Here is a 223,081-nt window from a genome sequence, read left to right as displayed (position 1 = left end):
GCTGCCCAGGTGGTCGCGCAGCATCATCAGGCAGCCGAGCGGCGTGCAGGGCACCATCGCCTTCTGCCCCGTGCCCAGCAGCCCCACGTTCGAGATGTGGAAGCCGTCCACGTCCTTCGCCGGGTCGATCGCGTTGATGACCTTTTCCGCGTCGACATGGCCGGGCAGCGGTAGCTGCACAAGGATGCCGTGCACCGCCGGGTCCGCGTTGAGCCGGGCCACGAGATCCAGAAGATCGGCCTCGGGCGTGTCGGCGGGCAGGCGGTGCTCGAAGCTTTCCATCCCGGCCTCGAGCGTCTGGGCGTGCTTGTTGCGGACATAGACCTGGCTCGCCGGATCCTCGCCCACCAGTACCACGGCGAGACCCGGCGTGATGCTGTGCGCCTCCTTCAGCCGCGCCACATGCTCCGCCACCTCGCCGCGGATACGGGCGGCGAAGGCCTTCCCGTCGATGATTGTCGCCGTCATGCCGATCCTCGCTCTGTGTTCTGCTGTCATGTCCCGCGTCTGCCATAGCGGGTGCATGCGAGCACGCACCCGACAGCAGCGCCTGGCGCAGGGTGCGTGCTCGCACGCATATTCCCTTTATCCCCCGGTCAGAAGAGCCCCTCGATGAAGCCTTCGTCGCTCAGCCGGATGGTTTCGGCCGCGGGTGCCGAGGGCAGGCCCGGCATGGTCATGATCTCGCCGCAGATCACCACCACGAAGCCCGCGCCGGCCGAAAGGCGCACCTCGCGGATCGGTACGGAGTGGCCGTTGGGCGCGCCGCGCCGGGTGGGATCGGTGGTGAAGGAATACTGCGTCTTGGCCATGCAGACCGGCAGATTGCCGTAGCCCGCGGCCTCCCATTCCTTCAGCTGGGTTCGGATCTTCTGGTCGGCGAGCACCTCGTCCGCGCGGTAGATGCGCTTGGCGATCGTCTCGACCTTCTCGAGAAGGCCCATCTCGTCGGGGTAGAGCGGCGCGAAGTTGGCCTCGCCCTTGTCGGCGATCTCGGCCACGCGGGTCGCCAGTTCCTCGATCCCCGCCGAACCCTCGGCCCAGTGCTTGCAGAGGATCGCCTCGGAGCCCTGCCCGGCCACGTAGTCCTGCACCGCCGCGATCTCGGCCTCGCTGTCCCCGGCGAAATGGTTGATGCCGACGACGACCGGCACGCCGAAGCTTTTGACGTTCTCGATGTGCCGGCCGAGATTGGCGCAGCCCGCCTTCACGGCGTCGACGTTCTCCGCGCCGAGATCGGCCTTGGCGACGCCGCCGTTCATCTTCATCGCGCGCACCGTGGCCACCACCACCACCGCCGCGGGCGCGAGGCCCGCCTTGCGGCACTTGATGTTCATGAACTTCTCGGCGCCCAGATCGGCCCCGAAGCCCGCCTCGGTCACCACGTAGTCGGCGATCTTGAGCGCGGTGCTCGTCGCCATCACGGAGTTGCAGCCATGGGCGATGTTGGCGAAGGGTCCGCCATGGACGAAGGCGGGGTTGTTCTCCAGCGTCTGCACGAGGTTGGGCTGGATCGCGTCCGTGAGCAGCACCGCCATCGCGCCGTCGGCCTTGAGGTCGCGGCAGGTGATCGGCGCCTTGTCGCGGGTGTAGGCCACGATGATGTCGCCCAGCCGGCGCTCGAGGTCGGAAAGCGAGGTGGCGAGGCAGAGGATCGCCATCACCTCCGAGGCCACGGTGATGTCGAAGCCGGTCTGGCGCGGGAAGCCGTTGGCCACGCCGCCGAGCGAGGTGACGATGTCGCGGAGCGCACGGTCGTTCATGTCGAGCACGCGGCGCCAGACCACCCGGCGCTCGTCGATGCCGAGTTCGTTGCCCCAGTAGATGTGATTGTCGATCATCGCGGAAAGCAGGTTGTGCGCCGAGGTGATCGCGTGGAAATCGCCGGTGAAGTGGAGGTTCATGTCCTCCATCGGCACGACCTGCGCGTAGCCGCCGCCCGCGGCCCCACCCTTCATCCCGAAGCAGGGGCCGAGCGAGGCTTCGCGGATGCAGATCGCGGCCTTCTTGCCGATCCGGTTCAGCCCGTCGCCGAGGCCCACGGTGGTGGTCGTCTTGCCCTCGCCCGCGGGGGTGGGGTTGATCGCGGTCACGAGGATGAGCTTGCCGTTCGCGTTGCCCTGGACCCGGTCGATGAAGGCCTGGCTGACCTTCGCCTTGTCGTGGCCATAGGGCAGCAGGTCCTCGGCCCCGATGCCGAGCTTCGCGCCGATCTCCTGGATCGGTTTCTTCTGCGCCTCGCGGGCGATCTCGATGTCGGATTTGTGGCTCATGGCTCGGCTGTCCTTGTCTCTGGCCGGCGCGTGGCGTCGCGCCGGCGGGGGTCCGGCCCGCCTATACCGCGCGGGCCCCGGGGGGCGGCGCGCGTTTCCGACATTTCCGGTCGCGCTTGCGGCGAGGTGTCGCGGCTCGCGTTTCGGATCGGAAACGCCGCGCGCGCCGGCCGGCTCAGACCGCGCGCCGGGCGTCGGGAGGCGCCCAGGCCGGCTGGTCGGGGACATGCAGGCGCAGCGCGTCGCCGAGGCGGATTTCGCCCTCCCGCTCCACCCAGGCGGTCACGCCGCGCCGGCCGCGCGCGGCTGCCTTGAACGTCCGGCCCTTCCCCGGCGCGACCGCGTCGATGACCTTCGCGGGCAGGTGGCAGGGCCGGTTTTCCATGTCCACCACGAGCGTCGCGCCCGCCGGCGCCTGCAGGCGCGAGGACGGCGGGACATGCGAGAAATCCGCGATCCCCTGCACCACGAGCGACGCGCCGAGCCAGGCGGGATCGAGGGCGGCAAGCCCCAACTCGGCGGCGATCAGGGCGATCTCCTCGGCGGAGAGCACGGAAAGCTGGCGCACGTTGCGGATCTCGGTGCCCTTGGGGTGCTGCGCCACCACGCGCGAGCAGGACCGCCGCGTCAGGCCGCCGTGGCTTTCCCCGGCGATCCCGGCGAAGGTCAGCTCCGCCTCCGCCAGCGGCTCGGCGGCGAGGGCGGCCTCGCGATCGGCCACGCGGCCGATCCAGGTGACGGTGCCGAAGATCCCCGTGGGCTTGAGCGCGGGCATGGGCGGAACCTCCTTCCGGGTCGGCGCCAGACTGCCGCGCCGGGCGCGCGCCGGCAATCGGAAAGCGGGCCGGTCCGCGGCCTCTGGCCAGCGCCCGGCGCGGTGTCTATCGTGGCCCGGCGTCAGAGGGGAGCATCGCGCCTTGGTCATCGGAACGCTCGCCGACGGGCTGGCCCGCGGGGTCGAAAGCGTCGGCGACAGGATCAGCGAGACCTTCTTCGAGCCCGTCATCCGCCTTGGCGTGACCGGGCTGTCGCGGGCGGGCAAAACCGTTTTCATAACCTCGCTCGTGGCCAACCTGATCGAGCGCGGCCGGATGAGCGGGCTCGCCGCCGCCGCCGAGGGACGGATGGAGGCCGCCTACCTTCAACCGCAGCCCGACGACACGGTACCGCGCTTCGACTACGAGACGCATCTTGCCGCGCTCACCGCCGCCGCGCCGCACTGGCCCGAAAGCACGCGCTCGGTCAGCGAGCTGCGCCTGTCGTTCCGGGTCCGGCCCACGGGGCTTCTGGGCGGGTTGGCGGGGCCGCGCATCGTCCATCTGGATATCGTGGACTATCCCGGCGAATGGCTTCTGGACCTGACGCTGATGGAACGCAGCTACCGCGAATGGTCCGAGGAAACGCTCGCGCGGCTCGACGCGCGGCCGGGTGGCGGGGACTACCTGCGCGCTGCCGCCGCCGCGTCCGGCCGCGCCGACTGGGAAGAGCCCGAGGCGAAGGCGCTGGCAGAGGCCTACACCGCCTATCTGGCCCAGGCGCGCGCGGCGGGGTTCTCGGATCTCTCTCCGGGCCGGTTCCTGATGCCCGGCGACCTCGCGGGCTCCCCGGCGCTGACCTTCGCGCCGCTGCCGCCCGAGGCGTCGCCGCCCCGCCGCGGGCTCTGGCGAGAGATGGAGCGGCGCTACGACGCCTACAAGCGCGCCGTCGTGCGCCCCTTCTTCCGCGAGCATTTCGCCCGGATCGACCGGCAGGTGGTGCTCGTGGACGTGCTCGGCGCGATCCATGCCGGCCCCCGCGCGGTCGAGGACCTGCGGCGCACCATGGCCGACATCCTGTCGGCCTTCCGCCCCGGGCGGAACGACTTCCTGCGCCAGATCCTGCGCGGCAAGCGGGTCGAGAAGATTCTCTTTGCCGCGACGAAGGCCGACCACCTGCACCACAGGCAGCACCCGCGCCTCACGGCGATCATCGAAGCGATGATGCGCGAGGCGCGCGAGCGCGCCCATTTCGCCGGCGCGGAGACATCCGCGCTTTCCATCGCGGCGTTGCGCGCAACCACCGAGGAGACGGTGACCCACGAGGGAGAGGAATTGCCCTGCGTGCGCGGCCGCCTCCTGGAAACCGGCCGGCAGGCGGTCTTCCACCCCGGCGCGTTGCCCGAAAATCCAGCAGACCTGCTCGCCCCCGCGCGCGAGGGCCGCGCGGAGTGGCTGGAGGCGGACTTTTCCAACATGCGCTTCGCGCCCGCGCCGCTGACCCTGAAACCCGGCGATGGGCCGCCCCATATCCGGCTCGACCGGGCGGCGCAGATCCTCTTCGGGGACCGGCTGTGAAGGTCGCGCTCGCCCCCGCGCGCCCATGGGACGCGCGCCCGCTCGCCCGGATCCTCGGCGCGTGGAGCCGCGAGACGCCCTGGATGGAGCAGCCGCTCGACACCGCGGAGGACCGCCTCGCCCTCTGCCGCCTCATCCGCGAAAGCGACGTGGTCACGCTCAGAACATGGCGTGGCCCGGTGGCCTTCCTCGCCCGCCGAGACACGGAAATCCATGCGCTTTACGTCGCGCCCGGCGCGCGCGGGCAGGGCCTTGGAAAGCGGCTTCTCGACGAGGCAAAGGCGCGATCCGACCGGCTGACGCTCTGGACCACGCAGGCCAATGACGGGGCGCGGCGGTTCTATGCCCGCGAGGGGTTTCACGCCGTGCGCCTCGGCCGCGGCGAAGGCAACGACGCGGAGCTGCCGGACATGCGGCTCGCCTGGCAGCGGGAGGAGGCGGGATGAGCCGCAAACAAGGTCCGGTCCTGATCGAGATCGACGAGGAGGAGGCGCCCGGCGCATCGCCCGCCGACGCGCCGCCCGTTCCCGACCTCGACGCACCCGCCGCCGAGGGTCGCGCGATGCAGACGGCCGCGACGCTCGCCGCGCGCCGCGGCGGACGACTCGGCGCGTGGTTCTGGGGCCTTCTGCTCGCCTTCGTGGCCACGGCGGTGTCCCTGGCCGCGTGGGATTTCATCACCGGCCTCATCGCGCGGCTGCCGGTGCTGGGCTGGACGCTGGCGGGGATGGGCGCCGCGATCCTTGTCCTGCTCGCCGTGATCGTCGTGCGGGAGGCGGCCGCCATCGCGCGGCTCGGGCGGATCGACCGGCTCCAGCGCGAGGCCGACGCCGCGCTCGCAGGTCAGGATCTCGACGGTGCCCGCGCGGTGATTCGCCGTCTCGAGGGGCTTTACCGCCAGCGTCGGGATACCGGGTGGGCGCGCGCGCGTCTGGCCGAGCGCGAGGCCGAGATGCTGGATGCCGACGCGCTTCTGGGGCTCGCGGAGGCCGAACTGCTCGCCCCGCTCGACGCCGCCGCCCGCCGCGAGATCGAGGCGGCGGCGCGGCAGGTGGCCGCCATCACGGCCATCGTGCCGCTGGCGCTTGCGGACGTGATCGGCGCGCTCACCGCCAACACCCGCATGATCCGGCGCATCGCGGACATCTACGGCGGCCGGTCGGGCACGCTGGGCAGCCTGCGTCTCTTGCGCGCGGTCTTCACGCACCTGGTGGCCACCGGCGCGGTGGCCGTCGGCGACGACATGCTGTCCTCCATTGCGGGCGGCGGGCTGGTGAGCCGGCTGTCGCGGCGCTTCGGCGAGGGCGTGGTGAACGGCGCGCTGACCGCGCGTGTGGGCGTGGCCGCGCTGGAGGTCTGCCGCCCCCTGCCCTTCCGCCGGCTGTCCCGGCCTTCGGTGAGTTCGATCGTGAAGCGCGCGCTGACGGGGCTTTTCGCGTCGCCCCGCTGACCCGGCGCGGCACGCCATCCGCGCATGACGGAAAGGAAAATCGCGCCCGAAGGCGCGATGGAGGCCGGAGTGCATCCGGCGGTGCGGGGACCGGGGCGCGCATTCTGCCCACCGCCGGCGCCCGTCATGGCGCTTGGGGCCTGGGGCTCAGGCGATCTCGACCAGTTCGATGTCGAAGCTCAGATCCTTGCCCGCCAGCGGGTGGTTGGCGTCGAGCACCACCTCCGCGTCGGTGACTTCTGCCACGGTGACGGGCATCACCTGCCCCTGCGGCGTCTGCACCTGAAGCTGCGTGCCGACGTCGAGCGGGATGTTGTCGGGGATCTCTCCGCGCGGGACGGATTGACGGGCGTTCGGGTCGTGCTGGCCATAGGCATCGTCCGCCACGATATCCACCTTCTTGGTGTCGCCGACGGTCATGCCCGGCAGGGCCGCCTCGAGCCCGGGGATGATCTGGCCCGAGCCCACGGTGAACTCCAGCGGTTCGCGCCCCTCGCTCGAGTCGAAGGTGGAGCCGTCGGCCAGGCGGCCGGTGTAGTGAATGCGGACGGTATCGCCCTGTTTGACCTCGGTCATGGTAATTCCATCAGTTGTTTGGGGGGGGGAGTCGTGCTTTCGAGGCCGCGTCTCACGCCGCGGGTTCTCGTGTTGATCGCACAAAGGTGAGGTTTCCGTCCCCGGATGTAAACCCCGCCGCCCCGGCTTTTCGCCTTTCCCGCTGCGGCGCGCCGTGCCAGTCTCCGGGCCCGACCGGGAGGGAAAGCATGGCCATCACCACCTGCGTGTTCGACGCGTACGGCACGCTTTTCGATGTCTCCGCCGCTGCCCGCGAGGCCGCCGGGGAGCCCGGCCGGGCGGCACTGGCCGAACGCTGGGCGGCGCTCGCCGAGGCGTGGCGGCGCAAGCAGCTGGAATATTCGTGGCTCCGGGCGGTGACCGGCGCACATGCCGATTTCTGGACCGTGACCGCCGAGGCGCTCGACTGGACGCTCGAGGCCGAGGGGCTGGACGGAGACGACGAGCTGCGGAGCAGGCTTCTCGCGCTCTACCGCGAACTCGGCGCCTATCCGGAGGTGGCGGGGGTGCTCGGCGCGCTGAAGGCCGGCGGCAGGCGATGCGCGATCCTGTCGAACGGCAGTCCCGACATGCTGGCCGGCGCCGTGGAGAGCGCGGGCATCGGCGACGCGCTCGACGCGGTGCTTTCGGTCGAGGAGGTCGGAATCTTCAAGCCGGCGCGCGCGGTCTACGACCTCGTCGAGGCCCGTCTCGGCGCGGCGCGGGGCGAGGTGCTTTTCGTGTCGTCGAATGGTTGGGACGCCGCGGCCGCCGCGGGATACGGCTTCGTGACGGCCTGGGTGAACCGCGCGGGCGCGCCAATGGACCGCCTGCCGTGGCGGCCCGCCCATGTGCTTCGGGACCTCTCCGACATCCCCGAACTCGCGAGGTCGGCATGACGCGACAGTTCCGCTCCGATGACGGGCTCACGCTCGCCTATGACGACACGGGCACGGGCCACCCGCTGCTGTGCCTCGCCGGGCTCACCCGGAACATGGAGGATTTCGCGCCCGTCGCGGAACGCTTCGCCGGGTGCGCGCGGGTGATCCGGCTGGACAGCCGCGGCCGGGGCCGGTCGGACCACGATCCGGACTGGCGCAACTACACCATCGTCCGGGAGGGGCAGGACGCGCTCGCCCTGCTCGACCATCTCGGGATCGCCTCGGCGAGCATCCTCGGCACCTCGCGCGGCGGCCTGATCGCGATGTGGCTCGCCGTGGCCCATCCCGAGCGCGTGCGCGGCATCATCCTGAACGACATCGGCCCGGTCATCGAGCCCGACGGCCTGGCCGCGATCATGGACTATCTCGGGCGCCGCCCCGCCTATGCCACGATCGCGGAGGCCGCGTGGGCGCTGCCCGCGGCGATGGCCCCGGGGTTTCGCAACGTGCCGGCAGAGACCTGGCGCGCCCATGCCGAACGGCTCTGGACCGAAACGCCCGAGGGGCTCGAGATCCGCTACGACGCGCATTTGCGCGACGCCGTTCTGGAGCAGTCGGCCACCGGGTCGCTGCCCGATCCCTGGACCCTTTTCGACGGTCTGGGCGATATCCCGCTCGGCCTCGTTCGCGGCGCGAACTCGGACCTGCTGAGCGCCGCCACGGCGGCCGAGATGCGCCGCCGCAGGCCCGACATGCTCTTCGCAGAAATCCCGGACCGGGGGCACGTTCCGTTCCTAGACGAGCCCGAGGCGGTGCAGCTGATCGAGACCTACCTGGAGCGCGCGGGATGACGCCCGAACTGGTAACCGCTGCCGAGGCGCGGCTCGATGGGGTCGTGCGGCGCACGCCGCTTCTGTCCTCGCCCTTTCTCGACGAGATCGCGGGCCGGCGCGTGCTGGTGAAGCCCGAATGCCTTCAGCACACCGGCAGCTTCAAGTTCCGCGGCGCATGGTCCGCCCTTTCGGCGCTGGAGCCCGAGACGCGGGGGCGCGGCGTGATCGCCTATTCCAGCGGCAACCACGCGCAGGGCGTGGCGCTGGCGGCGCGGAGGCACGGGGTGCCGGCGGTGATCGTGATGCCCAAGGACGCGCCGCGCCTGAAGATCGAGAACACCCGCGCGCTCGGCGCCGAGGTGGTGCTTTACGACCGCGCGAATTTCGACAGCCGCGAGGAGATCGGCGGCCGCCTGGCCGCCGAACGGGGCCTCACCCTCGTGAAGCCCTACGATGATCCGCAGGTGATCGCGGGACAGGCGAGCGCGGGGCTCGAGATCGCGGCGCAGGCGGCGGAGGAGGGGATCGAGGCGGCCGACGTCCTGGTCTGCTGCGGTGGCGGCGGGTTCTCGGCGGGCATCGCGGTCGCGCTGGAGATGCGCGCGCCGGGGCTGCGCGTGCGCACCGTGGAGCCCGAGGATTACGACGACACCGCGCGCTCGCTCGCCTCGGGGCGGCGGGAGCGCAACGCGGCCGAGGCCGGCGGGCTCTGCGACGCGATCCTGACGCCCTCGCCCGGCGAGCTGACCTTCCCCGTCCTCCGGCGCCTCGCGGGGCCCGGCCTCGTGGTGACCGACGAGGAGGCGATGCGCGCGATGGCGCTGGCCGCCACGCGGCTCAAGCTGGTGGCGGAGCCGGGCGGCGCGGTGGCGCTGGCCGCCGCGCTCTTCCACGCCGACGAGATCGAGGGGGACGCCGTGATCGCGACGATCTCGGGCGGCAACGCGGATCCCGGGATCCTCGCCCGCGTGCTGGAACGCTTCGGCTGAGCCCGGCGCGCATTGACTTGCCTTGGCCGAGCGGATTTCCTCCGCGCAGGAAATCCAGGGAGGGCACATGCGCACGCAGGTCGCGATCATCGGGGGCGGGCCGTCGGGGCTTCTTCTTTCGCAGCTTCTGCACAGCGCGGGGATCGAGAGCGTCGTGCTCGAGCGCCGCTCGCGCGACTACGTGCTCTCGCGCATCCGCGCGGGCGTGCTGGAGACCGGCCTCGTGGACCTGATGCACGAGGCGGGCGTGGGAGACCGGATGGAGCGCGAGGGCTTCGTCCATGACGGCACCCTTCTCGCCAACGGGAACGAGCAGTTCCGGATCGATTTCAAGGCGCTCACGGGCAGGCACGTCATGGTCTACGGCCAGACCGAGGTGACGCGCGACCTCTACGAGGCGCGCGATGCCGCGGGCGGCACCGTGATCCATGAATGCCGGGGCGTGAAGCCCCACGACCTCGACACCGCGGCTCCCTTCGTCACCTTCCTCCACGACGGGAAGGTGAACCGGCTCGACTGCGATTTCGTGGCGGGCTGCGACGGCTACCACGGCCCCTCGCGCCAGGAGATCCCGACGGCCGAGCGGACCGAATACGAAAAGACCTACCCGTTCGGCTGGCTCGGCGTCCTGTCCGAAACGCCGCCCGTCGCCGACGAGCTCATCTACGCCAATTCCGAGCGCGGCTTCGCGCTCTGCTCCATGCGCAACGACAGCCTGTCGCGCTACTACATCCAGTGCGACCTCTCCGACAGCCCGGACGACTGGACCGACGACATGTTCTGGGACGAGCTGAAGCGCCGCATCCCGGAAGAGGCCGCCGACCGGCTGGTGACCGGGCCGTCCATCGAGAAGTCGATCGCGCCGCTGCGCAGCTTCGTCTGCGAGCCGATGCGCTGGGGGCGGCTTTTCCTGTGCGGGGACGCGGCGCATATCGTGCCGCCGACCGGCGCGAAGGGGCTGAATACCGCCGCCTCCGACGTCCACTACCTCTTCAACGCGCTCAGGCACTTCTACCACGACAGGGACGATGAAGGGCTGGAGAAATACTCCGAGACCGCGCTTGCGCGGATCTGGAAGACCGAGCGCTTCAGCTGGTGGTTCAGCTCGCTCATGCACCGCTATCCCGACCAGTCTGGGTTCGACCTGCGCATGCAGCAGGCCGAGCTCGCCTTCCTGCGCGACAACGAGGCCGCGCAGAAGGCCATGGCCGAAAGCTATGTCGGGCTGCCCTACTGATGCGCGCGGCGGACGTGAACGGGGTGCGCCTGCACTGGCGCGAGGACGGTGACCCCGAGGGCGCGCCGGTGGTCTTCGCCAACTCGCTCGGCACCGATCTGCGGCTCTGGGACGCGGTTCTCCCGCACCTGCCCGCGGGGCTCAGGATCATCCGCTACGACAAGCGCGGCCACGGCCTTTCCGAGGCGCCGCCCGCGCCCTATGCGATGGGCCAGCTCGTGAGCGACGCGGAGGCGCTGCTCGACCATCTGGGCGTGCGGAACTGCGTCTTCGTCGGGCTCTCGATCGGCGGAATGATCGCGCAGGGCCTCGCCGTGAAGCGGATGGACCAGATCCGCGCCGTGGTATTGTCGAACACCGCCGCCAAGATCGGCACCAAGGAGATGTGGGAGGACCGCATCGCCACGGTGCGCGCCCAGGGCATCGAGGGCCTCGCCGACCCGGTGATGGAGCGCTGGTTCTCCGCCGCCTTCCGCGCCACGCCCGAGCTCGCGCTCTGGCGCAACATGCTGGTGCGACAGCCGGCCGACGGCTACGCCGGCTGCTCGGCGGCGATCTCGGGCACCGATCTCTACACGCCGACGAGCGGGCTGCGCCTGCCGGCCCTCGGCATCGCGGGGGACGCCGACGGCTCCACCCCGCCCGACCTCGTGCGCGAGACGGTAGAGCTCATCCCCGGGGCGGAGTTCCGGCTCATCCGCGGCGCGGGGCACCTCCCCTGCGTCGAGAAGCCCGGGGAATATGCCGAGATCCTCGCGGAGTTCCTGCGGCGCGTGGGGCATGTCTGAGGTCCTGCTGGTCCACGGCTCCTGCCACGGCGCCTGGTGCTGGCGCGACCTGATCCCGGCCCTCGCCGCGCTGGGCCACGAGGCGCGCGCCATCGACCTTCCGGGCCACGGGGCGGACGCCACGCCGCTCGCGGAGGTCACGCTCGACGCCTATGCCGACGCGATCCTCGCCGCGCTCGGCCGCCCGGCGATCCTGGTCGGCCATTCCATGGCGGGCTTCGCGATCACCGCGGCGGCCGAGAAGGCCCCCGAGAAGATCGCGCATCTCGTCTATCTCTGCGCCTACGCGCCGCGCAGCGGCGTCTCGCTTGTCGAGATGCGGCGCGAGGCGCCGCGCCAGCCGCTTCTTCATGCGCTCGAGAAATCGGCCGACGGGCAGAGCTTCACGGTGCGCCCCGAGGCGGCGGCGGGCGTCTTCTACCAGGACTGCCCCGAGGAGGCGGTGGCCTTTGCCGTCCCGCGGCTCTGCCCGCAGGCCATCGCGCCGCAGGCCATGCCGATCACGCTGACGGACCGCTCCACCAGCCTGCCCAAGAGCTACATCCGCTGCACCGAGGACGGCACCATCCCCTACGAGTACCAGGTGACGATGACCGAGGGCTGGCCCGAGGGCAGCGTCGAGGACATGCCGACCGGCCACTCGCCCTTCTTCGCCGATCCCGAAGGGCTCGCCGCCCGCCTCGCCCGGATCGCGGAGCGTGGGCGATGACCGGGACGTCCACGCTTTACGGGCGGCTCTTCGACGCGGGCGAGGGCGCGCGCCTCTTCACCGACGCGGCGGAGCTGCGCGCAATGCTCCTCGTCGAAGGCGCGCTGGCGCAGGTGCAGGGCCGGCTCGGCGTGATTCCCGAGACGGCGGGCGCCGCGATCCACCGGGCATCGCTCGAGGTGACGCTCGACCCGGCGGCGCTGGCCGAGCCGACGCGCCGGAACGGCGTCACCGTGCCGGGGCTCGTGGCCGCCTTCCGGGAGGCGATGGGCGCGCCCGAGCACGCGCAATACGTCCACTGGGGGGCGACGAGCCAGGACATCCAGGACACCGCCCTGATGCTGCGGCTGCGGCAGGCCCTGACGCTCGCCGAAAACGCCCTCGCGAAGACGGCGGGCGCGCTCGGGGCGCTCGCGGAGGCCCATGCCGAAACGCCGATGGCCGCGCGCACCTACGGCCAGGTCGCGACGCCCACGAGCTTCGGCGCGGTGGCCGCCGGGTGGGGCTGGCCCCTTCTCGACCTCGTCGAGGAGCTGGGGGCGCTGCGTCCCCGGTGCCTCTGGGTGTCGCTTTCGGGCGCGGCGGGTACGGCGGCCGCCTTGGGCGCGGCAGCGGCGGAAACGCGGGCGGGCCTCGCCGCCGCGCTGGGGCTGGAGGATCCGGGCCGAAGCTGGCACGCCGACCGGGGCCCGGTGCTGCGCCTCGCGGGCTGGGCGGAACGGCTCGCCGCCGCGCTCGGCAAATTCGCCGAGGATCTCCTGCTCATGACCCAGAGCGGCCTTGCCGAGCTTCGGCTGGGCGAGACGGGCGGCTCCTCCACCATGCCGCAGAAGGCGAACCCCGTCGGCCCCTCGGCGCTTTTCGCGCTGACGCGGAAGGCGCGCGCGGAAGCGGCGCTTCTGGCCCAGGCCGGCAGCCCGCGGCAGAACCGCGACGGCGCGGCCTGGTTCACCGAATGGCTCGCCCTGCCGGAGCTCTGGCGCGCCACGCTGGCGGCCGCCCACGGCGCGCGAGAGATCGCGGGGACGCTCGCCCCCGATCCGGGCGCCATGGCCGCCGGGCTCGCGGCAAGCGGCGGCGCGCCCTATGCCGAGGCGCTGAGCTTCGCGCTCGCCGGGGAGATGCCGCGCCCGGAGGCGCAGGCCGAGGCCAGCCGCCTCGCCGCCGAGGCCGCCGCACGGGGCCGCCCGCTCGCGGAGCTCGCGCGCGGGGCCCATCCCGGGCTCGACCCCGCACTCTTCACGCCCGCGCGGCAATTGGGCCAGGCGCCCGCCGAGGCGCGAGCCTTCGCGGCGGCGGTGGCGCGGCGCGGGGCATGAGCGCCCCGGGCGAGGCCGGGGCGGCGACCTCGCGCCTGCCGATCCTCTTCATCATGATGACGGTGATGATCGACTCCATGGGGATCGGCCTCATCCTGCCGGTGCTGCCCGATCTCATCCTCGAGCTGAACGGCGGCACGCTCGCCGCCGCGGCGATCTGGGGCGGCATCCTCTCGACCTCCTTCGCGGTCATGCAGTTCCTGTGCGGGCCGCTTCTGGGAACGCTGTCGGACCGCTACGGGCGGCGGCCCGTGCTTCTCGTCTCGGTGGGCGTTATGGCGCTCGACTACCTCGTGATGGCGCTGGCGGGCACCATCTGGCTTCTGCTCGGGGCGCGCGTCGTCGCCGGCGTCACCGCCGCCACCCAGTCCACCGCCACGGCGTTCCTGGCCGACATTTCCGCGCCGCACGAAAAGGCCGTGCGCTTCGGCCTTGTCGGCGCGAGCTTCGGCCTCGGCTTCGTGCTGGGCCCGCTCCTCGGCGGTCTGCTCGGCGAGATGGGGACGCGCGCGCCCTTCTACGCCGCCGCTGCGCTCGCGGCGCTCAACCTCGCACTGGGCTGGCTCGTCCTGCCCGAGACGGTGACCGACGCGACCCGCCGCGCCTTCCGCTGGCGCGCGGCCAACCCGCTTGGCGCGGTGCGCCATCTCGGGCGGCTGGACGGCGTGCGCGTTCTGCTTGCCGTCTATTTCCTCTACCAGCTGGCCTTCTACGTCTATCCCGCCACCTGGGCCTATTTCACGCAAGCGCGGTTCGGCTGGGATCCGGGCCTCATCGGTGTGTCGCTGGCCGTCTTCGGCATCTCGATGGCCGGCGTTCAGGGTGTCCTGATCCGGCCCGCCCAGCGCCGCCTCGGCGAGCCACGCATGGTGCAACTGGGCCTCTCGCTCTGCATCGCCGCCTTCGTCACGCTCGCCGCGCTTACCGACGGGCGGGTCGCGCTCGCGCTGATCCCGGCGGCAGCGCTCGGCGCAGTGGTGGCGCCCTCGCTTCAATCGCTGATGTCGCGCGCCACGCCGGGCGACGAGCAGGGCGCGCTGCAAGGGGTGCTGACCAGCGTGAACGCGGTGGCGGTGATCCTCGCGCCGCTTGTCATGACGGGCACCTTCGCCGCCTTTACCCACCCCGCCGCGCCCGTCTACCTGCCCGGCGCGGCGTTCCTGCTCTCGGCCGCGCTGGTCGCGCTGGCCCTGGGCCTCTTCCTGCGCTGCGGGCCTGCGTCCGGCTAAGCGGCCCGGAACGAAGACCCGGCGCGAAAGCAGGCCGCGGCGCACCCACCGGGCCGCTTCGGGATGCCGGCGATCGGCTTGCAGGGGGCGTCGCGCCGGACATGGGCGCTGGCGGCGCGCGGCGAAACGTGATCGTCTCGACACCGCATGCAAGGCGACAGCGAAAGGAGCCCGGATGAGACTGGCCGACCTCGACGTCATCGTGACCGCGCCGCCGGCCCCCGGCTGGGGCGGGCGCTACTGGATCCTCGTGAAGGTGACGACGGACACCGGAATCACCGGCTGGGGCGAATGCTACGCAAGCGCGGTCGGCCCCTCGGCGATGGAGGCGGTGCTTCGCGACGTCTTCGCCCGCCACATGGAGGGCGAGCATCCCGAGAACGTCGAGCGCATGTTCCGCCGTGCCTACTCCGCGGGCTTCACCCAGCGCCCGGACCCGACGGTGATGGGCGCCTTCTCGGGGCTCGAGATCGCCTGCTGGGACATTCTCGGCAAGGATCGCGGCCGCCCGGTCTGGGCGCTGATCGGTGGGCGGATGAACGAGCGCGTACGCGCCTACACCTACCTCTACCCGCGCCCGGGCCACGACATGACGGCTTTCTGGACCTCGCCCGAGATGGCCGCCGAGAGCGCCGTGGCCCTCGTCGAGGAGGGGTACACGGCGGTGAAGTTCGACCCGGCGGGCCCCTACACCATGCGCGGCGGGCACCAGCCGGCGATGTCCGACATCTCGCAATCGGTGGCCTTCTGCCGGGCCATCCGCGCGGCGGTGGGCGACCGGGCGGACCTGCTCTTCGGCACCCACGGGCAATTCACGACCGACGGCGCGATCCGGCTCGGCCAGGCGCTCGAGGCCTACGCGCCGCTCTGGTTCGAAGAGCCGATCCCACCCGACAACCTTCTGGAATTCCAGGAGGTCGCGCGCGCAGTGCGGATCCCCGTCGCCACCGGGGAGCGGCTGACGACCAAGGCGGAATTCGCCGCACTTCTGCGCACGGGCGGGGCGCGCATCCTGCAACCCGCACTCGGACGCGCGGGCGGCATTTGGGAGGCCAAGAAGATCGCGGCGATCGCCGAGGTCTTCAACGCGCAGATGGCGCCCCACCTCTATGCCGGCCCGGTGGAATGGGCCGCCAACATCCACCTTGCCGTGTCGATCCCGAACCTGCTCGTGGCGGAGACCATCGACACGCCGTTCCATCGCGACCTGATCCGCGGCGCGATCGCGGTCGACGATGGCTTCGTGCCCGCGCCCGAGGCGCCGGGGCTGGGCATCGAGGTGGACGAGGCGCTGGCGCGCGCGCATCCCTACACCGGCGGGCAGCTGCACCTCGAGATGCAGGAGGCGCCCTGCAATTACCGTGATGGAAATGTCTTCCTCGGAGGCGCGCCACCAGAGCTCCCTTGATTCGCGCCCGCCTCGCGTCATATTCTTTCCGTGTGATACGAATGGAGTCGCTTGCCATGGCCGATCCGGCAATGGAAAAGATCGCGGCGATGTCGGCGCCGGCCGCCCCCCCGGACGAGATGGCGCGCAACGCAGCCGACGCCGCGGCCTACCTGAAGACACTGGCCCACGAGGGCCGGCTGATGATCCTGTGCCATCTCGGATCGGGCGAGAAATCCGTGGGCGCGCTGGAGCAGTTGCTGGACATTCGCCAGGCGGCCGTAAGCCAGATGCTGGCCCGGCTTCGTGACGAGGGGCTGGTGCGGACGCGGCGCGAAGGCAAGACCATCTACTATCGCCTCGCCGACGACGGCACGCAGGAGGTCATCGGCCTGCTCTACCGGCTGTTCTGCGAACGGCGGGCGGGCTGACACCACCCCCAGCGCCGAGACATCCTAGGCAGCAGTGCCGGCCTGCGCGGGAACCCGCTGCCACGAGCGAGTGAAGGCGCCGAGGACATGCCCGACGGCCTCGTCGTCGGCCGTGCCCTCGACCTGCGCCACCAGTCCGCGCTTCTTGTCGTCCACGACGTCCACGATGCGCGCGTCGAGGCCCGCCTTCTCCAGCGCCTCGCCGTAGACGCGCCGGATGGCGCGCTTGCGGAGGTCCGGCTTGAACACCTTGCCGACCGCCGTCTTCGGCAATTCGTCGAGCACCTCGATATGCTTGGGGAAGGCCGCGCGTTCGTGGATGTGCACCTTGCAATGCTCCATCAGCTCCTCGGCGCTCACGCTTCCGCCCTCGACGAGTTCCACGAAGGCGCAGGGCAGCTCCCCGGCATAGGCGTCGGGCTGACCGATCGCGCCGGCGAAGGCCACGTCGTGATGGGCCAGCAGCGCTTCCTCGATCTCGCCCGGATCGATGTTGTGCCCGCTGCGGATGATGAGGTCCTTGGCGCGGCCGGTGATCCAGAGATACCCGTCCCCGTCCACCCGGCCCAAGTCGCCCGTCCGCAGGTAACGCCCCTCGTGGAAGAGATCGCGGTTCTTGTCGTCCTCGGTGTAGGTCTTCCCGGCATAGACGCCCGGATTCGAGACGCAGATCTCGCCGATCTCGTCCACGTCGCATTCGCGCGGCCCGCCGTTCTCCTGCTTGACGATCTTGACGTCGGTGTAGGGGAACGGAATTCCGATGGAGCCCACCTTCTTCGTGCCTTCCGGCGGGTTGCAGGAGACGAGGCAGGTGGCCTCGGTCAGCCCGTACCCCTCGACGATGGTGACGCCGCTGGCCTTCTCGAAACGGTTGAACAGTTCGAGCGGCATCGGCGCCGATCCCGAGAAGGACGTCTTCACGCTGGAGATGTCGGCGTCCACCTTGCGCTGCATGAGCGCCGCCACGGCGGTCGGCACGGTGATCACGAAGGTGGTGCGCCACCGCTCCACCAGCTTCCAGAAATTGTCGAAAACCCCCTCGCCGCGATAGCCCGCCGGGGTCGGGAAGACGACATGCGCGCCGGAGGCGAGCGCGGCCATCACGATGACGTGGCAGGCGAAGACGTGGAAGAGCGGCAGAGGGCACATGATCGAGTCCTCCTCGGTGAAGAGGAGGCGCTTGCCGACCCAGCCGTTGTAGATCATTCCCGAATACCGGTGCTGCGCCACCTTGGGCATGCCGGTGGTGCCGCCCGTGTGGAAATAGGCGGCAACCCGATCGCCTGACGCGTCCTCGAACCCGAGCGTGTCGGAATGGCGCGCCACCTCCTTCGCGAAATCCTTCACGTCGGCGTGGTGGCCGTGCGGCGGCTTCGGACGGATGAGCGGCACGATCCAGCTCTTGGGCGGGGTCAGGTAGCGATTGAGGTCGACCTCGAGCACGGTGTGCACGCGCGGCGCGTGGCGCACTGCCTCGGCCACCTTTTCCGCGACGTCGGTCTTAGGGAAGGGCTTCAGCGTGACGACGACCTTCGCGTCGGTCTCGCGCAGGATCGCCCCGATCTGCTCGGGCTCGAGCAGCGGGTTGATCGGGTTCACGACGCCCGCGACCATGCCGCCCAGAAGCGTGACGATGGTCTCGTTGCAGTTGGGCATGACGTAAGCGACCGTGTCGGTCTCGCCCACGCCGAGATCCCGGAAAAGGTTGGCGGCGCGGTTCACCCGCGCGCGCAGCTCGCGCCAGCTCAGCGTTTCCGCCTTGTCCTTCGGGCCCGACAGGATCTGGAAACTCGTGGCCGGGCGGTCGGGAAACTTCCCCGCCACGGCGTCGAGAAAGCCATGGATCGTCCGGGGAAGGTCGCGCGCCTCCCAGCTCATCTCGTTCTCTATGGCGTGCTTGTCCTGCAACGACGCGAAAGCCATGCGGTGTCTCCTCCCTCCAGGGCCAGGGGCCCGACACGCGTCCATGCGACACAAAACCCGCCGGCCGCGCAACCGCGCAAATTGCCCTGGCCGCGACGTCACCGCGGGCGCGAGCGTGTCGCGGTGCGGCTCTATTCCGCCGCCATGCCGTCGGTGAACTGAAGCCGCGCGAGACGCGCGTAAAGCCCGTCCTCGGCGACGAGCCGGTCATGCGGCCCCTCCGCGACGACGCGGCCCTGTTCGAGCACGACGATCCGGTCCGCCTTCTTCACGGTCGCGAGGCGGTGCGCCACGATGATCGTCGTGCGATCGCAGCTCAGCCGGTCCACGGCCTGCTGCACCGCGCGCTCGCTTTCCGCGTCGAGCGCCGAGGTCGCCTCGTCCAGAAGCAGCACCGGCGCGTCGCGCAGGATCGCGCGGGCGATGGCGATGCGCTGTTTCTGCCCGCCCGACAGCATCACGCCGCGCTCGCCGAGGTAGCTGTCATAACCATCCGGCAGACGCTCGACGAAATCATGCGCGGCGGCGGCGCGGGCGGCGGCCTCCACCTCGGCGTCGGTCGCGTCGGGCCGCCCGAAGCGGATGTTCTCGCGCGCCGAGGCGGCGAAGATCACCGGATCCTGGGGCACCAGCGCGATCGCGGCGCGGAAGTCGCGGCGGCGCATCGCCGCGAGATCGGTCCCGTCGAGCAGGATGCGCCCCTTGTCGGGATCGTAGAAGCGCAGCAGAAGCTGGATGATCGTGGTCTTGCCCGCCCCCGACGGTCCGACGAGCGCCACGGTCTCCCCCGGCGCGATGCGGAGGTCGACGCCGTCGAGCGCGGGATCGCCGGGCCGCGCGGGATAGGCGAAATGAACATCCTCGAAGCGGATCTCGCCCGCCACCGGGGCCGGCACGGGCGCGGGCGTCTCGGGGTCACGCACCGAATCGGTCGCACGCAGAAGCTCCACCAGCCGCTCGGTCGCGCCCGCGGCGCGCTGCAACTCGCCCCAGATCTCCGACAGCGCGCCAACCGAGCCTGCGACCATCACCGAGTAGATCACGAACTGCACCAGCGTGCCCGGCGTCATGCCGCCGCCGCGCACGTCGCGGGCGCCGATCCAGAGCACGCCGACGATGCCGGTGAAGACCAGGAAGATCACGATCGCCGTCATCAGCGCGCGCGTCTCGATGCGCCGCCGCGCGGCGTCGAAGCTCTTTTCGGTGACATCGGCGAAAAGCCCGCGGGTCTGGCGTTCCTGGGTGAACGCCTGCACCGTCTGCACCGAGGAAAGCGCCTCCGACGCGCTGCCCGAGGAGGCGGCGATCCAGTCCTGGTTCTCGCGCGAGAGCGCGCGCAGCCGCCGGCCAAGCAGGAGAATCGGGAACACCACGGCCGGCACGATCAGCAGCACCATCGCCGTGAGCTTGGGCGAGGTGGCCAGCATGAGCGCGAGCCCACCCACGAAGATGAGCGTGTTGCGCAACGCGATCGACACCGAGGATCCGATCACCGACAGGATCAGCGTGGTGTCCGTGGTGATGCGCGACAGCACCTCGCCGGTCATCAGCTTCTCGTAGAAGGCCGGGCTCATGCCGATCACCCGGTCGAACACGCTCTTGCGGATGTCGGCCACCACGCGCTCGCCGAGGCGCGTGACCAGCATGTAGCGCACCGCGGAGCCCAGCGCGAAGAGCCCCGCGATGGCCAGCGCCGCGGCGAAATACTGGTCGAGGATGCGGCCGTCCTCCACGCCGAAATTGTCCACCACCCGGCGGACCGCCAGCGGCAGGATCAGCGATACGACCGCCGTCGCCACCAGCATGACGAGCGCGGCGCCCAGCAGCACGCGGTAAGGGGCGATGAAGGGCCAGAGCTCGGACAAGGCGCCGATCCGGCGCGACTTCGCGCGATCGGCATCCTGCTTCGGCGGGGCGTCGGCCATGCAATTCTCCTAAGACACCGCCTGTTAATGCCACGCCGGGCGCGGGGGTCAAGCGGGGTCGGGCGGAGCGGCGGGTTCCGGGGCTGGAGCGGGCAGCGGGAATCGAACCCGCACCAAGAGCTTGGAAGGCTCGTGTGATACCATTTCACCATGCCCGCGCCGATCTCGTGATTAAGACATGGCGCGGGGACGGTCAAGATACCGGCGCCCTCGGCGCGGGCTCACGCCCCGTCGTCGAGCGGCTCGATCAGCCCGGGCCCTTCCGCGCGGTTCGAGTTCACCCGGCGGTCCACGCGCCAGGCGCGCAGCGTGCCTTCGGGCGCCGGCCGCATGAGCCGCGCCGCGCCGTGGCCCGCCTCGCCCAGCCAGAGCGCCCAGTCCTCGGGGGACAGGATCACCGGCATCCGGTCGTGGATGTGGACGATGTCGGCGCTGGCCGGGCAGGTGACGATGGCACAGCTGCGCACCGTCTGCGTGCCGTCGGTCCAGTCGCGCCAGATCCCGGCGAAGGCCATGCCGCCCTCGGGGCCCGCGAGATACCAGGGCAGCCGCACGCCGCTTTCGTCCTTCGTCCATTCGTAGAAGCCCGAGGCCGGCACGAGGCAGCGGCGCTCGCGCGCGGCGCGGGCGAAGGCGGGCTTCTCGGCCACGGTCTCGGCCCGCGCATTGATCAGAAGCGGCCCGTCCGTCGGCGTGTCGTACCATTGCGGCAGGAACCCCCAGCGCATCGCGCCCAGCCGCCGGCCCGTCTCCTCCCGCCAGACCGTGGCCACCCCCGTCGTCGGGCAGATGTTGTAGTCGGGCAGCGCCGGCAGGTCGTTTGCGGGCTGCGCCTCGAAGAGGCGCGCCATGGCGTCGGGGGGCAGCGTCAGGGCGTAGCGTCCGCACATGGGGCGCGAGCCTAGCGCGCGGCGCCGGCACGCTCCAGCCCCGCGCGGACGCGGCGCACGCCCCGGCCCCGCATGGGGGCCGGGGCGGGGCGGGTCACTTGCGGGTGATGCGGCCCTCGGTGAAGGGCGTGTAGGGGCCGTTCCGGGCCAGGTAGTCGGCCACCACCTCCTCGAGCCCTGGCCCGTAATCATAGGCGTTCATGGCCTCGCTGGCGAAGACCGAGTAGCCGTCGCCGCCGCCCCGCATGTAATTGTTGGACACGACGCCATAGGTGGCCTCGGGGTCGAGCGGCTGCCACGCGCCGTCCACCATCACCTGCACGTCGCTCACCCGCGCGCCCGGCGGCGCCGCCGGGTCGAACGCATAGCGCAGCCCCGCCACCTGCGGGAACCGGCCCGCGCCCTCCTCGATCTGGCTCACGCCGTTCTCCAGCGCGGTCAGAACGTCGGCGCCCCCGAGCTGGAAGGTGGCGAGCGTGTTCTGGAAGGGCAGCACGGTCAGCACCTCGCCCATGGTCACCGGGCCCGCGTCGATCGAGGCGCGCAAGCCGCCGCCGTTCTGGATCGCGATCTGGATGCCCTGGTCGCGAACCCGCGCCAGCATGGCGTCGGCCACCAGGTTGCCCATCTCGCATTCGCCCGCGCGGCAGCTCGACCGGTCGCCGTCTATCGCTGCCGCCGTCTCGGCCACCACCCGCGCCTTGATCTCCTCCAGCGGCTGGGCGAACTCCGCGACCCGCGCCGCGATCGCCGCGTCCTCGGGCACGGAGGCGTCCAGAAGCAGCGTGTCGCCCTCGGCCGAAACGACCTGACCGGCCGCATCGAAGGTGACGACGAGATGCCCGAGATACTTGCCGTAGGCATAGGCCTGCGCGATCGGCACGCCGTTTTCCAGCTGAGGATAGGCAAGCGCGCCCTCGGTGGTGTTGGACATCAGCGTATGGGAGTGCCCGCCCAGGATGACATCGATCCCCGGCACCGCGCCGGCGATCTCGCGGTCCTTCGGCAGCCCCACATGGGTGAGCGCCACGATCCTGTCCACGCCCTCGGCCTCGAGCGCCTCGACCTGCGCGCGCAGGCTCTCGATCTCGTCCTGGAAGATCACGCCGGGGCCCGGGCTCGCGGTCTCGGCGGTGTCGGTGGCCAGCGCGGAGACGATGCCGATCCTCTGCCCGCCCGCCTCGAGGACCACCGGCCCGCCGACCCGGCCCTTGAGCAGGTTCGAGCGCGAGAGGTCCAGGTTGCCGGACACGACCGGGAAACTCACGTTGTCGAGCAGGACGGAAAGCCCCTCGGGGCCGTCGTCGAATTCGTGGTTGCCGACCGCCATGGCGTCGAAGCCGATCCGCTCCATCATCTCGGCCGCGACCCGGCCCTTGTAGGTCGTGTAGAAGAGTGAGCCCTGATACTGGTCGCCCGCATCCAGCACCAGAAGCGGCGCATCGCCGATCTCGGCGCGTTTCGCCTCGATCGCGGCGGCCAGCCGGGCCGCGCCACCGAAGCACTCTCCGGCGGCGTTGTCCTCGGGCGCGCAGGTGCTGTCGAACCTGTTGATCGGCTCGATCCGGCTATGGAAATCGTTGACGTGCAGGATGTGCAGCATGTCGTCCGCAACCGCCGCCCCGGCGCAAAGGGCCAGGGCCGCGGCGCCGCAGAAGAATCTTGGAAGCATCTTGTGTCCTCACTCGCGGGTTCTTGCCGTGAAACGGTGCCGCGCGCGGGCGCGCGTGGCAACGGTATTCTGGGCCGCCGCCCGTCGCGGAGCGCGCCCGGGCGCCGGAGCGCTTGACCGCCGCCCGCCCGCGCGGCAGGAGTGCCGCCATGTTGATCTACAAGATCCTGAGGCCCGCGGAGTGGGCGGCGCTCGACGCCCGGGGCGAGACACGCGGCGCGCCCGTGGACGTGGACGACGGATTTGTCCATTTCTCCACCGCCGAGCAGCTTCGCGAGACGGCGGCGAGGCATTTCGCCGGCGAGGAGGACCTCGTGCTGGTGGCGATCGAGGCCGACACCCTCGGCGCGGCGCTCCGCTGGGAGCGCTCCCGCGGCGGCGCGCTCTTTCCGCATCTCTACGCCCCGCTGCGCCGGGACGCGGTGCTGTGGCACGCGCCGCTGCCCCTCGGCCCGGACGGGCGCCACCGCTTCGGGCGGGACATCCCGTGAGGGCCGTGGAACGCGCGGGGCTCGCGCTCCTGCGCCGGATCGACGCCGAAACCGCGCATGGTCTTGCGCTTCGCGCGCTTCGGGCCGGCGCGGTGCCCATGCCCGGCCTCGTCACCTCGCCGCGGCTGCGCACGAGCGTCGCGGGGCTTGCGCTTGCGAACCCGATCGGCCTTGCCGCCGGTTTCGACAAGAACGCCGTCGCGCTGCACGGACTCGGGCGCGCCGGCTTCGGTTTTCTGGAGGTGGGCGCGGTGACGCCCCGCCCGCAGCCCGGCAACCCGCGCCCGCGCCTTTTCCGGCTGCCGGAGGCGCAGGCCGTCATCAACCGCTTCGGCTTCAACAACGACGGGATGGAGGCGGTGGCGGCGCGCCTCGCCGAGCGCCCGCGCGACACGGTGATCGGCCTCAACCTTGGCGCGAACAAGGACAGCGCCGACCGCGCCGGCGACTTCGCCCGCGTGCTCGCCCATTGCGGCCGCTGGCTGGATTTCGCGACGATCAACGTCAGCTCGCCCAATACCGAACGGTTGCGCGACCTTCAGGGGCCGGAAGCGCTTGCCGCGCTCGTCGCAGGCGTGCTCGAGGCCCGTGACGCGCTCGCGCGGCCGGTTCCCGTGTTCCTGAAGATCGCGCCAGACCTGTCGGGCGCCGAGCTTGCCGATATCGCCGCGGTGGCGCGCGCGGCCGGCGTCGACGGGATCGTGGCGACGAACACGACCGTCTCGCGCATCAGCGTCTCGGGCCCGGTCGCGGAGGAGACCGGGGGCCTTTCGGGCCGGCCGCTCTTCGAGCGATCGACCACGGTGCTGGCACAGCTGTCGCGGCTCACAGACGGCGAGATGCCGCTGATCGGGGTCGGCGGCGTCGCGTCGGCGCGCGACGCCTACGACAAGATCCGCGCCGGCGCCTCGGCGGTGCAGCTCTATACCGCGCTCGCCTATCGCGGCTTGTCGCTCGTGGAGGACATCGCCCGCGGCCTCGACGACATTCTGGCCCGGGCGGGGTTCGCGAATGTCGCCGAGGCGGTGGGGACGGGCCGGGACGACTGGCTCTAGCGCGCCGCCGCCCGCTCGAGCGCGGGGTAGCGAAGCCCGAGCGTGACGCCGCGCGCCACGAAGGACACCAGCAGCGCTGCCCAGAGCCCGTGATTGCCGTAGGCAGGCACGAGCGCCAGCGCGGCCGCCAGATAGATCGCGAAGCTCAGCACCATCATGTTGCGCATGTCGGCGGTGCGGGTGGCGCCGATGAAGATGCCGTCGAGCATCCAGCTTGCCAGCCCGAGAAGCGGCGCGGCGACCATCCAGGGCAGGAAGACGCGCGCCTCGGCCCGCACCTCGGGCGCGGTCGCCATCAGGTCGATGATCGCGGGGCCGCCCAGCGCGAAGGCCACCGCCATGCCCGCCGAAGAGAGCCCGCCCCAGATGCTGGAGACGACCGCGCCGCGCCGCAACGCGGCCACGCTCCGCGCCCCCATCGCCTGGCCCACGATCGCCTCGGCGGCGAAGGCGAAGCCGTCGAGGGCGTAGGCCGTGATCTGGAGGAACTGCATCAGCACCTGGTTCGCGGCCAGCGTGACATCCCCGAAATCCGAGCCCACGAAGACGAAGGACACGAACACCGCCTGCAGGAGCAGCGACCGGATCAGGATGTCGGTGTTCACCACCGCCATGCGACGCAGCCGCTCGCCGTCCATGACGCGGGCCCAGTCGCGCCACTCGGGCCGGCGGAAGGCGTCGCGGCAGAGCCAGAGGCCCAGCGCCAGCGCGGACCACTCCGCCAGGAAGGTGGCGAAGGCCACCCCTTCCACGCCCCAGCCGAGGCCGAGGACGAACCAAAGATCGAGCAGGATGTTGACCCCGTTCATCCAGACCTGCAGCACCAGCACGGCGCGCGTGCGCTCCAGCGCGATGAGCCAGCCGGTCAGCCCGTAGATCGCGATCGCGGCGGGCGCGCTCCAGATGCGGACGGAGAGGTAGCCCTGCGCGAGCGCCTCCACCTCGGCGCTTGCCGGGGCGAGGCCCAGCGCGGCCGCGAAGAGCGGCAATTGCAACAGAACGAGCGCCGCGCCGGCCGCGAGACCGATCAGGACGACCCGCGTCAGAAGCGCCGCCACCTCCGCGCCGTTCCCCGCCCCCTCGGCCTGCGCGACAAGGCCCGTGGTGCCCATGCGCAGAAAGCCGAAGACCCAGTAGACGGCCGAGATGACGATGGCGCCGATGCCCACCGCGCCGATCGGCGCGGCCTCGCCCATCTGGCCCACCACGCCGGTGTCCACCGCGCCCAGAAGCGGGATCGTCGCGTTCGAGATCACGATGGGGATCGCGATCTTCAGCACACGGGCATGGGTGACGGGGCGCGGGCTGCGCGGCGTCGCCTCAGCCGTCATCGTCGCGCGGGGGCATCAGGAAATGGCCGGTCGCCTGCGCGAAGAGGCGCGAGCGGTTGTCCTGCCACGCCTCCACGTGGACGCTGGCATAGCGCCGGCCCGAACGGTTGACGCGCGCCCGGGCATAGGCGTCGCGCGGCAGGCCCGGGCGCAGGTAGTCCACGGTGAAGTCGATGGTCTTTGGCAGGCGCGGCAGTTCACCGGCGGCCAGCCTGTCGGGGTCGAGCGCGCCCGCCTCGATGTCGGGCCAGAGCATCTGCCACGACAGTTCGATGACCGCGGCGACCTCGAGGAAGGCCGCCGTCACGCCGCCATGGATGGCCGGCAGCATCGGATTGCCGATCAGCTTCTCGTCGAAGGGCAGAAGCGCGGTCAGCTCGTCGCCACGGCGGTCGAACCGCACGCCCAGATACTGGATGTAGGGCACACCCTCGACGAGCGCGGTGAGCGCCGCGTCGCGCCGCTGCTTCACCGCCTGCACCGGGTCGGGTCGGCTCGCGCTCATCGCGGGGCTTCCACCGTGAAGGCGCCGGTCGCCGTGGCCACGGGGCGGCTCTCGTCGTCGTCGAAGGCGGTCGCGCGCACGAAGGCGACCGAGCGGGTCACGCGGTAGCAGGTCGCGTGGGTGCGGATGTCCTGCCCGGGCGTCGCGGGCCGCATGTAGTCGATCCTGAGGTCGATGGTGGCGGTCGCCCCGGGCGAGGCGGGATGGCTCATCACCGCCGCGCCTGAGCAGGTGTCCATCAGCGCGGAGACCGCGCCGCCGTGAATCACCCCGGTCTCCGGGTCGCCCACGAAGCGGGCGTCGTAGGGCATCCGCATGGACGCCTCGCCCTCGCCGACATGGGTGAACTCCATGCCGAGCGCCCGGGCGTGCGGGATCGCCTCGGTGAACTGCCGGGCCATCCTGGTCTTGTCCACGGCCATGTGCCGACCTCTCGGGGATGCTGCGCCGGCAGTCTCGCGCCCTGCGGCCGGGGGCGCAAGGGGCAGACAGTTGCTCCGGCACCGCCCCCGGCCTAGGTTGCGTTCGGAGGGAGATCCCGATGACCGACCGGTTGTCCTTCAAGGAGATGTGCGCGGCGTTCGACGTGACCCCGCGCACGCTGCGTTACTACGAGTATATCGAGCTTCTCCAGCCCGAGCGGGAGGGGCGGCAGCGCTTCTATGGCCCGCGCGAGCGCGCCCGCATGACCCTCATCCTGCGCGGTCGCCGCTACGGTTTCCAGCTCGAGGAAATCCGCCAGTGGCTGCAGATCTACGAGAACGAGGGCACCGTGGCGCAGATGCGCGCCTTCGTGGACCTGGCCGATCGCCAGCTCGACGACCTGGAGCGCCAGAAGGCGCAGATCGAGGACGCGATCGAGGAACTTCGGCAGATGCGGGCGCGGTCGGCCCGCGAGGCCGGCCTGCCGCCACGCCGCGCCTGACGGCCCCGCGCCCCCGCCCGAGCGCCCGATTGCCGCGACGCAATCTTGCCTTGCAGCCATCGCGCGAATTCGAAAAGTTGCGGCTTCACGGAAGTGACGCGGCGTCCCGCTTACGTCAACCTCGGATCCTGTTGTAACCGGTGTTCACGAGGATCATGTCGGACGTCGTCACCGAGAGCAGGAGTTACAAGGAAAAAAGACGATGTCCGAAGAAACGATGACCATCCGCGAAATGTGCGACGCGTTCGACGTGACGCCGCGCACCCTGCGCTTCTACGAAGCCAAGGAACTGCTTTTCCCGATGCGCGAGGGCCAGAAGCGCCTGTTCACGCGGCGCGACCGTGCCCGGCTGAAGCTCATCCTGCGGGGAAAGCGGTTCGGCTTCACCCTGGAGGAGATCCGCCAGTTGCTGGACCTTTATTACCTGGGCGACCAGCAGCACACCCAGCTCGCGCGCAGCTACGAGCTGGCCCGCGACCGCCTCGCGGATCTCGAGCGGCAGCGCGAAGAACTCGACGCCGCGATCGACGATCTCAGGGACCAGCTCAAGTGGGGTGAGAAGATGCTCGCCTCCCTCGATGGAACGAAAAAGGCAGCCGAGTAGAAAGCCGATCCGCTCGCGGCCGCCGCATGGAGGAAAGAGATGCCGATCTACGAAGCCCCCATCAAGGACATGCAATTCGTCCTGCATGACGTGCTCAAGGTCGCCGAGGCGGACATTCCCGGCTACGACGAGCTCGACCGGGGGACCACCGCGGCGATCCTCGAGGAGGCCGGCAAGCTTTCCGAGCAGGTCCTGGCGCCCCTGAACCCCGTCGGGGACGCACAGGGCTGCACGCTGGAAAACGGCGTGGTCCGGACGCCCGACGGCTTCAGGGACGCCTACGAGCAATTGCGCGCCGGGGGCTGGCTGGGCCTCGATGCCGATCCCGACTACGGCGGGCAGGGCATGCCGTATCTCATGGGCTCCGCGGTGGGCGAGATGTTCGTCTCCGCCAACATGGCCTTCAACATGTATCAGGGCCTGACCCACGGCGCCTATTCCGCGATCCACGCCCACGGCTCCGAGGCGCAGAAACGCACCTATCTGCCCAAGCTCGTCGACGGCATCTGGTCGGGCACGATGAACCTGACCGAACCGCATTGCGGCACCGATCTCGGCCTCATCCGGACGAAGGCCGAACCGCAGGACGACGGCACCTACCGCATCACCGGCCAGAAGATCTGGATCTCGGCCGGCGAGCACGACCTGTCGGAAAACATCATCCACCTGGTGCTCGCCAAGGCCCCCGGCGGCGGCGAGGGCACGAAGGGGATCTCTCTCTTCATCGTGCCTAAATACATGGTGAAGGAGGACGGCTCGCTCGGCGAACGCAACGCGGTCTCCTGCGGCGGGCTCGAGAAGAAGATGGGCATCCACGGCAACGCCACCTGCGTGATGAACTACGACGGCGCGACCGGCTACCTCGTGGGCGAACTCCACAAGGGGATGCGCGCGATGTTCACCATGATGAACGAAGCCCGTATCGGCGTGGGACTTCAGGGCTACGCACAGGGCGTGGTCGCCTACCAGAACGCGCTGGCCTTCGCGAAGGATCGCCTGCAGGGCCGCGACGTGACCGGGCCCAAGAACCCCGACGGCCCCGCCGACCCGATCATCGTCCATCCCGACGTGCGGCGGAACCTGATGCACCAGAAGAGCTTCGTCGAGGGCGCACGCGCCTTCACCTTCTGGGGCGCGCAGATGATCGACCGCGCCCACCGCAACGGCGACGACGAGGCCGAGGCGATGATCTCGCTGCTTACCCCGGTCATCAAGGGCTTCCTGACCGACAGGGGCTTCGAGACCACGGTGCTCGCCCAGCAGACGCTGGGCGGCTCGGGCTTCACCCGGGAATGGGGGCTCGAGCAGTTCGTTCGCGACGCGCGGATCACCATGATCTACGAGGGCACGAACGGCATCCAGTCGCTCGACCTCGTGGGCCGCAAGCTGGGCCAGAACGGAGGCAAGACGATCATGGCCTTCTTCGAGATGGTGAAATCCTTCGCGAAGGAGCACGCAGGCCAGGACGACGCGTTCGACCGGGACTTTCTCGAACCGCTCAAGGCGGCGTCGAAGGACCTGCAGGCGGCGGGCACGTTCTTCATGCAGAATGGCATGAAGACCCCCAACGCCGCGCTCGCGGGAAGCTACGACTTCATGCACCTCTTCGGTCATGTCTGCCTCGGGCTGATGTGGACGAAGATGGCGCTCGCGGCGCGCAAGGCGATCGAGGCCGGTGCGGACGACGCCGCCTTTCACGAGGCCAAGCTCGCCACGGGGCGCTACTACATGGCGCGCCAGCTCCCGGCGACGGGCATGCACCTCGCGCGAATCGAGAGCGGTGCGGAGCCCGTGATGACGCTCGACGCGGCGAATTTCTGACGGGAGCGGTGCTTGCCGAGCACGCACCCTACGCCCGCGCACGCACCGGCAAGGGAGGAGACATGCCGAAACGGTTCCGCCTGACCCGCCGCTTCCAGGTCGCGATGACCGAGGACGGGCACCGCCGCCTGCGCCGCTTCGCGCAGGAGGCCGGGCTCGACGAGGGCGAGGCGCTCTCCTTCCTTTTCGAAAACTTCGATAGCGTCACCGACGACGACAACCTCACCCACAGGCTCCGGCTCTTCAATGCCGAGCTCGACGCGCGGAAGCGCTGACGAGGCAAGGCTCGCATGACGATGACCAGCGACGGGACGACCAAGAGGGACCGCGCAAGGGCGACCGGAACGTCGGCGCCCGTCCCGGCCCCGATGGCCGCATCGCACACGACCGCCGAAAGGCGCGACGTACGCGACCGCGTGGCGCGGCGATCGCTGCAAGACTTCCCCGTCACCGGCCGCGCCGCGTCGCGCCCCACCCGCAACCACCAGGAGACGCGCTCACGGGACGGAGCGGTCCTTCCGGCAGGGCGCTCCGCAATGAACCTGAATGGGCGCCCTGCGGCCGATCGGGATACGGCGCTCCCCCCCAAGGAACGCTTACTCACGCGGTGCCGACAACGGCCGCGCCCTGCCTTGTTAACCCGGATCGCGGTTTGGGTCATGGAGTCTTGGGATCGACTAGCCTCTGCGGACGCCAATCCGGCGATGTCGCCAATAGCATCGCGACGGTTCCGATCGCGCCTCCACGCAGAGGAAACCAGCCCCGGCGCAGCGCGGCCTGCATCGCCATGGGTGGGGGCTTCGCGCCCCCACACCCCCGCGGAGTATTTCCGGCCAAGAAGAAGAAACAGGACCGCACATCGGACCCTGAGGTCGCCGCGGGCAGCACTCGGTCCACTCCGCCGCGCGACCCGGGCATGCAGCACGAGCGGCACGGCGGAGCTTCTCCTTGGGCGGTCATCGGCGCTCCCGCCTGTACCGCAGAGTCCGGATAGACCGATGGTGGTTAAAAGCAGGTGAACAGGAACCGTCACGTCCTTCTTCTTGGAAAAATACTCCACGGGGGTCCGGGGGTGTGAAACCCCCGGCGCCGCCGAACAAGGGAGCGCAAGCCCATGACCATCCAGCTGCACTGTTTCGGAGAAAGCGGGAACTCCTACAAGGCCGCCCTGCCCCTCGAACTCTCGGGCCTCGACTGGGAGGCAGTGAAGGTGGATTTCTTTGCGGGCGCCACGCGCTCCGAAGACTACCGCGCGCTCAACCCCATGGGCGAGGCGCCGGTCATGGTGGACGGTGACGACGTGCTCACCCAGTCCGGCGCGATCCAGGATTACGTCTCGGAGAAATCGGGCAGGTTCGGCGGGCGTGGCGCAAGGGAACGGCGCGAAATCCTGCGCTGGGTGCTCTGGGACAACCACAAGCTCTCGAGCGTCGCGGGCATGACGCGGTTCCTGATGAATTTCCTGCCCGAGGAAAAGCGGCCCGCCGAGGTGATCGGCTTCATGCAGGGCCGGCTGAAGAGCGCCTACCAGGTTCTCGACCGCCATCTCGAGGGCCGGGACTGGATCGCGGGCTGCGGCCCCAGCAACGCCGATTTCTCCTGCTGCGGCTATCTCTACTATCCCGAACCCTTTGGGTTCGACAGGGCCCACTGGCCCGCCATCGACGCCTGGCTCGGGCGCATCGCGGCGCTGCCGGGCTGGAAACATCCCTATGACCTGATGCCCGGCCGCCCCGCGGACCGGGCCTGAACGGAGGCTTCCCATGACCGACGCCTACATTTTCGACGCCGTGCGCACGCCGCGCGGCAAGGGCCGCAAGGACGGCAGCCTGCACGAGGTGACCGCGCTTCGGCTTTCGACCACCGCGCTCGACGCGCTCAAGGCGCGCAACGCGCTCGACGGCCATGCCGTGGAGGACGTGATCTGGGGCAACGTCACCCAGGTGGGCGAGCAGGGCGCCTGCCTCGCGCGGACCGCCGTACTCGCCTCGGAGCTCGACGAGTCGATCCCGGGCGTCTCGATCAACCGCTTCTGCGCCTCCGGGCTCGAGGCGGTGAACATGGCCGCGAACCAGGTGCGCGGCGGCGCGGGCGGGGCCTATATCGCCGGTGGCGTGGAGAGCATGAGCCGCGTGCCCATGGGCTCGGACGGCGGCGCGATCGCGGCGGACCCCTCGGTCGCGATGAAGATGTATTTCGTCCCGCAGGGCATCGGGGCGGACATCATCGCCACCGAATACGGCTTCACCCGCGACCAGGCGGACGAGCTCGCCGTCGAGAGCCAGAAGCGCGCGAAGGCGGCCTGGGACGACAGGCGGTTCACGAAGTCGGTAGTGCCGGTGCGCGACGTCAACGGGCTCACGATCCTGGACCGCGACGAGCACATGCGCCCGGAGACGGACATGCAGTCGCTGGGCGCGCTCAAGCCCTCCTTCAAGGACCAGGGCGAGGTGATGCCGGGCTTCGACAAGGTGGCCATGCTGAAATACCCGCATCTCGAGCGGATCGAGCACATCCATCACGCCGGCAATTCCTCGGGCATCGTGGACGGCGCCGCGGCGGTGCTCATCGGCTCGAAGGAATGGGGCGAGGCGAACGGGCTCACCCCCCGCGCCCGCATCCGGGCGACGGCCAAGATCGGCACCGATCCGACCATCATGCTCACGGGCCCGGTGCCGGTGACACAGAAGATCCTTCGGGAAAGCGGGATGGAGATCGGCGACATCGACCTTTTCGAGGTGAACGAGGCCTTCGCCGCCGTGGTCATGCGCTTCATGCAGGCCTTCGAGGTCGACCCCGCGAAAGTCAACGTGAACGGCGGCGCGATCGCCATGGGCCACCCGCTGGGCGCCACGGGCGCGATGATCCTGGGCACGCTGCTCGACGAGATGGAGCGGTCGGACCGCGAGACCGGGCTCGCCACGCTCTGCATCGGCTCGGGCATGGGCGCGGCCACCATCATCGAACGCGTGTGAGGGGGAGAGACGAGATGACCGACTTCACCATGGAAACCGGCGCCGACGGCGTCGCCATCATCACCTGGGACGTGCCCGGGAAATCCATGAACGTCCTGAGCCTCGAGGGGCTTTCCGATCTCGACCGGCTGATCGACGCCGCGCTCGCCGACGACGCGGTGAAGGGCGTCGTGATCACCTCGGCGAAGAAGGACTTCGCGGGCGGCATGGACCTCAACATCCTCGCCCGGATGCGGGACGAGGCGGGCGACGACCCGGCCAGGGGCCTCTTCGAGGGCATCATGCGGATGCACGCGCTTCTGCGGAAGATCGAGCGCGCGGGCATGGACCCGAAGACCCTGAAGGGCGGCAAGCCGATCGCCGCGGCGCTGCCGGGCACGGCGCTCGGCATCGGGCTCGAGATCCCGCTGGCCACCCACCGCATCTTCGCCGCCGACAATCCCAAGGCCAAGATCGGCCTGCCGGAGATCATGGTGGGGATCTTCCCCGGCGCAGGCGGCACCACGCGGCTCGTGCGCAAGCTCGGCGCCATGGCCGCCTCTCCCTACCTGCTGGAAGGCAAGCTGGTCGATCCGAAAAAGGCGAAGGGCGCGGGCCTCATCGACGAGGTGGCCGAGGACCCGGTGGCCGCGGCGGCGGCCTGGGTGCTCGAAGCCAAGGACGCCGACATCGTGAAGCCCTGGGACAGACAAGGCTACAAGATGCCGGGCGGCACGCCCTATCACCGCTCGGGCTTCATGACCTTCGTGGGCGCCTCGGCGATGGTGAACGCGCAGACCTTCGGGGCCTTTCCGGCGGCGAAGGCGCTCCTTTCGGCCGTCTACGAGGGCGCGCTCGTGCCCTTCGACACCGCGCTGAAGGTCGAGGCGCGCTGGTTCACCAACATCCTGATGAACCCGACCTCGGCCGCGATGATCCGCTCGCTCTTCATCAACAAGGAGGCGCTCGAGAAGGGCGCGAACCGGCCCGAGGCGCCCGACCAGACCGTGAAAAAGCTGGGCGTCCTCGGCGCGGGCATGATGGGCGCGGGCATCGCGCTCGTCGCGGCGCAGGCGGGCATCGAGGTCGTGCTCGTCGACCAGGCCCAGGAGGCCGCGGACAAGGGCAAGGCCTACAGCGAGAGCCATCTCGACAAGGGCATCAAGCGGGGCAAGACGACGCCGGAGAAGAAGGAAGAGGTGCTCGGCCGCATCACCGCGACGACCGACTACGCGGCGCTCGCGGGCGCGGATCTCGTGATCGAGGCGGTGTTCGAGGATCCTGCCGTCAAGGCCGAGGTCACGAAGAAGGCCGAGGCCGTGCTGGGCGAGGACGCAGTCTTCGCCACCAACACCTCGACCCTGCCGATCAGCGATCTGGCCCGGGCCAGCGCGCGGCCCGGACAGTTCATCGGCATCCACTTCTTCTCTCCCGTCGAGAAGATGCTGCTGGTGGAGATCATCAAGGGGCGCGAGACCGGCGACCGCGCGGTGGCCAAGGCGCTCGATTTCGTGCGTCAGATCCGCAAGACGCCCATCGTGGTGAACGACGCGCGCTTCTTCTACGCCAACCGCTGCATCATCCCCTACATCAACGAGGGCATCCGCATGGTGGGCGAGGGCGTCGCGCCCGCCCTGGTGGAGAACGCGGCGCGCCAGCTCGGCTTCCCGGTGGGGCCCTTGCAGCTGGTGGACGAGACCTCGATCGACCTCGGCGTGAAGATCGCCAAGGCGACGCGGGCCGCGATGGGCGACGCCTACCCGGATGGCGCGGTGGACGAGGTGCTCTTCTGGATGGCCGACGAGGGCCGGCTGGGGCGCAAGGCCAATGCCGGTTTCTACGCCTACGACGAGAGCGGCAAGCGGCTCGGTCTCTGGGAGGGGCTTTCCGGGAAATATCCGGAAGCCGAGGCGCAGCCCGACCTCCAAGCGGTGCAGCATCGGCTGATGTTCGCGCAGGTGCTGGAGGCCGTGCGCGCGCTCGAGGAAGGCGTGCTCGAGGACATACGCGAAGGCGACGTGGGCGCCATCCTCGGCTGGGGCTTCGCGCCGTGGTCGGGCGGGCCCTTCGGCTGGCTCGACATGCTGGGCGCGCCCTACGCGGCCGAGCGCTGCGACGCGCTCGAGGCAGCACATGGCGCGCGCTTCGCCTGCCCGGCGCTGCTGCGGGAAATGGCGGAGAAGGGACAAAGCTTCTACGGCCGCTTCGGCCCCGGATCGGCAGAGGCCGCCTGACGCGGCAATCACGGTCGGGCCGCCGCTCCGGTGCGGGGCATCGGGGCGGCCGGATGCGGTCTCTTCGCCACAGGCGCGGGATCAACGACGCCAGGGCGGATATCGGGACGAGGGACCGCGCCGGCCGGGTCCGTCGCGCCCGGACGGCGCCCCGGCCCGGGCGCGCCGAACGGCTTTGCCGTCCGCCGGATCGCTGCGCTTCAGCCGTCGAAGGTGTAGCCGAAGCGACGGATATCCTCGGCGCAGAGATCGCCCACGAGCGCGGCCGTTTCGTCGCTGTAGTAGCCGCGCCAATCCCGGTCGCGGTCTGAGGCGTTCACGCGGGGCAGGTCGATGCGGACCCCCAGATGGGCGAAAAGCGGCGCGGCGTCCTCCTCGAACCGTTCGAGCCGGATGTAGAGGTCGGCCCGCTCCCGCCCGCGCGCGTCGGTCATGTAGTACCCGTAGGGCGCGGCGCGCAGGCTCGCCTGCGTGTGCGGATGGGCGAGAAACGCCGCGAATTCCAGCTTTCGCGCGAGGCGAACCGCCTCGTGATCGAAACGCTGCGCGCGCAGCCAGCAGTAGTAGCTGACCAGCCGGTCCCAGGGATTGCGCACCAGCGTGAAGGCGAAAAGCCTGTCGAGATCTTGGACGCTGACGAGCCCGTCGATGTCGGCGAGCGTCGCGTGCTTCCAGAGCCGGCCGCGGGTCCGCACGCTCTCGAGGCGCCTTTTGCGGCGCCGCGCCTTGGGCGTGTCGCCGATCAGGATGTCGTCCCGCATCGCCCGCGCCTCCAGCGCGAGCGCAAGCGACGTGCCGCCGGTCTTGGGAATGTGGACGAAGACATAGGTCCGCCCGGGCGAGATGATCATCGCTGCCTCGCGCTCTCTTCCGATCCTGTCGCAAGGCCGTCTTGCGGCGCAACAATATTTCCCTATAGGCTCCGCCCGTGCAGGGAAAGGGAGGGTCCGACATGGGTTGGCTGGCCGACGAGACCGGGCTGGAAAAGAACGTGGCGAACTACACGCCGCTCACGCCGCTGTCGTTCCTGAAGCGCGCGGCCGAGGTCTTTCCCGACGAGGATGCCGTGGTCTACGGCCCCGTCCGGCGAAGCTACCGCGACTACGCGGCGCGGGTCACGCGCCTGGCCTCCGCGCTTCAGGGCATCGGGGTTCGGCCGGGCGACGTGGTGGCCACGCTTCTGCCCAACGTGCCCGCCCAGGCGGAGGCGCATTTCGGCGTGCCCGCCTGCGGCGCGATCCTGAACACCATCAACGTGCGCCTCGACGCCGACACGGTGGCCTACATCCTCGATCACGGCCAGGCGCGCGTGCTGCTCTGCGATGCGCAGTTCATCCCGCTGGCGGCCGATGCGATCGAGCGGATGGAAGGCCCCGCCCCCGCCGTGATCGAGGTGGCCGACGATGTGGCCGGCGCCCATCACCTGGGCGAGTATCCCGAATACGAGGAGGTTCTGCGCACCGGCGCCGAGGACTTCGAGTGGATCATGCCCGAGGACGAGTGGGAGAGCATCGCGCTCAACTACACCTCCGGCACGACGGGCCGGCCCAAGGGCGTCGTCTACCATCACCGCGGCGCCTACCTGAACGCCATGGGGCAGGTGATCTCCTGGCGGATGACGCTGCGCCCGCGCTACCTGACCATCGTGCCGCTCTTTCACTGCAACGGCTGGTGCCACACCTGGATGATGCCCGTGGTGGGCGGCACCGTGGTCTGCTGCCGCGACATCGCCGCGAAACCCATCTTCGACGCCATCGCCGACGAGAAGGTGACCCATTTCGGCGGCGCGCCCATCGTGCTCAACATGCTGATCAACGCCAAGCCCGAGGAGCGGCGCGAGTTCGACCACACGGTGGAGGTCTTCACGGCGGGCGCGCCGCCCGCGCCGGCGACGCTGGCGGCGATCGAGCCCATGGGCTTCAACATCACCCATGTCTACGGGCTGACCGAGACCTACGGCCCAGCCACGGAGTGCACATGGGGCCCGCAATGGGAGGCGCTAGAGGGCGACGACCGCGCGGCGATGAAGGCCCGCCAGGGTGTCGCCATGCCCTTCATGGAGCATGTGGGCGTCGTCGACGAAACCGGCGGCCAGGTGCCGATGGACGGCCGCACCCAGGGCGAGATCGTCTTTCGCGGCAACGGGGTGATGAAGGGATACCTCAAGAACCCCGAGGCCACCCGCGAGGCGTTCCGCCACGGTCTCTATCATTCCGGCGACATCGCGGTGCAGCACCCGGACGGCTATCTGAAGATCCAGGACCGCGCCAAGGACATCATCATCTCGGGGGGCGAGAACATCTCGTCGGTCGAGGTGGAGGGCGTGCTGATGGCGCATCCGGCCGTCCTGCTTTGCGCCGTCGTGGCCAAGCCCGACGATAAATGGGGCGAGGTGCCCTGCGCCTTCGTGGAACTGAAGGACGGCGTCGAGATCGGCGAGGAGGAGCTGATCGCCTTCACGCGCGAACGTCTCGCGGGCTTCAAGACGCCGAAGGCCGTCGTGTTCCGGGAGCTTCCCAAGACCTCCACGGGCAAGATCCAGAAATTCGAGCTGCGCAACCTCGCGCGGGGCGGCTAGCCCCCGCGCGGGGCCCCGCGGCCTGCCTTGGGGTGGGCGGCCTCGTAGACCTCCATCAGCCGCGCCGTATCCACGCCGGTGTAGACCTGCGTCGTCGAAAGCGAGGCATGACCCAGAAGATCCTGGATCGCGCGCAGGTCGCCGCCCGCGCTCAGCAGGTGGGTGGCGAAGCTGTGGCGCAGCGCATGCGGCGTGGCCGAGGCCGGCAGGCCAAGCTGCATCCGCGTCGCCGCCATCACCTTCTGCACCGCCCGGGGGCCGAGCGCGCCGCCGCGGGCCCCACGGAAAAGCGGCGCATCGGGCGCGGGCGGCCACGGGCAAAGCTCCGCGTACCGCGTCACCGCGGCGCGCGCGGCGGGGATCACCGGCACGAGACGCTCCTTCCCGCCCTTGCCCCGAATCCGCAACGCCTCGCCCATGGGCAACGCGGCCCCGGTGAGCGAAAGCGCCTCCGAGACGCGGAGACCGCAGCCGTAAAGCAGCGTCACAACGGCGACGTCGCGGGCCGCGATCCAGGTGGTCGGGTGCTGCGCCCCGACGGTGTCCAGAAGATCCCGCGCCGCATCCTCGGCCAGCGGGCGCGGCAGGCGCGGCGGGTGCTTGGGCGCGCGCGCGGACAGCACCGCCGAGGGATCGAACCCTTCCCGGTCGGCGAGCCAGCGCATGAAGCTCTTCACCGCCGAAAGCCGGCGGGCCATCGTGCGCGGCCCCGCGCCCTCGGCCCGGCCCCGCGCGAGCCACGCCCGCATGTCGGAAATATCGATGCGGGCGAGCGGCGCGAGCCCCTCCGCCCCGCCGTGATGCATCGCCATGAAGGCCAGGAACCCCGCGATGTCGCGGCCATAGGCCTCCACCGTGTTCTCGGCGGCGCCGCGCTGCGCGCGTTGCGCGGCAAGAAAGTCCTCGAGCGCGTCGCGCGCGGCCGGAGAGATCAGCCCGTCCGGCCCGGTCACGACAGCCAGCGGCGCAGGCAGCGCTCGAACACTCCGCCGAAGAAGGCCAGAAGGTCGGTGCCCTGCTGCGGCGAGAACTGGTGCGGATCCTCGGCCCCCATGGCCAGAAGCCCGGGCAGCCGGCCTTCGCCCAGATCGAGGCGGATGCAGGCCTCCGAGCGCACCCAGGCCGCCGCCTCGCCGTAGATCGCGGACTGCCCCTGCTGGATCTGGCGCAGAGTGACAGGCCGGGTCGCGCCGCCGCGGCCCCCGGTCAGGTAGCCCTCGATCGCGCCGGGGGGCGCGGTGCGCAGCACGTGGCTGAAGCGGCGCAGCACAGGGTCCTCGCCCGCCTGCGCCGTTTCCAGCACAAGGCGGATGCAGTCCACGCGAAGAATGCCGGCCACATCGCCGCCGAGATCCGACAGGAAGCCCTCGAATTCCATCGGGTCGAGCATGCGCAGGATGGCGCGGTGCACCTGGTTCGTGCCGGCGAGATTCTCGTAGGCGGCGGCGATCACCGCCCGGTGCGTGTCCTCCAGCCGGTCGAGGCGCGCCTCCATGCGCTCCATCGCGATGCCCCGCAGGTCCACGATGTTGCCGCCCATCGACTTCTCGTTGGCCGCGACGAGCGCGCGCATGAGGTCGGTGTCGTCAAGGATGCTTTCGGGCTCCGCGATGATGCGCGCACGAAGACTGTCATCGATCACGGCGGAACTGCTCATGCCGGCCTCTTGCAACGTTGTTTTCTGTCGACCCTAGCAGAGGGCGCGGGGCGGCGCCGCAATTTTCTGCGCCGCGCCGCGCGGTCAGAGGATCTTCTGACCGGTCTTTGCCCAGTCGGCGAGGAAGGCGTCGAGACCCTTGTCGGTCAGGGGATGCTCGGCCATCTTCTTGATGACCGCGGGCGGCGCCGTGGCCACGTCCGCGCCGAGCTTCGCGCATTCGCTCATGTGATTCACCGTGCGGATCGAGGCGGCCAGCACCTCGGTCTCGTAGCCGTAATTGTCGTAGATCTGCCGGATGTCCGCGATCAGCTCGAGGCCGTCGATATTGATGTCGTCGAGCCGGCCGATGAAGGGCGAGATGAAGCTCGCGCCCGCCTTGGCGGCGAGCAGCGCCTGGTTTGCCGAGAAGCAGAGCGTGACGTTGACCATCCGGCCCTCGCCCGAGAGCACCTTGCAGGCCTGAAGCCCCGCCCAGGTCAGCGGCACCTTGATCGCGATGTTGTCGGCGATCTTCGCAAGCTCGCGGCCCTCTGCGATCATGCCCTCGGCGTCGGTCGCCACCGTCTCGGCGCTCACCGGGCCGTCCACCATCGCGCAGATCTCCTCGGTGACCTCGCGGATATCGCGGCCCGACTTCATGATGAGCGAGGGATTGGTGGTGACCCCGTCCACCATCCCGAGCGCGTTCAGCTCGGCGATGGCGTCGATCTCGGCGGTGTCCACGAAGAATTTCATGCGCGCGCTCCCTGGCATTGCGTGAGGCGGCTTGGCCTCGGTCGCCCCCGCGTTTACTCCAGTCGTCACGATGAGCAAACCCCCGACCGGAGACCGGCCCTCCTTCTTCGACGAAGGTGCGCGCGTGGGCGTGCTGACCACCCAGCCGCTCGACCGGGTGCTGGACTATCTCGCGCCCGAGGGCGGCTGCTGGGCGGGCGCCTTCGTGGAGGTGCCGCTTGGCCCGCGGCGGGTGGCGGGCGTGGTCTGGGGCCCCGGCGAGGGCGACTTTCCCGCCGCGAAGCTGCGGCAGGTCAACCGCGTGCTCGACGCCGCGCCCATGCGCGAGGAGTTGCGCAGCTTCCTGATCCGGGCGGGCGAATACACGCTGACGCCGCTTTCCGCCATGCTGCGCCTGGCCACGCGGGTGCCGGGGCTCGGCGATCCGCCCTCGATGCGCAAGCTCTACAGGCCCGGCGCCGCGGAGCCCTCCCGGATGACCGACGCGCGCGCCCGCGTGCTGGAGACCCTCGAGGCGCAACCCGGCCTGACGCTCAAGGAGCTGACCGACGCCGCGGGCGTGTCGCCCTCCGTCGTCAAGGGGCTCGTCGCCCGCGGCGCGGTGGAGGAGGTGGACACGCCGCGCGACACGCCGTTTCCGCGCCTCGATCCCGACGCGCCCGGCAAGCCGCTGACCGAGGATCAGGCGCGGGCGGCAGGGGCGCTTTGCGCGGGTCTGCGCGCGGCCGGCTACGGCACGACGCTTCTGAAGGGCGTGACCGGATCGGGCAAGACGGAGGTCTATCTGGAGGCGGTCGCCGAATGCCTGCGGCAGGGGCGGCAGGCGCTGGTGCTTCTGCCCGAGATCGCGCTCACCGCCGAGTTCATCGCGCGGGTCGAGGCGCGATTCGGCGCCCGGCCCGCCGAGTGGCATTCCGGCGTCACCATGGCCGAGCGGCGGCGCGCGTGGCGCATGGCCGGCGAAGGCGGCGCGTCGATGGTCGTGGGCGCGCGATCGGCCCTCTTCCTGCCCTTCCGCGAGCTCGGGCTCATCGTCGTCGACGAGGAACACGACACCTCCTACAAGCAGGAGGAAGGCGCGCTCTACCACGCCCGCGACATGGCGGTGCTGCGCGCCTCGCTCGCGGGTGCGCGGGTGGTGCTGGCCTCCGCCACGCCCTCGCTCGAGACATGGACGAACGCCGAGGCCGGCAAGTATGCGCGGCTCGACCTGACGGCGCGGTTCGGCCCCGCCGCCCTGCCCGCGATGCGCGCGATCGACATGCGCGCCGAGACGCTGCCCGCCAACCGCTGGATCTCGCCCGCGCTGGCGTGCGCCGTCGAGGCGCGGCTTGCGGCGGGCGAGCAGGCGATGCTTTTCCTCAACCGCCGCGGCTACGCGCCGGTGACGCTCTGCCGGGCCTGCGGGCACCAGATCGGCTGCAAGCACTGCGACGCGCGGATGGTCGAGCACCGCTTCCTGAAGCGCCTCGTCTGCCACCAGTGCGGAGAGAGCGAGCCCATTCCCGCCGCCTGCCCCGCCTGTGGCGCGGAGGACCGGCTGGCCCCCGTCGGTCCGGGTGTGGAGCGGCTGGCCGAGGAAACGGCGGAGCGGTTCCCCGACGCGCGCCTCGCGGTGCTGAGTTCGGATCTCTTCGGCTCGGCGCGCGCGCTCAAGGAAGAGATCGCGCGCATCGCCGAGGGCGGCGCCGACATCGTGATCGGCACGCAGCTCGTGGCCAAGGGCCACAACTTCCCGCTGCTGACGCTGGTGGGCGTGATCGACGCCGATCTCGGCCTTCAGGGCTCGGACCTGCGCGCGGCCGAGCGCACCTTCCAGCTGATGCGGCAGGTCGCGGGGCGCGCCGGCCGGGCCGAACGTCCGGGCACGGCGCTGCTGCAGACCTTCCAGCCCGAGCACCCGGTGATCCACGCGATCCTGGCCGGCGACGAGGAGGGATTCTGGCGCGCCGAGGCGGCCGAACGGCAGGCCGCGGGCATGCCGCCCTATGGCCGCATGGCCGGGATCATCCTGTCGGGCCCCGAGTTGCAGGAGGTCTTCGACCTCGGAAACGCGCTCGCCCGCGCCGACGCGCCGCTGCGCCGCGTGGGCGCGCAGGTCTTCGGCCCCGCGCCCGCGCCCATCGCGCGCATCCGCGGCCGCCATCGCGTGCGGCTGCTCGTGAAGGCCCCGAAGAGCGCGGCGCTTCAGCCCGCGCTCGCGGACTGGGTGGGCCAGTTCCCGGTGAAGGGGGAGCTGCGCCTCGCCGTGGACATCGACCCGCAGAGCTTCTTCTGAGCGGTGGCAGTCAGGCCGGCTGCGCCAGCCCCCGCTGGTCCACCAGAAGATCGGTCAGCATCGCGCCGATCCACATGCAGAAGAGCGCGGTCCAGGCCGTGGCCACGAAGATCGAGCCGCCAGTGACGCCCGCGCCGATGGCGCAGCCCCCCGCGAGCATCCCGCCGAAGCCCATCAGCGCCGCGCCGATCATCGCCTTGCGCATGTTGACCTCGTTCTCGAAGCCCTGGAACTTCAGCTCTCCGGCCCACCAGGCCGCGGCAAAGGCGCCGAGAAAGACGCCCGGGACAAGCCCCACGTCGAACTCCAGCAATGCGTAACGGTCCAGCGTGAACATGAGCGTGCGCGCCGACGGGCCAGTGAAGGTGACGCTCTCGATCGGCACCGGCTCGAAGGCGATCTGGCTGAGCGCGAAGGTAAAGACCCAGCCCACCGCCACCGCGAAGCCCACGCCGGAGGCGAAGACGAGCCGCGAGACACCGATCCGGTTGCGCCGCGCGATCTCGAGCGCGAGGACGGCGAACCCCGCGCCCAGCGCGAGCCCGCCCCATTGCGGCAGCCCCGCCCAGGTCAGCAGGTTCACGTTCTGCCCACCCTCGGTGATCCAGAGCGCGGCAAGCCGGTCGCGCGCCGGGGCGAGCCAGCCCGAAAGCGTCATCTGCGCCACCACCGCGAAGATCAGGCCGGAGACGACGGAGCGCAGGTTGCCCGTGGCGGCAAGCACCAGAAGCCGCCCGGAGCATCCCCGCGCCAGCACCATGCCCGCGCCGAACATCAGCCCGCCGATGATCGCCCCCGACCAGCTTCCGGGCACGGCCATCATGCGCGCGTCCTCGGGCCGCATGAACCCCAGGAGCGCGGCGGCCTGCACCCAGACAAGCGCTGTGGAGAAGGTCAGAAGCCAGACCGCCACCCTGTCGCCCATCGCGCCGCGGGCGAATTCCACGGTCGCCGCGCGCAGGCAGAAGCGCGAACGCTGCGCCGCCACACCGAAGATCACACCGGTCGCAAGCCCGAAGAGCGCCGCCGCCGGGCCTTCGCCGATCCATTCCACCAGCGGGATGATGTCCATGTTCTGCGCCTTCATCGACAGTTCGAAATCATCGTGGCACCCTGAACCTTCCGGGGCGGTCCCGCCTTGATGCAGATCAGACGGCGGCGCGGCCTTGGATGAGGGCCCCCGCGCCCGCACGTAACCGCGATCGTGAACAGGATCACCTCGAGGGGCCGGGTGCGTCGGCGTCCCGCAACGGCGCGCCTCATCCTCGCGGTCTCGCGCTCGGGCCCGGCCGCAAGCCTCCCCGCGGCACGCCGGATGGGCAAGCTTCGGGGCGCGCGCGGCCGAGCGCGCTCGAAAACGACGCGGGCCGTGTCGCGCGCGGGCGCGAGCCGCCTTCCGGCACCGCATAAACGCCGTCTCCAGGAGCGGAGAAGGGTCGCGCGATGAGCGAGTTGCAGAACATCGATGAGGTCATCGCCGGCGCGATGAAGGTGCGCCCCCAGGCGCCCGTCGTGGTGGATTGCGCCCAGGCGCCGCTCGAGCACGACCAGGCGGGCGGCTTCGGGACCGTCCGCTGGCGCACGCTCATCTGCGCCGACCGGACACCGAGCGACGAGATGGTTCTCGGCGTGGCGGAGTTCGGCCCGGGCGACCGGCTGGAGCCGCATCGCCACAGCCCGCCCGAGTTCTATTTCGGCCTCTCCGGAGAGGGCACTGTCTGGATCGAGGGTGAAACCCACCGGATCGCGCCGGGCGTGGCGATCTACATCCCGCCCCGTGCCGAGCACGCTGTCGAGGGCGGGCCGGATGGGCTGCGCTTCGCCTACGGCTTCCCCCGCGCGCGCTTCGTCGACGTCGACTACAGCTTCTCGGGCATGGCAGAGGCCGACTGACGCAGCGCCGGCCGCTGACCTCGCAGGCCGCCTCTCGCCAAGCGGCACGAGGCGGCGTATAGCCCAAGGATGCGTCTTTCCCGCCTCTCCCCGGGCTTCGTCCCGCTCGCCGGGTCCGGCGAGCTGCCCGCGTGGCGGCGGCCGGTGGCGCTCTTGTTCCTCATGGCTGCGGCGATGCCCATCGCCTTCGCCACCTGGTCTGCGCTTCTGAACAACTTCGTGGTCGAGATGGCGGGCTTCGACGGCTCGGACATCGGCTGGCTGCACACGGTGCGCGAGATCCCGGGCTTTTTCGCCATCGGGGTCATCGCGCTCATCATGTTCATCCGCGAGCAGGTGCTGGCGCTGGTCTCGCTCATGCTCCTCGGCGCGGCGACGGCGATCACCGCGTGGTTCCCCAGTCTCGGCGGGCTTCTCGTGGTCACGATGCTCTCCTCGATCGGGTTCCACTACTACGAGACGGTGAACCAGTCGCTGCAACTGCAATGGCTGCCCAGGGACCGCGCGCCGCAGATGCTGGGCTGGCTGGTCGCCGCGGGCTCGGGCGCGACGCTCGTCGCCTACGGCGCGCTCGTGCTGACATGGCGCGCCTTCGATCTGAGCTACAACGCGGTCTACCTCGCCGCCGGCGGCACGACGCTGGCGCTCGCCACGCTCGCGCTGTTTCTCTACCCGCAATTCGAGGCGCCCGACCCGCAGGTGAAGCGGATGGTCCTGCGCCGGCGCTACTGGCTCTACTACGCGCTGCAGTTCATGTCCGGCGCGCGGCGGCAGATCTTCGTGGTCTTCGCGGGCTTCATGATGGTGGAGCGTTTCGGATTCGAGGTGCACCACGTGGCCGGCCTTTTCCTTGTGACGCTCGTGGTGAACATCGCCGCCGCGCCGCTCATCGGCCAGGCGGTCGCGCGCTGGGGCGAGCGGCGCGCGCTGATGGTGGAATACGCGGGGCTCGCCTGCGTCTTCCTCGCCTATGGCGGGATCTACTGGTTCGGCTGGGGCGTCGCGCTCGCCGCGGTGCTCTACGTGATCGATCACGTGCTCTTCGCCATGGCGCTGGCGCTCAAGACCTATTTCCAGAAGATCGGCGACCCGGGGGATATCGCGCCCACGGCGGCGGTCGCCTTCACCATCAACCATATCGCGGCGGTCTTCCTGCCCGCGGCGCTCGGCTATCTGTGGCTGATCTCGCCCGGCACGGTTTTCGGCCTGGCCGCGGGCATGGCCGGGATCTCGTTCCTGCTGGCCACGCTCATTCCACGCCATCCCGAGCCGGGGAACGAGACGGTGCTGGCGCGGCCGCTGCCCACCCCGGCGGAGTGACGCCGTGACCGCGGCGCAGGGGCGGTTCCTCGACGGGCCGACAATGGGCCACGTGGTGCGCATGACGCTCACCGGGGCGACCGGCATCACCTTCGTCTTCCTCGTGGACGCGGCCAACCTGTTCTGGATCTCGCGGCTGGGCGAGCCGGTGCTGATGGCGGCCATCGGCTTCGCCTTCGCGATCCAGTTCTTCTCGGTCTCCTCCGGTGTGGGCCTGATGATCGCGGCCACCGCGCTCGTCTCGCGCAGCATCGGCACGGGCGAGCGCGCCGCCGCGCGCGAGCAGGCGAGCGCCGCGGCCATCCTCGCGGTGGCGACGCAGGCAGGGGTGGCCGCCCTGGTGGTGGGGTTCCGCCACGACCTCGTGGCCCTCGCCGGCGCCGAGGGCGAGGCGGCGCGGCTCGCTGCGCGCTACCTCGCCCTCTCGGTGCCGTCGCTGGCCTTCATGGCCGCCGGCATGGTGGCGACCGCCGCGCTGCGCGCGGAGGGCGACGGCGCGCGGGCGATGTACGTCACGCTGATCTCGGGCTCGGTGGCGCTCGTGATCGACCCGGTGCTGATCTACCGGATGGGCCTCGGCCTCGACGGGGCGGCGGCCTCGGTGGTGATCACCCGCGCCGTGCTCTGCGGCATGGGCCTTCTCTTCGCGATCCGCTCCCACGACCTCATGGCGCGGCCGCGCCTCCAGGCCCTGCGCGAGACGTGGCGGCCCTATTTCGCCATCGCGCTGCCGGCCATCGCGACGCAGATGTCCACGCCCTTCGGCAACTACGTCATCACCGCGGTCATCGCGGGTTTCGGGGACAGCGCCGTCGCCGCCTGGGCGGTGATCTCGCGGCTCACGGTGGTGGCGTTCGGCGGGCTCTTCTCGCTCGCCGGCGCGATCGGGGGCATCTTCGGGCAGAATTACGGGGCGGGGCTCTACCCGCGCCTGCGCAGCGCCTATCGCGACGCGCTGATTTTCGCGGCAGGCTACGCACTCGTCGCCTGGGCGGTGCTCGCCGCGGCGAGCGATCCCGTCGCGCGCGGCTTCGGGCTCGATGCGGAGGGTGCGCGGGTGCTGCGCGCCTTCACCCATCTCGGCGCGGGCGCCTTCGCGGTCTCGGGCGCGCTCTTCGTCGCAAACGCCGCCTTCAACAGCCTCGGGCGCCCCGGCCGGGCCACGCTGGTCAACTGGGTGCGCGACGGGGTGCTCACCTACCCCGCCGCGGCGGGGCTCGGAGCCGTTCTGGGCGCGGCGGGGGTGATCTACGCCCAGGCGCTCGTCGGCGTTCTGGCGGGCGCCGCGGCGGGGTTCTGGGGATGGATGTTCCTGCGCGGCCTCGACGCGGCGCCGCGTCCGGCGCTTGACCCCGCGATCCGGCGGGCCTACCGCGATCCCAACCGCTACAGGAGGCGCTGATGCCCACCTTCACCGCTCTGACGACCCTGCCGGGGCGAGAGGCCGCCGAGGCGCTCGGCGACGCGCTCGAGACGCTGGAGCCCGCCGCCAGCGGCGTCGGCGTCTTCGCGATCGAGGACGGGTCGGGGCTTTGGGAGGTGGGCGGATACTTCGACGCCGCGCCCGACGACGTGGCGCTGGCGCTCCTGGCCGCGGCTCATGGCGCGAGGCCCTTCGCGGTGTCGGAACTTCCCGAGACCGACTGGGTCGCGAAGGTCCGGCGCGAGCTTTCGCCGGTGCGGGCCGGGCGCTTCTTCGTGCACGGCGCGCATGACGCGGACACCGTGCCCGAAGGCGCCGAGGCGCTGCTGATCGAGGCGTCCATGGCGTTCGGGACGGGCCACCACGGCACGACGCAAGGCTGCCTCGCCGCGCTCGACGCGCTGGCGCGGGACGGCGTCGCGCCCTCCGCGGTGGCCGATATCGGCTGCGGAACGGCGGTTCTCGCCATGGCGGCGGCGCGGCTCTGGGGCGGCGCGTCGGTGATCGCCTCCGACATCGACCCGGTCGCGATCGACGTGGCCGCCGCCAATCTCGCCGCGAACGACCTGTCGGACCGGGTGCGGCTGGTGGAGGCCGCAGGGTTCGAGCATCCCGCCCTCGACGCCGCCGCGCCCTTCGACCTCGTTCTCGCCAACATCCTGAAGGGCCCCCTCCTCGCGCTGGCCCCCGACATGGCCGCGAGGACGGCGGTCGGCGGGCACGTGATTCTCTCCGGGCTTCTCAACGAACAGGCCGACGAGATCGTCGCGGTCTACGCGCGTGCGGGCTTCGAAGCCCTGTCCCTGGAAAAGATCGGGGACTGGACGACGCTTTGTCTTCGCCGCGCGCCATAATTGGCCCCACGATACAACGAGTTGAATCGATCTTCCTTATTTCCGCCACATTTTTGTCCTAGAAATCTGGCACTCCGGTGGGGGCAAAACCCGGAGGCTGCCATGGCCTTTCTAGAGTTCGACCGCAGGTTGCGTCGAATAGAGCGCAAGCATCGCCGCATGTCCAACGGCCGCGTCGCCGTCGTGGACGACAACGGCCTGATCACCTATCGCGCGCGCCGGCGTGCGCCGCGTTTGCCCTTGCGCGGGCTCTTCCTGCTCGCCATGGGGCTGCTTGCGTTCAAGGGACTCGTGCTGACCCATCTGGGGGCGGAGACCTACGACACCCGCATCGAGGCGCTGAAGTCCGGCACCGTGGTCGAGCAGGCCGGCGCCTGGCTGATGCAAGCCGACCCGGTGACCGTCTGGATTTCCGAGAACGGCTGGTCGCGCATCTTCTGATCGCGCCCGGGCATGAAAAAGCCGCGCCACCCGGAAGGTGACGCGGCTTTATCGTCGTGCCTGCGACGACGGTGCGGCAGGTCGCTCAGTAGCGACGGGCGCTAACCGTGTCGATGTCGGCGCGGCTGAGGCCGATATCGTCCAGTTCGCGATCACTGAGGCGCGACAGCGCCTTGCGGGTCATGCGCGTGTCGTTCCATGCTGCGAGCGAGCCGAGCAGGGAAGCGAACCCGGGGGCGATACGGCCGGCATTTCCAGCCGTTCCGATGCGCGGGCGGTTGGTGTCGAATGCAGCCATACCTGTGTTTCCTTCTACATGCGTGCGTTCGGAGGCCCTGCCTCCACGACGCGAATTATGCCGCGCGGCAGGGCCCCGCAAGCCATGGTGACGGCATGGGTCCCATGCGATTTCCGCATAGGTCGGGAAGGGCGCAAACCGCTGATAAATCGGCAGGAATTTGCCGGGTCCGGCGTCGCTCCCAAGCCTGCAGATGTCGTGATCGGACCATTTCCGGCTATTTGCGGCGCACCCCCGGCAAGGGCGCGCGCCACGCCTTTGCGCTTGGCTCATGTTCGCGTTTCGTGCTACTGAGACCGGAGCGCAACAAGAGCAGGTGAAAATGCGGGTTCTGGGGATCGATCCGGGCTTGCGGAACCTCGGCTGGGGCGTGATCGAGGTCTCGGGCAGCCGACTCTCCCATCTCGGAAACGGCATCTGCCGCTCGGGCGATGGAACGCTCGCCGCACGTCTGCTCAAGCTTCACGACCAGCTCTCCGACGTGATCGCCCGCTTCGTCCCCGAGGAGGCCGCGGTGGAACAGACCTTCGTGAACAAGGATGGCGCCGGCACGCTGAAGCTTGGCCAGGCGCGGGGCGTCGCGCTTCTGGTGGCCGCCCGCGCCGGGCTCGAGATCGGCGAATACGCGCCCAACCAGGTGAAGAAGACCGTCGTGGGGGTGGGCCACGCCCAGAAGGAGCAGATCGCCCACATGGTACGCCTGCAGCTGCCCGGCGTGGATCTCGCCGGGCCGGACGCGGCCGACGCGCTCGCCGTCGCCATCTGCCACGCGCATCACGCGCGCGGGCGCCGCCTGCGCGCCGCGGCGGGGATCGGCGCATGATCGGGCGGCTGGCCGGACGGATCGAGTACCGCGCGGAGGACCACGTGCTGATCGACGTGCGCGGTGTGGGCTATGTCGTCCAGTGCTCGGAACGCACCATGGCCGCCCTGCCCGGCCCGGGCGAGGCGGCGGCGCTCTGGACCGACCTCCTCGTGCGAGAGGACCTGCTGCAGCTCTACGGCTTCCTGACGCTGGCCGAGAAGGAGTGGCACCGCCTGCTGATGAGCGTCCAGGGCGTGGGCGCCAAGGCGTCGCTCGCGATCCTCGGCGCGCTCGGCGCGGACGGGGTCAGCCGCGCCGTGGCGCTCGGCGACTGGACAGCGATCAAGGCGGCGAAGGGCATCGGCCCCAAGACCGCCCAGCGCGTGGTGAACGAGCTCAAGGACAAGGCGCCCGCCGTGATGGCGCTCGGCGCGGGCATGGCGGCGCCGGCGCAGGTCACGGAGCCGGAGCCGGCACCGGAGTTCGCCGACGCGCCGCCCGCCCCCACCCCGGCGGCCGCGGCGCAGGCCGCCGGCGCGCAGGCAGAGGCGCTCTCGGCGCTGGCCAACCTGGGCTACACGCCCGGAGAGGCCGCCCAGGCCGTGGCGCAGGCCGCCGGCGAGGCGCCGGAGGCCGACACCGCCGCCCTCATCCGCGCCGCGCTTCGGCGCCTCGCGCCGGGAGGCTGAGCGATGCAGGGTGGCCGCCAACCCCTCGCCCCGCCTGACCCTCGCGCCGGTGCGCGCGCATGACGGGCCCCGATCCAACGCTGCGGCCCGACCGGCGTCCCGAGGACGCGGACCGCGCGCTGCGGCCGCTCTCGCTCGACGAGTTCGTGGGCCAGGCCGAGGCGCGCGCCAACCTGCACATCTTCCTGCAATCCGCGCGCACGCGCGGCGAGGCGATGGACCACACCCTGTTCCACGGCCCGCCCGGCCTCGGCAAGACGACGCTCGCGCAGATCATGGCGCGCGAGCTTGGCGTGAGCTTCCGCATGACCTCGGGGCCGGTGCTCGCCAAGGCGGGCGACCTCGCCGCGATCCTCACGAACCTCGAGGCGCGCGACGTTCTCTTCATCGACGAGATCCACCGGCTGAACCCCGTGGTCGAGGAAGTCCTCTACCCGGCGATGGAGGATTTCGAGCTCGACCTCGTCATCGGCGAAGGTCCGGCCGCGCGCACCGTGCGGATCGAGCTTCAGCCCTTCACGCTCGTCGGCGCGACCACGCGGCTGGGGCTTCTGACGACGCCGCTGCGCGACCGCTTCGGCATCCCCACCCGGCTTCAGTTCTACGAGGTGGCGGAACTGTGCGAGATCGTGTCGCGCAACGCGGTGAAACTCGGCGTGGCCATCGACCCCGACGGCGCGGAAGAGATCGCGCGCCGCGCCCGCGGCACGCCGCGCATCGCCGGGCGGCTTCTGCGGCGGGTCGTCGATTTCGCGGTGGTGGAGGGCGACGGCCACGTGACGCGCACGCTCGCAGACGGGGCGCTGACCCGGCTCGGGGTGGACGGGCTCGGCCTCGACGGGGCGGACCGACGCTATCTCCGGCTCATCGCCGAGAACTACGCGGGCGGCCCGGTCGGGATCGAGACCATCGCCGCGGCGCTCAGCGAAAGCCGCGACGCCATCGAGGAGGTGATCGAGCCCTACCTGCTGCAGCAGGGCCTGATCCAGCGCACGCCGCGCGGGCGGATGCTGGCCGGCAAGGGCTGGGCGCATCTCGGCCTTCCCGCGCCCCGCGATCCCGGCCAGCCGGGACTCTTCGAGGCGTGAGGGTTTCCGCCGCCGGCCGGAGGGTCTAGGTCACGCGCATGGACGCCAAGGATATCGAAGCCCTCTTCACGCGGTCGGATGGCCAGTATCTCTGCGCGCGCTGGGGCCGCCCCATCGCGCCGGTGGTGTTCGGCGTGGACGCGCCGACGCTCGAAACCGTGAAGGGCGCGGCCGAGGCGATCACCGCGCTCGCGGGCCACCCCATGGCCGAGACGGACCCGGAACTCGGCGTGAACCTGATGGTGTTCTTCTTCCGCGACTGGCAGGAGTTGCCCGAGGTGCCGGGGCTCGACCGGCTGGTGCCGGATCTCGGCCCGCTGGTCGAGCGCCTCGCGCGCACGGGCGCCAATCAGTACCGCCTCTTCCGCTTCGATGCGGAGGGCGGCATCAAGGCGGCCTTCGTCTTTCTGCGCATCGACGCGGAACTCTCGGAGGTGCCCGCGCAGACGCTCGCGCTGGCGCAGATGGCGCAGACCATCCTGCTTTGGTCCGACACGGCCTTCACCGACACCGCCCCGCTTGCCCGCGCCGCCGACGGGACGATGATCCTGCGCCCCGAGATCGCGGGCGTGATCCGCGCGGCCTATGATCCCGTCATGCCGGTCGCGGCGACGGTCCCGTCCCATGCGCTGCGGCTGCACGCACGGCTGTCGCGGCCGGCCTGACCGGCCCGCCGCGGCCGATCGCGGACCGTCACCGCCTCAGCCGTAATGGGCCACCGGCGTGCCCGCGATGGCCGCCATGTTCAGAAGCCCGCGGGCCGTGATCGAGGGGGTGACGATATGCGCGCGGTTGCCCATGCCCATGAGGATCGGCCCCACCTCGAGCCCCTTGGCGCGCATCTTGAGGATGTTGCGCACGCCCGAGGCCGCGTCCGCATGGGCGAAGACCAGAACGTTGGCCGCGCCCTTCATCCGGTTCCCGGGAAAAACGCGGGCCCGCAACTCCGGGTCGAGCGCGGCGTCGATGTTCATCTCGCCCTCATAGGAGAAATCCGGAGCCTCGGCGTCGAGGAGTACCATCGCCTCGCGCAGCCGCGCGCCGCTGCCGTCGGTCATCGAGCCGAACTGCGACTGGGCGCAAAGCGCGATGTTGGGCTCTATCCCGAAGCGGCGGACATGCCGCGCGGCGCCGATCGCGGTCTCGGCGATCTGCGCCGGGGTCGGCTCGGCGTGGACATGGGTGTCCGAGATGAAAAGCGGCCCGTCCTCGAGGATCATGAGCGACAGCGCGCCGTGCGGGCGCAGCCCGCCCCGTCCCAGAACCTGCGAGACGTAGTTCAGATGCCAGCGGTATTCCCCAAAGGTGCCGCATATCAGGCTGTCGGCCTCCTCCCGGTGGACCATCACGGCGCCGATCGCGGTGGTGTTCGTGCGCATGATGGCCCGGGCGAGATCCGGGGTCACGCCGCTGCGGCACATGATCCCGTGGTAGGTCTCCCAGTAGTCGCGGTAGCGGGGGTCGTTCTCGGGATTGACGATCTCGAAATCGCGGTCGGGCCGGATTTCCAGCCCCATGCGCTCGCAGCGCCTGTCGATCACCTCGGGCCGGCCGATCAGGATCGGCGTCTCCGTCGTTTCCTCCAGGATCGCCTGCGCGGTGCGCAGGACGCGCTCGTCCTCGCCCTCGGCGAAGACGATGCGCCGCCGCGCCGTGGCCGCCGCCTCGAAGACCGGCCGCATGAGGAGCGCGGAGCGATAGACCGACGCGTCGAGCCGCCGGCGGTAGGCATCGAGATCCTCGAGCGGGCGGACCGCCACGCCCGTCTCCATCGCCGCCTTCGCCACGGCGGTCGAGACCACGCCGGACAGCCGCGGATCGAACGGTTTCGGGATGAGGTAGTCGCGCCCGAAGGTCAGCTTCTCGCCCTGGTAGGCCGCCGCCGCCTCCGCCGAGGTCGTCTGGCGGGCGAGTTCCGCGATCCCCTCGATGCAGGCGATCTGCATGGCGTCGTTGATCTCCGTCGCGCCGACGTCGAGCGCGCCGCGGAAGATGAACGGAAAGCAGAGCACGTTGTTGACCTGGTTGGGAAAGTCGCTCCGCCCGGTGGCGATGATGGCGTCCGGCGCGACCTCGCGCACCGCGTCGGGCAGGATCTCGGGCATCGGGTTGGCCAGCGCGAAGACGATCGGCGGGTCGCTCATCCGTGCGACGTGATGCGGCTTCAGCACGTCGGGGCCCGAGAGGCCGAGGAAGATGTCGGCCCCCTCGATCACGTCGTCGAGCGTGGCCGGCCCGCCGGGCTGGGCAAAGGCGGCCTTCTGGGGTGTCATGTCCACCTCGCGCCCCTCGTGGACGAGGCCGTGCAGATCGACAAGCCAAACGTTCTCGCGCTTCAACCCGAGCTTCAGCAGCATGTTGAGGCAGGCGATCCCTGCCGCCCCGCCCCCCGTCGAGACAAGCTTGATGTCCTCGAAGGACTTGCCCGCCACGCGCAGCGCGTTGGTCGCCGCCGCGCCCACCACGATCGCGGTGCCGTGCTGGTCGTCGTGGAAGACCGGGATGTTCATCCGCGCGCGGCAGATCTGCTCGACGATGAAGCAGTCGGGCGACTTGATGTCCTCCAGGTTGACGGCGCCGAAGGTCGGCTCGAGCGCGCAGATGATCTCGGCCAGCTTCTCGGGGTCGGACTCGTTCACCTCGATGTCGAAGCAGTCGATCCCGGCGAAGGTCTTGAAGAGAACCGCCTTGCCTTCCATCACCGGCTTCGAGGCCAGCGCCCCGATGTCGCCGAGGCCCAGGACCGCCGTGCCGTTCGAGACGACCGCCACCAGGTTTGCGCGGGCGGTGTAGCGCGATGCCGCCGTTTCGTCCTTCACGATCTCGAGGCAGGCCTCGGCCACGCCGGGGGAGTAGGCGCGGGCGAGATCGCGGCCGTTGGCGAGCGGCTTGGTCGCCCGGATTTCCAGCTTCCCGGGTTTCGGCTCGGCGTGGTAGTGCAGCGCCGCCTCGCGCAGCGTCTCGCGGGTGGTGTCGGTCATCTCGCCTCTCCTCCGGCCTTTGGTTCAGCGTTAAACCACCGCCAGCCGCCTGAAAAGCCGCCCGCTGCCACGCCGGGCCGCGCGCGGCGCCCTTGTGCCGCCGCTCCGACGCGGTAGGCTGTCCCGGCGCGCCGATGGCCGCCCCTGCCGATGCCGCCCCCTTGGGGGGGTGCGGTCCGATAGGGGCGGAGACACGGCGGAAGGAGGACGACATGTGCGGGTTCGTGGCGCTCTGGAACATCGGCGACGAGGCGCTCGCCCAGAAAATGGTGACGAAGATCGCCCATCGCGGGCCCGACGCGGTCGAGGTCGTGCGGGGCCGCGGCGCGCCGGTGGTGATGGCGCATTGCCGGCTTTCGATCATCGGCCCCGAGGACGGCCGCCAGCCGATCTATGACGCGGGCGATCTTCTGGTCGCCAACGGCGAGATCTACAATCACGCCGACCTGCGCGCGATCCTGGGCGAAAGCGCCTTCGAGACCGAAAGCGACAGCGAGTCGATCCTGCACCTCTTCCGCGCGGGCGAGCTGCGCTGGGTCTCGCGCCTCGACGGGATGTTCGCCTTCGTCCTGGCGACGAAAACCCGGATCATCGCGGCGCGGGATCCGCTGGGCATCAAGCCGCTCTACATGGCGCGGATCGGCGAGGGGCTGGCCTTCGCCTCCGAGCTCAAGGCCTTCGACGGCGTGGCGGTGGACGCGGTGGAGTCGATCGGGCCGGGCATGCTCTACGACAGCCGCGACGGGCTCCGGCAGTGGTATCGCACGCCCCACGGCGCGGCGGAGGAGGAGCCGGGCCTCGACATCGAGGCGGTGGCGGGCGAGCTGCGCCTGGTGCTCGAGGAGGCCGTGGCCAAGTGGATGCTCGCCGATGTGGAGGTGGGCAGCTTTCTCTCGGGCGGGCTCGACAGCTCGATCATCGCCGCGCTCGCCGCGCGGCTCTCGCCACGCCCGCTCAAGACCTTCGCCGTGGGCACCGAGGGTAGCGCCGATCTGCGCGCCGCGCGCGAGGTGGCACGGCATATCGGCGCGGACCACTACGAGGATAGCTTCACGCCGGAAGACGTCGCGCGGGTTCTGCCCCATGTCATCTATCACCTGGAATCGGCCGACGTGGATCTGGTGCGCTCCGCGGTGCCCACCCATTTCGCCGCGCGCCTCGCCCGGCGGCACGTCAAGGCGGTGCTGACCGGCGAAGGCGCCGACGAGCTTTTCGCGGGCTACACCTACCACCACGCCTATGTCGATCACCCGCGTGAGCTGGCCGACGAGCTCACACGCTCGCTCAACGCGATGCACAACATCAACCTTCAGCGGGTGGACCGCGTGACCATGGCCGAAAGCTTGGAGGCGCGCACGCCCTTCCTCGACCGCGACCTGATCGATTTCGCCCAGTCGATCCCGGCGACGCTCAAGATGCGCCGGACGGATCCGGCGGCGCGCGAGTCCACCGGCGAGACGACGGAGAAGTGGATCCTGCGCAAGGCGGTGGCCGACCTGCTGCCCGAAAGCCTCGTCTGGCGGAAGAAGGCGCAGTTCGACGAGGGATCGGGCCTTGTCGCCGCTCTCGACGAGGCGCTCCGGATCGTCACCGGATCCTCCGCGCCGCTCGACCGGGCGGCCGAGGGGGCACTCTACGAGCGGCTGCTGCGCGAGGCCTACGAGACGCCCGAGCGCATCCTCGCGCAGGCGGGCACATGGGAGAGCGCGGAGCGCGTGACCGCCGGCTGAGCCCCCTTGCATCCCACCCGCGACGCCCGCACAACTTGGGCCCGGCACCCTGACGGAGGCGATGCGATGACCCTGCGCGATGCGGCAATGACGGCGCGCGAGAACGCCTACGCGCCCTATTCCGGCTTCAAGGTGGGCGCCGCCCTGCGCGGCGCGGGGGGAGGCCTCTTCGGCGGCTGCAACGTCGAAAACGTCGCCTACCCAGAGGGCACCTGCGCCGAGGCCGGCGCGATCGCGGCCATGGTGGCGGCGGGAGAGACCGTGATCGCCGAGGCCTATGTCGTGGCCGACAGCCCCGAACCCGTCACGCCCTGCGGCGGCTGCCGGCAGAAGCTCGCCGAATTCGCCGCGCCCGACGTCAGGGTGACACTGGCCACGACCTCGGGCGTCGAGACAACGACCACGGTGGGCGCGCTTCTGCCCGGCGCCTTCGGCGCGGACCACATGGACCGCGGCTGAATGGAGGCGCGCGCGCTTCTCTCCGCGCTTCGCCGCGGCGAGGCGCCCACGGGCGATGCGCTCGCCTGGGCGGCGGAGGCGCTCGCCGACGGGCGGATGAGCGACGCGCAGGCCGGCGCCTTCGCCATGGGCATCTGCCGCGTGGCGCTGCCCGAAAGCGCGCGCACGGCGCTCACGCTCGCCATGCGCGACAGCGGCGAGGTGCTGCGCTGGGATCTCGACGGCCCGGTGCTCGACAAGCACTCGACCGGCGGCGTGGGCGACTGCGTGAGCCTCGTCCTCGCGCCCGCTCTGGCGGCCTGCGGCGCCTACGTGCCGATGATCTCGGGGCGCGGGCTCGGCCACACCGGTGGCACGCTCGACAAGCTGGAGGCGATCCCGGGGCTCCGGGTCGATCTCGACGCCCAGCGCCTGCGGGAGACCGTGGCGCGGGCGGGTGCTGCCATCGTCGCGGCCTCGGCGCGGGTCGCCCCGGCCGATCGCCGGCTCTACGCCGTGCGCGACGTGACCGGCACGGTGGAAAGCCTCGATCTCATCACCGCCTCGATCCTGTCGAAGAAGCTCGCCGAGGGGCTCGATGGCCTCGTGCTGGACGTGAAGCTCGGCTCCGGCGCCTTCATGAAGACCCGCGAGGACGCCCGCGCGCTCGCCCGCGCCCTCGTCACCACGGCGACGGCGGCGGGCTGCCCCGCCACCGCGCTCGTCACCGACATGAGCCAGCCGGTCGCCCCCGCCCTCGGCAACGCGCTCGAGATGGCCGAGGTGATGCGCGCCCTGACCGGGCAGGAGGCGGGCGCGCTCGGCGCCCTGTCCGCCGCGCTCGGCGGCGAGCTTCTGGCCGGCGCAGGGCTCGCCACGGACGCTGCGGAAGGCGCGGCGCGCATCGCGGAGGCCATCTCGTCGGGCGCGGCGGCCGAACGCTTCGGCCGGATGGTGGCCCATCAGGGCGGCCCGGTAGCCTTCGTGGAGGAGTGGCCGCGCTTCCTGCCCGAGGCTCCGGTGATCCGCGAGGTGGCGGCCCGCGAGGCGGGCCATGTCGCCGCGATCGACGGCGAGGCGCTCGGCCTCGCCGTGGTCGATCTCGGCGGCGGCCGGAAGGTGGAAGGCGACCGGGTGGACACGGCGGTGGGTCTTTCGGATGTGGTCCGCCTCGGCCAGCGCGTGGCGAAGGGCCAGCCCCTCGCCCGCGTCCATGCCGCCCGCGAGAGCCAGGCGGAGGCGGCGGCGCGCGCCGTGCGCGCGGCCGTCACGCTCGCCCCCGAGGCGCCCGAGCCGCCGCCGCTCGTCCACGAGAGGCTCGCGCCGTGACGCGCGCCTTCCTCGTGGTGATGGACAGCGTCGGCATCGGCGGCGCGCCGGACGCGGCGGAGTATTTCAACGGCGACGTGCCCGACACCGGCGCCAACACGGTGGCCCATGTCGCGCAGGCCTGCGCCCGCGGCGCGGCCGAGGAGGGGCGCAGCGGGCCGCTCTCGCTGCCGCACCTGGACGCGCTCGGCCTCGGCGCGGCGGTGCGGCTTGCGAGCGGGGCCGAGGCGCCGGGGCTCGGCGCGGAGCCTTCCGGGCTCTGCGGCGCGGCGACGGAGACGTCGCGTGGGAAGGACACGCCCTCGGGCCACTGGGAGCTCGCCGGCCTGCCCGTGCCCTGCGACTGGACCTATTTCCCCGATACCGAGCCCGCCTTCCCGGAAGAGCTCGTCGCCGAGGTGTGCCGGCTGGCCGGAACGGAGGGCATCCTCGGCAACCGCCACGCCTCGGGCACCGAGATCGTGGCCGAGCTCGGCGAGGCGCATCTGAAAACCGGCTGGCCGATCTGCTACACCTCGGCCGACAGCGTGTTCCAGATCGCCGCCCACGAGGAGGCGTTCGGCCTCGACCGGCTCTTGGCGCTTTGCGAGGCGCTGGCGCCGAGGCTCCATGCCATGCGCGTGGGCCGCGTCATCGCGCGACCCTTCCTCGGCGATCCCGAGGGCGGCTTCGCCCGCACCGCCAACCGGCGCGACTATGCCGTCGCGCCGCCCGAGCCGGTGCTCACCGAATGGGTGCAGGAGGCCGGCGGGCGCGTCATCGCCATCGGCAAGATCGGCGACATCTTCTCGATGGCGGGCATCGACGAGCTGCGCAAAGGCACCGACGCCGAGCTCATGGATCATCTCGCCGACTGCATCGCCAAGGCGCCCGAAGGCAGCCTGACCTTCGCGAATTTCGTGGAGTTCGACAGCCTCTGGGGCCATCGCCGCGACGTCTCGGGCTACGCCCGAGCGCTCGAGTGGTTCGACGCGCGTCTCGGGCGGCTCCTGCCGCGGCTGGGCCCCGGGGATCTCCTGATCCTGACCGCCGATCACGGCAACGATCCCACCTGGGCCGGCACCGACCACACGCGCGAACGCGTGCCGGTGCTCTGCGCGGGGGCGGGCACGGGCAGCGCTGGGCTCGTGGCCTTCGCGGACGTGGCCGCCAGCGTGGCGGCCCATCTGGGCCTGACCGCCCGCGGCCCCGGGCGGAGCTTCCTGTGAGCCTCGCGGCACTTCCGAAGGTGGAGCTGCACCTTCACCTCGAGGGCGCGGCGCCGCCGGAGTTCATCCGCCGGGTCGCGGCAGAGAAACGCGCCGACATCTCGCGGGCCTTCGGGCCGGACGGCGGTTATGCCTTCGCGGATTTCGCCCGCTTCCTCGAGGTCTACGAGGCCGCGACCAGCGTGCTGACGACGCCCGAGGACTATCACCGTCTGACTCTCGCCGTGCTGGAGGCGAGCGCCGCCGAGGGCGTGATCTACACCGAGGCGTTCCTCAGCCCCGATTTCTGCGGCGGCGGCGACGTGGCCGCGTGGCGCGAGTATCTCGCCGCGATCCGCGAGGCGGCCGTGACCGCCCGGGCGCGCCACGGCATCGAGATGCGCGGCGTCGTCACCTGCATCCGCCATTTCGGCCCCGACACGGCGAAGCGCGCCGCGCTTTGCGCCGCCGAGACGGCGGGCGATTTCGTCACCGGCTTCGGCATGGGCGGCGACGAACGGCGGGGGCGGCAGGGCGATTTCGCCTACGGCTTCGACATGGCGCGCGAGGCCGGGCTCGGCCTTACAACCCATGCCGGGGAATGGGCGGGCGCCCATTCGGTGCGCCAGGCACTCGACGATTTGCGGGTGGCCCGGATCGGCCACGGCGTCCGCGCCGTCGAAGACCCCGACCTCGTGGCGCGCCTCGCGGAGGGGCAGATCACGCTCGAGGTCTGCCCCGGCTCCAACGTGGCGCTGGGGCTCTACGCATCCGTCGCGGACCATCCCATCGCGGCGCTTCGCGCGGCGGGGGTGCCGGTGACCGTCTCCACCGACGACCCGCCCTTCTTCCGCACCGCCCTGACCGCGGAATACGCCGCGCTGCACGCGGCCTTCGGCTGGGAGGAGGAGGATTTCGCCGAGCTGAACCGCACGGCCCTCGGCGCCGCGTTCTGCGACGCGGAGACCCGCGCGCGGCTTATGAAGCGGATCGGCGGCGCGGTCTGAACGGCCGTCATGTCCGGCCCCGACGCGGGGCAAGCGGGCGGGACGGCCGTTCGGGCGCCGCGCATCGGCGGTTTCCGCCGCGCGCGGGAGGCTCTAGAAAGGGGCCGACAACAGCGCAGGATCGCCCGATGACCGACACCGCCCGTCACGAAACCCTCACGATCGTCACGCATCCGCTGGTGCAGCACAAGCTCTCCCACATGCGGGACAAGAGCACCTCGACCGCGGGGTTCCGGCGCCTCCTGCGCGAGATCAGCCAGCTTCTGGCCTACGAGGTCACCCGCAACCTGCCGCTCGCGACGATGCCGATCGAGACGCCGATGGCGGAGATGGACGCGCCGGTGCTCGCCGGCAAGAAGCTCGCGCTGATCTCGATCCTGCGGGCGGGCAACGGGCTCCTCGACGGGGTGCTCGAACTCGTGCCCTCCGCGCGGGTGGGATTCGTCGGGCTCTACCGCGACGAGGAGACGCTGCAGCCCGTCCAGTACTACTTCAAGGTGCCCGACGGGCTCGGGGACCGGACGGTGATCGTGGTGGACCCGATGCTGGCCACGGGCAATTCCTCGGCCAAGGCGATCGACCTGCTGAAGGAGGCCGGCGCGCGGGACGTGCGATTCCTCTGCCTGCTCGCCGCCCCCGAGGGCGTGGAGCGGATGCACGAGGCGCATCCCGACGTGCCGGTGATCACGGCGGCGCTGGACGAGCGGCTGAACGAGAAGGGCTACATCGTGCCGGGGCTTGGGGATGCCGGGGATCGCATGTACGGCACAAAATGAGGGAGAGATCCCCGTGATGCTGGGGATGCGCGCTTTACGAAGCGCCGATATTGGGGCATCCTCACGTCAAGCTTGAGGGGGCCGCCATGTCATTCTGCCGATCGCTGCCCGCAGCCGCCGTCGCGTTCTGCGTCCTGTTCACCGCCACGCCGGGCCTGTCCCAGGCGCTGCGCGACGCCGGCCCGCCGGCCGAACTGCCGCCGGCATCCTTTGACGGGCGCGAATATGTCGACAGCCGGGGCTGCGTCTACATCCGCGCGGGAGTCGACGGAAACGTCACCTGGGTGCCCCGCGTCACCCCCGACCGCCAGCACATCTGCGGCGCGGAGCCCACCTTCGCCCAGGCCGCCCCGGCGGCATCCCCCCAGACCGAGCCGCAAGTCGCCGAAGCCGCGGAAGAGCCCGTCAGCACAGCGCCCGTAGCCGACGCGCAACAGGCCGCGGAGGACCGGCGTGCGGCCACCGCCCGGCGACAGGCAGAAGCGCGCCGGCAGGCCGAGGCGCGCCGCGCCGCGGCGGCACGGCAGGCCGAGGCCCGGCGCAAGGCGGAGGCGCGGCGGCAGGCCGAACTCTCGGCGCAGCTGCGCGCCTCGGCGGGAAAGCGCGTGCGGATCCTCACCTGCGATGCGGTGGCGGAGCGCGGCGGCGCTAGGGTGGCCGCGGCGAACGGCGTGCGCCTGCGCTGCGGGCCCGGCGCCGCGGCGAAAACCGGCCGCGTCGCGGACCTGGGCGGCCATCGCCGCGAGATGCCCGGCCACAGCACGACGATCATCTACCGGACCGCGGACGGGCGCACCGTTTCCGGCAAGGCCCGCATCGTTCCGCGCCGCGTCTACCAGGCCGCGGACGCATCGCACCGGCGCGTCCGGGTGCCCGAGGGCTACAAGCCGGCCTGGCAGGACGACCGGCTGAACCCGCAGCGTGGAGAGCGGACGGCGGAAGGACGTGCGGCGATGCGCCTGGTCTGGACGGACACCGTGCCGCGGCGCCTCGTCGATCCCCGCACCGGCCGCGATGTCAGGGACCGGAATCCGGAGCTCTTCTACCCCTTCACCGACATGGAAACGCAGGAGGCGTACCTGTCGATGCGGGGCCGGGTTCTCGTGCTGAAAGCCGCCGACGGGCGGGTGAAGCTGGTGCCGCGACGCGATGCGGACGCCGCCGCCGGCACCGTCTCGAGCCGCTCCGCGGCCGCGGTTCGCCGCCCCGCGACGCAGGGCGGGGACGGGTTCGGCACGCTCGATCACCGCTACCTTCAGATCGGGCTCTTCGGCAGCCGCGACGAAGCCTACGCCGCCGGGCGGCAGCTTGCCGGGCTGGGGATGACCGTGCGGTTCGGCACGCTCGTGCGCGGAAGCGAGCGGACGCCGACCCTCGTCGCCGGCCCGTTCGCCGATGCCGCCGGCCTGTCGCGCGCCGCGCAAAGCGCCCGCGCCGCGGGCATGGACCACATCGTCCCGCGGCGCTGAGCGCGCCGTTCCTTGGTCAGTTGCCGCAGATTGCCTGCAGGCGCAGCCAGTCCGGGTCGCCGAGCACCGGGCGCGGCGTGATCCCCGCGTAAGGGTCCGCCTCGACGAGGCCGAGCACGCTTTCGCCCGTCACGTCGCGGGCGAAGGCGTAAGGCGTGCTGCTGATCCCGGCGGCCTGAAACGCCGCGAGCAGCGCCTCGTCGGGAACCGGCGCGGGCTCGGCGGACAGAAGCGTTTCGGTGTGCCGCTCGAGCAGCGGCTCCGGCAGCGTCCCGGTCGTCAGAAGCCGCAGGCTCGCTCCCATCCCGCCCTCGGACAGCAATCGGCGCAGCGGATCGCCCCGGGCCTCTCGCACCGCCTCGGCCAGCACGTAACCGGCCGTGACATCCGGCTGGTCGGGACCCTCGACCAGGGCCCGCCCGAGCAGGATCCTTCCGCCGGGCAGGTGCGCCGTGACCGCGGGCGCGTCGCTCAGCACGACGAGATCGCGGCGGCGCGTCTCGCCCAGCACACGGGCGGCCAGCCGCTGCAACGCGGCGACACCCTCGGGATCGTTGCAGGGCGCGCCCGCGACCCGGCCGACATGACCCAGAAGCGCCGCGCCGATCTCGGCGCGCTTGGCCTCTGGAACCACCGAAACCGTGTGCCCGAGCAGCGCGCCGGGAAGCCACACGGCCCCGAATGCCAGGATCGCGAGCGCGCTGCCGAGCCCGGCGGCAAGGCGAAGCCGGCCGCGCTGCGGGCGGCGTCGGTCGATCGAGCGCATGAGCCGCCCGATCGCGTCGATCATCACCGTTTCATCGGCGGGCAGTTCCAGCTCCTCGTCCGGATCGCCGTCGGGATGGAAGATCGCCGGAAGCTCGCCCGGATTGGCCCGCGCCACCGCCGCGAGCGACCAGTGCGCGAGCGGCCGGTCGGACATGTCCGTGATGGTCAGCGTGGCATCGCCGAGCGAGACGATCACGTCACGGCGCTGCGACGCGGCATCCGCACGCCACACCCCCGAGGCCTCGAGCCTCTCGAACTCCTCGAGCGCGGTCATGGGGGCTGCCCGGCCTCCTTCTGCGTGTTGGTGCAACGGTATCACGCTTCGCGCGCGAGGAGCAATCTGCCCCCCGGCCCCGCCATTGCACACCGTCCGGCGATGGGCCATGACGGTTTCATGACGCCCGGTCTTCTCGCGCTCTTCGTCCATGTCTTCACCGCCACCGGCGCGGTCTTCGCCATGCTCGCGATGCTGGCGGCGGCCGATGCCGACTGGCCCATGATGTTCCTGTGGCTCGTGGTGGCCTTCGCGGTGGACGGCGTGGACGGCCCGCTCGCCCGCCGCTACCACGTCAAGCGGAACGCACCGCGCTTCGACGGCGAACTGCTCGACCTGATCATCGACTACCTGACCTACGTCTTCATCCCGGCCTTCGCCCTTTTCAAGTCGGACCTGCTGCCGGGATGGACGGGCTGGGTGGCGATCATCCTCATCACCTTCGCCTCCGCGCTCTACTTCGCGGATACCCGGATGAAGACGGAAGACAAGTCCTTCTGCGGATTTCCCGGCGCCTGGAATATGGTCGCGCTGGTGCTTTTCGCGGTACGGCCGGATTTCTGGGCGATCCTCGGCCTCGTGAGCGTGCTTGCGGTGGCGATGTTCCTGCCGGTGAAATTCGTCCACCCGGTGCGCACCCGGCGCTGGCGCGCGGTGACCCTGCCGGTGGCGCTTGCATGGACCGGATTCGCGGGCTGGGCGGCCTGGGTGCAGTTCGACCCCGAGACATGGGCGCACTGGGGCCTGATTGTCTGCTCCGTCTATCTGCTGGGGGCGGGAGCCGCGCAGCAAATCCTGCCGGCCCGCCGCTGACGGCATCTGGACGCGGCGCGACGGAACGGGCATGCCCCACGGCATGCAGCCCGCCGCAAATCCCGCGCTCGCCGCGCTTCTGACCACAGCCGCCGCGGCCTTCGCGGCCGGCACGACGCTTCTGGCCAAGGCGCTGGGCGCGGGCGCGCTCGGCCCCGCGCTTCATCCGCTGCAGATCAGCCACGGGCGCTTCGTCTTCGCGCTGCTCGCCATCGGCCTCGCGGCGCTGGTGCTGCGCCCGCGCCTCATGCGACCGGACCTGTCCACCCACGCGGTGCGCTCGCTTTGCGGCTGGGGCGGCGTCACGCTCATGTTCGCGGCGGCGGCCCACATCCCGCTCGCCGACGCGACCGCGATCAGTTTCCTGAACCCGGTCTTCGGGATGCTCCTCGCCATCCCGCTTCTGGGCGAGCGGGTGGGCCGCATCCGCTGGGCCGCCGCGCTGATCGCGCTTGCCGGCGCGGCCATCCTCCTGCGGCCGGGGCCGGAAAGCTTTCGCCCGGCCGCCCTGCTCGCCCTCGGTGCGGCGCTCGCCATGGGGCTCGAGCTCATCTTCATCAAGCGCCTCGCCGGCCGGGAGCCGCCGCACCAGATCCTTCTCGTGAACAACGCGATCGGGCTTGCGATCTCCTCCGTCGCGGCAATCTGGACCTGGGTCGCGCCGTCGCCCGCGCAATGGGCGGCGCTCGCCGGGATCGGGGTGCTCATGGCCGGGGCCCAGGCCTGCTTCGTCAACGCGATGGCCCGCGCCGACGCGAGCTTCGTCGCGCCCTTCTTCTACGCCGCGCTGATCTTCGCCGCGCTTTACGACGCGGCCGTGTTCGGGGTGCGGCCGGACGCGGTGTCCGTGGCCGGGTCCGCGGTAATCGTCGCGGGCGCCGCGCTACTCGCCTGGCGCGAGGGCCGCCGCCGGGCGCCGCCGCCGCCGGTCATGCCTTCAGCCGGTATCCCGTCCGGAAGAGGACCCAGCACAGAAGACTGACCACGAGTGTCGCGCCGCCACAGATCACCAGCCCGAGCGCGGGCGAGCTGTCGGACACGCCGATGATCCCGTAGCGCGCGCCGTCGATCAGGTAGAAGACCGGGTTCACATGCGTGATCTCCCACATGACGGGCGGCAGGGCCTCCACCGAGTAGAAGGTGCCCGACAGGAAGGCGAGCGGCGTGATGACGAAATTGGTGATCGCGGCCATCTGGTCGAACTTCTGGGCGAAGAGACCCGCAAGCAGCCCCAGCCCGCCCAGAAGGGCCGAGCCCAGCACCACGAAGCCGAGCGCCCAGACGGGATGCGCCACGCCGAGGCCCAGGAAAAGCAGGTATCCCGCACCGATCGAAAGCGCCACGAAAAGGCCGCGGGCCACCGCGCCGGCCAGGTAGCCGATCACCATCTCCCCCGCCGAGAGCGGCGGCATCAGCGTGTCCACGATATTGCCCTGCACCTTCGACACCACGAGCGAGGACGAGGAGTTCGCGAAGGCGTTCTGGATCACCATCATCATCAGGATGCCGGGCGCGATGAAGGTGGTGAAGGCCACGCCCATCACCTCGCCCCGGGTGGGGCCGATGGCGATGGAGAAGATCACCATGAAGAGACCCGCGGTGACCAGGGGCGCCATGAGCGTCTGCAACCAGACCGCAAGAAAGCGCTGGATCTCGCGCAGCGACAGCGTCCAGAGACCGAGCCAGTTGACCCTTCCGAACCGCCGCACCCCCATGCCGTGCGCACCCGTCCCGCTCATGCCGATCTCCCTCTGGCTTTGCCGCCCCACGAGGGGCGAGTCGCGGCCTTGTAACCCGCTCGCGAAGGGTTAGAATAGGGGACCGACCGGAAAGAGGCGGGCGGCGCGGCGACGCGACCGCCCCTTTCATTGCATTACTCCGAGGAAACCGCATGTCCTGGACCGAGGAACGCGTCGAGCTGCTGAAGAAGATGTGGAGCGAGGGCCAGTCCGCCTCCCAGATCGCCAAGGAACTTGGCGGCGTGACCCGCAACGCGGTGATCGGCAAGGTGCACCGGCTGGGCCTGTCGAACCGCGCCGGCGCCGCGACGGCGGCGGCGGCGGCCGCGGCGCCGCAGCCCGCCGCGGCGGACGCGAAACCGGCCAAGGCGCCCAAGGCCGACACGCCCAAGGCCGACGCCAAGGCCAGGCCCGCCGCGCAGCCCGAGCCGAAACCGGTCGAGGCGGAGCCCGCCGCGCCGCCGCAGCCGGCGGAGCCCGCCGCGCCGCCGCAGGCCGCGCGCAAGGCGATCGTGCCCGCGGGCCAGCCGCTGCCGCCGCAACCCTCGGCCAATGAGATCAGCCCCGAGGCGCTCGCCCGTGTGTCCGAGATCGAGAAGAAGGCGCGCAAGCTGACGCTGATGGAACTGACGGAGCGCACCTGCAAGTGGCCCGTGGGCGACCCCGCTACAGAGAATTTCTGGTTCTGCGGCCTGCCCGTCCAGCCCGGCAAACCCTATTGCGAGGCGCATGTCAGCGTGGCGTTCCAGCCGATGAGCTCGCGCCGCGACCGGCGGCGATAGCACCGGGGCCGGAAGATGGCCTCGAGGGCGCTAAGCCGCGTGGCAAGGCGCTTGGAAGCGCCTTGCGAGGCGCCTTGTGCCGGCGGGGCGCGGCGTCCTATATGCGCCCTCATGACCGCAAACCCGCCCGATCTGCGCCCCGACCTCGCCCGCGCCCGCCTGACCGAGACGCGGCGCGCCGACCAGCCGACCATCGGCATGGTCTCGCTCGGCTGTCCCAAGGCGCTGGTGGACAGCGAGCGCATCCTCACGCGGCTCAGGGCCGAGGGCTATGGCATCTCGCCGGAGTATGCCGGGGCGGACGCGGTCATCGTGAACACCTGCGGTTTTCTGGATAGCGCCAAGGCGGAGAGCCTCGACGCGATCGGCGAGGCGCTGAAGGAAAACGGCCGGGTGATCGTCACCGGCTGTCTCGGCGCCGAGCCCGATTACATCACAGGCACGCATCCCAAGGTCCTCGCCGTCACCGGGCCGCACCAGTACGAACAGGTGCTGGACGCCGTGCATGCCGCCGTGCCGCCCGCGCCGGACCCGTTCGTCGACCTGCTGCCGGCTTCGGGCGTGACGCTCACGCCCCGGCATTACAGCTATCTCAAGATCTCCGAGGGCTGTAACCACAAGTGCCGCTTCTGCATCATCCCCGAAATGCGCGGAAAGCTCGCCTCGCGCCCGCACCGCGCCGTGATGCGCGAGGCCGAGAAGCTGGTCGAGGCGGGGGTGAAGGAGCTTCTCGTCATCAGCCAGGACACCTCCGCCTACCTGACGGACGCGGAGCGACTGGGCGAGGAGGCCCCGATCACGCGTCTTGCCCGCGATCTGGGATCTCTCGGCGCCTGGGTGCGGCTGCATTACGTCTATCCCTACCCGCATGTCCGCCAGCTGATCCCGCTGATGGCGGAGGGGCTCGTGCTTCCCTATCTCGACATCCCGTTCCAGCACGCCCATCCCGAGACGCTCAGGCGCATGGCGCGCCCCGCGGCCGCCGCAAGGACGCTCGACGAGATCGCCGCCTGGCGGGAGGTCTGCCCGGATCTGGCGCTCCGCTCCACCTTCATCGTGGGCTATCCGGGCGAGACCGAGGAAGAATTCCAGACCCTGCTCGACTGGCTGGAGGAGGCGCGGCTCGACCGCGTGGGGTGCTTCAAGTACGAGAACGTCGCCGGCGCCCGATCGAACGCCCTGCCCGACCACGTTCCCGACGAGGTCAAGGCCGACCGCTGGAACCGCTTCATGGAAAAGGCGCAGGCGATCTCCGAGGCGAAGCTCGCGGCGCGGGTCGGGCAGCGCATGGAGGTGATCGTGGACCTCGTCGAGGACGACGCCGCAACCTGCCGCACGAAGGCCGACGCGCCCGAGATCGACGGATGCCTCTTCATCGACGAGGGGCACGAGCGGCTTTCGCCCGGCGACATCGTCACCGTCGAGGTGGACGAGGCGGGCGAGTACGATCTTTGGGGCAGGATCGCATGAGCCGCGACGCACCGACGCGTGCCCTTGCCGCGGCCGGATCGCGCGACATATTTGACGTATGACCAGCGACACCGATACCCGCGTGCTCTACAACGCCGAGTGCCCGGTCTGCTCCTTCGAGATCGGCCATTACCGCGACTACGCCGAGGCGCGCGACCTGCCGATCCGGTTCGACGACCTGAACGGCCCGGAGCGCGCCCAATGGGGGCTGTCGGAGGACGCCGCGGCGCGGCGGCTCTACGTCCTGAAGGACGGCACGCTGCACGGCGGACTCGACGCGTTCCTCGTGCTCTGGCGGCAGATGCCCCGTTACCGCTGGCTCGCACGGGCGGTGGCGCTGCCGGGCGTGCGCCACGCGGCCTCCGCACTTTACGACTACGTGCTCGCCCCGCTCATCTACCGGTGGCATCTGCGCCGAAAGGCGCGCGCCCGCGCCTGAGGCGGCTTGCATCGCCGCCGCGCCTCGCCGAAGAACGCGGGCATGGCGAAGCTCCATTTCCATTACTCGACCATGAACGCCGGCAAGTCGACGCTGCTCTTGCAGGCGTCGCACAACTACCGCGAACGGGGCATGGACACCTATCTTCTGACAGCGGCCCTCGACACGCGCGCGGGCCGGCGACGCATCGGCTCGCGCATCGGCATCGGATCCGAGGCCGATACCTACGCGCCGGGCGAGGACCTCGAGGCGAAGATTGCGGCACGGCGCACCGCGGGCCCGCTCGCCTGCGTCTTCGTGGACGAGGCCCAGTTCCTGGAGCCGGACCAGGTTTGGCAACTCGCGCGCGTGGTGGACGACCTCGACCTGCCGGTGATGTGCTACGGGCTGCGCGTCGATTTCCGGGGCGAGCTTTTCCCGGGCTCCGCGGCGCTTCTGGCGCTGGCCGACGAGATGCGGGAGGTGCGCACGATCTGCCATTGCGGGCGAAAGGCCACCATGGTCGTGCGCCGGGGCGCGGATGGGGCGGCGCTGACCGAGGGCGCACAGGTTTGCATCGGCGGCAACGAGACCTACGTCTCGTTGTGCAGGCGCCATTGGCGGGAAGAGATGGGCGACCGCCGTCTCTGATCCCCGCGCCGGGAAATCCACACGAGCGAAAGGAGGCCCAATTGGACCGCCTGAGCATCTTTCTCACCCTCGCAAGCGGCCCCGTCGCCGCCGGCAGCCTCGTGATCGCGGTGCTGAGTCTGGGCTACTACAACTGGCTCGCGATCGGCATCGCGGCCGCGATCGGCTTCGCGCTGGCGTGGCCCACGGCCTACCTGATCTCCCGCAGGATCAAGCGCCGCGACCCGGACTGGAAGCCCGACGCCGAGCCCGGAGATTACGGCCCGCTGCCACCGCGCGACGCGCCGGAGGTCTAGGGCGAAGAAAGGTTTTCGATCGAAAACCTTTCGCCGTGCACAAGCCCGAGAGACCCGCCGCGAAGGTTCGATCGAACCTTCTTGCTAAACGGGGTTGGGCACGTCCCGCCCGTCGAAGAACGCGACAAGGTTGTCCACCGCCATCAGCCCCATCGATTCCCGAACCTCGAGGGCGGCCGTGCCGAGATGCGGCAGCAGCGTGACGTTCTCCAGCGCGTTGAGCGCCGCGGGCACCTTGGGCTCGCGTTCGTAGACGTCGAGCCCGGCGCCGGCGATCTCGCCCGCCTTGAGCGCCGCGATCAACGCGTCCTCGTCCACGATGTCGCCCCGCGCGATGTTGACGAAATGCGCATGGCGCGGCATCGCCGCGAACACCTCGGCGCCGATCATGTGGCGGGTCTCTGCCCCGCCCGGCAGCGCGACGACCAGAACATCGACCGTTTCCGCCAGCGTCGTGAGCGTGTCGCAGCGGCGCGCCGGGAAGTCGAGGTCCCGCGCGGAGCGGTTGAAATAGGCGACCTCCATCCCGAAGCCATGATGGCAACGCCGCGCGATCGCCTGCCCGATCCGGCCCATGCCGACGATGCCCGCGCGTTTGCCGGTGACGTGGAGGCCCAGCATCTGCGTCGGATGCCAGCCCTCCCACATGCCCGCACGCACCATCCGCTCGCCTTCGGACGCGCGGCGACAACTCATCAGGATCAGCATCATGCCGATGTCGGCGGTGGCATCCGTGACCGCGCCGGGCGTATTGGTCACGGCAAGGCCGCGCGCCCGGGCCGCCTCGACGTCGATGTGGTTGTAGCCCACTCCGAAATTGGCGAGGATCCGGCAGCGCGGTTGCGTGAACTCTGCGAAGACCTCTTCGGAATACCGGTCGCCGAGCGTGGGCAGCACACCGTCGTATAGCACCAGGGACGACCGCATCTCGGCCACGCTCATGGGCGCCGTGTTCCGGCGCACCTCCACCTCGAAGCGGTCGGTCGCGGCCTCGATCACGCGGTCTGGAAGCGGGCGGGTGATCAGGATGCGGGTCATTGCAGGCGCTCTCCGTTGGGAACCGGCCGATCCGGCGAGACGAGGACGATGGCGCCATCGGCGTCCGCGAAACCCAGCACCAGCACCTCCGAGAGGAACCGGCCGATCTGCCGCGGCGGGAAATTCACCACGGCCGCGACCTGCCGCCCGGGCAGGGTATCGGGATCGTAATGCACCGTGATCTGCGCCGAGCTTTTCCGTTCCCCGATCTCCGGCCCGAAATCGATCCAGAGCTTCACGGCCGGCTTCCGCGCTTCGGGGAAGGGGGCCGCGCGGGTCACGGTGCCCACGCGGATATCGACGGCAAGGAAGTCGTCCATGCCGATCTCAGCCATCGCGCAGTTCCCGCGAGCGGCGCGCCGCCGCCGAAACGCTGCGGCGCAAGAGCGGACGCAGGCCCGCCGCCTCGTCCATCAGGACCGAAAGCCCCGCCTCGGTCGTGCCGCCCGGGCTCGTGACGTTGCGGCGCAGCTGGTCCGGCGCCTCCTCGGCAGCCTCGGCGAGCGCGCCAGCCCCGGCGACCGTGCCCTTGGCAAGCTCCATCGCGAGCGCGGGCGGCAGGCCCTCGGCCTCCCCCGCGGCGGCGAGCGCCTCGATCATGTGGAAGACATAGGCGGGACCCGACCCGGAGACGGCGGTCACCGCGTCCATCTGGTCTTCGCTGTCCAGCCGGACGACCTTGCCCACCGCCGAGAGAAGCACCTCCGCCCGGTCGAGCGCCGCCCGGCCCGCCACGGCATTGCCGACGATGGCGGTGACGCCCCGGCCCACGGCCGCGGGCGTGTTCGGCATGGCGCGCACGACCGGCGTTCCCGGGCCGAGCGCATCCTCGAAGAAACGGATCGGCGTGCCGGCCGCGACCGACACGAAAAGCGTTTCGCCCCCCGCGTAGCCCTCGAGCACGGGCAGCGCTTCGCGCATCATCTGGGGTTTCACGGCCACGAGGGCAACCGCGGGCGGCGCCGCCGGCATCTCGTTCAGGTGCACGCCCTGCCGCGTCAGCCAGTTGGACGGGTTCGGGTCCGTGACCCAGACCGCCTCCGGCGGCAGCCCGCGGGACAGCCACCCCGCGAGCATCGCGGACCCCATCTTGCCGCAGCCCAGAAGGACGAGGCCGCGCCGCGCGATGTCGTCGAAGTCCATCGGCCCTCCGCCAGTTCTTGCCGCCAGGCCCCGGTTTTACGCCCGGCCGTAGGCCTCGGCAATCGCGACCTGCAGCGCCTGCGGCGGGGTCTTGTCACCCCAAAGCACGAGCTGGAAGGCCGGGTAGTAGCGCTCGGCCGACAGTACCGCGGCGGTGATCATGGTGTCGATCTGCTCGGGGCTCGCCACCTGCTCGCCGGCGAGAACGAGGCCGTAGCGGTAGACCATGAGCTTCTGCGCCTGCCACCATGTGAAGGCCCCGGCCCAGCAGCGATCGTTGACGAGGTTGAGCGTCTCGTGAAGCGCCGGCAGGCGCTCCGCAGGGGGCTCCATCTCGAAGGTGCAGATCATCCGCAGCGTCTCGTCATAGGCCGACCAGGCCAGCGTGATGGAGTAGGTGCGCCACTGCCCCTCGACCGCCATGGCGATCTGGTCTTCCGCGATGCGGTCGAAATCCCAGTCGTGGTGCTCGGCCAGGTGCTCGACGATGTCGATGGGGTGAATGTCTTCTTCCAGGAACTGCTCGGACACGGACATGGGGCCACCTCTCTGCCTGTGCGCCGGGGCAAGCCCGCCCCAAGCGCTTGGTGCCTGCTCAAGGAAAAGCGGTTCATGGCCGCTTACCTCACCAAATATGGTGCTGCGTGCATGATGGGCTGTAAAGCGATATTTTCGTGAACACCCCAAGAAGTTGGGGGGCAAGGGATCGCCTACCGCAATAAAGGGCGGTGCGCCGCACGTCCCTGCGATCTGGAGGATGACCGTCGCGGCGCCCGCGCGCGGTGCAATCAGGGAATGGCCCGCCGGGGCGGCCCGCGTCTTGCGCGGCGCCGGTTCACGCGGGCGACGGGGCGCCGGCCGCGGCCACCGCCCGCTTCTCGCGCGGCTCGCCGAGGATCAGCATGGCCGGCGTCAGCACCAGCGTCAGCACCGTCGCCACCGTCAGGCCCCCCGCCACCGCCGCGCTCAGCTCCGTCCACCACTGGGTGGAGGGCGCGCCGTAGACGATCTCGCGGCCGAAGAAATCGATCTTGAGCCCGATCACCATCGGCATCAGGCCGAGCGCGGTGGTCACCGAGGTCAGCACGACGGGGCGGAGACGTTGCGCGCCCGCGCGCAGCGCCGCCTCGAGCGGGCTCTGCCCCGCCCGTTTCAGGTCGTTGTAGGTGTCGATGAGGACGATGTTGTTGTTCACGACGATGCCGGCCAGCGCGATGACCCCGATGCCGCCCATCACCACGCCGAAGGGCCGTCCGGTGACGACGAGCCCCAGAAGCACACCGGCCACCGAGAAGACGATCGCCGACATCACCACGAAGGCCTGGTAGAAGCTGTTGAACTGCGTCACCAGCACCGTGAACATCAGCGCGATGGCGACCGCGAAGGCGATGCTGAGGAATTGCATGGCGTCCTGCTGCTCCTCGGCCTCGCCGCCGAAGGACCAGGTGACCGAGGGCGGCAGATCCGCGCCCTCAAGCGCCGAGCGCAGCGCGGTGATCTGGTCGTTGACCAGTAGTCCCGGCGCCACGTCCGCCTCGACGGTGACGACGCGGTTTCGGTCCACGCGCTTGATCGTGCCCGTGCGCGGGACCGGATCGAAACTCACGAAATTGCCGATGGGCACGAGCCCGGACGAGGTCGGCACGCGCAGGCCGCGCAACTCCTCTAGGCTGCGGGCCGAGGCGGGAAACCGCACGCGGATGTCCACCGATCCGTCGGCGTAGTCGGGGCGGTAGTAGGCCACGGTGATGCCGCGCGTCAGAAGCTGCACGGCCTGTCCGAGCAGCGTCACGTCCGCGCCGAAACGCGCGGCCTCGCTGCGGTCCACGCGCAGCGCCCATTCGACACCCGGCAGCGGTCGTGAGTCGGAGATGTCGGTGAAGCCGCCGATCCGCGCCATCTCGGCCAGCACCGTCTCGACGGCCCGCGCCTGCGTCTCGGGATCGGCCACGCGCAGCTCCAGCTGCACCGGCTTGCCCTGGCTCGGGCCCTGCTCCTGCGTCTGGACCTGCACGGCGATGCCGGGGATCTCGGCCATCTCGGCGCGGATGTCGGTGCCGATCTCCGCCGCGGGGCGGCGGGTGTCCCACTCGGCAAGCTCGAGCTGAATCGTGCCGATCACCTCCTCGTCGTCGCGCTGCCCGCCGCCGGTACGGGCATAGACCGAGGCGATCTCGTCGCGGGACACGAGCCGCCGCTCCGCTTCGCGCACCAGCGCATCCTGCTCGTGGATCGAGAAATTGTCGCGGGCGCGCACGGTGACCTGCATGAAATCCGGCTCGGGCGAGGGAAAGAAGCTGATGCCCCGTCCGAACTCGCCATAGAGCGCGAAGGCGCCCAGCAGCACCGCGAGCGCGAAGCCCAGCGTCGTGCCCGGCCGCAGCACCGCCCGCTCCACGAAGCGGGCATAGCGCCCCGTCCAGCCGCCCGCGCGGCGCGGGTCGCCGCGTTCGGCCGCCTCCAGCGCGGCCTTCTCGGAGGCGGTCTGCGGCTGCACCCGCCCGATCAGCCCGCCGAGGACCGGGATGAAGATCAGCGCCATCGCGAGCGATGCCGTGAGCGTCAGGATCACGGTGATCGGCAGGTATTTCATGAATTCGCCCACCGTGCCCGTCCAGAACAGGAGCGGGAAGAACACGCTGAGCGTGGTGATCGCCGAGGCGATCACGGGCCAGGCCATGCGCTTGGCGGCGAAGGCGTAGGCCTCGGGCGGGGCAAGCCCTTCCTGAAGCTTCCGGTCCGCGAGTTCGGTGGTCACGATGGCGCCGTCCACCAGCATCCCCACGACGAGGATCAGCGAGAACAGGACCACGATGTTCATCGTGTAGCCCATCGCCCAGAGCACGCCGACGCCGGTGAGGAACGCGCCCGGTATCGCCAGCCCCACCAGAAGCGCCGACCGCAGCCCCAGCGCCCACACCACCACCACCATGACAAGGATCACGGCCGTGATGACGTTGGCCTGCAGGTCGCCCAGCACCTCGCGCACCTGCTCGGACTGGTCCTGCCGGTAATCCACGCGCAGCGAGTCGGGCCAACCCGCGCGTGCCTCCGCCACGGCGGTCTTCACGTCCTCCACCGTCTCGATGATGTTGGCGCCCACGCGCTTCTTCACCTCGAGCGCGAGGGCCGGCTGCCCGTCGATCCGCGCGAAGCTCGTCGGATCCTCGAAGCTGCGCCGGATCGTGGCCACGTCGGCGAAGGTCACGACGGTGTCGCCGCGCACCTTCACGGGCAGGTCCATCACGTCCTGGACGTTCTCCACGAGGCCCGGCACCTTGAGCACGATACGCCCCGCCCCGGTCTCGATCGCGCCCGCGGCGACCAGGCGGTTGTTGCGCTGGATCTGGCCGATGAGCTCGTCGAAGGAAATGTTGTAGGTCTCGAAGACGGTCGGGTCGATCTCGACCTCGAGAAGCTCGTCGCGCGCGCCGCCCACATCCACCTCGAGCACGCCCGGCAGTGCCTCGATGCGGTCCTGCAGGCGCTCCGCCAGCTCGTTGAGGGTACGTTCGGGAACCGGCCCCGAGAGGATCACCGTCAGGATCGGGAAGAGCGCCGTGTTGACCTCGTTGACCGAGGGCTCCGTGGCGTCGGAGGGCAGGTCGGCCTTGGCGCGGTCCACCGCCTCGCGGACCTCGTCGAGCGCCTCGCCGCTGTCGAAGCCCGGGTCGAACTCCAGCGTGACCGAGGCATAGCCCTCGCCCGCGCTGGCCTGCATCTCCTTCACCCCGTCGATGGAGGCGAGTTCCGTCTCGAGCGGGCGGACGAGCAGGCGTTCGGAATCCTGCGGCGCGATCCCCTCGAGCGTGGTGACGACGTAGACCACCGGGATCGGCACCTCCGGCGCGCTTTCCTTGGGGATCTGGACATAGGCGACCGTTCCGAAAGCCAGCAGGAACACGAGCGTCATGACGACGACCCGCGTGCGGGCGAAGGCGGCGTCGATCACGCTCATTCCGTGTCGTCCCCGGCCATGGCGGGGCGCACGTCCTCGGGCGCGCGGGAGACCGCGGCCTCGGATTCGGGCCGTGGCGCGACCTTTTCGCCCGCGTTCACGAAGCCCTGCCCCACGGTGATGATCCGCGCCTCGGCGGGCAGGCCCGAGACCCAGACACCGTCCGTCTCGGCGCGGACGATCTCGACCGGATGGAAGGCGACGCGATCGTCCTCCTCGACGACCTTGACCCCGAGCCGGCCATCGGGATCGAGCGACAGGATCGCAGGGGACAGGAAATGCGCCTCCACCTCGCCCGTGGGAACGCGGACGCGCGCGCTCAGCCCCGCGGGGATCGCGCCATCGGCGTTTTCCACCTCGATCTCGGCTGCGAAGGTGCGGGTCTCGGCGTCGGCCGCCGCGGCGACGAAGCTGACCGTGCCGGGCCGCGTCTCGCCCGTGATGAACCGGACCTCGGCTGCCTGGTCCGTCTGCACGCCCGCGAGGATCTGCTGGGGCACGCGAACGGTGACGGTGAGCGGGTCCAGATCGACGACGCGCGCCACCGCCCCGCCGGCCTGCACGAATTCCCCGCTCTCGACCGTCAGCGCCTCGAGCCGCCCGTCGAAGGGCGCGCGGATCGCCGTGTCGCGCAGCGCCTCCCGCGCGGAGGCGAGTTGCGCCTCGGCGGCGGCGAGCGCGGCGCGGGTTTCCGCGACCCGGTCCACGGTCGCGACGCCACGCTCCAGTAGCGTCTCGGCATTCTCGTAGTCCCGCCGCGCGCGGGCGAGTTCCTCTTCCGCGCGGGCCAGATCGGCCTCGCGCTGCGCGGGGGCGATGCGCGCGATCACGTCGCCGGCGCGAACGTCCGCGCCCTTGCGCACCGGCACCTCGGCCACGCTGCCGGAGGTTTCGGCACGCACCTGCGTATCGCGCTCGGGCACGCCCTCGCCTTCGGCCACGAAGACCGTGGTCACGGACTCCGCGCGTGACGCGCGCACCGCCACGCTGACCGCCTCGGGCGCGGCGTCGCGCCCGGGCGCGGCCGCCTCGTCGCCGCTGGATCCGGGCAGCAGGTAGCCGCTGCCCATCCACGCCACGAGCGCGACGACCAGGAGCGCCGCCAGCCATTTCGAGCGGCGAGAGCCCGGATCGTCGTCGAAACGAAGCCGTTCGGCCCCGCCGCCGCTGTCGTCGTCGCTGGCAGTCATGTCGGTTCCGGGTTGATGCGAGTCGCCTCGCGTTTACCACCGGCCACCCGGGCCGGTCACGCGGAACCACGCGCCAACGACGTCACTCCGCCTCGTCGGCCGGTACCGCGTTGAGCAGGCCGTAACGCTCTTCTCCGAGCTTCTCGAAGAGGTCGAGCTGCGTTTCGAGGAAGTCGATGTGCCCCTCCTCGTCCGCGATGAGGGTCTCGAAGAGATCCTTCGTCACGTAGTCGCCGACGCTTTCGCAGTGCTCCCGCGCCTCGATGTAGAGCGTCCGCGCCTCGTGTTCGGCCGCAAGATCGCATTCGAGCGTGTCGCGAAGGGTCTGGCCGATGCGAAGCGGGTCGAGCTTCTGAAGGTTCGGGTGCCCCTCAAGGAAGATGATGCGCTCGATCAGGCGATCGGCGTGATGCATCTCCTCGATGCTTTCCTCGCGGGATTTCCTGGCGATCCGCCCGAATCCCCAATCATCCTGAAGCCGGTAATGCAGCCAGTACTGGCTGACCGCGGTCAACTCGCTGCGCAGCGCCTTGTTAAGATACTCGATGACCTTCTCGTCGCCCTTCACGCCTGTCTCCTTCCGTGGGTTGCGATCGCAAATTGCTAAGCTCGGCCGGAACTTTCAAGCTTTCGCATCGCCGCATCGCGTCCACGAAAAGTGGCAGGCATCCGCCGCAATCGGCCTTCTTGCCGAGCGCCCGGTAAACCTTGCCGGGCGTGATGAGCGTTTCGGGATCCGAGGCGCGCATCCAGTCCACCGCCTTGCGGATCTCGTCCTCGCTGATGGCCATGCAATGGCAGACGATCATGTACGCTCCTCCTGCGCCGTGGCCGGGCCTACTCCTCGGACGACCTTTGGCGCGCCTGCCCGGCCGCGCCTTGATCTCGCGCAAGGTGCGGGATCCGCGCCCCGTGGGGCGCCCGGGCGACTCAACCGACCGATCTGCCGACTGACCTCGTTCCCTTATTGCTGACGAAAACAGTTGGTCTTGTCAAGCGCCGCTCGTCCCCCCGGCGCGTTCGTGGCATAGACGGCCAAAGACGAGGGAAAGGCGCATGGACGGGCTGGCCATCTTCACCGATCTCGACGGCACGCTTCTCGACCACGAAAGCTATGATGCCGGCCCCGCGCGGCCCTTGCTCGGGCGGCTTTCGCGGGCCGGCATCCCGGTGGTGATCGCCAGTTCGAAGACGGCCGCCGAGATCGCGCCGCTTCGCCGGGCGCTGGGACTCGCGGCCTCGCCCGCGATTTTCGAGAACGGCGCCGGGGTGCTGGGCCCCGGGGCGGAGCCGCCCGAGGATACCACCGCCCGCGATCGCCTCCTTGCCGCGCTCGCCAGCCTGCCGACGGACCTGCGCGCGGGCTTCCGGGGCTTTGCCGAGATGAGCGTGGCCGAGGTCGCGGCCTGCACGGGCCTGCCCTCTGATGCGGCCGCCCGCGCCCGCGCCCGCACTCACACCGAGCCGGGGCTCTGGACGGGGCCGGAGCCGCGGCGCCGCGCCTTCATCGACGCCCTTGCCTCGCGGGGCGTTGCGGCGCAGGAGGGCGGGCGCTTTCTCACGCTGTCCATGGGCGGCACGAAGGCCGGCCGGATGGCCGGGATCGCCGCGCGTCTCGTGGCCCGCGTCACCGTGGCCCTCGGCGATGCGCCGAACGACGTCGAGATGCTGGAGACCGCCGATCACGGCATCGTCGTCGCGAACCCGCATCATGCCCCGCTGCCGGAACTGGCCGGAGAGCGGCAGGGGCGCATCACCCGGACGGCGAAGCCGGGACCGGACGGTTGGGCCGAGGGGCTCGAGGCGCTACTCTCGCGTCTCGGGTATCGGATCTGAGGCGGAGGGAGAGATGGCGGATTTCCACCAGAACGGACAGGTCGCCACCCTGCACGACCTGCGGTCCGTGAACCCGGACACGCTGTCCCATGCCGTCGCCACCTTCGCGCGCGACCGCCCCGTGACGCTGGTTCTGCCCTCGCTCTATTCCGAGATCGAGGGCCCGGCGCTTTCCGGCATCCTCGACGAGCTGGCCCAGGTTCCCTACCTGCACCGCATCGTCATCGGGCTCGACCAGGCCGACGCCGCGCAATACGCCCACGCCATCGAGTTCTTCGCACGTCTGCCGCAGGAGCACGTCGTGATCTGGAACGACAGCCCGCGGCAGCGCGCGCTGGGCGAAAGGCTGAAGGCGCACGGCCTCTACCCCTCCGAGCCCGGCAAGGGAAAGAATGTCTGGACCTGCCTCGGCTACGTTCTGGCGCGGCGCGACACGGCGGTGATGGCGATCCACGACTGCGACATCACCACCTACTCGCGCCACATGCTGACGCGGCTCGTCTATCCGCTGGTCAACCCGAACTTTCCCTACCAGCTTTCCAAGGGGTTCTATCCCCGGATCGGCGAGGGGCGGATCAACGGACGGGTGACGCGGCTGCTGGTCAGCCCCCTTCTCGTGGCGCTGCGCAAGGTGATCGGCGACCGCGACTACATCGATTACCTGCGCTCCTTCCGCTACCCGCTCTCGGGCGAGTTCGCCATGCGCAGCGTGATGCTGCCGGATCTGCGCATTCCCTCGGACTGGGGGCTGGAGATCGGCGTGCTGTCCGAGGCGTGGCGCAACCTCGCGCCCAAGGCCGTCTGCCAGGTCGAGATCGCCGACGCCTACGACCACAAGCACCAGGACCTGTCGCCCGATGACGCGGCCACCGGGCTCAACCGGATGTCCACGGACATCTGCAAGGCGATCGTGCGCAAGCTCGCCGCGGACGGGACAGTGTTCACGCAGAACACCTTCCGCACGCTGAAGGCCGTCTATTACCGCGCCGCGCTCGACATGCTGGAGAGCTACTACAACGATGCCGCGATGAACGGGCTTTCGATCGACCGCCACAAGGAAGAGCAGTCCATCGAGCTTTTCGCCGAGAACATCATGCGCGCGGGCCAGGTCTTCCTCGAGAACCCGTTCGAAACGCCGTTCATCCCGACCTGGTCGCGCGTGAACTCGGCCGACCCGGAGCTCCTTTCCGACATGCTGCGGGCGGTCGAGGAAGATCTGGCCGACATCGCATGAGACCGCCGCGAAACGTCGCGACAAGGCGGGCGGTCGCGTGGCGTTGACGGTGATCAATGAACCGCCACGCATCCGCGTCAATCTGGACGGGCCGCCCGGGGTCAGGCCCGGCGGCGCGCGAGCAGGGGGGATAGGGGTATGAAGGATCTGGTGCTTCTGGCGATCGCCGCCTGCCTCGCGGCAGCCCCGGCGCAGGCGCAGGATACGTCATCGAACGAGACCGAATTGGGACGCAAGGAGTACGTGGTGGCCTGCGCCGGCTGCCACGGCGCAACGGGCAAGGGCGACGGTCCGATCGCGCAGCTCATCGACATCACGACGCCCGATCTGACCCGGCTTGCCGCACAGGCCGGGGGGCGCTTCCCGTTCCGAGAGACGCTTCTGACCATCGACGGTCGGAACGACCTAAGGGCCCATGGCAGCGAGATGCCAATCTGGGGCGACCGCTACATGAGTGCGTCCGAAAGCGTGGCGATGGCGCAGTTCCCCGGCATGAGCGCCGAGGTCGCGCAGGCGATCACCCGCGGCCGGCTCCTGTCGCTGGTCTACTACCTGGACTCGATCCAGCAGGAGTGATCGGCCCCGATCGCGCCCGGGCTTCCGACACGGTCCCCGACGTTTCTTGCGGTTATGCGCGGCGTCGACTTTCGGCTCGCCAACCATCGAGCGGCGCCTTCCTGGCCGTCGCCGAGCGGGGCGCCCGGCGCCCGGGACAACGCCCCGGCGGCCACCGCCCTTCGCACAATGCGCCCGCGTCCCGAAAGCGCAGCGGTGGCGCCGGCGACGAGCCCGGTCCGGAGGCGTCTCGGATATTGACAGCGCCGCCGCGCCACAATTACTGACTAAAATTGTCAGTAATAGGGCGTAGCCAGATGCACGCAGTCGATTCGCTCTCGCAACAGGAACCGGCAGGATCGCATGGAGACCGAACGGCCCGCGCACCGGGATCTTCCCCCGGCGAGAAACTGCGAACGAAAAGAGCGTGCCTCGACGGTGCACGGCCCCTCGCTGGCGACAGGACCCCGCAACCGGGCCGGCGGCCGGGCCGGCCCGTCCAACTGAAGGAAAGGACCAGACCATGACCCGTTTTGGAGGTTTCGCCGCCGCCGCTCTGGCGCTCGCTGCCGCGCCCGCCCTCGCCTCGGACGAGATCGATCACTACGCCGCCGAATCCTCGGAGACGATCGAGGAGGCGGTCACGAACTTCGTCGAATACAACGAGAAGGTACGGGCGTTGCTCGACCGCGACGACCTTTCGGAGGCCGACATGTAGGAGATCCACCAGTACACCTACACGATCGAGGCGGCGCTGGCGAAGATGAACGAGGACTTCTCGGCGCTGGCCGTCACGCTCGAGGACCTCCACCTCGCCTCGGAAGACTACGACGAGGCCGAGGTGCGCAGCATCTCGGAGGTGTATTTCGAGACCGCGGGTGCGCTCGCGCGGTGACCGCCGCGCGCCCGGGCCTCAGCCCCGGTTCGAGATCCACCGGCACTGGTAGGGCCGAAGCCTGATGGCGTCGCCCACCGGTGCCACGGGCTCGCCCGACAGCAGATCGCGCCAGGCGTCGCCCTCGATCAGGTTGACGGCCGTCGGATCGATCTCGACCTCCTGCGCGCTCACGTTGTGCAACGCGAAGACGGACTGCGCGCGATCGAGGCTTTGCCGCCAGAGGCCGAAGACGCGCTCGTCGAGCTGAAGCGTGAACTGCGTGGCGTTGGGATGGAAGGCCGGCTGGCGGGCGCGCAGGGCCATGCGCCGCTTGAGCTCGCCCAGCACGCGCGCCTGCACGGAGGAGGGATCCTTCAGCCGCGCCTGAAGGTCGGGATAGTGCCAGCGGTGACGGTTGATCGCCCGCGCGATGCCGGTCTTTTCGACACCCGCGTGATCGTTGCCGGTGGCCAGCAGCGCGTGGATGTAGAAGGCGGGAATGCCTTCCATCGCCATGACAATGGTCTGCGAGGCGAGGAAGCGTTCGACGTGATACGCGGTTTCGCCGTCGAAGGTCGCGCCCAGCGCGTCGAAGAAGGTGACGTTGAGCTCGTAGGGCTGCTGGGAGCCGTCCGGCATCGTCCGCATCGACACGAGCCCGCCCTGCCCCTTCGCGCAGGCGGTCATACGCGCGATCTCCTCGGCGGGCAGGACGCCTTCGGCCGGACGCATGCCGATCCCGTCATGGCTGGCCGAGAAGTTGAGGTAGGCGCAGCCCATCTGCGCGGGCGGCATCGTCGCCTGCCAGCGAATGAGCCAGCGCGCGGTGCCCGACTGGAGGGCATGCAGCAGAAGCGGCGGCAGCGAGAAGTTGTAGACCGCGTGCGCCTCGTTCCGGTTTCCGAAATAGGAAAGATTCTCCGCCTTCGGCACGTTCGTTTCCGTGAGCAGGATGACCGGCTCTACCGCGTAATCGCAGAGAAGCCGCATCAGCCGCACGATCGCATGGGTCTGCGGCAGGTGGATGCAGGGCGTGCCGATCTCCTTCCAGAGGAAGGCCACCGCGTCGAGGCGCAGGATGCGCACGCCCTGGTCGATGTGCAGCCGCATGATCCGCAGGAACTCCAGCAGAACCTCGGGGTTGCCGAAATCGAGGTCGACCTGGTCGTGGCTGAAGGTGCACCAGACATGGCGCGGCCCGTTCGCCGTCTCGACCCGGCGCAGCAGCGGATGGGTGCGCGGGCGCACCACCATCGAAAGATCCGCCTCCGGGTCCGCCTCGAGGAAGAAGCGGTCGTAGGGCGCGTGCCCCTGAAGATATGCGGTGAACCAGGGCCCCTGGCTCGAGACGTGGTTCAGAACGAGATCCGACATCAGCTTGAAGTCGCCGGCGATGCGCCGGATGTCGGACCAGTCCCCGAGCGCGCGGTTCACGGCGCGATAATCCGTCACCGCGAAGCCGTCGTCGGAGGTGAACGGAAAGAAGGGCAGGATGTGCACCCCGTCCACGGTGCCCTTCAGGTTGCGGTGCAGGAAATCCTGCAAGAGGTCGAGCGGCTTGTGCACCCCGTCCACGATGGAATTGCCGTAGGTGATGACGAGCGCGTCGCGTTCCGACCAGAAGTTGTTGGACGGCACGCGCGCGCGGCGCCGCCTCGGCCGGTCGTCGGGCCAGAACGCGTCGCGAATTTCCGCGGCGAGGGCCGCGCCGTCCGCCTCGGGATAGATGGCGGAAATCAGGTCGGCAAGGCGCGCGTCGAAGGTCGAGGTCATGGGTCGGGTCGGGCGCTCCGGTCTGGCATTTCGCGCCACAATAGACACTCTCGGCCGGCGCCCAACCCCCGGTCTCGTTGACGAGGCGCCCAACAAGTGGGCATCGTGCCTTCGATTGCCGCGGCATCCAGCGCGTATCGGCTTTTCGGCGTGCTGCGCCGTTTCCCCGGCGGCGGGCGCGCCATCTGATGAAGGCGACGGAACGGACGGAGTCGGATGGACGCAAACTTCTTCAACGAGATGTACCAGGCAGGCGCGCCCCGGCAGCCCTACCGCGCGCTGGAAGCGTGGCACCGCGAGATGCCGGGCGAGCTGCGGCATCTCAAGCAAGTCGAGGCAGAGGCGCTCTTTCGCCGCTTCGGCATCACCTTCGCGGTCTACGGCGAGGGCGGCGATCCCGATCGCCTCATTCCCTTCGACATGTTCCCCCGCGTGTTCACGGCCACGGAATGGCGGCGGCTCGAACGCGGCATCAAGCAGCGGGCCCGGGCGCTGAACGCGTTCCTGTCGGACATCTACGACCGGGGCGAGATCGTGCGCGCGGGCCGCATCCCGGCCCGGCTGGTCTATGGAAACGAGGCCTACGAGATCGCGGCGGCCGGCGTGCGGCCTCCGCTCGGCGTCTACAGCCACATCGTCGGGATCGACCTCGTGCGCACTGGCCCCGACCAGTTCTACGTGCTCGAGGACAATTGCCGCACGCCCTCGGGCGTTTCCTACATGCTGGAGAACCGCGAGATCATGATGCGCATGTTCCCGCAGCTTTTCCAGCAGATGCGGATCGCGCCGGTGGACGGGTACGCGCGGCTGCTCAAGCGCACGCTGGCCTCGACCGCGCCCGCGAGATGTCCGGGCGATCCCCGCGTCGTCGTACTCACGCCCGGCCCCTACAACTCCGCCTATTACGAGCACAGCTTCCTCGCCGACCTGATGGGCGTGGAACTCGTGGAAGGACAGGACCTCTTCGTCGAAGGCGACCATGTCTGGATGCGCACCACCGAGGGGCCGCAGCGGGTCGACGTGATCTACCGGCGCATCGACGACGCGTTCCTCGATCCGCTCTGCTTCCGCCACGACAGCGCGCTGGGCGTTCCCGGCCTCATGAACGTCTACCGCTCGGGCGGGGTGGCGATCTGCTCGGCGCCGGGCGCGGGCGTCGCCGACGACAAGGCGGTCTATTGCTACGTGCCCGAGATGATCCGCTTCTATCTCGGAGAGGCGCCGCTTCTGGAGAACGTGCCCACCTGGCGCTGCGGCGAGCCCGACAGCCTGGCCTACGTGCTCGACCGGCTGGACGAGCTCGTGGTCAAGGAGGTGCACGGCTCGGGCGGCTACGGGATGCTCATCGGCCCCAAGGCCGACGCGGCCACGCGCGCGACCTTCGCCGCGAAACTGCGCGAGGCGCCGGCGAACTACATCGCGCAGCCGACGCTTGCGCTCTCGACCTGTCCCACCTTCGTGGACGAGGGCGTCGCGCCCCGGCATGTCGACCTGCGGCCGTTCTGCCTCGTGGGCGAAACCGTGGAGCTGGTGCCGGGCGGCCTGACCCGGGTCGCGCTCGCCGACGGGTCCCTCGTGGTGAATTCCAGCCAGGGCGGCGGCGTCAAGGACACATGGGTGATCGCGGAATGAGCCGATGCTGAGCCGCACCGCCGCCAACCTCTTCTGGATCGCACGCTACCTCGAAAGGGCGGAAACGACCGCGCGGCTGCTGGATGTGGGACACCGTAACGCGCTTCTGCCCAACACCGACGGGGGGTTGCGCAACGAATGGGAGGCCATCCTCCAGGCGAAGGGCGTGGCGCAACGCTTTTCCGAGAAATACGGCGATCCGGTGCAGCGCAACGTCGAGACCTTCCTCTTCTTCGACCTCGACAACCCGTCCTCGGTGGGCGCCTGCCTCGCCTCGGCCCGCGAGAACGCGCGCATCGTGCGCACCGCGCTCACCAGCCAGGTCTGGGACGCGATCAACACCGGCTTCCAGGAATTCCGGGAGATGACCCGGACCGAACGCTCCAAGCTGCCCCTGCCCGAACTCACCGACTGGGTGACGCGGACCACGGCGCTGATCCGCGGTGCGATCGACGCCACGCAGCTGCGCGACGACGGCTACCATTTCCTCAACCTCGGCTACGCGATCGAGCGCGCCGACAACACCGCGCGGCTGCTGGACGTGAAGTATTACGTGCTGCTGCCCAGCGTCACCTATGTCGGCTCGGGTCTCGACAACTACCAGTGGACCACGCTGCTGCGCGCGATGTCGGCGCACCGCGCCTACAACTGGGCCTATGGCGGAGAGCTTTCGGCCACGCGCATCGCCCATTTCCTGATCCTGAACCGCGCCCTGCCGCGCTCGCTGCTGACCTGCGCCGGGATGGCGGCAGAGCACCTGGAGGCGCTTTCGCGCGGCTACGGGCGCTCCACCGCGGCGCAGGCGCGCGCGCGCGCGCTTCTCGCGGGGCTCGCCGAGGCGCAGGTCGAAGAGATCTTCGACGAGGGGCTGCACGAGTTCCTCACCCGCTTCATCGGCGAGACCGCCTCGCTCGCCCAGGCCGTGCACGACGTCTACCTGACCGGGGAGGCCCGATGAGGATCCGGATTTCCCATCTGACCCGCTACCGCTTTGCGCAGCCCGTGCGCGGCGCGGTCCAGAGCCACAACCTCACCCCCGTCGACACCGACGGCCAGCGCGTCGTCGACTGGTCGGTGGAGGTCGAGGGCGCGACCTGGGGCGCGCCCTTCCGCGACGGTGCGGGCAACAGCATCCGCACGATGAGTGTGCGCGGCCCGATCAGCGAGGTCGCGGTGGCGATCCTGGGCACCGTCGAGACCCGCGACACCGCCGGCGTCCTGCGCGGCCACCGCGAGGCGGTGCCGCCCCTGGCCTATACCCGGCCCACGCGGCGCACGCAGCCCGACCGCGCGCTGGCCGAGCTGTCGCGCGCCGCGCTTGCGGGCCTAGACGCGGCCCCGGCGCTCGAACGGGCGCATGCGCTCGCGGCGGCGGTGGCCGACGCGATCGCCTACCGCCCCGGCGAAACCTCGGCCCACACCACCCCTGCAGAGGCGCTCGCGCAAGGCGCGGGCGTTTGCCAGGATCACGCGCAGGCGCTGATCTCCGTGGCGCAGTTCGCGGGGATCCCCGCGCGCTACGTCACCGGATATCTCTTCGCCAGCGCCGACGGCACCCCCCACGAGGCGAGCCATGCCTGGGCCGAGCTTCATATCGCAGGCCTCGGTTGGGTGGGCTTCGACCCGGCCAACCGGTGCTGCCCGGACGGGCATTACGTGCGCCTCGGCTCGGGGCGGGACGCGGCCGAGGCCGCGCCGATCCGCGGCGTGGTGCGCGGCGATGCGAGGGAAGAACTCGAGGTGCGGGTCGCGGTCGAGGACGCGCAGCAGTAACCCCGTTGCGGGCCGCGCCGGCGCGCCCTATCGTTCGCGCCAATCGAAGGGGAACGGTCCATGACCTATTGCGTGGGCTTGCTGTTGAAGGCGGGCATGGTGCTGCTGTCGGACACCCGCACCAACGCGGGCCTCGACAATATCGCCACCTACCGCAAGATGTTCACCTTCGAGCGTCCCGGCGAGCGCGTGATCGCCATCATGACGGCGGGCAACCTGTCGGTGACGCAGACCACGCTGGCGCGCCTCGCCGAGGCGGCGAACGACCCCGAGGCCTGCGAGGCGCGCTCGATCCTGCGGGCGCCGACGATGCTGGACGTCGCCGGCATCGCCGGCGAGATGCTCTCGCAGGTGATGGTCGAGACGACCCAGCGCATGGACCGCATGCATCAGAGCGCCTCGGCCTCGCTCATCGTGGCGGGCCAGCGCCAGGGCGGCCCGATGCGGATGTTCCTCGTCTATCCCGAGGGAAACTTCATCGAGGCCACGGAGGACACGCCCTACCTGCAGATCGGAGAGCACAAATACGGCAAGCCGATCCTCGACCGGGTGGTCACCGCGGACACGTCGCTTGCCGACGCGCGCAAGGCGGTGCTTTTGTCGATGGACTCCACCCTGCGGTCCAATCTCAGCGTGGGGATGCCGCTCGATCTCGTGGTGATCGAGCGCGACGCCTTCGCGGTGGCCGAGGAACGCCGCATCGAGCCCAGCGACGAGGCTTTCGCGGCGATGAGCGCGGCCTGGAGCGGGGCGCTCCGCGAGGCGTTCACGCGGATCGGCGAACGCTAGTGCCAGCGCGCCCCGGCCGCCCCTCTCGGCTGGGCGCCGGGTCGGCCGGTCGCCTCCTCCGGGGTCGTGTCGCAGACGGCAAGGGCCAGCCCAGCGACCTCGGCCGCGGCGGCCAGCGCGCCCGCCATGTCGGCGCGCACGAGCAGGCAGGCGATCAGCATCGCGTCCTCGCGCTCACCCGCGGCGGCCGAGGCGCAGAGCCGCGCGAAGGCGGCCTCGTCCCCGCCCACGCAGGGGCAGTTCGCAGAATGGCGCGCGAGTGGCCGGCGCGCGTGGCCCGTGACGATGCGGCAACAGGTATCGAGACCCGAAAGCGCCGCAGCCGCGCGGCGCGGGCCGAACCGCGCCTTGAGCGCCGGGCCGAACGTGGCGAGCCCCTGCGGACCGTCGCACCAGTGGCGGAACGCCTGCACGACCCGCGCCTCGCCCGCGCCGAGATCGTCGAGCCGCGCCACGGGGGCACCGCCCCTCATCGCGCCGCCCGTTCTATGCGCTCGAGGACGGTTTCGAGATCCGGCTCGCCGGGCAGCGCGCCGTCAAGCGCCTGCTGGACCACCTCGTGCCAGCCGGGCAGTGGCTGTCGGGACGCCTGCCGGGGCTGGGGTTCGGTCCTTTCCTGCATGGCAGATCCTCCACTCTGACGTGACGGGCGGGCCCGCGCGGCCCTCTTCCCGAAATCCTGAGCGTTTCACTTTGCCGAGTCAATCCTGATTCTTTTTGTCGCCATAAAATCGGAGAATGGCGCAGGCCGATCGATCAGGCCCGCGCGAGCGGCGCCTAGAGGCACTCCGCCATGCTGGCCGCCATGCCGCGCAACAGCGCGGGGTAGAACGCCGGGCCGGGCTCCAGCGCCACGCCGAGCGGGTCGATCACCGCGGTGTCGAGTTCGCTTTCCGAGGCGACCGCCGCCACGAGGCCCGGGTCGAACTGGGGTTCCGCGAGAACGCAGGACACGCCGCGCTCCGCGATCGACCGGCGCAGCGCGGACAGTCGTGCCGGCCCGGGATCGGTCGCATCGGCAAGGGCGATGGCCCCCGCCGCGTTCAGGTCAAAGCGATCCTCGAAATACTGGTAGGCGTCGTGGAACACCACGAAGGTGCGGTCCCTCACCGGCGCGAGCGTCTTCTCGATGTCCGAAACGGCGGCGTCGATCGCCTCACGGCCCGCGTCGGCGTTGGCGGCATAGGCCTCCGCATTGGCCGGATCCGCGTCGGCGAGCGCGTCCGCGATCAGGCCGAGCCAGGCCTTCGCGTTCTCAGGGTCGAGCCAGGCGTGGGGGTCCGTCCCGTCATGGGCGTGATCGTGCGCCCCCGCATGATCGTCATGAGCCTGCTCGTCATGAGCCTGCTCGTCATGGGCATGGTCATCATGGCCATGGTCCTCGTGTGCCTGCTCCTCGTGGCCATGGTCCTCGTGTGCATGATCGTCGTGGCCGTGCGCGTCGTGGTCATGCTCTCCGTCAACCGGCTTGCCGCCAAGGAGCACCGTCTGGCGGAAGGGAAGCGTCCGTGTCTCCTCCGCCTCGAGAAGTTCCAGCACCACCGCGCCCTCGGCCAGCGTCCCGACCGCGCGCCCGAGCTGCGGCGACAGGTCCTCGCCGATCCAGACCACCAGCTCGGCCTCGGACAAGGCCCGCGCCTCGGACGGGCGCAGCGCGTAAGCGTGCGGCGACGCGCCCGCAGGCATCAGCAGCGACGGCGTGCCGACGCCCTGCATCACCTGCGCGACCAGCGAGTGCACCGGCGCGACGTCGGCGGCGACGCGCGGCGGCTCTGCCAGCGCAGCAGGAGAGGACGCGGCGCCGAGCGCGGTGGCGGCGAGAAGACGCTTGAACATCGGAAGGCCCCTTGTGATTATGTAACACATCGCCTAGCTGATAATTGGTATATTATAACATCGCAAGCCCTGAAACGAGAGCCGCATGTCCCTCATCGGATTCGAGCACCACAACCACGCAAGCTGTATCGAAAGCGCCGTCGCCGCCGCGGAAGGCTATTGCGCCGAGAACGGGCTGCAGTTCACCCCGGTGCGCCAGCGCGTGCTCGAGCTGCTGCTCGCGCAGCACCGCGCCATGGGCGCCTACGAGATCCTCGACGTGCTTCGCGAGGAAGGACTCGGCGCGCAGCCGCCCGTCGCCTATCGCGCGCTCGATTTCCTCGTGCGGCACGGATTCGCCCACCGCGTCGAGAAGCTGAACGCCTTCACCGCCTGCGCCCATCCCGGCGAGACCCACAGCCCCGTCTTCCTGATCTGCCGCGCCTGCAACACGGTGGCCGAGGCGCAGGCCCAGGGCGCGACCGGGATGCTCGCTTCCGCCGCGCGCGACAGCGGGTTCCGGGTCGACCGCGCCGTCGTCGAGGCCGAGGGCGTCTGTGCGCGTTGCCGCGAAGGCCACGCGGGATGAGCCTGATCGAGACGCGCGACCTGACCGTCCGGCTTGGCCGGGACACGGTGTTGAAGGACGTGAGCCTGGCGATCGCGCCGGGCGAGATCGTGACCGTGGTAGGCCCCAACGGATCGGGCAAGACGACGCTTCTGCGCGCGCTCATCGGCGCGGTCGGGGCTGCGGGAGGCACTGTCACGCGCACGCCCGGCCTGCGGATCGGCTATGTGCCGCAACGCCTGCACATCGACGCGACGCTGCCGCTGACGGTGACGCGGTTCCTGAACCTGCCCCGGCGCGTGCCCCGGGCCGAGGCGGACGCGGCGCTGGCGCGCGCGGGCGCCGGAGGTCTCGGCGGGCGGCAGATGTCCGATCTTTCCGGCGGGCAGTTCCAGCGCGTGCTTCTGGCCCGCGCGTTGCTGGAGCGGCCCGACCTGCTGATCCTCGACGAGGCGACTGCGGGGCTCGACCAGCCCGGGCAGGCGGCGTTCTACCGCCGGATCGAGGAGGTGCGGCAGGAAATGGGTTGCGCGGTGCTGATGGTGAGCCACGAGCTTCACGTCGTGATGAGCGCGTCGGACCGCGTGATCTGCCTGAACCGCCACGTCTGCTGCGAGGGCCGGCCCGACGCCGTCGCCTCCGCCCCGGAATACCGCGCGCTTTTCGGCACCGGGACCCAGGGCGCGCTCGCCCTCTACCGCCACGAGCACGACCACACCCACGACCTGCCGGCCGCGCACGAGACCGCGAAAGAGGCGGTCGGCTGATGCTCGACGATTTCCTGCTGCGCGCGGCGCTTGCCGGGGTGGGTGTCGCGCTTGCCGCCGCACCGCTGGGCTGCTTCGTGGTCTGGCGGCGCATGGCCTATTTCGGCGACGCCACCGCCCATGCCGCGATCCTCGGCGTGGCGCTGGCGCTCGCCTTCGACATCTCGATCTTCGCCGGCGCACTGGCCATGGCGCTCGCCATGGCGGGCACGGTGTCCACGCTGTCCGGGCGCGGCTTCGCCATGGACACGCTGCTTGGCGTGCTGGCCCATTCCGCCCTGGCGATCGGGCTCGTGTCGGCCTCCTTCCTCAGCGGGGTGCGGATCGACCTGATGGCCTATCTCTTCGGCGACATCCTCGCCGTCAGCCGCACCGACCTCGCGGTGATCTGGGCGGGCGCGGCGCTGGTGGTGGCGCTGATGGGCTGGCGCTGGCAGGCCTTGCTGACGGCGACGCTGAACCCCGACCTCGCACGGGCGGCGGGCATCCGGCCCGGACGCGAACAGCTTGTCCTCACCGTGGCGCTGGCCGTCGTGGTCGCGGTGGCGATCAAGGTCGTGGGCGTGCTTCTGATCGCGGCGCTTCTCATCATCCCGGCCGCCGCCGCGCGCCCCTTCGCGCGCACGCCAGAGACGATGGCCGCCATCGCCGCGCTGATCGGCGTCGCCGCCGCGCTCGGAGGGCTGCAGGCCTCCTTCGCCTTCGACACGCCCACCGGGCCCACGATCGTCACGGTGGCCGCGCTGATCTTCGCGGTGTCCGGCGTGGCCAGCCTCGCGCTTCGCGCCGCGCGCTGAGGGGGGCACGGGATCAGGCGCGGCGCGCGTCGGTTCGCGCCGGCCCGTCCGAGCCGCCGCGCGCCCGCATCCAGTTCCACGACAGCACGGCAAGGATGACCGCGGCGCCCAGAACCTCGACGCGGAGGTCGGGATAGAAGATCGCCACCGTCGCCGGGATCACTGCCACGCGCGAGAAGATGTCCATCCGGCCGAACAGCCAGCCTTCAATGGCAGCGGCGAAGGCGGCCAGCGCGAGGATCGCCGTGACGCCCGTCCAGAGCACGACCAGAGGCGGCCCGCCCAGCACCATCTCGGGGTTGTAGACCATGAAGAGCGGGATGAGGTAGAGGCCCTTTGCGAACTTCCACGCCTGCACCGAGGTGGCCATGGGCTTCGCCCCCGCGATGGCCGCGCCCGCGAACCCCGCAAGCGCGATGGGCGGCGTCACGTTGCTGTCCTGCGAGTACCAGAACACCACCAGATGCGCGATGATGAGCGGGATGCCGAACTCCTGCGTGAGCGCCGGCCCCACCAGCACGATCAGCACGATGTAGGCCGCCGTCACCGGCAGCCCCATGCCCAGCACGAGGCTCGCGATCAGCACGAGGAACAGCGCGAGCACCATGTTCCCGCCCGAGAAGGCCACCATCATGGACGAGAACTTGAGCCCCAGACCGGTGAGCCCGACGACGCCGACGATGATGCCCGCCACGGCGCAGGCCACCGAGACCGCGACCGCGTTCCGCGCGCCCAGCGCCAGCGCCTGCGCCACCAGGCGCGCCCCGTTGCCAAGCGCGGTCCGGATCCGCTCGGCCGTGGCCGGATGTCCCGCCCGCGGCTCGAGCACGAAGATGTCGAGCGCCGCGCGGAGCCCCGCGACACCCAGTATGGCGAGGATCGCCCAGAACCCCACCCGCATGGGCGAAAGGTTGTTCAGCAGCAGATAGACCAGCAGGAAAAGCGGGATGACGAATTGCCAGCCCTCCGCCATGACCCGGGCGAAGGTCGGAAGCTCGTCCCGCGGCATTCCCTTCATCCCCGCCTTCATCGCGACGATGTGCACGAAGAGATAGACCGTGCCGAGATAGAGGAAGGCCGGAAAGATCGACATCAGCACGATCTCGACATAGGGAATCCGGGTGTATTCCGAGATCAGGAAGGCGCCCGCCCCCATCAGCGGGGGCGTGATCTGTCCGCCGGTGGACGCCGCCGCCTCGATGCCGCCCGCCTGCGCGGGGCGGTAGCCCAGCCGCTTCATCAGCGGGATCGTGAAGGCCCCAGTCGTGACGACGTTGGCGATGGCCGAGCCAGAGATCGAGCCCATGCCCGCCGAGGCGACCACCGCGGCCTTCGCAGGCCCGCCCGGCCGATTCCCCGTGGCGGCGTAGGCGAGGTCGATGAAGAATTTGCCCGCGCCCGTGACCTCTAGAAACGCCCCGAAGAGCACGAAGATGAAGACGTAGGTCGCCGCCACGCCGAGCGGCAGGCCGAAGATCCCCTCCTGCCCGAGGTATAGCTGCCCCACCAGCCGGTCGAGCGAGGCGCCGCGATGTTCCAGGATGCCGGGCAGCCACTCGCCGAGCCAGGGCAGTTCCCCGCGAGAGCCCGCGAGCGCGTAGAGGATCGCGGCGAGCCCGATCACGGTCATGCCCAGGCCCACCGCGCGCCGGCTCGCTTCCAGCACGGTGACGGTGGCGAGGATGCCCATCCAGATATCGGTCTGCGACCAGAACCCCGCCCGGTTGATGATCGCGTCGAGGTTCCAGGCGATGTAGCCGCCGGCGACCGCGCCCGCCACGAGGAAGGCCCCGTCGACCAGCCACGCCAGGGGGCCGCGCGGGCGGTCCGGCCCGGTGACCGGGAAGATCAGGAAGGCGAGCACCAGGATGAAGCTGAGATGGATCGTGCGCTGGTAGAAAAGCCCCAGCGGCTCGATTCCCGCCCCGTAGAGCTGGAAGAGCGAAAGCGCGATCCCGACAAGGAAAACCGCCACCGCGACCGCGCGGGGCTGCGCGCCCACTGGGGCGACGAGGCGGGTCGTGTCGGCGGGGATGGCGCTCATCCGGTCAGTCCTCCGGCACGAGGCGGATCGTCACCCGTGCGCCGGCGGCCCGCGGCGACAGTCGGTGCGCCGCGCCGCCGGTGACGAGGCGGTGATCGACCCGCTCGGAGCCCACCCGGAGGCTGAGCGCGTTGTCGGGGATCGCCTCGCGGAGGCCCTCGATCCAGTAGCCGCCGCGCGGCGCCGAGACGAGCCGGCCGCCGCGCCCCTCGACCGTGCCGAGACCTGCGGCGAAATCATGCAGGTAGGACCGCCGAAGCACCATCTGCCCCCCGTCGTTCACGAAACAGTCCGCCACCTCGCCGCCCGTGACCGAATGGTTCCAGCGCAGGCACCACTCCCCGCCCTCGGGCGCGCGTTCCGCCAGCAGAACGTGGCCGTCCGCGCCTTCGACCGTCAGCATGTCGGCCATGGCGGGCGCGGCGGCAAGGAAAAGGGCGGCCGCAACCGGCCGCCCCCATCGGCGTTGCACGGCTCAGTCGCGCAGACGGTCGGGAATTTCCGCGCCCGTCTCCTCGTAGTAGCGCAGGGCGCCCGGGTGCATCGGGATCGGCGTCGCGCCGAGGGCGAATTCCACCGTGGTGTCGTTCGCCGCCGGGTGCACCGCGATCAGCTCGTCCACGTTCTCGAACATGTTCATGGTGATCTGGTAGGCCAGCTCCTCGTCCATGGCCGCGTTCACCACGAGCACGTTCGGCACCGCGATGGTCGGCACCGGCGCCTCGACGCCTTCGTAGATGCCGGCGCGGAGCGTGTAGGCCGCGAAGGTGCCGTGCTGCTCCTGGCCCGCGGCCACCTCTTCGTCCGTCAGCGGCACGAGGCGGATGTCGCGGGTCGCGGCGAGGTTCATGATCGACGAGGTCGGCGGCCCGACCGACCAGAAGCCGGCGTCGATGTCGCCGTCGCGCAGCGCGTCCGCGGTTTCGTTGAAATTCAGCCGCTGCTCGTCGATGTCGTCGTAGGTGATGCCGTTCGCCTCGAGGATGCGGCGGGCGTTGACCTCCGTGCCCGAGCCGGGCGCGCCGACCGAGACGCGCTTGCCCACGAGATCCGAGAGGCCCTCGATGCCGCTGTCGGCAAGCGTCACGATCTGGATCGCGTTGGGGTAGATCGAGGCGAGCGCGCGGGCGTCCACGGCGCGTCCCTCGAACTGGCCCGCGCCCTCGTAGGCATCCACCACGGTGTCGGCGAGCGCGATGGCGATGTCGACGTCCTGGCGCGAGATGAGCGCCATGTTCTCGACCGAGGCGCCGGTGACCTCCGCCGTGGCCGAGGCGCCCTCGACGTGGCGGCCGATCAGCTCGGCAAGGCCGCCGCCGTAGGGATAGTAGGTGCCGCCGGTGCCACCGGTGGCGATGGCGAGATCCTGCGCCTGCGCGCCGGAGCCGAGCGCCACGGCAGCCGCCGCGGCGAGCATGAATCGTTTCATGGTCGTCCTCCCAGTTGCCGGGAGCGGGTGTGCCCCGCCCCTCGTTTGCGCGCCCAGTTCATTGCCCGTGGGCAGAGATGTCAAGCTCTGGCCCCATGGGCCCCTGTGGCGAAGAGCGGCTGCCCGCGCTCAGAAGAGCCCGTAATACTCGCGCTGCTCCCATTCGGAGACGGTGGCGAGGTAGCGCCGCCATTCCGCCCGCTTGATCGTGGAAAGCCACCGGACGGTATCCGCGCCCCAGACGGCGGGCCAGAGGTCGGAGGCCTCGAACGCGTCGACCGCAGCGCCCAGATCGGCCGGAAGCCGTGGCGCGTCGCTGCCATAGGGATCCTCGACCGGCTCGGGTGCCGGAAGCCCGCGCGCCGTCCCGTCTCGTCCCGCCTCGATCTGCGCGGCGAACACGAGGTGCGGGCAGGCGGCCGGTTCGGCCACGCGATTCTCGACCCGGCTCGCCGCGTCGCCCGGCGCGATCAGCGCGCGGATCATGGCCCCCTTGTTGTCGCGGCCCCACTGGATGCGGTCCGGGGCCAGCATGAAGGGCTGGTAGCGCTTGTAGCCGTTGACCGTGGGCGTCGTGAGCATGCAGCTTTCCTCTGCCCGCTCCAGAAGTCCCGCGATCCAGCCCGACGCCGTCGGCGTCAGCCCGTCGCCCTCGGGCGCGAAGAGGTTGCGGCCGCCCGCGTCGCCCACCGACTGGTGCAGGTGCCAGCCGCAGGGCACCACGCCCTCGAGGCGCGGGCGCGACATGAAGCTCGCATGGAGGCCCATGCGGCGGCAGACCTCCTTGGTGGCGTGGCGGAAGAGCACCATCGCGTCGGCGTGCGACAGCGGGTCGGCGGGCTCGAACGTCATCTCGCACTGCGACGGCCCGAACTCGACCTCCATCGAGCGCACGGGCAGGCCGAGCTTCTGCGACGCGCGGCGGATCGCGTCCATCGCCTCTTCCAGCGCGTCGTAGCGCGCCTCGGTGAGATACTGGTAGCCTTGGGCAAGAAGCGCCGTCTCGGGCGGGGCGCCGGGCATGCCGGCATCGGCGTGGGCGAGCCGGGCGTCCTCGACCCGGTGGACGTGAAACTCCACCTCGAGCCCGCAGGTCATGCGCAGGCCGTCGGCGGCAAGGCGCGCCACCGACCGCTTGAGGATCGAGCGCGGGCAGAACGGCATCTCGCCGCCATCGGCGTAACGCAGATCGCACAGCATCCAGCCGTTGTGCTGCGACCAGGGCAGGACACGGAAGGTTTCCGGATCGGGCAGCATCAGCATGTCGCCCGCGCCGTTGAGCCGGCCGTCTCCGATGCCGGGGCCGCCCTCCCAGACGGGGAAGACGGTGCGGTGCGACGTGTCCTTCAGCAAGAGCGTGGAGGTCATCGCCACGCCGGAGCGGAAGGCCGAGGCAAGCGCCGCGGCCGCCAGCGCCTTGCCGCGCAGGATGCCGTGCTGGTCCACGAAGGAGAGGCGGACCACCTCGAGCCCGCGGCGCTGCACCTCCTCCAGCACCTCCGCCGCGCGCGCGAGCGCGGCCGCGTCGTAGAGGCCAAGCCGCGCCGTGCGCCCCCCTTCGAGGTCTCCAGCGCTCATTCCGCGGCGAGCGGTGCGGACCAGTCGCAATGGGCGCGGCGATGGGCGTCGGCCTCGCGCCAGAGCGCGTCCCAGCGATCGGTCGGCCCGATGGCGTCGATGGACACCGGCCCCTGCACCCGCTCCGCGCCCGCGCCGCGCAGCGGCAGGTCGTCGATCTCGCCCGCCTCCACCTTGTCGATGGCCGCGCGCAGCATCCGGCGGTAGCGGATGATGGCGACGTCGGTCTTGCCCAGATGCTCCTGCGTGCGATCCTGGATCGCACCCATGCTCTCCACCGCCCACTGGTCGTGCACGTTGATGTCGAGCCCCATGCCCGTGTAGGTCTCGCGCACCTGCTCCTCGGGGTCGTAGCCGTAATTGTTGCGCCGGTTCTTGAGCGGCGCGTAATCGGGTAGCCGGTGCTCCTTCAGGCGCTGCTCGCGCATCAGTTCCCGGTTCACCGGGTCCGTGTAGCTGGTGAACATCGAGAACCAGTAGCAGTGGGTGTCATCCACCGGAACGTGCCACTGGGTGATGGTCATCTCGTTCGAGATCGGGATGCAGATCGCCTCGGGGAAGACCTGGTTGGTCACGCGGACATGGCTGCGCCCGTCCTCCATGTGCCGCAGTGCGACAAGGCGCAGGCCGTGATCGGTCTCCTCGACCCTGATCTCGGGGCGCGGATACTCCCGCAGAAGCTGCGTCATCGGCATGTCGGTCTGCCCTGCCCGGTCGCGGAACTGCTTGCCATAGCTCTCGGCCGGGTCCTCGTCCTGGAGGAAGCGGTGCAGGAAGGAGGCGTGCACCGGGTCGATGCCCACCTCCATCGCCTGCAGCCAGTTGCACTCCCACAGGCCCTTGAAGGCGAAGACGTGGCTTTCGGGCGCGCGGAAGCAGTCGAGATCGGGGAAGGCCGGCGGCTCGCCCGGCCCCATGTAGGCCCAGACGATCCCGTTCTTCTCGACCACCGGGTAGGCGGTGGTGCGGATGTTCCCGGCAAGCGGCGAGCCCTCGGGCTCGCCCGGCGTCTCCACGCACTGGCCGGTCCGGTCGAAATGCCAGCCGTGGAACGGGCAGCGCAGGCCGCCGTCCTCGCGCCGGCCGTAGCAGAGGTCGGCGCCGCGGTGCGGGCAATGCCGCCCGATGAGCCCGAGTTCGCCGGACGTGTCGCGGAACAGCACGAGATCCTCGCCCATCAGCCGCACGGGAATCACCGGGCGCGGCCCGGACAACTCTTCCGAAAGCGCGGCGGGCTGCCAGTAGAGGCGCAGGACAGCCCCTGCGCCGGTACCCTGCTCCACGCGCGTGATCCTGTCGTTGAGTTCCTGGCTGATCATCCGGGCCTCCTTGCCAAGCGTGAATTGGCATTTGCGCGAAAATCGCACTGGCGATACATTATCGGAATGTTGAGTCAGCCGCGCGGGACTGTCAAGCGCGCGAGGGAGGGTCGCGGCGATGGCCGGAACCACAGAGATCTCCACCTCGGACACGTCGCTCACCTTCGCCAAGGGGCTGTGCGTGCTGAAATGCTTCGACGCCGACGCGCAGCAGCTCACCATCCCCGAGATCGCCCGGCGCTGCGGCATCGACCGCGCGGTGGCGCGCCGGCTCGTGCTCACGCTGGTGCGGCTGGGCTATGTCCGGCAGACCGGGCGCAGCTATTCCCTGTCGCCGCGCATTCTCGTCCTGGCGGGCGGGTTCCTGCAGGGGCGCCGCTTCGGCCTTGCGATCCAGCCGGTGCTCGAGGGATTCGCCGCGCAGTGCGGGCAGCCGCTTTCCATGGCGATGCGCGACGGGGAAGACGCGATCTTCCTTGCCCACACGGGCGGCGACGGGCTGGCGCCGCGGCTGGGCTTCACCGTGGGCAGCCGGCTGCCGCTTCTCGCCACCGCGATGGGCCGCGCCCTCGTCGTGCAGGAACCGCCCGAGCGCCGCGCGCAGCTGGTGGCCGAGGCACCGGTCGCGGCCTGGACCGAGAAGACCATCACCGACCGCGCCGCCGTGATGCGCCTCATCGAGGGGGCCGCGCCCAGCGGGATCATGCACTGCGACGGCGAGTTCGAGCCGGGCGTCACCGCCACGGCGATCGGGTTTCGCTGCTCGGGCGGGGAAATCGCCGCGGTCGGCCACTCCGCGGAAGGGTCCTTTTACGAGATGCCGGGATTCCGGCCGCGGATCGAGGCCACGCTGCAGCGTTGCGCCTCGGCGCTCCGGGGGCTTCTCTAGCCGTCCTGCAGGCGCGGCATGTAGGTCGGCTGCAACGCGCCGAGCGCCTCGCGCACCTCGGGGGACGGATCGCCATAGACCGTCATGCGCAACGGACGCACCAGCGCAAACAGCGGGCGCGCGAAACGCCGCGTGAACCCCTGCAAATGCTCGACCACGGCGGTATCGTTCGAAAAGCCCATCAGCAGATGCAGCCGTTCGCCATCCTCCGAAAGATGGACATCGCATTGCAGCGTGCCCGCCTCCTCCTCCCGGGCCTGGTAAAGCAGGTCCTGCGCGATCGCGGCCAGATCGTCGTCCGGCGCGCCGCGCAGTTCGGTCTCGAGCACCCAGCGCAGGTAAAGCGTCATTGCGCACCCCTCCCGCGCCGCGACGGTGCAGCTCGCTTCGGCATCATCCTCGTCATCACCAGGCCCCGAGTTTCCAGTCGGGGCGAGGCATAAGACAGAATCGCTGCCGCGCTAAGCCGAAAAGCGACAGCGCGGCGCCGTGGCCGCCGCCGGGTCGAACGCGCTTGACAACCGCGCCGGGCGGCGGGCACCTTCGCCCTGCTTCGGTTCCGGCGTTTCGGCGTCGGATGAAAAGGGAACGCAGTGAGAACCCGGCTTCGCGCCGGCCCGAATCTGCGGCTGCCCCCGCAACTGTGAGCGGAGAGCGAAGCCGGAACATGCCACTGCGGCGCCTAGGGGCGCGGCGGGAAGGCCCGGCCAAGCGACGACCCGCAAGCCAGGAGACCTGCCGAGGCGATCACCCTGTCCTGGCGCGGGGCGCGCCACGGGCAACGGACCCTTCCGTCGAGGTGACAATCGTTTCGTCGTCCGCGAGGGGCCGGTCATGCCGTCCGTCGCGGGCATTCACCGGCCGTCGGCCCCCGGGCCGCCATGAAGGGACAGATCCATGACCCGCCTTCCACTCTCCGCATCCGCCGCCGTCGCGGCGCTTCTTTCCGCCTCCCAGGCCCTGGCCCAGGAAAGCTTCGATCTTGGGGAGATCGTCGTTTCCGGCGCGCTCGTCCCGCAAGAGGTCAACCGCACCGGCGCCATCGTCGACGTCCTCGACGAAGAGGCGCTCGACGAGGCGCCGCTGACGCTCGAGCGCACGCTCGATCGCATTCCCGGCGTGTCCTTTTCCTCCAACGGCGGCCTCGGCAGCGCCAGCACCGTGCGGATTCGCGGCCTCGGCAGCGCCTATGTCGGCGTGCGCATCGACGGCATCGACGTGAGCGACCCGTCGGCGGTTCAGCTCGGCTTCGACTTCGGCGGCCTGACCAGCGCGGGCCTGCAACGCGTCGAGGTGGTGAGGGGCTCGCAATCGGCGCTTTACGGCTCCGAGGCGATCGCGGGCGTGGTGGACGTGACCACCTTCCGCGCGAGCGAGCCCGGCACCTTCGTCAAGGGCTTCGCCGAGGGCGGCAGTTTCGGCACGGCGCGGGGCTCGGTCGGGGTGGCGACCCGCGGCGAGCGCGGCGCGCTCGCCTTCAACCTCGCGCGCACCGAGACCGACGGTATCTCGGCCCGCGCGGGCGATTCGGAGGACGACGGCTACGAGGAGACGTTCATGTCGCTCTCGGGCGATTACGAGGTGGGCGAGGGTGTCGTGCTCGGGTTTTCCGCCTTCCACCGTGACGCCGAGGCGGAAATCGACAACTTGGTCTTTGACGCCAGCTTCAATCCCATCGTGGACGCCAATGGCAGATATGTCGTTGACCCCATAGGCACGAATCTCTTGGAGCAGACCGGCGCGCGCGTCTTCGCGGAAATCGCGGCCTTCGGTGTGGATCACACCTTCAGCTATTCGACCTTCCGCTCGGAACGCCGCGACCCGGGCGGCGTGATCAAAGCGTTCGACGGCGACCGCGACCAGCTTTCCTATCTCGGCACGACGGAGCTGTCGGGCGGGACCACGCTCAGCTTCGGGCTCGACCGCACCGAGGAGGAGTACGAGACCGATTTCGACGCGGGCTCTTCGGTGACGACCTCGGCGCTGGCCGAGGCGATCTTCCGTCCGCGGGACGACCTCGATGTCGCGGTTTCGCTGCGCTACGACGACAACGACGATTTCGGCGGCAATACCTCCGGGCGCGTCGCGCTCGCCTGGCGCGCGCGGCCGGACACGACGGTCCGCGCCGTGGTCGGCACCGGCTTTCGCGCGCCGTCGCTCTTCGAGCGGTTCAGCGCCGCGGGTGATCCGACCCTGAAGGTCGAGAAAAGCCGCAGCGTGGAGCTTGGCGTCGAGCGGCGCTTCGGCGAGGAGAGCTTCGTGCAGGCGACGGCCTTCTACGCCGAGATCGACGACCTGATCGGCTTCGACGGCGCCGCCACGGCCTGCGGCAGCGGCTTCGGATGCTACAACCAGGTTCCCGGCACCACGGTCAGCAAGGGGCTGGAGATCGAGGGGCGCTACGCCCACACCGACCGCGTGGCCGTCTTCGGCGCCTATACCCTGACGGACGCGGAAACCGACGGCACGCGGCTCGCGCTCGTGCCGCGCCACGACCTCACCCTCGGGGTGGACGTCGATTTCACCGACCGCCTTCGCGGCACCTTCGACGTGCAGCGCGTGGCCGACGTGGAGCCCAGCGCCTTCGCGCCGCCGAACAACGACGTGAGCGACTACACGCTGGCCAACCTGGGCTTTTCCTACGCGGTGACCGACACGGCGGAGGCCTATCTGCGCGTCGAGAACCTCTTCGACGAGGATTACGAGACGGTGGGCGGCTACAACATGCCGGGCCGGGGGATCTATGTCGGGCTGCGCGCGTCGTTCTGATCGGCGGCTCCGGCGCGCCGCGGCGGCGCTCGGGCTCTGGCTCGGGCTGTCCGTCGCGGCGGCGGGCCCGGGCGGCGCGGACGAGGCGCCGCCCGCCCGCGTCGTCTCGATCAACCTCTGCACCGACCAGCTCGCCATGATGCTCGCGGCGCCGGGGCAGCTCCACTCGGTGACGAACCTCGCCACCGATCCGCGCGTCTCCGCCATGGCCGAAGAGGCGGCCGCCTTCCCTTCGAACCGCGGCGCCGCGGAGGACATCTACCTCATGCGGCCCGACCTCGTGCTCGCCGGGCGCTACACGGCCCAGCCCACGGTCGCCATGCTTCGCCGCCTCGGGATTCCGGTCGTCGTGTTCGATCCCGCGCTCTCTCTCGACGACGTGCGGACCCGGATGGTCGAGATGGGCGCGGCGCTGGGACAGGAAGAGGCCGCCGCGCGCGCGGTCGCAATCTTCGACGCGCGCCGCGCCGCGCTGCGCGAGTCCGTTTCGCGCAGGCCAAGCGCGGCGCTCTACTACGCCAACGGCTACACGGCGGGCGACCGCTCGCTGGCCGGCGAGATCCTCGCCGCCGCCGGCTTCGAAAACGTTGCCGAGGCGGCCGGCCTCTCGGCGGGCGGGCGGATGCCGCTCGAGGTGCTGGCGCTGGCCGCGCCCGAGGCCGTCGTGACCGCCCGGCCCTATCCCGGCGCCTCGCGCGCCGAGGATATCCTCGACCATCCGGTGGTGCGCGCCCTGCGCGAGGGCCGTGCCGCGGGCGCCTTCGCCGACCGCGACTGGATCTGCGGCACGCCGCATGTGCTGGCGGCCATCGAGTCGCTGGCCGAGCTGCGCCGCACCCTGCCGCCGGAGGGGCCGGAGTGACGCGCCTCGCGCTTCTTCTCGGTGCGCTCGTCGCGGCCCTCTTTCTGGGCTCGCTCACCATCGGGCCGGCGGGCGTGGGCGCGGGCGAAAGCCTTCGCGCCCTCGTCGCGGGCGATGCCGGCCCGCTCACCCTCGTGATGCGCGAGATCCGCCTGCCCCGCGCGCTCCTCGCCGCCATCGTGGGGGCGAGCCTCGGCCTCGCGGGCGCGGCCATGCAGGGCTACCTGCGCAACCCGCTGGCAGAGCCGGGGCTCATCGGCGTCTCGGGCGCCGCGGCGCTCGGCGCGGTGATCGCGCTTCAGACGGGCCTCGCGGCGAGCTGGGCGCTCGGCCTGCCCGCCGCCGCGCTCGCCGGGGCGCTCGCCGCCGTGCTTCTCGTCGTCGCGCTCGCGGGCCCGCGGGGCACCTCGCTCACGCTCATCCTCGCCGGCATCGCGATCTCGGCGCTCGCCGCCGCGCTCACCTCGCTGGTGCTCAACCTCTCGCCCAACCCCTTCGCGGCGAGCGAGATCGTCTTCTGGATGATGGGTTCGCTCGCCGACCGCTCGATGAGCGATGTCTGGGTCGCGCTGCCCTTCACCGCGCTCGGCTGGGCGCTTCTGATGACGATGGGGCGGGGGCTCGACGCGCTCACGCTGGGCGAGGACGCGGCGGGCGCGCTCGGCATCCGGCTCGGGCGGCTTCAGGCCGCGCTCGTCCTCGGCACGGCGAGCGCGGTGGGCGCGGCGACCGCGGTGGCGGGCACCATCGGCTTCGTGGGCCTCGTGGTGCCGCATCTTCTGCGCCCGCTCGTGGGCGCGCGGCCCTCGCGGCTTCTGTGGGCCTCGGCGCTCGGCGGGGCAGCCATGGTGCTCGCCGCCGACATCGCGGTGCGCCTCGTCCTGCCCGAGCGTGACCTGAAACTCGGGGTGCTGACCGCGCTCGTGGGCGCGCCGCTCTTCCTGCATCTCATCTACCGGACGCGAAGGGAGATGGGATGAGCCTGCTGTCGCTGTCGGATCTCTCGGTGCGGCTGCGCGGGCGCGACGTGCTGGCGGGCGTCACCCTCGATATCGGCCCCGGAGAGGTCGTGGGGCTGATCGGCCCCAACGGCGCGGGCAAGACGACGCTGATGCGCGCGGCGCTCGGCCTTCTGCCCGCCCGCGGCCACAGCAGCCTTGCCGCCTTGCCGCCGCGCGCCCGTGCGCGGGCCGCGGCCTGGATGCCCCAGGCGCGCGAGATCGCCTGGCCCGTCAGCGTCGAGACGCTGGTGATGCTCGGCCGGATCCCCCACATGGCCGGTGGCCAGCGCCCGTCGGAGGGCGACATCGCGGCGGTGGAGCGGGCGCTTGCCGCCATGGGCCTCGGGTCGTTCCGCCACCGCACCGCCACGCGGCTGTCGGGCGGCGAGCAGGCGCGCGCGCTGATCGCCCGGGCGCTTGCCCAGGACACGCCCCTCATCGTGGCCGACGAGCCCATCGCGGGGCTCGATCCCGCGCACCAGATCTCCACCATGAAAAGCTTCGCGCGGATCGCGGAAGACGGGCGCGCGGCGCTCGTGTCGATCCACGATCTGGGTCTGGCCGCGCGCCACTGCACCCGGCTCGTGCTGCTCGACGGCGGGCAGGTAGCCGCGGACGGGCCGCCCGGCGAAGTGCTGACACCTGCCCGCCTTGCCGAGGTGTTCCATGTGCGCGGCTTCTTCGAGACCACGGCGGCGGGCCCGGTCTTCCAGGCGCTCGACGTGATCGGCTAGGGACCGCAGCCTTCAGCCGCCCGCGACGCCCGCCTCCGCGAAGGTCGCCATCCCGTCATGGCAGGCCAGCGCCGCGCGGACCACGCCGAGCGCCAGCGCCGCGCCCGAGCCCTCGCCCAGCGCCATGTCGAAGTCGAGCACCGGGCGCCGGCCCATCGCGTCGAGAAGGCGGCGGTGCCCCGGTTCCCGGCTGACATGACCCGCGAGGCAGTGATCGAGCGCGCCGGGCGCCGCCGCGTGAAGCGGGGCCGTGGCGGCGGTGCAGATGAACCCGTCCAGCAGCACGGGAATCCGCCGCGCGCGCGCCTCCAGCACCGCCCCGCAGATCGCCGCCTGCTCGCGCCCTCCGATCCGGGCGAGCCAGTGCAGGCCCCTTGTTCCCGCGTGGCGGGCGAGCCCGGCCTCGACCGCCGCGACCTTGCGCGCCCGCACGGCATCGTCCGCACCGGTGCCGGCGCCCACCCAGCCTTCCGCCGGGCCGCCGAAGACGGCCGCGGCAAGCGCCGCCGCGACGGTGGAATTGCCGATGCCCATCTCGCCCAGCACGAGGATGTCCGCATCCGGATCGACCGCCGCCGCGCCCTGGCGCATGGCGTCGAGCGTCTCGTCCTCGCCCATCGCCGGGCCTTGGGTGAAATCGCCGGTCGGGCGGTCGAGGTCGAGCGCCACCACGGCGAGCGCCGCCCCCGTGACCCGGCAGATCTGGTTGATCGCCGCGCCGCCCGCCTCGAAATTGGCGACCATCTGGGCCGTTACCGCCTGGGGGAAGGGATTGACGCCCTGCGCGCAGATCCCGTGATTGCCCGCGAAGACGAGCGCCTGCGCCGTCTCGAGCCGGGGGCGCGGATCGCCGTGCCAGCCCGCGACGAAGACCGCGATCTCTTCCAGCCGGCCGAGCGAGCCGGGCGGCTTCGTCAGGCTGGCCTGACGGGCGGCGGCGGCGCGGGCTGCCGCGTCGTCGAAGCCGGGCAGCGCGCCGGCATGGGCGGCCAGATCGTCCAGCCGCGCGGGATCAGGGATCGAGGTCATTGGGTTTCAGCCTCAGGGGGCAGCCCGCGACGGAGAGCCAGACTTCGTCCGCCTCGGCCGCGATCCGCTGGTTGAGCCAGCCCGCCGCGTCGCGGAATTGCCGCGCGAGCGCGTTCTCCGGCACGATCCCGGCGCCCACCTCGTTGGTCACCAGAACGACGGGCGCGCGCTGCCGCGCGAGGGTATCGGCCAGCGCCTCGGCCTCGGCGTGCCAGTCGCGCCCGCCGAGGACGAGATTGCTGAGCCAGAGCGTCAGGCAATCCACGAGGCGCGGCCCGGCGCCGTCGCTGTCGTCGAGCGCGGCCGCCAGCGCCAACGGCGCCTCGAGCGTGCGCCAGCCGTCCCCGCGCCCGGCGCGATGGGCGGCGATGCGGTCCGCCATCTCGGCGTCGCGCGCCTCGGCGGTGGCGATGTAGACGGGACCCCGCCCGAGGCGAAGCGCCAGCCTTTCGGCCAGGCCGGTCTTGCCCGACCGCGCGCCACCTGTCACGAGAATCTTCGTCGCCATGCCAGGGCAGAAAGCAGAGCCGCGCGGCGAAGGGAAGAGCCGCTTTGCCGGACGGTCGGCGCGGGGCGTTCAGCCGGGCGCGTCCTGCGCCCGCGCCCAATCATGACGGGCGCGCCGCGGCTCCTGTCCCCAGACCATCCAGAGGAGCGCGCCCTGGAGGTAGAGCGCGACCCCCCCGAGACCGAGCCAGGCAGCCCGCGAGGCGAGGCTTTCGCGCGGCATGTCGAGCAGCAGGTTGATCGCCGTGTCACCGAGGATCACGACCAGTATCCCCGTCAGCAAAACCTTGTGCAGCATAAGCAAAACAGTTTTCACCATTACTCTCCTTGTTCACTCGTGATGCCACGGGTCTGGCCGACAGGGCGCGAACTGGTTTGGCGGAAAGCTGATATTTGTGAGTCATTGACCGCGAAGAGTCCTGCCAGCACGCGAAAACGGAAAATTAAGCAAGCCCGCGAAACAATCCACGAGCTGCGCCTTTTGCCGCGCCGCGCCTGGTGCCGCGCACGCGAGGAGGCGGCCGAAAGCCGCGGCCGGCCCGTGCATGATCGGGTCCCGCCCAGTTCGGTGGCATTCGTTCAGCCGAAGCGCCGGATAGGCGCCGACATGACGCCGGAGAGGCTCGTGGCCGAAGACGCGACCCCATTCGCGCCGGATTCGGCCGAGCGGTTGCACGCGACCAGAATTCCTGTATGACGCGCGCAACCCGCCCGGGTCGGCCGTGCGCCACGACCCCTTGCCGGAGCATCGCCGACGATCCCGGGCGCGCCGACACGGCGCGTCACCACGACCCGCCAACGGGGTGACCATGAACGCGCTCTACGCTTACCGTGACCAGTGGATCGGGAACATCCGCGGCGACATCCTCGCCGGCCTCGTCGTCGCACTGGCGCTCATCCCCGAGGCGATCGCATTCTCGATCATCGCGGGCTTGGATCCCAAGGTGGGGCTTTACGCCTCCTTCTCGATCGCGGTGATCGTCGCGATCACGGGCGGCCGGCCGGGCATGATCTCCGCGGCGACGGCGGCGACCGCCGTGCTGATGGTCACGCTGGTGAAGGAGCACGGGCTGCAATACCTGCTGGCCGCGACCGTGCTCGCGGGGCTCATCCAGATCGCCGCCGGGCTCGCGCGGCTGGGGCAGCTCATGCGCTTCGTCTCGCGCTCGGTCATCACGGGCTTCGTCAACGCGCTCGCCATCCTGATCTTCCTCGCGCAGATCCCGGAACTCACCGGCGTGACGTGGGTGACCTACGCCATGGTGGCCGCCGGCCTCGCCATCATCTACCTCTTCCCGATGCTGACCACGGCGCTGCCCTCGCCGCTCGTGACCATCGTCGTGCTGACGGCGGCGGCGATGGCCCTGGGGCTCGACGTGCGCACGGTGGGCGACATGGGCGATCTGCCCGACACGCTGCCCGTCTTCCTGATCCCCGACATCCCGCTGAGCCTCGAGACGTTGCAGATCATCCTGCCCTATTCGCTGGCGGTCGCCGCGGTCGGGCTGCTGGAAAGCCTGATGACGCAGACCATCGTCGACGACCTGACCGACACCGCAAGCGACCGGAACCAGGAATGCATCGGGCAGGGCGTCGCCAACACCGCCACCGGCTTCATCGGCGGCATGGCCGGCTGCGCGATGATCGGCCAGTCGATCATCAACGTGAAATCGGGCGGCCGCGGGCGGCTTTCGACCTTCACGGCCGGCGCGGTGCTGCTGTTCATGATCGTCGCGCTCGGCGATGTGGTGGCCCGGATCCCGATGCCGGCGCTGGTGGCGATCATGATCATGGTCTCGATCGGCACGTTCTCATGGTCGTCGATCAGGAACCTGCGCGATCATCCGCGCTCGTCCTCGGTCGTGATGCTCGCCACCGTGGTGGTGACGGTCTACACCCACAACCTCGCCATCGGGGTTCTGGTGGGCGTGCTGCTGTCGGGCATCTTCTTCGCCGGCAAGATCGCCCAGATCTTCCGCGTCACCTCCGAGATCTCGCCGGACGGGCGCGCGCGCACCTATGTCGTCGAGGGGCAGCTCTTCTACGCCTCGGTCGAGGATTTCATGGCCTCGTTCGATTTCCGGGAGGCGCTGGAGCGGGTCACCATCGATGTCAGCCGCGCCCATATCTGGGACATCTCGTCGGTGGCCGCGCTGGACATGGCCGTGCTCAAGTTCCGGCGCGAGGGCGCCGAGGTCGAGATCGTCGGCATGAACCAGGCGTCCGAAACCATCGTCGACCGGCTCGCCATGCACGACAAGCCGGGCGCGATGGACAAGCTGATGGGGCATTGAGGGGAAGCGCATGACCGCAGTTCTGATGGCGCTGGTCGACGGATCGGCCTACTCCGAGAGCGTCTGCCGCCACGCCGCGTGGATCGCGTCGCGCACCGGCGCGCAGGTCAAGCTCTACCACGTGCTCGACCCGCGCCGCGCGCGCAGCAAGCGCGACCTCTCCGGCTCGATCAGGCTGGGGGCGCGCTCGAACCTGCTCGAAAAGCTCACCGCGCTCGACGAGCAGCACGCGAAACTCGCCCAGGCGCAGGGCCGCGCGATCCTCGAGGACGCGAAGGCGCTGGTCGAGGCCGAGGGCGTCGGCGACGTGGTCACGCGCCTGCGCCACGACGACATCGTCGATACGGTCGTGGCCAAGGAGGGCGCGGTCGACATGATCCTGATCGGCAAGCGCGGCGAGGCGGCGGGCCTCGAGAAGACGCATCTCGGCTCGAACTTCGAGCGGATCGTCCGCGCCAGCCAGAAGCCCGTCTTCGTCGCCAACCGCGCCTTCCGCCAGATCAAGCGGGTGCTGATCGCCTATGACGGCGGCGTGTCTGCGATGAAGGCGGTGGATCACGTCGCGCGCGATCCCCTGTTCACCGGGCTCGACGTGGTGGTGGCCACCGTTGGCGCGGACAACGAGGAAATGCGCCGCGCGCTGGCCAGCGCGCGGGCCACGCTCGACGCGGGCGGCCACGTGGCCGAGACGCGCGTGCTGGACGGCCAGCCCGGCAAGGCGCTGGGCGAATTCGTGGACGGCGAGGGCATCGACCTGCTGGTGATGGGCGCCTACGGCCACTCCCGGATCCGGACCCTCGTCATCGGTTCGACCACGACCGAGATGATCCGCTCGTGCAAGGTGCCGGTGGTGCTGATGCGCTGAGCGCCGCCGAGGCGCAGTAGCGCCACGCGGCGCCGCGGCGGTTCCGGGACGCGAGGATCGAGCGGCAAGGCCCCGACAGCCGCCGCGGGCGCGCGAAAGGTGGCACCCCGCGGTTTTGAAGGCGCCATGGCGGCGCGGCGGCACAGGGCCGAAGGATCCTCTCGCCCTCAAAGCCCACCATGCGCGGGCCGCGGCCCCGGCGTCCGATGGCGTGCCGCGGCAATTCCCCCTCCCGGATTTTCCGGTTATTTCAAGCCATGGACATCGTTCTCGTCACCACGATCATCGCGTCGCTGTTTCTCGTCATCGGCATGGCGGAGCCGCTGGCCGCGCGGCTGCGCCTGCCTTACAGCGTGATCCTCGCCGTGCTCGGCGTGCTGATCGGGGCCGGCGCGACCTTTTTCCTGCGCACCGAACTCACCGATGCGTTGAACCCGGTGGCCGAGGCGATCCTCGGCCTGCCGATCCGGTCGAATGTCTTTCTCTACGTCTTCCTGCCCACGCTGCTCTTCCAGGCCACGCTGGGGATGAACCTGCGCCGGATGCTGGACGACTGGGTGCCCATCCTCGTGCTTGCCGTGGTCGCGGTGGTCGTGGCGACGCTGAGCGTGGGGTACGCGCTGTCGTGGACAAGCACGCTACCGCTCGCGGCGTGTCTGCTGATCGGGGCGATCGTGTCCACGACGGACCCTTCCGCGGTGGTGTCGATCTTCCGCTCGATCTCGGCGCCGCGGCGGCTCGCGCGGATCATCGAGGGGGAAAGCCTGCTCAACGACGCCGCCGCGATCGCTCTCTTCGGCCTGTTCATGGGCTTCGTGATGCTGGGCGTGCCCGATCCCAGCCTGCGCGACGCGCTCGCCCAGTTTCCGATGCTAATCCTGGGCGGCGTGCTGACGGGCTGGCTGGCGGCGCGCGTCGCGGTGTGGGTGATGGCGCTCTTCAGCCGCCATGAGCTCGCGCAGATCTCGATCTCCGTCTCGCTGCCCTATCTCGCCTATATCGGCGCGGAACAGAGCATCGGCGCCTCGGGCGTCATCGCGGTCGTCGCGGCGGGGCTGACGCTGAACCTGGCCGGGCCCGGCCGCCTGCCGCCGCAGGCATGGGCGAACCTGCGCGAGGTCTGGGACCTGCTCGCGCACTGGGCGGGGGCGCTGATCTTCATTCTCGCCGCGCTGCTGATCCCGCGCCTGCTGGAAGAGGTCCGCGTCGAGGACTTCGTCCTGATCGGGGTGGTGATCCTTGCCGCCATCGCGGCGCGGGCTGTGATCCTCTTCGTGCTGCTGCCGGCGCTCACCCTGCTGCGCCTTTCGCCGCAGGTCGAGCGTCCCTACCGGGCCGCGATCCTCTGGGGCGGCTTGCGAGGCGCGGTGACACTGGCCCTCGCCCTCGCCGTGACCGAAAGCTTCCGCGTCCCGGTCGAGGTGAAGCGCGTGGTGGGCATCCTCGCCACGGGCTTCACGCTCTTCACGCTGATCGTGCAGGGTACCACGCTGCGCGCCGTGATCGCGCGGCTCGGCCTCGACCGCCTGTCGCCCATCGACGAGGCGCTGTCGCGGCAGGTCGTGGCCGTCGCGCTTCAGACCGTCCGCGAGGACGTGGCGCGCACCACCGACAATTACGACCTCACCCGCAAGATCGTGCGCTCGGAGGCCAAGCGATTCGGCGACAGGCTGGACCAGGCGGTGAAGATGGCGGAGGCCAGCGCCGACATCCTCGACCGCGACCGCATCACGCTGGGACTGATCGCGCTGGCCGGGTTCGAACGCGACACGATCCTGGCGCGGGTGCGCGAGCGCACGATCTCCGCCCGCATGGCCGACCAGCTTCTGTCGGATGCGGAAAGGCTGATCGAGAACGCCCGCTCGGGCGGGCGCAGCGGCTATCAGCGCGCGGCGCGCCGCAGCATCGCCTACGGGCGCGCGTTCCGCGCGGCGGTGGTGCTCAACAGCCGGCTGGACGTGTCCTGGCCCTTGGCCCGCATGACGGCCGACCGGTTCGAGGCGCTGCTGGCGCAGCGCCTCATCCTGCGCGACCTCGGGGCCTTCATCGACGGCCGCATCCGGCGCATCCACGGACGGCGGGTCGCGGAACTGCTGCACGAGTTGCTGTCGCGGCGGATCGAGGCCGTGGAGACGGCGCTGGAAGGGCTGCGCCTGCAATACCCCGGCTATGCCGAAAAGCTGGAACGGCGTTTCATCCGGCGCACCGCGCTTCGCCTCGAGGAACGGGAATACACCGCCATGCGCGAGGACGGGCTGATCGGCGCCGAGGTCTTCACCGCGCTGATGCAGGGGCTCACGCTGCGGCGCACGGCGGCGGAGGAACGGCCGCGCCTCGACATCGCGTTGCAGCGCTCGGAGCTTTTCAGGCAGTTTCCGCTTTTCGCCGATCTCGACGACGCGGGCCTGCGCCGGCTCGGGCGCGCGCTGAAGACGCGCTACGTGAATGCGGGCGAGACGATCATCCACAAGGACAGCGCCGCCAAGAGCGTATTCTTCATCGCGTCGGGCGCCGTGGAACTCGAAAGCGCGGGCCAGACCTGGCGGCTGGGCCGGGGCGAGATGTTCGGGCAGATGGCGATCTTGATGAACAAGGCGCGCCGTGCCGAGGTGCGGGCCATCGCACCGTCGACGCTTCTGGTCCTCGACGAGGAACGCTTCCGGCGCCTGCTGTCCCGCAGCACCGCCTTGCAGGACGCGGTCCGGGCAAGCGCGGAAAAGCGCGGGATCGCGCCCGACGCGCTTTTCTCGGACGATTCGCGGTCGCGGGCGACCTGACGGACTTTCGCCGCGGCCTCTGGTGGTGGCGTTCCTGACGCTTGCCTTCCCGATCACCCGGGCCCGCCGGATCGCGTCCCGTTCTCACCCGATCCGGCGACGTGTCGACAGCCCGTCACGGATCGCCTATCCGGAGCGCATGGGCAGTTTCGAACGCTACCTCTCTCTCTGGATCGCGCTGGCGATGGTCGCCGGGATCGCCATCGGCAGCACGGTGCCGGCGCTGGTCGAGGCCATCGCGGCGGCCGAGCTGGCCCGCGTGAACCTGGTCGTCGCCGTGCTGATCTGGGCGATGGTCTATCCGATGATGGTCGGCGTCGATCCGGGCAGCCTGAAGGACGTGCTGAAGCAGCCGCGGGGCCTTGCCATCACGCTTGCCGTCAACTGGCTGGTCAAGCCCTTCACGATGGCCGCGCTGGCGGTGCTGTTCTTCGAGGTCGTGTTCGCGGACCTGATCGCGCCCGCGGACGCGGAGCAATACATCGCCGGGCTGATCCTCCTCGGCGCCGCGCCCTGCACGGCGATGGTCTTCGTCTGGTCGCAGCTCACGCGGGGCGACGAAGGCTACACGCTTCTTCAGGTCAGCGTGAACGACATCGTGATGGTCTTCGCCTTCGCGCCGATCGTCGCCGTGCTGCTGGGCGTCACCGACATCGAGGTGCCGTGGGAGACGCTGGTGCTGTCGGTGATCCTGTTCGTCGCATTGCCGCTCGCGGCGGGCATCTGGACGCGCGCGCGGCTGGGCAGCGCCGCGCGGATCGAGGCGTTCCGCGACCGCATCAAGCCCTGGTCCATCCTGGGCCTGATCATGACGGTGGTGATCCTTTTCGGGCTGCAGGGCCAGGTGATCCTCGACCGCCCGCAGGTCATCGCGCTGATCGCGACACCGATCCTGATCCAGTCCTACGGCATATTCGCGCTGGCCTATGCCGCTGCCTGGGCGCTGCGCGTGCCACACCGGATCGCGGCGCCCTGCGCGTTGATCGGCACATCGAACTTCTTCGAGCTGGCCGTCGCCGTGGCGATCAGCCTTTTCGGCCTGAACTCCGGCGCGGCGCTGGCCACGGTGGTCGGCGTGCTGGTCGAGGTGCCGGTGATGCTGTCGCTCGTCGCCTTCGCCAACCGCACGCGCGCCCGCTTCGCCTGAGCCACGTCGAAAAAGAACTCGACAAAACCGGAATCGTGGTTATATTTGCCGCCATGACCACGACAAGCCCCACCGCCCGCGCGCTCGCCGCCCTTGGCCACGATGCCCGGCTCTCCATCTTCCGCCTGCTCGTGAAAGCGGGGGACGAAGGGCTGCGCGTCGGCGATATCGGCGCGCATCTCGGGCTCGCGCCCTCGACGCTCGCACATCATCTTTCGACGCTGGTCGATGCCGGGCTCGTGGTGCAGGAAAAACGCGGCCGCGAAGTCTTCAACCGGGTCGACTACCCGGCGATGCACGAGGTGCTGGCGTTTCTCACCTCGGAATGCTGCGCCGGCGTGACCATGCAGCCCGCGGAGGGCGCGGCATGACACGCCCACACGGTTTTTTGCCGTCGAAAAACAACCAATATCCCGGAGAAATGGACATGACCGACACGACCCTTCCCGCACCGGGGCTGCGCTCCGCGATCGGAACGATCTGGCGCGCGCAGCGTGTCTGGCTGGCCTCGGCCCTGATCCTCACGGTGCTGGCCATCCTCGACCCCGGGCAGGCCGCCGACAGCGCGGCCTTCGCGGGCGGGGCGCTTCTGCGCACGGCGCCCTATCTCGTCCTGTCCATCGCCATCGCCGCCTGGGCGGGCGCCACGGGCGCGGACAACCTGATCGCGCGCGCCTTCACGGGCGCGCCGCTTCTGATGATCGGGCTCGGCGCGCTGGCGGGGGGGATCTCTCCCTTCTGCTCCTGCGGGGTGATCCCGCTAATCGCTGCGCTCCTGGCGATGGGCGTGCCGCTTTCGGCGGTGATGGCCTTCTGGCTGGCCTCTCCGATCATGGACCCGTCGATGTTCGTGCTGACCGTGGGCGTGCTCGACCTCGACTTCGCGGTCGCCAAGACCGTGGCCGCGATCGGGCTCGGCGTCTTCGGCGGGATCGTCGTGCATCTTCTGGCGCGCGGCGGGGCGCTTTCGAACCCGCTGCGCGAGGGCGTGGGCGACGGCGGCTGCGGCGGCTCGAGCGTGCGCGCGCCGAAACCCGTGGCGTGGCGCTTCTGGGAGGAGCGCGAGCGCCGGGCGAAATTCGGCAAGACCGCGCTCAACACGACGCTGTTCCTCGCCAAGTGGCTGACGCTCGCCTTCCTTCTCGAAAGCCTGATGCTCGCCTGGATCCCCGCGGAGACGGTGACGGCGGCGCTTGGCGGAGACGGCTTCATGCCGATCGTGACGGCGACCTTCGTGGGCGTTCCGGCCTACCTGAACGGCTACGCCGCGCTTCCGCTGGTGGGCGGGCTGATCGAGCAGGGCATGGCGCCCGGCGCGGGCATGGCCTTTCTCGTGGCGGGGGGCGTGACCTCGATACCGGCGGCGATGGCGGTCTGGGCGCTGGCCCGGCCGCCCGTCTTCGCCCTCTACATCGCGCTTTCTCTCACCGGCGCCTTCGCCTCGGGCGTCCTGTTCCAGCTCTGGACGCTCGCATGAAACGGCTGACCGTCACGGTGGAAGAGCCCGCCTGCGCGCTTGTGCTCGCGCCGGTCGGGATCGCGACCCCCCACGACGCGGTGACGGCCCTCGACGTCACGGGGGGCCGTATCGAACGGGTGCTGGGCGAACCCGAACTGGGGCTTGGCGCGGCGCTTCTCCGGCCTGCCGGCGGTCCGCTCGTTCTGGACTACGCGGTGGCGCCCGCGCCGGCCGGGCAACCTTACCCCGAGGCCGCGTTCCGCCCGCGCGCCAACCGTTTCACCGCCGCGGCGGCGGAGCTTGCCGACGCCAGCCGCGGGATCGCCGCGCGGGCGGGCGGCGGCCGCGTCGGCATCGCGGCGCTGGTCGCGGAGGCCGAGGCGCGCTTCGACTACGCGCATCCCGAGACCCGCTTCAACGACGGCACGGACGCCGTGCCCTACCTGTCCTGCGGGACGACGCCCGGCTCCTGCGTGGACATCAACACCTATCTCGTCGCGAGCCTGCGCGCGGCCGGCTACGAGGCCGCCTATGTCTACGGCCACTTCTTCCCGGCCGATCGCGGCGGCGTCACCCATGACATGCATTGCTGGGTCGTCACGCGCCATGACGGGGAGGTCCTGGAATGGGACATCGCGCATCACATGAAGGCCGGGCTGGGACCCACGCGGGCCGCGCTCGATCCCCGGCCCGGCCGCCGCGTGGCGCTGGGACATTCCATGGGCCAGAGCTACGACGACCCCCGGATCCCGCCCATGCTGAAACTGCTGTCCGAGCCGCTGGCCCTGCACGACGGCGCCGTGCGGCGCTTGTCGCTCTCCGTGCGGCTGGCCGATGCCCGGGCGCCGGCGGAAGGGCCTCTTGCCGGCGTCAGATGATGGCGTGCCGCATCCGGGCGGAGACCCATTCGCTGACCACCACGGTGCCGAGGATCAGGATCAGGATGACCGAGACCTGGCTCCAGGCGAGCGTGTTGAGCGAGGCCTGAAGCTTCAGCCCGATGCCGCCCGCGCCCACCAGCCCCAGGATCGTGCTTTCGCGGATGTTGATGTCCCAGCGAAAGACCGAGATCCCCCAGAAGGCGGGCATGATCTGCGGCACGATGCCGTAGTTGAGGACCTGCGCGCCGCTCGCGCCAGTGGCCTCGATCGCCTCGATCTGGCGGGCGTCGGTCTCCTCGATGGCCTCGTAGAGCAGCTTGCCGATGAAGCCGATGGAGCGCAGCGCGATGGCGACGATGCCGGCCAGCAGCCCGGGCCCGATGATCGCCACGAGCAGCAGCGCCCAGATCAGCGAGTTGATCGAGCGCGACGCCACGATGACGAAGAGCGCGAGGGGCCGCAGGATCGTCGCGGAGGGCGTCGTGTTGCGGGCCGCGAGGAAGGCGATCGGCACCGCCATGACGACCCCGCCGATGGTGCCCAGCGTGGCGATGTTGATCGTGTCCCAGAGCGGCAGCCAGAGCTCCGACATGTAGGACCACCTGGGCGGCACCATGCGGCCCCCGATATCGGCGGCCTGGCGCGGCGCATCCGCGACGAAGAACCAGATCGTGTCCTTCGTCATCAGTTGCCAGCACCACACGAAGAGCGCCACCAGCGCCAGCCAGCCCGCCCAGAGCAGCAGTCGCGCGCGCGGCGTGCGGAATCTCCAGACCTGGCTGTAATGGGTGATCTCGCTCATTGCAGGAACTTCCGCAGATAGCTCGAGCTGTATTCGGCGACCATGACGATACCGATGATGATGAGCAGGATCGCCCCGGCGCTGTCGTATTCGTAGCGGTCGATGGCGGTGTTGAGCGTGGCGCCGATACCCCCGGCACCGACGATCCCGATCACCGCGCTTTCGCGGAAATTGATGTCGAGGCGGTAGAGCGACAGGCCGATCAGCCGCGGCATCACCTGCGGCTGGATCGCGTAGTTGACCAGCTGAAACCAAGAGGCGCCGGTGGAGCGGATGGCTTCGGCCTGCGCCTCGTCGATTTCCTCGATATCGTCGGCCAGCAGCTTGGCGATGAAGCCGATGGTGGCGAAGCTCAGCGTCAGGAACCCGGCGAAGGGGCCGAAACCGAACATCGCGACGAGGAAGATCGCGATGATCACCTCCTGCAGCGCGCGGCTCACCGCGATGATCGCGCGACAAACGTAGTAGACCGCAGCCGGGGCGAGGTTGCGCGCGGCGCCGATGCCGATCGGCACGGAGATCGCCACGCCGACGACGGTGGACGTCAGCGTCATCGTCAGGCTTTCCACCAGCCCGCGCGAGATGTCGCCCCAGCGGCTGGCGAAATCGGGCTGCAGGAAGCCCATGACGAAGCGCTGCCCGCGTTCCAGACCGACGGCCACGCGTTCCCAGTTGACCTCGACGGTGCCGATGGCGAGGACCAGGTAGGCGACGATGCCGACCTGCAGCGCGATCCGCCAGCGCCGGTCCTTCACGATCTGCGGCGGACGGCGCCAGGTGGCGGGATAGGGCGCGCTCATTGCGCGAGCGCCTCCAGCCGCGCCTTCGCCTCCGCCTCCGCCTCGGCCTGTTCCTCGTCGCCCTGCCGCATCGCGTTCCAGTCTTCCTCGCCGTAGATCCTGGTCAGCGCGCTCTCGGTCAGCTCCGCGGGCGGTCCGTCGAACACCACGCGGCCCGCGCGCAGCCCCACGATCCGCTGCATGAACTGCTGCGCGAGGGGCACGTCGTGGATGTTGACGATGGCCGGCAGGTCGCGTTCGGCGCAGATCTCGGTCAAGAGGCGCATGATCTGGCGGCTGGTCTTGGGGTCGAGGCTGGCGGTTGGCTCGTCCACCAGCAGAAGCTCGGGCTCCTGCGCGAGCGCACGGGCGATGCCGACGCGCTGGCGCTGCCCGCCCGACAGGGCGTCCGCGCGCTTGTCGGCCTGTTCCATCAGCCCGACGCGGTCGAGCAGGCGATAGGCGCGCCGGATGTCGTCGGGCGGATACTTCCGCAGGAAGCTGCGCCAGAACGGCACATAGCCGAGGCGCCCCGACAGGACGTTCTCCATCACGGTCAGCCGCTCCACGAGGGCGTATTCCTGGAAGATCATGCCGATCCTGCGGCGCTGGCGGCGCAGATCGGCCTTGCCCAGCCGGGCCAGATCGACGTCGCCCAGCATGACCTTGCCGGAGCTGGGCTCCACCAGGCGGTTGATGCAGCGGATCAGCGTGGACTTGCCGGCCCCGGATGGACCGATCAGCCCCATGATCTGCCCTTGCGGCACGCGCAGCGTCACGTCGGCGAGCGCGGCGTCGCCAGTCCTGTAGGTCTTGGAAAGCCCCTCGAGGTGCAGCATGTCGGTCCCGCGAAATGCAAGGCGCGGGCGACGCCGGGCCGCCCGCGCCGAAACAGGTCGATCAGATCAGTTGCACTCGTAGACGACGCCGTTGGCCTCGTCGATGGTGCGGATCACGGCCCAGTCGTCCTGGAAGGTGATCTCGATGAACTGGTCCTCGCCGTTGCGGCCGAACTCCTCGGCCAGCGCGGTGCCCTCCCAGTCGAAGCTGAAGAACGCCTCGCGGATCTTTTCCTGAAGCTCGGGGGCGAGGTTGTAGACCGTGCCGTAGCCCGTCGTCGGGAAGGTCTGCGACTGGTAGATGGTCACCAGCTGATCCTCGGAGACCACCTCGCGGTCGATCATCCGGCCCTTGACCGAGTTGGCGATCGAGGCGGCCATGTAGTCCTTGTTGGCGACGCCGAGGATCGAGTTGTCGTGCGCGCCGGAGAAGGCGGGCTCGAAATCCGCGCCGGCCTCCATGCCGAACTCCGCCTTGAGGATCGCGGAGGGCGCCTTGAAGCCCGAGTTCGAGGTTTCCGAGGTGAAGGCGAGCTGATTGCCGCGGATGTCTTCCACGCTCTCGATGCCCGAGCCCGGATAGGTGATGATCTCCATCTCGTAGCCGAAGGAACCGTCCTCGGCCGCCATCATCGCGAAGGGGCGGAAGCCGGCGCAGGCCACGGCGAGCGGATTCGAGCCGGTGTTGAAGCCCGCCACATGCAGACGGCCGGCGCGCATCGCCTCGATCTGCGCGGCGTTGGACTGCACGGGGAAGAACTGGACCTGCTTGCCCGTCACCTCGGCCATGTGCTCGAGGAAGCCGGCCCACACCTCGGCATAGACGGCCGGATCCTCGACCGGCGTGTAGGCGAAGATCAGCGTGTCGGGGTCGATCCACTCCGACGGATCCTCGGGGATGTCGGCAATGAGATCACCGTCGTTGTCGACGTAACGGTCGCCGAGCTTGAACTCGGCATGCGCGGGAAATGCCAGCGCGAGCGCTGCGACGGCGGACAGTGTAGCGAAGGTTTTCATGAGTCTCCCCCATATTCTGCGGTTCGGGTGGGGCCTAACGCCCGTAGATGACAGGCGCATGACATCGCGCGCCATCGGGCGCCCGCGCACGGCCTGACCTTGCGGCAGGGCCGGCCGTGCGCGCCTCCCCCCGGCGCAAGGGGCCGCCTGCCCGCCCCGACCTCCGGCGCTGCGGAGCCCGCGTGTCGCCGGGCGGGCGCCGATTGGCAGCCGCCGGGAGTTCGACTACGTTCCGTTGCGGGCACACCCCGGCGAGGCTGTCCCGAACCCGGGGTCCGGGAGACGAACGCTGGCGCGAAAGGCGGGGCACGTCATGGACGAGACAACGGACAGGGCCGCGGCCGGCCCCGGGACGGGCCGCGCGCGCGAGGTCTTCGCGGTGTTCCTGAAGCTGGGCCTGACCTCTTTCGGCGGGCCGATCGCGCATCTGGGCTATTTCCGGGACGAGCTGGTCATGCGGCGGCGCTGGCTTTCCGATCGGGATTATGCCGATCTCGTCGCGCTCTGCCAGTTCCTGCCGGGCCCGGCATCGAGCCAGGTAGGCTTCGCGCTGGGACTGACGCGGGCCGGCTGGCCGGGGGCGCTCGCGGCCTTCACCGCCTTCACGCTGCCGTCGGCTCTGGCGCTTCTCGCCTTCGCGATGACGGCCGCATCGATCTCTGGGCCCGTTGGCACCGGCGCGCTCGACGGGCTGAAGATCGTCGCCGTGGCCATCGTCGCGCAGGCCGTCTGGGGCATGGGCCGGACGCTCTGCCCGGATCGCGCGCGCGCGAGCATCGCGGTCGGCAACGTCGCCGTGCTGGCCGTCGTGCCGGGCGCCCCGGGCATGGTGGGGGCGATCGCGCTCGGCGCGCTCGCCGGGCTGGCGCTGGGCGCGGGCGACGCGCAGCCGCCCGGCGGCCGTGTCGCCATGCCGGTGGGCCGGAGACAGGCCGGGCTTGCGCTGGCGGCCTTTGCCGGTCTTCTGCTCCTCCTGCCGCTGATCGCGGGCCAGTCGCAGGCGCTGGCCGTCATCGACGGCTTCTACCGCTCGGGCGCGCTGGTGTTCGGCGGCGGCCACGTCGTGCTGCCCCTCCTGCAGGCAGAGACCGTCGTCCCCGGCTGGGTCACCGCGGACGCCTTTCTCGCCGGCTACGGCGCGGCGCAGGCGGTGCCCGGGCCGCTTTTCACCTTCGCCGCCTATCTCGGCGCGGTGCTGGGGCCGGAGCCGAACGGGGTGGCCGGCGCGGCGATCGCGCTGGCGGCGATCTTCCTGCCGGGCTTCCTGATCCTCGTCGGCGTGCTGCCGTTCTGGGACCGGTTCCGGAAGATGGCGCGGGCGCAGGCGGCGATGCGCGGCGCGAACGCGGCCGTGGTGGGCATCCTCGGCGCGGCGCTCTACACGCCGGTCTTCACGGGCGCCGTGGGCGACATGCGCGACTTCGCGCTCGCGCTCGCCTGCCTCGTCGCCCTGATCGCGTGGAAGGTGCCCCCCTGGGCCGTGGTGCTCTTCGCGGCGGCGGGCGGTGCCGGGCTGGCGCTCGCAGGCTGAGCGAACGCGGCGCCCCGGCGCCTCACCGCGCCACGTGCACCGGGCAGCCTCCGTGGCGCACCATGCGCGCCGCGTGGGAACCCGGAAAGGTCATCCCTGAAACCCGGCGAGGCGCGCCGCCACCTCCAGCACGTGCCGGTCGCGGTTTTCGTTGCGGATGTCGGCGGCGCGGAGGCCGCAGCGTGCGGGGCCCGCCATTCGGGAGCCGGCGTACCGGCTTTCGGTGGCCGGCTCACCGCGCCGTGTCCGCCCGGCCAGTCGCGTCCGCCGATGCGGGAGCGGTGGATGCGGCTCCGTCGGTCAGCAGAACCCGTGCGGCGCGGAAGAGCACGGCCGGATCCCGGTCGGTGCGCACGACGGGCAGCGGCGGGCTTCGGCCCGTCAGCGCGTGGACGGCGGCGCGGGCGCTGCGCACCGAGTACTCGACCGTGAAGACCGTATCGAGCGGCTGCTCCACGAACTGTCCCATCAGCGCGAAGTTCTTCGCGCCGGGCGGGCATGTCGCGGGCCGGTCGCCCGAACGCCGCGGCATGAACTGGCTTGTGATGAACGGCATCCGGCAGGGCAAGACCCGGGCGCCGTCGAACCAGCCCATCCGATCCGCGCCGAGGCGCAGCTGGCCGGCCAGTTCGGCGAGGATTTCGTCGCCCGTGGCCTCCCACATCGGCTTCGGGACGTAATCCCCGTTCCGGTCTCCGCGCAGTCCGTAGCCCCAGAACACCGTCGTGTCGGGTGGTTGCGCGCGAAAATGCGGCTGGCGGAAGAAGACGAAGGACATGAGCCATCCGCTGTCGCGGATCGTCACGAGCCCGCCCGTGCCGGTGGCGTTTCCTGTCAGTTCCTCGACGAAATCCCGGAACCCCGTCTCGCGCAGGGTGACGGTGAAGGAAGTCCAGGCGGTGCGGCGGGTGTCGGCGCAGAACGCCTCCGGGCGGCCGAACCCGTCATGGCGGGCCGCGAGCGACGACCTCCAGAGATCCCAGGAGGGCGTCGGCGCGGGCTCAAGGGACGGCGCCCGGTCGTTCGAGCCATATGTCGCGCCGTCCACCATGGAGCCGAGCGTGACATAGACGCGGTCCTGCTCTCCGAGCGCCAGCCGCCGGCCATCGGCGAGGTCGATGCGGTCCACCCGGCGGCCCTCGGCGTCGCCCCGGATCGACAGCCCCGTGACCCGGGCCTCCCGCTCGAAGGCGACGCCGCGCTCTTCCAGCCACGCGACCAGCGGCGAGACCAGGCTGTCATATTGATTGTAGCGCGTTCTCAGAACCCCGGCGATGCGCGTGAGGCCCGGCAGGAGATGGATGAAGCGGCGCATGTAGCGGCGCATTTCGGCCAGCGCGTGCCAGGGCTGGAACGAGAACATGGTGGACCACATGATCCAGAAGTTGCTCTCGAAGAAGTCGCGGTCGAACCAAGACCCGATCGTGCGGCCCGCAAGGCGGCGTTCCGGAACGATCAGCAGGCGGTTGAGCGCGACGATGTCGCCCGCGCCGAGGCCGAGATGCGCCATGTCCGCCTTCTCTCCCGCCGCGATCAGCCGGCATCTGGACGCGGCGCGCACCTCCTCGTTGAACGAGAGGATGTCCCGGCTCACGGAGATGTCGGGATCGTCGGCCGACGGGATATCGTCGAAAAGATCGAAGGTGTTCACGAAATTGCGCTCGAACATGCGCCCGCCCCGGGTCAGGTAGCCCTCCGCCACGCCGCCCGAGGCGTCGAGCGCGCCGCCCGGTTGCGGCTGGTCGTCGAAGATGCGGATGGAGGCGCCCGGAACCCCCGCGTCGCGGATCAGAAACGCCGCCGCGGCGAGCGAGGCGATCCCGCCGCCGATCATGTAGTGGGCCGCCCGCCCGTCCCTGCCAGCCATGCTCCCGCCCGCGCCCGGTCCCGCCGCCCTCACCCCGGCGGAAAGCCTCTTCCCCGGGCCCACTTTCGCCGCCGTGGCGACCGGCTGTCATTGATCTTCGTCATCGGAGCGTCGTCCTTGACGAGCCCCCTCTCGCGACCTTCGAGGCCCCGAGGAAGAGAACGCTCCGCCTCCGGCTGCTGGCATGCACAAACGCATGTTCCAGCACGCGCGGCCAGGCATCTACGGCGCGCTTTCCACCGTGCCGGCTCCTCCCCGTCTGCGGGCGCCGTGCCCCGGATGCGGCGAGGCGTCCGCGCAGTGTCTACTTCGTCAGGATGAGCTTGCCCGCCCTGGTGATCCGCAGCGTGTAGACCTGGCCGTCGAGGTCGATCTCGGCGGTCGATCCCCCCGCCATGAGGTCATGGGCATCGTGGCGCGGCAGATCCGGCCGGGCGGACAGGCGTCCGGCGCAGGAGGCGTCTCCGGATAGACGGTCGGTGTCGACACTCCTTTGTATGGCACGTCTCTCCTGCTTTCTCATGGCGTCACCGGCCCGCGAACTCGAAGGAGAAGCTCCGCGGCGCGCCGCGCGGCGGGGCCGGGAAGGGCCCGGCGCGGCGGATGTGATCGAGCGCCGCGCGGTCGAGATCGCGCGCGCCGGAGCTTCTCAGGACGCTGACCGGGACGAGCTCGCCGCTCCCCCCGATCCGGAAGCCGACCACCGCGACGCCGCGGCCGCGCACGCGCTCCTTCCGGGTGCGCGCGATCTGGCGCAGCACGCGGCCGCCGTAGTTCGCGGCCTCGGCGCGGCCGATTTCCGCCCTCGGGCTGGTCGTGACCGTCGCGGCGCGCGTCGCCTCGGCGTCCCGGGCGCCCTGGGCGTCGCCCCGCCGCGCGCTCCGTTCGGCGTTGCCCGCGGGGGCCGGCGCGGCGGGCGCGCGCGCCTGGGACGGCTCGGGCTCCTGCCGGCGCGGAGGCCGCGGGCGGGGGCGCGGGGTCTCCGCCGAGGCTTGCCGGACACGCACCGGGGCCACGCCGGTCACGCGCTCTGCCGCCGCCGCCGGCGGCGTGAAGGCAGGCTGGCCCGCGGCCCGGGCGCTCTCCTCCGGCACGGCCGCAGGGGCGGTGGCCGCAGTCTTCGCGGGGACGGCCGCGGCCTGTCGCGCAGGCGCGGGCGCCTGCTCGTGCGCGGGCGCTGCGGCAGTGTCCGGGCGGGCGGCAGGCGCCGCTTGTGCAGGCGCAACGGCCTCGGCGCGCTCAGGCTCCACCGGCTGCGGAGCCGGTGCGGTCGCGGCCGGCCCCTGTTGGGCAGGCGGAGGCGGAGAGGCCGCGCCGCCTGCGGCGAGATCGGCGAAGCTGTCGCCGAGGCGCGCGACCGCGCTGGGCGCGCCGCCCCCCGCCATCGCCGCGTCGGGCTCGGGCCGCAGGACGACGCCCAGCGCGGCGAGATGAAGCGCGGCAGAAACGGCCCCGGCGAGGATGAGCGCCCGCGGCGTCACGGAAGCGCCCTCTCGGTCACGAGGATCACCTCCCCCGCCCCGGCCGCGCGCAGCGCGCCCGCGATGTCCGCCAGGCGGCGCGCGGGGAGCGCGCGGTCGGGCACGAGGCGGGCGGCCGGGGCGGTCGCGCCCGTCTCCTCGGCGCACCGGGCGAGGTAGTCCGCGGCCGACACCGGCCGGCCGCGATGGAGCGTCGTGCCGTCGGCGCGGATCACCAGCGCGTCCGGCGGGGCGCTCCGGTCGAGCTCCGCCGCGCGGACGAGTTTCACGTCGCCGTCGAGGGGCGGGGCCAGCGATCCGGCGACGAGGAAGAAGACCAGCATCAGGAAGACCACGTTGATGAGCGCGATCGTGGGCTCCCCGCGCGCGCGGCGATATGTCCGGCGGCCCGCCACGGTCAGCCGAGCACCCGGACGTCGGCGGACGGGACGGACCGGAGCGCGACCAGCAGATCGGTCAGCCGCTGCGCCGTGACCTCCCCTTGCAGGCTGACCAGAACGGCGCGGCCGTCCTCGCCCAGGCGCGCCCTGACCGCCGCCGCCGCGTGTTCGAGCGCCGTGGCCTCGCCGTTCACGCTGATCGCGTCGGGCGCGAGCCGCACGAAGACCGGCGGCGCGTAGCCCGGCATCGCGCCGCGCGCCGCGGCCGCGAGCGGCAGCTCCCCGAAGCGCGTGAAGGTGGAGGAGAGCATGAAGAAGAGCAGCAGCAGGAAGATCACGTCGATGAGCGGCGTCAGCGACAGCCGGCGGCGCCGGAAGCCGGGCGCGCTACGCATGGGCCACCCCCGCGACGTGAGCCGCGGCCTCCGGCGCGGGGTCCGGGCCGAACCCCGGGCGCAGGAGCACCTCCAGCGCCTCGTCCGAGAGAGCGCGCTCCGCGGCCACGCGGGATTCGAGATAGGTGAGGCAGAGCGCCGTGGGCATCGCCACGCCGAGGCCCACTGCGGTGGTCAGCAGCGCCACCCAGATCCCCCCGGCAAGCGCCGAGGGATCGACGGCCGCCCCGGCCGCCTGCAGGGCCTGGAACGCCTCGATCATCCCGAGCACCGTGCCGAAAAGGCCGAGAAGCGGGGCGAGCTGAACGACGGAATCGAGCAGGCGGAACCCCGACTCGAGGCGCGCGAGCCCGGCGTCGATCTCGGCCAAAAGGCGGGAGCGGGCTTGGCCGGCCCCCTCGCCGAGCGCGCGGGCGAGCACGGGGGACAGGTGGCTCGGGCTTCGCGCCAGGGCGGCCCGCGCGGCGGCCTCCGCGCCTGCGTCCGCATCACGGAGCGCGCGGCCTCGTGCCGGCCCACGCCGAGGCCGCGGAACTGCCAGAGCTTGGCCAGCACGACGGCGAGCGCCACGATCGAAACTCCGCCGAGGAGCGCCACCACCGGGCCGCCAAGCGCCACGGCCTCGCGCAGGCCGGCCAGGAGTTCAGCCAGCGCGCTCATCCCGACACCTCGAGATCCGCGCGGCTCTCCAGCCGCAGGTGCTCCATGCAGACGCCGGCCTCGAGGCCCGCGCCCGAACAGTCCTCCGCCGCGTTCACGAGAACCCGCCCGAGCGCCGCGCACTCGGCGCCCGGCAGGTCGAACTGGCGCACCCGGGTCCGCCCCTCCGGCACCGACTGAAAATCGAAGAGGGACAGCCGCTCCACCACGCCGCCGGCGTCGAAGACCACGGTCTCGAGGACGAGGGCATCGAGATCGGCGCCCAGCGCGTTGTCCACCACGAAGGTCAGACGGCAGGCGCTTTCCGTCTGCGTCAGCGTGTTGAGCTCCAGCCGGAGCGATCGGTCGGTCTCCCCTTCGCTCGCGGCCGCGGCGCCTGCAATGGCCAGGGAAACAAGCAGGGTCGGGACAAACTGTCGTATCACCAGTCGAACTCCTTCGTGAGCGCGATCTTGAAGGTCCGGCCCGGCGCGTTGTCGAGCTGCAGGTTGGGCCGGTAGGTGGCGTCCGTGACGTTCTCGACGGCGAGGTTCACCGTCATGCCCTCGAGCGGCCCGGAGTCGGGCGTCCAGTCGAGGAAGAGGTGATGGGTGACATGGCTGTCGCCGCTCGTCTCGGCCGAGGCGGTGGTGCTGCTGTTCGCCCAGTTGCCCCGCCACCCGAGGCGGAGGCCGCGTTCCGGCAGCCTGGTGCCCAGCGTTAGCGAGAGGGTGTCCGCGGGCGTGTCGGTCAGCGTTTCGCCGGTGCTCTCGTCCTCCGAACGGACCAGCGAATAGGCGGCATTCGGGAACCAGCCCTCGGCATCGTAGGCGCCCTCGAATTCGAGGCCCCAGATCCGCGCGCTGTCGACGTTCGAGAAATGGGGCACCGCCGCCTGTCCGGTCGTCGGCCCCGTCGCGCGCGGCGTCGTGGCGATCAGGTCGCGGATCGAGTTGTTGAAGGCCGTCGCCTTGACTTGCAGGCTGTCGCCCTCGTTCAGCACGTCGAACCCTTCGTAGGCGAGGCCGATCTCGACCGTGGTGGCGATCTCGGGGTCGAGGTTCAGGCTCGGCGTGCGCGGACCGAAGAAAAAGGGCCCGCGCTGCACCTCTCCTTCGCTCGAATAGAGCTCGTCGAGCGTCGGCAAGCGCTCGGTCCGGGCGAGAGATCCGAAGACGGACCACGCGTCGTTCAGCTCGTACATGACGGCGAGCTTCGGCGAGACGGCAAGCTCCTTCGTCGCGCGCGCGCCCGCCGCCTCGGCGGCGGCGCCGGGATCCTGGAACGCCTTTTCCAACCGAAGCCCCGGGATGAGGGTCAGCCGGTCGTTCCAGCTGAATTCGCCCTGCGCGTAGATCGCGGCGCGGCTGTCCGCGCCCTCGGGATGGAAGGGCAATGCGCCCAGGGAAGAAGACGCCGTGCGCTCCTGCTGCGAGAGCTGCGTGCCGAAGGTCAGGTAGTTCTCCCACGCGCCGCTGCCGAACTCGATGGTGTTCTCGGCCTTGAGCGAGAGGGGCTCGTAGGCGGCATCGTTATCGCAAAGGACAAGGAAGATGCCCGGCGCGCAGAGGAAGCCGGCGGAGAAGTCGCGCTTCTCCACCTCGGTGTTCGACCACGACAACGTCACGTCGAGGTCGAGCCATGGGTTGCCTGCACCTTGGTGATCCCACGACAGCGTCACCGTGTCGTCGAGGCTGCGGATTTCGGCCGTGCCGAAGCCCGCCACGGCGGAGGCGCCCGTCTGCGCCACAACCGTGTCGGCCAGATCGCCGTCGGTGCGCGACCACGACAGGCGCAGCGACTGGTCGTCGTTCTGCCCGAAGTGGAAGGTGCCCTTCACCAGCCCGGACCAGCGTTGATAGGCGGTGCCGTCCAGCGTGGTGCCGTCGCCGTCTTCCACGTCGTCCGACGTGGCGCGGTTGAGCGCGAAGAGCAACTCGGCGTTCTCGTTGGGCCGCGCGTCATAGATCAGCCCGCCCCGCCATGCGTTCCCGTTCGAGCCGTAGCCCGTGGAGAAGCGCAGCGCCCCCGTCTCTCCCGGCTCGAGGAAGTCCGAGGCATCCTTGGTGGTGAAGTTGATCACCCCCCCCCCGATCGCGCCCGAGCCGTAGAGGGTGGAGGAGGCGGGGCCGCGCAGGATCTACACCCGCTTGTAGAGCGCCGGGTCGCCGAGGAAGGACCCGGTGCGATACTGCTCGAAGAACTTGGGCGTACCGTCCACGGTGACGATGATTCGTGACTGGCTCGCGGTCTGTTCGGTGTTGCCGATGCCCCGGATGTTGAACGCCTCGCCCAGAAGGCGGCCGGAGCCGCCGGTCTCGACCCCCGGGACCGTGTCGAAGAGCTCGCCCACGGTCGTCGCCTGTTCGCGGTCGATGTCCTCCTGTTCCAGCACCGTCACCGCCTGCGGCGTATCGATCGCCACCTTCTCCGTGCCGGCGCCGAGAACCAGTCGCCCGAGCGGCGTGAAACCGCCCTCCGTCTCCTGCGCCGAGACCTGCCCCCCGAGCACCGCGGCCAGCGCCGTCGCGGCAGCGCCCCAGAGCAGGCGCACTTTGCCCGTTCTCATCCTTTCCCTTCCTTTTTCCAGGTGCGGGTCGGGATGGCGTCGGGCTGGCGTGACCGCGTCGTGCAATTCTTACTTGATGTGTCAGGAATGCAGCCTTACGAATCCCGACTGAAACAGTCAAGAGAAGTCCGCGCCCTCGAGCCGCCGCCAGAGCAGGTCCGGACGACGAGAAAGGGCGGACCCCATGAGCGAAACATCCCGTATTTCCCCCGATGCCATCCTTGCGGCGCGCGCCGAGCGGCCGAAACTGCGCGCCCGCGATCTCGCGGCGGCGCTGCGCGTGCCCGAGGCCGCCCTGCTCGCGGCCGAGACCGGCCGCGCGGCGACCCGGATCGCGGCGCACCCGAACGCTCTGATGCCCGCCGTGACGGAGCTTGGCGAGGTCATGGCGCTCACCCGCAACGAAAGCGCGGTGCATGAGCGGGTGGGCAGCTATCTGGAGTATCATCCCGGCGAGCACGCGACGATGGTGCTCGGCCCCGAGATCGATCTGCGCATGTTCCCCAAGCACTGGGCCCACGCCTTCGCGGTGACCGAGGAGACGGGGGCCGGCCTCCGGCGCAGCCTGCAGGTCTTCGACGCCGCCGGCGACGCGGTCCACAAGGTGCACCTGAAACCCGCCTCGGACATCGCGGCCTTCGATCGCCTCGTCGCCACGCTCGCCACGGGCGACGAAAGCCGCGAGTTCGACGTCGCGCCGCGCACACCGCCGGAGGGCGCGTGGATCCGCGAGGACAGGATCGACATCCTGCGCAAGGAGTGGGAGCGGATGACCGATACCCACCAGTTCCTGCGCCTCGTCTCCAAGCTCAAGATGAACCGCCTGGGCGCCTACCGCGCGGCCGGCGCACCCTATGTCGAGCCGCTCGCCCCCGAGGCCGTCACCGCGATGCTGGAGCACTGCGCCGCCGAGGGCATCGAGATCATGCTCTTCGTGGGCAATCCGGGTTGCATCCAGATCCACGCCGGAACGATCCACACGCTGACCCCGATGGGCCCCTGGCAGAACGTGATGGACCCGCGCTTCAACCTGCATCTGCGGGCGGATCACGTCGCCGAGGTCTGGCGCGTGTGGAAGCCCACGCAGCGCGGGCCCGCGATCTCGGTCGAAGCCTTCGACGAGGAGGGGCGGCTCATCCTGCAATGCTTCGGCAAGCGCAAGGAAGCCGAGCCCGTGGCCTGGAACGCCATGGCCGCCGAGCTCGCCCCGGCCGAGACCGCGGAGGCGACGGCATGACCATCCGACCCACCGGCCTCGCCGCCGCGTTCGCCCTCCTCTGCCTCCCGCTCGGCGCCGCCGCGGCGGAGCGCATCGTCGCGGTGGGCGGCTCGGTCACCGAGACCGTCTTCGCCCTCGGCGCGGGTGATCGCCTCGTCGCGCGCGACACGACATCGACCTGGCCGCCCGACGCTGAAGCCCTGCCCGACGTGGGTTATGTCCGGCGGCTCTCGCCGGAGGGCGTGCTGTCGGTCGCGCCGGACCTCATCCTCGCGGAGGAAGGCGCCGGCCCGCCCGAGACGGTCGAACTTCTGGCCGCGGCCGAAATCCCGTTCGTCACGATCCCCGACGCCAGCGACGCGGAGGGCGTCGCCCGGAAGGTCGAGGCGGTGGGCGCGGCCCTCGGCCTTGACGACAGGGCGGCGGCGCTCGCCGCGTCGATCCGCGCGGACATGCGCGCGATCCGAGAACGCTCGGAAGACATCGGCGAGCCGGCACGCGTGCTCTTCCTGCTGTCGGCCGAGGGCGGACGGCTCATGGCGTCGGGCAGCGGCACCGCGGCCGATTCCATGATCCGCCTCGCGGGGGGCGAGAACGCGGTCACGGGCTTCGAGGGCTACAAGCCGCTCACCGACGAGGCGGTGCTCGCCGCGGCGCCCGACGTGGTGCTGATGATGGAGGGCCGCGCGGGCCATGGCGGCGCCGGGGTGCTGTCGCACCCGGCCCTCGCCGCCACGCCCGCCGGCCGAGACGGCCGGCTGGTCGAGATGGACGGGCTCTATCTTCTGGGATTCGGCCCGCGCACGGCCGAGGCCGTCGCCGATCTCCACGCCGCGCTCTACCCGAACGGGAGCTGAGCCATGGTCGCCATCGCCGAGGGCGCGCCTCCTGCCGCGGGCGACCGCAGCCTGCTCGCACGGCGCGCCACATGGGGGCTCGTCGCGCTGGCCCTTCTGACGAGTTGGGCGTCGCTCGCCACGGGGACGGCGGGCGTGTCGCTGACCGACGCCCTCGCCCGTGTCGTCTCGGGCGAGGGCCTGACGCTGCAGGAAAGGATCGTGATCCTCGAGATCCGCCTGCCGCGCCTCACCACGGGTCTCCTGGTGGGCGCGGCGCTGGCGGTCTCCGGCGCGGTGATGCAGGGGCTCTTCCGCAACCCGCTCGCCGATCCGGGGCTCGTCGGCGTCGGTGCCGGGGCCGGGCTTGGGGCGGTGTCGGCCATCGTGTTGGGGGGCCTGCTGCCGCCGGCGATCGCCGCGGCCACCGGCATCTATACCGTGCCGGTCGCCGCGTTCCTCGGCGGATGGGCCGCGACGATGGTCCTTTACGGCGTCTCCACCCGCGCGGGGCAGACCTCGGTGGCCACGATGCTCCTGGCGGGGATCGCGCTCGGCGCGCTCGCCGGCGCGGCGACGGGCCTTCTGGTCTACGTCGCCGACGACCAGCAGTTGCGCGACCTCACCTTTTGGGGGCTCGGCTCCCTCGCCGGCGCGGCCTGGCCGAAGCTGGCCGTGGCCGCGCCGATCATGCTCGCCGCGATGGCCGGGACGCTCTGGCTCGCGCGCAGGCTCAACGGTCTCGCGCTCGGCGAGGCGGCCGCGGCGCATATGGGCGTGCCGGTGCAGCGGATGAAGAACCTCGCCATCCTCTCGGTCGCCGCGGCGACGGGCGCGGCGGTGGCCGTCTCGGGGGGCATCGGGTTCGTGGGCATCGTCGTGCCGCATCTCCTGCGTCTCGCCACGGGGCCGGACCACCGCCGCCTTCTGCCCAACGCGGCGCTTCTGGGCGCGAGCCTGCTGGTGGGCGCCGACATGCTGTCGCGCACGGTCATCGCACCGGCCGAACTTCCGATCGGGATCATCACCGCGCTTCTGGGAGCGCCGGTCTTCCTGTGGATCCTTCTGCGCCGGCGCGGCGTGCCGGACCTGTGAGGCGCGCATGATCGACGCCTCCAGCCTCACGGTCACGCTGGGCCGACGCCGGGTTCTCGACGGCCTCGACTTCCGCGCCATGCCCGGCGCGCTGACCGCGATCGTCGGGCCGAACGGCTCGGGCAAGACCACCCTGATGCGCGCGCTCACCGGCGAGATCGCGGCGGAGGGGCGGCTCTTGCTCGAAGGCGAGGACCCGCGAAAGCTGCGCCCCTGGCAGCTCGCGCGGCGGCGCGGGGTCCTCGCGCAGTTCACGCGGCTGGCCTTTCCCTTCACGGTGCTCGAGGTGGTGCGCTTCGGCGCCGAGGCGGGCGGCCAGGCGGGCGCGGGGGCCACCGCGCGCGCCCGCGCGGCGCTCGCGCGGGTGGACCTTGCGGGCTACGAGGGCCGGCACTACCAGGAACTCTCGGGCGGCGAGCAGGCCCGCGCCCAGCTCGCCCGCGTGCTCGCCCAGGTCTGGGAGCCGGTGGCCCCCGAGGGCCCCCGTTGGCTGTTCCTCGACGAGCCGGTGGCGAGCCTCGACATCGCGCACCAGCTCCAGGTGATGGAGCTGGCCCGCGATTACGCCCGCGCAGGCGGCGGCGTGGTCGCGGTGATGCACGACCTGACGCTGACGGCCATGTTCGCCGATCGCGTCACGCTGCTGCAGGAGGGCCGCGTCGCGGGCGAAGGGGCGGCCGGCGAGGTTCTCCGGCCCGAAATTCTGGAGCAGGTCTACGGCTGCCGTCTCGATGTCGTGGAACTCTCGGACCCTGCCCGCCTGATCGTGACGCCGCGCACCGGCCCGCGCGCGCCTCGTCATGCTCCGGCGGATGGCGGCGAGATCGTCCCGGAGGCCGCGTGCCCGGCGCGTTCGGGGTAACGTCGCGCGCGACGGCATGGCCGCATCGCCCCCCCCCCCCCGCCGCGCGCGCAGGCGGGCGGAACGCGGACGGCATCACCGCACCACGTGCACCGAGCAGCTTGCGTGGCGGACGATGCGCGCCGCGTGGGGGCCCAGAAGGTAATCCCGGAAATCCGGCTTGTGCGCGCCCACCACGATCAGGCTGGCGCCGTCGGTCTCCGCCACGTGAAGGATTTCCTGGTAGGCGTTCCCGGTGGCCACGATGTGGCGGACCTTCTTGTTGGCCTCCGCGCCGAGCGCGGCCTCGGCAAGCGCGTCGAGCCTGCGGCGCGCTTCCTGCACCGCCTTGTCGTGATGCGACTTGTCGAAATAGCTGCCGACCACGCTCATGCCGTAATCGGGCACCACCGTGATGACGTCGAGCTGCGCGCCCTCCATCTCCGCGAGGCGCGCCGCCACCTCCAGCACGTGGCGGTCGCGGTTTTCGTTGCTGATGTCGACGGCGCAGAGAACGGGGCCGGTCATGCGGGGACCTCCTGGCGGGTCATGCGCGCGCGCTGCAGAAGCGCCAGGAAGGCGAGCAGCACGAGCGCGGGGATGAACATGAGTTCCTTGGGCATCTGGTCGGCCGGCGCCTTGACGCTGTCGATCGTCATCGGCCGCTCGGCGTAAAAATCGAAGTCCAGGAAGGTCTGCGCGTAGGGCGTGCCGAACATCGGCTCCTCGAAGCTCACGCGGCCGTCCTCCAGCGGCACGAGCGCGAGGCCCGCCTCGGCGAGGAGGTCCTCGCCCGGCGCGTCGCGCGCCACCGGCAGGACAAGCGTCGTCTCGGTGATCTCGCCGGTGTCGAAGTCCGGGCCCGAGACGACGATGCGGAGTTCTTCGCCCGGATCGGCCTCCTCGACCGCCTGCGCGAGATTGGCGGGATCCAGCATGCGGAAGGGCGGCTGGATGCGGTCCATGAAGAAATCCGGACGGAAGAGCGCGAAGGCGATGAGGATCAGCGCCACGCTTTCATGGATGCGGTTCTTCGTGAGGAACCAGCCCATGGTGCCCGCCGTGAAGACGAGGATGGCGACCGTGGCGACGATCGCCGTCACGATCCCCTGCACGAGGGTCACGTCGATCAGCAGAAGATCGGTGTTGAAGATGAAGAAGAAGGGCAACGCCACGGTGCGGAGCGAGTAGAAGAAGGCGGTGAAGCCGGTGCGGATCGCGTCCCCGCCCGACACGGCGGCCGCCGCGAAGCTCGCCAGCCCCACGGGCGGCGTCACGTCCGCCATGATCCCGAAGTAGAAGACGAAGAGATGCACCGCGATCAGCGGCACGATGAGCCCCGACTGCGCGCCAAGCTCGACCACCACGCCCGCCATGAGCGAGCTTACCACGATATAGTTGGCGGTGGTGGGCAGCCCCATGCCGAGCACGAGCGACAGAAGCGCCACCATCACCAGCATCAGCACGAGATTGCCGCCCGAAAGGAACTCCACCAGCTCGGACATCACCTGCCCCACGCCGGTGAGCGTCACGGTCCCCACGATGACGCCCGCCGTCGCGGTGGCAAGGCCGATGCCGATCATGTTGCGCGCGCCGTCGATGAGCCCCTGGAGAAGGTCCAGCACGCCCCACTTCAGGCGGTCGGCCAGATCGCTTTCACCGCGGAACACCGCCTTGAGAGGGCGCTGCGTCAGCAGGATGACGAAGAGGAGCATGGTCGCCCAGAAGGCCGAAAGCCCCGGCGATTTCTGCTCGATCATCAGGAAATAGACGAGCACGACGATGGGCAGCAGGTAATAGAGGCCCGACTTGTAGATCTCGCCCACGACCGGCAGCCGCACGTCCTCCGAATTCGGATCGTCGGGCTCGAGGTCGGGGCTCTGGGCGGCGAGCCACAGAAGCGCCAGGTAGGCGAGGAACAGAAGGGCCGACAGGACCCAGCCCGCGCCCTCGGGCACGAGAGCGGTGATCCAGCGCACCGGGAATTGCACGCCGTAGCAGAGCGCCGCGAACCCGGCGAAGAACGCGGCCATGCCGCCGATCGTGCGCCCGAGCGAGACCACCCGGTCGCCGAGCGTGGGCATGTTCTGCTTCACCGCCTCCAGATGCACGATGTAGACGAGCGCGATGTAGCTGATCGCCGCGGGCAGGAAGGCGTGGGTGATCACCTCCACGTAGGAGATGCCCACGTATTCCACCATCAGGAAGGCCGCGGCGCCCATGACGGGCGGCATGATCTGGCCGTTCACGGAACTCGCGACCTCAACCGCGCCGGCCTTCTCGCTGGTGAAGCCCACGCGCTTCATCAGCGGGATGGTGAAGGTGCCGGTGGTGACCACGTTGGCGATGGACGAGCCGGAGATGAGCCCGGTGGCCGCAGATCCCACGACCGCGGCCTTGGCCGGCCCGCCGCGCAGGTGGCCCAGCGCGCCGAAGGCCATCTTGATGAAGTAGTTGCCCGCGCCCGCCTTCTCCAGCAGCGCGCCGAAGAGCACGAAGAGGAACACGAACTTCGTGGAGACGCCGAGCGCGATGCCGAACACGCCTTCCGACGTGATCCACATGTGGCTCATCGCCTTCTGCAGCGACGCGCCCTTCCAGCGGATCACCTCGGGCACCCAGGCGGAGGCCCCGAAGAAGACATAGGCCAGGAAGATCGTGGCGATGATCGCCATCGCGGGGCCCAGGGCGCGCCGCGCGCCCTCGAAGAGCAGCAGAAGCCCGACGAGCGCGAACCACTTGTCCGTGTCGTCGGCAAGCCCGCCGGACTGCACCACCTTCTCGTAGAAGAAATACCCGTAAAGCGCCGTGAAGGCGCCGACGGAGGCCATGATCCAGTCGTGGATCGGCACGTAACGGCGCGGACTGGAGCGGAAGGCGGGATAGGCCAGGAAGGCGAGGAAGATCGCGAAGGCCAGGTGGATCTGGCGCGAATTGTTGATGATGTCGCCCGGAAGGACGTAGTTGGCGAGCGGCGAGGCCAGCAGCACCTGGAAGACGGACCAGCTGAGCGCGACCGCGGCGATCAGCAGCGCCACGGCGCCACCCGGGTTCCGGGCGCCCGCGTCGCTGGAGGCCACGAGGTCCTGAAGTTCCTCCTCGGTGAGCGGGCCGCGGGCCTCTTCCCTCTGGCTCATCCGTGCATCCCCCTGCTGGCGGGCGCGTGTGCCCCGCTCTTGTCGTTCGGATCGGCAGGGCGCGGGACCGGCCCGCGCCCTGCCGCAGCGGCCGTCACTCGATCAGGCCGGCCTCGCGGTAGTACTTCTCGGCCCCGGCATGAAGGGGCGCCGACAGACCGTCCTTCACCATCTCCTCCTTCTTGAGCACGGAGAAGGCGGGATGCAGGCCGGTGAAGTCGCCGAAGTTCTCGAACACGGCCTTGACCACGGTATAGACGGCCTCTTCCGACACGTCGGCGGAGGTCACGAAGGTGGCGCCGACGCCGAAGGTCGTGACGTCCGCGTCATTGCCGCGATACATGCCGCCCGGGATGGTCGCCATGCGGTAGTAGGGACGCTCGGCGACGAGCTCGCGGATCGTCTCGTTGTCGACCTGCACCAGCACCGAGTCGCACGCCGTGGTGGCTTCCTGGATAGACCCCGAGGGGTGACCCACGGTGTAGACCATCGCGTCGATCTGGTTGTCGCAGAGCGCGGCGGACTGTTCGGCCGCCTTCAGTTCGGTGGCGAGCTCGAAATCATCGGTGGTCCAGCCCATCGCCTCCATCACGACTTCCATGGTGCCGCGCTGGCCGGAGCCCGGGTTGCCGATGTTGACGCGCTTGCCCTTGAGGTCCTCGAAGGTCGTGACGCCCGCGTCGGCGCGCGCCACCACGGTGAAGGGTTCGGGGTGCACGGAGAAGACCGCGCGCAGGTCCTCGAACGGGCCCTGCTCCTCGAAGCGGGAGGAGCCGTTGTAGGCGTGATACTGCCAGTCCGACTGCGCGACGCCGAATTCCAGCTCGCCCGCGCGGATCGTGTTGATGTTGTAGATCGAGCCGCCGGTGGACTCCACCGAGCAGCGGATGCCGTGCTCGCGCCGGTCCTTGTTCACGAGCCGGCAGATGGCGCCCCCGGTCGGGTAGTAGACGCCGGTCACGCCGCCGGTGCCGATGGTGATGAAATCCTGCGCGAAGGCCGCGGGGGCCATCAGTGCCGCGGCGACCGCCCCGGCGATGGTGAGTCTGGCTTTGTGGAACATCACAGTCTCCCTCTTGGTTGATGTCGTCTTTCGGGGTGCGCTCAGCCGTCTTGGACTTCGTCCAGACGGCGGTTGCGCGCTTCGACCTCCTCGATCCGGCGGCGCGCCTCCGCGCCGCCCCGTCGGGCCACGAGCCCCATGATCGCCTCCAGCAAGAAAAGCGTCGACGTGTAGGAGGTGAAGAAATTCGGCCCCTGCCCCGGCACGATGAACGAATGCGTGGCGTGCGGCAAGGCCGGACAGGCGTGGGTGTCGGTCACGACGATGACCGCCGCGCCCTGCTCGCGGGCGAGCGCGGCGGCGCGCAGCGAGGCCGTGGCGCAAGGCGGCTTGGTCACGACGAGCACCGCGTCCTGCGGCCCCAGCCCGGCAAGCGCCGCGCCCATCGACCCGCCCGCCCGCGCCGCGAGCGTCCAGCCGGGCGACAGGAACTGCGCCGTGTAGGCGACATGCTCGACGACGCCCGAGGAGCCCAGCGCGCCCACCAGGACGACGCGGCGCGCGCCGTGCAGCACCTCCGCCGCGGCTTCGAGCCGGGCGGGCGCGAGCGTCTCGCCGAGCCTGCGGATATTGGCGGAACAGGCCTCCATGTGGCTTTCGAAGAACGCCGCGGCGCCACCGGCGCGGGCGTCGCACATGAGGCCCGCGCGTTCCGAGAAACGGCTCATCCGGCGGTCGAGCGTGCCGCGCATCTCCTCGCGCAGCGCCTCGAAGCTGTCGTAGCCCACCGCGCGCGCCATGCGCGAGAAGGCGGCGGGCGAAACGCCGCTGTCCTGCGCGACCGCGCGCAGGCTCCGCGAGGTCGCCGCCACGGGATTGTCGATGACGTAGTCCGCCGCCTGTTTCAGCGTCGCGCTGAGCGCGGTGTAGGACTCGGCAAGCCGCGCATCGAGAGGCTCCTGCACGCGTCCGCTCCCCCATGCAAACCGTCACGCCCGGATTTGTTCCATTTCGTTTCACGTCTTGTCAACATGTGACGCATGTGTTTCGCTTCTCCCTTGCATGCCATAGTCAAAAGCGGCCCGATCCAGTGTCCCACATCTTTCCGCGCGCGCCCCGCTCCCTGCCGCCCACCGCCGTCCGCGGCGAGGGCGTCTATATCTACGACAGCACGGGCAAGGCCTATCTCGACGGCTCGGGCGGCGCGGCGGTCTCCTGCCTTGGCCACGGCGACCGTGACGTGGCCGAGGCGATCCGCCGCCAGTCCGAGACGCTGGCCTTCGCCCATACCGGCTTCTTCACCTCCGAGCCCGCCGAAGCACTCGCGGACCGGCTCGCGGCCCATGCGCCGCCGGGTCTCGATCGGGTGTATCTCGTCTCCGGCGGCTCCGAGGCCGTGGAGGCGGCGCTGAAACTCGCGCGACAGTATTTCCTCGAGATCGGCCAGCCCGAACGCCACCGCGTCATCGCGCGCCGGCAAAGCTATCACGGCAACACGCTCGGCGCGCTCGCCACGGGCGGCAACGCATGGCGGCGCGCGCCCTTCGCGCCGATGCTGGTGGAAACGAGCCATATCGCGCCCTGCTACGCCTACCGCGACCGGCGCGACGACGAGAGCCTGGAGGCCTACGGCCTGCGCGTGGCCGACGAGCTCGAGGCGGAAATCCTGCGCCTCGGCCCCGAAACGGTGGCGGCCTTCGTCGCCGAGCCCGTGGTGGGCGCCACGGCCGGCGCGGTGCCCCCTGTGCCGGGCTATTTCGCCCGCATCCGGGAGATCTGCGACCGCCACGGCGTTCTGCTGATCCTCGACGAGGTGATGTGCGGCATGGGCCGCACGGGCAGCCTCTTCGCCTGCGCGCAGGAAGGGATCGCGCCCGATATCGTGACCATCGCCAAGGGGCTCGGCGCGGGCTACCAGCCGATCGGGGCGGCGCTCTGCACCGGCGCGATCTACGACGCGATCGTCGCGGGCTCCGGTTTCTTCCAGCACGGTCACACCTACAACGGCCACCCCACCGCCTGCGCCGCGGCCGACGTGGTGGTGACGAAACTCACCGAGGGCGGGCTGGCCGAGCGCGCGGGCACGATGGGCGGCAGGCTGCGCGATGCGCTCGAGGCCGCCTTCGGCCAGCATCCGAACGTGGGCGATATCCGGGGCCGCGGGCTTTTCCTGGGGATGGAGTTCGTGCGGGACCGCGAGACGAAGGAACCGTTCGACCCCGACTTCGGCCTTCACCGCAAGCTCAAGGCGGCGGCCTTCGATGCCGGTCTGATCTGCTACCCGATGGGCGGCACCATCGACGGCCGCCGCGGGGACCACGTCCTGCTCGCCCCGCCCTTCATCATCGAGGACGACCACGTGGGCGAGATCGTGAAAAAGCTAGGCCGCGCCCTCGACACGGTGCTCTGAGCCGGGGCCCGCGCGGTCCGCCAGGCGCCTGCCGTCCTTCCCGTTTCGTCCGCGCCCACCGCGGGCCCGTTGACATTCCAGTCACTGGAAGCCCCATCTATGGCTCGAAGACGAAGCCGGAAGAGGGCACCATGACGAGCACCGAAGCGCTGACACTGTCGATCGATGGCATGAACTGCGCCTCCTGCGCGGGCCGGGCGCAGCGCGCGCTCGAGGCCGTGCCGGGCCTGTCGGACGTCAACGTGAATTTCGCCACCGGTCAGGCACGGCTGTCGGTCGCCGATCCGGCCACCGTTGCGGCCGCGGCCGACGCGCTCGAAGCCGCGGGCTATCCCGCCCGCACCGAGACGCGGACTCTCACCGTGGACGACATGTCCTGCGCGTCCTGCGTGGGGCGGGTGGAACGCGCGCTCGCGGCCGTGCCCGCCGTGCTGGAGGCGCGCGTGAACCTTGCCGCCGGGACCGCGACCGTCACGATGCTCGAGGGCGCGGCATCCGCCGACGATCTCGTGCGCGCGGTGGCCGAGGCGGGATACGACGCCACGCCCGAGGACGCCGAGGCGCGCGAAAGCCGGGGCGCCCGCCGCGACGCGGAGGCACGCGAAACCGGGCGCCGCGCGATCCTGGCCGCGGCGCTCACGCTGCCGGTCTTCCTGATCGAGATGGGCGGCCACGCGATCCCCGCGATCCACCATTTCATCGGCCAGACGATCGGCCACCAGGCCAGCTGGCTTTTGCAGTTCGCGCTCGTGACGCTCGTGCTCGCAGGGCCGGGGCGCGGCTTCTACCGGCGCGGCTTTCCCGCCCTCATGCGCGGGGCGCCCGACATGGACAGCCTCGTCGCGCTGGGCACGTCGGCGGCCTACCTCTATTCCGTCGTCGCCACCTTCGCACCCGGGCTTCTGCCCGAAGGCGTGCGCGCGGTCTATTACGAGGCGGCGGCGGTCATCGTCACCCTCATCCTGGCGGGCCGCTACCTCGAGGCGCGCGCCAAGGGCCGTGCCGGCGCGGCGATCGAGCGGCTTCTGGGGCTTCAGCCGCGCACCGCCCGCGTCTTGCGCGACGGCGAGGTGGAGGAAGTGCCCGTCGAACGGATCCGCGCGGGCGAGATCCTGGTGGTGCGCCCCGGCGAGCGCATCGCCACCGATGGCGAGGTGACGGAGGGCGGGGCGCGCGTCGACGAAAGCATGATCACCGGCGAGCCGGAGCCCGTCGGCAAGGGCCCGGGCGACACCGTCACCGGCGGTACGGTGAACGGCACCGGCAGCTTCCGTTTCCGCGCGACGCGGGTGGGCGACGACACGACGCTGTCGCAGATCGTCCGCATGGTCGAAGAGGCGCAATCCGCCCGCCTTCCGGTACAGCGCCTCGTGGACCGCGTCACGCTCTGGTTCGTCCCGGCCGTGATGGCGGCGGCGGCGGTCACGGTCGCCGCGTGGCTGATCTTCGGCCCCGCGCCGGCGGTCACGATGGCGTTGGTGGCGGGGGTCTCGGTCCTCATCATCGCCTGCCCCTGCGCCATGGGGCTGGCCACGCCGACCTCGATCATGGTCGCCACCGGCCGCTCGGCCGAGCTCGGCGTCTTCTTCCGCAAGGGCGACGCGCTCGAGACGCTGGGCGGCGCGAAGGTGGTCGCCCTCGACAAGACCGGAACCATCACCGAGGGGCGGCCCGAGCTGACCGACCTGATCCCGGCCGAGGGCGCGACGCGCGCGGAGGTGCTGGCCCTCGTGGCGGCGGCGGAGGCCGGGTCGGAGCATCCGGTGGCCGACGCGATCCTCAGGGCCGCGCGGGCCGAGGGGCTGCGCCTCGCCGACGCCGAGGATTTCGAGGCCATTGCGGGCCACGGCATCCGCGCCCGGGTCGACGGCCGCGACGTTCTGGTGGGCGCCGACCGGCTGATGGCGCGGGACGGCATCGACACCCGCCCCCTCGAAGCGGAGGAGAAAAGGCTGGCCGAACGCGGGCGGACCGCTCTCTTCGCGGCCGTCGACGGACGGCTCGCCGGCGTTCTGGCCGTGGCCGACCCGGTGAAGCCGACGAGCGCCGCGGCCATCGCCGCGCTGCGCGCGCAGGGCCTCGAGGTCGCCATGATCACCGGGGACAAGCAGGAGACCGCCGAGGCCATCGCCCGCGAAACCGGCATCGACCGGATCGTGGCCGGCGTGCTGCCCGGCGGCAAGATCGACGCGATCGACGGGCTGCGCGCCGGCGGGCGCCGCGTGGCCTTCGTGGGCGACGGGATCAACGACGCGCCCGCGCTGGCCCATGCCGACGTGGGCATCGCCATCGGCACCGGCACCGACGTCGCCATCGAAAGCGCCGACGTCGTGCTGATGTCGGGCGACCTGGGCGGTGTCGCCACCGCCTTCGACATGTCCCGGCGGACGATGCGCAACATCGCCCAGAACCTCTTCTGGGCCTTCGGCTACAACACCGCGCTCATTCCGGTCGCGGCAGGGGTGCTCTATCCCGCCACCGGCCTTCTGCTGTCGCCCGCGCTCGCGGCGGGGGCCATGGCGCTGTCGTCTGTCTTCGTTCTGATGAACGCCCTGCGGCTCAAAAGGGTCCGCCCCGCGACGCCCGGCGCCGGGAACACGGCAAGGCCGCGGCCCGCCCCGCAACCCGCGCCGGCCGAATAGCGTTGCGGCGGGTCAGGCGCCCGCCGCCGTCTCGTCCTGCCCGCGCTCTTCGAGGAGATGGGTGAGCCAGTCCGGATCCATCTCGGGCACCGACGAGAGCAGGAGTTCGGTGTACTCGGCATGCGGGGGCGACAGGATGCGGTCCTTCAGGCCCTGCTCGACCACGCGGCCCTGATACATCACGACGATCTCGTCCGATATCGCCTCCACGGTCGCGATATCGTGCGTGATGAACAGATACGAGATGCCCCGCTCCTTCTGAAGCCGCATCAAGAGCTTCAGGATCCCCTCCTGCACGATCTGGTCGAGCGCCGAGGTGACCTCGTCGCAGATGATGATCTCCGGCTCGGCGGCCAGCGCGCGGGCGATGCAGATGCGTTGCTTCTGCCCGCCGGAGAGTTCGCCGGGAAGCCGGTCGTAGAACCCCGCATCGAGTTCGATCTGCTCGAGCAGCTCCACCACGCGACGCTCGAGAGCCTGACCCTTCAGCCCGTGGTAGAAGGTCAGCGGCCGGCCGATGATCTCGCCCACCGTCTGGCGCGGGTTCATCGCCGTGTCGGCCATCTGGTAGATCATCTGGATGCGGCGCAGCTGCTCCTTGCTGCGCTGCTTGAGTTCCGGCGGCAGCGCCTCGCCCTCGAACAGGATCTCGCCCTTCGAGGGCGGCAGCAGCCCGGTGACGACCTTCGCCGTGGTGGACTTGCCCGAACCCGATTCGCCCACCAGCGCCACGGTGCGGCCGCGCGGCAGGTCGACGCTGATGTCGTGCAGAACCTTCACCTTGTTGCCGTAGGCCGCGTCCACGCCCTGGATCGACAGGACCACGTCCTCGGACGGTTCGGCGGGCTTCCGGAGGCTCCGCACCGACCAGAGGCTTCGGGTGTAAGCTTCCTTCGGGTGCTCCAGCATCTCGCGGGTGGGCGCCTCCTCCACCTCCTCGCCGTAGCGCAGCACCTTGATGCGGTCGGCCATCTGCGCGACGACGGCGAGGTCGTGGGTGATGTAGATCGCGGCGGTGTCGAACTCGTCCACGATCCTGCGCATGGACATCAGCACCTCGACCTGCGTCGTCACGTCGAGCGCGGTGGTCGGCTCGTCGAACACGATGAGGTCGGGACGGCCCGACATCGCCATGGCCGTCATCACCCGCTGAAGCTGCCCCCCCGACACCTGGTGCGGGTAGCGGTCCCCGATCCTGTCGGGCTCGGGAAGCTGAAGCTGGGCATAAAGCGCCTTGGCGTCGGCGATGGCCTCGGCTTCGGTCTTGAGGCCCTCGCGCACCGCTGCCGCCACGGTCTGCTCGATCAGCCGGTGCGCGGGGTTGAAGGAGGCGGCGGCGGACTGCGCGACATAGGTGATCCGCGTGCCCCAGAGCTTGCGGCGCCTGCGTTCCGGCATCGCCAGCAGGTCCATGCCGTCGAAGCGCACCGAGCCACCCGCGAAGCGCACGCCGGAGCGCGCGAACCCCATGGCGGCGAGGCCGAGGGTGGACTTGCCCGCACCCGATTCGCCGATGAGGCCAAGCACCTCGCCGCGATGCAGCGTCAGGTCCACGCCCTTGATGATCGGGTTCCATTTCTCGTCCGCGAAGCCCTCGATCTTCAGGCCGCGGATCTCCAGCAGCGGCGCGCCATCCTGGTCGGGCGTGGGCGTGGCCTTGGCGTCCGTCGTGTCGGAAAGCTCAGTGTTCATCGCGCAACCCGCTTGTCTTGTGAAGGAACCAGTCCACCACGAAGTTGACCGCCACCGTCAGCAGCGCGATCGCCGCCGCCGGCATCAGCGGGGTGAGCCCGGCCTTCAGATCGAAGCGCGCGAACTGGATAAGGTTCGCCGTCTCGCGCACCATCGTGCCCCAGTCGGCGGTGGGCGGCTGGATGCCGACGCCGAGGAAGGAGAGCGCCGCGATGGTCAGGAACACGAAGCAGAACCGCAGGCCGAACTCGGCCACCAGCGGCGGCATGATGTTGGGCAGGATCTCGCGGCGCATGACCCAGCCGAGCCCCTCGCCCCGCAGCCGCGCCGCCTCCACGTAGTCCATGACCGCCACGCCCACGGCGACCGAGCGCGCCAGCCGGAAGACGCGGGTGGAATCGAGCACCGCGATGATGAGGATGAGCGACAGCGCCGAGGAGCCGAAGATCGACAGCAGCATCAGCGCGAAGATGAGCGACGGGATCGCCATCAGCACGTCCACGCCGCGGCTGATGACCTGGTCGAGCCAGGAGCGGTTGATCGCGGCGATCAGACCCAGCGACACGCCGATCGCGAACGCCAGAAGCGTCGTGATGAAGGCGATGCCGATGGTGTTGCGCGCCCCGTAGATCAGCCGGGTGAGGATGTCGCGCCCGATCTGGTCCGTGCCCAGCGGATGCTCCGCGCTCCAGGGCGCGTAGGACTGTGCCAGAACTTCCGCCTCGCCATAAGGGGCGAGCCACGGCGCGAAGATCGCCACGAACGCGTAGATCAGGATGATGCCGAGGCCCAGAAGGGCCGTCGGGGGGGCCTTCCGGAGCTCGATCCACATCCGTTCCCGGCGCGAGCGGCGGGTGCGGAGCTGAGCGACCTCGCCTGCCGCCGAGTAGCTTTTGGTCTGGTCGGTCATTTGGCGTGCAGAAGCCTCGGGTTGGTGACGATGCCGATGATGTCGGCGATGAGATTGAGAAGGATGTAGGTCGCCGCGAAGATCAGCGCGCAGGCCTGCACTACCGGGATGTCGCGCGAGCTCACCGCATCCACCATGAGCTGGCCGATGCCCGGGTAGACGAAGACCACCTCCACCACGACCACGCCGACCACGAGATAGGCGAGGTTGAACGCGATCACCGCGGCGATGGGCGCCCAGGCGTTGGGAAGCGCGTGGCGCAGGATGACGCGGCGCGGCGGCTCCCCCTTGAGGCGCGCCATCTCGATGTAGGGGCTGGCGAGCAGGTTGATGATCGCCGCCCGCGTCATGCGCATCATGTGCGCCACGATCACCAGCGTCAGCGTCAGCGCGGGCAGCGCGGTGGTGTAGACGCGGTCCCAGAGCGGCATGTCGCGGCCCACGTCGGCGAGGCTCGGGAAGACGGGCCAGAGCGTGCTGAGCAGCAGGATGAGGATGTAGGCCACGAAGAACTCCGGAAAGGAGATCGTGGTCAGCGTCGCGGTGCTTACCGTCTTGTCGTAGAGGCTGTTGCGCTTGAGCGCCGCGGTGATGCCGAGAAAGAGCGCGAGCGGCACCGCGATCAGCGCCGTCATGCCCGCCAGGAAGAGCGTGTTCGCCAGCCGCGGACCCACCAGATCGGCCACGTCGCGGGAGCGGTCGACGCCAGAGGCCGCCCGCCCCGAGAACGACGTGCCGAGATCACCCTGCGCGAGCGCGCCGACCCAGTCGAAATACCGGATCACCGGCGGTTGATCGAGGCCGAGCTCCCGGCGGAAGGCCGCCACGGTCTCCGACGTCGCCGCCTGGCCGAGCACCGCCTCGGCGAAGTCCCCGGGCAGCATCTGCACCGACGCGAAGATGACGATCGACACGATGAACAGCGTGAGCAGGCCCAGCGCAAGGCGCTGAAGGACCGTCCGCAAGACCGGATGCATGGGCCGATATTCCCCCTGTCTGCCAACCCGCGCCCCGCGCCGCGCCGTTTCGAAACGGGTTCTCTCGGCTGCGGGGCCTTGCTATGCTATCCGAGCAACGCGTGCCTGCCAACCTCGGCATCCGCGAAGAATACTTCTAAAGACAATATCCAGGGAGACGACACATGAAGAACCGTTTCATCGAGCTGCAACGCGCGCGCTTGCGCCGGGGACGCCTTTCACGGCGGGAGTTCATCTCGTCGCTGATGGCCGCCGGCGTGGTGCTGCCCGCCGCTGTCGGCATGGCCGACACGGCGATGGCGATGACGCCCAAGCGCGGCGGCGACCTCAAGATCGGGATGGGCCACGGCTCGACCACGGACAGCCTCGACCCGGCGACCTACGAGAACGGGTTCATGCTGAACCTGGGCTATCTCTGGGGCAACTCGCTGACCGAGGTGGCGCCCGACGGCACGCTGCGCGGCGATCTCGTCGAGGGGTGGGAAGCCACGCCCGACGCCGCGACCTGGCGCTTCCCGATCAAGCAGGGCGTCACCTTCCACAACGGCAAGACGCTGACGGTCGAGGACGTGATCGCCTCGCTCAACCACCACCGCGGCGAAGACACGAAGTCGGCGGCGAAGGGCCTGCTGGCGGACGTGGTGGAGATGACGGCCGAGGGCGACACGCTCGTCGTCACCCTGGCGTCGGGCAACGCGGACTTCCCGTTCATCCTGTCGGACTACCACCTGCTGATCATGCCGTCGCAGGACGGCGCGATCGATCCCACCGCGGCCATCGGCACTGGGCCCTACAAGATCGAGACTTTCGAGCCCGGCGTGCGCGTGATCGGCACCCGCAACGACGACTATCACGTCGAGGACGCGGCCTGGTTCGACACGGTCGAGATCCTGTCGATCGTCGATCCCACCGCGCGCCAGAACGCGCTCATGAACGGCTCGGTCCACCTGATCGACCGGGTCGACCCGAAGACGGCGAACCTCCTGGGCCGCGCGCCCAACATCTCGATCCTCGAGAAGACGGGCTACCTGCACTACACCTTCCCGATGCGGGTCACCATGGCGCCCTTCGACAACTACGACCTGCGGATGGCTCTGAAGCTGTCGGTGAAGCGGCAGGAACTGGTCGACAAGATCCTGATGGGCTACGGCAGGGTGGGCAACGACCACCCGCTGTCGCCGGCGGTGCCCTTCCACGCCGAGGGGCTGAACCAGCGCGAGTTCGATCCCGATCAGGCGGCCTTCCACTACAAGAAGTCGGGCCACAGCGGGCCGATCCAGCTCTCGGCCTCGGACGCGGCCTTCGCCGGCGCGGTGGACGCGGCGCAGCTCGTCGCCGCCTCGGCCGCGGAGGCGGGGATCACCGTCGAGGTCGTGCGCGAACCCTCGGACGGCTACTGGTCGAACGTCTGGAACAAGAAGGCATGGTGCGCCTGCTACTGGGGCGGCCGGCCAACGGCGGACTGGATGTTCTCCTCGGCCTACGTTGAAGACACCGAGTGGAACGACACCGACTGGCGCACCACCGAGGCCGCGCAGACCTTCAACGGCATCGTGGACGAGGCCCGCGCCGAACTCGACCAGCAGAAGCGCGCCCAGCTCTACTTCGAGGCGCAGCGCCTGATCCACGACGACGGCGGCGCGCTGGTGCCGATGTTCGCCAACTACATCATGGGCGTCTCGAACGATCTGGCCTACGGCGAGGCGGTCGCGGCGAACTGGGAGCTCGACGGCGGCAAGGCGAGCCAGCGCTGGTGGATGGCCTGATCGCCTGAGACCGGTTCCGACCGATCCGAAACCACGCCCGGCGGCCAGCACCGCCGGGCGTTTTCCGTTCCGGCCTCAGGCGGCGATGCCCTGCATCGCCGACAGGAAGCGCGCCACCTCGGCCACGCTGTTGTAATGGCACATCGAGACGCGGATGCAGTCGGCCTGGCCGAGCGGGCCGAGGATGTTGCCGGAATAATGGTCGTCCTTGCGGATGTGCACGCGGATGCCTTCCGCGCCCAGCGCCGAGACGACCTCGGCCGAGGGCCGGCCCTCCACCCAGAAACACACGAGCCCCTCCCGCGCCGGGTTCTGCGCGCCGCCCACGATCCGCACCCGCTCCATCGCGTCGAGGCCCGGCAGGTTGTCCGCGCCGAAGAGCATCGCGTCGGTGAGCGCGCGCTCGTGCGCGTGGATCGCCCGCGCCGCCGCTTCCAGCCGGGCGCGCGGCCCGGTTTCGCCCGACACCTGCCCGCCCAGCCAGTCGAGATAGCCGACCACGTCGGAGAGGGTGGCGTATGCGCCGGTGTCGCGGGTGCCGAGCTCCCACTGCTCCGCCGGGCCGCCGACGAGGCATTCATGCGGCAGCGCCGCCAGCCGGTCGGAGAGCCACGCCACGCCGTAGCCGTGCCGCGAGAACATCTTGTAGGGCGAGATCGCATACCCGTCGACGCCGGCCTCGGAGAGGTCGATGGCGCCATGGGCGGCGTGCTGGATGCCGTCCACGACGATCACGCAGTCCGGCGCGACCTCCCTGATCGCGGCGGCGACGCCCGCGATGTCCACGCCCATGCCGGTGACGGGCGAGGTATGCACGATCGTCGCCACACGCGTTTCCGGCGTGAGCGCGGCGCGGTAGGCCTCGGGCCCCACGGTCCCCGTGGCGTCGTCGTGCGGCACGAGAACATGCGCCAGCCCGGCGTGCCCGGCCCAGTGCGCCGCCGCGCTCCGCGAGGCGGGGTGCTCGAGCGTGCTGCCCAGCACCTGCCCGCCGCCGGGCGCGGCCATGCAGGCGGTGCGGATCATGCGGAACAGCATCTCCGTCCCGCTTTCGCCGACGACGATCTGCCCCCCCGGCGCGTTCAGAAGCCGCATCATGTCCGCCCGCGCCGTCGCGATCACGCGCATGAGTTCCGCCGAGGCCGGGTTGTCGCGCCCCTGGTTGTCCGGGATCGCGGCGAACCGCGCGGAGGTCTCGGCCACCGATTTCAACGTGAGCGCGCCGCCCGCGTTCTCGAAAAAGACGCGCGGTCCGGTGAAGGGGCATTCCTCCACATGTGCGAAGCGCGCGCGGACCTCTGAAAGCAGTTCGGGCGGAAAGGCGGACATGCGGCAAGGCTCCTTCGGGTTGTCGTTGGCGGTCCTCGTACCGGGCCGCCCGGCGGCGCGACCTCTTTGGGACGTCGGCGCGAGAGATTCAATTGCAGGATACATGCCGTGAGGTAAACTAAGCGCGGTAGCCGCGGGGGCTCGTGCCACAAACGGAACGAGGCCACCATGATCCACCGCGCGCCGCTCCTTTTCTCCGCCCCGCTCATGATTGCTACCCCCGCCTTCGCCCAAGAGGCGGCGGATCGAATCTTCCACGGCGGCCCCGTTCTCACCATGCAGGACGACCGGCCCCGCGCCGAGGCCGTCGCGGTGCGCGACGGCGATATCCTCGCCGTGGGGACGGAGGCGGAGGTGATGCGCCACCGTGGCCCGGAAACCGATATGGTCGATCTCCCCGGGCGCGCTCATCCCCGGGCTTCGTGGACGCCCACGGCCATGTCTTCATGATCGGGGTCCAGGCGCTGTCCGCCAACATGCTGCCCGCGCCCGACGGGGAGGTGAACGACATCGCCGCGATGCAGGCGGTGCTGGCGGAATGGGCGGGGAGAAACCCGGGTCGGGTGGATCGCGCCGGCCTAATCATCGGTTTCGGCTACGACGACGCGCAGTTCGCCCAACAGCGCCACCCCACCCGCGACGAGCTCGACGCCGTCTCGACCGAGCTGCCGGGGATCGTGATCCACCAGTCCGGGCACAGCGCCACCGTGAACTCCGCCGCGCTGGGAATCGCCGGCATCATCGCCGACACGCCCGGACCCGGCGGGCGGCGTGATCCGGCGCCACGAGGGCGGCGAGGACCCGAACGGCGTGCTGGAGGAGGTCGCCTTCTTCGGCGTGCTGCTCTCGCTCGTGCGCGATCTCGACGAGGACAGCGGCCGCGCGATTTTCCGGGCGGGCGCGGAGCTCTCGGCGAGCCACGGCGACACCACCGCGCAGGAGGGCCGGGCGAGCCCGTCCACCACGCGCATGATCCGGCATGTGGCGACCGAAGAGGGGATCGACATCGACGTGGTGGTCTATCCCGACGTGCTGATGGACCGCGATTTCATCGCCCGGACCGCCTCGGGGGACTACACCGACCGCGTGCGGGTGGGCGGCGCGAAGCTGACCATCGACGGCTCGCCCCAGGGCTTCACCGCCTGCCGCGACAGGCCCTGCTACCGCCCGCCCTCGCATCTGCGGGCGGGATACCGCGGCGACACGGCGCCCAGCGACGACCAGGTGTTCGACGCGATCGACTGGGCCTTCGCGAACGGGATCCAAATCCCTACCCACTCGAACGGCGAGGGGGCGAGCGACATCCTCATCGCCGCGATCGAGACGGCGACCGAGGCGCACGGGCCGGGCGACCGACGGCCGGTGCTGATCCACGGCCAGTTCCTGCGCGAGGACCAGGTGGATGCGTTCAACCGCCTCGGCGTGTTCCCCTCGCTCTTCCCGATGCACACCTTCTACTGGGGGGACTGGCACCGCGAGCACACGGTCGGCCCGACCGCGGCCGACAACATCTCGCCCACGGGCTGGGTGCGCCAGCGCGGGATGATGTTCTCCTCGCACCACGACGCGCCGGTGGCCTTTTCGGATTCCATGCGCATCCTCGACGCCACGGTGACGCGCCACTCGCGTTCGGGCGACATCATCGGCCCGGACCATCGGGTGGACGTGACGACGGCGCTCAAGGCGATCACGATCTGGCCAGCCTACCAGCATTTCGAGGAGGACCGGAAAGGCTCCATCGCGCCGGGCAAGCTGGCCGATCTCGTCATCCTGTCGGAGGATCCCACCGCCGTCGATCCGGAAACGCTGGACCGGCTCACCGTCGCCGCGACGGTCAAGGAGGGCGAGACGATCTACGAGGCGACCACCGACGAGACGCGGCTGCGCTACTTCCCCGCCCGCGACGGCCACGACCCCTTCGCCGAGATGCTGCGACGCGCCGCCGTGACGATGGAGGCGCAGGGCGCCGCGCCCGCGCAGCGCCGCTTCGCGCGGCTTGCGGCGGAGGGTCCGCACAGCGGCGCCTGCGTGGCCGGCACCTTCGGCGCGGCGCTCATGGCCGGGGTCGAGGGCTGAACGCACCTGTTGCCGCATCCCGTCCTCTGGGCTAAGCCCGCAACGGTCAACGGGCAGGGAGTTTCGGCGATGCGCGTCTTCGTCACCGGCACCGCCGGCTTCATCGGCTTCCATCTCGCCCGGCTGCTGCTGGAAGAAGGGGTGACCGTCCACGGGCTGGACGGGATGACCGATTACTACGACGTCGCGCTGAAGCGCCGGCGCCACGAGATCCTCTCGGCCATGGAGGGCTTCACCGCCACCGAGACGATGCTTGAGGACCGCGCCGCGCTCGATGCCGCGGTGGACGCCTTCGCGCCGGATATCATCGTGCATCTCGCCGCGCAGGCAGGCGTGCGCTACAGCCTCGAGAACCCCCGCGCCTACGTGGACGCGAACCTTACCGGCACCTTCAACGTGATGGAGGCCGCGCGGCGGCATGGGGTGCGCCACCTGATGATGGCCTCCACCTCGTCGGTCTACGGCGCCAACACCGAGGTGCCCTACGCCGAGACGCAGAAGGCCGACACCCAGCTCACGCTCTACGCGGCGACGAAGAAGGCCACGGAAAGCATGGGCCACGCCTATGCCCATCTGTGGAACATCCCAACCACCATGTTCCGCTTCTTCACCGTCTACGGGCCGTGGGGCCGGCCGGACATGGCCTATTTCAAGTTCACCCGCGCCATGCTCGAGGGCCGCCCGATCGACGTCTACAATCATGGCGAGATGTGGCGCGACTTCACCTATGTGGACGATCTCGTGCGCGGCATCCGGCTGCTGATGGACGTGCCACCCGAACGCCCCCCGAGCCCGGCGGCCATCGCGCCGGGCGACAGCCTCTCTCCGGTGGCGCCCCATCGCATCGTGAACATCGGCAACTCCACCAGCGTGAAGCTCACCGACATGATCGACGCGCTGGAATCCGCGCTCGGCGTGACGGCCGAGCGCAACTTCATGGACATGCAGCCCGGCGACGTGCCGGCCACCTGGGCGGACGCGTCGCTGCTGCGAAGCCTGACCGGCTATGCCCCCCGGACCGATCTCGCCGACGGTCTCGCGCGTTTCGTCGCGTGGTATCGCGCGTATTACGACGTCTGAGCGGGCGATCCGGTGGGTACCCTTTTCTTCGTCGTCTCGAAGATCGGCTGGGCGCTCATCCGGCCCGACACGATCCTGATCCTCGGCATCGCGCTGACCTTCGGGGCCGCGGCTCTGGGGCGAACCGGGGCCGCGCGGATCTGGGGTGCGCTCACGCTGGCCTTCGCGCTTGCCATCGCGGTGCTGCCGGTGGGGCACTGGACACTGCGCCCGCTCGAGGCCCGCTACCCGCCCGCGCCCACGCTGGCCGGGGTGGACGGGATCGTCGTGCTGGGCGGGGCCGAGCTGGCCCACCTGACCCGGCTCACCGGATTGCCCCAGACGAACGAGGGCGGCGAGCGTTTCGCCGAGGCGGTCGTGCTGGCCCGGCGCTTCCCCGAGGCGCGGCTGATGTTCACGGGCGGCAGCGGCGCGCTGCGCGACCTCGGCGAGCTGAGCGACGCGCAGGCCGGCGTGGCGTGCGCCTTCTTCCTGCGTCACGGAATCGAGCCCGGCCGGATCCTGCTCGAGACCGCCTCTCGCAACACCGCCGAGAACGCCGGGATGAGCCTCGCGCTCGCCGCGCCCGCGCCGGACGCGCGCTGGGTGCTGGTGACATCGGCCTGGCACATGCCCCGCGCGATGCGCAGTTTCGAGCGTGCGGGCTGGCCCGAGATGACCGCCTGGCCCGTCGATCAGCGCGCATCGCCACGCCCGCGACTGCTGTCATGGGATTTCACGCGCCAGCTCGATCTTCTCGGGCGCGCGGTGCACGAGCGCGTGGGCCTTTTCGTCTACGGCATCACGGGGCGCTGAGGGCGGGGCGCGACGGCGCGGCCGCCGGGGCCGCGCACGCCGTTCCGGATCAGGCCGCGCCGTATCCGCCGGCGGTGGGCGTGACGATCACCACCGCGTCGCCTTCGGCCACCTTGGTCTGGTCGGCGGCGCGCAACGCGTCCGTCCCTCCGTCGGCGCGATGGATCTCGGTGCGTCCGACCCGGCCGGCCGCGCCGCCTTCGAGGCCTTGCGGCGGGCGGTCCCGGTGCGAGGACAGGATCGCGAGTTCCATCGCCTCGAGGAAGCGGATGCGCCGGGTGGTGCCGTCGCCCGCGCGCCAGCGCCCGTCCCCGCCGGAGCCTTCGTCGATTTCGAACCGCTCCAGCAGCACGGGATAGCGCAGTTCGAGGATCTCGGGGTCGGTCAGGCGCGAGTTCGTCATGTGGACATGCACCCCCGAGGTGCCCGCGAAACCCGTGCCGTCGTTGCGCACGCCCGCCGGGCTGCCCGAGCAGATGGTCTCGTAATACTGGTGCCGGTCGTTGCCGAAGGTGAGGTTGTTCATCGTCCCCTGGCTGTTGGCCATCGCGCCGAGCGCGCCGAAGAGCGCGTTGGTGACATGCTGACTGGTCTCGACATTGCCGGCGACCACCGCGGCCGGATAGCGGGGCGAGAGCATGGAGCCCTCGGGGATGACGATCTTCACGGGGCGCAGGCAGCCCGCGTTCATCGGGATCGGCGCCTCGACCATCACGCGGAAGACATAGAGCACCGCGGCCCGCGTCACCGGCTCGGGCGCGTTGAAGTTGTTGGCCTGAGCCTCCGAGGTTCCGGTGAAGTCCACCGTCGCCTCCCCCCGGTCGCGATCGACGGTGATCTTCACGCGGATCACCTGGCCGGTGTCGGTGGGATACTCGTTTTCGCCGTCCGAAAGCCGCCCGATCACGCGGGCCACCTCGGCCGCCGCGTTGTCCTGGACGTGGCCCATGTAGGCGCGGACGACGTCGAGCCCGAACTGGTCGATCATGTGGCGAAGCTCCGCCACGCCGCGCGCGTTGGCCGCGACCTGCGCCTTCAGGTCGGCGATGTTCTGATCGGGGTTGCGCGCGGGCCAGGCGTGATCGGTCAGCACCTTGCGAACCTCCGCGTCGCGGAAGCGGCCGGCCTCCACGAGCCGGAAATTGTCGATGAGCACGCCCTCCTCGTCCACCGTGGTGGCCAGCGGCGTCATCGATCCCGGCGCCACGCCGCCCACATCCGCGTGATGCCCGCGCGAGGCCACCCAGAAGAGGATCTCCTGCTCCTCGTCGTCGAAGACCGGCGTGACCACCGTGATATCCGGCAGATGAGTCCCGCCATTGTAGGGCGCGTTCAGCGCGAAGACATCGCCCGGCCGAACCTCGCCCGCGTTGAGGCGGATCACCGTCTCCACCGAGCGGTCCATGGAGCCGAGATGCACCGGCATGTGCGGGGCGTTGGCCACCAGCGCGCCGTCGGCGTCGAACACCGCGCAGGAGAAATCCAGCCGCTCCTTGATGTTGACGGAGCGCGCCGTCTTCTGAAGCGCGACGCCCATCTGCTCTGCGATGTTCATGAAGAGGTTGTTGAAGACCTCCAGCAACACCGGATCGGCCTCCGTGCCGATCGCGCGCGTCCGTGCCGCGGCCTCCACGCGGCGCATCAGGATGTGATCGCGCGCCGTCACCTCGGCGCGCCAGCCGGGCTCGACCACCACGGTCTGGTTCGGTTCGATGATGAGCGCGGGGCCGGTCACGGTCCGCCCCGGCGCGAGCGCCTCGCGGCGCACGACACGCGCGCCGTGCGCCTCCCCCCCGGTGAAGAGCTCCACCTCGTCCTCGGCATCGGCCTCTCCCTCGACCGTCTCGCCGCGTGGCTCGGGATCGGCGGCGGGCTCGGCGGCAAGGCCCTCTATCTCGGCCGCCTCTATCACGAGCGCCGCGTCGGGGTCGGTGAAGCCGAACTCGGCCTCGTGCGCGGCCTCGAAGGCCTGTCGCGCCGCGGCGACGTCGCCCGTCCACCCCACGGGCAAGGCGGTGTCGGTGCCCGCATAGCGCAGATGCAGCCGCGGCACGAGCTCGATCCCGTCGCCCGGCACGCCCTGCGCGGCGAGCGCCTCCCGCACCTCGTCGGAAAGCTCGGCGAGGGCCGTTTCCACCTCGCTCTTCCGCGCGCTCCCGAGCTCCGTCTCGAGGCCCCGCTGGCGCGCCTCGGTCACGCGGGCGAGCCCGATGCCGTAGGCCGACAGAAGCCCCGACAGCGGATGGACGAGCACCTTCGTCATCCCCAGCGCGTCGGCCACGAGGCAGGCGTGCTGCCCGCCCGCGCCGCCGAAGGCGTTCAGGAGATAGCGCGTGACGTCGTAGCCCCGCTGCACGCTGATCTTCTTGATGGCCCCCGCCATGTTCTCCACCGCGATGCGCAGGAAGCCTTCCGCGACCTCCTCCGCCGTCTTGCCCTCGGCCTTCGCGATCTCGGCGAATTTTTCCGCCACGGTCCCGCGGTCGAGCGGCTGGTCCTGGTCGGGCCCGAAGATCGCCGGGAAGTAGTCCGGGTTCAGCTTGCCGAGCATCACGTTGGCGTCCGTGACGGTGAGCGGCCCGCCGCGGCGGTAGCAGGCGGGGCCCGGGTCGGCGCCTGCCGAATCCGGCCCGACGCGGAAACGCCCCGGGTCGGCGTGCAGGATCGAGCCGCCCCCGGCCGCCACCGTGTGCACGCGGAGCATCGGCGCCCGCATCCGGACGCCGGCCACCTGCGTCTCGAAGGCGCGCTCGAAGGCGCCGTCGAAATGGGCGACGTCGGTTGAGGTGCCGCCCATGTCGAAGCCGATCACACGGTCCTCGCCGGCGATCTGGCCGGTGCGCGCCATGCCCACCACGCCGCCCGCGGGGCCCGAAAGGATCGCGTCGCGCCCCTTGAAGCGGTCCGCGGCCGTGAGCCCGCCCGAGGACATCATGAACTGAAGCGTCGGGCCTTCGGCGTCGGGGGGCGTGGCGCCCAGGGCGCCGGCCACCTTCTCGACGTAGCGCGAGAGGATCGGCGTCAGGTAGGCGTCCACGACCGTCGTGTCGCCCCGGCCCACGAACTTGATGAGCGGCGAGACCTCGTGGCTGACAGAGACCTGCCCGAACCCCACCTCCCGCGCCGCCTCGGCCAGCGCGAGCTCGTGGTCGGGCGCGGTCCAGGCATGCATCAGCACGATGGCGACCGCGTCGATGCCGTCGGCCTTGGCGGCCTCCAGCGCGGCGCGGGCGGCCGGAAGATCGAGGGTGCGCTCCACCGTGCCGTCGGCGCGTACGCGCTCCTCGACCTCGACCACGCGCTCGTAGAGCATCTCGGGCAGGACGATCTCCTTGGCGAAGATGTCGGGCCGGTCCTGGTAGGCGATTCGAAGCGCGTCGCGGAATCCCTCGGTCACGAGAAGGAGCGTCCGGTCGCCCTTGCGCTCGAGCAGCGCGTTGGTGGCGACCGTCGTGCCCATGCGCACCGTCCCCACCCGCTCGGGCGGGATCGCGCCGGCCTCCGCGCCGAGCAGCCGGCGGATGCCCTCGATCGCCGCGTCGTCATAGGCGCCGGGGTTCTCCGACAGAAGCTTCAGGGCTGTAAGCTCGCCACCCGGCGCGCGGCCGATCACGTCGGTGAACGTGCCGCCGCGGTCGATCCAGAAATCCCACCGCCCGTTCGCCGCGTCCGCCATCACCGTCACTCCTGTCATCGATCATTCGATGACAAATCGTTGACAAATTGATAACGTCTGGTCAACCTTCATGGCAGTCGGGGCCGGCCGCGCGCCGGGCCCGCGCAGAAAAGAAACCGATCCAGACAGGGATGACCGCAATGACCTTTATCGCCTTCCGCAGCCTGACCGGCGCCGTCGCGGGCGCGGCCTTCGCGTTGCCCGCCGCCGCCGCCAACTGGGACATGCCCACGCCCTACGGCGACAGCGTGTTCCACACCCAGAACATCACGCAGTTCGCCGAGGACGTGGCTGCGGCCACCGACGGCGCGGTGGAGATCACCGTGCACTCGGCGGGCTCGCTCTATGCCCACCCGGAGATCAAGGACTCGGTGCGCCGGGGCCTTGCGCCCATCGGCGAGGTGCTGATGTCGCGGCTGGCCAACGAGGACCCGGTCTTCGCGGTCGATTCGATCCCGTTCCTGGCCTCGAGCTACGAGGAGGCCGAGGCGCTCTGGGAGGCGTCCCGCCCGCTCGTCGAGAAGAAGCTCGCGGCGCAGGGCCTCACGCTGCTCTTCGCGGTGCCGTGGCCGGGCCAGAGCCTCTACAGTCAGGAACCGCTGACATCCGCCGCGGATCTCGAGGGCGCGTCGTTCCGCGCCTACAACGCCGCGACCGAGCGGCTGGCGCAGCTCATGGGCGCGGTGCCCACCCAGGTGGAGGCCGGCGACATCCCCACCGCCTTCGCCACGGGCCGTGTCGACGCGATGATCACCTCGCCCTCCACCGGCGTCTCGAGCCAGGCGTGGGATTTCACCTCGCATTACACCGACACGCAGGCCTGGCTGCCGAAGAACATGGTCATCGTGAACACCCGCGCGTTCGAGGCCCTGCCCGAGGACCAGCGCGCGGCGCTTCTCGACGCCGCCGCCACCGCCGAGACCCGCGGCTGGGAGATGTCGGCCGCCGAAACCGAGGAGAAGATCGCCACGCTGGAGGAGAACGGCATGACGGTCTCCCAGCCCTCCGACGAGCTGGCCACAGAGCTCGCCGAGGTCGGCGAGACGATGACGGCCGAATGGCTGGACGAGGCCGGCGACGAGGGCCGGCAGGTCATCGAGGCCTACCAGTCGGGCATGTGATCCGCCTATCGGCGGGGCCGGGATCCCGGCCCCGCCGCCCTTTCCCCCTTTCAGCCGGAGACGCCGGATGCGCCGGATGCTCGACCGCCTTTACGATGGGGCGCTGTGGCTCGCCGCCCTCTCTTTCGCGCTGATCGCGGCGCTCGTCCTGCTGCAGATCCTCGGGCGGGTTGTCGACCGCGCGGCGCGCGCGCTGGAAATTCCGCCGCCCGGCTTCACCATTCCCTCGCTCGCGGAGTTCGGCGCCTACCTCTTCGTGGCGGCCGTGTTCCTCGGGCTCGCCGGAACGCTGCAGGCGGGCGGGCATGTGCGGGTGAAGCTGGTGATCCGTTCCCTGCCGCCCGCTGCGGCGCGCTGGCTGGGCGCGGCGGTGGCCGGGCTCGCCGTGGCACTCGGGGCTTTCGCCAGCTGGTCGAGCCTTCTTCAGACGCTGGACAGCCTCCGCTTCGACTCCGTCAGCTATGGCGTCATCGCCATTCCCCTGGCCATTCCGCAGGCAGTGATGACGCTGGGCCTCGCGCTTTTCACGGTCGCGCTCATCGATGCGATGGCCACCCTGCTGCGCGGCGGCACGCCCGCCCATGACGCCGCCGAGCTGCACACCGAGGAGGCGCGCTGATGGAGATCGCGCTTCTCTCGCCGCTTCTCGTGGCGGTGCTCTTCGGCGCGCTGGCCGCCGGGCTCTGGGTGGGGTTCGCGCTCATCCTCGTGGGGCTGGTCGCCATGGTCGCGGCCGCGCCGGCGCCCCCGGAGCTTGTCTTCGCCACCAAGGTCTGGGGCGGGCTTTCCGTCTGGGATCTCACGGCGCTGCCGATGTTCATCTGGATGGGCGAGATCTTGGTGCGATCGCGGCTCTCCTCGGACATGTTCTCCGGCCTCGCGCCCTTCACCGCGCGGCTGCCCGGGCGTCTGCTGCACGTCAACGTGCTGGGCTGCGCGCTCTTCGCGGCGGTCTCCGGCTCCTCGGCCGCGACCACCGCCACCATCGGGCGCATGTCGCTGCCCGAACTCAGGGCGCGCGGCTACGACGACCGGATGGCGATCGGCACGCTCGCGGGCTCGGGCACCTTCGGCTTCCTGATCCCGCCCTCTATCATCCTGATCGTCTATGGCGCGGCGACCGAGCAGTCCATCGCGCGGCTCTTTCTAGCGGGCGTGGTGCCGGGGCTGATGCTGGCCGGGCTCTTCGGCGGCTACATCATGCTCTGGTCGCTCCTGAACCGCGCGCGGATGCCCGCCGAGGAGCCGCCCACCGACCGGCGCGAGGCGATGCGCGCCGCCGCCCGGCTTCTGCCCGTGGTGGGGCTGATCGTGGCGGTGATCGGGTCCATCTACGCCGGCATCGCAAGCCCCACGGAGGCCGCCGTGATCGGCGTGGCCGGCGCGCTGATCCTCTCCTGGGCGACGGGCGCTTTGTCGCTGACCGGGCTCGGCGACTCGCTTCGCGCCGCCACGGTCACGACCTGCATGATCTCGTTCATCCTCGCGGGCGCGGCCTTCCTCACGGTGGCGATGGGCTACACGGGCATCCCGCGCCAGCTCGCCGCCTGGATCGGCGAGATGGGTCTTTCGCCCTTCGCGCTCCTCGCCATCCTCACCCTGTTCTTCATCGTCATGGGCATGTTCCTCGACGGCATCTCCATCGTGGTCCTGACCGTCTCGATCATCCTGCCCATGGTGACGGCCGCGGGGATCGACCCGATCTGGTTCGGCATCTTCCTCGTCCTCGTCGTCGAGATGAGCCAGATCACCCCGCCCGTGGGCTTCAACCTCTTCGTCATCCAGACGATCACGGGGCGGGACATCTTCACCGTGGCGCGCTACGCGCTGCCCTTCTTCCTGCTTCTGGTGCTCGCCGTGGCCATCCTCGCGGTCTTCCCCGAGATCGCGCTCTGGCTGCCGGGCACGATGCTGTCGCGATGAGCGGCCCGGGCGACAGACCGATGGTCGGGCCGGTGGTGAGCTCGGCCCACCTGGCCAACTCGAAGGTGCCGGAGCTTTCGGAGGTGGAGTTCGCCCTGACCATGGCGAACCACGCCTTCCAGCGCTGGATCACGCGCTGCATGACGGCGGCCGGCGCGCCCGGCATGGCGCCGCTCGAGGTGCTGATCCTGCATCTCGTCAACCACCGCGACCGCGCCAAGACGCTCGCCGACATCCGCCTCGTCCTGCATGTGGAGGACACGCATCTCGTCTCCTACGCCGTGCGCAAGCTGAACGAGCGCGGGCTCGTCGAAACCGGCCGCGAGGGCAAGGAGAAGACCGTCCGGATCACCGAGGCGGGCACGGCGCTCTGCACGCGCTACGCCGAGGTGCGCGAGGCACTTCTCGTCGAGGGCATCGCCGCCTCGGGCCTCGATCCGGCGGAGATGTCGCGGCTCGCCGCGCTCCTGCGCGCGATCTCGGGCAGCTACGACCAGGCCGCCCGGGCCGCCACCACGCTTTGACGGGCCTGCTGGCGCGGGCCGGGCGGCAGGGGCGCTGGCTTCTGCTCGCGGGGCTGGCGGCGGGCATCGCCCTGCCGGACCTCGCCGGGGCGATGATCCCCGCCATCGTGCCCCTGATCGCGGCCACGCTCTTCGTCGCCGCGCTGCGCACCGGGCCGGCGGCGGCGCTGCCCCCGCGGGCGGGGCTGCGGCGGGCGGTCCTGCGTACACTGGTGCTGCAGACGGCCCTGCCGCTCGCCGCCGGGGCCGCCCTGGCCGCGCTGGGATGGCTGGACAGGCCGGCCGCGATCGGCGCTGTGCTGGTGCTGGCCGCCGCGCCCATCACCGGCGTGCCGGGCCTTGCGGTGATGAGCGGCGCGGACCCCGCCGCGGCGCTCCGCCAGCTCGCCCTCGGCACCGCGCTCCTGCCGTTCACGGCGGCACCGGTCTTCGCGCTTCTCCCGGTATTTCCCGATCCGCTCGCTGTCGCGGCCGGGGCGCTGCGGCTTCTTGCGGTGATCGGCGCCGCGGTCGGGGCGGCGGCCCTGGCGCGGCGGCTCATCCCGGCCCTCACGCGCCCCGAGGCGATACCCGCGCTCGACGGGGCCATGGCGATCGCCATGGCGGTGGTGGTGATCGCCCTCATGTCGGCGGTCGGGCCCGCCATCCTGAGCGCCACGGCCGCGCTGGCCGGGAACCTCGCGCTCGCCTTCGCGCTCAACCTCGGGCTTGCACGCGGCGTTTTCGTCCTCGGCGGCGCGGCGCTTCCGCGCGGGGAGGCCGCGGCGCTCGCCATCGCGGCCGCCTGCCGCAATCTCGCGCTCTTCCTGGCCGCGCTGCCGCCGGAGACCACGGGGCAGATCCTGCTTTTCGTGGGCTGCTACCAGGTGCCGATGTATCTCACACCGCTGGTTCTGCCGCGCCTCCTCGGCCGGCGCTGAGCCATTGCACGCGCGCCCGATCCGGGGGATCAAGGCGCCAGGAGGACACCCGATGAAAGACCGCGCCGAAGACCCCTTCGCCGTCCCGCCCGACACGCTCGGCCTCGACGCCGACGAGATGCGCCGGCTCGGCTACAAGGTCGTGGACATGGTCGTCGATCGGGCCATGCGCCGCAACGCGGAGCCCGCGATCCGCACGGGCGCGCCGGACGAGCTGCGCGCAGCACTTGGCGGGCCGCTGCCGGAAGCGCCGATGGACCCCGACGCCTCGCTCGACCTCATGGCAGAGGTGGCTCTCGCGCATCAGCAGCATGGCGATCACCCGCGCTATTTCGCGCGCGTGCCCGGGCCCGCCTCCTTCGCGGCCATCCTGGGCGAATGGATGGGCACCGGGTTCAACACCATCGCGGCAAGCTGGGGCGGGGGATCGGGCCCGGCCACCGTGGAACTCGTGGTGGTGGACTGGCTGGCGGAGCTCCTGGGCATGCCGCGTCGGACGGAAGGCGTGCTGCTTTCGGGCGGCTCGCTCGCCAATCTCACGGCCTTCGGGGCGGCGCGCGCGGAAACGGGGCCGGGCGTGGCCTACCTCACCGACCAGACCCACGCCTCCCTGCCGCGGGACCTGCGCGCCCTGGGCTGGGCGGAGGACGACATCCGCACGCTTCCGGCCGATGCGCGCTGGCGCATGGACCCTGCGCGGCTGGCCGCCGCCCTCGCCTCGGACCGCGCCGAGGGCCGGCGTCCCGCCATGGTGATCGCCACGGCGGGATCCACGAACACCGGCGCGGCGGACCCGCTGGACGAGATCGCCGACATCGCGGCGCAAGAGGGGCTCTGGCTGCATGTGGACGGCGCGTACGGCGCGCCTGCCGCGCTCACGCCCGAGGGCCGCGCCGCGCTCGCGGGGATGGAGCGCGCGGATTCCCTCGTTCTCGACCCGCATAAATGGCTCTTCCAGCCCTACGACGTGGGCGCCTGCCTCGTCACCCGCCCCGGCGCGCTCGAACGCGCCTTCGCGATGAGCCCGGAATACCTGCGCGACGTGCAGCAGGGCACGGGCGCCGTGAACTTCGGCAATCGCAGCCTCGAGCTCAGCCGCCGCTCCCGCGCGCTCAAGCTCTGGATGTCGCTGCGCACCTACGGGGCAGCGCGCTTCCGCGCGGCGGTGACGGACGGGCTGCGCCTTGCCGAGATCGCCGAGGCCGAGTTGCGCGCCCGCGCGGACCGCTGGGAGGTGGTGACGCCGGCCGAACTCGGCATCACCTGCTTCGCGCTCCGGGGCGCCGACGGCGCCGAGCACGAGCGCAGGGCGCGGGCGGTCTCGGAGGAGGGGTTCGCCTGCGTCACGACGACGACGCTCGGCGGGCGCAGCGTGCTCCGGCTCTGCACGATCAACCCGCTCACGACGCCCGAGGACATCCGCGGCACCCTCGACCGGCTGGAGCGCGCATGAGCCCCGCACCCGCTCACCAGGGCGGCGGGCGCGCCTCGAAGATCGCCTTCAGCTCCTCGGCCCGCGCCTCGCTCCACCCCGGCGGATCGGTGAGCGCGGCCCAGGCGTCGATGTAGTCCTCGGCCACGTAGAAATGCCCGTAGCCCTCGATCGCAAGCGCGATCGTCATGTCGAGCCCGACCTGGAAGGCGGTCACGAGCGGGAACCACCGCATCTCAGGCGAGACGTCGGGCGCGCGCGGCTCCTCGAGCCAGGCGGGCCTGCGCCAGAGCGTGGCGAAATCGAAGTTGACGATGGGATCGCTGCCGTAGCTCAGGAACACGAAGCGGATCGGCCCCCAGGGCGCGGGCGCGCTGTCCAGCGTTTTCGCCTGGTTGGTGACGCGGATCATGGAGCCGTTGCCGAAGCTCGGCCGCCACGCGGGGCTGTCGGGGTTGCGGTTGCTGCGGACGTAGCTCCAGAGCGGGCTCACGAAGGGCGAGCCCGCCCACATCGCGCCCTTTGGCGGCGCGTCGAGCACGTCGAAGAGCGGGAACTCCGCCTGGCTGTTGAGCGCGCCCTGGCTCAGCCCGTGGATGTAGAGATGCGGCCGCTCCTCCTCGGGCAGCGTGAGCCAGTGGCCGTAGATCACGTCGAAGAGGGCCCGCGCCTGGTCGAGCCCGTATTCGACGTTCGTCAGGATCGAGAGCACCGAGGTGAGGTAGGAATACTGCGCGCCGACCTGCGCGGTGTCGCCGCCCCACATGAAGTCGATCGTGTCGTGGGCGCCCGGATCCATCCAGCCCGTGCCGACGGGCGTCGTGATGATCAGAAGCTCGCGCTCGAAGCCGCCGGTGCGGATGAGCTCCTCAAGCGCCAGTTCCGCTCGCTCCCGCGCGGTGTCCGCCGAGACGCGGCCCACGTAGACGCGCACGGGCCGCATGGCGCCTTCGCCCCAATAGTCCGCGATCTCCTCGGCCGAAGGCGTGCGCGAGATGAAGTCGCGGCCCCGGTTGCCGAGCTCGTCCCAGCCGATCAGCGACGCCGCGCTGCCCGTCATCATCGGGTCCGTGGGCTGCTCCGTGGCCGGGTCGAAGACCTGCTCGCCCGCGGCGAAGGCATCGTCCGCAAGCGCGAGCCCCTTGCGCACCAGCACGCCGTTCACGACCGTCCAGGAGACGAAGACGGCCACCAGCACGCCGAGCACGGGCCCGACGCGCCCCGGCAGGACACGGCCGAGGGTTCCCCCCGCCCGGCGCGCGAGCAACATGAACCCGCTGCCCGCGGCCCAGAGGACGAGGAAGATCGCGAGGGCGATCCCCCCGACGAGGACCGGATGCGCCGTCGAGACCGGCTCGAGCTGCATCACGGCGCGCGTGGCGTTCTGCCACTCCGCCGCGTTCCAGAGGCCCCAGCCGCAGAGGCCGAGCGCCACCAGCACGAGGAGGCTCCGCACCGCCCGCTCGCCGGACGGGCCCGGAAGCGGCAGGAGCATGATCCGCCAGACCCAGACGAGAAGGCTGCCGACGCCATAGCCGACCGCCGCTGAAATACCGCTGAGCGCACCCTGCATCACCGGGTCGCGCGGGATGAGCGAGGGCGTCAGCGAGGCGACGAAGAAGATCGCGGCGAAGAGGATGCCGAGGCCCGTCGGCACCCAGTGACGCCGTCGCCAGTCCGGCGCTTCGCCCGCGTCCACCGTCTCGCTCATGGATCCGCTCCCGCCAGGTCTCAGCCTCCGACTGAAGGCGTAGCGGCCCGACGTGTCAATCCTGCGACGCCTCCCCGGGCGGATCGGCGGCCTCGCCCGTCTCTGCGCGGGATTTCCGAATCAGGTGATCGCCAAGCGCGCCGGCCGCCGCCACGAAGAGCCCGATCCCGAGGAAGATGTAGATCATGGTGAAGACCTTCCCCGCCGCGGTCGCGGGCACGAGTTCGCCGTAGCCCACGGTGGAGATCGTCACCACCGAGAAGAAGAGCGCGTCGAGCCATCCCCAGCCTTCGACCCAGCGGTAGAACAGCGTCGCCAGGGCGATCAGCGTCCCGGTAAGCGCCAGAAGCGCCCGCACGCGCGCGTCGGCGAACGCGCCGGCGACGCCGCCTGCAAGCCATATCAGCGGCCTTTGCCGTGCCATGTCTCCTCCCGTTTTTTCGTGTCGCCTTTCATCAAGACGCGGGCGCCGTGCTGTGGCAAGGTCCGGCCATGAGGTTCGGCTGGCCGGGGCGGCGTGCGATGTGGTGGATGGTGATCGGTGGCACGGTGGCCCTGGTCCTTGTGGTGGTCGCGGGGAACACGGTGGGACGCTACACGGGGCTGACCGTTCCGCGCGACACGCCGGAGACGCTGTCGGCGCTTCTCAAGCCGCATTACACGGTGACACGCCCCGAGGGCGAAGGGCCGTTCCCCACCGCGCTTCTTCTGTCGGGCTGCGACGGGCCGCGCGACAATCTTCCGCGCTGGGCGGAGGCGCTCAAGGCACGGGGCTGGGCCTCGGTCGTGGTGGACAGCCACACGCCGCGGGGCTTCACCGAGTTCCAGCTCTGGCGACTGATCTGCGCGGGCCAGCTCCTCAACGGCGCGGAGCGCGCGGGGGACATCGCGGTGGCCATCGACGACGTGCGCGCCATGCCCTTCGTGGACGGGGACCGGATCGCGCTCGTCGGCGCTTCCCATGGCGGCTGGGCGATCCTGGAGTTCCTCTCCATGGCGGACCACGGCGAGGTGCCGCACATCCTGACGGAGTGGCCGGAAAGCCTTGCCGCCGACCCGCTCGACGGCATCGGGGCGGCGCTCCTGCTCTATCCCTATTGCGGACAGCTGAGCCGCGCGAGCCGGCGCGGCTGGCGGAGCGAGGTCCCGGCGCTGTTCCTGCTCGCGAAGAACGATGCCATCGCCAACGAGGAGGACTGCCTGACCGTGGCCCGCCGCGAGGCGCGGCGCGGATTGCCGGTGGAAACGCACGTCTATTCCGGCGTCACCCACGGCTTCGACCAGCAGGAGAAGGCGCCGCTCAGCACGCTCGGCTACGACGCGGAGGCGACTGCGGACGCGCTCGCCCGCGGCGGCGCCTTCCTCGACGCCGCCATGGGCCGCTAGCTCTTCGTCGCGCCGTCGTCGTCCCCGGCGGCGGAATGGACGAGGTCCGGCCCGGCCCCGGCCCGCCCCTTCACCCGTTCCCTGAGCGACTGGAACACGACGTATAGCGCCGGGATCGCGAAGATGCCGACCACCGCCGCCGCGAGCATCCCGCCCGCGACCCCCGTGCCCACCGCGCGGCGGCTCAGCATCGAGGCGCCTTCCGCCGTGACGAGAGGGATCAGGCCCGCGATGAAGGCGAAGCTCGTCATCATCACTGCGCGGAAGCGGGCATGGGCGCCGCCGATCGCGGCGTCGACGATGCTGTCGCCCTGCTCGCGCCGCGCCTTGGCGAACTCCACGATCAGGATCGCGTTCTTCGCGGCGAGCGCGATCAGCACGACGAGGCCGATCTGCGCGTAGATGTTGAAGGGCAAGCCGGTGAGCAGGAGCGCCAGCATCGCGCCCGCCACGCCGAAGGTGACGGACAGAAGGACCGGCACCGGGATCGTCCAGCTTTCGTAAAGCGCGACAAGGAAGAGATAGGCGAAGAGCAACGCCATCGCGAGGATTGCCGTGGTCTGGCCGGCGGCCTGCTTCTCCTGCAGCGCGGTGCCGGTCCATTCATAGTCGTACCCGGCCGGCATCGACGCCAGGGCCACCTCCTCCATCGCGGCGAGCGCCTCGCCCGAGGAGACGCCGGACGCCGGGTTGCCGCTGATCGTCGCCGAGCGCTGGTTGTTGTAGCGCTGCAGCGACATGGGGCCGACGATGTAATCGACCTCGGCGAAGGCGCCCACGGGCACCATCTCGCCGGTCGCGGAGCGCACGTGGATTCGCGCGATGTCGGAAACCGCGTCGCGGTCCTCGGGCCGCGCGCTCATGCGCACCTGCCAGGACCGGCCGAAGAGGTTGAAGTCGTTGATGTAGGCCGAGCCGAGCGTCGGCTGCAGCGCCGCGAACACCTCCGAGAGCGGCACGCCTAGCGCGTAGAGCCGCTCGCGGTCGATGTCGAGGAAGAGCTGCGGGCTGTCCGCCGAGAAGGTGGTGTAGACGCCGGCGAGCCGCGGGTCCTGGTTGGCGGCGAAGGCAAGCCCGCGGGCCGTGGCGGCGAGGTCTTCCGCGCTCTGCCCCTGTGTGTCGAGAAGCTGGAACTCGAAGCCCGCCCCGCTGCCGAGCCCGGCGATGGGCGGCAGGTTGAACGCGATCACCTGCGCCTCGCGGATCGCCGCGCCGCGCCTCGTGGCCTCGCGGATGGAGTTGAAGACCGATGTCTCCTCGGTGGTGCGTTCCTCGAAGGGCAGCATCGTCACCAGGGCGAAGGCCGCGTTGGATTTCGAGATGCCGTCGAGGATCGAGAAACCGGTGACCGAGGTCACGCTCTCGACGCCGGGCAGCCCCATCAGCATCTCCTCGACCCCGCTTTGCACGGCGACCGTGCGATTGAGGGACGCCGCCTCGGGCAGGCGCGTCTCGACGATGAAGGAGCCCTGGTCCTCGGAGGGCAGGAAGCCCGTGGGCACCGCGCGGAAGAGCCCGCCGGTCGCCACCGCCGCGAGGACGAGAAGCGCGACCCCGAGGATCGCGCGCCGCGCGAGCGCGCCCGCGACGCGCGTGTAGCCGTCCCGCGCGCCGTCGATACGGCTGGAGATCCAGCCCATCACACCCTTGCGCGGCCCGTGATGCGGCTTCAGAACGATGGCGCAGAGCGCGGGCGAGAGCGTGAGCGCGTTGATCGCCGAAATCACCATCGAGACGGAAACCGCCACCGCGAACTGCTGGAAGAGCTGGCCCGAGATGCCGGGGATGAAGGCCACCGGCACGAAGACCGACAGCAGCACGAGCGTGATGGCCACGATGGCGCCGGTGATCTCGCCCATGGCGGCGGAGGCCGCCTCGGCCGGGGTCATGCCCGGGTTCTCGGCCATCTTGGCCTCCACCGCCTCCACCACCACGATCGCGTCGTCCACCACGATCCCGATGGCGAGGACGAGCGCCAGAAGCGAGACGGTGTTGATGGTGAAGCCCATCGCGAGCATCACCGCGAAGGTGCCCACGAGCGCCACGGGCACGGCGACGACCGGCACGATGGTGGCGCGCAGCGAACCCAGGAAGACGAAGACGACGAGCACCACGAGCACGAAGGCCTCGACCAGGGTGTGCTCGACCTCCGTGATGCTTTCCTTGACGAAGGTGGACGTGTCCGAGACCACCTCGATCCCCATGCCCTGGGGCAGGGTCGGCGCGGCATCCTCGAGCGCCGCCTTGACGCCGTCCGCCGCGGCGATGGCGTTCGCCCCCGGGGCGAGGTAGATGCCGACGAGCGTGGCCGGCACACCGTTGAAGCTCGTGCCCACGTCGGAGCTGCGCTCGCCCAGCGTGACCTCGGCCACGTCGCGCACGCGCACGACGCTTCCGTCCGCGCCGCTGCGCAGGATGATCTCGCCGAACGCCTCGGGGCTTTCCAGCCGGCCGCGCGCCGAAACGTTGAGCTGCAGGCCGGGATCCTCCGTCACGGGCTGGCCGCCGACGCGGCCGATGGCGGCCTGCACGTTCTGGCTTCTGAGCGCGGCGGTCACGTCCGACGGCGCAAGCCCCAGCGCGGCGAGGCGATCGACGTCGAGGTCGATCCGCATGGCGAACTGGTTGGCCGCGAAGACCGAGGCATCGCCCACGCCGGGCACACGCTTCAGCCGGTCGAGCAGGTTGATCCGGGCGTAGTTCGTCAGGTCCCCGCCGGTGACGGCCTCGGCCTCCGCGTAGAGCGCCACGCCCATCAGGAGCGAGGAGGACTTCTTGGCCACGCGAACGCCGGTCTGGCGCACCTCGGGTGGCAGGAGGGGCTCGGCCAGCGCGACGCGGTTCTGCACGTTGATGGTTGCGAGATCGGCATCGGTGCCCACCTCGAAGCTTATGCTGAGGATATAGCTGCCGTCCGCGCCGGACGTGGACTTCATGTAGATCATGTCGTCCACGCCGATGACCTGGTCCTCGATCACCTGCGCGACGGTCTGCTCCACCACCTCGGCCCCCGCGCCCGGATAGGCCGCGACCACCGCCACCTGCGGCGGCACGATGTCGGGAAACTGCTCCACCGGCATCCGCTGGAGGGCGAGGAGCCCGGCGAGGAACAGGACGATCGAGATCACCCCGGCAAGGCGCGGGCGGCGGATGAAGGTGTCGGCGATCATCTCAGCCGTCCCCGGCGGGCGCGGCGTCCACCACCATGCCCGGGCGCACCTTGTTGACGCCCTCGGTGACGACGCGCTCGCCCGGCTCGAGCCCGGCCTCGATCACCGTGAGGCCCTGGGCCGTGCGGCCCGCCTCTACCCGGCGCTGCTCCACCGTCTCGCCCTGGCCCACGACAAGGACGAATGCGCCCTGCACGTCGCGCTGCACCGCCTGCTGCGGCACGGCCAGAACGCCCTCGGGCGCCGTGGCCGAAAGCGTCACCCGCACGAGTTCATCGTCGAGAAGCCGGCCCCTGGGATTGGCGAAGCGCGCCCGGAGCGTCACGCTGTCGGTGCCCGCGTTCACCGCGCTGTCCACGAAGGTGATGTCGCCCGGTTCGGGGTAGGTGCTACCATTGGCGAGTTCCAGCGTCACGGCGGCCTCGCGTGCGGCCTGTCCCGCCTCGACGCGCTCCAGATAGTCGCGGAGCGTCGCGGTCGGCACCGCGAACTCGGCATGGATCGGATCGAGCCGCGTCAGCGTGGCGAGCGGCCCGGTCTCGGGGCCGACGAGCGCCCCTTCATCCATCGCCGAGGATCCGATCCGTCCGGAGAAGGGCGCGCGCATCTCGGTGTAGGAGAGGTTGAGGCGCGCGCGCTCCAGCGCCGCCTCGAGGCGCAGCACGTCGCCCTCTGCGCGGCCGAGCGCCGCCTCGGCGTTGTCGAGCGCCGACTGCGCCGCCGACTGCCGCCCCACGAGCTCGGTCTGGCGGTCACGCTCTATGCGGGCGAGCTCGCGCTGTGCCTCGGCGGCAAGCAGCGCGCCCTCGGCCTCCCTCACGGCCGTTTGGTAGAGGTCCGGCTCGATGCGGAAGAGGAGTTGCCCGTCCTGCACGCGGTCGCCGGGCCCGAAGGCCACGTCGAGCAGCACGCCCGAAACGCGCGGCACGAGCCCCACCCGCTGCGCCGCGTCGAGGCGGCCGTTGAATCGCACGGTTTCGGCGAGTTCCGTCATCGCGGCCGGCGCCACCACGACGGCCGGTGGCGGCGCGGACTGCTGTGCCGCGACCGGCGCCGCGATCATCATGGAAAGGGCGAGCGCGGCGATACGTCGGCACATCGGGGTCTCCGTCAGGGCGTGGCGGTCACGGCCGGGTATGACAGCGGCGCCCTTTGCGTCAAGAAAAAGCTCCTCGCCGTGCCGGATCGCGGCCTCGCAGGGTTCACGGCCCTGCGCAACTGCGCTAGCGTCATCCAATCGGGCCACCCAAAAGCCGAGAGGACCCAATGATCCGTTTGCTGATTTCCACCGCGGCCTACCTCGTCGCCAACGCCGTCGGCCTTTTCGTCGCGACGCTCCTGCTGGACGGGTTTCGCATCGACCCGCTGTCCTTCGTTGTGGCGGTGGCGCTCTTCTCGGCCGTGCAGGCGGTGCTGAGCCCGCTCATCACCAAGATCACGTTCAAGAACTTCCCCCAACTCATGGGGGGCATCGCGCTGGTCACGATCTTCATCGTTCTCTTCATCACCGCCTCGATCATGCCGGGGATGGAGATCGGCGGGATCGCGAACTGGCTGGCGGCCACGCTTCTGGTCTGGCTCGGAAGCCTGATCGCCACGATCCTGCTGCCGATCTACGTCTTCAAGCAACTGCGCGAGCGCAAGCGGCAGGACGGCTGAGCGTCGCGTCGCGCGGCCCGTCGCGGACGGGCGCGCGGTTGCGGACCGGGCTCAGGTGGCGTCGCCGCCCTCGCCCCAGTCGCCGGACAGCAGCGCGTCCTTGTTGTTCCGCAGGAAGAAGGCGAAGGCCACGAGCGTCGCGCCGGTGGTGATGAGTTCCACCGCGAGCAGCACGCCCAGCACCACGGCCGCGGATTGCGGGAAGTTCGAAAAGATCATCAGCGCCAGCACGACGGAGATCGCGCCGGAGAGCAGGATCGCCCAGAAATAGCCCGACCCCCGCGCCGAGAAGGCGAGGAAGAGCTTCGCCACACCGCTGACGAGGAACATGATCGCCGCCACGATGGTGAGCGACAGGATGCCTGCGAGCGGGTTCGTCAGAAGCGAAATCCCGAGCCAGAGGAACGCGGCGCCGAGCAGGATCGCCCAGATCCGCCGGCCCCAGCCCTCGACCTGGAAGATCGCGACGAGTTGCAGGACGCCGCCGAAGATGAAGACCCAGGCCGCGATCTGCTCTGCCGTGAAGGTCGCCGCGAAGGGGTTCATGAGCGCGGCGATGCCCCCGACGAGAACGATCAGCCCGATGATGAGCCAGAGAATCCAGTTGGTCATGAGTCACTCCTCCCAAGGATATGCGCGATATGGGCGCACGCACGCACCCTGACCGCGCTTGGGCCTTGCGACAACCCCTAACGGCAGTAGGCTCCGCCCCGGTGCCGCGCCGTGTCGAAGTGGAAATGGTTGCGGTGGTAGCGGTCAGAGTTCGGGCCGAGCACCGTGCCGAACGGCCCGCAGGCGGCGCGATGCATGGCGGCGAGCGCCCGGCCGTCGCGTCCGCGCCCCCAGCCCTCGAGCACGGTGACCATGCCGCCGTCGCGCAGGCGGAAGCCCGCGATGTCGATGGCCCGGCCCTTGGCGTGTTCCGAAAGCCGAGCGCCGGGGCGGTTGTTGCGGGTCCGGCAGGCGTAATGGGCGAAGACCAAGATCTCGGTGACGCCGCCGCCGCGGCTGCCGAGCGCGGGTTTCATGCCGCGCTCCACCCACTGCTTCAGCATCCGCGCCGTCGTGCAATCCATGATCGAGGGCTGGCTGAGCCGGACGCCGGAGACGGCGCGGACCTGCACCGCGCCGTCGAGCCCGCAGCCCGCGAGGCGCCCCGCGATCCGTCCCGCCGGCTCTCCCTGCAGCGCCGGGTCGCCGCAGACGGCGCCGCGAGCGAGCGCCGCGCGCCGGGCGACGGCGCGGCGCGTCACCCGGTCCGGCCGCGCCGCGGGACGCAGCGACAGGCGGGGCGCGCCGGGCGCTGCGACGCCGCGCGGGACCGCCCGCGCCGTGCCGGCCTCGGCCAGCGGCGCGGTCCGCGCCTCGGGGCGCGGCGAGGTTTCGGGAGCGGCGAGGGACGAAGCCCCCGCGAGGGCCAAAGCGACGGCGAGCGATGCCGCCCAGCCCCTCACGTCTCGGTCTGCACCCGGCCGAAATCCGGCGCGTCGGTGTCCTGCCCGGCCTCGATGATGCCGCGCCGGATCGCGCGGGTGCGGCTGAAGTAGTCGTGCAGATGCGCCCCGTCGCCCGTGCGGATCGCGCGCTGGAGCGCGAAGAGCTCCTCCGTGAAGCGGCCGAGGATCTCGAGCGTGGCGTCCTTGTTGGTGAGGAACACGTCACGCCACATTGTCGGGTCCGACGCCGCGATCCGGGTGAAGTCGCGGAACCCGGCGGCGGAATACTTGATCACCTCGCTGTCGGTGACCCGGCGCAGGTCGTCGGCCACGCCCACCATGGTATAGGCGATGAGGTGCGGCGCGTGGCTCGTGACGGCGAGGACCAGATCGTGGTGGTCGGCGTCCATCTCCTCCACGCTCGCCCCCATCCCTTCCCAGAGCGCCCTGAGCCGCGCCACCGCCCCGGGCTCGGCATCGGGCGGCGGCACGAGAAGGCACCAGCGGTTGCGGAAGAGCGTGGCGAAGCCCGAGCGCGGGCCGGAATGCTCGGTGCCGGCGAGCGGATGGGCGGGCACGAAATGCACGCCGCCGGGCAGGTGCGGCGCGACGGCCTCGATCACCGCGCGCTTGACAGAGCCCACGTCGGTGACGGTCGCACCGGGCTTCAGGTATGGCGCCATCTCCTCGGCGACCGCGCCCATCGCGCCCACGGGCACGGCGAGGACGACGAGATCCGCGCCCTCCACCGCCTCGGGGATCGTGTCGACGACCCGGTCGCAGAGCCCGATCTCGCGCGCGGTGTCCCGCGTGGCGGCGGAGCGCGCGGTTCCCACGACCTCCCGCGCCAGACCCTCGCGCCGCATCGCCCAGAACATGGACGAGGCGATGAGCCCCAGGCCGATCAGCGCGACCCGGTCATAGACCGGCGGTCGGCTCATGCCGCCTCCGCCTTGAAACGGCCGATGGCGTGGGCCACGCGCCGGCAGGCACTCTCGTCGCCCACGGTGATGCGCAGGCACTCGGGAAGCCCGTAACCCGCCACCCTGCGCACGATCAGGCCCTCCTGGCGGAGGAAGGCATCGCAGGCGTCCGCCTCGGACGCGTCGGCGAACCGCGCGAGCACGAAATTGGCGTGGCTCGGGTCGCAGGCCACGCCGTGCGCCTCGAGCGCGTCGCGAAGCCAGTCGCGCAGCCGCGCGTTATCGGCCGCGCAGCGCTCCACGAAGGGGCGGTCGCGCACCGCGGCCTGCGCCGCGGCGAGGGCGATCGTGGACAGGTTGAACGGGCCGCGCACGCGGTTCAGCACCTCTGTGATGGCCTCGGGCGCATAGCCCCAGCCCACACGCAGCCCGCCGAGGCCATAGAGTTTCGAGAAGGTGCGCGTCATCACCACGTTCTCGCGCGTGTCCACCAGCGCCGCGCCGCCGTCGAAACCGTCCACGTATTCGGCGTAGGCCCCGTCGAGCACCAGAAGCACGTGGCCGGGCAGGCCTTCGGCGAGGCGGGTCATCTCGGCCTCGGGGATCATCGTGCCGGTGGGATTGTTGGGGTTGGCGACGAAGACGAGGCGCGTGGCGGGCGTCACCGCCGCGAGAATCGCGTCGACGTCGGTGTGCCGCGCGCGCTCGGGCACCTCGACCGGCGTGGCCCCCGCGGCGAGCGCCGAGATCCGGTACATGGAAAAGCCGTGCTCGGTGTGGATCACCTCCGTCCCGGGCCCGGCATAGCACTGGCAGAGGAGCGAGATGATCTCGTCGCTGCCCACGCCGCAGGTGATCCGGGCCGCCTCTAGGCCGTGTGTCTCGGCGATGGCCTCGCGCAAGGCGGCGTGGTCGGTCGGCGGGTAGCGGTGCATCCGCGCCGCCGCCGCGCGCGCCGCCTCGACCGCCGCGGGCGGCGGACCGAAGGGGTTCTCGTTCGAGCTGAGCTTGATCGCGTCGGCCACGCCCTCGATGCGCGACTCGCCGCCCTTGTAGGGCGCGATCTCCAGAATTCCGGGCTGCGGCGTGATCTGGCTCATGGCATGGCTCCTCGGAAGTCCCCTATATACGCCACGCCGGGCCTGCGAAAGCCGCGAAACCGCGCCGTGGCGAAGGGACGCCGGACACGCAAGGGACCGCCCCGAAGGACGGTCCCGCACATCTTCCGTACCGTGGCCGCCGATCAGTTCTGGGCGTAGTACTCGATGACGAGGTTCGGCTCCATCTGAACCGGGTAGGGCACGTCCGACAGGCCCGGGGTGCGCACGAAGGTCGCGGTCATCTTGCTGGTGTCGACGTCGAGATAGTCGGGCACGTCGCGCTCGGGCAGCTGGATCGCCTCGAGCACGGAGGCCAGCTGCTTGGACTTCTCGCGCACCTCGATCACGTCGCCCTCGTTCACGCGGTAGGAGGGGATGTTCACCCGCTTGCCATTCACCATCACATGGCCGTGGTTCACGAACTGGCGCGCGGCGAAGACGGTGGCCACGAACTTGGCGCGGTAGACCACGGCGTCGAGGCGACGCTCCAGCAGGCCGATCAGGATCTCGCCGGTATCGCCGCGAACGCGCTCCGCCTCGCCGTAGATGCGGCGGAACTGCTTTTCGGTCATGTCGCCGTAATAGCCCTTGAGCTTCTGCTTGGCGCGCAGCTGGAGGCCGAAGTCGGACATCTTGCCCTTGCGGCGCTGGCCGTGCTGGCCGGGTCCGTATTCGCGGCGGTTCACGGGGCTTTTCGGGCGGCCCCAGATGTTTTCGCCCATGCGGCGGTCGATCTTGTACTTGGCAGAGGTGCGTTTGGTCACCGTCTGATCTCCTTGCCTGGCGCCCCTCGGGGCGCGGTTGCGAAGGGCGTTGTCCTCTGGACCTGCGCCGGAGTGTCCGGCTGCCCGACAGGCATCCCCTTGCGGGGGCCACCAACACCAATGAGCGCGCGGGTATACACGCTGAAAAGGCCGTGTCAACGGGGCCGCGCGCCCCGCCCCGCACCGCCGGAAAGGCATGCCTGCGCCGCCGCCATAGAGGAACCGTTAAGCCATCCGCGTGCAGGATGCCTGGACGACCCCAGCACTGCAACGAATGGAGGTGCCGATGGCGCGTCAAGGCGGGACCCGGATCGCAGAGAACGAGCGCGGCGCCGAGGGCGCGGCCTCCAACCCGCTCGCCGAGGCGGTGGCCGCGCGCGACGCCCGCGCGCTCGACATGGTGGCCGAGGCCGTGCGTCACCGCAACGTCCTCCTGGCGTTCCAGCCAGTCGTGACCGCCGCGGACCAGTCGCGCACGGCCTTCTGGGAGGGTCTCGTGCGCGTGCTCGACGAGACCGGGCGCGTGATCCCCGCCAAGGACTTCATCGCCGCGGTCGAAGAGACCGAAACGGGCCGCGAACTCGACTGCCTCGCGCTGGAGCGCGGGTTGCGCACCCTTGCACAGCAGCCGGAGCTTCGCCTGTCGATCAACATGTCCGCACGCTCCATCGGCTACCGGCGCTGGACGCGCACGCTCGAGCGCGGGCTGGCGCGCGACCGCGGCATCGCGGAACGCCTCATCCTCGAGATCGCCGAGGCCGGCGCGATGCTCATGCCGGAGGTCGTCATCGCCTTCATGGGCGCGCTGCAGCGCCGCGGCGTGTCCTTCGCGCTGGACGGGTTCGGCTCCGGCAGCATCGTGCTGCGGCATTTCCGGGCCTTCACCTTCGATATCCTGAAGATCGACGGGCAGTATGTCCGCGACATCCACCGCGATGCCGACAACCAGGTGCTGACGCGGGGCATCGTGGAACTGGCCCGCCAGCTCGACATGTTCACCGTGGCAGAGCGCGTGGAACAGGCCGCCGACGCCCGCGTCCTGGCCGAGATCGGTGTCGATTGCCTGCAGGGGCACTTCTTCGCGGCACCGACGGCACAGCCGCCCTGGGCGGCGCGCAAGGGAACGCGCCGCGCCGGCTGAGCGCCGCACCCGCCCGTTGAGGCGTGGGGACGGATGCTTTATTGACCTCCGGTAAGACCGGGAGTGACGGTCGCGCGACTCGCTCGCGCGCACGGCGCCCCTCTCAACGCCCGATCCAGGAGGACACGCATGACCAACGTCGTAATCGCATCTGCCGCACGAACCCCAGTGGGCAGTTTCAACGGCTCCCTCTCCACCCTGCCCGCGCACGAACTCGGCCGGATCGTTCTGGAGGCGGTGGCCGAGCGCGCCGGCGTCGCGAAGGACGAGGTCTCGGAAACCATCCTCGGGCAGGTGCTGACCGCCGCACAGGGTCAGAACCCCGCGCGCCAGGCGCATGTGAACGCGGGCTTCCCGATCGAGGCCCCGGCCTGGGGCATCAACCAGGTCTGCGGCTCGGGACTGCGCGCGGTCGCGCTCGGCGCGCAGCATATCCAGCTCGGCGATGCCGGGATCGTGCTTGCCGGCGGACAGGAGAGCATGTCGCTGTCGACCCACGCCGCACATCTGCGCAACGGCCACAAGATGGGCGACATGAGCTACATCGACACGATGATCCGAGACGGCCTCTGGGACGCCTTCAACGGCTACCACATGGGCCAGACCGCCGAGAACGTCGCCCAGAAGTGGCAGATCAGCCGCGAGATGCAGGACGAGTTCGCCCTCGCCTCCCAGAACAAGGCCGAGGCCGCGCAGAAGGCGGGCAAGTTCGACGACGAGGTGGTGCCGGTCACCGTCACCCACCGCAAGGGCGAGACGGTGGTGGACAAGGACGAATACATCCGCCACGGCGCCACGATCGAGGGCATGCAGAAGCTGCGCCCCGCCTTCACCAAGGACGGCAGCGTGACGGCGGCCAACGCCAGCGGGATCAACGACGGCGCGGCTGCGGTGCTTCTGATGAGCGCGGAGGAGGCCGAGCGTCGCGGCATCGAGCCGCTGGCGCGCATCGTCTCCTACGCGACCGCGGGCGTGGACCCGAGCATCATGGGATCGGGCCCGATCCCCGCCTCGCGCCGGGCGCTCGAGAAGGCCGGCTGGAAGGTCGACGACCTCGACCTCGTGGAGGCGAACGAGGCCTTCGCCGCGCAGGCCTGCGCGGTGAACAAGGACATGGGCTGGGATCCCGAGATCGTGAACGTGAACGGCGGCGCCATCGCCATCGGCCACCCGATCGGCGCCTCGGGCGCGCGCATCCTGAACACGCTGCTCCACGAGATGCAGCGGCGGGACGCAAAGAAAGGTCTCGCCACGCTCTGCATCGGTGGCGGCATGGGCGTCGCGATGTGCGTGGAGCGCGGATAACCGGCCGGAAATCCAACGGAAAGGGGCGCTCCGGCGCCCCTTTTTCGTGGCGCGAGGCCAATCAGGGGCGCAACAATGTTGCGTCAGCGCCGGCGAATGGATAACCAAGTTACCGAAACGACTGCCAGAACTGGAGGGACATCATGGCAAGAGTTGCACTCGTCACCGGCGGAACGCGCGGCATCGGCGCGGCGATCAGCAAGGACCTGAAGGCCGCGGGCTACGACGTCGCGGCAAGCTACGCCGGCAACGACGACGCGGCCGCCAGGTTCACTGAGGAAACGGGCATCAAGACCTACAAGTGGAACGTCGCCGATTACGAGGCCTCGAAAGAGGGCATCGCCCGGGTGGAGTCCGCGCATGGGCCGGTGGACATCGTCGTGGCCAACGCGGGCATCACCCGCGACGCCCCCTTCCACAAGATGACGCCCGAACAGTGGAAAGAGGTGATCGACACCAACCTCAGCGGCGTCTTCAACACCATCCACCCGGTCTGGCCCGGCATGCGCGAGCGCGGCTTCGGGCGCATCGTGGTCATCAGTTCGATCAACGGCCAGAAGGGCCAGTTCGGGCAGGTGAACTACGCGGCGACCAAGGCGGGCGATCTCGGCATCATCAAGAGCCTCGCCCAGGAAGGGGCCAGCAAGGGCATCACCGCCAACGCGATCTGCCCGGGCTATATCGCGACCGAGATGGTGATGGCGGTGCCCGACAAGGTGCGCGAGGCGATCATCGGCATGATCCCGGCCGGGCGCCTTGGCGAGCCCGAGGAGATCGCCCGCTGCGTGAGCTTCCTCGTCTCGGAAGACGCCTCCTTCATCAACGGATCGACGATTACGGCGAACGGCGCGCAGTACCTAGTCTGACGCGCGCCGCCGCGCAAGGCAGCCATGGGCCTATCCTCCATGCGCCCTTACAGAAGGTTTATGATCGCGCCGGCAGTTCGGCGCGATCATCCCTTTCTCGTATCTTCGGGAGCTTTCAGTCCCGCTTGGCGGAGAACCGCCGAAACCGGGTCCGGACCTCGGTAACGGTCGAGGCCGGAAGGTGACGGCGACGCCCAACGAGATGGCGCACGGGATGACCTTCGGGCCTCTGTCATGCGCCGGATGGCGATCCGCGCGTCGCCGGCCCATCCGTCGTCAGAACCCTCGTTTTCGTCCGCAGGCTGGCCGGCTTGCGGAGAACCTTCAGATCGGTCGCATGGATCGTCCCCGCATTCTCCGCGGGCTTCGTGGCGCTCTACGGGGCGGGCTTCACGGGGCGGCGCATCGTGCCCGCCCCGGACCCGCCTTCACTCGGCGGGCTGGCCCGACAGGCGGGTGATCTCTTCCTTCAGGCGCAGCTTCTTCTTTTTCAGCTCCGCGATCTGTTCGCCGGACGTGCTGGGGGCGCGTTGAGCCTGCTCTACCGCGTCGGAAAGGGCCTGGTGCTTTCTCTTCAGTTCCTGAACATGCGCCGACAAGCTCATGAGATCCTCCTTCACGCTTGGTTGGAGATTGAGTGCACCACGAATCGCGCGACCTGTCACGCCGCAGCTGCGAAATAGGTTGCCGTTACGTCAACCTTTTCCATCGTCCGCCGGAAAAGGCAGCGCCGCGCCGTCGCGCAGCACGGCACGGATCGGGGGCGTGTAATGCTCCCCGTCGCCCGGGTGACGGTCGCCCTCGTGCAGGGCCACCGGCGCGTGCAGGCGGAAGGGCGCGCGCCCGCCCTTGCGCGCCCGTACCAGGACCAGCTGCGCGGGCCGTCCCGCGCGCGGCGCGAGCGGCAGGACCTCGACGCTTCCCAGGCGGCCGGCAAGGGCGGACAGGATATCGGGCAGCCGCTCCGCGCGGTGGATCAGCGTGAGGCGCGCGCGCGGACGCAGCCGCCGCGCCGCGGCCGCGATCCATGCCTCGAGCGGCACGCCCTCGCCCAGCGCGGTCTCGCGGCCGGTGTCGGCTGCCGGAACCGACGCGCCCCGCGGGAACCATGGCGGGTTGGCGATGACGTGATCGAAGAGCCGGGCCCGAAGCGTCGCGGGCACCGCCGCGACGTCGCCCCCGATCACCTCGAACGGAATGCCGTTCTGCACGCCATTCTCGAGGGCGAGCGCGGCGTAGGCCGGCTGAAGCTCCAGCCCCGTCAGCGACAGCCCCGCGACCCGCGTCCCGAGGCAGAGGGAGGCCACGCCCACCCCGCACCCGAGCTCGAGCACATGCGCGCCCGCACGGGCCGGGACGGCGGCGGCCAGAAGCACCGGATCCAGCCCGGCGCGATAGCCCCGCGCGGGTTGCCGGATCGTGAGCCGGCCGCCCAGGAACGCGTCCTGCGTCGTCTGCGCGTCGGCCTCAGCCATCCAGCGGCACGTCCGCATCCCGCAAGAGCGCGCGCGCGACGAAAAGATCCTCCTGCCGCACCATGATCCGGCGCGGCAGGATGCCGATGGAGCCTTCGAGCACGCTCATGTTTACGTCCAACTCGAAGAACTCTATATCCTCGCCCCTGAGAAGCGCCTGCACGTAAGCGATCAGCGCCAGGTCGTTGGTGCGGATAAGCTCTCTCATGGGACGCAGATAAGGACGGGGCCGCGCCGATGTCGAGCCTTGTTACGGGGGTGTGATGAGCCTGGACAGCACCGAGCGAAAGCCTCAGGACCGGCTCGCCGCCCTGCTTTCGGAAGATCTCGACCGGGTCAACACGCTGATCCGCGAGCGGATGGCCTCGCGCCACGCGCCGCGCATCCCGGAGGTGACAGCCCACCTGGTGGAGGCGGGCGGCAAGCGGCTGCGCCCGATGCTGGTGCTCGCCGCCGCGCGGCTGTGCGGCTACACGGGCGCGCACCACCTGCGGCTTGCTGCCACGGTGGAGTTCATCCACACCGCGACGCTGCTGCACGACGACGTGGTCGACGAAAGCCGCCAGCGCCGCGGCCGGCCCACCGCCAACCTGCTCTGGGACAACAAGTCCTCTGTGCTGGTGGGCGATTACCTGTTCGCGCGGGCGTTCCAGCTGATGGTGGAAACCGGCTCGCTCGAGGTGCTCGACATCCTGTCGAACGCCGCGGCCACCATCGCCGAGGGCGAGGTGCTGCAGCTTCAGGCGGCGCGGAACCTGGCCACCACCGAGGAGACCTATCTCCAGGTCGTCCGCGGCAAGACCGCCGCGCTCTTCTCGGCGGCGACCGAGGCGGGTGGGGTAATCGCGGACGCACCCGAGGACGTGCGGCGCGCGCTTTTCGCCTACGGAGACGCGCTGGGCATCGCCTTCCAGATCGCCGACGATCTTCTCGATTTTCGCGGCGACGCCACGGCGACCGGCAAGAACGTGGGCGACGACTTCCGCGAGCGGAAGCTGACGCTGCCGATCATCAAGGCCGTCGCCCGGGCCGACGCCGAGCAGCGCGCCTTCTGGACCCGCGTGATCGAGAAGGGCGACCAGCGCGACGGCGATCTCGACCACGCGCTCGAGCTCATGGACCGCCACGGCACGCTCGCCGCCACCCGCGACGAGGCGATGGCATGGGCCGCGCGTGCCCGGGAGGCGCTGGGCGCAGTGCCGCCGCACGAATTCCGGGACATTCTGGGCGAAATTTCGGACTACGTCGTCGCCCGCCTTTCCTGACCGGGCGCCGGAGACCACGCGCGGCAGGCTTCGTCCCTTCTGCGACCTTGCGAAACCCCGGCGCGGCGGCAACACTGCCGCGAGCCGCCCAAACGCCGGAGAGTCGATGGCTCTGCCCCTGATCCGCCTGACGATATTGCGCGTCCTCGTCCTCGGGGCCGCTCTCGCCTTCGCGTCCGCGGCGCAGGCGCTGGATTTCCGGCTGGCCCTGCCCCCCGACGCCGAAGATCTGAGGGGCTCGATCCGCGGCGCGATGCTGTCCGCGACCGCCGCCGAGGACCCGGACGCCGCGCCGCAAGACATCATCGCCGCAGCGCAGGCGGATTACCGCCGCATCATGTCGGCACTCTACGAGGAGGGGTATTTCGGGCCGGAGGTCTCCATCCGCATCGACGGGCGCGAGGCGGCGACGCTGTCGCCCTTCGAGGCGCCCGCCCGTATCGCCACCCTTGAGGTCGAGGTGACGCCGGGGCCGCGTTTCCGCTTCGGACGGGCCGAGATCGCCCCCCTGCCGCCCGGCGTCTCGCCGCGGGAAAGCTTTCGCACCGGCGAGCGCGCGCGCCTTTCGGTCATGCGAAGATCCGCGCGCGACGGGATCACCGCGTGGCGCGACATCGGCCACGCCAAGGCGGAACTGTCCGGGCAGCGGATCGTCGCCATGCAGCCCGAAAGGCGGCTGAACGCGGATCTTCGCCTTGCCCCGGGCCCGAGGCTGCGGTTCGGGCAGCTTCTCGTGTCCGGGGCGGAGACCGTTTCGGCAAAGCGCATCCGCAAGATCGCGGGCCTGCCCGAGGGCTCGGTCTTCGACCCCGAGGATCTGGACCGCGCGGTGACGCGGCTGCGCCGCACCGGGACCTTCAGCTCCGTCGCCGTCACGGAGGCGGACACGCCCTCGCCCGACGGCACGCTGGACGTCACCGTGCAGCTTCAGGAAAACCCGCCGCGCCGGTTCGGGTTCGGCGCCGAGCTGTCCAGCGAGGAAGGCGGCACCGTCTCGGCCTACTGGCTGCACCGCAACCTTCTGGGCGGCGCCGAGCGGTTCCGCGTCGGCGCGGAAATCTCGGGCATCGGCACCGGGACCAAGGATGACGGGGAGGACTACCTCGTCGAATTCCGCTTTCGCCGCCCCGCGGTGATCGACAGCGACACCGACTTCTTCGCGGGCGCGGGGTTCGAGGTCATCGACGACCCGCTCTTCGAAAGCGACAAGGGCCAGATCCTCGCGGGACTGATCCACACCTTCGGCGACGAGTTCGAGGCGTCGGCGTCGCTTGGCTATCGCTACGCCTCCACGCGGGACGATCTCGGATCGCGGGACTTCTCGCAGATCATCCTGCCCGTGACGGCGAAGCTCGACCGGCGCGACGACTTCCTGGATCCCGCGCGGGGCTATTACCTGAACGTCGAGACGATGCCCTTCGCCGGGCTGAACGGCACCGAATCGGGCCTGCGCCTGACCGCCGACGCCCGCGCCTATCGCGCGCTCGGTGAGGACGATCGGGTGGTGCTGGCCGGGCGTCTTCAGTTCGGCTCCGTCATGGGGCCCGACATCACCGAGGTGATGCCGGAGGACCTGTTCTACCTCGGCGGCGGCGGAACGGTGCGCGGCCAGGATTACCAGTCGCTCGGCGTCACGCTGCCCGGCGGCGAGGAGGTGGGCGGCCGTTCGTTCCTCGCGCTGTCGGCGGAGGTGCGCACCAAGCTGCGCGGCGCCTTCGGCGTGGTGGGGTTCTACGATCTCGGCTATGTCAGCGACGAAAGCTTTCCGGACGGCGGCAGCGCCAACCAGGCCGGCGCCGGGATCGGGTTGCGCTACGACACCGGCATCGGCCCCATCCGGGTGGATCTCGCGGTGCCGACCACGGGACCCAAGGCCGGCGAGGACATCTTCTTCTACATCGGGATCGGACAGGCGTTTTGAGACTGCTGCGCGTTCTTCTCGTCGCCTGCACGGCGGCGCTCTCTCCCCTGGCCGGAGCCGCCCAGGACGGCGATGACGACAAGGGCGTGCTCACGCGGTTCCTGCAGGACTCGCTTTCCGGGGCCGGGCGGACGGTCGATGTGCAGGGCTTCCGGGGCGCCTTGTCGAGCAAGGCCACCATCGAGCGGCTGACGATCGCCGACGACGAGGGCGTCTGGCTCTCGATGGAAGGCATCGTGCTCGACTGGAACCGCGCGCAGGTCCTGCGCGGACGGATCTCGGTCAACGAGTTCGCGGCCGAGAGGATCGAGTTGTCGCGCCCGCCCGTGCCGCCCGAGGGCGTGGCCGCGCTTCCGAAACCGGAGGCCGAACCCTTCAGCCTGCCGCAGCTTCCCGTCTCCGTGGATATCCGCCGGATCGCGGCCCCCGAGATTGATCTCGGGCGTTCGGTGCTGGGGCAGGCCGCGGTGCTGTCGCTCACCGGTTCCGCCCGGTTGGCCGAGGGGGGCGGCTCGGCCGATATCGACCTCGCCGCGCAGCGCACGGACGACGCGGCGGGGCTGTTCCGCTTCGCCGCGAATTACGACGCCGCCGAGGAGACGGCGCGCATCGACCTGATCCTGCAAGAAGGGCCCGGCGGCATTGCCGCGAAGGCGCTCGATCTGCCCGGCGCGCCTTCTCTCGAGATGCGCGTGCAGGGCGAAGGCGCGACGCGGGATCTCGTCACCCGGATCGCGCTGGCCACCGACGGCACGCCGCGCCTGACCGGCACGGTCACGCTGCTGGGCGCCGCCGAGGACACCGACGACACCGACTGGCGTGTGCTTGCCGATCTGGGCGGCGACGTGACGCCGCTTTTCGCGCCGGAACTGGGCAGCTTCTTCGGCCGGGAGGTCCGTTTCTCGGCAGAGGTCGCGCGCTCCACGGGCGGGGAAACCCGCGTGAACGACCTCGCCCTTTCGTCGCGCGCGCTTCGGCTGCACGGGGATGTCACGCTGAACGCGTCGGGCTGGCCGCGCCTAATGGCGATCACGCTCCGCATCGCCGACCCCGAGGGCGATGGCCCGGTGACGCTGCCGGTGGCGGGCGGCGACACGCGCCTGCGCCGCGCCATCGTCGCGATCAACTACGACGAAGCCGCGGGCGAGATGTGGACGGGCTCGGCAAGCCTTCTGGGCCTCGACACGCCGGAGCTTCAGGCGGAGGCGATGCGCCTGCGCGGCGGCGGCATCATCTCCCCGGGGGGCGCCGGCCGGGCGACCGCCGAGATGCAACTCGACGCCGAGGGGCTCGACCCCGCGGATGCGGCACTGGCCGAGGCGCTCGGCCGCGCGCTGTCCGGCACCGTCGCGCTCGACTACGTCCCCGGCCAGCCGCTGCGGCTCGACGCCTTCGACCTCGCCGGAGAGGATTACGGGGTCGTGGGCAGCGCAAGCTTCGCGGGGCTCGAGACGGGGCTCGAATCCGATTTCGACGTGCGGCTTCGCGCCCGGGATCTGGGCCGCTTCGGCAGCCTCGCCGGGACCGAGCTCGGCGGCGCCGCCGAGGTCGTGCTGGACGGGCGCGTGGCCCCGCTGTCGGGCGCCTTCGACCTCAAGGTCACCGGCACCGGAGACGACCTCGATCCGGGCGATCCACTGGGCAAACGTCTGCTGGCCGGGCGCAGCGACCTGGAGATCGCCGTGCTGCGCGACGAGACCGGCGTGCAACTCCGGACCCTGAATGTCAGGTCGCGGGGCCTCGTCCTCGCGGCCGACGGAACCGTGTCGAGCGGCACGAGCCGGCTGGGCTACAGCGGCCGGATCACCGATCTGGGCCTGCTGTCGCCGACCGGCGACGGGCGCGGCGACGCGCGGATCACGGGCAGCGTGACCCTCGCGGGGACCCGCCTTCTGGGACTCACCGCGTCGGGACGGGTCGCGGCGGAGAACGGGCCGGCGATCCTGCCCCTCGGGGAGGAGCGGCTCGTGACCCGCGGCGCCGAACTTCAGGCCACCTTCAACGCCGAGACCGGCCAGGACTGGAGCCTGCGCACCGAACTCGTGGAGCCAAGCGCGGCCGGGGCGTCGGCGGAAACGCTGAGCCTCGACGCGCGCGGCACCTTCGCCCAACCCGAAAGCGGCGGCGCGCCCGACCGGGTGACCGCCGACATCTCGGCCTCCGCGACGGGCCTTTCGACCGACGACGCCGCGCTTTCGCAGGCGCTTGGACGCGAGGTCGCGCTTGAGGGGCGCATCGACTACACCCGCGACGGGCCGGCGATCCTTTCGGGCCTGCGCCTCGACGCGGGCGGGGTGCGGCTTTCGGGCTCCGGCGAGGTCGCGGCACCGGTCCGGGACCTCGCCGCGCGGTTCGAGGCCGAGCTGTCCGCCGCGAGCCTCGCGCGCTTCTCGGGGCTTCTCGGCCGGCCGATCCGCGGCGCCGCCGATCTGCGGCTCGCCGGCAGCGCGGACCCGGCAGAGGGCACCTTCGACGTCACCGCCGACGGCCGCGTCGCGAACCTCTCGCTTGGCGACGCGGCGCTCGACGGGCTGATCGGAGGCTCCAGCACGCTGGCGCTCGAGGCGCGGCGCAACGCGGCCGGGCGGCTTCTGGTTCCGCGCCTGTCCTTCGACGGGGCGAACCTCACGGCGCGGGCCGATGGCGACCTGCAGGCGGTGAGCTATTCGCTGCGCGTCGCGGATCTGGGCCGCGTCGTGGCCGACCTGCCCGGCCCGGCGACGGTGCAGGGCACGGCGCGCGCGGAAGCGGCAGGCTGGCGTGTCGCGGCCGACGCGACCGGCCCCGGCGGGATCGCCGCCACGGTCGCCGGGCTGGTGGCCGACAGCGGGCGGCTCGACCTGACCGCCCGCGGCAGCGCGCCCCTGGCGCTGGCCAACACGGCGCTGGCGCCGCGGCGCATCTCGGGCACCGCCCGCTTCGACCTGGCCATCGCCGGCCCGCTTGGCCTCGACGCGGTTTCGGGCACGGTCTCGACCAGCGGCGCGCGTTTCACCGATCCCTCCGCCCTCGGCGTGATCGAGGATATCGACACGACGATCACCTTGCGGAACGCACGCGCCGAGATCGCGGCGCGCGCCCGGCCCGCCGCCGGGGGGCGCGTCGCGGTCTCGGGACCGGTCGCACTTTCGCCGCCCTTCGCCGCGGATCTCGCCATCGCTCTGGAACGGGCCCTGCTGCGCGATCCGGGGCTCTACAGCACAAGGGCCAACGGCCGCATCACCGTCGCGGGCCCTCTTGCCGGCGGGGCGCGCATCGCCGGGCGGATCGCGCTCGCAGACACGGAGCTGCGCGTGCCCTCCTCGGGCGTGACCCTGCTGGGCGAGATCCCCCCAATCGAGCATGTCGCGCCCTCGCCCGCGGTCCGCCGCACGCTGAGCTACGCGGGACTGCTCGAGACGGGCGGGAACGGGCAGGACGCGCCGGCCGGGCGTCGCGCGGCGCCATTCGAGCTCGACCTGACCATTTCTTCGCCGGCGCGCATCTTCATCCGGGGCCGCGGCCTCGACGCCGAGTTCGGCGGCGAGCTGCGCCTGCTCGGCACCTCGGACAACCTCATCCCCGAGGGCGGTTTCGACCTCATCCGCGGGCGGCTCGACCTGCTCGGCCAGCGATTCGCGCTGACGGACGGCGAGGTGCGGCTTCAGGGCGGGCTGGACCCGTGGGTACGGCTGGTGGCGGAGACCGAGGCCGACGGCCTCGCGATCGCGATCGAGGTCGTGGGCGAGGTGTCGGAGCCCGAATTCCGCTTCACCTCCACCCCGGACCTGCCGGAGGACGAGGTGCTGGCGAAGCTGCTTTTCGGGCGCAGCCTTTCCGAGCTTTCACCGTTCCAGGCGATCCAGCTGGCCAGCGCCGTCTCGGAGCTGACGGGCGGCGGTCCGGGGCTCGTCTCGGGGCTGCGCGAGGGCGCGGGCCTCGACGATCTCGACGTCAGCCAGACCGACGAGGGCACCACCGCCGTGCGCGCCGGCAAGTATATCAGCGAGAACATCTACACCGACGTGGTGGTGGAGAGCGACGGCACCACGGAACTCAACCTCAACCTCGACATCACCCGCAGCCTCACTGTCCGCGGCGGCGCGGACAACGAGGGCAGTTCCAGCCTCGGCATCTTCTTCGAGCGCGACTACTGACCCGTTCCGGTCAGGCGCCGCGCACCGCGGCGATCATCCGGTGCACGTTCTCGGGATCAGCGTCCGGCGTGATGCCGTGGCCGAGGTTGAAGATGTGCGGCCCGCCGCGGAACGCTTCGACGATGCGGCGCGTCTCGCGCTCCAGCGCCTCCCCGCCGGTGACGAGGTGGGACGGATCGAGGTTGCCCTGCACGCACCCCTCCGGCTGCACCTCGCGCGCGGCCCAGTCGGGATCCACGCCCTGGTCAAGCGCCACGCAATCCACCCCGGTCGCCTTCGCGAAGCCCACGTAGCGGTCGCCCGCCCCGCGCGGGAACCCGATCACGGGCAGGCCCGGATACCGCGCCTTGAGCGCCGCGGTGATCTTGCGGCAGGGCTCCAGCGCGTAGGTGTCGAAATCCTCGCCGGAAAGCGATCCCGCCCAGCTGTCGAAGATCTTCACCACCTCGGCCCCGGCCTCGACCTGCGCGGCGAGATACTCGATGGTCCCGTCCGTCAGCCGGTCGATGAGCCGCCGGAAAAGCGCCGGGTTCTCGTTCTTGAGCGCGTGGGCGGGGCCCTGGTCCGGCGTGCCGCGCCCGGCGACCATGTAGGTCGCCACGGTCCAGGGCGCGCCGGCGAAACCGATGAGCGTGGTGTCGGCGGGCAGCTCGCGCGACAGGATGCGCACCGTCTCGTAGACCGGGTTCAGCGTCTCGTGCACCGCCTCGGCCGGCTTGAGCGCGTCGAACTCCGCCTCGGTGGTCAGCGTGGAAAGCCGCGGCCCCTCGCCGGTCACGAACCACAGATCGGCGCCCAGCGCCTGCGGCAAGAGCAGGATGTCGGCGAAAAGGATCGACGCGTCGAACCCGTAGCGCCGGATCGGCTGCAGCGTCACCTCGGCCGCGAGCTCGGGGTTGTAGCACAACGACAGGAAATCGCCCGCCTTGGCCCGCGTTTCGCGGTATTCGGGCAGGTAGCGCCCCGCCTGCCGCATCATCCAGATCGGCGGCACCGGCTGCGCCTCTCCGGCGAGCGACTTCAGGATCGTCTTGGTCTCCGACATTTCCACCCTTTCGACAATGGTTCCCGCAATGCCTCCCCGCCGGGAAGGGGGTTGTCAAGCCGACAGGCGCTTGTCAGCCGCGCCTGACAGACTTAGACGGAGGACATGAGCATCGACCTTCCCTCCCCCGCCCGACCGCTGAAGATCGGCACCCGTGGCTCGCCGCTTGCCGTCGCGCAGGCGCACGAGACCCGCGGCCGCCTCGCCGCCGCCTTCGACCTGCCCGAGGACGCCTTCGAGATCGTCGTGATCAAGACGACGGGCGACCGCGTCCTGGACCGCCCGCTGAAGGAGATCGGCGGCAAGGGCCTGTTCACCCGCGAGATCGAGGAGGCGCTCCTTTCGGGCGAGATCGACCTCGCGGTGCATTCGATGAAGGACATGCCGGTGGCGCAGCCCGCGGGCCTCGCCCTCGACACCTACCTGCCGCGCGAGGACATGCGCGACGCCTTCGTGAGCCATGCCCACGCGGCGCTCGCCGATCTTCCCGCCGGCACGGTCGTGGGCACCTCGTCGCTGCGCCGCCGCGCGCAGCTTCTGTGGCGCCGGCCCGAGCTTCGGGTGGTGGAGTTCCGCGGCAACGTGCAGACGCGGCTGAAGAAGCTCGAGGACGGCGTGGCCGCCGCCACCTTCCTCGCGATGGCGGGGCTCAACCGTCTCGGCATGGCGCATGTGTCGCGCGGGCCGATCGCCCCCGAGGACATGCTTCCCGCCGTGGCGCAGGGCGCGATCGGGATCGAGCGGCGCGCCGACGACGGCCGCGCCGCCGCCATGCTCGAAGCGATCCACGATGTCGAGACCGCCAAGCGCCTCGCCGCGGAACGCGCGTTCCTGGCCCGGCTCGACGGCTCCTGCGAGACGCCGATCGCCGGCCTTGCCGAACTCGACGGCGGCACGCTCCGGCTGCGCGGCGAGATCCTACGCCCCGATGGCTCGGAATGCCTTTCGGACGAGGCCAGCGCCCCTGTCGAGGACGGCGCCGCGCTTGGCGAGGAGATGGGCGCGAAACTGCTTGGCCAGGCGGGTCCGGGCTTCTTCGACTGGCGCACCGCCTGACGGCGCGCCCCGGGGCGCTCAGGGCAGCAGTTTTCCGGGATTCATGACCCCCGCCGGGTCGAGCGCGGCCTTGATCGCGCGCATCGCGTGGAGCGCGCCGCGGTCCTTCCGCCGCGCCATGGAAGGCCGCTTAGTCATGCCGATCCCGTGCTCGGCGGAAAAGCTGCCGCCGAGGGCCAGAACCACGTCCTCCACCGCGTCCATCACCGCGTCGGCAAGCTCCGCATCGTCGTTGCCCAGCCGCACCGCGTAATGCAGGTTCCCGTCGCCGAGATGGCCCACGACAAGGGGCACGGCGGCGGGATCGAGCGCGGCCACCCGCGCGCCGGCCCGGTCGAGGAACGCCGCGACCCGGTCGAGCGGCACGGCGATATCGTTGTTGACGACACGGCCCTCGGCCAGACAGACCTCGGCCGCGGCCTCCCGGCGTGCCCACATCTCGGCCCGCTCGGCCTCCGAGCGCGCCACCACCGCGTCGGCCACGTCTCCGGCCTCGAGGCCGCGGGCCAGCACCGTTTCCAGCTGCGCGGCGACCGGAACCGCGCCGTCCGGCCCCGGAACGGCGTCTCGCGGCGCGGTGGCGGCCAGCTCCACCAGAACGTTCACCGGGTGCGCGTCGTCGAAGGGCGGACGCGCGCCGGGCGTCCGGGCAAGATATTCCTCGAGGTAGCGGCGCGGCATGTATTCGAAGGCCTCGACCGCGCCGCCCGTCTCGTCCTGAAGCCGGTTGAGCAGCGCAAGCGCGCCGTCGAGGGCGGGCAGCGCCACCATCGCCGTCGCCCGCGCGCGCGGCGCGGGGAAAAGCCGCACCACCGCCGCCGTGATGACGCCCAGCGTGCCCTCGGCGCCGATCATCAGGTGGCGCAGGTCGTAGCCCGAATTGTCCTTCCGCAGCGCGCGCATCAGGTCCACCACCTCTCCGGTCGGCAGCACCGCCTCGAGACCGAGACAGAGATCGCGCGCGTTGCCGTAGCGCAGCACGTTGGCTCCGCCGGCGTTCGTGGAGAGCGCGCCGCCCAGCATGGCAGAACCGCGCGCCCCGAAGCTCAGCGGAAAGACGAGATCCTCGTCCTCGGCCGCGCGCTGAAGCGTCTCGATCACCACGCCCGCCTCGACCACGGCGACCCGCGCCCGCGGATTGATCTCCCGGATGCGGTTCATCCGGGCGAGCGAGAGCAGGATCGCGCCGTCGGCGCCCCCCGTGCCGCCCGCGAGCCCGGTGTTGCCCGAGACCGGCACGACCGGCGTGCGGTTGCGGGTGGCGAGCCGCAGGATCGCCGCGACCTGGGCCGTCGATCCCGGCCGCGCCACCGCCAGCGGGGCAGACCGGTAACGCCCGGTCCAATCCTGCGCGAAAGGCCGCGCGTCGTCGCCCGTCAGCACATGGCCGTCGCCCACGATCGCCTTGAGTTCCGACAGGATGGTCATGGCGTCCCCCTTGCGGCCCTTCTCGCGCGCGGCCGCCCGCGGTGCAAGCGCCGGGCCCTCGGGGAACGGAGAGGGATGCGCACCCCGTCCCCTGTGGCACGCGCCGGGCGGTTCCTGCGCGCGCGCCCGCGGACGGCGCCGCTCAGGCCACGAGCTTCTCGGCGCGGCGCAGGTCCACGCTGACGAGTTGGCTCACGCCCTGTTCCACCATCGTCACCCCGAAAAGCCGGTCCATCCGCGCCATGGTCACCGCGTGGTGGGTGATGATGAGAAACCGCGTCTCGGTCCGGCGCACCATCTCGTCCAGCAGATCGCAGAACCGCGTCACGTTGGCGTCGTCGAGCGGCGCGTCGACCTCGTCGAGCACGCAGATCGGAGCGGGATTGGCGAGGAAGACCGCGAAGATGAGCGCGAGCGCGGTCAGGGTCTGCTCGCCGCCCGAGAGCAGCGAGAGGGTGGACAGCTTCTTGCCCGGCGGCTGGCACATGATCTCGAGCCCGGCATCGAGCGGGTCGTCGGATTCGACCATGACGAGCCGTGCCTCGCCGCCGCCGAAGAGATGGGTGAAAAGCAGCGTGAAGTTGGCGTTCACCTGTTCGAAGGCCGTGAGCAGCCGCTCGCGCCCCTCGCGGTTCAGGCTCGCGATCCCGTTGCGCAGCGCGCGAACCGCCTCTTCCAGATCGGCCTTCTCGCGCACGAGATCGTCATGCTCGGCCTGCACCTCGCGCGCGTCCTCCTCGGCGCGCAGGTTTACCGCACCCAGCGCGTCGCGCTGGCGTTTGAGCCGCCCGATCTCCGTCTCCAGCGCATCGGCGGCGGGCATGGCGTCGGGGTCCGCGCCAAGGCTTTCGAGAAGCGCGCCCGGCGTCGTCTCCTGCTCCTCGGCGATCCGTTCGGCAGCGGCGGTCACGGTTTCGGCGGCCGCCTCCGCGCGGGCCTCGGCGGAGGCGCGCGCCTCCCGCGCGGCGCCGGCGAGGCGCTCGGCCTCGCGTTCGGCCTGCACCGCCTCGCGCAGGCGGCCTTCGGCGGCCGAAAGCGCATCGGCGGCCGCCGTGCGCCGCGCCTCGGCCTCGGTGATGGACCGGGCCAGTTCCTCGCGCCGGGCCGCCACGGCGGCGGGGCGGTCGCGCGCGCCGGCAAGCTCGGCTTCCGCCTCGGCCCGGCGCTCGGTCAGTTCGGCGCTGCGCGCTTCCGCGGTCTCGAGCCGGTGGCGCCAGCCGGAAAGGTCCTTGCGCACGGTCTGCGCGCGGGCGGTGCGCGCCTCACCCTCGCGCTTGAGCTGGTCGTGTGCGCCCCGTGCGGCGAGGCTCGCGCGGCGCGCGTCCTCCACGTCCTGCTTGGCGGCCTCGGCCCGGGCGCGGGCCGCGTCGAGATCCTCGAGCTCGGCGAGCGCGGTCTCGGCCTCGGCAAGGCGGGCGCGCGCGCTCTCGGCCTCCTCCGCGTGGCGCTCGGCGGCCATCGTCAGGCTTTCGAGCTTGCCCTCGGAAAGGTTCCGCTCGGCCTCCGCGCGGCTCATGGCGCGGGCCGCCTCGGCCGCGGCCGCGTCGGCGGCGCGGCGCGCGTCCCGCGCAGCCCGGTCGGCGGCGGTCAGTTCCTTCAGTTGCGCCGTCAGGCGCTCATGGGCGAGCTGGGTGCCATCCGCGCGGGCGTCGGCGCGCGCCTTGTCCTGCTTGAGTTCCTCCAGCCGGTTGAGCTGCTGAAGACGCAGCGCGGCGGCGGTAGGGGCATCCTCGGCGCGGGCGCGGAAGCCGTCCCAGCGCCACAGATCGCCCTCGGGGCTGACGAGACGCTGGCCCGGCCGCAGCAGCGGCTGAAGCCGCTCGGCGTCCTCCGGCGTGGCGAGGCCGATCTGCGCCATGCGGCGCGAAAGCACGTCAGGCACCGAGACATGGTGGCTGAGGGGCGTCACGCCGTCGGGCAGCGGCTGCGCCGCGTCGTAGGGCGGCATCGCGACCCAGCCGGAGCCGCCATCCTGCACTTCAGCGGCGCGAAGATCGTCGGCGAGCGCGGCCCCGAGCGCGCGCTCGAAGCCCTGCTCCACCTGGAGCCGGTCGAGGATCTGGCCGCCTTCCGCGGTGTCGCGCGCCACCAGCCGGGCTAGCGCCGTGATCTCCGCCTCGAGTGCGGCCACCTCGCCCTCCGCGGCGCTGCGCTCGGCGCGGGCATCGGCCTCCTTCGACGCGGCCTCGGCGCGCGCCTCGTCCGCGCGGGCCAGCGCCGTCTCGGCACGCTCCGCCGCGGCGGTCGCCGCCCGCGCCTCGGCCTCGGCCGTCTCGAGGCCACGCGCCGCGCGCGCCAGCCTGTCCTCGTGCAGCGCGGCTTCCTCGGCGGCGGAAGCCGCGGCCGCCTCGCTGCGTTCGGCGGTCTTGCGCGCGTCCTCCACGGCCCGGGTGGCCGAGTGATGGCGGGCCGAAAGCCGCGCCACGGCCTCGGACAGATCCTCGAGCGCCGCCTCGCGGTCGCGCAGCGCCTCCGCCGCCGCCGACGCCGCGGCCGCGGCCTCTTCCAGCCGGGTTTCATGCCCTTCCCCGGCGCGGGCGAGCTCGGAGGCTTCCCATTCAAGCTGGGCGATGGTCTCGCCCGCATCGCGGTTGAGCCCCGCCTCGCGGTCGATGTCGCGGGCAAGCTGCGCGATCCGCGCGGTGAGCGTTTCGACAGCGGCGCGCGCGCGGCGTTCTTCCTCGGCGATCTGGTCACGCTCGACGACAAGGCGTTGCAGCACGGCGGCCGCGATCGCCTCTTCCTCGCGCAGCGGCGGCAACGCCGCGTCGGCCGCCTCTCGCGCGGCGGCGGCCTGGCGCGCCCCGGCCTCGGCGCGGGCGGCCTCGGCCACGCGCGTGCGCAGCGCCTCGGCCGTGGCCTTGCGTGCCTCATCCGCGTCACGCCAGCGCCGGTAGAGCAGCAGCCCCTCGGCCTGCCGGAGCTCGGCGCCGAGCGCCCGGTACCGCGCCGCCTGTTTCGCCTGCCGGGCGAGCTGGGAAAGCTGCCCCGCCAGCTGCTCCACCACGTCGTCGACGCGCGCGAGGTTCGCCTCGGTCGCGCGCAGCTTCAGTTCCGCCTCGTGGCGCCGCTGGTAGAGGCCGGAAATGCCGGCCGCCTCCTCGAGAACGCGCCGCCGGTTCTGCGGCTTGGCGTTGATCAGTTCCGAGATCTGGCCCTGCCGGACCAGCGCGGGCGAGTGCGCGCCGGTGGAGGCATCGGCGAAGAGCATCTGCACGTCGCGCGCGCGCACCTCGCGCGCGTTGGCCTTGTAGGCGGAGCCCACGTCGCGCGTGATGCGGCGGGTGATCTCGAGCAGGTCGCTGTCGTTGAAGCCCGCCGGCGCCAGACGTTCCGAATTGTCGAGTTGCAGGCTGACCTCGGCGAAGTTGCGCGGCGTGCGCGAGGCGGTGCCGGCGAAGATCACGTCTTCCATGCCGCCCCCGCGCATGGCGGTCGGCCGGTTCTCGCCCATCACCCAGCGCAGCGCTTCCAGCAGATTGGACTTGCCGCAGCCGTTGGGGCCGACGACGCCCGTGAGCCCCTCGGCGATGACGAGTTCCGTGGGATCCACGAAACTCTTGAAGCCGGACAGTCTGAGGCGGTTGAAGCGCAATGGCGGGGAGCCTCCGGTGATTCAGCGCGTAGCGTCATTCTGCGGGGCGTCGGGCGGCCCTGTCAATGCAGGACCCCGCATCTGGGGATGTAAGCCCGAGATTTCCACAAGATGTTGAAGCGGCCCGCCCAACTCATGCAGCCGCTTGACCGTCCGCGCCATCTGAGCAAACTGGCGCCTCCGGCCAAGCGAGGGAGAAGCCATGACCGTCATCGTGGAACCCGGCGACCCGCGGACGCCAGAGGTGCGGTCCCTTATCGAAGAGGGTCATGCGCTCATGGCGCGTCTCTTCCCGGCGGAGCACAATCATCACTTGGGCGTCGAGGAACTGCGCGGGCCGGACATTCGATTTTTCGTCGCGCGCGAGTGGGATACGACGCTTGGATGTGCCGCGCTTGCGCAACGTCAAGGCTACGGCGAAGTGAAAGCGATGTTCACCGCACCCTTCGTGCGCCGCCAGGGCGTCGCGCGCCGCCTGCTCGACCGGCTGGAGCTCGAGGCGCGCCACCTCGACATGCCGTGCCTGCGGCTGGAGACCGGCGATGCGCTGACCGAGGCCATGGCGCTTTACGAAAGCGCGGGCTTCGTCCGGTGCGAGCCGTTCGGCGACTACGCGGCGAACGGCAGCAGCGTCTTCATGGAAAAGCCGCTGACCTAGCCGGGGCACGCCAGCGTGGCGTGGACGACGGACGGATCGCCGGTCAGCGCCTGCGGTTCGCAGCCGGTCGCACGGCGAATCGCAAGCGCCGCGGCGGGCCCGACCTCGCCATAGCTCGGGAAGACGGCGGCGTTGAGGCGAATCGCTTCCGCCCGGTCGCCGCGCACGCGCACGTCGAAGACATGCCCGCCGGCCGCCACGCGTTCCGCGGGCTGTCCCATGAAGCCCCGCCCCGGCGTGTCGCAGGCGGCGGCGAGGCAAAGGGCCGCGCAGGAAATCGATCTTATCAGCATCGGCGCGATCAGAGCGACAAATGGTTAACGCGGCGTTACCGCCAAGGGGTCGACGCGACCATTTACATTCCGAAATCCGGATGCATATTATATTCCAGTTCTGGAATACGTATGGGAGTTCACCAATGCCGGATCACGTCGCAAGACCTGCGGACAACTACTCTCCGCTCTATTTCCTCGCCTCGCTGGGCGCGGGGGGCATTACCGTCACCTTCTTCATGTTCCTGATGTTCTGGGTGCCCCATCCGGGACAGCCCGTTCCCGTCTTCGGCGACATCGCCACGGCCTTCGCGAACGGTGGCCTTGCCATGCAGACCGCCATCGTCGCCGCGCTGTCGGGCATCGGGGCCTTCGCCTTCCTGAACCTGAAGTCGCTCGTCTGGAACCTGCGGGCCTTCGCCGCTTTCCGGCAGACCGAGGACTACAGGCGTCTGCGTGCCACGAATGCCGAGACGACGCTGCTGACGATGCCGCTCGCCCTCGCCATGAGCATCAATGTGGGGTTCATCCTCGGCCTCGTCTTCGTTCCGGGGCTCTGGACCGTGGTGGAGTATCTCTTTCCCGCGGCGATGGTCGCCTTCCTGCTGGTGGGGGTGCTGGCGTTCCGCCAGATCGGCGATTTTCTCGGCCGCGTCCTCAGCGAGGGCGGCGTCTTCGACGTGACGGCCAACAACTCGTTCGCGCAGCTTCTGCCCGCCTTCGCGCTCTCCATGGTGGGGGTGGGGTTCGCCGCCCCGGCGGCGATGAGCGGCACGACCCTCACGGTCGGCACGAGCCTCGTGCTGTCCACTTTCTTCGGCGTGACCGCGGCGCTTTACGCCGCGATCGCCGCGATCATCGCCTTCAACTCGATGTTGCAGCATGGCACCGCGAAGGAGGCCGGCCCGACGCTCATGGTGGTGGTGCCGATCATGACGGTCCTCGGCATTCTCTTCCTGCGCCAGGAGCACGGGCTGCATACCGCCTTCGGAGCCGAGGAGAACCCGGGCGAGACGTTGGTGTTCCTCGCACGTCTCCTGACGGTCCAGATCGTGTTCTTCGCGCTCGGACTGGTCGTGCTGCTGCGCCAGGGCTACTTTGCGGACTTCGTGATCGGGCCTAGGACCTCGCCCGGTTCCTACGCGCTGGTCTGTCCGGCGGTGGCGCTTTCCGTGATGGGGCAGTTCTTCATCAACAAGGGCCTGGTCGGCGCCGGCGTCGTCACGCAGTTCTCTGCCGGGTACTGGGCGTTGACGGCCGTGGCACTCGTCGCGCAGGTGGTGGCGATCGCGCTCGTGCTCCGGCTCAACCGGCAGCATTTCACCCCCGCCGCACGGGCCGCCGTCCCGGCCGAATGACCGCCGTATCCACCAACTGGAAGGGCGCGCCCGGACGGCGCGCCCTTTTAGCCGTCGCTGCCCCGAAGCGGCGATCGTCCAGAAGCCGCCTTGGCCCGAAGCCCCGGTCAGAGACTGGCCCCACGCCATGGTCGAGGGTGCGACAAGCATCCGGCGGCTGGAACCGCGAACCCAGGCGCGGCGGTGGCAAGCAGCAGCGCGCATGGCACCTGCGCCGCCTCCGCATCGGAAGGCCATCCCGTCATCCTTGACCCAGCCCCCCGCCGCGGTGGGAGTGCGCGGTCGCGCGACGAGAGTCTGCCGCACATGTCATGCGGAGCGTGCGCGGCGACGCGTTGAACTTGCATCTCCACGGGTCGCCGAACCATAACTTGCTGGCGAAAACGCGAACGGCCCCAGCTGGACCGGGGCCGTCACATGCAGGTCTTTCCGGGCCGTGCCGAAAGGGTCAGTGAAGCTTCTGGCCAACTTCCTCGATTGAGGCGTCGATCAGCTCGTTGCCGCGCGCGGCGGTCATGCGCCCCGCGATCACGTCCCGCGCCACCGCGACAGCCATCTCCGCGGCGCGGTCGCGCACGTCGCGCACGGCGCGCGCCTCGGCCTGGGCGATCTGCTCCTCGGCCGTCTTCAAGCGGCGGGCGATCGAGGTCTCGAGATCCTTCTTCGCCTGCTCCGCGGCCAGCTCGGCCTCTTCGCGCGCATGCGCGACAATGCGATCGGATTGCTCCGCGACCTCGCGCTGCTTGCGCTCGTAGGAGGCCAGAAGCTTCTGCGCTTCCTCCCGGATCGACCGGGCCTCGTCAAGCTCGCTCTTGATGCCCTCGGCGCGCTTGTCGAGCATCCCGCTCAGCAGCGTCGGCACATTGAAGTAGACGAGCACGCCGATGAACACGATGAACGAGATCAGGACGACAAAGTCAGTGTTCGCGAGCGAGAAGAACGGACCCTTCGCGGCGTGGGCCGGGCTGGCGGCAGCCAGCGTGACGGCGAGAACGGTGAACTTCCGCATGGTCATGCCCCCTTTGCCCGGGCCGCGAGGGCCTTCTCGATTTCGGCGTCGTCGGCGTCCGCCCCGACCGCGGAGAGCACCGCGCCCACGGTGTCGCGCGCGACGTCCTGAACGCTCTGGGCCGCGTTCTCGCGGATTTCGGCGATGGCCTTCTCCGACTCCGCGGTCTTTTCCGCGATCTCGGCGTCGGCGCGACGTGTCGCGGCATCAACGTCGGCCTGGATCTCTGCCTTCGCCTCGCCGATGATCTTCTGTGCCTCGGCCCGTGCGTCCGCGAGCGCCTTCTCGTAGGCCTTCTCGGCCTCGGCGGCCTTGGCCTTGAGGTCCTCGGCGGCAGCAAGGTCGTTGGTGATGCTGCCCGAACGCTCGGCGAGAACCGACGCAATGCGCGGCAGCGCGATCCGCGTCAGGATGTAGTAGATGGCGAGCAGCGTGACGACCAGCCAGAAGATCTGGTTGGGGAAGGTCGAGAAGTCGAGCTGCGGAAGCCCGGTCGCGCCGGCCTCCGCCCCGCCGTCCATGCCTTGCGCGGCTGCGCCTTCGGTATCGGTCGCCATTCGGCCCTCCGTCGGTGTCAAATCCTTGGGGGCGCGGCCGGCATCAGGCCGGCCGACGCCCCCTCCGTAAGGATCGTTCCCCGGATCAGACGGCGAACATCAGCAGAAGCGCGACGAGGAACGAGAAGATCCCCAGCGCTTCGGCGAAGGCGATGCCGATGAAGAGCGTGGCGGTCTGGCTTGCCGCTGCCGACGGGTTGCGCAGCGCACCCGAAAGGAAGTTGCCGGCCACGTGGCCCACACCGATCGCGGCCGCACCCGACCCGATGGCGGCGAGGCCTGCGCCGATGAACTGACCCATGTTTGCGATATCGCCTTCCATGTCGTTTCTCCTTACGGTTGGAAGATGGCTGATTAAGGGGTGTGCGGTTCGGCCCGGGCTTTCGCCCGGCCCGGATGTCTCAGTGGCTCGGATGCAGCGCATCCTTCAGATAGACACAGGTGAGGATCGTGAAGACGTAGGCCTGGATGAACGACACCAGCACTTCGAGGCCGTAGATGGCCGTCACGGCCAAGATCGAGATCGGCGCGATCGCCGCGACCTGGCTGAAGCCCGCGAACACCTTCAGAACCGCGTGGCCCGCCATCATGTTGCCGGCAAGACGGATGGAGTGGCTCACCGGGCGCACGAAATACGAGATGAGCTCGATGATCGCGAGAACCGGCCGCAGCGGCAGCGGTGCCTCCTGCACCCAGAAAAGCCCGAGGAACTTCGTGCCGTTCTTGATGAAGCCGATCGCCGTCACGGTCAGGAAGACGGCCATGGCGAGCACGGCGGTCACCGCGATGTGGCTCGTCGTCGTGAAGGACATCGGGATCAGGCCGAGGAAATTGGCGAAGACGATGAACATGAACAGCGTCATGATGTACGGGAAGTACTTGAGACCGTCCTTCCCGGCCACGTCCTCGACCATCTTGTAGACGAACCCGTAGGCGAGTTCCGCCACGGACTGGCTGCGCGAGGGGATGATCGCGCGGCGCGATGTGCCGATCACGAGAAGCGCGGTCACCCCGACCACCGCGAGCGCCATCCAGAGCGTCACGTTGGTGATGGTGTACCAGTGCACCGGCCCGTCCCCGAACAGGGGCTTCACCAGGAACTGGTCCATCGGGTTGAACGCCAGCCCGCCGCCTTCGCCTGCCGCATCCGTCGCCACGCCTAGTCTCTCCCGTCCTCGTGCCCGCCAGCGCGGGTTTCCGCGTCCTTCTGGACTTCCCGCGCGCTTCTCAGCATCGTCTTGATGCCCGCCGCGAAGCCCAGCAACGTAAACGTCACCAGCAGCACGGGCAGGGTGCCGAAGAGGCTGTCCAGCCCGTACCCGATGCCGAACCCGATCCCGAGGCCCGCCACCAGCTCGATCACCATCCGCCACGCGAGCTGCGCCTGCGAATAATGCTCGTCCGCGCGGGGCTTGGGCTCCTGCGCCGCCTTCAGGGCGGCCAGCCGCTTTTCAAGCTGCTCGAGTTGGCGCTTGTGGTCGGCGTCAGGCACCAAGGCTCCCCGCGGATCGTCGCGTAGGGTGCTACGCTGCAGCACGGCGCGAGTCAAGCACGGCCGTGCGACGGTCAAGTAGCTGTAATTCATCAAGGAATTTAGGGCCTCGCAACACCGGACAAGGTCAGGCGGCGCGCGGACGGGCCAGGACTCTCGTTCAACTGAACGGTTGAGTTTCCGGGCGCGACGGGCGAAGAGGCAGGATGATCGACAAACTCGATGCCGTCTTCGCCGCGCTCGCCGATCCCACGCGGCGGGCGATCCTCGCCATGCTGCTCGAGGATGACATGGCGGTGACCGATGTGGCCGAACCCTTCGAGATGTCGCTGGCCGCCATCTCGAAGCACCTCGCGATCCTCAGCCGCGCCGGTCTCATCAGCCAGGAGCGGCGCGGACGGGTCAAATGGTGCAAGCTGGAGCCCGACGCGCTTCGCGACGCGAGCGTATGGATGCAGGGCTTCGGCCAGTTCGAGCCCGTCAACCTCGACGCCTTCGAGCGATTTCTCCGGCAGGAGCTGGGCGGCCGGGGGGCTTGCCCCGACCATCACGACTGACCCGCCACCCGGCGCGGCGCCTCCTCGTCCTTGAGAAGCAGCAGGAGCGCCGCCACGGTAAGCCCGAGCCCCGCCAGCACGAGCGGGCGGGGCGCGCCATTGCCCAGCGCAAGCTCCCACACGAGCACCCAGGACGGCGTGAGATAGGTGTAGGCCATGACCTTCGCCGAGGGCAGCCGGAGCGTGGCGTATTGCAGCAGGACGAAGGTCGCCGCCGACGCGAAGATCGCGAGGTAGAGGATCGTCACCCAGACGATCGCAGGCAGCGCCGCCCAGCCCGTGGCCCGTATCTCGGGCCAGCCCCACAGCCCCAGAACGACCGTGCCGGCCACCAGCACGCCCAGGGTGAACACGGTGGGGGATTCCCCGCGGTTCAGCCGCCGCAGCATCGGCGTGTAGGCCGCATGGGCGAAGCAGCCCCAGAAATAGATGATCTCGCCCCGCCCCACGTCGAAACCCAGGAAGGTCTGCCAGTCCGCGCGAAAGATCACCCACAGCGCCCCCGCCGCACCGATGGCGAGCGCAAGCGCCATGCGCGGCGTCGTCACCTGGCGCAGGATCACCCAGCCCAGCCCCGCCGCCATCAGTGGGGTCAGCGTGAAGACCGCCGCGGCACTGACCGGCGGCGCGGTCTTCAGCCCCTCGAACATGAGCACGAAATAGGTCGCGAAGAGCGCGCCCAGCACGAGATAGCGCCAGGGCGCGGCGAGCGCCCGTCGCTCCGCCCGGCCGCCCAGCCAGACGACCGCGCCCATGACGAGCGCGGCGAGCGCGAAGCGCACCGCGGTGATCGCGGCGGGCGCGATCTCGTTCGCGACGAGCCCCCCGAGCGAGAAGGAGCCCGCGACGAGTCCCGAGAAAAGCAGCATGGCGAAGTGTCCGCGCGCCGCCTCCGTCATGCGTCCTCGAGCCCCTTGGCATACGCCTTGAGCGCGCTGAGCAGCGCCTGGACCTTGCTGCTGCGATGCAGGTCCACATGGGTGACGAGCCAGAGCGGCGCGGTCCACGCCTCGCGCGGGGGCGCGACCTCGGTCAGCTCGGGATGCGCCGCCACCGTCCAGGGCGGCAGGAACCCGATGCCCGCCCCGGCGAGCACGGCGGCCTCCAGCGCCCGGGGGTCGGGGCTTCGGAAGGCGACCTGCCCGCGCGGGATCTCGGCCTGCAGCCAGCGATCGAACGGGGCGCGGGGCATCTCGCCGTCATGGCCGACGAACCGGTGCCCGTCGAGCGCCGAGAGGCTTGCGGGCACGCCGCGAGCGGCGACGTAGGCGGGCGCGGCGTAAAGCCCCATGCGCTGGCGCAGGAAGGGCTGGACGACGTTGTCGGGCTCCTCCGGGGCGGGGCCCGCGCGCACCGCGACATGCGCCTCGCCGTATTCCAGCCGGAAGATCCTCTCGCTGGTCAGATAGCGCAGGGTGACCGCCGGATAACGGTCCTGGAAGTCGCGCAGGACGGGCGCGAGGAGCGGCGACAACCCCACGATGGAGGTCAGCACGAGTTCGCCCGACACGTCCGCGCCGCGCCCCTTCATGCGCCCGAGAAGCTGGCCGAACTGCTCGTCCGTGGCCTGGGCCACGCGCAGCAGGTCCTCGCCCGCCTCGGTGGGCGTGTAGCCGCGGGCATGGCGCTGGAACAGCTTCACGCCTAGCCGCGCCTCCAGCGCGTCGACATGCCGGATGACCGTGGCGTGATGGACGCCCAGCGCCTCGGCCGCGCCGCTCACCGTGCCGCGTTGCGCGACGTGATAGGCGGTGCGGATCTCGTCCCAGCTCTCCATGACACTCCCCCGGCGACCGTGCGGCATCGCACACGGCGCCAACACTGGGCAGGTTGCGTTCGGCGGCGCAAGGGCAATGTCCGGGACCGGCTGCCTGACGGACAGGCCTGCATCGCCCCGCTGCGCCGCGGCGCTGCGACGACCGGCTTGACTCCGTGAGGGCCGCGGCCTAATCCCGGCCTGTCCCCGGAAGTGCGTCATCGCTTCCGGTCCCATGGGCCTGGGCCCGGGATCGCCCCCCGTCAGCGCGTTGCGCCCACGGGGGCGCTTGGCATTTGAGCCGCGCTTCCCATCTCGGAGGTGCATGTCCGTATCGCAGAAGGAGCCAGAGGGCCATGTTCGAAAATCTGTCCGAGCGTCTCTCCGGCGTCTTCGACCGGCTGACGAAGCAGGGCGCGCTGTCCGAGGAGGACGTGCGCACGGCGCTCCGCGAGGTGCGCGTGGCGCTGCTGGAGGCCGACGTCTCGCTGACCGTGGCGCGCGACTTCGTGAAGGCGGTGCAGGCGAAGGCCACGGGCCAGGCGGTGACGAAGTCGGTCACGCCGGGCCAGCAGGTCGTCAAGATCGTCCACGACGAGCTGGTGGACGTGCTGAAAGGCGACGCCGATCCCGGCGCGCTCAAGATCGACAGCCCGCCCGCACCGATCCTGATGGTGGGCCTTCAGGGCTCGGGCAAGACGACGACGACGGCGAAGCTCGCCAAGCGCCTGAAGGATCGCGACGGCAAGCGCGTCCTCATGGCCTCGCTCGACGTGAACCGCCCCGCGGCGATGGAGCAGCTTCAGATCCTCGGCCGGCAGGTCGGCGTGGACACCCTGCCCATCGTGAAGGGCGAGGACCCGGTCGCCATCGCGAAGCGCGCCAGGACCCAGGCCTCGCTCGGCGGCTACGACGTCTACATGCTCGACACGGCGGGCCGGCTCCACATCGACCAGGAGCTCATCCGCCAGGCCGCCGAGGTGCGCGACGTGGTCAGCCCGCGCGAGACGCTTTTGGTGGTGGACGGGCTGACCGGCCAGGTCGCCGTGGAGGTCGCGCAGGAGTTCGACGACAAGATCGGCGTCTCGGGCGTCGTTCTCACCCGGATGGACGGCGACGGGCGCGGCGGCGCGGCGCTCTCCATGCGCGCGGTCACCGGCAAGCCGATCCGCTTCGTGGGCACGGGCGAGAAGATGGACGCGCTCGAGACCTTCGAGCCCGAGCGCATCGCCGGCCGCATCCTCGGCATGGGCGACATCGTGGCCCTCGTCGAGAAGGCGCAGGAGACGCTGGAGGCCGAACAGGCCGAGCGCATGATGAAGCGCATGGCCAAGGGTCAGTTCAACATGAACGACCTCAAGACGCAGCTCGACCAGATGCTCAAGATGGGCGGCATGGAGGGGCTGATGGGCATGATGCCCGGCATGGGCAAGATGAAGGGCCAGATGGCCGAGGCGGGCATCGACGACAAGGTGCTCAGGCGCCAGATCGCGCTCATCGACTCCATGACGAAGAAGGAGCGCGCCAATCCGCAGATCCTCCAGGCCAGCCGCAAGAAGCGCATCGCCGCGGGCGCGGGGCTCGAGGTCGCGGAGCTCAACAAGCTGCTCAAGCAGCATCGCCAGATGGCCGACATGATGAAAAGGCTCGGCAAGAAGGGCGGACGCGGCATGCTGAAGAAGGCCATGGGCGGCATGCTCGGCAAGGGCGGCGCGCCCGAGGGCATGGAGGGCATGGACCAGAAGGCGCTCGAGCAGGCGGCCAAGCAGATGGGCGCGGGCCGGATGCCCGGCATGGGCGGCGGCGGCATGTCCCTGCCCCCGGGGCTCTCCGGCTTCGGCAAGAAGAAATGAACGGGCCCCGCACCGATATGGTCTCTGGCGGGACTGCGGGCCATGCGCCCTTCGCGCACGACCGAAAGGACGCGGCATGAGCCTCACCCCCGCCCCCGTGCTCGAGGCCGGGTGGCTGCGGCTGCGCGGCCCCGAGATGCGCGACTTCGACCCGCTTGCCGAGTTCTTCGCCGATCCGGAGCGCGCCTGGGGCTTCGGCGGCGCCGAGACGCGGCCCGACGCCTGGCGCTGGTTCGCCTCCAACATCGGGCACTGGCAAATCCACGGCTACGGCTACTTCACCATCGAGATGACGCGGGACGCGGCGCCCGCGGGGCTTTGCGGCATCTGGAACCCCGAGGGCTGGCCGGAGCCGGAACTGGGCTGGCTCGTATTCGCCCCCTTCGAGGGGCGCGGCATCGCCTGCGAGGCGGCGCTTCGCGCGCGCGAGTGGGCCTACGAGGACCTCGGTTTCACGACGCTCACCTCGAACATCCTGCCCGGCAACGCGCGCTCTGTCGCGCTGGCCGAGCGGCTGGGCGCGCGCTACGAGCGCACCTACCAGAACGTGACGATGGGCGAGGACATGCTCTATCGCCACCCCGGACCGCGGGAACTCGACTCCGACGGCGGCGCGGAGGCCTACGCATGACACGCGCCAGCATCCGGAGGGCCGCCTGATGCCCGCCTCCTCCATCCCCGTGATCGAGACGAAGCGGCTGATCCTGCGCGGCCCGGTGCCCGAGGATTACCCGAACTTCAAGTCCACCTTCACCTCCTACCGGGCGCGTTTCATGGGCGGCCCGCTCAACGAATACGAGGCCTGGATGCTCTACGCCGCCGAGATCGGCCACTGGCAGATCCGCGGCTTCGGCATGTGGATGATCCACGACCGAGAGAGCGACCGCAGCCTCGGCATGGCGGGGGGCTGGTTCCCGGCCAAATGGCCCGAGCGCGAGATCGCCTGGGTGATCTGGCCCGAGGTGGCCGGGCGCGGCATCGCGCTCGAGGCCACCGACGCGGTGCGGCGGCATCTCTACGACAGGATGGGATGGACCGGCGCGGTCAGCTATCTCGACCCGCGCAACACCCAGTCGATCCTGCTCGCCCAGCGCCTCGGCGCGAAGCGCGACCCCGAGGCACGATCGGTCGACGGGCACGACATCGTCTATCGTCACCCCGCCCCGGAGCGGCTGCGCGGCAGCCAGATCGAGGACGCGATCCAGCAGGAGATCGCGTCCTTCGAGGGGCCGATCTTTTCCTCCGCGAAAGAGGCCAGCGCATGACCGAGACCAGCGATCCCACCGCCCTCGCGGCCGACGTCCTGCGCGAGCACCGCGAGAGCATCGACCGGCTCGACGCCATTCTGGTCTACACGCTGGGCGAGCGGTTCAAGCACACCCAGGCGGTGGGCCGGCTCAAGGCGCGCCACGACCTGCCGCCCTCCGATCCGCAGCGCGAGGCGCAGCAGATCGCGCGGCTCGAGGATCTCGCCCGTCAGGCGGATCTCGACCCCGAATTTGCCAAGAAGTTCCTGGCCTTCATCATCCAGGAGGTCATCCAGCACCACGAAAGCCACCAGGCGCAGGGCGTCTGACGCCCCTGCCCGCAACCAGCCAGACGAAGGAGAACACACATGGCTATCAAGATCAGGCTCGCCCGCGGCGGCTCCAAGAAGCGGCCCTTCTACCGGATCGTCGCGGCGGATTCCCGCATGCCGCGCGACGGCCGCTTCATCGAGAAGCTGGGCACCTACAACCCGCTCATGCCCAAGGACAGCGAGGAGCGCGTGCGCATGAACGTCGAGCGTGTGCAGTACTGGCTCGGCGAGGGCGCGCAGGCCACCGACCGGGTGAGCCGCATGCTGGAGGCCGCGGGCCTCAGCGAAGCCCGCTCGCGCGCGAACCCCAAGAAGGGCACGCCGGGCAAGAAGGCGCAGGAACGCGCCGAGGAGCGCGCGGCGAAGGCCGCCGAGGCCGCGGAAGCGCCCGCCGAGGCGCAGGAGTAAGGCGGCCGGCCGATGAGCGGGCAGGTCTGTGTGGGCGCCATCGCGGGCGCCTATGGCGTGCAGGGCGAGGTGCGGCTGAAAAGCTTCACCGCGGAGCCGGAGGCCGTCGCGTCCTACGGCCCGCTCGTCACGGAGGACGGCGCGCGGCGCTTCGAGGTCACGCCGCTGGGGCGGGTCAAGAACGCGCTGCGCGTCCGGCTGTCCGGCGTGCGCACGAAGGAAGAGGCCGACGCGCTGCGCGGCACGCGCCTTTACGTTCCGCGCGCGCGGCTGCCGGATCTGCCCGAGGACGAGTTCTACCACGCCGACCTGATCGGCCTCGACGTGCTCGACACGGGCGGCGCGGCGCTGGGACGGGTGAAGGCCGTGCACGATCACGGCGCCGGCGCGCTGCTGGAGGTGATCGTCCCCGGCGCGCGCCAGACGGTGCTTCTGCCCTTCACCCGCGCGGCGGTGCCCACGGTGGACCTCGCGGCGGGACGGATCGTCGCCGACCCGCCCGAGGGGCTCTTCGAATGAGCGATGCCCCCGCCCGCTCCCACGGCCGCAAGTCGATCAGCGCCGCGGTGGGCCCGCGCGAACTCATGCCCGCGCAGGAGACGCTGGCGGGCGTTTGGTGCGCGCAGGTCATCACCCTCTTTCCCGAGGCGTTCCCGGGCGTGCTCGGGCTTTCGCTCACCGGGCGCGGCCTCAAGGAGGGGCTCTGGCAGCTTCGGACGGTCGACCTGCGCCGCCACGGCGAGGGGCGCCACCGCAACGTGGACGACACGCCGGCGGGCGGCGGCGCGGGCATGGTGCTGCGGGCCGACGTGCTGGGCCGCGCCATCGAGGAGGCGCGCGCCACCGCGCCGGCGGGCCGCCCGCTCATCGCGCCGAGCCCGCGCGGCACGCCCTTCACGCAGGCCCGCGCGCGCGCCCTCGCCGAGGGTCCGGGCGTCACGCTGATCTGCGGGCGTTTCGAGGGGATCGACCAGCGCGCGCTCGACCATTACGGGGTCGAGGAGGTCTCGATCGGGGATTTCGTCCTGACCGGCGGCGAGATCGCCGCGACGGCCTTGATCGACGCGACGGTCCGACTTATACCCCGCGTGCTCGGGAATCAGGCGTCCGTCGAGGAGGAATCCTTCTCGCACGGTCTTTTGGAGCACCCGCAGTACACACGGCCCACCGTCTGGCAGGGGCGCGAGATACCCGAAATTCTCCTTTCGGGGCACCACGCGCGGATCACCGAATGGCGGCAGGCCGAGGCCGAAAGGCTGACAAGGAAACGGCGCCCTGATCTCTGGCGGGCCTGGCGCGAGGCGCATCGCAGGAACCCGGAGGACGACCGAGAGCTCTGAGGGCCATCACCTTCGCGGAGCCACCGCGAGCGAGAATAGGAGTGGATCAGATGGATCTGATCGCGGAACTGGAGGCGGAACAGATCGCCTCGCTCGGGAAGAAGATTCCCGATTTCAAGGCCGGTGACACCGTGCGCGTCGGCTACAAGGTGACGGAAGGCACGCGCTCGCGTGTGCAGAACTTCGAGGGCGTGTGCATCAGCCGCAAGAACGGCCAGGGCATCGACGGCTCGTTCACGGTGCGAAAGATCTCCTTCGGCGAGGGCGTGGAACGCGTGTTCCCGCTCTACTCGACGAACATCGACAGCATCACTGTCGTGCGCCGCGGCAAGGTGCGCCGCGCCAAGCTCTACTACCTGCGTTCGCGCCGCGGCAAGTCGGCCCGGATCACGGAGCAGACCAACTACCGCGCGCCCAAGGGCGCCGGGGCCCAAGCCTGAGGAGCCGCGCCATGAAGAAGGACATTCATCCCGACTATCACTTCATCGACGTGAAGCTGGTGAACGGCGATATCGTCAAGATGCGCTCGACCTGGGGCGGCGAGGGCGAGACCCTGCCCCTCGACGTCGATCCCTCCGTGCACCCCGCCTGGACCGGCGGCGGCGGACGTCTGATGGATACCGGCGGTCGCGTGTCGAGGTTCAAGAAGAAGTACGAGGGCCTCGGCTTCTGAGCCGGCACCCCCTTACAGGTTTTTTCCAGGACGCGCCGCCCGACCTCCGGGCGGCGCGTTCCGTTTCGGGCGCTTTCCCTCGCATCGGGTGCGCCCTATAGACGGTGGGCGAAGCGTGGCCCGGACCGGCCGCGCGGCACGAGGGGAAGGGCATGGCGCACATCATCGTCGTCGGCAACGAGAAGGGCGGGGCCGGCAAATCCACCGTTTCGATGCATGTGGCGACGGGCCTTGCGCGGTGCGGCCAGCGCGTCGGCGCGCTCGACCTCGACCTGCGCCAGCAAAGCCTGGGGCGCTACCTGTCGAACCGTCAGCGCTACCTCGCCGCGGAGGGGCTGGCGCATCTTCCCAGCCCGCAGTTCCACGAATTGCCGACGATCGATCCCGACACGCTGCAACCCGACGAGAACTCGCAGGATCGCAGCCTGTCCACCGCCGTGGCGGCGCTCGAGGGCAGTTGCGACTTCCTCGTCATCGACTGTCCCGGCTCCCACACCCGGCTCAGCCAGCTCGCCCACTCGCTCGCCGATACGCTGATCACGCCGCTCAACGACAGCTTCGTGGACTTCGATCTGCTGGCGCGCACCGATCAAGACGGTCAGAAGGTTCTCGGGCCGTCGGTCTATTCCGAGATGGTCTGGTCGGCGCGGCAGCTGCGTGCGCAGGCCGGGCTGCCGGCGCTCGACTGGCTGGTGATCCGCAACCGGCTGGGCGCGCAGGCGATGGTCAACAAGGCCAAGATGCAGGCGGCGCTGGATGCCCTTGCGCGCCGGATCGGCTTCCGCACCGCGCCCGGCTTTCACGAGCGCGTGGTGTTCCGGGAACTTTTCCCGAGGGGCCTGACCCTTCTCGACCTGCCCGACATCGGCGTGACGCAGTTCAGCCTGTCCAACATCGCCGCCCGGCAGGAACTGCGCGATCTGCTGCGGGCGCTGAACCTTCCGGGCGTCGACGTGGATTTCTGAACACCGGCGACATGCGATCCGTGTGTAAATTTTTCTAGACATTTTGGCCTGTCAGATCATATTGAGGGGGATGGTCCGGCGCCTGCTGACGCAGTGCCCTGCGCTCCAAGCGGACCGCGCCATCGCGGAAAGCCGGACGGGCGATCCCCGTCGCAATTCGGAAGGGGCGGGCGATGCAAACCAGCGAGGAAGTGCCGGGCGATCTGCGCCGCGTCTGCTACCGCAGCCGTGCGACCCGCCCGCTCGATGCCGGCGAGATCGGCGCGCTCGTGCAAGGCGCGGCGCGGTTCAACGCGGGACACGGCATCACCGGCGCGCTGGTCTCCGCCGGTGTCGGCTACCAGCAATGGCTGGAGGGACCCGCGGGCGTCATCAACGCATTGATGGGGCGGCTTCAGGACGATCCGCGCCACGCCGACATGAACCTCATCGAGAACGCCGCCATCGAAAGGCGCGCCTTTGCCGGCTGGCACATGCAGCTCTTCCAGACCCCCGGGGATCTCGCGCTGTCGCCGCTTGCCGTCGTCCTCGGCGCTCCGCTGCCCGAAGCCGGCGCCGACTGGGCATCGGCGCTCGCGATGGTCACGAAGGGCCTCTCGCAGCGCGGGCCGGGCCCGGTCGTCTCGCCCGCCGAGGCCGAGTCCTTCGCGCAGGCGCTGATCGCCCCCGGAGAGGATGCGATCGTGGCGCAGCACCTCGCGCCCAGGCTGTCGACGGCGACGGGCCGCGCGGAGGGGTACGAGGCCGTGGCGCGCGCCCTCGGCGACGGCTGGATGGCCGACCGCTGGTCCATGGCGCAGGTCACCGTGGCGCTGGGGCGCTTCCAGTCATTGCTGTGGCAGGCGCCGCAAACCGCGGACCCTGTGCAGCCGGTCGGGCACGCCATCGTCGCGAACCAGCCCGGCAACCCGCATTTCCTGGGCGCGGTGATCAAGGCCGACATCCTGCGCGCCTCGGGCTGGTCGGTCAGCCTGCTGCTCGATGCCGAGCCGGCGGATATCGAGGCCGCGGCCCGCGCCAACAGGACCGCGCCGGTGCTTCTGTCCGGCAGTCGCCTGCTTTCGGGACTGGTCGAGGCGCGGATGACCGAACTCGGCCAGCACCTGCGCGCGGCCCTGCCCGGGACGCTCGTGCTCACCGGCGGGCGGGGCGGCCACGCGCTGTCGGCCACGGCGCAACGGCTCTGGGCACAGGTGGCGCGCGCGAAATCGCAAGGCGCGGATGCCTTCGGAAAGGTCGCGGGGTCCGCCGCCGGGGCGGCCATGGCGGCGCGTCACCGGGTTCACTGACGCAAGGTCAGCCCGGATCATCGCCCCCGGCCAGCGCGCGCAGCATCCGCCGCAGGGCGGCCGCGTCCTCGGGATCGAAGCGCGCGGCGAGCGCGGCGTCGTAGTCGCGCGCGACCTCGCGCAGGTCGCGGTAGGCCGCCTGCCCCGCCGGCGTGAGTTCCAGCACCTCGCGGCGGCGGTCCGCGGGATCGGCGCAACGGGTCAGGAAGCGCCGCGCCTCGAGCCGTGCGACCGCGCGGCTGATCTTGGTCTTGTGCATCCGGGCGCGCGCGCCGATCCCGCCCGCCGTCATCCGGCCGTAGATCCCCAGGTGGAAGAGCACCCGCCACTCGGTGCGCAGCATCCCGTAGCGCGCCTTGTAATGTCGCTGGAAGGCGAGGCTCGCCTCCTCGGCCGCCTGGTTGAGAAGATAGGGCAGGAATTCCTGCAGATCGAATCCGTCTTTTCCGTCCATCGCGTCCTCCCGACTCTTGTTAGTTACAAATTCAACCGTTAACACCGCAACCGAATTCGGGAGGGAGGAGCCTGAACCATGAATCGTCGCACCGATCCCGTCGGCCTTACGCAGGCCACCACGCCCACAGGCACGCAGCAGGGCTACATGCCCGGCTTCGGCAACGACTTCGAGACCGAGGCACTGCCGGGCGCGCTGCCGCAGGGCATGAACTCGCCGCAGAAATGCAACTACGGCCTTTACGGCGAGCAGCTTTCGGGGACGGCCTTCACCGCCAACCCGCCGGAACGGACCTGGACCTACCGCATCCGGCCCTCGGTCAAGCATTCCTCGCGCTACACGAAGCTGGAGCTGCCCTACTGGAAGTCGGCGCCGAACGTGGACCCGGACGTGATCTCGCTCGGCCAGTATCGCTGGGATCCGGTGCCGCATGGCGACGAGGCGCTCACCTGGCTCACCGGCATGCGCACGATGACGACGGCGGGCGACGTGAACACCCAGGTCGGCATGGCGAGCCACATCTACCTCGTCACGGAGTCGATGAAGGACGCGTATTTCTTCTCCGCCGACAGCGAACTTCTCGTCGTCCCGCAGGAAGGCCGGCTGCGCTTCGCCACCGAGCTCGGCATCATCGATGTGGAGCCCAAGGAAATCGCCATCCTGCCGCGCGGCCTCGTCTACCGGGTCGAGGTGCTCGACGGCCCGTGCCGCGGCTTCGTGTGCGAGAATTACGGGCAGAAGTTCGAGCTCCCGGGCCGGGGCCCGATCGGCGCCAACTGCATGGCCAACCCGCGCGACTTCAAGGCGCCGGTCGCCGCCTTCGAGGATCGGGAGACGCCCTCCACCCTCACCGTCAAGTGGTGCGGCCAGTTCCACGTCACCGAGATCGCGCAAAGCCCGCTCGACGTGGTGGCCTGGCACGGCAACTACGCGCCCTACAAGTACGACCTGCGCAGTTACTGCCCGGTCGGCGCGATCCTCTTCGACCACCCGGACCCGTCGATCTTCACCGTGCTGACCGCGCCCTCGGGGGTGCCTGGCACGGCAAACATCGACTTCGTGCTCTTCCGCGAGCGGTGGATGGTGGCCGAGGACACGTTCCGCCCGCCCTGGTATCACAAGAACATCATGTCTGAGCTGATGGGCAACATCTACGGCCAGTACGACGCCAAGCCGCAGGGCTTCGTGCCGGGCGGCATGAGCCTGCACAACATGATGCTGCCCCACGGGCCGGACAAAAGCGCCTTCGAAGGCGCTTCCAACGCCGAGCTGGGGCCGGAGAAGCTCGACAACACGATGTCCTTCATGTTCGAGACGCGGTTCCCGCAGCACCTCACCGCCTTCGCGGCGAAGGAGGCGCCGTTGCAGGACGACTACATCGACTGCTGGGACAGCCTCGAGAAGAAGTTCGACGGAACGCCGGGCGTGAAGTGACGCGCAAGAGACCCCCAGGTCTCTTGCGCCAAGGCTTTTCGAAAAGCCTTGGCGCCCGGCCGCCCCCGCCACGGAAAGGAGCCCCATGTCGCTGATGCCGAGCTGGGTGGAAAGCGCGAACGCGCCCGATCACCCCTTCCCGCTCAACAACCTGCCCTGCGGCGTCTTCTCCACCGAGACGCTGGATCCCCGCTGCGGGGTGGCCATCGGCGACATGATCCTCGATCTCGCCCGCGCCGAGGCGGAGGGCCTTGTAGAGGTCGGGGCGGGGCCGCTCTTCGACGTGCCGTTCTGGAACGAGCTCTTCGAGGAAGGCCCCGAGGTCTGGGCCGCCCTGCGCGCGCGCCTGACCGCGCTCCTCGCGCGCGGCGCGCCAGAGCGGGACAGGGTGGAGCCGCTGCTCGTGCCGCAGGCCGGGGCAGAGATGCACATGCCCTTCCTCGTGGCCGAGTACACCGATTTCTACGCCGGCCGGCATCACGCGACCAATGTCGGCACCATGTTCCGCGGCGCCGAGAACGCGCTGCCGCCCAACTGGCTGCACATCCCGATCGGCTACAATGGCCGCGCCTCCTCGGTGGTGGTCTCGGGCACGCCGGTCCGGCGGCCCTGGGGCCAGCTCAAGGGGCCGGAGGATACCGCGCCCCGCTTCGCGCCCTCGCGCCGCTTCGACCTCGAACTCGAGATGGGCGCGGTGGTGGGCCAGGCGTCGGAGGGGCCGGTCACGGTCGCCGAGGCCGACGAGATGATCTTCGGCTACGTGCTGCTGAACGACTGGTCGGCGCGCGACATCCAGGCCTGGGAATACCAGCCGCTCGGCCCTTTCCAGGCCAAGGCCACGGCCACGACCATCGGACCCTGGATCGTCACCAGGGCGGCGCTGGAGCCCTTCCGAGTGCCCGCGCCGGAGCGCGAGGTGCCGCTTCTGCCGCATCTCGCCGATGCCGGCCCCATGCTCTACGACATCGAGCTCTCCGTCACGCTGGCGCCCGAGGGCGAGGCCGCGACGGAAATCGCGCGGACGAACTACCGCGAGATGTACTATTCCTCGGCCCAGCAGCTCGCCCACCACACGACCAGCGGCTGCCCGATGACGCCTGGCGATTTGCTGGGGTCGGGCACGGTCTCGGGGCCGGAAAAGCACCAGCGCGGCTCGCTGCTCGAGCTCTCCTGGGGCGGCAAGGAACCCGTGACGCTGGACACCGGCGAGGCGCGCAGCTTCCTGGAGGACGGGGACACCGTCACGCTTCATGCCGCGGCGCGCGGGGACGGCTACACCATCGGCTTCGGGCCCTGCGCGGGGCAGCTGCTGCCGGCGCTCGAAGATCCCTACAAACGCTGAGAAGAGGGCAGGACATGGCAAAGGCATTCGCGTCGCAGGGCGACATGACCGAAAAGGAGGTCAGCTTCACCGAGATCGGCGAGGGGCTCTGGGCCTTCACCGCCGAGGGCGACCCGAACTCGGGCGTCATCATCGGCGACGACAGCGTGATGATCGTCGAGGCGCAGGCCACGCCGCGCCTCGCCAACAAGGTCATCGAGAAGGTGCGCGAGGTGACCGACAAGCCGATCACCCATCTCGCGCTCACCCACTACCACGCGGTGCGCGTTCTCGGCGCCTCGGCCTATGGCGCCGATCAGATCGTGATGTCCGAGATGGCGCGCGGCATGGTCGCCGAACGCGGCCAGGAGGATTGGGAGAGCGAGTTCGAGCGCTTTCCGCGCCTCTTCCAGGGCCACGAGTCGATCCCCGGCCTCACCTGGCCGACCACCACCTTCAACGACCGGATGACCGTCTATCTCGGCAACCGGCGAGTGGACCTGATGCACCTCGGCCGCGCGCACACGGCAGGCGACATCGTGATCCACGTCCCCGACCAGAACGTGATGTTCACGGGCGACATCGTCGAATACCACTCCGCCTGCTACTGCGGCGACGGGCATTTCGCCGAGTGGGGCGAGACGCTCGACGCGATCCGCTGGTTCGACGTGGACGCCATCGCCCCCGGGCGCGGCGATGCGCTGGTGGGCCGCGAGATGGTCAACGCCGCCATCGAGAGCACGCGCGACTTCCTGGAAAGCACCTACCGCCCCGCCGCCCGCGTCGCGGCCCGCGGCGGCACGCTCAAGGACGCGTGGGACGCCGTGCGCGCCGAATGCGACCCGAAGTTCTCGGACTTCGCGATCTACGAGCATTGCCTGCCCTTCAACGTGGCCCGCGCCCATGACGAGGCGCGCGGCATCGAGACGCCGCGAATCTGGACCGCCGCGCGCGACAAGGAGATGTGGGAGGCGTTGCAGGGATGAGCCGCTTCGGCCCCACCCGCGGCGAGCTGTGGTTCCGCCTCGCCTTCTCCCTCTTCGGGCTCGGCGCGATCGCCGCGGCCCTGCTGCTGCGCGGGCCGAGCCCCGCCTGGATCGAGATCGTCGGCGTGGGCGGGGCCTTTTTCGGCGGCACCGCGCTCTGGACGATCTGGAAGCTCACAGGGAAGACCCGGACATGAACAAGATCTTCGAGACGCCGCTTTACCCCTACACCCGCGCGCCGGACCAGGACGCGCCCGCGCCGGTGCGCCATCCGGTGATCGTGGTCGGCGCGGGCCCGGTGGGCCTTGCCACCGCCATCGACCTCGCCGGACGCGGCGTTCCGGTCGTGGTGGTCGACGAGAACGACAAGGTGAGCTTCGGCTCCCGCGCGATCTGTTTCGCCAAGCGCCCGCTCGAGATCCTCGACCGCCTCGGCTGCGGCGAGCCGATGGTGGAGAAGGGCGTGCGGTGGAACCTCGGCAAGGTCTTCTTCGGCGAGCGCAAGGTCTACGACTTCAACCTGCTGCCCGAGGAGGGCCACCGGCGCCCGGCCTTCGTGAACCTTCAGCAATACCATTTCGAACGCATCCTCGTGGACCGCGTGCGCGAGATGCAGGCCGCGGGCGCGCCGATCGAGCTGCGGGGCGGCACGCGGGTCGCCTCCGTCGCGGAGGCGGGCGATCACGTGGCCGTCGCGCTCGACACGCCCGAGGGCCCCTACGAGGTCGAGGCGGAATGGCTCGTGGCCTGCGACGGCGCGGGCTCTCCCATCCGCTCCATGATGGGGCTCGACTTCGTGGGACGGGTGTTCGAGGACAACTTCCTCATCGCCGACGTGGTGATGGACGCCGAGTTCCCCACCGAACGCTGGTTCTGGTTCGACCCGCCCTTCAACCCTGGCCAGTCGGCGCTCCTGCACAAGCAGCCCGACGGGGTCTGGCGGATCGACCTGCAACTGGGCTGGGACATCGACAAGGAGGAAGAGAAGAAGCCCGAGAACGTCATCCCGCGGCTGAAGGCCATGCTCGGGGACGACGTGTCCTTCGAGCTCGAATGGGTCTCGATCTACACCTTCCAGTGCCGCCGGATGGAACGGTTCCGCCACGGCCGGGTGATCTTCGCCGGCGATTCGGCCCACCAGGTCAGCCCGTTCGGCGCGCGGGGCGCGAACTCGGGCGTTCAGGACGCCGACAACCTCGCCTGGAAGCTCGAACTCGTGATCGAGGGCAAGGCGCCCGAAGGGCTGCTCGATAGCTACGACGCCGAGCGTATCCACGGCGCGGACGAGAACATCCTGAACTCGAGCCGCTCCACCGATTTCATCACGCCGAAATCCGAGACGAGCCGGCTTTTCCGCGACGCGGTGCTCGATCTGTCAGAGCACTACGCCTTCGCCCGGCCGCTGGTGAACTCGGGGCGGCTCTCCGTGCCCTGCACCTATGACGGGTCCCCGCTCAACACGCCCGACGCGCTGCCGGAGGGCCCCGTGCGCACGCGCCCCGGCAGCCCCTGCCCCGACGCGCCCGTCGGCAACGGCTTCCTGCTCGACCGTCTCACCGGGGGCTTCGCGCTGCTTTGCATCGACGCAGACGCACCCAAGCGGCTGGAAGAGGACGGCGTCGCTGCCCCGTGTATCGCGCTTTCCGCCGCCGACGATCCCTCGGGCGCGCTCGCGGCGCGCTATCTCGGCGACGCGGCCTCGGCCGTCTATCTCGTCCGGCCGGACCAGCACGTCGCCGCGCGCTGGCCCGCCTTCGACGAGAGCGCCGCACGCGCCGCGCTCCGCCGCGCCATGGCACGGGACATGCGCCAATGACCCTGACGCTTGCGCCCAACATCGCGGGGCCGGACGATTTCTACGCCGAGCTTCTCGCCGCCCATGAAGGGCTGACGAAGGCGGAAAGCGACGCGCTCAACGCGCGCCTCATCCTCCTTCTCGCCAACCACATCGGCGATCGCGCGGTGCTGTCGCAGGCGCTCGACGCCGCCCGCGCGCCCGGGCGGGACGCCGCGGGGTGAGCGAGGCCGTCCTTTACGATTTCTGGCGCAGCTCGGCGAGCTACCGTCTGCGCATAGCGCTCGCCCTCGCCGGGATCGACACCCGCCCGGTGCCGGTCGATCTGCCGACGCTCCGGCACAAGACGTCCGAGCATGTTGCGCGCAACCCGCAGGGCCTCGTCCCCGTGCTGGAGATCGACGGAGACCGCTTCACCCAGTCGCTGGCGATCCTCGACTACCTCGACGAGACGCGCGGGCTGGGTCTCCTGCCGGCCGAGCCCGCCGAGCGCGCCCATGTCCGCGCCCTCGCCCACTCGATCGCCGTGGACGTCCACCCGGTCTGCAACGTCTCTGTCGCGGCCTATGCGGTCGAGCTTTCGGGTCGGGAGGAGGCGCGCGAGATGTGGATGCGCCGTTTCATCGCGCCGGGGCTCGCTGCCTTCGAGGCGCTGCTCGCGCGGTGGGAGCAGGCGCCCTACTGCACGGGCGCGGCCGTCTCGCTGGCCGACATCTGCCTCATGCCGCAGCTCTACAACGCCGACCGCTGGGGCGCGGACTATTCGGACTGCCCGCGCATCCTGAAGGTGAAGGCCGCGCTGGACGCACACCCGGCCTTCGCCGCGGCCCATCCCGACCGGCACGCGCCCGGTTGACCCGCCGCCCTTGACACCGGGGGGCCCGCGCGGGACGACGGCGCGACGCGGAGGGAGGCGGCATGGACTGGAGCGAATTTCCCAAACACGGCCGCGCGGTGGCCGACTGGGCGGCAGAGTATCACGCAACGCTGCGCGACCGGCCGGTGCGCGCGCCATTGACCCCGGGCGCGACGCTCGCGCGCCTGCCCGACGCCCCACCCGAGGCGGCGGAGCCCGTCGAGGACATCCTCCGCGACTTCCACGAGATCGTGATGCCGGGGCTGACCCATTGGCAGCACCCGCGCTTCTTCGCCTATTTCCCGGCGAACGCGGCGCCCGCCTCGGTGCTGGCCGAATACCTCGTGGCCACCGTCGCGCCGCAATGCATGCTCTGGCAGACCTCGCCCGCCGCCACCGAGATGGAGACGCGGATGATGGGCTGGCTCGCGCAGGCGGTGGGCCTGCCCGACGCGTTCCACGGCGTGATCCAGGACAGCGCGAGCTCGGCGACGCTGGCGGCGGTGCTGACCATGCGCGAGCGCGCGCTGGACTGGGCGGGCAATACCGAGGGCCTTTCGGGCGCGCCGCGGCTGCGGATCTACTGCTCGGGCGAGGTGCACTCCTCCATCGACCGGGCGATCTGGATCGCGGGCATCGGGTCGGCGAACCTGGTGCGCCTGCCGGTAACGGGGCCGCGCCGCGCCATGGACACGGCCGCGCTGGCCCGCGCCATCGCCGACGACCGTGCCGCGGGGCATCTTCCGGCCGGGATCGTCGCCTGCACGGGCGCCACGGGCATGGGCGCGTCCGACGACCTCGCCGCCGTGGCCGAGGTCGCGCGGGCCGAGGGGCTTTACCTTCACGTGGACGCGGCCTGGGCCGGCGCGGCGATGATCTGCCCGGAGTTCCGCGAGCTCTGGGCCGGCGTCGAGCAGGCGGATTCGGTGGTCTTCAACCCGCACAAGTGGCTCGGCGCGCAGTTCGACTGCTCGGCGCACTTCCTGCGCGACCCGGCCGCGCTCACCCGCACGCTCGCGATCCGGCCGGAATACCTCAGGACCCAGGGCGCGGACGGCGTGGTGGATTACTCTGAATGGTCGATCCCGCTCGGGCGGCGCTTCCGGGCGCTCAAGCTCTGGTTCCTGTTGCGCGCCGAGGGGCTCGAAGGGCTGCGCGCCATGATCCGCGATCATGTCGCGTGGAGCCGGGGGCTGGCAGAGCGGTTGCGAGAGACGCCGGGCTTCGAGATCGTGACGGAGCCGGTGCTTTCGCTCTTCACCTTCCGCCATGCGCCGCCGGGCGCGGACGCCGATGCCGCGACCGAGCGGCTGCTCGCAACGATCAACGACGAGGGGCGCATCTACCTCACCCGCACGGTGATCGACGGGCGGCCCGTCATCCGGTTCCAGGCGGGCTCCGTCTTCACGACCGCGGCGGACATGGACGCCGCCTACGACGCCATCACCGCCACCGCGGAACGCCTGCGACAGGAGGACTGAGCCGATGCCCGCCCCCGAGAACAGCTTCAAGCGCGCCCTCGCCCAGGGCCGCCCCCGGTTCGGCTGCTGGCTCGGGCTCTGCAGCCCCTACGCCGCCGAGATCGCCGCGCGCGCGGGCTTCGACTGGCTGCTCATCGACGGCGAGCACGCGCCGAACGACCTGCCCACCATCGCCGCGCAGCTCCAGGTGATCGACCCGCTGCCGCCGCAAGCCGTGGTCCGCCTGCCCATGGGCGAGGACTGGGCGATCAAGCAGGCGCTCGACGCGGGCGCGCAGACCCTGCTGATCCCGCTGGTGGAATCGGCCGCACAGGCAGAGCGTCTGGTGCGCGCCACCCGCTACCCGCCGGACGGCCATCGCGGCATGGGCGCCGCCCTTGCCCGCGCCTCGCGCTTCTCGGAGATCGCGGATTACGCGACCACCGCCAACGCCGAGATCTGCCTGCTCGTGCAGGTGGAGACGCGGGCGGGCCTCGCCGCGCTCGACGACATCCTCGCCGTCGATGGCGTGGACGGGGTGTTCATCGGGCCCGCGGACCTCTCGGCGGACATGGGATATCCGGGCGACCCGCAGGCGCCGGAGGTGCGGGCGGCGATCCGCGACGCGCTGGGCCGCATCGCGGCGGCCGGGAAGGCGCCCGGGATCCTGTCGGTCGACGACGACGAGATCACCGCCCATCTCGAGGCCGGGGCGCGCTTCGTCGCCGTCGGGATCGACGTCACGCTGCTGGCGGGCGCGCTCCGCGACCGCGCCCGCCGCTGGTCCTCGGGCTGAGCGCGCCCGCGCTCAGGCCCGGCCCTTCCACGGCACCAGCCAGCGCTCCATCCGGCGCATGGCCATGTCGATGCCGAAGCCGATGATCCCGATCAGGATGATCCCCATGATCACGATGTCGGTAAGCTGGAAGCGCGAGGCGACCATGATCATCATGCCCGCGCCCTGCTCGGCGGCCACGAGTTCGGCGGCGACCACCGTGCCCCAGCACACCCCCATGGCCACCCGCGCGCCGGTGAAGATCTCCGGCAGCGAGTTCGGGATGATGACGTGGCGCAGGATCTGCCAGCGCGAGGCGCCCAGCGAATAGGCCGCGTGCACCTTCGAGATCGCCACGCCCGACACGCCCGAGCGCGCCGAGATCGCCATGATCCATAGCGCCGCCAGAAAGAGCAGGATGATCTTTCCGACCTCGCCGATCCCCGCCCATATGATCACCAGCGGAATGAGGGCGAGCGGCGGCACGGGGCGCATGAACTCCACGATCGGGTCGAACCAGCCGCGGAACCAGTCCGAGAGGCCCATGGCGTAACCCAGCGGGATGCCCACCGCCGCGCCGAAGAGAAACCCCACGATCACGCGGAAGAGCGACCAGCCCAGATGCTCCCAGAGGGTGCTGTCGCGGTAGCCGTCGCTCGCGACCTCGCCGATCCGGGCCACGACGGCCTCGGGCGGGGGCAGCCAGATCGGCTCCATCTGCCAGCCCTTCGCCGGCTCGAAGTTGAGCGTGCCCTTGGGCGTCATGCCGACCCGCCCGTCGGCGATGCGCACGGATCCCCCGGGGGCGATCGGCTGGCCGTCGACCTCGACGACCTCGGCGCCCGCGTCCCGGCCCAGCTCGTCGTTGCGGTCCACCCGTATGAGCGTGCTGCGCCAGGCGCCGACGGTGGCGCTGTCGTTCTTGGCCCAGCCCTCGCCCGGGTCCACCTCGGGGGCTTCCGCGTCCTGCTGCACCGGATGCACGAGGACCGTGACCGTCGCCGTGTCGCGCTGCCCGTCGGGCGTGGCGACGGTGTAGTCGAACCGGGTCTCGCCCAGGAACGGGCCCGGCGCGTGCAGGAAGCCCGGCACCCAGGCCGAGCCCGTGAACGCGCCCCAGAGCAGGAAGATCGTGGCCACCGAGATGACACTCGCGATGCGGTTCGGCGTGACGGCGCTTTCGTCGCCGAAGGTCACCGTCTTGCGGGCGGTAAGGCCGGTGCGCGTCTGGTGGACGACCAGCTTCACGAGGAAGAAGGAGGCGGTGAAGATCGCCGCATAGATGAGGAAGATGATCATTGCGCGGCCTCCGTGCGGCCCATGATCTCTTCCTCCATGTCCCAGATCATCGAAAGGATCTCTTCCCGCTTGGGGCCGTAATCGGGATGGCGCTTGACCTCGCGGAGGTCCGCGCCGACACCGAGATCGGCGAAGGGCAGCCGGTATTCGGTGTGGATGCGCCCCGGCCGCGGCGCCATCACGAGAAGCCGTTCGCCGAGCAGCAGCGCCTCTTCCACTGAATGGGTGATGAGGATGATGGTCTTGCCCGTCTCCTTCCAGAGCCTGAGCACCAGGCTCTGCATCTTCTCGCGCGTGAGCGCGTCGAGCGCGCCCAGAGGCTCGTCCATCAGGATCACGTCTGGGTCGTTGGCCAGGCACCGGGCGAGCGCCACGCGCTGCTGCATCCCGCCCGAAAGCTCGTAGATCGCCTTGTCGTGGAAATCGGCGAGCCCCGTGACGTCGAGAAGGTGATCGACGGTGCCGGCCCAGTCGCGTTCGCGCCGGCCGGCCATGCGGGGGCCGAAACTCACGTTCTGGCGCACGCTCATCCATTCGAAGAGCGCGCCCTGCTGGAACACCATTCCGCGCTCGGCGTCGGGGCCGGTGACCTCGTGGCCGTTCATCACCACCTTGCCCGAGGTCGGCGCGAGAAACCCCGCCACGATGTTGAGCAGCGTGGTCTTGCCGCAGCCCGAGGGGCCCAGAACGCTCAGCAACTCGCCCTCGGCGAGGTGAAGCGTGACATCCTGCAGCGCCTGGACCGAGCTGCCATTGGGCAGGTCGAAGCGCATCGAAAGCCGCTCGATGTCGAGCCCGCTCATGCGTCGTCTCTCATGGTCTTCCCTGTCTCCCTGCGCCGCAATCGCCCTCCTGCGAGGGTCTTCTGTCGCCTCGAGCACCCTGCGTGTCCGGGCCCGCTCCCAAGGGCCCCGGGCCTGCCGCAGCAGGCCCGGGACGTCCTTTCCCGTTTCCTCCGGCGCCGCCGGAGGGCCGGGTCACATGCCGCCGGCGGCGCTTTCCAGCGGGGCGGCGTTCACGGCGTTCGCGTAGCTGTCGAGCGCGGCGTCGATGCTGCCGGCCTCGACGAAGACGTTCGCCACGCCTTTCATGAACTCCTGCGCACCGCCGGCGAGCCACTTGGCGGTCAGCTGCTCGTCCACCGGCGGGAAGACGAAGGTGGCGATGGTCTCGCGCGTGGCCTCCAGATCCATGCCCGCGTCCTTGGCGATCACCGGAAGCATCTCCTCGGTGTTCTCGCCCGAGTTCCACATCGCGTTGGCCTCGGCCGTGACCGCGAGGAACTGCGCCACGATGTCGGAATTCTCCGCCACCCAGTTCGCCGGGCCCGAGGTCACGTCGAAGACCAGAATGCCCAGATCCTCCTTCTCGGCGCCCGTGAGCAGCACGTTGCCGTGCTCCTTCATGCGGCGCAGCGCCCCGCCCCAGCCGCAGGCCATGTCCACCGCGCCCTGCGCGATGGCCGCGGCGCCGTCGGGCGGCGCCATGTCGACGACATCCATCGTGGAGATGTCCACGCCGAAATGGTTCATCTGCTCGAGAAAGCCGTAATGCGCCGCCGTGCCCAGCGGCACCGCGACCTTCTTGCCCTCGAGTTCGTCCGCCGAGTCCTTGTCGATCTCGAGTTCCGCGCGCACGACGCAATTGTCGTTGTCGGAGTAGCTGACCGCCACGTCGAGGATCTGAAGGTCCTGCCCGGCCGAGGTCGCCACCACGAAGGGCGGCACGCCCTGGCTCACGGAAAGCTGCACGTCCCCCGAGGCCATCGCCGCCGACATCGCGGTTCCCGTGTCGAAACTGACCCAGTTGATGTCGATGCCCATGGCGTCCTCGTACATCCCCGTGGCCTTCGCGTACTGGAAAGGCATCGGCCATTCGAGGAAATAGGCCACCGTGATCTCCTGCGCCGCGGCCTGCGCGCCGGTGAGCATCGCCGCACCGGCAACCGCCCCCATCAGCTTTCGTCTTGTCATCATCTTCCGTCATCCCTTGCTGGCAGCCGCGATTCGCGGCGGTTCGGCGCGGCGCAATTCTGAGGCGGCACCGTCGCCCGGAGCGGCGCCGACGGCGCGCCCGTGCCCGAATCCGATCCGAAAAGGCGATTCCGATCAATGGATTTTCCGAAATCCCGGACCGCGCCGCGCGGCCGGACCATGCCGCCGCCACGCGATCTGCAGGAATTTTGCAAGACTTTCCGCCGCCTTGAATGACGCCCGTGGGCCGGGCGCGCATCCTCTCCGCGAAAGGGTGGACTTACCGGGCCGGATCAACTGGCCCTAACAAGCGGCGAAAAAAGTGGCTGATCATCCAAGCTCAGGCTAGCGTTGCCGCAGACAATTCCCGCGCGCCGGCGCCGCCCCGCCGCCCGCCCGCGCAATTCCAAGGACGCATCATCATGGACGGCACCCCCAGAGAGAACGATTTCAGCGGCATCGTCGAGGCCGATCGCGCCCATGTCTGGCATCATCTGGTGCAGCACAAGCCCTTCGAGACGGGCGCGCCCCGCGTGATCGTGGAGGGGCGCGGCATGTCGGTCTGGGACCAGCACGGCAAGGAACACCTCGACGCCGTCTCGGGCGGGGTCTGGACGGTGAATGTGGGCTACGGGCGCGAACGGATCGCCGACGCCGTGCGCGACCAGCTGGTGAAGCTGAACTACTTCGCGGGTGCCGCCGGCACGATCCCCGGCGCGCGCTTCGCCGAGCGGGTCATCGACAAGATGCCGGGCCTGTCGCGCGTCTATTACTGCAACTCCGGATCGGAGGCCAACGAGAAGGCCTTCAAGATGGTCCGGCAGATCGCCCACAAGCGCTACGGCGGCCGCAAGCACAAGATCCTCTACCGCGACCGGGACTATCACGGCACGACGATCGGCTGCCTGTCGGCCGGCGGGCAGGACGAGCGCAACGCGCAATACGGCCCATTCACGCCCGGTTTCGTGCGGGTGCCGCATTGCCTCGAGTACCGCAAGCACGAGCAGGACGGCGCGCCGGAGGAAAATTACGGCCTCTGGGCCGCCGACCAGATCGAGAAGGTGATCCTGGAGGAAGGCCCCGACACGGTAGGCGCGCTCTGCCTGGAGCCGGTGACGGCGGGCGGCGGCGTGATCCCGCCCCCCTCGGGTTACTGGGAGCGGGTGCAGGAGATCTGCCGGAAATACGACATCCTGCTGCACATCGACGAGGTCGTCTGCGGCGTCGGCCGCACCGGCACCTGGTTCGGCTACCAGCAATTCGGCGTCGAGCCCGACATGGTCACGATGGCCAAAGGCGTGGCCTCGGGCTACGCCGCGATCGCCTGCCTCGTGACGACCGAAGAGGTCTTCGACATGTTCAAGGCCGATCCCGACGATCCGCTCGACTATTTCCGCGACATCTCCACCTTCGGCGGCTGCACGGCGGGGCCGGCCGCGGCGCTCGAGAACATGGCCATCATCGAGGAGGAGGGCCTTCTGGAAAACACGACGGCGATGGGCGCGCGGCTGATGGAGCGGCTGCACGAGCTCCAGGAGAAGCACGCCGTCGTGGGCGACGTGCGGGGCGCGGGACTTTTCTGCGGGGCGGAGCTGGTGGCCGACCGCGCCACGAAAGAGCCCGTGGACGAGAAGCTGGCCCAGAAGGTGGTGGGCGACTGCAACGCGCAGGGCGTCATCATCGGCGTGACCAACCGCTCGGTGCCGGGAAAGAACAACACGCTCTGCTTCTCGCCCGCGCTGATCGCCACGGCGGACGACATCGACCGCATCGCCGCCTCCGTGGACGAGGCGCTGGGCCGCGTCTTCGGGTGACCCGGCGGCCGGGCGCGGGCGCCCGGGGCCCGGCCCGATGCGGCGCGCGGCATGGCGGCCCGGGGCGATCGGCGCTCGGGCGCAATGTCCGGCCCGGCCCATAAGTCCAGTTTGCACGGCGCGACCGGGCCAGATACGCTTCCGGCCATGGGCATCTCCGCGGTGAGCTTCACGCTCGATCCCGACGGCACGGGCACGTTGCAGGCGCGCATCCAGCAGATGATCGCGCAGGCGATCCTCTCCGGTCGGCTGAGGCGCGGCGACAGGCTGCCCTCGACGCGCCGGATGGCAACGCATCTGGGCGTCAGCCGGATCACCGTGACGCTGGCCTACAACGAGCTTCTGGCGAACGACTACCTGACGTCGAAGGATCGCTCGGGCTACTTCGTGTCGGCGAACGCGCCCGAGCCGCCCGCCTTCCCGGCCGCGCGCCCCCCGCGTGAGGACGCCGTGGACTGGACGCGCGCGCTCGGTCAGCGGTTCTCGGGCGGTGCCGCGCCGCGCAAGCGGCCCGACTGGGCGCGCTTCCGCTTCCCGTTCATCTACGGTCAGGCCGACCCGTCGCTCTTCGATCACGCCAACTGGCGGCTTTGCGCGATGAAGGCGCTTGGCGCGAAGGACTTTCCCGCCCTCGCGCATGATCTCTACGACCAGGACGACCCGCCGCTGCTGGAATTCCTCGCGCGCCACACGCTGCCCCGCCGCGGGATCGAGGCGCGCCCGGAGGAGATCCTGATCACGCTCGGGGCACAGAACGCGCTCTGGCTGACCGCGCAGGTGCTGCTGACCCAGCGCCGCAGGGCCGCGATCGAGACGCCCTGCTACCACGCGCTGCGCGACATCCTCACCCAGTCGCGGTGTCACATCTCGCCCGTGCCGGTCGATGCCGACGGGCTGCCGCCCGACGCGGTGCCCGAGGGCACGCATGTGATCTTCACCACGCCGAGCCACCAGTGCCCGACCTCGGCCACCATGCCGCTCGAGCGCCGCCAGGCGCTTCTCGAGCGCGCGCGCGCGCTCGATGCGCTCATCGTGGAGGACGATTACGAGTTCGAGATGGCGTTTCTCCAGACGCCGCTGCCCGCGCTCAAGTCGCTCGATACGGACGGGCGGGTGATCTACGTCGGCAGCTTCTCGAAACCGCTCTTTCCCGGCCTGCGCCTCGGCTACCTGGTCGGCCCCCAGCCCTTCATCCGCGAGGCGCGCGCGCTGCGCGCCTCCGTCCTGCGCCACCCGCCCGGCCTCGTGCAGCGCAGCACGGCCTATTTCCTGGGCCTCGGGCATTACGACGCGATGATCCGGCGCATGGGCCGCGTGCTCGCCCAGCGCCGCGCGGTGATGGAAGAGGCGATCGCCGAGCACGGGCTCGAGATCGCGGGACGGGGGGCCTTCGGCGGCTCGTCCTTCTGGATGCGGGCGCCGCGCGGCACCGACACCGCCGCCCTCGCCCGCAGGCTCGAGCGCGAGGAGGTGCTGATCGAGCCGGGCGCGCCCTTTTTCGCCACCCCGCAGGCGCCGGGCGAGTTCTACCGCCTCGCCTGGTCCTCGATCCCGGCAGAACGCATCCCCGAAGGCGTCGCCCGCCTGGCCCGGGCGCTGGGCTGATCTGGCCATATCCGGCGAACGCCGCTGGCCCTATTGGCCGCCCCCCTGCAACCGTAACTTCGCTCAGGCGGCGCATGGCCGGACCGGACCGGCGTCGGTGCCGCGCGCAAGGAGAGACCCCCATGAAGATGACCACCGAGGAAGCCTTCGTCAAAGTTCTGCAGCGTCACGGGATCGCGCATGCGTTCGGGATCA

210 protein-coding genes, 1 tRNA gene, 3 pseudogenes and 1 riboswitch (1 of these 215 cut by a window edge) are annotated in these 223,081 nt (G+C 70.6%); of the genes and pseudogenes, 123 read left to right on the top strand and 91 right to left on the bottom strand.

Translation table 11 applies throughout. The features are described from left to right. The 3 genes from folD to AB6A69_RS03975 all read right to left on the bottom strand — a co-directional run. Positions 1–468, bottom strand: the 5' portion of a protein-coding gene (gene folD / locus AB6A69_RS03985; protein WP_371059794.1) for a bifunctional methylenetetrahydrofolate dehydrogenase/methenyltetrahydrofolate cyclohydrolase FolD. 435 nt of this gene lie to the left of the window's left edge; the window shows 468 of its 903 coding nt (coding positions 1–468); the start codon lies at positions 466–468; its stop codon lies beyond the left edge, outside the window. Positions 469–596: 128 nt separating this feature from the next. Further along, positions 597–2,273 (bottom strand): formate--tetrahydrofolate ligase, encoded by a 1,677-nt coding sequence (locus tag AB6A69_RS03980; RefSeq protein WP_371059793.1) that lies wholly within the window; start codon positions 2,271–2,273, stop codon positions 597–599. Between the two features lie 175 nt (positions 2,274–2,448). Next, complete coding sequence (locus tag AB6A69_RS03975) at positions 2,449–3,048, bottom strand: MOSC domain-containing protein (RefSeq protein WP_371059792.1); 600 nt, start codon at positions 3,046–3,048, stop codon at positions 2,449–2,451. A 142-nt stretch (positions 3,049–3,190) separates the two neighbouring features. On the opposite strand from AB6A69_RS03975, the gene AB6A69_RS03970 reads away from it, so the two are divergent. The 3 genes from AB6A69_RS03970 to AB6A69_RS03960 are packed head-to-tail and all read left to right on the top strand — an operon-like array spanning position 3,191 to position 6,056. Beyond that, complete coding sequence (locus AB6A69_RS03970) at positions 3,191–4,606, top strand: YcjX family protein (protein ID WP_371059791.1); 1,416 nt, start codon at positions 3,191–3,193, stop codon at positions 4,604–4,606. Then, entirely contained in the window at positions 4,603–5,052 is a 450-nt protein-coding gene (locus AB6A69_RS03965) for a GNAT family N-acetyltransferase (RefSeq protein WP_371059790.1), read from the top strand. Before AB6A69_RS03970 ends, AB6A69_RS03965 begins: the two co-directional genes overlap by 4 nt. Next, positions 5,049–6,056 (top strand): YcjF family protein, encoded by a 1,008-nt coding sequence (locus tag AB6A69_RS03960; protein ID WP_371059789.1) that lies wholly within the window; start codon positions 5,049–5,051, stop codon positions 6,054–6,056. The genes AB6A69_RS03965 and AB6A69_RS03960 overlap by 4 nt, the downstream gene beginning before the upstream one ends. Before the next feature lie 147 nt (positions 6,057–6,203). Here the strand turns inward: AB6A69_RS03960 and AB6A69_RS03955 are convergent, their stop codons facing one another. Then, on the bottom strand, positions 6,204–6,632 hold the full coding sequence (locus AB6A69_RS03955; RefSeq protein WP_371037037.1) for a peptidylprolyl isomerase: 429 nt from the start codon (positions 6,630–6,632) through the stop codon (positions 6,204–6,206). A 188-nt stretch (positions 6,633–6,820) separates the two neighbouring features. On the opposite strand from AB6A69_RS03955, the gene AB6A69_RS03950 reads away from it, so the two are divergent. From AB6A69_RS03950 to AB6A69_RS03905, 10 genes are all read left to right on the top strand, one after another. After that, a complete protein-coding gene (locus AB6A69_RS03950; protein WP_371037038.1) occupies positions 6,821–7,510 on the top strand; it encodes a haloacid dehalogenase type II in 690 nt (229 codons plus the stop codon). After that, positions 7,507–8,343: an alpha/beta fold hydrolase gene (locus AB6A69_RS03945; protein ID WP_371059788.1), complete on the top strand. Its 837-nt coding sequence runs from the start codon at positions 7,507–7,509 to the stop codon at positions 8,341–8,343. Before AB6A69_RS03950 ends, AB6A69_RS03945 begins: the two co-directional genes overlap by 4 nt. Further along, positions 8,340–9,314, top strand: a complete 975-nt coding sequence (locus tag AB6A69_RS03940) for a threonine/serine dehydratase (protein WP_371059787.1) — start codon at positions 8,340–8,342, stop codon at positions 9,312–9,314. The genes AB6A69_RS03945 and AB6A69_RS03940 overlap by 4 nt, the downstream gene beginning before the upstream one ends. A 67-nt stretch (positions 9,315–9,381) precedes the next feature. Beyond that, entirely contained in the window at positions 9,382–10,551 is a 1,170-nt protein-coding gene (gene pobA, locus AB6A69_RS03935; RefSeq protein WP_371059786.1) for a 4-hydroxybenzoate 3-monooxygenase, read from the top strand. Continuing rightward, positions 10,551–11,339 (top strand): 3-oxoadipate enol-lactonase, encoded by a 789-nt coding sequence (gene pcaD, locus AB6A69_RS03930; protein ID WP_371059784.1) that lies wholly within the window; start codon positions 10,551–10,553, stop codon positions 11,337–11,339. The genes pobA and pcaD overlap by 1 nt, the downstream gene beginning before the upstream one ends. After that, a complete protein-coding gene (locus AB6A69_RS03925; protein WP_371059783.1) occupies positions 11,332–12,048 on the top strand; it encodes an alpha/beta fold hydrolase in 717 nt (238 codons plus the stop codon). The genes pcaD and AB6A69_RS03925 overlap by 8 nt, the downstream gene beginning before the upstream one ends. Further along, positions 12,045–13,367: a lyase family protein gene (locus AB6A69_RS03920; protein ID WP_371059782.1), complete on the top strand. Its 1,323-nt coding sequence runs from the start codon at positions 12,045–12,047 to the stop codon at positions 13,365–13,367. Before AB6A69_RS03925 ends, AB6A69_RS03920 begins: the two co-directional genes overlap by 4 nt. After that, positions 13,364–14,596, top strand: a complete 1,233-nt coding sequence (locus tag AB6A69_RS03915; protein ID WP_371059781.1) for an MFS transporter — start codon at positions 13,364–13,366, stop codon at positions 14,594–14,596. The genes AB6A69_RS03920 and AB6A69_RS03915 overlap by 4 nt, the downstream gene beginning before the upstream one ends. 175 nt (positions 14,597–14,771) lie before the next feature. Next, complete coding sequence (locus AB6A69_RS03910; protein WP_371059780.1) at positions 14,772–16,004, top strand: mandelate racemase/muconate lactonizing enzyme family protein; 1,233 nt, start codon at positions 14,772–14,774, stop codon at positions 16,002–16,004. Between the two features lie 56 nt (positions 16,005–16,060). Next, a complete protein-coding gene (locus AB6A69_RS03905; protein WP_371059779.1) occupies positions 16,061–16,414 on the top strand; it encodes a metalloregulator ArsR/SmtB family transcription factor in 354 nt (117 codons plus the stop codon). Positions 16,415–16,438: 24 nt separating this feature from the next. Here the strand turns inward: AB6A69_RS03905 and AB6A69_RS03900 are convergent, their stop codons facing one another. The 5 genes from AB6A69_RS03900 to AB6A69_RS03880 form a co-directional block, all read right to left on the bottom strand. After that, positions 16,439–18,337, bottom strand: coding sequence for an acyl-CoA synthetase (locus AB6A69_RS03900; protein ID WP_371059778.1), 1,899 nt, complete (start codon positions 18,335–18,337; stop codon positions 16,439–16,441). 131 nt (positions 18,338–18,468) lie between these two features. Next, positions 18,469–20,262: an ABC transporter transmembrane domain-containing protein gene (locus tag AB6A69_RS03895; RefSeq protein WP_371059777.1), complete on the bottom strand. Its 1,794-nt coding sequence runs from the start codon at positions 20,260–20,262 to the stop codon at positions 18,469–18,471. Positions 20,263–20,346: 84 nt separating this feature from the next. Further along, positions 20,347–20,420, bottom strand: a tRNA-Gly gene (locus AB6A69_RS03890). A gap of 63 nt (positions 20,421–20,483) precedes the next feature. Continuing rightward, entirely contained in the window at positions 20,484–21,152 is a 669-nt protein-coding gene (locus AB6A69_RS03885) for an SOS response-associated peptidase (protein WP_371059776.1), read from the bottom strand. 94 nt (positions 21,153–21,246) lie between these two features. Next, complete coding sequence (locus tag AB6A69_RS03880) at positions 21,247–22,824, bottom strand: bifunctional UDP-sugar hydrolase/5'-nucleotidase (protein ID WP_371059775.1); 1,578 nt, start codon at positions 22,822–22,824, stop codon at positions 21,247–21,249. Between the two features lie 149 nt (positions 22,825–22,973). On the opposite strand from AB6A69_RS03880, the gene AB6A69_RS03875 reads away from it, so the two are divergent. Both AB6A69_RS03875 and AB6A69_RS03870 read left to right on the top strand, forming a co-directional pair. Next, positions 22,974–23,315: a DUF952 domain-containing protein gene (locus AB6A69_RS03875; RefSeq protein ID WP_371056243.1), complete on the top strand. Its 342-nt coding sequence runs from the start codon at positions 22,974–22,976 to the stop codon at positions 23,313–23,315. Beyond that, on the top strand, positions 23,312–24,370 hold the full coding sequence (locus AB6A69_RS03870; RefSeq protein WP_371059774.1) for a quinone-dependent dihydroorotate dehydrogenase: 1,059 nt from the start codon (positions 23,312–23,314) through the stop codon (positions 24,368–24,370). The genes AB6A69_RS03875 and AB6A69_RS03870 overlap by 4 nt, the downstream gene beginning before the upstream one ends. Here AB6A69_RS03870 and AB6A69_RS03865 read toward each other — a convergent pair. From AB6A69_RS03865 to AB6A69_RS03855, 3 genes are read right to left on the bottom strand one after another with little or no spacing between them, the layout of a single operon-like run. Next, positions 24,367–25,701: an MATE family efflux transporter gene (locus AB6A69_RS03865; protein ID WP_371059773.1), complete on the bottom strand. Its 1,335-nt coding sequence runs from the start codon at positions 25,699–25,701 to the stop codon at positions 24,367–24,369. The two genes, AB6A69_RS03870 and AB6A69_RS03865, sit on opposite strands and share 4 nt — an antisense overlap. Further along, on the bottom strand, positions 25,691–26,206 hold the full coding sequence (locus tag AB6A69_RS03860; RefSeq protein ID WP_371059772.1) for a PaaI family thioesterase: 516 nt from the start codon (positions 26,204–26,206) through the stop codon (positions 25,691–25,693). The genes AB6A69_RS03865 and AB6A69_RS03860 overlap by 11 nt, the downstream gene beginning before the upstream one ends. Then, positions 26,203–26,628: a PaaI family thioesterase gene (locus tag AB6A69_RS03855; protein ID WP_371037055.1), complete on the bottom strand. Its 426-nt coding sequence runs from the start codon at positions 26,626–26,628 to the stop codon at positions 26,203–26,205. The genes AB6A69_RS03860 and AB6A69_RS03855 overlap by 4 nt, the downstream gene beginning before the upstream one ends. A gap of 119 nt (positions 26,629–26,747) precedes the next feature. Between AB6A69_RS03855 and AB6A69_RS03850 the strand changes: the two genes are divergently transcribed. From AB6A69_RS03850 to AB6A69_RS03820, 7 genes are all read left to right on the top strand, one after another. Next, on the top strand, positions 26,748–27,131 hold the full coding sequence (locus tag AB6A69_RS03850; RefSeq protein WP_371037056.1) for a MerR family DNA-binding transcriptional regulator: 384 nt from the start codon (positions 26,748–26,750) through the stop codon (positions 27,129–27,131). 202 nt (positions 27,132–27,333) lie between these two features. Next, entirely contained in the window at positions 27,334–27,735 is a 402-nt protein-coding gene (locus AB6A69_RS03845; protein WP_371059771.1) for a MerR family DNA-binding transcriptional regulator, read from the top strand. A 39-nt stretch (positions 27,736–27,774) separates the two neighbouring features. Continuing rightward, complete coding sequence (locus AB6A69_RS03840; RefSeq protein ID WP_371059770.1) at positions 27,775–29,556, top strand: acyl-CoA dehydrogenase C-terminal domain-containing protein; 1,782 nt, start codon at positions 27,775–27,777, stop codon at positions 29,554–29,556. Positions 29,557–29,618: 62 nt separating this feature from the next. Then, a complete protein-coding gene (locus tag AB6A69_RS03835; protein ID WP_371037059.1) occupies positions 29,619–29,831 on the top strand; it encodes a hypothetical protein in 213 nt (70 codons plus the stop codon). A gap of 839 nt (positions 29,832–30,670) precedes the next feature. Beyond that, on the top strand, positions 30,671–31,306 hold the full coding sequence (locus AB6A69_RS03830) for a glutathione S-transferase family protein (RefSeq protein ID WP_371059769.1): 636 nt from the start codon (positions 30,671–30,673) through the stop codon (positions 31,304–31,306). Positions 31,307–31,319: 13 nt separating this feature from the next. Further along, positions 31,320–32,531, top strand: coding sequence for an acetyl-CoA C-acetyltransferase (locus AB6A69_RS03825; RefSeq protein ID WP_371037061.1), 1,212 nt, complete (start codon positions 31,320–31,322; stop codon positions 32,529–32,531). Between the two features lie 14 nt (positions 32,532–32,545). Beyond that, positions 32,546–34,744 (top strand): 3-hydroxyacyl-CoA dehydrogenase NAD-binding domain-containing protein, encoded by a 2,199-nt coding sequence (locus AB6A69_RS03820; RefSeq protein WP_371059768.1) that lies wholly within the window; start codon positions 32,546–32,548, stop codon positions 34,742–34,744. A gap of 200 nt (positions 34,745–34,944) precedes the next feature. Here AB6A69_RS03820 and AB6A69_RS03815 read toward each other — a convergent pair whose 3' ends face one another. Next, a complete protein-coding gene (locus AB6A69_RS03815) occupies positions 34,945–35,595 on the bottom strand; it encodes a sulfotransferase family 2 domain-containing protein (RefSeq protein WP_371059767.1) in 651 nt (216 codons plus the stop codon). 101 nt (positions 35,596–35,696) lie between these two features. Here AB6A69_RS03815 and AB6A69_RS03810 point away from each other — a divergent pair, with 101 nt between their 5' ends. After that, a complete protein-coding gene (locus tag AB6A69_RS03810) occupies positions 35,697–37,322 on the top strand; it encodes an AMP-binding protein (protein ID WP_371059766.1) in 1,626 nt (541 codons plus the stop codon). Here the strand turns inward: AB6A69_RS03810 and AB6A69_RS03805 are convergent. The 3 genes from AB6A69_RS03805 to fsa all read right to left on the bottom strand — a co-directional run bounded on the left by AB6A69_RS03805 (position 37,319) and on the right by fsa (position 39,717). Then, the gene (locus tag AB6A69_RS03805; RefSeq protein WP_371060037.1) at positions 37,319–38,257 is read right to left on the bottom strand and encodes a tyrosine recombinase XerC; all 939 of its coding nucleotides are present in this window, start codon (positions 38,255–38,257) and stop codon (positions 37,319–37,321) included. The genes AB6A69_RS03810 and AB6A69_RS03805 overlap by 4 nt on opposite strands. Before the next feature lie 14 nt (positions 38,258–38,271). Beyond that, positions 38,272–38,979: a DUF484 family protein gene (locus AB6A69_RS03800; protein ID WP_371059765.1), complete on the bottom strand. Its 708-nt coding sequence runs from the start codon at positions 38,977–38,979 to the stop codon at positions 38,272–38,274. A gap of 84 nt (positions 38,980–39,063) precedes the next feature. Then, entirely contained in the window at positions 39,064–39,717 is a 654-nt protein-coding gene (fsa, locus tag AB6A69_RS03795) for a fructose-6-phosphate aldolase (RefSeq protein WP_371056233.1), read from the bottom strand. 70 nt (positions 39,718–39,787) lie between these two features. Here fsa and AB6A69_RS03790 point away from each other — a divergent pair, with 70 nt between their 5' ends. Next, positions 39,788–41,995 carry a primosomal protein N' gene (locus AB6A69_RS03790; RefSeq protein ID WP_371059764.1) on the top strand — a complete coding sequence of 736 codons (2,208 nt, stop codon included), beginning with the start codon at positions 39,788–39,790 and terminating at the stop codon, positions 41,993–41,995. A 10-nt stretch (positions 41,996–42,005) separates the two neighbouring features. Here the strand turns inward: AB6A69_RS03790 and AB6A69_RS03785 are convergent, their stop codons facing one another. Next, a complete protein-coding gene (locus AB6A69_RS03785; RefSeq protein WP_371060036.1) occupies positions 42,006–43,067 on the bottom strand; it encodes a YeeE/YedE family protein in 1,062 nt (353 codons plus the stop codon). A 371-nt stretch (positions 43,068–43,438) separates the two neighbouring features. On the opposite strand from AB6A69_RS03785, the gene AB6A69_RS03780 reads away from it, so the two are divergent. From AB6A69_RS03780 to AB6A69_RS03760, 5 genes are all read left to right on the top strand, one after another. Next, the gene (locus AB6A69_RS03780; protein WP_371056230.1) at positions 43,439–43,888 is read left to right on the top strand and encodes a cupin domain-containing protein; all 450 of its coding nucleotides are present in this window, start codon (positions 43,439–43,441) and stop codon (positions 43,886–43,888) included. 69 nt (positions 43,889–43,957) lie between these two features. Next, positions 43,958–45,208 carry an MFS transporter gene (locus tag AB6A69_RS03775; protein ID WP_371056228.1) on the top strand — a complete coding sequence of 417 codons (1,251 nt, stop codon included), beginning with the start codon at positions 43,958–43,960 and terminating at the stop codon, positions 45,206–45,208. 4 nt (positions 45,209–45,212) lie between these two features. Further along, on the top strand, positions 45,213–46,610 hold the full coding sequence (locus AB6A69_RS03770; RefSeq protein WP_371059763.1) for an MATE family efflux transporter: 1,398 nt from the start codon (positions 45,213–45,215) through the stop codon (positions 46,608–46,610). After that, positions 46,610–47,485 carry a 50S ribosomal protein L11 methyltransferase gene (locus tag AB6A69_RS03765; RefSeq protein ID WP_371059762.1) on the top strand — a complete coding sequence of 292 codons (876 nt, stop codon included), beginning with the start codon at positions 46,610–46,612 and terminating at the stop codon, positions 47,483–47,485. Before AB6A69_RS03770 ends, AB6A69_RS03765 begins: the two co-directional genes overlap by 1 nt. Positions 47,486–47,587: 102 nt before the next feature. Further along, entirely contained in the window at positions 47,588–47,926 is a 339-nt protein-coding gene (locus tag AB6A69_RS03760) for a hypothetical protein (RefSeq protein WP_371059761.1), read from the top strand. 85 nt (positions 47,927–48,011) lie between these two features. On the opposite strand, the gene AB6A69_RS03755 is transcribed toward AB6A69_RS03760, so the two are convergent. After that, complete coding sequence (locus AB6A69_RS03755) at positions 48,012–48,224, bottom strand: DUF1127 domain-containing protein (protein ID WP_371037074.1); 213 nt, start codon at positions 48,222–48,224, stop codon at positions 48,012–48,014. Positions 48,225–48,546: 322 nt separating this feature from the next. Here AB6A69_RS03755 and ruvC point away from each other — a divergent pair, with 322 nt between their 5' ends. The 4 genes from ruvC to AB6A69_RS03735 are packed head-to-tail and all read left to right on the top strand — an operon-like array spanning position 48,547 to position 51,471. Then, complete coding sequence (gene ruvC / locus AB6A69_RS03750) at positions 48,547–49,047, top strand: crossover junction endodeoxyribonuclease RuvC (protein WP_371059759.1); 501 nt, start codon at positions 48,547–48,549, stop codon at positions 49,045–49,047. Beyond that, entirely contained in the window at positions 49,044–49,718 is a 675-nt protein-coding gene (gene ruvA, locus AB6A69_RS03745; protein WP_371059757.1) for a Holliday junction branch migration protein RuvA, read from the top strand. Before ruvC ends, ruvA begins: the two co-directional genes overlap by 4 nt. Before the next feature lie 59 nt (positions 49,719–49,777). Then, complete coding sequence (ruvB, locus tag AB6A69_RS03740) at positions 49,778–50,806, top strand: Holliday junction branch migration DNA helicase RuvB (RefSeq protein ID WP_371059756.1); 1,029 nt, start codon at positions 49,778–49,780, stop codon at positions 50,804–50,806. A gap of 38 nt (positions 50,807–50,844) precedes the next feature. Further along, a complete protein-coding gene (locus AB6A69_RS03735; RefSeq protein ID WP_371059755.1) occupies positions 50,845–51,471 on the top strand; it encodes a hypothetical protein in 627 nt (208 codons plus the stop codon). Positions 51,472–51,507: 36 nt separating this feature from the next. Here the strand turns inward: AB6A69_RS03735 and AB6A69_RS03730 are convergent, their stop codons facing one another. Continuing rightward, positions 51,508–53,787: an NADP-dependent malic enzyme gene (locus tag AB6A69_RS03730; RefSeq protein ID WP_371059754.1), complete on the bottom strand. Its 2,280-nt coding sequence runs from the start codon at positions 53,785–53,787 to the stop codon at positions 51,508–51,510. Between the two features lie 212 nt (positions 53,788–53,999). Here AB6A69_RS03730 and asnB point away from each other — a divergent pair, with 212 nt between their 5' ends. The 7 genes from asnB to AB6A69_RS03695 all read left to right on the top strand — a co-directional run bounded on the left by asnB (position 54,000) and on the right by AB6A69_RS03695 (position 61,723). Further along, entirely contained in the window at positions 54,000–55,517 is a 1,518-nt protein-coding gene (gene asnB, locus AB6A69_RS03725; protein WP_371059753.1) for an asparagine synthase (glutamine-hydrolyzing), read from the top strand. 66 nt (positions 55,518–55,583) lie between these two features. Next, positions 55,584–55,976: a cytidine deaminase gene (locus AB6A69_RS03720; RefSeq protein ID WP_371059752.1), complete on the top strand. Its 393-nt coding sequence runs from the start codon at positions 55,584–55,586 to the stop codon at positions 55,974–55,976. Continuing rightward, positions 55,977–57,284, top strand: coding sequence for a thymidine phosphorylase (locus AB6A69_RS03715; RefSeq protein WP_371059751.1), 1,308 nt, complete (start codon positions 55,977–55,979; stop codon positions 57,282–57,284). Beyond that, positions 57,281–58,492 carry a phosphopentomutase gene (locus tag AB6A69_RS03710; RefSeq protein WP_371059750.1) on the top strand — a complete coding sequence of 404 codons (1,212 nt, stop codon included), beginning with the start codon at positions 57,281–57,283 and terminating at the stop codon, positions 58,490–58,492. Before AB6A69_RS03715 ends, AB6A69_RS03710 begins: the two co-directional genes overlap by 4 nt. After that, positions 58,489–59,478, top strand: coding sequence for an adenosine deaminase (locus AB6A69_RS03705; RefSeq protein ID WP_371059749.1), 990 nt, complete (start codon positions 58,489–58,491; stop codon positions 59,476–59,478). Before AB6A69_RS03710 ends, AB6A69_RS03705 begins: the two co-directional genes overlap by 4 nt. A gap of 128 nt (positions 59,479–59,606) precedes the next feature. Beyond that, positions 59,607–60,254 (top strand): uracil phosphoribosyltransferase, encoded by a 648-nt coding sequence (upp, locus tag AB6A69_RS03700; RefSeq protein WP_371059748.1) that lies wholly within the window; start codon positions 59,607–59,609, stop codon positions 60,252–60,254. 86 nt (positions 60,255–60,340) lie between these two features. Then, positions 60,341–61,723 (top strand): SPOR domain-containing protein, encoded by a 1,383-nt coding sequence (locus AB6A69_RS03695; RefSeq protein ID WP_371059746.1) that lies wholly within the window; start codon positions 60,341–60,343, stop codon positions 61,721–61,723. 16 nt (positions 61,724–61,739) lie between these two features. Here the strand turns inward: AB6A69_RS03695 and AB6A69_RS03690 are convergent, their stop codons facing one another. Continuing rightward, positions 61,740–62,765: a hypothetical protein gene (locus tag AB6A69_RS03690; protein WP_371059745.1), complete on the bottom strand. Its 1,026-nt coding sequence runs from the start codon at positions 62,763–62,765 to the stop codon at positions 61,740–61,742. Positions 62,766–62,885: 120 nt separating this feature from the next. Between AB6A69_RS03690 and AB6A69_RS03685 the strand changes: the two genes are divergently transcribed. Further along, positions 62,886–63,578 carry a phosphatidylcholine/phosphatidylserine synthase gene (locus AB6A69_RS03685; protein ID WP_371037088.1) on the top strand — a complete coding sequence of 231 codons (693 nt, stop codon included), beginning with the start codon at positions 62,886–62,888 and terminating at the stop codon, positions 63,576–63,578. Positions 63,579–63,621: 43 nt separating this feature from the next. Then, entirely contained in the window at positions 63,622–64,560 is a 939-nt protein-coding gene (locus AB6A69_RS03680; protein ID WP_371059744.1) for a DMT family transporter, read from the top strand. On the opposite strand, the gene AB6A69_RS03675 is transcribed toward AB6A69_RS03680, so the two are convergent. Beyond that, entirely contained in the window at positions 64,508–65,317 is an 810-nt protein-coding gene (locus tag AB6A69_RS03675; protein ID WP_371037090.1) for an ABC transporter permease, read from the bottom strand. The genes AB6A69_RS03680 and AB6A69_RS03675 overlap by 53 nt on opposite strands. Positions 65,318–65,469: 152 nt before the next feature. On the opposite strand from AB6A69_RS03675, the gene AB6A69_RS03670 reads away from it, so the two are divergent. The 5 genes from AB6A69_RS03670 to AB6A69_RS03650 all read left to right on the top strand — a co-directional run bounded on the left by AB6A69_RS03670 (position 65,470) and on the right by AB6A69_RS03650 (position 68,934). Then, positions 65,470–66,099, top strand: a complete 630-nt coding sequence (locus AB6A69_RS03670) for a GcrA family cell cycle regulator (RefSeq protein ID WP_371059743.1) — start codon at positions 65,470–65,472, stop codon at positions 66,097–66,099. A gap of 111 nt (positions 66,100–66,210) precedes the next feature. Next, positions 66,211–67,569: a 30S ribosomal protein S12 methylthiotransferase RimO gene (gene rimO, locus AB6A69_RS03665; RefSeq protein ID WP_371059742.1), complete on the top strand. Its 1,359-nt coding sequence runs from the start codon at positions 66,211–66,213 to the stop codon at positions 67,567–67,569. Positions 67,570–67,627: 58 nt separating this feature from the next. Then, positions 67,628–68,008, top strand: a complete 381-nt coding sequence (locus AB6A69_RS03660; protein ID WP_371059741.1) for a thiol-disulfide oxidoreductase DCC family protein — start codon at positions 67,628–67,630, stop codon at positions 68,006–68,008. Between the two features lie 42 nt (positions 68,009–68,050). Then, entirely contained in the window at positions 68,051–68,638 is a 588-nt protein-coding gene (locus tag AB6A69_RS03655; protein WP_371037094.1) for a thymidine kinase, read from the top strand. A gap of 41 nt (positions 68,639–68,679) precedes the next feature. Further along, on the top strand, positions 68,680–68,934 hold the full coding sequence (locus AB6A69_RS03650) for a hypothetical protein (protein WP_371056621.1): 255 nt from the start codon (positions 68,680–68,682) through the stop codon (positions 68,932–68,934). 84 nt (positions 68,935–69,018) lie between these two features. Here the strand turns inward: AB6A69_RS03650 and AB6A69_RS03645 are convergent, their stop codons facing one another. The 8 genes from AB6A69_RS03645 to AB6A69_RS03610 form a co-directional block, all read right to left on the bottom strand. After that, the gene (locus AB6A69_RS03645) at positions 69,019–69,972 is read right to left on the bottom strand and encodes a 2-hydroxyacid dehydrogenase (RefSeq protein WP_371059740.1); all 954 of its coding nucleotides are present in this window, start codon (positions 69,970–69,972) and stop codon (positions 69,019–69,021) included. After that, on the bottom strand, positions 69,969–70,307 hold the full coding sequence (locus tag AB6A69_RS03640; RefSeq protein ID WP_371056620.1) for a tRNA-binding protein: 339 nt from the start codon (positions 70,305–70,307) through the stop codon (positions 69,969–69,971). The genes AB6A69_RS03645 and AB6A69_RS03640 overlap by 4 nt, the downstream gene beginning before the upstream one ends. Then, the gene (gene proC / locus AB6A69_RS03635; protein ID WP_371059739.1) at positions 70,300–71,115 is read right to left on the bottom strand and encodes a pyrroline-5-carboxylate reductase; all 816 of its coding nucleotides are present in this window, start codon (positions 71,113–71,115) and stop codon (positions 70,300–70,302) included. Before proC ends, AB6A69_RS03640 begins: the two co-directional genes overlap by 8 nt. Before the next feature lie 36 nt (positions 71,116–71,151). Beyond that, positions 71,152–71,652 carry a YbjN domain-containing protein gene (locus AB6A69_RS03630; RefSeq protein WP_371037099.1) on the bottom strand — a complete coding sequence of 167 codons (501 nt, stop codon included), beginning with the start codon at positions 71,650–71,652 and terminating at the stop codon, positions 71,152–71,154. A 298-nt stretch (positions 71,653–71,950) separates the two neighbouring features. Further along, positions 71,951–75,073 carry an efflux RND transporter permease subunit gene (locus AB6A69_RS03625; RefSeq protein ID WP_371059738.1) on the bottom strand — a complete coding sequence of 1,041 codons (3,123 nt, stop codon included), beginning with the start codon at positions 75,071–75,073 and terminating at the stop codon, positions 71,951–71,953. After that, positions 75,070–76,263: an efflux RND transporter periplasmic adaptor subunit gene (locus tag AB6A69_RS03620; RefSeq protein WP_371059737.1), complete on the bottom strand. Its 1,194-nt coding sequence runs from the start codon at positions 76,261–76,263 to the stop codon at positions 75,070–75,072. The genes AB6A69_RS03625 and AB6A69_RS03620 overlap by 4 nt, the downstream gene beginning before the upstream one ends. Before the next feature lie 82 nt (positions 76,264–76,345). Continuing rightward, positions 76,346–76,831 (bottom strand): bacterioferritin, encoded by a 486-nt coding sequence (gene bfr, locus AB6A69_RS03615; RefSeq protein ID WP_371037102.1) that lies wholly within the window; start codon positions 76,829–76,831, stop codon positions 76,346–76,348. Beyond that, complete coding sequence (locus AB6A69_RS03610; RefSeq protein WP_371037246.1) at positions 76,797–77,072, bottom strand: bacterioferritin-associated ferredoxin; 276 nt, start codon at positions 77,070–77,072, stop codon at positions 76,797–76,799. The genes bfr and AB6A69_RS03610 overlap by 35 nt, the downstream gene beginning before the upstream one ends. Positions 77,073–77,319: 247 nt before the next feature. On the opposite strand from AB6A69_RS03610, the gene AB6A69_RS03605 reads away from it, so the two are divergent. From AB6A69_RS03605 to AB6A69_RS03590, 4 genes and pseudogenes are all read left to right on the top strand, one after another. Then, the gene (locus AB6A69_RS03605) at positions 77,320–78,099 is read left to right on the top strand and encodes an HAD-IIB family hydrolase (protein WP_371059736.1); all 780 of its coding nucleotides are present in this window, start codon (positions 77,320–77,322) and stop codon (positions 78,097–78,099) included. Positions 78,100–78,112: 13 nt separating this feature from the next. Continuing rightward, positions 78,113–79,333 (top strand): glycosyl transferase, encoded by a 1,221-nt coding sequence (locus tag AB6A69_RS03600; RefSeq protein WP_371059735.1) that lies wholly within the window; start codon positions 78,113–78,115, stop codon positions 79,331–79,333. A 138-nt stretch (positions 79,334–79,471) separates the two neighbouring features. Continuing rightward, positions 79,472–79,909, top strand: a complete 438-nt coding sequence (locus AB6A69_RS03595; RefSeq protein ID WP_371059734.1) for a cytochrome c — start codon at positions 79,472–79,474, stop codon at positions 79,907–79,909. A 502-nt stretch (positions 79,910–80,411) separates the two neighbouring features. After that, positions 80,412–80,783: pseudogene (locus AB6A69_RS03590) on the top strand (DUF6746 family protein). 18 nt (positions 80,784–80,801) lie between these two features. On the opposite strand, the gene AB6A69_RS03585 reads toward AB6A69_RS03590, so the two are convergent. Continuing rightward, positions 80,802–82,538 carry an alpha-amylase family glycosyl hydrolase gene (locus AB6A69_RS03585; RefSeq protein ID WP_371059733.1) on the bottom strand — a complete coding sequence of 579 codons (1,737 nt, stop codon included), beginning with the start codon at positions 82,536–82,538 and terminating at the stop codon, positions 80,802–80,804. A gap of 216 nt (positions 82,539–82,754) precedes the next feature. Between AB6A69_RS03585 and AB6A69_RS03580 the strand changes: the two genes are divergently transcribed. Genes AB6A69_RS03580 through AB6A69_RS03565 form a run of 4 tightly spaced genes read left to right on the top strand, consistent with a single transcriptional unit; the run spans position 82,755 to position 86,732 of the window. Then, a complete protein-coding gene (locus tag AB6A69_RS03580) occupies positions 82,755–84,170 on the top strand; it encodes a circularly permuted type 2 ATP-grasp protein (protein WP_371059731.1) in 1,416 nt (471 codons plus the stop codon). A gap of 4 nt (positions 84,171–84,174) precedes the next feature. Then, positions 84,175–85,128: an alpha-E domain-containing protein gene (locus tag AB6A69_RS03575; protein WP_371059730.1), complete on the top strand. Its 954-nt coding sequence runs from the start codon at positions 84,175–84,177 to the stop codon at positions 85,126–85,128. Continuing rightward, positions 85,125–85,943: a transglutaminase domain-containing protein gene (locus tag AB6A69_RS03570; protein ID WP_371059729.1), complete on the top strand. Its 819-nt coding sequence runs from the start codon at positions 85,125–85,127 to the stop codon at positions 85,941–85,943. The genes AB6A69_RS03575 and AB6A69_RS03570 overlap by 4 nt, the downstream gene beginning before the upstream one ends. A gap of 60 nt (positions 85,944–86,003) precedes the next feature. Further along, a complete protein-coding gene (locus AB6A69_RS03565) occupies positions 86,004–86,732 on the top strand; it encodes a peptidase (RefSeq protein ID WP_371059728.1) in 729 nt (242 codons plus the stop codon). On the opposite strand, the gene AB6A69_RS03560 is transcribed toward AB6A69_RS03565, so the two are convergent. From AB6A69_RS03560 to AB6A69_RS03550, 3 genes are all read right to left on the bottom strand, one after another. Beyond that, entirely contained in the window at positions 86,729–87,205 is a 477-nt protein-coding gene (locus AB6A69_RS03560; protein WP_371059727.1) for a hypothetical protein, read from the bottom strand. The genes AB6A69_RS03565 and AB6A69_RS03560 overlap by 4 nt on opposite strands. Continuing rightward, positions 87,202–87,354: a hypothetical protein gene (locus AB6A69_RS03555; RefSeq protein WP_371056606.1), complete on the bottom strand. Its 153-nt coding sequence runs from the start codon at positions 87,352–87,354 to the stop codon at positions 87,202–87,204. The genes AB6A69_RS03560 and AB6A69_RS03555 overlap by 4 nt, the downstream gene beginning before the upstream one ends. A 155-nt stretch (positions 87,355–87,509) precedes the next feature. Then, entirely contained in the window at positions 87,510–88,568 is a 1,059-nt protein-coding gene (locus tag AB6A69_RS03550; RefSeq protein ID WP_371059726.1) for a zinc ABC transporter substrate-binding protein, read from the bottom strand. 85 nt (positions 88,569–88,653) lie between these two features. On the opposite strand from AB6A69_RS03550, the gene AB6A69_RS03545 reads away from it, so the two are divergent. Genes AB6A69_RS03545 through AB6A69_RS03535 form a run of 3 tightly spaced genes read left to right on the top strand, consistent with a single transcriptional unit; the run spans position 88,654 to position 90,679 of the window. Further along, on the top strand, positions 88,654–89,136 hold the full coding sequence (locus AB6A69_RS03545; RefSeq protein ID WP_371037115.1) for a transcriptional repressor: 483 nt from the start codon (positions 88,654–88,656) through the stop codon (positions 89,134–89,136). Next, entirely contained in the window at positions 89,133–89,882 is a 750-nt protein-coding gene (locus tag AB6A69_RS03540) for an ATP-binding cassette domain-containing protein (RefSeq protein WP_371059725.1), read from the top strand. The genes AB6A69_RS03545 and AB6A69_RS03540 overlap by 4 nt, the downstream gene beginning before the upstream one ends. Continuing rightward, positions 89,882–90,679, top strand: a complete 798-nt coding sequence (locus AB6A69_RS03535) for a metal ABC transporter permease (RefSeq protein ID WP_371037117.1) — start codon at positions 89,882–89,884, stop codon at positions 90,677–90,679. Before AB6A69_RS03540 ends, AB6A69_RS03535 begins: the two co-directional genes overlap by 1 nt. A gap of 13 nt (positions 90,680–90,692) precedes the next feature. Here AB6A69_RS03535 and AB6A69_RS03530 read toward each other — a convergent pair whose 3' ends face one another. The 5 genes from AB6A69_RS03530 to AB6A69_RS03510 form a co-directional block, all read right to left on the bottom strand. Then, positions 90,693–92,723: a TRAP transporter permease gene (locus AB6A69_RS03530; protein WP_371059724.1), complete on the bottom strand. Its 2,031-nt coding sequence runs from the start codon at positions 92,721–92,723 to the stop codon at positions 90,693–90,695. 4 nt (positions 92,724–92,727) lie between these two features. Further along, positions 92,728–93,135, bottom strand: a complete 408-nt coding sequence (locus AB6A69_RS03525; protein ID WP_371037119.1) for a DUF1850 domain-containing protein — start codon at positions 93,133–93,135, stop codon at positions 92,728–92,730. Between the two features lie 63 nt (positions 93,136–93,198). Further along, positions 93,199–94,152: a TAXI family TRAP transporter solute-binding subunit gene (locus tag AB6A69_RS03520; RefSeq protein WP_371056602.1), complete on the bottom strand. Its 954-nt coding sequence runs from the start codon at positions 94,150–94,152 to the stop codon at positions 93,199–93,201. Between the two features lie 129 nt (positions 94,153–94,281). Beyond that, on the bottom strand, positions 94,282–95,730 hold the full coding sequence (locus tag AB6A69_RS03515; protein ID WP_371059723.1) for a glutamine synthetase family protein: 1,449 nt from the start codon (positions 95,728–95,730) through the stop codon (positions 94,282–94,284). Continuing rightward, entirely contained in the window at positions 95,727–97,049 is a 1,323-nt protein-coding gene (locus AB6A69_RS03510) for a Rieske 2Fe-2S domain-containing protein (RefSeq protein ID WP_371059722.1), read from the bottom strand. Before AB6A69_RS03510 ends, AB6A69_RS03515 begins: the two co-directional genes overlap by 4 nt. A gap of 118 nt (positions 97,050–97,167) precedes the next feature. Between AB6A69_RS03510 and AB6A69_RS03505 the strand changes: the two genes are divergently transcribed. After that, complete coding sequence (locus AB6A69_RS03505; protein WP_371037123.1) at positions 97,168–97,938, top strand: helix-turn-helix domain-containing protein; 771 nt, start codon at positions 97,168–97,170, stop codon at positions 97,936–97,938. On the opposite strand, the gene AB6A69_RS03500 is transcribed toward AB6A69_RS03505, so the two are convergent. Continuing rightward, positions 97,935–98,288 carry a hypothetical protein gene (locus AB6A69_RS03500; protein ID WP_371037124.1) on the bottom strand — a complete coding sequence of 118 codons (354 nt, stop codon included), beginning with the start codon at positions 98,286–98,288 and terminating at the stop codon, positions 97,935–97,937. The genes AB6A69_RS03505 and AB6A69_RS03500 overlap by 4 nt on opposite strands. Positions 98,289–98,475: 187 nt before the next feature. Then, a riboswitch (cobalamin riboswitch) is annotated at positions 98,476–98,696 on the top strand. Between the two features lie 139 nt (positions 98,697–98,835). On the opposite strand from AB6A69_RS03500, the gene AB6A69_RS03495 reads away from it, so the two are divergent. Genes AB6A69_RS03495 through AB6A69_RS03480 form a run of 4 tightly spaced genes read left to right on the top strand, consistent with a single transcriptional unit; the run spans position 98,836 to position 103,304 of the window. Beyond that, on the top strand, positions 98,836–100,707 hold the full coding sequence (locus AB6A69_RS03495; RefSeq protein ID WP_371059721.1) for a TonB-dependent receptor plug domain-containing protein: 1,872 nt from the start codon (positions 98,836–98,838) through the stop codon (positions 100,705–100,707). Beyond that, positions 100,682–101,569, top strand: a complete 888-nt coding sequence (locus AB6A69_RS03490; protein WP_371056596.1) for an ABC transporter substrate-binding protein — start codon at positions 100,682–100,684, stop codon at positions 101,567–101,569. Before AB6A69_RS03495 ends, AB6A69_RS03490 begins: the two co-directional genes overlap by 26 nt. Further along, complete coding sequence (locus AB6A69_RS03485) at positions 101,566–102,549, top strand: FecCD family ABC transporter permease (RefSeq protein ID WP_371059720.1); 984 nt, start codon at positions 101,566–101,568, stop codon at positions 102,547–102,549. The genes AB6A69_RS03490 and AB6A69_RS03485 overlap by 4 nt, the downstream gene beginning before the upstream one ends. Continuing rightward, complete coding sequence (locus AB6A69_RS03480; protein ID WP_371037128.1) at positions 102,546–103,304, top strand: ABC transporter ATP-binding protein; 759 nt, start codon at positions 102,546–102,548, stop codon at positions 103,302–103,304. The genes AB6A69_RS03485 and AB6A69_RS03480 overlap by 4 nt, the downstream gene beginning before the upstream one ends. 12 nt (positions 103,305–103,316) lie before the next feature. Here the strand turns inward: AB6A69_RS03480 and cobT are convergent, their stop codons facing one another. The 3 genes from cobT to AB6A69_RS03465 form a co-directional block, all read right to left on the bottom strand. Continuing rightward, entirely contained in the window at positions 103,317–104,333 is a 1,017-nt protein-coding gene (cobT, locus tag AB6A69_RS03475) for a nicotinate-nucleotide--dimethylbenzimidazole phosphoribosyltransferase (protein ID WP_371059719.1), read from the bottom strand. Next, entirely contained in the window at positions 104,317–104,841 is a 525-nt protein-coding gene (gene cobU / locus AB6A69_RS03470) for a bifunctional adenosylcobinamide kinase/adenosylcobinamide-phosphate guanylyltransferase (protein WP_371059717.1), read from the bottom strand. Before cobU ends, cobT begins: the two co-directional genes overlap by 17 nt. A gap of 69 nt (positions 104,842–104,910) precedes the next feature. Continuing rightward, positions 104,911–105,156 (bottom strand): hypothetical protein, encoded by a 246-nt coding sequence (locus tag AB6A69_RS03465; protein ID WP_371037131.1) that lies wholly within the window; start codon positions 105,154–105,156, stop codon positions 104,911–104,913. Between the two features lie 493 nt (positions 105,157–105,649). Between AB6A69_RS03465 and AB6A69_RS03460 the strand changes: the two genes are divergently transcribed. The 7 genes from AB6A69_RS03460 to AB6A69_RS03430 all read left to right on the top strand — a co-directional run bounded on the left by AB6A69_RS03460 (position 105,650) and on the right by AB6A69_RS03430 (position 114,260). Next, positions 105,650–107,134, top strand: coding sequence for a SulP family inorganic anion transporter (locus AB6A69_RS03460; RefSeq protein WP_371037132.1), 1,485 nt, complete (start codon positions 105,650–105,652; stop codon positions 107,132–107,134). Positions 107,135–107,144: 10 nt separating this feature from the next. Further along, positions 107,145–107,999 carry a universal stress protein gene (locus AB6A69_RS03455; protein ID WP_371059715.1) on the top strand — a complete coding sequence of 285 codons (855 nt, stop codon included), beginning with the start codon at positions 107,145–107,147 and terminating at the stop codon, positions 107,997–107,999. Positions 108,000–108,256: 257 nt separating this feature from the next. Then, entirely contained in the window at positions 108,257–110,776 is a 2,520-nt protein-coding gene (locus tag AB6A69_RS03450; RefSeq protein WP_371059714.1) for a cation:proton antiporter, read from the top strand. A gap of 139 nt (positions 110,777–110,915) precedes the next feature. Further along, positions 110,916–111,923, top strand: coding sequence for an ACR3 family arsenite efflux transporter (gene arsB / locus AB6A69_RS03445; RefSeq protein ID WP_371037135.1), 1,008 nt, complete (start codon positions 110,916–110,918; stop codon positions 111,921–111,923). Positions 111,924–111,976: 53 nt separating this feature from the next. Beyond that, entirely contained in the window at positions 111,977–112,294 is a 318-nt protein-coding gene (locus tag AB6A69_RS03440) for an ArsR/SmtB family transcription factor (RefSeq protein ID WP_371037136.1), read from the top strand. A 56-nt stretch (positions 112,295–112,350) separates the two neighbouring features. Continuing rightward, positions 112,351–113,400 carry a permease gene (locus AB6A69_RS03435; RefSeq protein ID WP_371037137.1) on the top strand — a complete coding sequence of 350 codons (1,050 nt, stop codon included), beginning with the start codon at positions 112,351–112,353 and terminating at the stop codon, positions 113,398–113,400. Further along, complete coding sequence (locus tag AB6A69_RS03430; protein ID WP_371059713.1) at positions 113,397–114,260, top strand: transglutaminase-like domain-containing protein; 864 nt, start codon at positions 113,397–113,399, stop codon at positions 114,258–114,260. Before AB6A69_RS03435 ends, AB6A69_RS03430 begins: the two co-directional genes overlap by 4 nt. Here the strand turns inward: AB6A69_RS03430 and phnE (AB6A69_RS03425) are convergent. From phnE (AB6A69_RS03425) to phnD, 4 genes are all read right to left on the bottom strand, one after another. After that, positions 114,253–115,065: a phosphonate ABC transporter, permease protein PhnE gene (gene phnE / locus AB6A69_RS03425; RefSeq protein WP_371037139.1), complete on the bottom strand. Its 813-nt coding sequence runs from the start codon at positions 115,063–115,065 to the stop codon at positions 114,253–114,255. The genes AB6A69_RS03430 and phnE (AB6A69_RS03425) overlap by 8 nt on opposite strands. Then, complete coding sequence (phnE, locus tag AB6A69_RS03420) at positions 115,062–115,865, bottom strand: phosphonate ABC transporter, permease protein PhnE (protein WP_371059712.1); 804 nt, start codon at positions 115,863–115,865, stop codon at positions 115,062–115,064. Before phnE (AB6A69_RS03420) ends, phnE (AB6A69_RS03425) begins: the two co-directional genes overlap by 4 nt. Further along, the gene (phnC, locus tag AB6A69_RS03415) at positions 115,862–116,683 is read right to left on the bottom strand and encodes a phosphonate ABC transporter ATP-binding protein (RefSeq protein WP_371059711.1); all 822 of its coding nucleotides are present in this window, start codon (positions 116,681–116,683) and stop codon (positions 115,862–115,864) included. The genes phnE (AB6A69_RS03420) and phnC overlap by 4 nt, the downstream gene beginning before the upstream one ends. A gap of 66 nt (positions 116,684–116,749) precedes the next feature. Further along, the gene (gene phnD / locus AB6A69_RS03410) at positions 116,750–117,700 is read right to left on the bottom strand and encodes a phosphate/phosphite/phosphonate ABC transporter substrate-binding protein (protein WP_371037142.1); all 951 of its coding nucleotides are present in this window, start codon (positions 117,698–117,700) and stop codon (positions 116,750–116,752) included. A 313-nt stretch (positions 117,701–118,013) separates the two neighbouring features. Here phnD and chrA point away from each other — a divergent pair, with 313 nt between their 5' ends. Beyond that, positions 118,014–119,231, top strand: coding sequence for a chromate efflux transporter (chrA, locus tag AB6A69_RS03405; protein WP_371059710.1), 1,218 nt, complete (start codon positions 118,014–118,016; stop codon positions 119,229–119,231). Between the two features lie 232 nt (positions 119,232–119,463). Here the strand turns inward: chrA and AB6A69_RS03400 are convergent, their stop codons facing one another. The 9 genes and pseudogenes from AB6A69_RS03400 to AB6A69_RS03360 form a co-directional block, all read right to left on the bottom strand. Beyond that, positions 119,464–121,098, bottom strand: a complete 1,635-nt coding sequence (locus AB6A69_RS03400; protein ID WP_371059708.1) for an oleate hydratase — start codon at positions 121,096–121,098, stop codon at positions 119,464–119,466. A gap of 304 nt (positions 121,099–121,402) precedes the next feature. Beyond that, positions 121,403–121,540 (bottom strand): hemin uptake protein HemP, encoded by a 138-nt coding sequence (gene hemP / locus AB6A69_RS03395; protein ID WP_371060035.1) that lies wholly within the window; start codon positions 121,538–121,540, stop codon positions 121,403–121,405. Between the two features lie 85 nt (positions 121,541–121,625). Further along, positions 121,626–122,579, bottom strand: coding sequence for a TonB family protein (locus AB6A69_RS03390; protein ID WP_371059707.1), 954 nt, complete (start codon positions 122,577–122,579; stop codon positions 121,626–121,628). Beyond that, a complete protein-coding gene (locus AB6A69_RS03385; RefSeq protein ID WP_371059706.1) occupies positions 122,576–122,974 on the bottom strand; it encodes an ExbD/TolR family protein in 399 nt (132 codons plus the stop codon). The genes AB6A69_RS03390 and AB6A69_RS03385 overlap by 4 nt, the downstream gene beginning before the upstream one ends. Positions 122,975–122,976: 2 nt before the next feature. Then, positions 122,977–123,354: a biopolymer transporter ExbD gene (locus tag AB6A69_RS03380; protein ID WP_371059705.1), complete on the bottom strand. Its 378-nt coding sequence runs from the start codon at positions 123,352–123,354 to the stop codon at positions 122,977–122,979. Continuing rightward, positions 123,347–124,014 (bottom strand): annotated as a pseudogene (locus AB6A69_RS03375) (MotA/TolQ/ExbB proton channel family protein). Before AB6A69_RS03375 ends, AB6A69_RS03380 begins: the two are co-directional and overlap by 8 nt. Further along, positions 124,011–124,439, bottom strand: coding sequence for a hypothetical protein (locus AB6A69_RS03370; RefSeq protein WP_371059703.1), 429 nt, complete (start codon positions 124,437–124,439; stop codon positions 124,011–124,013). The pseudogene AB6A69_RS03375 and the gene AB6A69_RS03370 overlap by 4 nt, the downstream one beginning before the upstream one ends. Further along, positions 124,436–126,076 (bottom strand): TonB-dependent receptor domain-containing protein, encoded by a 1,641-nt coding sequence (locus AB6A69_RS03365; RefSeq protein WP_371059702.1) that lies wholly within the window; start codon positions 126,074–126,076, stop codon positions 124,436–124,438. The genes AB6A69_RS03370 and AB6A69_RS03365 overlap by 4 nt, the downstream gene beginning before the upstream one ends. Positions 126,077–126,133: 57 nt before the next feature. Continuing rightward, positions 126,134–126,562 carry a TonB-dependent receptor plug domain-containing protein gene (locus tag AB6A69_RS03360; protein WP_371059701.1) on the bottom strand — a complete coding sequence of 143 codons (429 nt, stop codon included), beginning with the start codon at positions 126,560–126,562 and terminating at the stop codon, positions 126,134–126,136. A 184-nt stretch (positions 126,563–126,746) separates the two neighbouring features. Between AB6A69_RS03360 and AB6A69_RS03355 the strand changes: the two genes are divergently transcribed. Genes AB6A69_RS03355 through AB6A69_RS03340 form a run of 4 tightly spaced genes read left to right on the top strand, consistent with a single transcriptional unit; the run spans position 126,747 to position 130,574 of the window. Further along, on the top strand, positions 126,747–127,799 hold the full coding sequence (locus AB6A69_RS03355) for a hemin-degrading factor (RefSeq protein ID WP_371059700.1): 1,053 nt from the start codon (positions 126,747–126,749) through the stop codon (positions 127,797–127,799). Next, positions 127,796–128,638 (top strand): hemin ABC transporter substrate-binding protein, encoded by an 843-nt coding sequence (locus tag AB6A69_RS03350; protein ID WP_371059698.1) that lies wholly within the window; start codon positions 127,796–127,798, stop codon positions 128,636–128,638. Before AB6A69_RS03355 ends, AB6A69_RS03350 begins: the two co-directional genes overlap by 4 nt. Before the next feature lie 3 nt (positions 128,639–128,641). Then, positions 128,642–129,712 carry a FecCD family ABC transporter permease gene (locus AB6A69_RS03345; RefSeq protein WP_371059697.1) on the top strand — a complete coding sequence of 357 codons (1,071 nt, stop codon included), beginning with the start codon at positions 128,642–128,644 and terminating at the stop codon, positions 129,710–129,712. A 7-nt stretch (positions 129,713–129,719) separates the two neighbouring features. Beyond that, complete coding sequence (locus AB6A69_RS03340; protein ID WP_371059695.1) at positions 129,720–130,574, top strand: heme ABC transporter ATP-binding protein; 855 nt, start codon at positions 129,720–129,722, stop codon at positions 130,572–130,574. Positions 130,575–130,649: 75 nt separating this feature from the next. Here AB6A69_RS03340 and AB6A69_RS03335 read toward each other — a convergent pair whose 3' ends face one another. The 4 genes from AB6A69_RS03335 to AB6A69_RS03320 form a co-directional block, all read right to left on the bottom strand. After that, positions 130,650–131,081: a universal stress protein gene (locus tag AB6A69_RS03335; RefSeq protein ID WP_371059693.1), complete on the bottom strand. Its 432-nt coding sequence runs from the start codon at positions 131,079–131,081 to the stop codon at positions 130,650–130,652. Continuing rightward, positions 131,078–133,690 carry a TRAP transporter permease gene (locus tag AB6A69_RS03330; protein WP_371059692.1) on the bottom strand — a complete coding sequence of 871 codons (2,613 nt, stop codon included), beginning with the start codon at positions 133,688–133,690 and terminating at the stop codon, positions 131,078–131,080. The genes AB6A69_RS03335 and AB6A69_RS03330 overlap by 4 nt, the downstream gene beginning before the upstream one ends. Before the next feature lie 94 nt (positions 133,691–133,784). Further along, entirely contained in the window at positions 133,785–134,753 is a 969-nt protein-coding gene (locus tag AB6A69_RS03325) for a TAXI family TRAP transporter solute-binding subunit (protein WP_371037158.1), read from the bottom strand. Positions 134,754–134,794: 41 nt separating this feature from the next. Continuing rightward, on the bottom strand, positions 134,795–135,658 hold the full coding sequence (locus AB6A69_RS03320; RefSeq protein WP_371059690.1) for a MurR/RpiR family transcriptional regulator: 864 nt from the start codon (positions 135,656–135,658) through the stop codon (positions 134,795–134,797). A gap of 125 nt (positions 135,659–135,783) precedes the next feature. Here AB6A69_RS03320 and AB6A69_RS03315 point away from each other — a divergent pair, with 125 nt between their 5' ends. Beyond that, on the top strand, positions 135,784–137,103 hold the full coding sequence (locus AB6A69_RS03315; protein ID WP_371056303.1) for an aspartate aminotransferase family protein: 1,320 nt from the start codon (positions 135,784–135,786) through the stop codon (positions 137,101–137,103). A 131-nt stretch (positions 137,104–137,234) separates the two neighbouring features. After that, entirely contained in the window at positions 137,235–139,745 is a 2,511-nt protein-coding gene (locus AB6A69_RS03310; RefSeq protein WP_371059689.1) for a copper-translocating P-type ATPase, read from the top strand. 12 nt (positions 139,746–139,757) lie between these two features. Here the strand turns inward: AB6A69_RS03310 and AB6A69_RS03305 are convergent, their stop codons facing one another. From AB6A69_RS03305 to AB6A69_RS03295, 3 genes are read right to left on the bottom strand one after another with little or no spacing between them, the layout of a single operon-like run. After that, positions 139,758–141,437 (bottom strand): ABC transporter ATP-binding protein, encoded by a 1,680-nt coding sequence (locus AB6A69_RS03305; RefSeq protein ID WP_371059688.1) that lies wholly within the window; start codon positions 141,435–141,437, stop codon positions 139,758–139,760. Then, complete coding sequence (locus AB6A69_RS03300; RefSeq protein ID WP_371059687.1) at positions 141,427–142,347, bottom strand: ABC transporter permease; 921 nt, start codon at positions 142,345–142,347, stop codon at positions 141,427–141,429. Before AB6A69_RS03300 ends, AB6A69_RS03305 begins: the two co-directional genes overlap by 11 nt. Beyond that, a complete protein-coding gene (locus AB6A69_RS03295; RefSeq protein ID WP_371059686.1) occupies positions 142,344–143,324 on the bottom strand; it encodes an ABC transporter permease in 981 nt (326 codons plus the stop codon). Before AB6A69_RS03295 ends, AB6A69_RS03300 begins: the two co-directional genes overlap by 4 nt. A gap of 164 nt (positions 143,325–143,488) precedes the next feature. On the opposite strand from AB6A69_RS03295, the gene AB6A69_RS03290 reads away from it, so the two are divergent. Then, positions 143,489–145,090, top strand: coding sequence for an ABC transporter substrate-binding protein (locus AB6A69_RS03290; protein WP_371059684.1), 1,602 nt, complete (start codon positions 143,489–143,491; stop codon positions 145,088–145,090). Between the two features lie 75 nt (positions 145,091–145,165). On the opposite strand, the gene AB6A69_RS03285 is transcribed toward AB6A69_RS03290, so the two are convergent. Further along, on the bottom strand, positions 145,166–146,419 hold the full coding sequence (locus tag AB6A69_RS03285; RefSeq protein WP_371059683.1) for an aminotransferase class V-fold PLP-dependent enzyme: 1,254 nt from the start codon (positions 146,417–146,419) through the stop codon (positions 145,166–145,168). 168 nt (positions 146,420–146,587) lie between these two features. On the opposite strand from AB6A69_RS03285, the gene AB6A69_RS03280 reads away from it, so the two are divergent. The 5 genes and pseudogenes from AB6A69_RS03280 (at position 146,588) to AB6A69_RS03260 (ending at position 150,370) form a co-directional block, all read left to right on the top strand. Continuing rightward, entirely contained in the window at positions 146,588–146,869 is a 282-nt protein-coding gene (locus tag AB6A69_RS03280) for a hypothetical protein (RefSeq protein WP_371059682.1), read from the top strand. After that, positions 146,866–147,129: pseudogene (locus AB6A69_RS03275) on the top strand (amidohydrolase family protein); the annotation flags it as partial. The gene AB6A69_RS03280 and the pseudogene AB6A69_RS03275, both read left to right, overlap by 4 nt. 61 nt (positions 147,130–147,190) lie before the next feature. Continuing rightward, positions 147,191–148,495, top strand: a complete 1,305-nt coding sequence (locus AB6A69_RS03270; protein ID WP_371059681.1) for an amidohydrolase — start codon at positions 147,191–147,193, stop codon at positions 148,493–148,495. A gap of 69 nt (positions 148,496–148,564) precedes the next feature. Beyond that, positions 148,565–149,575, top strand: a complete 1,011-nt coding sequence (locus AB6A69_RS03265) for an SDR family NAD(P)-dependent oxidoreductase (protein WP_371059679.1) — start codon at positions 148,565–148,567, stop codon at positions 149,573–149,575. Positions 149,576–149,587: 12 nt separating this feature from the next. Continuing rightward, entirely contained in the window at positions 149,588–150,370 is a 783-nt protein-coding gene (locus AB6A69_RS03260; protein WP_371059677.1) for a YdcF family protein, read from the top strand. Positions 150,371–150,419: 49 nt separating this feature from the next. Here the strand turns inward: AB6A69_RS03260 and AB6A69_RS03255 are convergent, their stop codons facing one another. Then, positions 150,420–154,064, bottom strand: a complete 3,645-nt coding sequence (locus AB6A69_RS03255; protein WP_371059676.1) for a hydantoinase B/oxoprolinase family protein — start codon at positions 154,062–154,064, stop codon at positions 150,420–150,422. A gap of 122 nt (positions 154,065–154,186) precedes the next feature. Between AB6A69_RS03255 and AB6A69_RS03250 the strand changes: the two genes are divergently transcribed. The 6 genes from AB6A69_RS03250 to AB6A69_RS03225 all read left to right on the top strand — a co-directional run bounded on the left by AB6A69_RS03250 (position 154,187) and on the right by AB6A69_RS03225 (position 159,987). After that, positions 154,187–155,167 carry a TRAP transporter substrate-binding protein gene (locus AB6A69_RS03250; RefSeq protein WP_371059675.1) on the top strand — a complete coding sequence of 327 codons (981 nt, stop codon included), beginning with the start codon at positions 154,187–154,189 and terminating at the stop codon, positions 155,165–155,167. Between the two features lie 67 nt (positions 155,168–155,234). Next, positions 155,235–155,786, top strand: coding sequence for a TRAP transporter small permease (locus tag AB6A69_RS03245; protein ID WP_371059674.1), 552 nt, complete (start codon positions 155,235–155,237; stop codon positions 155,784–155,786). Beyond that, complete coding sequence (locus AB6A69_RS03240; protein WP_371059672.1) at positions 155,786–157,090, top strand: TRAP transporter large permease; 1,305 nt, start codon at positions 155,786–155,788, stop codon at positions 157,088–157,090. Before AB6A69_RS03245 ends, AB6A69_RS03240 begins: the two co-directional genes overlap by 1 nt. 20 nt (positions 157,091–157,110) lie before the next feature. Beyond that, the gene (locus tag AB6A69_RS03235; protein WP_371059671.1) at positions 157,111–157,614 is read left to right on the top strand and encodes a winged helix DNA-binding protein; all 504 of its coding nucleotides are present in this window, start codon (positions 157,111–157,113) and stop codon (positions 157,612–157,614) included. After that, positions 157,611–158,534: a hypothetical protein gene (locus AB6A69_RS03230; RefSeq protein WP_371059670.1), complete on the top strand. Its 924-nt coding sequence runs from the start codon at positions 157,611–157,613 to the stop codon at positions 158,532–158,534. The genes AB6A69_RS03235 and AB6A69_RS03230 overlap by 4 nt, the downstream gene beginning before the upstream one ends. A gap of 52 nt (positions 158,535–158,586) precedes the next feature. Then, a complete protein-coding gene (locus tag AB6A69_RS03225) occupies positions 158,587–159,987 on the top strand; it encodes an aspartate aminotransferase family protein (protein ID WP_371059669.1) in 1,401 nt (466 codons plus the stop codon). 13 nt (positions 159,988–160,000) lie between these two features. On the opposite strand, the gene AB6A69_RS03220 is transcribed toward AB6A69_RS03225, so the two are convergent. Beyond that, on the bottom strand, positions 160,001–161,677 hold the full coding sequence (locus AB6A69_RS03220; RefSeq protein ID WP_371059668.1) for an alpha/beta hydrolase: 1,677 nt from the start codon (positions 161,675–161,677) through the stop codon (positions 160,001–160,003). Between the two features lie 55 nt (positions 161,678–161,732). After that, positions 161,733–162,101, bottom strand: coding sequence for a potassium channel family protein (locus AB6A69_RS03215; protein WP_371037178.1), 369 nt, complete (start codon positions 162,099–162,101; stop codon positions 161,733–161,735). 68 nt (positions 162,102–162,169) lie between these two features. On the opposite strand from AB6A69_RS03215, the gene AB6A69_RS03210 reads away from it, so the two are divergent. Beyond that, positions 162,170–163,063 (top strand): dienelactone hydrolase family protein, encoded by an 894-nt coding sequence (locus AB6A69_RS03210; RefSeq protein WP_371037179.1) that lies wholly within the window; start codon positions 162,170–162,172, stop codon positions 163,061–163,063. Here AB6A69_RS03210 and AB6A69_RS03205 read toward each other — a convergent pair. Together AB6A69_RS03205 and AB6A69_RS03200 are read right to left on the bottom strand one after the other, a co-directional pair. Further along, positions 163,060–166,233 carry an efflux RND transporter permease subunit gene (locus AB6A69_RS03205; protein ID WP_371059667.1) on the bottom strand — a complete coding sequence of 1,058 codons (3,174 nt, stop codon included), beginning with the start codon at positions 166,231–166,233 and terminating at the stop codon, positions 163,060–163,062. The two genes, AB6A69_RS03210 and AB6A69_RS03205, sit on opposite strands and share 4 nt — an antisense overlap. 1 nt (position 166,234) lies before the next feature. Beyond that, on the bottom strand, positions 166,235–167,332 hold the full coding sequence (locus AB6A69_RS03200; RefSeq protein ID WP_371037181.1) for an efflux RND transporter periplasmic adaptor subunit: 1,098 nt from the start codon (positions 167,330–167,332) through the stop codon (positions 166,235–166,237). A 167-nt stretch (positions 167,333–167,499) separates the two neighbouring features. Between AB6A69_RS03200 and AB6A69_RS03195 the strand changes: the two genes are divergently transcribed. Then, positions 167,500–167,892, top strand: coding sequence for a phage holin family protein (locus tag AB6A69_RS03195; protein ID WP_371059666.1), 393 nt, complete (start codon positions 167,500–167,502; stop codon positions 167,890–167,892). A gap of 51 nt (positions 167,893–167,943) precedes the next feature. Here the strand turns inward: AB6A69_RS03195 and AB6A69_RS03190 are convergent, their stop codons facing one another. The 5 genes from AB6A69_RS03190 to rpsD form a co-directional block, all read right to left on the bottom strand. Then, complete coding sequence (locus AB6A69_RS03190; RefSeq protein ID WP_371037183.1) at positions 167,944–168,504, bottom strand: HdeD family acid-resistance protein; 561 nt, start codon at positions 168,502–168,504, stop codon at positions 167,944–167,946. A gap of 77 nt (positions 168,505–168,581) precedes the next feature. Continuing rightward, complete coding sequence (locus AB6A69_RS03185; RefSeq protein ID WP_371059665.1) at positions 168,582–169,346, bottom strand: extensin family protein; 765 nt, start codon at positions 169,344–169,346, stop codon at positions 168,582–168,584. Further along, positions 169,343–170,269 (bottom strand): prephenate/arogenate dehydrogenase family protein, encoded by a 927-nt coding sequence (locus AB6A69_RS03180; protein WP_371059664.1) that lies wholly within the window; start codon positions 170,267–170,269, stop codon positions 169,343–169,345. The genes AB6A69_RS03185 and AB6A69_RS03180 overlap by 4 nt, the downstream gene beginning before the upstream one ends. Beyond that, a complete protein-coding gene (gene hisC / locus AB6A69_RS03175; RefSeq protein WP_371059663.1) occupies positions 170,266–171,351 on the bottom strand; it encodes a histidinol-phosphate transaminase in 1,086 nt (361 codons plus the stop codon). The genes AB6A69_RS03180 and hisC overlap by 4 nt, the downstream gene beginning before the upstream one ends. Positions 171,352–171,494: 143 nt before the next feature. Continuing rightward, on the bottom strand, positions 171,495–172,115 hold the full coding sequence (gene rpsD, locus AB6A69_RS03170) for a 30S ribosomal protein S4 (protein ID WP_371059662.1): 621 nt from the start codon (positions 172,113–172,115) through the stop codon (positions 171,495–171,497). 286 nt (positions 172,116–172,401) lie between these two features. Between rpsD and AB6A69_RS03165 the strand changes: the two genes are divergently transcribed. The 3 genes from AB6A69_RS03165 to phbB all read left to right on the top strand — a co-directional run bounded on the left by AB6A69_RS03165 (position 172,402) and on the right by phbB (position 175,427). Continuing rightward, positions 172,402–173,256, top strand: coding sequence for an EAL domain-containing protein (locus AB6A69_RS03165; RefSeq protein WP_371059661.1), 855 nt, complete (start codon positions 172,402–172,404; stop codon positions 173,254–173,256). A 129-nt stretch (positions 173,257–173,385) separates the two neighbouring features. Then, positions 173,386–174,561 (top strand): acetyl-CoA C-acetyltransferase, encoded by a 1,176-nt coding sequence (locus AB6A69_RS03160; protein WP_371056325.1) that lies wholly within the window; start codon positions 173,386–173,388, stop codon positions 174,559–174,561. 143 nt (positions 174,562–174,704) lie between these two features. Further along, entirely contained in the window at positions 174,705–175,427 is a 723-nt protein-coding gene (gene phbB / locus AB6A69_RS03155) for an acetoacetyl-CoA reductase (RefSeq protein WP_371059660.1), read from the top strand. A 428-nt stretch (positions 175,428–175,855) separates the two neighbouring features. On the opposite strand, the gene AB6A69_RS03150 is transcribed toward phbB, so the two are convergent. The 3 genes from AB6A69_RS03150 to AB6A69_RS03140 form a co-directional block, all read right to left on the bottom strand. Further along, positions 175,856–176,032 carry a YdcH family protein gene (locus AB6A69_RS03150; RefSeq protein WP_371037191.1) on the bottom strand — a complete coding sequence of 59 codons (177 nt, stop codon included), beginning with the start codon at positions 176,030–176,032 and terminating at the stop codon, positions 175,856–175,858. A gap of 90 nt (positions 176,033–176,122) precedes the next feature. Then, entirely contained in the window at positions 176,123–176,902 is a 780-nt protein-coding gene (locus AB6A69_RS03145; RefSeq protein ID WP_371059659.1) for a tRNA1(Val) (adenine(37)-N6)-methyltransferase, read from the bottom strand. After that, complete coding sequence (locus AB6A69_RS03140; protein WP_371037193.1) at positions 176,895–177,110, bottom strand: DUF2007 domain-containing protein; 216 nt, start codon at positions 177,108–177,110, stop codon at positions 176,895–176,897. The genes AB6A69_RS03145 and AB6A69_RS03140 overlap by 8 nt, the downstream gene beginning before the upstream one ends. Positions 177,111–177,165: 55 nt before the next feature. Here AB6A69_RS03140 and AB6A69_RS03135 point away from each other — a divergent pair, with 55 nt between their 5' ends. The 3 genes from AB6A69_RS03135 to AB6A69_RS03125 all read left to right on the top strand — a co-directional run bounded on the left by AB6A69_RS03135 (position 177,166) and on the right by AB6A69_RS03125 (position 184,224). Beyond that, on the top strand, positions 177,166–178,167 hold the full coding sequence (locus tag AB6A69_RS03135; protein ID WP_371059657.1) for a polyprenyl synthetase family protein: 1,002 nt from the start codon (positions 177,166–177,168) through the stop codon (positions 178,165–178,167). A 106-nt stretch (positions 178,168–178,273) separates the two neighbouring features. Next, the gene (locus tag AB6A69_RS03130) at positions 178,274–180,088 is read left to right on the top strand and encodes an autotransporter assembly complex family protein (RefSeq protein WP_371059655.1); all 1,815 of its coding nucleotides are present in this window, start codon (positions 178,274–178,276) and stop codon (positions 180,086–180,088) included. Next, on the top strand, positions 180,085–184,224 hold the full coding sequence (locus AB6A69_RS03125; RefSeq protein WP_371059654.1) for a translocation/assembly module TamB domain-containing protein: 4,140 nt from the start codon (positions 180,085–180,087) through the stop codon (positions 184,222–184,224). The genes AB6A69_RS03130 and AB6A69_RS03125 overlap by 4 nt, the downstream gene beginning before the upstream one ends. Positions 184,225–184,234: 10 nt before the next feature. On the opposite strand, the gene hemE is transcribed toward AB6A69_RS03125, so the two are convergent. Beyond that, a complete protein-coding gene (hemE, locus tag AB6A69_RS03120; protein WP_371059652.1) occupies positions 184,235–185,269 on the bottom strand; it encodes a uroporphyrinogen decarboxylase in 1,035 nt (344 codons plus the stop codon). Positions 185,270–185,374: 105 nt separating this feature from the next. Here hemE and hemC point away from each other — a divergent pair, with 105 nt between their 5' ends. Then, entirely contained in the window at positions 185,375–186,325 is a 951-nt protein-coding gene (gene hemC, locus AB6A69_RS03115) for a hydroxymethylbilane synthase (protein ID WP_371056331.1), read from the top strand. Positions 186,326–186,343: 18 nt separating this feature from the next. Here hemC and AB6A69_RS03110 read toward each other — a convergent pair whose 3' ends face one another. Further along, positions 186,344–187,753: an FAD-binding oxidoreductase gene (locus tag AB6A69_RS03110; protein WP_371059651.1), complete on the bottom strand. Its 1,410-nt coding sequence runs from the start codon at positions 187,751–187,753 to the stop codon at positions 186,344–186,346. A 142-nt stretch (positions 187,754–187,895) separates the two neighbouring features. Then, positions 187,896–191,348 (bottom strand): chromosome segregation protein SMC, encoded by a 3,453-nt coding sequence (gene smc, locus AB6A69_RS03105; RefSeq protein ID WP_371059650.1) that lies wholly within the window; start codon positions 191,346–191,348, stop codon positions 187,896–187,898. A gap of 202 nt (positions 191,349–191,550) precedes the next feature. Between smc and AB6A69_RS03100 the strand changes: the two genes are divergently transcribed. Further along, positions 191,551–192,006 carry a GNAT family N-acetyltransferase gene (locus tag AB6A69_RS03100; RefSeq protein WP_371056334.1) on the top strand — a complete coding sequence of 152 codons (456 nt, stop codon included), beginning with the start codon at positions 191,551–191,553 and terminating at the stop codon, positions 192,004–192,006. Here the strand turns inward: AB6A69_RS03100 and AB6A69_RS03095 are convergent. Further along, the gene (locus AB6A69_RS03095; protein WP_371059649.1) at positions 192,003–192,299 is read right to left on the bottom strand and encodes a hypothetical protein; all 297 of its coding nucleotides are present in this window, start codon (positions 192,297–192,299) and stop codon (positions 192,003–192,005) included. The two genes, AB6A69_RS03100 and AB6A69_RS03095, sit on opposite strands and share 4 nt — an antisense overlap. Before the next feature lie 125 nt (positions 192,300–192,424). Between AB6A69_RS03095 and AB6A69_RS03090 the strand changes: the two genes are divergently transcribed. Beyond that, on the top strand, positions 192,425–193,636 hold the full coding sequence (locus tag AB6A69_RS03090; protein WP_371059648.1) for a hypothetical protein: 1,212 nt from the start codon (positions 192,425–192,427) through the stop codon (positions 193,634–193,636). Between the two features lie 448 nt (positions 193,637–194,084). Here AB6A69_RS03090 and AB6A69_RS03085 read toward each other — a convergent pair whose 3' ends face one another. The 5 genes from AB6A69_RS03085 to AB6A69_RS03065 all read right to left on the bottom strand — a co-directional run bounded on the left by AB6A69_RS03085 (position 194,085) and on the right by AB6A69_RS03065 (position 196,694). Further along, a complete protein-coding gene (locus AB6A69_RS03085; RefSeq protein ID WP_371059647.1) occupies positions 194,085–194,645 on the bottom strand; it encodes a F0F1 ATP synthase subunit B in 561 nt (186 codons plus the stop codon). A gap of 2 nt (positions 194,646–194,647) precedes the next feature. Then, complete coding sequence (locus AB6A69_RS03080; RefSeq protein ID WP_371037205.1) at positions 194,648–195,202, bottom strand: F0F1 ATP synthase subunit B'; 555 nt, start codon at positions 195,200–195,202, stop codon at positions 194,648–194,650. A gap of 85 nt (positions 195,203–195,287) precedes the next feature. Then, positions 195,288–195,524, bottom strand: coding sequence for a F0F1 ATP synthase subunit C (locus AB6A69_RS03075; RefSeq protein WP_371037206.1), 237 nt, complete (start codon positions 195,522–195,524; stop codon positions 195,288–195,290). A 79-nt stretch (positions 195,525–195,603) separates the two neighbouring features. After that, positions 195,604–196,311, bottom strand: a complete 708-nt coding sequence (locus tag AB6A69_RS03070) for a F0F1 ATP synthase subunit A (protein ID WP_371060034.1) — start codon at positions 196,309–196,311, stop codon at positions 195,604–195,606. Positions 196,312–196,361: 50 nt separating this feature from the next. Then, positions 196,362–196,694, bottom strand: a complete 333-nt coding sequence (locus tag AB6A69_RS03065) for an AtpZ/AtpI family protein (protein ID WP_371059646.1) — start codon at positions 196,692–196,694, stop codon at positions 196,362–196,364. Between the two features lie 206 nt (positions 196,695–196,900). On the opposite strand from AB6A69_RS03065, the gene AB6A69_RS03060 reads away from it, so the two are divergent. Continuing rightward, the gene (locus AB6A69_RS03060) at positions 196,901–197,251 is read left to right on the top strand and encodes an ArsR/SmtB family transcription factor (RefSeq protein ID WP_371059645.1); all 351 of its coding nucleotides are present in this window, start codon (positions 196,901–196,903) and stop codon (positions 197,249–197,251) included. Here the strand turns inward: AB6A69_RS03060 and AB6A69_RS03055 are convergent. Further along, a complete protein-coding gene (locus AB6A69_RS03055; protein ID WP_371059644.1) occupies positions 197,242–198,150 on the bottom strand; it encodes a DMT family transporter in 909 nt (302 codons plus the stop codon). The genes AB6A69_RS03060 and AB6A69_RS03055 overlap by 10 nt on opposite strands. Beyond that, positions 198,147–199,028 (bottom strand): LysR family transcriptional regulator, encoded by an 882-nt coding sequence (locus AB6A69_RS03050; protein ID WP_371037210.1) that lies wholly within the window; start codon positions 199,026–199,028, stop codon positions 198,147–198,149. The genes AB6A69_RS03055 and AB6A69_RS03050 overlap by 4 nt, the downstream gene beginning before the upstream one ends. Positions 199,029–199,363: 335 nt before the next feature. Here AB6A69_RS03050 and ffh point away from each other — a divergent pair, with 335 nt between their 5' ends. The 11 genes from ffh to AB6A69_RS02995 all read left to right on the top strand — a co-directional run bounded on the left by ffh (position 199,364) and on the right by AB6A69_RS02995 (position 207,114). Then, positions 199,364–200,860, top strand: coding sequence for a signal recognition particle protein (gene ffh / locus AB6A69_RS03045; RefSeq protein ID WP_371059643.1), 1,497 nt, complete (start codon positions 199,364–199,366; stop codon positions 200,858–200,860). A 76-nt stretch (positions 200,861–200,936) separates the two neighbouring features. Continuing rightward, entirely contained in the window at positions 200,937–201,491 is a 555-nt protein-coding gene (locus tag AB6A69_RS03040) for a GNAT family N-acetyltransferase (protein WP_371059642.1), read from the top strand. A 28-nt stretch (positions 201,492–201,519) separates the two neighbouring features. Further along, positions 201,520–202,125, top strand: coding sequence for a GNAT family N-acetyltransferase (locus AB6A69_RS03035; RefSeq protein WP_371059640.1), 606 nt, complete (start codon positions 201,520–201,522; stop codon positions 202,123–202,125). Then, positions 202,122–202,436 carry a chorismate mutase gene (locus AB6A69_RS03030; protein WP_371037215.1) on the top strand — a complete coding sequence of 105 codons (315 nt, stop codon included), beginning with the start codon at positions 202,122–202,124 and terminating at the stop codon, positions 202,434–202,436. Before AB6A69_RS03035 ends, AB6A69_RS03030 begins: the two co-directional genes overlap by 4 nt. Before the next feature lie 39 nt (positions 202,437–202,475). Next, positions 202,476–202,847 (top strand): 30S ribosomal protein S16, encoded by a 372-nt coding sequence (gene rpsP, locus AB6A69_RS03025; RefSeq protein WP_371037216.1) that lies wholly within the window; start codon positions 202,476–202,478, stop codon positions 202,845–202,847. A gap of 12 nt (positions 202,848–202,859) precedes the next feature. Continuing rightward, positions 202,860–203,366 (top strand): ribosome maturation factor RimM, encoded by a 507-nt coding sequence (rimM, locus tag AB6A69_RS03020; protein ID WP_371056345.1) that lies wholly within the window; start codon positions 202,860–202,862, stop codon positions 203,364–203,366. Further along, positions 203,363–204,187 carry a tRNA (guanosine(37)-N1)-methyltransferase TrmD gene (gene trmD / locus AB6A69_RS03015; protein ID WP_371059639.1) on the top strand — a complete coding sequence of 275 codons (825 nt, stop codon included), beginning with the start codon at positions 203,363–203,365 and terminating at the stop codon, positions 204,185–204,187. The genes rimM and trmD overlap by 4 nt, the downstream gene beginning before the upstream one ends. A gap of 50 nt (positions 204,188–204,237) precedes the next feature. Further along, positions 204,238–204,627 (top strand): 50S ribosomal protein L19, encoded by a 390-nt coding sequence (gene rplS / locus AB6A69_RS03010; protein WP_371037219.1) that lies wholly within the window; start codon positions 204,238–204,240, stop codon positions 204,625–204,627. A gap of 11 nt (positions 204,628–204,638) precedes the next feature. Beyond that, positions 204,639–204,860, top strand: a complete 222-nt coding sequence (gene rpmE, locus AB6A69_RS03005; RefSeq protein ID WP_371037220.1) for a 50S ribosomal protein L31 — start codon at positions 204,639–204,641, stop codon at positions 204,858–204,860. Positions 204,861–205,012: 152 nt separating this feature from the next. After that, positions 205,013–205,825, top strand: a complete 813-nt coding sequence (locus tag AB6A69_RS03000; protein ID WP_371059638.1) for a division plane positioning ATPase MipZ — start codon at positions 205,013–205,015, stop codon at positions 205,823–205,825. A gap of 173 nt (positions 205,826–205,998) precedes the next feature. Continuing rightward, the gene (locus tag AB6A69_RS02995) at positions 205,999–207,114 is read left to right on the top strand and encodes a BLUF domain-containing protein (protein ID WP_371059637.1); all 1,116 of its coding nucleotides are present in this window, start codon (positions 205,999–206,001) and stop codon (positions 207,112–207,114) included. Between the two features lie 7 nt (positions 207,115–207,121). Here the strand turns inward: AB6A69_RS02995 and AB6A69_RS02990 are convergent, their stop codons facing one another. Next, on the bottom strand, positions 207,122–207,568 hold the full coding sequence (locus AB6A69_RS02990; protein ID WP_371037223.1) for a MarR family winged helix-turn-helix transcriptional regulator: 447 nt from the start codon (positions 207,566–207,568) through the stop codon (positions 207,122–207,124). A gap of 78 nt (positions 207,569–207,646) precedes the next feature. On the opposite strand from AB6A69_RS02990, the gene hmgA reads away from it, so the two are divergent. The 9 genes from hmgA to AB6A69_RS02945 all read left to right on the top strand — a co-directional run bounded on the left by hmgA (position 207,647) and on the right by AB6A69_RS02945 (position 216,216). After that, positions 207,647–209,002, top strand: coding sequence for a homogentisate 1,2-dioxygenase (gene hmgA, locus AB6A69_RS02985; protein WP_371056348.1), 1,356 nt, complete (start codon positions 207,647–207,649; stop codon positions 209,000–209,002). An 85-nt stretch (positions 209,003–209,087) separates the two neighbouring features. After that, the gene (fahA, locus tag AB6A69_RS02980; RefSeq protein WP_371059636.1) at positions 209,088–210,344 is read left to right on the top strand and encodes a fumarylacetoacetase; all 1,257 of its coding nucleotides are present in this window, start codon (positions 209,088–209,090) and stop codon (positions 210,342–210,344) included. Between the two features lie 14 nt (positions 210,345–210,358). Further along, the gene (locus tag AB6A69_RS02975) at positions 210,359–211,309 is read left to right on the top strand and encodes an MBL fold metallo-hydrolase (protein WP_371037248.1); all 951 of its coding nucleotides are present in this window, start codon (positions 210,359–210,361) and stop codon (positions 211,307–211,309) included. Next, entirely contained in the window at positions 211,306–211,506 is a 201-nt protein-coding gene (locus tag AB6A69_RS02970; protein ID WP_371059635.1) for a hypothetical protein, read from the top strand. Before AB6A69_RS02975 ends, AB6A69_RS02970 begins: the two co-directional genes overlap by 4 nt. Continuing rightward, positions 211,503–213,125, top strand: a complete 1,623-nt coding sequence (locus AB6A69_RS02965) for an FAD-dependent oxidoreductase (RefSeq protein WP_371059634.1) — start codon at positions 211,503–211,505, stop codon at positions 213,123–213,125. The genes AB6A69_RS02970 and AB6A69_RS02965 overlap by 4 nt, the downstream gene beginning before the upstream one ends. Further along, positions 213,122–213,328: a DUF2783 domain-containing protein gene (locus tag AB6A69_RS02960; protein ID WP_371037227.1), complete on the top strand. Its 207-nt coding sequence runs from the start codon at positions 213,122–213,124 to the stop codon at positions 213,326–213,328. Before AB6A69_RS02965 ends, AB6A69_RS02960 begins: the two co-directional genes overlap by 4 nt. Beyond that, on the top strand, positions 213,325–213,960 hold the full coding sequence (gene maiA, locus AB6A69_RS02955) for a maleylacetoacetate isomerase (protein WP_371059633.1): 636 nt from the start codon (positions 213,325–213,327) through the stop codon (positions 213,958–213,960). The genes AB6A69_RS02960 and maiA overlap by 4 nt, the downstream gene beginning before the upstream one ends. 62 nt (positions 213,961–214,022) lie before the next feature. After that, complete coding sequence (locus AB6A69_RS02950; protein WP_371059632.1) at positions 214,023–215,441, top strand: aspartate aminotransferase family protein; 1,419 nt, start codon at positions 214,023–214,025, stop codon at positions 215,439–215,441. A gap of 4 nt (positions 215,442–215,445) precedes the next feature. Continuing rightward, on the top strand, positions 215,446–216,216 hold the full coding sequence (locus tag AB6A69_RS02945) for an aldolase/citrate lyase family protein (protein WP_371059630.1): 771 nt from the start codon (positions 215,446–215,448) through the stop codon (positions 216,214–216,216). 12 nt (positions 216,217–216,228) lie between these two features. Here AB6A69_RS02945 and AB6A69_RS02940 read toward each other — a convergent pair whose 3' ends face one another. The 3 genes from AB6A69_RS02940 to AB6A69_RS02930 all read right to left on the bottom strand — a co-directional run bounded on the left by AB6A69_RS02940 (position 216,229) and on the right by AB6A69_RS02930 (position 219,470). After that, on the bottom strand, positions 216,229–217,494 hold the full coding sequence (locus AB6A69_RS02940) for an ABC transporter permease (protein ID WP_371056355.1): 1,266 nt from the start codon (positions 217,492–217,494) through the stop codon (positions 216,229–216,231). After that, entirely contained in the window at positions 217,491–218,297 is an 807-nt protein-coding gene (locus AB6A69_RS02935) for an ATP-binding cassette domain-containing protein (protein ID WP_371059628.1), read from the bottom strand. The genes AB6A69_RS02940 and AB6A69_RS02935 overlap by 4 nt, the downstream gene beginning before the upstream one ends. Before the next feature lie 174 nt (positions 218,298–218,471). Next, positions 218,472–219,470 (bottom strand): ABC transporter substrate-binding protein, encoded by a 999-nt coding sequence (locus tag AB6A69_RS02930; protein WP_371059627.1) that lies wholly within the window; start codon positions 219,468–219,470, stop codon positions 218,472–218,474. Between the two features lie 419 nt (positions 219,471–219,889). On the opposite strand from AB6A69_RS02930, the gene AB6A69_RS02925 reads away from it, so the two are divergent. Together AB6A69_RS02925 and AB6A69_RS02920 are read left to right on the top strand one after the other, a co-directional pair. Then, on the top strand, positions 219,890–221,281 hold the full coding sequence (locus AB6A69_RS02925) for an aspartate aminotransferase family protein (protein ID WP_371059626.1): 1,392 nt from the start codon (positions 219,890–219,892) through the stop codon (positions 221,279–221,281). Between the two features lie 147 nt (positions 221,282–221,428). Continuing rightward, entirely contained in the window at positions 221,429–222,886 is a 1,458-nt protein-coding gene (locus tag AB6A69_RS02920; protein WP_371059624.1) for a PLP-dependent aminotransferase family protein, read from the top strand. The last annotated feature ends 195 nt before the right edge of the window (positions 222,887–223,081 follow it).

This window comes from Rhodosalinus sp. 5P4 (assembly GCF_041365695.1).
Classification (GTDB): Bacteria; Pseudomonadota; Alphaproteobacteria; order Rhodobacterales; family Rhodobacteraceae; genus Rhodosalinus.
The sequence above is the reverse complement of the archived record's forward strand: the minus strand, read 5'-3'. Positions and strand labels throughout refer to the sequence as shown.

Bases quoted from the DNA above. Each gene is read 5' to 3' on its own strand.
- AB6A69_RS03735 (WP_371059755.1), top strand. From the start codon at position 50,845: ATGGACGCCAAGGATATCGAAGCCCTCTTCACGCGGTCGGATGGCCAG.
- AB6A69_RS03515 (WP_371059723.1), bottom strand. From the start codon at position 95,730: ATGAGCGCTGGAGACCTCGAAGGGGGGCGCACGGCGCGGCTTGGCCTC.
- AB6A69_RS03855 (WP_371037055.1), bottom strand. From the start codon at position 26,628: ATGGCCGTGGACAAGACCAGGATGGCCCGGCAGTTCACCGAGGCGATC.
- AB6A69_RS03690 (WP_371059745.1), bottom strand. From the start codon at position 62,765: ATGACCGCGCTCGAGGAGTTCGAGAGGCTCGAGGCCTCGGGGGTGTGG.
- AB6A69_RS03380 (WP_371059705.1), bottom strand. From the start codon at position 123,354: ATGCGTAGCGCGCCCGGCTTCCGGCGCCGCCGGCTGTCGCTGACGCCG.
- AB6A69_RS03975 (WP_371059792.1), bottom strand. From the start codon at position 3,048: ATGCCCGCGCTCAAGCCCACGGGGATCTTCGGCACCGTCACCTGGATC.
- rplS (WP_371037219.1), top strand. From the start codon at position 204,238: ATGGATCTGATCGCGGAACTGGAGGCGGAACAGATCGCCTCGCTCGGG.
- AB6A69_RS03655 (WP_371037094.1), top strand. From the start codon at position 68,051: ATGGCGAAGCTCCATTTCCATTACTCGACCATGAACGCCGGCAAGTCG.
- AB6A69_RS03585 (WP_371059733.1), bottom strand. From the start codon at position 82,538: ATGACCTCGACCTTCGACGCGCGCCTTGCCGACCTGATTTCCGCCATC.
- AB6A69_RS03305 (WP_371059688.1), bottom strand. From the start codon at position 141,437: ATGAACACTGAGCTTTCCGACACGACGGACGCCAAGGCCACGCCCACG.
- AB6A69_RS03460 (WP_371037132.1), top strand. From the start codon at position 105,650: ATGAACGCGCTCTACGCTTACCGTGACCAGTGGATCGGGAACATCCGC.
- AB6A69_RS03310 (WP_371059689.1), top strand. From the start codon at position 137,235: ATGACGAGCACCGAAGCGCTGACACTGTCGATCGATGGCATGAACTGC.
- AB6A69_RS02930 (WP_371059627.1), bottom strand. From the start codon at position 219,470: ATGATGACAAGACGAAAGCTGATGGGGGCGGTTGCCGGTGCGGCGATG.
- AB6A69_RS03400 (WP_371059708.1), bottom strand. From the start codon at position 121,098: ATGGCTGGCAGGGACGGGCGGGCGGCCCACTACATGATCGGCGGCGGG.
- rpmE (WP_371037220.1), top strand. From the start codon at position 204,639: ATGAAGAAGGACATTCATCCCGACTATCACTTCATCGACGTGAAGCTG.
- AB6A69_RS03525 (WP_371037119.1), bottom strand. From the start codon at position 93,135: ATGGCCGACATGCTGACGGTCGAAGGCGCGGACGGCCACGTTCTGCTG.
- AB6A69_RS03610 (WP_371037246.1), bottom strand. From the start codon at position 77,072: ATGATCGTCTGCCATTGCATGGCCATCAGCGAGGACGAGATCCGCAAG.
- AB6A69_RS03550 (WP_371059726.1), bottom strand. From the start codon at position 88,568: ATGTTCAAGCGTCTTCTCGCCGCCACCGCGCTCGGCGCCGCGTCCTCT.
- AB6A69_RS02960 (WP_371037227.1), top strand. From the start codon at position 213,122: ATGACCCTGACGCTTGCGCCCAACATCGCGGGGCCGGACGATTTCTAC.
- AB6A69_RS03080 (WP_371037205.1), bottom strand. From the start codon at position 195,202: ATGGCGACCGATACCGAAGGCGCAGCCGCGCAAGGCATGGACGGCGGG.
- AB6A69_RS03760 (WP_371059761.1), top strand. From the start codon at position 47,588: ATGGCCTTTCTAGAGTTCGACCGCAGGTTGCGTCGAATAGAGCGCAAG.
- AB6A69_RS03165 (WP_371059661.1), top strand. From the start codon at position 172,402: ATGGCGCGTCAAGGCGGGACCCGGATCGCAGAGAACGAGCGCGGCGCC.
- AB6A69_RS03290 (WP_371059684.1), top strand. From the start codon at position 143,489: ATGAAGAACCGTTTCATCGAGCTGCAACGCGCGCGCTTGCGCCGGGGA.
- AB6A69_RS03790 (WP_371059764.1), top strand. From the start codon at position 39,788: ATGAGCAAACCCCCGACCGGAGACCGGCCCTCCTTCTTCGACGAAGGT.
- AB6A69_RS03195 (WP_371059666.1), top strand. From the start codon at position 167,500: ATGATCCGTTTGCTGATTTCCACCGCGGCCTACCTCGTCGCCAACGCC.
- AB6A69_RS03865 (WP_371059773.1), bottom strand. From the start codon at position 25,701: ATGACGGCTGAGGCGACGCCGCGCAGCCCGCGCCCCGTCACCCATGCC.
- AB6A69_RS03905 (WP_371059779.1), top strand. From the start codon at position 16,061: ATGGCCGATCCGGCAATGGAAAAGATCGCGGCGATGTCGGCGCCGGCC.
- AB6A69_RS02975 (WP_371037248.1), top strand. From the start codon at position 210,359: ATGGCAAAGGCATTCGCGTCGCAGGGCGACATGACCGAAAAGGAGGTC.
- chrA (WP_371059710.1), top strand. From the start codon at position 118,014: ATGGACGAGACAACGGACAGGGCCGCGGCCGGCCCCGGGACGGGCCGC.
- AB6A69_RS03210 (WP_371037179.1), top strand. From the start codon at position 162,170: ATGAGGTTCGGCTGGCCGGGGCGGCGTGCGATGTGGTGGATGGTGATC.
- AB6A69_RS03240 (WP_371059672.1), top strand. From the start codon at position 155,786: ATGGAGATCGCGCTTCTCTCGCCGCTTCTCGTGGCGGTGCTCTTCGGC.
- AB6A69_RS03580 (WP_371059731.1), top strand. From the start codon at position 82,755: ATGGACGCAAACTTCTTCAACGAGATGTACCAGGCAGGCGCGCCCCGG.
- AB6A69_RS03110 (WP_371059651.1), bottom strand. From the start codon at position 187,753: ATGACCATCCTGTCGGAACTCAAGGCGATCGTGGGCGACGGCCATGTG.
- AB6A69_RS03325 (WP_371037158.1), bottom strand. From the start codon at position 134,753: ATGTTCCACAAAGCCAGACTCACCATCGCCGGGGCGGTCGCCGCGGCA.
- AB6A69_RS03215 (WP_371037178.1), bottom strand. From the start codon at position 162,101: ATGGCACGGCAAAGGCCGCTGATATGGCTTGCAGGCGGCGTCGCCGGC.
- AB6A69_RS03360 (WP_371059701.1), bottom strand. From the start codon at position 126,562: ATGAGAACGGGCAAAGTGCGCCTGCTCTGGGGCGCTGCCGCGACGGCG.
- AB6A69_RS03800 (WP_371059765.1), bottom strand. From the start codon at position 38,979: ATGAGCAGTTCCGCCGTGATCGATGACAGTCTTCGTGCGCGCATCATC.
- AB6A69_RS02940 (WP_371056355.1), bottom strand. From the start codon at position 217,494: ATGATCATCTTCCTCATCTATGCGGCGATCTTCACCGCCTCCTTCTTC.
- AB6A69_RS03075 (WP_371037206.1), bottom strand. From the start codon at position 195,524: ATGGAAGGCGATATCGCAAACATGGGTCAGTTCATCGGCGCAGGCCTC.
- AB6A69_RS02990 (WP_371037223.1), bottom strand. From the start codon at position 207,568: ATGGACGGAAAAGACGGATTCGATCTGCAGGAATTCCTGCCCTATCTT.
- AB6A69_RS03720 (WP_371059752.1), top strand. From the start codon at position 55,584: ATGACCCTGCGCGATGCGGCAATGACGGCGCGCGAGAACGCCTACGCG.
- phnE (WP_371037139.1), bottom strand. From the start codon at position 115,065: ATGAGCGAGATCACCCATTACAGCCAGGTCTGGAGATTCCGCACGCCG.
- fsa (WP_371056233.1), bottom strand. From the start codon at position 39,717: ATGAAATTCTTCGTGGACACCGCCGAGATCGACGCCATCGCCGAGCTG.
- AB6A69_RS03300 (WP_371059687.1), bottom strand. From the start codon at position 142,347: ATGACCGACCAGACCAAAAGCTACTCGGCGGCAGGCGAGGTCGCTCAG.
- AB6A69_RS03150 (WP_371037191.1), bottom strand. From the start codon at position 176,032: ATGAGCTTGTCGGCGCATGTTCAGGAACTGAAGAGAAAGCACCAGGCC.
- AB6A69_RS03135 (WP_371059657.1), top strand. From the start codon at position 177,166: ATGAGCCTGGACAGCACCGAGCGAAAGCCTCAGGACCGGCTCGCCGCC.
- AB6A69_RS03960 (WP_371059789.1), top strand. From the start codon at position 5,049: ATGAGCCGCAAACAAGGTCCGGTCCTGATCGAGATCGACGAGGAGGAG.
- AB6A69_RS03430 (WP_371059713.1), top strand. From the start codon at position 113,397: ATGAAACGGCTGACCGTCACGGTGGAAGAGCCCGCCTGCGCGCTTGTG.
- AB6A69_RS03000 (WP_371059638.1), top strand. From the start codon at position 205,013: ATGGCGCACATCATCGTCGTCGGCAACGAGAAGGGCGGGGCCGGCAAA.
- phnE (WP_371059712.1), bottom strand. From the start codon at position 115,865: ATGAGCGCGCCCTATCCCGCCACCTGGCGCCGTCCGCCGCAGATCGTG.
- AB6A69_RS03200 (WP_371037181.1), bottom strand. From the start codon at position 167,332: ATGTGCCGACGTATCGCCGCGCTCGCCCTTTCCATGATGATCGCGGCG.
- fahA (WP_371059636.1), top strand. From the start codon at position 209,088: ATGTCGCTGATGCCGAGCTGGGTGGAAAGCGCGAACGCGCCCGATCAC.
- AB6A69_RS03840 (WP_371059770.1), top strand. From the start codon at position 27,775: ATGCCGATCTACGAAGCCCCCATCAAGGACATGCAATTCGTCCTGCAT.
- AB6A69_RS03775 (WP_371056228.1), top strand. From the start codon at position 43,958: ATGCGTCTTTCCCGCCTCTCCCCGGGCTTCGTCCCGCTCGCCGGGTCC.
- pobA (WP_371059786.1), top strand. From the start codon at position 9,382: ATGCGCACGCAGGTCGCGATCATCGGGGGCGGGCCGTCGGGGCTTCTT.
- AB6A69_RS03225 (WP_371059669.1), top strand. From the start codon at position 158,587: ATGAAAGACCGCGCCGAAGACCCCTTCGCCGTCCCGCCCGACACGCTC.
- AB6A69_RS03845 (WP_371059771.1), top strand. From the start codon at position 27,334: ATGTCCGAAGAAACGATGACCATCCGCGAAATGTGCGACGCGTTCGAC.
- AB6A69_RS03180 (WP_371059664.1), bottom strand. From the start codon at position 170,269: ATGAGCCGACCGCCGGTCTATGACCGGGTCGCGCTGATCGGCCTGGGG.
- AB6A69_RS03755 (WP_371037074.1), bottom strand. From the start codon at position 48,224: ATGGCTGCATTCGACACCAACCGCCCGCGCATCGGAACGGCTGGAAAT.
- AB6A69_RS03285 (WP_371059683.1), bottom strand. From the start codon at position 146,419: ATGTCCGCCTTTCCGCCCGAACTGCTTTCAGAGGTCCGCGCGCGCTTC.
- AB6A69_RS03645 (WP_371059740.1), bottom strand. From the start codon at position 69,972: ATGACCCGCATCCTGATCACCCGCCCGCTTCCAGACCGCGTGATCGAG.
- ruvB (WP_371059756.1), top strand. From the start codon at position 49,778: ATGACGGGCCCCGATCCAACGCTGCGGCCCGACCGGCGTCCCGAGGAC.
- AB6A69_RS03295 (WP_371059686.1), bottom strand. From the start codon at position 143,324: ATGCATCCGGTCTTGCGGACGGTCCTTCAGCGCCTTGCGCTGGGCCTG.
- AB6A69_RS03350 (WP_371059698.1), top strand. From the start codon at position 127,796: ATGACCATCCGACCCACCGGCCTCGCCGCCGCGTTCGCCCTCCTCTGC.
- phnC (WP_371059711.1), bottom strand. From the start codon at position 116,683: ATGCTGCACCTCGAGGGGCTTTCCAAGACCTACAGGACTGGCGACGCC.
- upp (WP_371059748.1), top strand. From the start codon at position 59,607: ATGACCGACACCGCCCGTCACGAAACCCTCACGATCGTCACGCATCCG.
- AB6A69_RS03545 (WP_371037115.1), top strand. From the start codon at position 88,654: ATGTCCCTCATCGGATTCGAGCACCACAACCACGCAAGCTGTATCGAA.
- AB6A69_RS03820 (WP_371059768.1), top strand. From the start codon at position 32,546: ATGACCGACTTCACCATGGAAACCGGCGCCGACGGCGTCGCCATCATC.
- rimM (WP_371056345.1), top strand. From the start codon at position 202,860: ATGAGCGGGCAGGTCTGTGTGGGCGCCATCGCGGGCGCCTATGGCGTG.
- AB6A69_RS03810 (WP_371059766.1), top strand. From the start codon at position 35,697: ATGGGTTGGCTGGCCGACGAGACCGGGCTGGAAAAGAACGTGGCGAAC.
- AB6A69_RS03895 (WP_371059777.1), bottom strand. From the start codon at position 20,262: ATGGCCGACGCCCCGCCGAAGCAGGATGCCGATCGCGCGAAGTCGCGC.
- AB6A69_RS03235 (WP_371059671.1), top strand. From the start codon at position 157,111: ATGGTCGGGCCGGTGGTGAGCTCGGCCCACCTGGCCAACTCGAAGGTG.
- AB6A69_RS03280 (WP_371059682.1), top strand. From the start codon at position 146,588: ATGATCCACCGCGCGCCGCTCCTTTTCTCCGCCCCGCTCATGATTGCT.
- AB6A69_RS03565 (WP_371059728.1), top strand. From the start codon at position 86,004: ATGACCTATTGCGTGGGCTTGCTGTTGAAGGCGGGCATGGTGCTGCTG.
- AB6A69_RS03440 (WP_371037136.1), top strand. From the start codon at position 111,977: ATGACCACGACAAGCCCCACCGCCCGCGCGCTCGCCGCCCTTGGCCAC.
- AB6A69_RS03920 (WP_371059782.1), top strand. From the start codon at position 12,045: ATGACCGGGACGTCCACGCTTTACGGGCGGCTCTTCGACGCGGGCGAG.
- AB6A69_RS03575 (WP_371059730.1), top strand. From the start codon at position 84,175: ATGCTGAGCCGCACCGCCGCCAACCTCTTCTGGATCGCACGCTACCTC.
- rimO (WP_371059742.1), top strand. From the start codon at position 66,211: ATGACCGCAAACCCGCCCGATCTGCGCCCCGACCTCGCCCGCGCCCGC.
- AB6A69_RS03835 (WP_371037059.1), top strand. From the start codon at position 29,619: ATGCCGAAACGGTTCCGCCTGACCCGCCGCTTCCAGGTCGCGATGACC.
- AB6A69_RS03685 (WP_371037088.1), top strand. From the start codon at position 62,886: ATGACGCCCGGTCTTCTCGCGCTCTTCGTCCATGTCTTCACCGCCACC.
- AB6A69_RS03955 (WP_371037037.1), bottom strand. From the start codon at position 6,632: ATGACCGAGGTCAAACAGGGCGATACCGTCCGCATTCACTACACCGGC.
- AB6A69_RS03570 (WP_371059729.1), top strand. From the start codon at position 85,125: ATGAGGATCCGGATTTCCCATCTGACCCGCTACCGCTTTGCGCAGCCC.
- AB6A69_RS02950 (WP_371059632.1), top strand. From the start codon at position 214,023: ATGGACTGGAGCGAATTTCCCAAACACGGCCGCGCGGTGGCCGACTGG.
- AB6A69_RS03560 (WP_371059727.1), bottom strand. From the start codon at position 87,205: ATGAGGGGCGGTGCCCCCGTGGCGCGGCTCGACGATCTCGGCGCGGGC.
- AB6A69_RS03850 (WP_371037056.1), top strand. From the start codon at position 26,748: ATGACCGACCGGTTGTCCTTCAAGGAGATGTGCGCGGCGTTCGACGTG.
- AB6A69_RS03205 (WP_371059667.1), bottom strand. From the start codon at position 166,233: ATGATCGCCGACACCTTCATCCGCCGCCCGCGCCTTGCCGGGGTGATC.
- AB6A69_RS03490 (WP_371056596.1), top strand. From the start codon at position 100,682: ATGTCGGGCTGCGCGCGTCGTTCTGATCGGCGGCTCCGGCGCGCCGCG.
- AB6A69_RS03220 (WP_371059668.1), bottom strand. From the start codon at position 161,677: ATGAGCGAGACGGTGGACGCGGGCGAAGCGCCGGACTGGCGACGGCGT.
- asnB (WP_371059753.1), top strand. From the start codon at position 54,000: ATGTGCGGGTTCGTGGCGCTCTGGAACATCGGCGACGAGGCGCTCGCC.
- AB6A69_RS02935 (WP_371059628.1), bottom strand. From the start codon at position 218,297: ATGAGCGGGCTCGACATCGAGCGGCTTTCGATGCGCTTCGACCTGCCC.
- AB6A69_RS02925 (WP_371059626.1), top strand. From the start codon at position 219,890: ATGGACGGCACCCCCAGAGAGAACGATTTCAGCGGCATCGTCGAGGCC.
- AB6A69_RS03900 (WP_371059778.1), bottom strand. From the start codon at position 18,337: ATGGCTTTCGCGTCGTTGCAGGACAAGCACGCCATAGAGAACGAGATG.
- AB6A69_RS03825 (WP_371037061.1), top strand. From the start codon at position 31,320: ATGACCGACGCCTACATTTTCGACGCCGTGCGCACGCCGCGCGGCAAG.
- phbB (WP_371059660.1), top strand. From the start codon at position 174,705: ATGGCAAGAGTTGCACTCGTCACCGGCGGAACGCGCGGCATCGGCGCG.
- AB6A69_RS03540 (WP_371059725.1), top strand. From the start codon at position 89,133: ATGAGCCTGATCGAGACGCGCGACCTGACCGTCCGGCTTGGCCGGGAC.
- AB6A69_RS03535 (WP_371037117.1), top strand. From the start codon at position 89,882: ATGCTCGACGATTTCCTGCTGCGCGCGGCGCTTGCCGGGGTGGGTGTC.
- AB6A69_RS03050 (WP_371037210.1), bottom strand. From the start codon at position 199,028: ATGGAGAGCTGGGACGAGATCCGCACCGCCTATCACGTCGCGCAACGC.
- AB6A69_RS03945 (WP_371059788.1), top strand. From the start codon at position 7,507: ATGACGCGACAGTTCCGCTCCGATGACGGGCTCACGCTCGCCTATGAC.
- AB6A69_RS03880 (WP_371059775.1), bottom strand. From the start codon at position 22,824: ATGCTTCCAAGATTCTTCTGCGGCGCCGCGGCCCTGGCCCTTTGCGCC.
- rpsP (WP_371037216.1), top strand. From the start codon at position 202,476: ATGGCTATCAAGATCAGGCTCGCCCGCGGCGGCTCCAAGAAGCGGCCC.
- AB6A69_RS03130 (WP_371059655.1), top strand. From the start codon at position 178,274: ATGGCTCTGCCCCTGATCCGCCTGACGATATTGCGCGTCCTCGTCCTC.
- AB6A69_RS03160 (WP_371056325.1), top strand. From the start codon at position 173,386: ATGACCAACGTCGTAATCGCATCTGCCGCACGAACCCCAGTGGGCAGT.
- arsB (WP_371037135.1), top strand. From the start codon at position 110,916: ATGGGCAGTTTCGAACGCTACCTCTCTCTCTGGATCGCGCTGGCGATG.
- AB6A69_RS03780 (WP_371056230.1), top strand. From the start codon at position 43,439: ATGAGCGAGTTGCAGAACATCGATGAGGTCATCGCCGGCGCGATGAAG.
- AB6A69_RS03640 (WP_371056620.1), bottom strand. From the start codon at position 70,307: ATGGCTGAGATCGGCATGGACGACTTCCTTGCCGTCGATATCCGCGTG.
- AB6A69_RS03055 (WP_371059644.1), bottom strand. From the start codon at position 198,150: ATGACGGAGGCGGCGCGCGGACACTTCGCCATGCTGCTTTTCTCGGGA.
- AB6A69_RS03250 (WP_371059675.1), top strand. From the start codon at position 154,187: ATGACCTTTATCGCCTTCCGCAGCCTGACCGGCGCCGTCGCGGGCGCG.
- AB6A69_RS03730 (WP_371059754.1), bottom strand. From the start codon at position 53,787: ATGACCGACACCACCCGCGAGACGCTGCGCGAGGCGGCGCTGCACTAC.
- AB6A69_RS03600 (WP_371059735.1), top strand. From the start codon at position 78,113: ATGGCGGATTTCCACCAGAACGGACAGGTCGCCACCCTGCACGACCTG.
- AB6A69_RS03620 (WP_371059737.1), bottom strand. From the start codon at position 76,263: ATGACTGCCAGCGACGACGACAGCGGCGGCGGGGCCGAACGGCTTCGT.
- AB6A69_RS03040 (WP_371059642.1), top strand. From the start codon at position 200,937: ATGAGCCTCACCCCCGCCCCCGTGCTCGAGGCCGGGTGGCTGCGGCTG.
- AB6A69_RS03915 (WP_371059781.1), top strand. From the start codon at position 13,364: ATGAGCGCCCCGGGCGAGGCCGGGGCGGCGACCTCGCGCCTGCCGATC.
- phnD (WP_371037142.1), bottom strand. From the start codon at position 117,700: ATGAAAACCTTCGCTACACTGTCCGCCGTCGCAGCGCTCGCGCTGGCA.
- hemC (WP_371056331.1), top strand. From the start codon at position 185,375: ATGAGCATCGACCTTCCCTCCCCCGCCCGACCGCTGAAGATCGGCACC.
- AB6A69_RS03875 (WP_371056243.1), top strand. From the start codon at position 22,974: ATGTTGATCTACAAGATCCTGAGGCCCGCGGAGTGGGCGGCGCTCGAC.
- AB6A69_RS03605 (WP_371059736.1), top strand. From the start codon at position 77,320: ATGGACGGGCTGGCCATCTTCACCGATCTCGACGGCACGCTTCTCGAC.
- AB6A69_RS03255 (WP_371059676.1), bottom strand. From the start codon at position 154,064: ATGACAGGAGTGACGGTGATGGCGGACGCGGCGAACGGGCGGTGGGAT.
- AB6A69_RS03660 (WP_371059741.1), top strand. From the start codon at position 67,628: ATGACCAGCGACACCGATACCCGCGTGCTCTACAACGCCGAGTGCCCG.
- AB6A69_RS02965 (WP_371059634.1), top strand. From the start codon at position 211,503: ATGAACAAGATCTTCGAGACGCCGCTTTACCCCTACACCCGCGCGCCG.
- AB6A69_RS03940 (WP_371059787.1), top strand. From the start codon at position 8,340: ATGACGCCCGAACTGGTAACCGCTGCCGAGGCGCGGCTCGATGGGGTC.
- AB6A69_RS03345 (WP_371059697.1), top strand. From the start codon at position 128,642: ATGGTCGCCATCGCCGAGGGCGCGCCTCCTGCCGCGGGCGACCGCAGC.
- AB6A69_RS03330 (WP_371059692.1), bottom strand. From the start codon at position 133,690: ATGAGCCAGAGGGAAGAGGCCCGCGGCCCGCTCACCGAGGAGGAACTT.
- AB6A69_RS02995 (WP_371059637.1), top strand. From the start codon at position 205,999: ATGCAAACCAGCGAGGAAGTGCCGGGCGATCTGCGCCGCGTCTGCTAC.
- AB6A69_RS03765 (WP_371059762.1), top strand. From the start codon at position 46,610: ATGCCCACCTTCACCGCTCTGACGACCCTGCCGGGGCGAGAGGCCGCC.
- AB6A69_RS03265 (WP_371059679.1), top strand. From the start codon at position 148,565: ATGCGCGTCTTCGTCACCGGCACCGCCGGCTTCATCGGCTTCCATCTC.
- AB6A69_RS03695 (WP_371059746.1), top strand. From the start codon at position 60,341: ATGTCATTCTGCCGATCGCTGCCCGCAGCCGCCGTCGCGTTCTGCGTC.
- hisC (WP_371059663.1), bottom strand. From the start codon at position 171,351: ATGAGCCAGATCACGCCGCAGCCCGGAATTCTGGAGATCGCGCCCTAC.
- AB6A69_RS03630 (WP_371037099.1), bottom strand. From the start codon at position 71,652: ATGTCCGTGTCCGAGCAGTTCCTGGAAGAAGACATTCACCCCATCGAC.
- AB6A69_RS03095 (WP_371059649.1), bottom strand. From the start codon at position 192,299: ATGCTGATAAGATCGATTTCCTGCGCGGCCCTTTGCCTCGCCGCCGCC.
- AB6A69_RS03980 (WP_371059793.1), bottom strand. From the start codon at position 2,273: ATGAGCCACAAATCCGACATCGAGATCGCCCGCGAGGCGCAGAAGAAA.
- AB6A69_RS03680 (WP_371059744.1), top strand. From the start codon at position 63,622: ATGCAGCCCGCCGCAAATCCCGCGCTCGCCGCGCTTCTGACCACAGCC.
- AB6A69_RS03500 (WP_371037124.1), bottom strand. From the start codon at position 98,288: ATGACGCTTTACCTGCGCTGGGTGCTCGAGACCGAACTGCGCGGCGCG.
- cobU (WP_371059717.1), bottom strand. From the start codon at position 104,841: ATGGCGACGAAGATTCTCGTGACAGGTGGCGCGCGGTCGGGCAAGACC.
- AB6A69_RS03455 (WP_371059715.1), top strand. From the start codon at position 107,145: ATGACCGCAGTTCTGATGGCGCTGGTCGACGGATCGGCCTACTCCGAG.
- AB6A69_RS03340 (WP_371059695.1), top strand. From the start codon at position 129,720: ATGATCGACGCCTCCAGCCTCACGGTCACGCTGGGCCGACGCCGGGTT.
- AB6A69_RS03035 (WP_371059640.1), top strand. From the start codon at position 201,520: ATGCCCGCCTCCTCCATCCCCGTGATCGAGACGAAGCGGCTGATCCTG.
- AB6A69_RS03520 (WP_371056602.1), bottom strand. From the start codon at position 94,152: ATGAAACGATTCATGCTCGCCGCGGCGGCTGCCGTGGCGCTCGGCTCC.
- AB6A69_RS02970 (WP_371059635.1), top strand. From the start codon at position 211,306: ATGAGCCGCTTCGGCCCCACCCGCGGCGAGCTGTGGTTCCGCCTCGCC.
- AB6A69_RS03625 (WP_371059738.1), bottom strand. From the start codon at position 75,073: ATGAGCGTGATCGACGCCGCCTTCGCCCGCACGCGGGTCGTCGTCATG.
- AB6A69_RS03190 (WP_371037183.1), bottom strand. From the start codon at position 168,504: ATGACCAACTGGATTCTCTGGCTCATCATCGGGCTGATCGTTCTCGTC.
- AB6A69_RS02945 (WP_371059630.1), top strand. From the start codon at position 215,446: ATGCCCGCCCCCGAGAACAGCTTCAAGCGCGCCCTCGCCCAGGGCCGC.
- ffh (WP_371059643.1), top strand. From the start codon at position 199,364: ATGTTCGAAAATCTGTCCGAGCGTCTCTCCGGCGTCTTCGACCGGCTG.
- AB6A69_RS03910 (WP_371059780.1), top strand. From the start codon at position 14,772: ATGAGACTGGCCGACCTCGACGTCATCGTGACCGCGCCGCCGGCCCCC.
- AB6A69_RS03715 (WP_371059751.1), top strand. From the start codon at position 55,977: ATGGAGGCGCGCGCGCTTCTCTCCGCGCTTCGCCGCGGCGAGGCGCCC.
- hmgA (WP_371056348.1), top strand. From the start codon at position 207,647: ATGAATCGTCGCACCGATCCCGTCGGCCTTACGCAGGCCACCACGCCC.
- AB6A69_RS03675 (WP_371037090.1), bottom strand. From the start codon at position 65,317: ATGAGCGGGACGGGTGCGCACGGCATGGGGGTGCGGCGGTTCGGAAGG.
- cobT (WP_371059719.1), bottom strand. From the start codon at position 104,333: ATGACCTCGATCCCTGATCCCGCGCGGCTGGACGATCTGGCCGCCCAT.
- AB6A69_RS03885 (WP_371059776.1), bottom strand. From the start codon at position 21,152: ATGTGCGGACGCTACGCCCTGACGCTGCCCCCCGACGCCATGGCGCGC.
- AB6A69_RS03085 (WP_371059647.1), bottom strand. From the start codon at position 194,645: ATGCGGAAGTTCACCGTTCTCGCCGTCACGCTGGCTGCCGCCAGCCCG.
- AB6A69_RS03480 (WP_371037128.1), top strand. From the start codon at position 102,546: ATGAGCCTGCTGTCGCTGTCGGATCTCTCGGTGCGGCTGCGCGGGCGC.
- AB6A69_RS02920 (WP_371059624.1), top strand. From the start codon at position 221,429: ATGGGCATCTCCGCGGTGAGCTTCACGCTCGATCCCGACGGCACGGGC.
- AB6A69_RS03145 (WP_371059659.1), bottom strand. From the start codon at position 176,902: ATGGCTGAGGCCGACGCGCAGACGACGCAGGACGCGTTCCTGGGCGGC.
- hemE (WP_371059652.1), bottom strand. From the start codon at position 185,269: ATGTCGGAGACCAAGACGATCCTGAAGTCGCTCGCCGGAGAGGCGCAG.
- AB6A69_RS03450 (WP_371059714.1), top strand. From the start codon at position 108,257: ATGGACATCGTTCTCGTCACCACGATCATCGCGTCGCTGTTTCTCGTC.
- AB6A69_RS03510 (WP_371059722.1), bottom strand. From the start codon at position 97,049: ATGATCAGCCAGGAACTCAACGACAGGATCACGCGCGTGGAGCAGGGT.
- AB6A69_RS03785 (WP_371060036.1), bottom strand. From the start codon at position 43,067: ATGGACATCATCCCGCTGGTGGAATGGATCGGCGAAGGCCCGGCGGCG.
- AB6A69_RS03030 (WP_371037215.1), top strand. From the start codon at position 202,122: ATGACCGAGACCAGCGATCCCACCGCCCTCGCGGCCGACGTCCTGCGC.
- AB6A69_RS03090 (WP_371059648.1), top strand. From the start codon at position 192,425: ATGCCGGATCACGTCGCAAGACCTGCGGACAACTACTCTCCGCTCTAT.
- ruvC (WP_371059759.1), top strand. From the start codon at position 48,547: ATGCGGGTTCTGGGGATCGATCCGGGCTTGCGGAACCTCGGCTGGGGC.
- AB6A69_RS03950 (WP_371037038.1), top strand. From the start codon at position 6,821: ATGGCCATCACCACCTGCGTGTTCGACGCGTACGGCACGCTTTTCGAT.
- proC (WP_371059739.1), bottom strand. From the start codon at position 71,115: ATGGACTTCGACGACATCGCGCGGCGCGGCCTCGTCCTTCTGGGCTGC.
- AB6A69_RS03495 (WP_371059721.1), top strand. From the start codon at position 98,836: ATGACCCGCCTTCCACTCTCCGCATCCGCCGCCGTCGCGGCGCTTCTT.
- AB6A69_RS03100 (WP_371056334.1), top strand. From the start codon at position 191,551: ATGACCGTCATCGTGGAACCCGGCGACCCGCGGACGCCAGAGGTGCGG.
- trmD (WP_371059639.1), top strand. From the start codon at position 203,363: ATGAGCGATGCCCCCGCCCGCTCCCACGGCCGCAAGTCGATCAGCGCC.
- AB6A69_RS03815 (WP_371059767.1), bottom strand. From the start codon at position 35,595: ATGATCATCTCGCCCGGGCGGACCTATGTCTTCGTCCACATTCCCAAG.
- AB6A69_RS03555 (WP_371056606.1), bottom strand. From the start codon at position 87,354: ATGCAGGAAAGGACCGAACCCCAGCCCCGGCAGGCGTCCCGACAGCCA.
- AB6A69_RS03060 (WP_371059645.1), top strand. From the start codon at position 196,901: ATGATCGACAAACTCGATGCCGTCTTCGCCGCGCTCGCCGATCCCACG.
- ruvA (WP_371059757.1), top strand. From the start codon at position 49,044: ATGATCGGGCGGCTGGCCGGACGGATCGAGTACCGCGCGGAGGACCAC.
- AB6A69_RS03860 (WP_371059772.1), bottom strand. From the start codon at position 26,206: ATGAGCGCGAGCCGACCCGACCCGGTGCAGGCGGTGAAGCAGCGGCGC.
- AB6A69_RS03925 (WP_371059783.1), top strand. From the start codon at position 11,332: ATGTCTGAGGTCCTGCTGGTCCACGGCTCCTGCCACGGCGCCTGGTGC.
- AB6A69_RS03670 (WP_371059743.1), top strand. From the start codon at position 65,470: ATGTCCTGGACCGAGGAACGCGTCGAGCTGCTGAAGAAGATGTGGAGC.
- pcaD (WP_371059784.1), top strand. From the start codon at position 10,551: ATGCGCGCGGCGGACGTGAACGGGGTGCGCCTGCACTGGCGCGAGGAC.
- AB6A69_RS03530 (WP_371059724.1), bottom strand. From the start codon at position 92,723: ATGAGCGCCATCCCCGCCGACACGACCCGCCTCGTCGCCCCAGTGGGC.
- AB6A69_RS03070 (WP_371060034.1), bottom strand. From the start codon at position 196,311: ATGGACCAGTTCCTGGTGAAGCCCCTGTTCGGGGACGGGCCGGTGCAC.
- AB6A69_RS03335 (WP_371059693.1), bottom strand. From the start codon at position 131,081: ATGACCGGCCCCGTTCTCTGCGCCGTCGACATCAGCAACGAAAACCGC.
- AB6A69_RS03245 (WP_371059674.1), top strand. From the start codon at position 155,235: ATGCGCCGGATGCTCGACCGCCTTTACGATGGGGCGCTGTGGCTCGCC.
- AB6A69_RS03595 (WP_371059734.1), top strand. From the start codon at position 79,472: ATGAAGGATCTGGTGCTTCTGGCGATCGCCGCCTGCCTCGCGGCAGCC.
- AB6A69_RS03140 (WP_371037193.1), bottom strand. From the start codon at position 177,110: ATGAGAGAGCTTATCCGCACCAACGACCTGGCGCTGATCGCTTACGTG.
- AB6A69_RS03435 (WP_371037137.1), top strand. From the start codon at position 112,351: ATGACCGACACGACCCTTCCCGCACCGGGGCTGCGCTCCGCGATCGGA.
- AB6A69_RS03355 (WP_371059700.1), top strand. From the start codon at position 126,747: ATGAGCGAAACATCCCGTATTTCCCCCGATGCCATCCTTGCGGCGCGC.
- AB6A69_RS03505 (WP_371037123.1), top strand. From the start codon at position 97,168: ATGGCCGGAACCACAGAGATCTCCACCTCGGACACGTCGCTCACCTTC.
- AB6A69_RS03830 (WP_371059769.1), top strand. From the start codon at position 30,671: ATGACCATCCAGCTGCACTGTTTCGGAGAAAGCGGGAACTCCTACAAG.